This is a genomic window from Kitasatospora sp. NBC_01560 (assembly GCF_045208415.1).
In the GTDB taxonomy this organism is placed as follows: domain Bacteria; phylum Actinomycetota; class Actinomycetes; order Streptomycetales; family Streptomycetaceae; genus Kitasatospora.
This window is the reverse complement of the sequence record NZ_CP109364.1, coordinates 4,510,969-4,738,060: the sequence shown is the minus strand read 5'-3', so window position 1 is coordinate 4,738,060 and position 227,092 is coordinate 4,510,969. Positions and strand designations below refer to the sequence as shown.

Here is a 227,092-nt window from a genome sequence, read left to right as displayed (position 1 = left end):
CTCGATCGTCTACCTGCTCGCCAAGCCGCTGCCCCGCTGGAAGATCATCACCACCAAGCTGGCCGTCGCGGTCGGCACCACGTGGGTGTTCGCGGCGGTGCCGACCCTGCTCGCCGGCCTGCTGCTGTACGGCACCGCGGACGGGCTGGCGGTGGGCTACACCGTCGCGGCGCTGGTCGCCGGGGCCGCGTACAGCGCGCTGTTCCTGCTGCTCGGCGTCGTCACCCGGCACGCCGTGGTGGCCGGGCTGGCGTACGCGCTGGTCTGGGAGTCACTGATCGGCAACTTCGTCGGCGGCGCCCGGACGCTGAGCATCCAGCAGTGGGGCCTGTCGGTGGCCGGGGCGGTCGCCGAGGACGGCGTGATCCCCACGTACGTCGGGCTGGGCGTGGCCGTGTCGCTGCTGCTGGTGCTCACCGTGGCGGCCACGCTGCTGGCCTCGGTGCGGCTGGCCGGGCTGACCCTGGCGGCCGAGGAGTGACCGGCCGGGTGTGACGGGCTCTACGGGCGCCACGTGACAAGCGGGACGTGGTGACGGGCGGGGCGGGGCGGGTGCCCCGCCCCGCCCGTGGCGGTCAGAGCGTGCGGTTGCGCCCCGCGCCCCAGCCGGCCACGCCGACCACCCCGGCCAGCGCCAGCATCAGCGCCAGCGGCGTGGTCCAGTCGCCGGTCAGCTGGTGCAGCGCCCCGGCGCCGACCGGGCCGGCCGCCGCCACCAGGTAGCCGATCGCCTGCGACATGCCGCCCAGCTGGGCGGCGCCCGCGGCGCTGTCGGTCCGCAGCACGATGAAGGCGAGGCCGAGGCCGAGCGAACCGCCCTGGGCGACGCCCAGGATGGTGGCCGCCACCCAGGCACCGGGCACCGGGGCGATCAGCAGGACGGCGATGCCGAGCGCGTTGAGCGCGGCCATCACCACGGCCAGCGCGCGCTGGCTGGTCATCCGGCCGGCCAGCAGCGGCACCAGGAAGGCCCCGGCCACCTGGATCAGGTTGGAGAAGGCGAAGACCAGGCCGGCCTCGCCGCGGTCCATCCCGTGGTCGGCCAGGATGGTCGGCATCCAGGCCACCAGGGTGTAGACCAGCAGCGACGAGATGCCCATGAAGAGGCTGATCTGCCAGGCCATCGGCGTGCGCCAGAGGCCCTGGATCGGCCGGCCGGCGTGCTGCCGGACGGCCGGCGCCGCCGCCACCGCGGCCCGCTCCTGCCGCGAGCGCAGCACCTGCGGCAGCCAGGCCACCGCGGCGACGAGCGCCAGCAGCGACCAGGCGCCCAGCGAGGCCTGCCAGCCGCCGCCCAGGGCGTGCTCCAGCGGCACCGACAGGCCGGCCGCCAGCGTCGCGCCGACCAGCATGGTGGTCGAGTACACGCCGGTCATGGCCGCGGCCCGGCCGGGGAACTCGCGCTTCACCAGGCCCGGCATCGAGACGTTCAGCACCGCGATCGCCACGCCGATCACCACGCAGCCCCCGTACAGCGCCGCCACCGAGGGCAGCACCCGCAGCAGGACGCCCGCGCCGAGCACCAGCACCGCGCCCAGCACCACCCGCTCGGTGCCGAACCTCCTGGTCAGCCGGGGGGTGAGCGGGGCGCCGACGCCCTGGAAGAGCACCGGCACGGTGGTGATCAGACCGCTCGCGGTGGCGGAGAGGCCGAAGCTCTGCTGGATCTCGCCGACCATCGGCGAGATGGCCGCCAGGCAGGCGCGCATGTTGAGGGCGACCAGCAGGATGCCGGTCAGCAGCAGGGCGGGGTGGGCCGGCCGGCTGGGGAGGGGGAGCGGGGAGGTGGTGACAACCGGCTGCTGGGCACGGGTGACTGCCATGGGGCGTGCTGCTCTTTCGTGAACGGGGGGAGGCGGACGGCGGAAGGGGCTCGGGGCCGCTTACTTCCGGGCCGCGATGGCGGCGAGGAGCTGCTCGACGGCCGCGGTGGGCTCGGCGAGCAGCGCCCGACACGCTGCTTCGGCGCGCTCCGGGTCACCGCTCTCGATCGCGTCCACGAGCGCCTCGTGGGTGGCCACGACCACCTCGGGCATCTCGTGGTCGCCGAAGGCCGTCCGCATCGACTCGCGCACCGAGGCGCCGAAGTACCGGTACACCTCGGCCAGGGCCGGGTTGTGCGCGGCCTCGACCACGGCGGTGTGGAACTCCAGGTCGTGCTCGACGGTCGCCTCGCGGCCGGCCCGCTCGGGGTGCGCCGCGATCACCTCGGCCTCGCGGGCCAGCGCGGCCCGCATCCGGACGATGTCCTCGGGGGTGTGCCGCAGGGCGGCGAGCCGGGCCCCCTCGGCCTCCAGCGCGGCCCGGACCTCCAGCACGTCGCGCACGCCGGAGCGCTGCACGCCGCGCAGGACGGAGGCGGGGTCGCTGGTGCTGCGGACGAAGGTGCCCTCGCCCTGCCGGGAGACGAGCATGCCGGCGTGCACCAGCACCCGGATCGCCTCGCGCACGGTGTTCCGGCCGACCCGGAGCCGCTCGGCGAGCTCGTGCTCGGTGGGGATCCGCGAGCCGACCGGCCAGGCACCCGCCGCGAGCTGCTCGCGCAGCTGGTCGATGGTGGTGTCGACCAGGGAGCGCCGGCCGGCGGCCTGCAGGGTGTCCGGGCTGTGGCCGGGCACAGTCATGGCGGGCTCCCCCTCGGTCGCGCGGGCCGGTCGGCGGGGTGCCGTCCCGGTCGTCGTCGGTCATCCTACAACTGCTTGCCCGGTCATCCTACAACCCCCTCGTGAACAGGCAGGGAACCGTCGGGGCCGCCCTGGCGTTCCTTCCGACGACTTCGGTCCACCCCTATCTGAGGAGAGCGCCCGCATGGTGTTCAAGAAGCTGCTCGGTGCCCTGGGCGTCGGCGGTCCCGGCGTCGACACCGTCCTGACCACGCCGGTGGTGCAGCCCGGCGGCACCCTGCACGGGACGGTCGAGCTGACCGGGGGGACGGTCGAGGCCGACATCCGGGGGATCACGCTGACGCTCGTCGCCAAGGTCGAGATCGAGCACGAGGAGGGCGAGAGCACCGGGCTGTACCCGTTCGCGAAGTACGCCGTCACCGCCCCGCTGGTGCTGGCGCCGGGCGAGAACCGCTCCGTCCCGTTCGCCGTCCAGGTCCCCTGGGAGACGCCGGTGACGACCGTCGCCGGGCAGCGCCTGCACGGGATGCAGCTCGGGGTGCGGACGGAGGTGGACATCGCCGGCGCGCTCGACAAGGGCGACTCCGACCCGCTGGAGGTCGAGCCGCTGCCGGTGCAGCGCCGGATCCTGGACACCCTGCTCCAGCTCGGCTTCCACTTCCGCTCGGCGGACCTGGAGGCCGGGCACATCCGCGGCACCGGGCAGAGCCTGCCGTTCTACCAGGAGATCGAGTTCGCCGCGGCGCCGCAGTACGCGCACGCCTGCAACTCGCTGGAGGTCAGCTTCGTGACCACCCCGCACCGGGTCGAGGTGGTGCTGGAGGCGGACAAGCGCGGCGGCCTCTTCGGCCACGGCGGCGGCGACGTGATCCGCACCCACGTGGTCGAGCACGACCAGGCGGGCCAGGACCTCACCGGCCTGGTCGACGGCTGGATCCGCGCGGCGCTCTGAGCCGCGCCCCGCGCCCCGGCCGGCCCTCGCGGGGCCGGCCGGGGCGGCTCAGCCGTACGAGACGTTGCTGCAGATGTCGTCGTCCGCCGAGCGGGCGTCGTTGACCACGTCGGGGGGCAGCGGCGGCGGCACGCTCGGGCTGCCGGCGCCGGGGGCGGTGGCGTTGGCGCCCGCGTAGTCCTTGCCGAGGACGAGGCTGATCCCGGCCGCCGAGGTGGGGGTCAGGGTGGCGCCGGGGAACAGCGCCGCGACCTTCTCCGCGTTGGCCTTCTGCCCGCTGCCGTACTCGACGGTGGTGGTCGCCTTGGTGGTGTTCTTGGCGGTGGAGACGCCGGTGACGGTGACCTTGGCGGCCTTCAGCGTCTCGGCGGCCTTGGCGGCCAGCCCGGAGGCGGTGGTGCCGTTGTAGACCGCGACCTTGACCGGGGTGTCCACGGCGACCGGCGAGGGCGGCGCGGCCGGGGTGGTCTCGGGCGCGGCGGCCGGCGTCTGCGGCGCGTCCTCCTGCTTGCCGGTGGCGTCCTGGCCGTCGATGGTCCGGTCGGCCAGCAGCGTCTTCCAGAGGTTGTCGACGGCCGGGTGGACGAGGTCGATCCGGGGGCCGTTGTAACGCCACGGCGTGGTGAGGAACTTGACGTCGTGCAGGTCGATGCTCTTCATCGAGAGCGCGAAGTCCATCAGCTTCTTGGCCGAGTCCAGGCCGGGGTCGACCGTCATCGACTTGGTGGCCGCGTCGGCCAGCGGCAGCAGCGTCGTCGGGCTGAGGCCGGTGCCCTTGACCTTGGCCATCATCGAGGCGAGGAAGGCCTGCTGGCGCTTCATCCGGCCGACGTCCGAGTCGTCGCCGATGCCGTGCCGGAGCCGGACGTAGTCCAGCGCCTTCTGGCCGGAGACCTTCTGCTTGCCCTTGGGCAGGACGATCTTGCCCTTCTTGCCCAGGTTGGGGTTGATGTTCCCCTCGTAGATGTCGTTCGGCAGGCAGACGTCGACCCCGCCGACGGCCTCGGTCATCGCCGCGAAGCCCTCGAAGTTCACCTCGATGGTGTGGTCGATCCGGATGCCGGTGAGCTTCTCCACGGTGTTCTGCGTGCAGGCCGGGTTGCCGGTGTCGCTGTTGCCCACCGAGAAGGCCGAGTTGAACATCTGGGCCTGCTGCTCCGGCTTCCACGTCCCGTTCGGCAGCTTGCACCGGGGGATGGTGACCAGGGCGTCGCGCGGGATGGAGATGCCCACGGCGTGCTTGTGGTCGGCGTAGACGTGCAACAGGATCGTGGTGTCGGAACGGGCGCCCACCTCGTCGCCGCCGCCGAGGTCGCTGTTGTTGCCGGCGCGCGAGTCCGAGCCGATCAGCAGGACGTTGACCGGCTTGTTGCCGTTGGCGTCGGCGACCGCCTCCGGCGGGCGGTCGGTGGAGATCGCGTCCGGGTCGAAGGACTTGATGTTGCCGTTGAGCTTGTAGTAGATCGCGCCGCCGGTGCCGGCCAGCACCACCAGGACGCCGGCCACCGACCAGGCGAGGATCTTCTTGACGTTCTTCTTGGGCTTGCGGCTGTTGCGGGCCGCCGCCCGGCCGCCCGCAGGGGTGCCCTCGGCCTGGCCGCCGTCGGACTTGCCGCGGCCGCCGCCCTTGCTCTGCCCGCCGCCCCTGCTCGGGGCGCCACCCTTGCCCTGCCCGCCACCCTTGCCCTGGGCGGCCCGCCGGGCCTCGGCCCGGCCACCGGGCCGGGGCGCGGGGACCCTCCCGCCCGCGTCGGCCGGGCGCTCGGTGCGGACACCGCCGCGTGGGGCGCCGTCGCCGTGCGAACCGCTGCCGCGCGAACCGCCCGCGGCGCGCCGTCGCCCGTCCGCCCCCGACGTGCTCTCGTCCCACTGGCCTGACATGCGCGTACCTCTCAGCGGCGGAAGCAGCAATCCTGTGACGGGTCCGGGGGTACGGCCCGGGTCCGCCGGGAGCACCGCACAGAAGCACCGCACCAGGAGACGCGGAGCTTCAGCGGAGCATACAAACTCTTTCCCGGACGGTCAGCATCCGGGTGCCGCCGGAACGACCGGAGGGCGGGTGCGGGGTCCGGCCGGGGAGCGGCCGGCCGTTCACCGGGCCGGGTAGAGCCGCTCCAGGACGGCGGCGACGCCGTCCTCGTCGTTGCTGACGGTGACCTCGTCGGCGACCGCCAGGAGCTCCTGGTGCGCGTTGGCCATCGCGACGCCGTACGCGGCCCAGCCGAACATCGGGACGTCGTTGGGCATGTCCCCGAAGGCGATGGTGTCGGCGGCCTTCACGCCCAGCCGGCGGGCGGCGACGGCCAGGCCGGTGGCCTTGGAGAGGCCGAGCGGCAGCAGTTCGACGATGCCGGGGCCGGCCATGACGACGCCGACCAGGTCACCGGCCACGCGCCGGGCGGCCTCGGCGAGGGCGTCGTCGGTCAGCCCGCGGTGCTGGATGTAGAGCTTGCTGACCGGGGCGCCGAGCAGTTCGTCGGCGGCGACCCGGACCACCGGCAGGTCGGAGCCGATCAGCAGCTCGTACCCGGGGCCGGCCAGCACGTCGCCGTCCAGGCCGTCCTGGCTGGCGGCGACGGCCAACGGGCCGGTCTCCGCCTCGATCTTGGCGACCGCCAGGGCGGCCAGCCGGCGGTCGAGGGTGAGCGAGGTGAGCAGCTTGTGCGCGCCCGCGTCGTAGACCTGGGCGCCCTGACCGCAGACCGCTATCCCCCGGTAGCCGATCTCGTCGAAGACCGGCCGGGCCCAGGCGGCCGAGCGGCCGGTGACGATGATGTGGAGCGCCCCGGCGCCGGTGGCCGCGGCCAGGGCGGCGCGGGTGCGGGCGGAGACGGTCTCCTCGCCGGTCAGCAGGGTGCCGTCGAGATCGGTGGCGACCAGCCGGAAGGGCAGGCCGCCACCGTCGGCGGGGGAGACGGGGCTGGGGCTGATGCTGCTCATGGGCCGTGCGTCTCCCGGGAGTTGCTTTCGGGGTGGTGGAGCGGGTGCTACTCGACGGGGGCGAGGACGGTGCGCCCGCCGAGGAAGGGCCGGAGCGCCTCCGGCACGACGACCGAGCCGTCGGCCTGCTGGTGGTTCTCCAGGATCGCCACGATGGTGCGCGGGACGGCGACCAGGGTGCCGTTCAGCGTGGCCAGCGGGCGGACCTTGCCCTCCTCGCGCATCCGGATGGAGAGCCGGCGGGACTGGTACTCGGTGGTGTTCGAGGTCGAGGTGACCTCGCGGTACTTGCCCTGGGTCGGGATCCACGCCTCGATGTCGAACTTGCGCGCGGCCGAGGAGCCGAGGTCGCCGGAGGCGACGTCGATCACCCGGTACGGCAGCTCCAGGGCGTTCAGGAAGTCCTTCTCCCACTGGAGCAGACGGCGGTGCTCGTTCTCGGCGTCCTCGGGCGTGGTGTAGACGAACATCTCCACCTTCTCGAACTGGTGGACGCGGATGATCCCGCGGGTGTCCTTGCCGTAGGTGCCGGCCTCGCGGCGGAAGCAGGACGAGTAGCCGGCGTACCGCAGCGGCAGCTTCTCGGCGTCGATGATCTCGTCCATGTGGTACGCCGCGAGCGGGACCTCGCTGGTGCCGACGAGGTAGCGCTCCTCCTCTTCGAGGAAGTAGACGTTCTCGGCGGCCTGGCCGAGGAAGCCGGTGCCGTCCATGGCGGCCGGGCGGACCAGGGCCGGGGTGATCATCGGGATGAAGCCGGCCGCGGTGGCCTGTGCGATCGCCATGTTGACCAGGGCGAGCTCCAGCAGCGCACCGGGACCGGTCAGGTAGTAGGACCGCGCGCCGGCGACCTTGGCGCCGCGCTCGGTGTCGATCGCGCCGAGGATCTGCCCCAGCTCGACGTGGTCGCGGGGCTCGAAGCCCTCGGCGGCGAAGTCGCGCGGGGTGCCGATCTCCTCCAGGGTGACGAAGTCCTCCTCGCCGCCGACCGGGGCGGCCGGGTCGATGAGGTTCGCCAGCGACCGGAGCAGGCGCTCGGCCTCCTCCTTGGCCACGCCCTGTTCGGCGTCGGCGGCCTTGACCTCGGCGGCCAGGTCCTTGGTGCGCAGGAGCAGGGCGGCCTTCTCGTCGCCCTGGGCCTTGGCGACCTGCTTGCCGAGCGTCTTCTGCTCGTTGCGCAGCTCGTCGAAGCGACTGCCCGAGGACCGGCGCCGTTCGTCGGCGGAGAGGAGGGCGTCGACCAGGTCGACGTCCTCGCCACGGACGCGCTGCGAGGCGCGCACTCGGTCAGGGTCCTCACGAAGCAGGCGAAGGTCAATCACGGGCCCAAGCCTACCGGGCGGGGGCCCGTCCACCGGTACCGGTTTTCCCCTGGGGATAACTCGGCCCGGCCTGTGGATAACTCCGGCCGGGGATATCGCCGCGGCCGGTTGTCCACAGGCCGGCCCGGCGGGCTGTGGACGGCCGGGCTGTCGGGGTGGACGGGGAACAGAACCAGGGAATTGAGGTTTCAAACCTCATTTGACCTTCCCGGGTGAGGGAATTGAAGCACTCGGACAGGTGATTTGCTGGCACACGGGTGACTCTGGTCCGATTAGTCATCTCTGCGACGCTAACCGACGATCCGACCGAAACCCGCAGTGGCTATACCGGTTTGTCGACTCGTCCCCAGGCCTGTGGATAACTTCGGCCTGTGGACAGTGGATGCCCCTGTGGACAGCCGGTTCCGGCGGCGGGGGGCCTGTGGACGACGGGGAGGGTCACCCGCCCCGCCGTCCGGGCATGGTCGAAAACGGTCGGAAAAGGTCAGGAAGACAAAAGCCGTCGCGGGGATGTCGCCCCGGTCGTCAGATGTCGCCGCGGCCGTCGAGGCAGCGGGAGAGCCAGTCGGCCGCCTCGCTGAAATCGGCGTCCGAGGTGCCCGGCCGCTGGTGCCGGGAGGCCTGCTGGTCGGCCCGCGGATAGGACCCGAGGAAACGCACCTGCGGGCAGATCCGCCGCAGACCCATCAGCGCCTCGCTCACCCGGCGGTCGGTGAGGTGCCCCTCGCAGTCGATGAGGAAGCAGTAGCTGCCGAGCCCCTCGCCGGTCGGCCGGGACTCGATCCGCATCAGGTTCACCCCGCGCACCGCGAACTCCTGGAGCAGCTCCAGCAGCGCACCCGGGTGGTCGTCCGGCAGCCAGACCACCATCGAGGTCTTGTCCGCGCCGGTCGGCGAGGAGACCCGCCCGGGCCGGCCGACCAGGATGAACCGGGTCGTCGCGGTGGCCGCGTCGGCGATGTCCTTGACCAGCGGGTCCAGGCCGTAGATCGGCGCCGCGAACTCGCCCGCGAACGCGCCGTCGAAACGCCCCTCGGCGACCAGCCGGGCGCCGTCGGCGTTGGAGGCGGAGGACTCCCACCGCGCCTGCGGCAGGTTGGCGGCCAGCCAGCGGCGCACCTGCGGCTGGGCCACCGGGTGGCTGGTGACCGTCTCGATGCCGGCCAGCTCCGTGCCGGGCCGGACCAGCAGCGCGAAGGAGATCGGCAGCAGCACCTCACGGTAGATCATCAGCGGTGTGCCGGAGGCGAGTTCGTCGTTGGTCGCGGTGACGGCGCCCTCGACCGAGTTCTCGACCGGCACGAACGCGCCGCTGGCCTCACCGGCGCGCACCGCGTCCAGCACCAGCGGCACCGAGGCCAGCGGGACCAGCTCGCGGGTCGCCGCCTCGGGCAGGGTGCGCAGCGCGGCCTCGGTGAAGGTGCCCGCCGGGCCGAGGTAGGTGTAGCGGGTCGCCGACATGCCGCGCCTCCAAGCGAAAGGGGTACCGGGCCCAGGAGTTGTCAGAGAGCCCCCGGCCACCTTAACCACTCCGCCCCGCACCCCGGACCGCCCTTCCGGCCCGTGGGCAGCGCCCCGCCCGGCAGGGCCGCACCCGGCCGGAACGGGCGGCCGGTCCGACCTCGTTCCCGACCGTTCCCGACCGCTTCCGACCGTTCCCGGCCGGTGCGGGGTGCAAGGGTGCAGGGTGCAGGCCGGTGCGGGGTGCCGGCCGGCCGGGGCCGCCTCAGTCCAGCAGCGTCTGCCCCACGTACCCGCCGTCCGGTGCGCCCGGCGGGACGGCGTACAGGCCGCTCGCCTCGTGCCGCAGGAAGCGGGAGAGGCCGTCGCCGCGGGAGAGCTTGCGCTGGACGGGAGTGAAGCCCGTGCGCGGGTCGGACTGGAAGGCGAGGAAGAGCAGCCCGGCGTCCGGGGAGCCGTCGGCCAGCAGGCCGTCGTGGTACGAGAAGCCGCGCCGCAGCATCGCCGCCCCGCCGTTGGCGGCCGGTGCCGCGACCCGGACGTGGGCGTCGGCCGGGATCGCCAGGGTGCCGTCCGGGCCCTGCGCGGCGAGGTCCACCGGGGTGTTCTCGGCGGCGCCGGCCGGTGCGGAGAGCGGGGCGCCGTCGGCCTTCCGGCGCCCGATCACCCGCTCCTGGCGGTCCTGCGGCAGCGCCTCCCAGCTGTCCAGCAGCATCCGGATCCGCCGGAACACCAGGTAGGAGCCGCCGGCCAGCCAGTCGGGCTGTCCGCCCCCGGCGGCGCAGAACACCTTGCCGGCGAAGCCGTCCTCGCCCGGCCGGGGGTTGTTGGTGCCGTCGATCTGGCCCATCAGGTTGCGGCCGGTCACCGGGTGCGCGGTCGCGCCGGGGGTGCGGGCGAAGCCGGCCGCCTGCCAGCGCAGCGCCGCGGTGCCGGCCGCCTGGCGCTGGAGCACCCGCAGGGCGTGCACGGCGACCAGCGCGTCGTCGGCGCCGATCTGGACGAACAGGTCGCCGTCGCCGCGGGCCGGGTCGAGGGCGTCGGCGGGGAAGGCGGGCAGCGGCTCCAGCGCGGCCGGCCGGCGGTCGGCCAGCCCGGCCTTGTCGAACAGGGTGGCTCCGAAGCCGAAGGTGAGGGAGAGCGAGCACGGGCCGGCGTCCAGCGCGACCTGGTTCTCGAACTCCTCGGCCGGCTCGCCGGCGGTCAGCCGGGCGGCCGTCCGGGACCAGCGCTGCAGCAGCGACCGCAGTGCGTCCCGGCCGGCCCCGCCGGCCAGGTCGAAGGCGGCCAGCTGGACGCGGGCCTGCTGCGGGTCGAGGATGCCGGCCTGGTGTTCCCCGTGGAACGGCAGCCGGGCCGCGCCGAGGGTGCCGCCCGCGGCGGTGGCCGTCCCGGCGGCCGGAGCCCGGTCCAGCGCGACCGCCCCCGCCACCCCGGCGCCGGCGCCGACCACCAGCCCGGCGCCGGCCGTGCCCAGCAGGGCCCGCCGGGTGACGCCGCCGCGCGGGCGGCCGGCCGCGGCCTCCGGCTGCCCGGCGGGTGCGGTGCTCGTGGTGCGGTCCATCGCGGTCACCCGATCTTCAGCGGCTTGATCTCGGTGCTCTGGTCGATGTCCGAGGAGCGCACCTGCACCGAGACCACCCAGTTGCCGGCCAGCGGCAGCTGGGCCGTGCCGCTCCAGCGGCCGGGGCCGTCGGAGGTCAGCGTGACCGGCAGCGGGCCGAGGTCGCGGTCCGGCAGGGTGAAGGCGAGCTCCACCTCGGGCACCTCGACCGGCTTGCCGTCCGTGCCGTCCAGCGCGAGGTGCACCTCGTTGGGGCCGGTCCGGGCCGGGTTGAGGGTGACCGTCGCGGTGCCCTTGGCGTTCGGGGTGCGGCCCTTGGTGTCGTACGGGAGCTTCAGCTCCATGTTCTGGCCGGGCACGGTCTGCGGGGCGGGCGCTCCCGGGGCGGGTGCGGCGGCGGCGCCGTTGGCCCCCGTCCCGGCCGCGATCTCGCCGGCCACCCGGCCGGGCGGGGAGTTGGTGAGCATCGTGGTGACCACTAGGACGGCCACCGCGACCAGCGCCTCGACCAGGACGGAGCGGCGCAGCCCGGCCCGGGTCGGGGTGAGCGTGCGGTCCCGGCCGGCGCTCTCCCGGGCGGCCTGCTGGCGGGCCAGCTGGGCCTGCCGGACGGGGTCGTCGGAGCGGGCGGCGACGGCGACCGGCTCCGGCAGCTCGGCCGGGGCGACGGCGTCGGCCTCCTCCGGGGCGGCCCGCAGCCGGGTCAGCCAGGCGCGGGAGATCCAGGCGACGCCGAGCATCGCGACCACGCAGCCGGTCTTCAGCAGCAGCAGCCGCCCGTACTCGGTGCCGGTCAGGGCGCCCCAGCTGCCGAGGCCGCGCCAGGACTGGTAGACGCCGGTGACGGTGAGCACCGCGACCGCGCCGAAGGCGACCTTGGAGAAGCGCTCGGCGACGGCCGCGCCGATCCCGTGCCGCAGGCCGACCAGCATGGCCGCCAGGCCGCCCAGCCAGAACGCCATCGCGATCAGGTGGAGCATGCCGAGCGGCAGCGCCAGCCAGACCTGGATGCCCACCGAGGCGTGGTCGGCGCCGACCCACGTCGCCGAGAGGGCGACGGCCAGCACGAGTCCGGCCACCCCCAGGCCGAGCCGGGCCTCGCGCTCCGGCCGCTCGGCGGCGCGCCGCTCCAGCCGGCGCAGCTCCGCCTCCTCGGCGTCGGAGCCGTCCTCGGCGCCGGTGTCCGCACCCGTACCCGAACCCGCACCGGCCGGGGCGGGCCGGGCCGGCTGCCCGAGCTGCCCGACCAGCAGCGACAGGAACACCCCGCTCGCCGCGAGCAGCAGCAGCCGGGCCGCCAGCGCGGTGCCGATCCGCTCGTCCAGCGTGGCGCGCACCAGCGACAGGTCGAAGGCCTGCCCGAGGCCGGAGCCCCGCTCGTACGGGCCGCGCAGCATCAGCACCGCGACGGTGGACACCAGCAGCGCCACCCACCCGCTCATCAGCAGCCGCTGCACCGCGCGCTGCGCCGCCCCGGCCGGCCAGCAGAGCAGCACGAACGCGGCCGCGCCGGCCAGCAGCGCGAACGCCCCGTACGCGACCGTCCGCCCGGTGCCGTAGAGGGCGGCGACCACGGGGTCGGCCTCGGCGCCGTTCAGCGCGGTGGCCGAGACGGAGGTGTCCGAGGGGGCACCGATGGAGAAGGTGAACGCCCCGCCGATGGGGTGCGAGTCCTCCGAGACGGCCCGCCAGGCCACCGTGTAGGTGCCGCCCGCGAGGCCGCTGTTCAGCCCGACCCGGGCGGTGTTGTCCTTGCCGTCGGCGTGGGCCGGGTTGCCGGCGTCGACCGCCTTGCCGGCCGGGTCGAGCACCCGCACCGAGTCGCCGGAGAGCGACACCGACTCGCTGAAGGTCAGCGTGATGCTCTGCGGCGCGGTGGCGACGACCGAGTTCTGAGCCGGGTCGGTGGACTGCAGCGTGGCGTGCGCGGCGGCCGGTCCGGCGCCGGCGAGCATCAGCGCGAGGACGGCGCCGAGGACGCCGAGCAGTCCGGCGATTCTGCGGTGGATGGCCTTCGGCATCTCGCGGTCCCTCAACTCTGGCCGGGGCGGTAGGTGAGCTCCTTGACCGGCACCTTGACCGAGATGGTGCCGGTCCGGGCGAAGGTCAGGTCGAGTTCGAGTTCCTCGCCGAGGGCGGGGGCCTTCTGCCATCCCATGATCATGAGGTGGGTGCCGCCGCGGGCGAGCTGCAACGCGCCGTGCGCCGGGACGTCGAGCCGCTCGACCTGCTCCATGGTGGAGGCGGTGGAGCGGTGCATGGTGACCGAGCCGGCGCCCGGGCTGGAGACCTTGACCAGCTGGTCGGGGCCGCCGTCGTTGCGCACGGTCAGGTAGCCGGCCGCCATCCCGCCCGCCGGGGGCAGCGGGATGTAGGAGTCGGCGACGCTCAGCCGGGCCGGACCGTCGGCGGCGCCGTCCTGGCCGCCCGCGCCGCAGGCGGCCAGGATGGCGCCGCCGCCCAGTGCCGTCGCCAGCGCCGCTCCCGCCAGTGCGGTGCGGCGGAAGCCGAGGGCGCCGGTGCTCCTCATGCCGGCACTCCCTTGGCGAGCAGCGGCAGGTCGTGCTCGTACGTCTTCTCCTCGGTGCCGCTGAGGTAGAGGACGTGCGCCTTGTCGTCGGAGGGCAGGAAGGCCAGCACCTGGGCGCCGTGCGTGGAGGTGACCGTGCCGTCGGAGTTGACCACCGGGTCCTCGATCAGGATGCCGAGCGACTTGGCCGCCGTCTTCACCTTGGCGAGGTCACCGGTGAGGCCTATGAAGTCGGTGCCCATCGAGTCCAGCCAGCTGCGCAGCACCTGCGGGGTGTCGCGCTGCGGGTCGGTGGAGACGAAGACGACGTTGACCTTCTGCCGCTCCTCGGCGGAGAGCTTCTTCATCGCCACGCCGATGTCGCCCATGGTGGTGGGGCAGACGTCCGGGCAGCTGGTGTAGCCGAAGAAGAGCAGGGTGCTCCTGCCGCTGGTCTGCTGCCGCAGGTCGTACGGGCGGCCGGCGGTGTCGGTCAGCTGGAGGTCGGGCTTCTCGAAGTTCTTGCCGAGCACGGTGCCTTCGTACGGCGAGTCGGAGGTCTGCCGGGTGACCTTGGCGGGGCCGGTGCCGCCCCCGTCGGAGCCGCAGGCGGTCAGGGTCAGGGCCGCGGCGAGGGCGACGGCGGCGGCACCGGCCAGACGGGCGGTGCGGGGGGAGCGGGCCATGGGGGTTCCGATCGTGCGCGGTGGATCACCGGCGGGGCCGCCCCCGGGCCGGGGTGCGGCGCGGGGGGCGGCCCCGCCGGTGGCGGGTCAGGAGGCCGAGCTGCGGCGGCGCAGGCCGAGGATGCCGAACGCGGTGCCGATCACGCCGACCACGATGCCGACCACGCCGAGCACGCGGGCGGTGGAGTCGCTGGACTTCGTGTCGGCGGCGGCCTCGCTCTTGGCGCCGCTGTCGTGGCCGTGGCCGTCGGCGGCCGGGGCGGCGGAGGCGGAGGCGGTGACGCCGTGGCCGTCGTCCGAGGTGGCCTTGGTCAGGGTGAGTACGGGGGCGGGCTTGGCCGGCTCGGGCTGGCCGTCCTTGGCCTCGTCGATCCAGCGGACGACGTCGCCGTTGTCGTAGCTCTGCAGCGCCTTGAAGGTCAGCTTCTCGGTGTCGGTCGGCAGCGGGCCGAGCGAGAGGCGGAACTCCTGGAACTGGCCGGGGGCGATCTTGGTGCCCGCGTCCGCGGTCCAGGTGATCTTGGAGACGGCCTCGTTGACGTCGTTGCCGTGCACCTTGATCGGCTTGTCGAGCTTGGCCTTCTCGACGGTGGCGGTCCAGCCCGGCAGCGGGAGCGTCCGGACCGAGGCCAGCGGGTGGTCCATCGGCAGGTTGACCTCCAGCTTCACGGTGGAGGCGGTGTCGTTCTCGTTCGGCACCCGGAAGTCGACGGCGGTGTAGCCGCCCTGCGGGGCGCTGCCCGGGTTCACGGTGACGTGCGCGAAGGCCGGGCCGGCCAGCACCACGACGGTGGTGGCGGCGGTGAGGGCGACGGCGGCGAGGCGACGGGCGGGAAGGGAACGCATGGTGTTCGGGTCTCCGTTCGGAGGCTCGGCGCAGGCCCGCTCCCGGGCACGGTGGTCCGTGCCCCGGCGGGGCCGCGCGGCGTGGGGACGAGGGTGAGCCGCGGCCTCGCGGGAGTGCGGGGCGGCTCGGCGGTCGCGTGGACCCGGGCCCGGTACGTGTGGGGGTACCGGGAGCGGGGTCAGTACGCGAGGGCCCCGGCCGGCGGTCCCCGCCGCACCACGCTGTGCCGCAGCAGGGCTCCGCCCGGCAGCGGGCTCTCCCCGCCGCGCGCGCCGAACCGGCGGGCCGGTCCGGGCGTCCCGAGCAGACCGCGCAGCAGGGCGGCGGCCAGCGCCAGCACCGTCCGCAGCGGCGTGGCCCAGCGCTCCCGGGCGGCCGAGGCGGTGATCCGCAGCAGCCGCCAGAGCGCGGCCTCGCCGCGCCGCAGCCACCAGCCGGCCACCAGGGCGGCGGCGAGGTGGCCCGCGAGCATCGACGCCGTCATGCCGAACAGGCCGTCCTGCCACCAGGGCGCGACGGCGAAGGCCTTCGGGTCCAGCCCCGCACTGGAGACCAGTTGCTCGGCGGACGGGTTGCCGGGCAGCCCGGCCAGGGTGCCGGGGCGGGCCTCGTTGCAGATCAGCCGGCCGGCCACCTGCGGCAGGGTCAGCGGACCGGAGCCGCCGGCGCCGCCGTGGTGCATGCCGGCCATCGCGCCGGCCGCCGTGGCGGCGTGGCCGCCGAAGGCGTGGAAGAGGCAGTGCAGGCCGAGCTGGCCCGCGCCGAGCGCACCGGCGATGGCGCCGAGCGAGCGCTCGCGCCCGCCGAAGGCCACGGCGAGCACCAGGACGGCCCCGAAGCCGGTCGCGAGTGCTGCCGGGGCCACGTTCCCGCCGCCGGCCAGGGCGTGCCCGGCGGCCGCGATCAGCGTGCAGACCAGGGCGAACGGCACGGCCCGCGCAAGCCGCAGGTCCCAGGCGGCGGCCCCCACCGGCGCGTCCGGTGCGGGGGCGCCCGGGTGCGGGGCGGCGGCGTGGGCAGTCATGGCGGGGCCCATCATCTCATCGCTCACGGGCCCGGCACGGGCAGGGTGGGAAATCCCTACGAGTACCCCGTTCGGCCCGGCGTGCGGCCCCCGGTGTGCGCCGCTCGGCACACACCACGGCCCCAGTCCATCCGCCGAACGGGCGGTGGCGGGCCCCCGGCACGGTTCACCGCGGGATCGCCCGGAGATACCTCGTTATATGTGGAGCCGCAGCCAGGAGGGACCTCCCGTGGACATCTGGTGGACTCTGCACCTCAAGCGCGACCCGGCCAGCGTTCCGTTGGCCCGGCGCATCCTGCTCGGCGCGATGGCGACGGCGGGCGTCGACCCGCAGGTCGCCCACGACCTCGGCGTCGCGCTCAGCGAGGCGTGCGCCAACGCCGTCGAGCACGGCGCCTGCGGCCGGCCGGACGACGGCTTCCAGGTCACCGCGGCGATCAGCGGCGACCTGCTGCGGATCGAGGTGACCGACTCCGGGCCCGGGCTCGGCACCGCCCCCGCCGCTGCGGCGCCCGCCGCTCCGGCGCCCGGGCCGTTCCCGCTGCGCCGCCCGGCCGCCCCGGCGGCCCGCCCGGCGGCCGCGGGCGGCCCCGTACCGGCCGGCCGGGCACCCCGCCGCAGCCGGCGCGGCCGGGCCAGCGTGCCCGGCCCCGTCCTCACCGCGCACCGGCCCCGGCGCGAGGGGCGCCCCTACGACACCCACGTGCTGCCGCCCTGCCGCCCGGCCGCGGTGCCGCCGGTGCTGCGCCCGGTCGATCCGGACGCCCTCCCCGACCTCACGGCCGAGTCCGGCCGCGGTCTCTTCCTCATCCACGCCCTGACCGACCACGTCCAGCTCCGCAACCATCCGCTGCGCGGCGCGATCGTCAGCTTCGACAAGATCCTCACCTGGCAGGACGGCGCCCTGCTGCGCGCGTCCTGAGCCCGGGCGGGCCCCGCGGGCGGGCTCAGCCGGTGCCGGACGGCGCCGCGGCGGGGGAGGCGGACGGACAGGGCACCGGCCGCTGGACGTCGGTGACCTTCCACCGGCCGTCGACCTGCCGCATCGTCATGACGGCGAGCTGCTCCGGGCGCCGGCCGACCTGGTCGGTCTCCCGGCCGGTGGCGGCGTCGGTGATGCGCCAGGAGTCGAGGTCCACGCAGTCGTAGACCTGGTAGAGCTCGCCCCTGACCTGCATGCCGAGCAGCCGGTGCCGGACGTCGCCCTGCATCCGCTGCCCGTCCTGCCGGAGCTGCTGCAGCGAGGCGCGCAGGATCGACAGGTTCGGCTCGTCGGCGTGCCCCTCCAGGCCGGGGGCCTGCGGGTCGGCGGCCCGGAAGACGCGCACGTAGTCGTCCCAGTAGGAGAGGTAGGGCTGCCGGACGTCGTCGGTGAGCGCGATCAGCGGCTCGCCGTGCGGGCCGGTGGCGGTGGCGCCGTCCGGGGCGGCCGCGGAGTCGCCGGCGCAGCCCGCGGCGGCCAGCAGGGCGGCGGCCGCCAGGGCGGCGAGCAGGCCGCGGGTGCCGCGGCCCGCTCGGGCGGCGCCACTCACTGGCCGCGCTCCCGCAGGACCGCCGCCGCCTTGTCGAGTTGGGCCTGGACCCCGGCGCGGTAGGCCTTGAGCTCGCCGTCGTGCTGGTCGATCAGCTGCTTCTGGATGGCCGTCCGGACGCCGAGGGCGATCCCGGACAGGTTGGTCTGCTTGGTGCAGGCGACGTCGGCCTTGGCGGTCTCGATCTCCCGCGGCGTCACGGTCGTCCCCCAGGCCTCGTTGGCGAGGCTCTCCGGGTCGCTGTAGACGTAGCCCTTCTGCTTCATGCAGGCGGCCCACTCGGTGACGGCGGCGGCGACCCGGTTGTCGGACTTGGTCCGGCTGTCGGCCTGGCCGGTCAGCTCGCCGTAGATGTCGCCGGCGGTCGCCCTGTCGCTCTTCAGCTTCTGCTCGGCCTCGCCGGTGCAGCCGCCGGGCGGGATGTTGCCGCCGGCCGGTTCGCCGCCGGTGGTCGACTTCAGGCCGGACAGCGCGCTGAACTCGGCCGGGTTCATCGGCCCGGTGTTGGGCTTCTCCCGGCCCACGGTGCTCGGCTGGTGGAAGCCGTAGGTGGCCGCCTGGGCCTCGTCGAGGAAGCCGTAGGCGGTCGGGACGTCCTCCTTGGGCACCTTGGGCAGGTCGCCGGCGGCCGGCGTCCAGCTGGTGAAGCCGAGCCGCTTCATGCAGTCCTGGGTCAGCAGGCCCTGGGCCTTGGACAGGGCGGTCAGCTCCTGCGGGGAGGCCGCGTAGGCGCGCAGCGGGAGCTGCTGGGTCTCGGTCAGCGAGGTCGGGGTGGGGGTCGCGGTCACGGCCGGTGCGGGTGCCGGCGCGCCGCCGGCTCCGGTGCCGGTGCCGGTGCCGGCGGTGCCCGCGGAGGAGCAGCCGGTGAGCAGCGCGAGCCCGGCGGCGCAGAGGACCAGGGCGTGACGACGGTTGAACCTCAAGGCTGTCCCTCGGTGGTGTGATGGGCCGGGCGGCGGGGCCGGAGCCGGTGGTCGGCGGTCCGGGCCGGATATCCTCGGGCCGCGGCCCTCTTCGCCCCATTACCGGTGGGGCGAAGAGGGCCGCGACGGACGGGGTGGATCAGCAGACGGTCGTCTGACCGGTGTAGGCGCCGGCGATGTAGGACTCGTACGTGTAGCCCCAGACGCCGGTGGCCCGGTCGGTGTTGCTGTCCCAGACGTCGTTGCCGGTGCCGACGGACGAACCGTGCACCCAGCACCAGGAGTTGGTGCCGTGACCCGGGTAGCCGACGCCGTTGATGGCGGAGTTGGTCCACTGGGTCTGCCGGATGTTCGCGGCCGTGTTGTAGTCGCTGACGTACAGCGCGCTGGCGCTGCCGGCGCTGAGGGCGAGCGCGGCCGTGGCGGCGACCGCCACCGAGGCCACCCGTCCCGCACGGGACTTGAGCATGCTGGATCCCATCTCTCGACTGTGGAGCGGAAGTTGTAGCTACCCGAAGGGGCGTTGCCATCACAACATCAGCCCCGGAGGGGCGCCAGTGTCCTCAGGTACAGTCCTCCAGCCGGCAGAGCAGGGCGGCCTGGGCGAGCTGGATCCGCGAGCCGACGCCCAGCTGTTCGAAGAGGGCGGCGGTGTGCGCCTTCACGGTCCGTTCCTCGATCTGCAGCAGTGCGGCGATCTCCTGGTTGGAGAAGTCCTTGCCGATCAGGTCCAGCACCTCGGCCCGGCGCCGGCTCAGACCCTTGGTGCGGTCCGCCGCGATCCGGAGCCGGTCGAGGTGATCATGCGTCAATTCACTGAGCTGGTGCATCCGTTCCCCCGGTACGTCCGATGAATGCAGACTACGAAGCGCACGCACCGCTCAGTGTTGGCCCGGGGATTGGCCCAGTCAACTCCGATACCGGAGGCGGGACGGAGCCGGATCCGCCGCGCCCGGGGGCGTGCCCGGCGGGCCGGGCGCTCTACCCTGGCGCGATGGGCGCGGTGGGTGAGTGGGATCTCCGGCGGCTGCGGGTGCTCCGGGCGGTCGACGAGTGCGGCACGGTGACGGCGGCGGCCGAGCGGCTCCGGCTCTCGCCGTCGGCGGTCTCGCAGCAGGTGTCGGCGCTGGCCAGGCAGCTCGGCGCGCCGATGCTGGAGCCGTACGGCCGGCGGGTGCGGCTGACCAGCGCGGCCCGGTTGGTGCTGCGCCACGCGGAGCTGGTGTTCGGGCAGCTGGAGCGGGCCGAGGCGGAGCTCGCCGGCTACCTGCACGGCGAGGCGGGCGAGGTGCGGGTGGGCGCGTTCGCCACCGCGATCGGCGGGCTGCTCGTGCCGGCGGTCACCCGGCTGCGGGAGGCCGCACCGGGGCTGGTGGTGCGGGTGGTGGAGGCGGAGGCGGAGGCGGCGTACGGGCTGCTGGCCGCGGGCGACGTCGACCTGGCGCTGTCGCTCGCCGTGCAGCCGGCCGGCGGCGACCCGCGGTTCGTCCGGTCGGTGCTGCTCAGCGACCCGCTGGACGTGGCGCTGCCGCCGGACCACCCGCGGGCCGGTGTGCCGGGGCTGCGGCTGGCGGACCTCGCCGACGAGCCGTGGATCTACGGCGCCGCCGGGCCGTGGCAGGAGATCACCCTGGCGGCCTGTGCCGACGCGGGCTTCGTCCCCGAGCGGGCGCACACCGCGGCGGACTGGACGGCGATCCTGGCGATGGTCGCCGCCGGCCTCGGGGTGGCGCTGGTGCCCCGGCTGGCCTCGGCGGGGCGCGGCGGCGGGGCGGTGGTCCGGGCGCTGCCCGCCGATCTGCCGACCCGCCGGGTGGTCGCGGCCGTCCGGGCCGGGACGGAGCGGACGCCGCCGGTGCGCCGGGTGCTGGCCGCGTTGGCCGAGGTCGCGGCAACCGTTCAGTCGGACTGAACGTTTTGCTCAGTTCTTTGTGATGGACCTGATGTGTTCGGCAGGGCCATCGTGGACGCATGGCCACCGACGACACCCCCAGGACCCTGCCCGACGCCGCCGCGCTGCCCTACGCGGGCGGCAACCCCTACGCCGACTACCGCTCCGGCGAGTTCGCCTTCACCGCGCTGACCGACCTGGCCGACCGCCGGCTCGGCGGCGCGGTGATCGCCGCCAACGACGAACTCTTCGCCGAGCGGGAGAACCTCCTGCTGCCCGAGCCCGCCGAGTTCCGCCCGCACACCTTCGGCAACAAGGGCCAGATCATGGACGGTTGGGAGACCCGCCGGCGCCGCGGCACCGGCACCGACCGTCCGCACCCCGCCGCGGACGACCGCGACTGGGCGCTGATCCGGCTGGGCGTGCCGGGGGTCGTGCACGGCGTGGTCGTGGACACCGCGCACTTCCGCGGCAACCACCCGCAGCAGATCGGCCTCGAAGGCGCCGAGCTCCCCGGCACCCCGGGCCCCGGGGAACTGCTCGCCGACTCCACCGTCTGGCACCCGCTGGTGCCCCGCTCGCCGGTGCGCGGCCACGCCGCCAATGGCTTCGCCGTCGAGAGCGGCCGCCGCTTCACCCACCTGCGGCTCAGCCAGTACCCCGACGGCGGCATCGCCCGGCTGCGGGTGCACGGCGAGGCCCGCCCGGACGCCGTCTGGCTGGCCGCACTCGGCACCTTCGACCTCGCCGCGCTGGAGAACGGCGGCGCCGTCGAGGACGCCTCGGACCGCTTCTTCTCGCCCCCGGCCAACCTCGCGCTGCCCGGCCGGTCCCGGGCCATGGGCGACGGCTGGGAGAACCGCCGGCGCCGCGACGACGGCCACGACTGGGTCCGGCTCCGGCTGGCCGGGCGCGGCGCGATCCGCGCCGTGGAGATCGACACCGGCTACTACGTCGGCAACGCGGCCGGCTGGGCCGCGCTGTACGGGCGGGACGAGCAGGCCGCGGACCCGCAGGAGTGGTTCGAGCTGCTGCCGCGGACGGCACTCCAGCCCGACGCCGTGCACCGCCTGGTGCTGGACACGCCCCGGCCGGCCACCCACGTCCGGCTGGACGTCTTCCCGGACGGCGGCATCGCCCGGCTGCGGCTGCACGGCAGCCCGGCCTGACCGCGGAGCCCCCGCGGGCCCCACGCCTCCCCCGGTTGCCGGGGCCGGGCGGCCGCCGGACGATGGGGAGATGATGCACCAGATGCGCGCCGAGTACGGCGACGGCGGCCCGGCCGCCGGGGTGAGGCTCTGGCACATGGTCCGCGGCTCCGAGGCCGTCGCCATGTGCGGCCGGGACCTGGACGCGGACGCGCCGCTGCGCGATGCGGCGGAGTGGGGCAAGACCCGCGAACTCTGCTGCCACACCTGTGGCGCCTACTACCTGCGCGAGACGCCGTACCTGGCCACCGAACACCCGTGAACCGGGGCTACCGTGGCGGGAATGGAGCATCCGGACGTCCGGCCGCGGTCGCTCGTCCGTGAGGCGGCCGGGCTGCGGACCGGCCCCGCCGGCCCGCCCGCCCGCGCCGTCCTGGCCGCCCGCGTCGACCGCCTCTGCGCCCGGATCGAGCAGGTCGACCCGCTGGTGCACGCCTTCGTGCCCGAGCCGGGCCGGCCCGCCCGCCTGCACGCCGAGGCCCGCGCGCTGGCCGGCCGCCACCCCGACCCGGCGGCCGCCCCGCCGCTGTACGGGGTGCCGGTCGGCGTCAAGGACGTCGTCCACGTCGACGGCCTGCCCACCCACGCCGGCTCGGCGCTGCCCCCGGGCGTGCTGGCCGGCCCGCAGGCCGCCGTGGTGGACCGGCTGCGGGCCGCGGGCGCGCTGGTGGCCGGCAAGACGGTCACCGCGGAGTTCGCCGGCAGCGCCCCCGGGCCGACCCGGAACCCGCACCACCCCGCCCACACCCCCGGCGGCTCCAGCAGCGGTTCGGCGGCGGCCGTCGCGGTCGGGCTGGTGCCGCTGGCGATCGGCACCCAGACGGTCGGCTCGGTGGTCCGCCCCGCCGCGTACTGCGGGGTGGTCGGCTACCGGCCGACGTTCGGGCGGATCCCGGTGACCGGGGTGATCCCGAACGTGCCGAGCTACGACACCGTGGGCCTGTTCACCACCGACCTCGCCGGTGCGGCGCTCGCGGCGCCACTGCTGTGCGACGACTGGCGGCCCGCGCCGGCCGGCCCGCCGCCCGTCCTCGGCGTCCCCGCCGGCCGCTACCTGGAGCAGGCCGGGCCGCTCGCGCGGCAGGCCTTCGAGGAGCAGCTGGAGCGGTTCGCCGCAGCCGGGCTGACGGTGCGCCGGATCGACCTGCTGCCCGACATCGACGTGCTGACCCGGCAGTCCCGCACGATCAACCGCTTCGAACTGGCCCGCACGCACGCCGACTGGTTCGCCCGGTTCGGCGGCCTCTACCGGCCGGAGACGGTGGCCGGCATCCGGCAGGGCCGGGCGGTGGCCCCGGAGGACCACGCGGCGGCGCTGCACGCCCGCGAGCACCTGCGCGAACGCGTCGCCGGGGAGGTCGAGCGGGCCGGGATCGACCTGCTGCTGGCCCCCTCCGCGACCGGGCCGGCCCCGTACGGCCTGGCCGGCACGGGGGACGCCACGATGTCGCTGCCCTGGAGCCACCTCGGGCTGCCCGCGCTCAGCCTGCCGGCCGGGGTGACCGCGGACGGTCTGCCGCTGGGCCTCCAGGTGGTCGGCGCGGCCGGGGCCGACGAGCTGCTGCTGGCTCAGGCTGCCCTGCTGGAAGGCGTGTTGGGCGAGCCGTAGCGGCCGACGGGGGTTAACCCCCGCCCTGATCGGCCGGGCGGCCGCACTGCGTCCGGGTGCCCGTCCGCGAAAGCCTGTGGGCATGACGAAACCGCCCGGTGCCCGCCGCTCCGCCCGCCCCGCCCACCGCCGGGGAGCGTGGCTCTGATGCTGCTCTCCTACGCCCTGCAGAGCCTGCGCACCCGCCGGGCGAGCTTCGCCGGCGCCTTCGTCGCCCTGTTCTTCGCCGCCCTGACCGTCACCGCCTGCGGCACCCTGCTGGAGACCGGCCTGCGCGGCGGGATCCGCACCGAGCGGTACGCGGGGACTTCCCTCGTGGTGGCCGCCGACCAGCAGGTGCACCGGACGGTCGTCACGGACAAGGGCAACGGGAAGACCAAGACCAAGGAGAAGGCCAAGCCGCTCGCCGAGCGGGCCTGGCTGCCGGCCGGGCTGGCCGACCGGATCGCGGCGGTACCGGGCGTCCGCGCCGTCGTGCCCGAACTCACCTTCCCCGCGCAGCCGGTGGCCGCCGACCGGCTCCCCGGGTACGGGCACTCCTGGGCCTCCGCCGCGCTGACCCCGTTCACCCTGGCCGAGGGCCGCGCCCCGGGCGCCGCCGACGAGCTGGTGGTCGACGCGGGCCTGGCCGCGCGGGCCGGGCTGCACGTCGGCGACCGGCTCACCGTCCGCTCCACGCAGACGCCGGCCGGCTACCGGATCTCCGGCATCGCCGCCGCCCGGGGCACCGGACTCACCGAGCAGAGCGCGCTGTTCTTCCACCCGGACGAGGCCGCCCGGCTGGCCGCCCGGCCCGGGCTGGTCTCCGCGATCGCCGTGCTGCCCGCGCCCGGCACCGACCCGGCGAAGCTCGCCGGCGCGCTCGCCCCGGTGCTGGCCGCTGACCACGCCGTCGTCCACCGGGGCGCCGACCGCGGGCAGGCGGAGTTCCCGGAGGCCGCCGGTGCCCGGGTGAAGCTGGTCAGCATGGGCGCCGCGATCGGCGGCACCGCCCTGCTGGTGGCCGTCCTGGTGGTCAGCGGGACGTTCGCCCTGACGATCCAGCAGCGGGCCCGGGAGATCGCCCTGCTGCGCGCCGTGGCGGCGACGCCCCGGCAGGTGCGCAAGCTGCTCGGCGGCGAGGCGCTGCTGCTCGGCCTGGCCGCCGGCCTGCTGGGTTCGGTGGCCGGGCTGCCGGCCGGCCGGTGGCTGTACGACGGCTTCGTCGACCTCGGCGCGGTTCCGGACACCCTGCACCACACCCTGAGCGTCTTCCCGATGGCCGCCGCGGTGCTCGCGACCCTGCTGGCCGGCTGGGCCGCCGCGCGGATCTCGGCCCGCCGGGCCTCCCGGATCCGGCCCGGCCGGGCGCTCTCCGAGGCCGCCGTCGAGCCGCCCGGCACCGGCTGGGGCCGGGCCCTGGCGGGCGTGCTGACCCTGGCCGGCGGCATCGTCCTGGTCGCGGTGCTCGCCGTGCTGGACACCGAGAAGGCCGCCACGCCCGTCACCTTCGCCGCCGTGGTGGTGCTCTCCGTCGCCGTCTCGCTGCTCGGCCCGGTGCTGGCCCGGGCGGCCACCGCCGTCCTCGGCGGGCTGCTGCGGCTCTCCCCGGTGACCGGCCACCTGGCCGCCGCCAACCTGCGGGCCGAGTCGCGCCGGGTCGGGGCGGCGGCCGCTCCGCTGTCCCTGCTCACCGCGATGGTCTGCACCGTGCTGTTCACCCAGTCAACCCTCGGCGGCGCGGCCGCCCGGCAGGCCGAGGACGGCGTCCGGGCCCCGTGGACGCTGGCCGCTAGCGCACCCGGCGTGCCCGGTGCGGCGGCGCAGGCCGCCCGGGCGGTGCCCGGCGTCACCGCGGTGACCGAGGTGCTCCGCAGCTCCGTCCGGATCGACCTGGAGAAGTACACCGTCCAGGGCGTCACGCCCGAGGGCCTGACGGCCACCTGGGACCCGGAGGTGACGGCGGGCACGCTGGACGGCTTCGGCACCGGGGACGTCGCGGTCAGCGGGACGGCGGCGGGCGCGCTCGGGGTGCACCCCGGCTCCACCGTGCGGCTGGTGCTCGGCGACGGCACTCCCGCCACCCTGACCGTCCGGGCGGTGTACGCCCGCGGCCTCGGCTTCGGGGACGTCACGGTCGCGCACGCCGTGCTCGCCGGGCACGTCGACAACCCGCTCGCCGCCGCCGTCCTGGTGGCCGCCGACCCGCGGGTCACCCGGGAGCAGCTGACCGCGGCGGTCGCCGGCTTCCCCGGGGTGCGGCTGCTCGACCGGGCGCAGGCCGGCGGCATCGCGGCCGAGGCCCGGCAGAACGGTGCCGAGGCCAACTACCTCGGGATGGGCCTGGTGCTCGGCTTCACCGCCATCTCGGTGGTGAACACCCTGGCGATGGCCACCGCCGACCGCCGGCGCGAGTTCGCCCTGCTGCGGCTGGCCGGCACCACCCGCCGGCAGGTCCTGCGGATGCTGCGGCTGGAGTCGGCCGCCGTGGTGGTGACCGGCGTCGCGGCCGGCACGGCGGTCGCGGTCGCGGTGCTCACCGCCTTCAGCCTGGGCATGACCGGCACGGCCGGGGTGGCCTGGGGCTGGACCGGCTACGCCGGGGTGCTGGCGGTGGCCACGGCGCTGGCGCTGGGTGCCACGGCCCTGCCGGCCCGGGCGGCGCTGCGGGCGTCCGCCCTGGGGGTGCCGGGCAAGTGAGCCCGCCGCCGGACCCCGCCGCCGCATCCCGTTGTCGCACCCGCCCGTCGGCGGGGGCCCGCCGGGGTGCGGCGGCGGCTATACCCTTGCGGGACGCAGGCGCAGCGGGTGTCCCCGACGGTGGGCCGCCCGGCGGCGCTCCGCCCGACGGGGTCCCCCGTCCCGAGCGACAGCCGAGGTGGATGGACGGTGGCCGGTTCTGCCACGACAGGGCGCCCCGACGGCCGGGTGCAGCGCGGTGAGGAGACCCGCCGTGCGGTGCTCCGGCGCGCGGTCGCGATCGCCTCGGTCGAGGGGCTGGAGGCGCTGTCGATCGGCCGGCTGGCGAACGACCTCGGGCTGAGCAAGAGCGGGGTGTTCGCCGGGTTCGGCTCCAAGGAGGAGCTGCAGCTGGCCACCGTCCGGGCGGCCCGCCGGATCTTCTACGACGCCGTGATCGCCCCGGTCGAGGGCACCGCCCCCGGTCTGGCCCGGGTCCGGCGGCTGTGCGAGAGCTGGCTCGCCTACTCGCGGGCCCGGGTCTTCCCCGGCGGCTGCTTCTTCTTCGGGGTCACCGCCGAGTTCGACGCCCGGCCGGGCCCGCTCCGGGACGCCCTGGCGGACTGCGCGCGGGAGTGGAGCGACCTCCTGCTGGCCCCGGTGGCGGAGGCCGCGGCGGCGGGCGGGCTGCGGCCCGGCGCCGACCCGGACGACCTCGTGTTCACCCTGGTCGCGGTGCTGGAGACGGCCAACTCGCAGGCCGTGCTCTTCGACGAGGAGGCCCCGTACGAGCGGGCGGCGCGGGCGGTGCTGCGCCTGCTGCGGGCGGACGCGGCCGACCCGCAGGCTCCCGAGCTGCTCTGAGCCCTCCCGGGTGCGTCCCGGGGGGCGCTTCTCATGCCCATAACACTGCACGAACGATCGTGCTAATATCTCCTCGAGTTCGGCCCGCACCAGGCACACCCGTCAGCACCGACAGGGAGACCCCGATGGACCCGGCCGTCGCACTGATCCGCACCACCCTCAACACCACCTCGCTGATCGCACCCGGCCCGGCCGGCCGGGCGGCGTTCGAACTGTTCCGCCACCCCGTCCGGCGCGGCCGGGTGCGCACCCGCGAACGCGAGGTCCACGAACAGGCCACCACCGAGCGGCTGGACGTCGGAGGCCGGCAGGTGGTGGTCTACCAGTGGGGCGACGGCGCCCGGCCCGTCCTGCTGCTGCACGGCTGGCAGTCCCGGGCCTCCCGGTTCGCCGCCTTCGTGCCCCGGCTGCGGGCGCTCGGCCTGAGCCCGGTCGCGTTCGACGCCCCCGGGCACGGCGAGTCCGGCGGCCGCAGAGCCACCGTGCTCGACCTCCGCGAGATCTCCGCCCGGCTCCAGGAGCGCTACGGCGACTTCGAGGCGGTGGTCGCGCACTCGCTCGGCGTCAACGCCGCCTTCCTGGCCCTGCGCGGCGGCCTGCGGGCCGGCCGGCTGGTCGCCGTCGCCGGGGTCAGCGAATTCTCCTACCTGCCCGCCGCCTTCTGCGCCGAACTCGGCCTGAACGCCGTACTGGAGCGCGAAGTGGGGCGGCACATGGAGCAGCGGATGTTCCCCGGCGTCGCGGACGTCCCGGAGTACTTCGACGCCGCCCGCCGCCCCGAGGAGATCGGCCTGCCGATCCTGGTGGTGCACGACGAGGGGGACGACATGGTCGGCATCGACCACGCCCGCCGGCTCAAGGCCGCGTACGGGGACCGGCTCGACCTGGTCGTCACGCAGGGCCTCGGCCACCGCAGGATCCTCGTCGAACCCGCCGTGGTCGACCGCGCCGTCGCCTTCCTGGCGGACGGCCGGGAAGCGGCGGGCCTGGGTGTCGTCGGCCCGGGGGCCGCCGCGCAGGGCATCGCCGGACAGGAGACCGTCGGACCGGAGCCCGCCGGACAGGAGACCGTCGGACAGGAGGTCGGCGCGGCATGAACCTCGTCGAACTGCACACCCGGGCCGTGGAGTTGGCAGACGGGGTGATCGGCACCGTCCAGCCGGAACAGCTGGTGCTGCCGACGCCCTGCGCCGGCTGGGACCTCCGCCGGCTGCTGGAGCACGTGGTCGGTCAGCACCGGGGCTTCGCCGCGGCCGCCCGCGGCGCCGGCCCCGACCTGGAGCTCTGGCGCGACGTTCCGGTGGACGGCGACCCGGCGGGCGCGTTCCGGCGCTCGGCGGAGCAGCTGACCGCGGCCTTCGCCGAGGCGGCGGCCAAGGACGCCGAGCTGCCGCTCCGGCTGCCGGAGATCCGCGACGGCGGGCCGTTCCCGCTGAGCGAGGCGGTCGGCTTCCACCTGCTGGACACCCTGGTGCACGCCTGGGACGTCGAGGCCGCCCTCGGCGCGCCGCCGGAGCTGGCCCGGGCGGTGGACGGCGAGGAGCGGCTCGCGGCCGCCCTGCTCGCGGTCGCCGAGCGGGTGCCGGCCGCACCGGCCGACCGGGCGCCGGGCAGGGCCTTCCGCGCGCGGCTGGAGCAGCCCGGTGGTGCCGGACCGTTCGACCGCGCGCTGGCGCTGCTCGGCCGCGACCCGGCCTGGGCGCCGCCCGCCCGCTGAGGGCGGGCACCCCACGGGCCCCCCACGCGGATCCCGGGCACCCACTGCGGTTCCCGGGCTCCCGGGCGCCGGGGCCCGGCGGTGGTCGTGGGGGCTCAGCGGCCGTCGCGCTGCTCGTCGGGGAAGCGCGGTCCGCCGATCAGGAAGAGCAGTGCGGCGGTCGGGAATCCGATGGAGGCGGCCAGTAGCACGATGAACTGCCAGAACATCCGTCGCTCCTCGTCGGTCCGGGGCGGCCCGTCAGCCCCGGAGGCCGGAACCCCTCGAAGGAGATCCCAAACCCGGCAGGCCCTGATTGGCCGAATTGTCCACTCGCTATCCGACGGTATGGCCGAATCTCCCCCGCTGCCACCGGACGGACCCGCGAGCCGCGTGCGCGGGTCTGGGCCTGCGCCCCGACCGGCGGCCACACTGTCGGGATGCAGGTACAGCTCGCAGGGGAAGCACGGCGGCCGGGCCGCGAGAGCGAGGACTTCGCGGCGGCCTCGCCGGAGGCACTCGTCCTCCTCGACGGCTCCAGCTCACCGACCGGCCTGGAGTCGGGGTGCCGGCACGGCACCCCGTGGTACGTACGGCGGTTGGGGGTGCACCTGCTGGCCCGGCTGACCGACCGCGCGGACCGCTCGATCGGCGAGTGCCTGGCCGACGCCATCGTGGAGACCGCCGCGCTGCACGGCGGCCGCTGCGACCTCGCCCACCCCAACACCCCGGCCGCCATGGTGGTCGCCGCCCGGCGGCACGGCGCCTCGCTGGAGTACCTGGTGCTCGGCGACTCGCTGCTGGTGCTCCAGTTCAAGGACGGGCCGCCGAAGGTGATCGGCGACAACCAGCGCTTCCCCGGCGGGGAGGAGCTGCGCCGGCAGGTCTGGTCGACGGTGCCCGGCTCGGCCGAGCGCGCCGCGCTGCACATGGAGTACGCGCTGGCCGTCCGGGCCGCCCGGAACAGCGGGGCCGGTCCGTGGATCGCCGCCGCCAGCCCGAAGGCGGCCCGGCACGCCGAGACGGGCTTCGTCCGTCTGGAGCAGCTGCACGCGCTGGCCGCGCTCACCGACGGGGCCTCGCGCTACACCGAGCGGTTCGGCCTCGGTGGCTGGGCCGACGCGTTGCGGCTGCTCGCCGAGGCCGGGCCGGGGGAGCTGATCGCCCAGGTGCGGGCGGTCGAGCGGGCCGACGCCGACTGCGAGCGCTGGCCCCGGGGCAAGGTGCACGACGACGCCTCGGCCCTCTTCGCGTTGCTGTGAGCCGGTCGCGGCTGCGTCGCGCCCCGGTCGCGCCCCGGGCGGTGCGGTGGCCCGGGCAGTGGCGGGGCCGGGCGGGCCGGGGGCCGCGCCGGTGGTGCCGGGCGGCGGGCGGTGGTCCGCTCAGGCGGCCGGCGCGGTGACGAGGCCCGAACGCTCGGCGAGGACGCCGGCCTGGAAGCGGCTGTCCGCGCCCAGGCTGTCCATGACCTCGGCGATGTGCCGGCGGCAGGTGCGGACGGACATGCCCAGGCGTCGGGCGGCCTGCTCGTCGGTGCTGCCCTCGGCGAGCATCCGGGCGATGGAGCTCTTGATCGCCGCGCCGGCCTCGCCGTAGCCCGCGACCACGCTGCGGGTGTCCTCCTGGCCGAACGGCAGGGCCCGGCTCCAGCACTGCTCCAGTGAGCGGTAGAGGTAGTCGACGAGGGCGGGCTCGCGCACCATGACGGCGCCGCTGGGCGCGCCGATCCCCGTCCGGGGGATGAACGCCACCTCGCGGTCCACGATGACGACCCGGTCGACGATCTCGTTGTCGGTGCGCAACTCGCAGCCGGAAGCGGTGAGTTGACTGGCGTAGTGCTGCATGGACGGGTTGACGCGGACGGTGTGCTGGTACAGCGACCGCATCCGTACGCCGCGGTCGAGCAGTTCGAGGTTGCGGGCGAGCGCGTCCGCCATGCCCTCCGTCGAGCCGATGCCCGGGTGGGCGCTGAACACCTCGGTGCGGCAGTTCCCGGCCAGCTCCTGGAACATGGCGCGGACGTCGTCGGGGTTCTCCATCACGTCGATCGCCTCGGCGCTGCTGCGCTCGCGTCTCATCTCGTAGTAGAAGGGCACCAGCCCGAGCAGCTCGGTCCGCACCTGGGCGGCCTGCTGCTGGCGGGCCTGCAACGCGGCGTTGATGGGGCCGATCAGCTCGGCGGCGGCGAGCTCGGGGTTGGTGGCGATCAGTGCCGGGGAGCCGTCGGGGGCGGGGCGCAGCAGGTGGAGTGCGGAGAGGGCGTCGGTCGCCGCCTCCAGTTGGCCGGGGGTCAGGCCGAGCTCCTCGGCGGCCCGTTCGTCCAGCCGTCCGTGCCGGACGGCCCAGGTGAACACCCTTGCCGCCGTCTCGTCGAGGCGGCCTGAAAGTGACGGCAGGATGTCCGGACTGCCCATGATTGCCCCCGTTTGATCATAGTGATTTCGCTGCGCTGCAACTTTATGACAGGGGTGCGAGGTGGAGCTTCCCCCAACCGGCGGGCCACTGTGGAGCTGCACCGGAAAGCAGGTGCGGCTCCCGGCCGGAAGCGGCGGGGGCCTGATGGAACGTACGACGCCGTGACCCGGCGATCGACACACGGGGGAAAACACCATGCGCAAGCGCCTTGCTTCCTGTTTCGTCCTGACCGCTCTCGCCACCGCGGTCATGGCCGGCCCGGCCTCCGCCGCGACCACCGCCGCCAGAACCACCGGGCCCGCCGCCGCCAAGCCCGCCGCGGCAACGGCCACCGCCGGTACCGCGCAGGCGGCCGACGCGGACGCCGACCCGCTGCACCTCGTCCCCAAGCCCGTCGCGCACAAGCCGGGCAAGGACGGCGGCCACGGCGACCTCCGCTGGGAGTGACCGCGGGAGCCCCGCCGGAGCCCGGCCCGGCCGCGCCCCACCCGACCTGATCCACCTGATCCACCTGATCCGCCTGATCCGCCTGATCCGACCCGCGATCGAGGACCCATGTCTGCCGCACCTCCTCCGCTGCCGCCCCGCGGCGTGCGATCCCGCCCCGGCGTGCACTACGCGCCGGTCAGCAAGGGCGTGTACGTCTCCGCCGCCAGGGGAGCGTTCCTGCTGGCCGGCCCGGCGAGCCTGTTCCAGCTGGTCGACCGGCTGACCCCGCTGCTGGACCGCGGCGCCACCGAGGACGAACTGGTGGCGGCGGCCGGCGCCGAGAAGACCCGAGGCGTCGTGCGCTGGCTGGCCGCCCAGCTCCTCGACCGCGAGCTGCTGTTCGACCTCGACCGGCTGGACACCGCGGAGCCCGGGCCGGCCGAGCGCGCCGCGTACGGCGACTCGCTGGCCTACCTGGAGGCCCGCGGCGACGACCCGTACACCGCCTTCCGGCGGGTGCGGGAGGGCCGGGCGGCCGTCCTCGGCCGGGGGCCCGCCGCCGAGTCGGCGGCCCGCGGCCTGGCCGCGGCCGGCTTCGGCAGCGTCGTCCTGGCCGGTGCGGACGGCAGCGCCCCGGACCGCTCCGAGCTGCTGCTGCTCGACCCGGAGCTCGACCGCGTCGTGGTCCCCGGCTCCGCCGCCGAGGCCGCCGGACTGCTGTCCGGCGCCTGCGTGGCGGTGGTCGTGGACGCCGCGCCGTCCGGCGACGCGGCCGCCGAGCTCGCGCCCGGCGCCGCGGTCGTCCCGGTGACCACGGCGGACGCCTCGCGGGCCGGCGGTCCGCAGGTCGTCGGCCCCCTGCGGACGGCGGGCGAGGCGCCCGGTCTGCACGGGAGGCTGGTCGAGCGCGCGGTGATCCGGCAGGGCGACGTGGCCCGGACGGTCCCGTCGCCCACCGGCGCGATCATGGCCGGCGCACTCGCCGCCCACCGGGCCTTCCACCACGTGGGCCTCGGCACGCCGGAGAGCTCCGTCTCGGTGGTGCACGGCCCGGCACTGGAGACCGACGAGGCCGTGCTGGCCGGGACGGGCCAGGCCGAGTGGAGCGGCATCCGCACCCTGGGCGACACCGACCCCTCGGGGCTCGGGCCGGTCGTGACCGAGGAGGTGCTCACCGCTTCGCTGCCGCTGTTCGCACCCTGGACCGGCCCGTTCCGGTGGATCGCCCCCGACGACCTGCCGCAGCTCCCGTCCGCCCTGGCCGTCCTCGACGGCCTCACCCCCGACTTCGGCGAACCGCTCGTCCGCCGTGGCATCGACCACGGCTCCGCCGCCGTCCAGGCGGTCCTCGCCGGGCTGCGCGTGCTGGCCGCCGTGCCGTACCCGCCCGGGATCCGCGTCCTGGAGCGCTCGGTGCCGGCCGCCGGGACGACCGAGGCGCGCTGGCTGCTGGACGGCGTCCTGCGGATCCTGGTGCGCGCCGCCGCGGCGCCGGCCACCGTCCTGGGCTGGGACGACATCACCGACCACGACACCCTGCGGTTCTGGCGCACCCTGGAGGAGTACGAGGACCAGCCGGTCGCGCTCACGCTCGGCCGCCCCGCCGGACTCGCCGGCCCCTGGTGCACCGTCACCGTGACGGACGCCCGCACCGGCGCGGTGCTGGGCTCCGCCTGGGGCGACGGCACCGACCGGGCCGCCGGCCTGGCGCTGGCCGCGGCCCACGCCGCCCGCCGGGCCGGGCAGGCCGGCCACCCCGGCACCGTCGATCCCGAGCCCGGGACCGAACTGATCGACCTGATGACCGCGCCGGAGCTGACGGCGCTGGCCGGGGACGTCGAGGCGTACTGCCACGCGCACGGGGTGCGTCCGCTCGGGGTCCGCGTCCTCGCCGACCCGCTGGCCGGGGAGCAGAAGCTGTGCTGGGGGCCGGTATGGCTGGCCTGACGATCACCGAACCGTCCACCCCCTGGGCGGAGTTCGCCGAGCTGCACGGTGCCCGGCTCGGCCTTCGCGAGGGCTGGGACACCGACGCGGAGCGCACCGCCTGGACGGCGGCCCGCGAGGCCGGGGAGCCGTTGCTCTCCGTCCGGGTCTTCCCGGACGAGGTGCAGATCGGCCCGCTGTGGGACCCTGCCACGCCCGCGCCCTCCTGCGCGGGCTGCGCCGAGGCGCGCGAGCGGCTCGCCGCACCGATGGCCGGCGGCCACCCGATCGCCCGCGAGTGGCGTGCCCGGCGCTCCGGCACCGGTGCGTCACCGCTGCTCCCGGCCCTGGCCCGGGCCGCGCTGGCCGCCGGAATCCCTCTGGCGCCGGGCGAGTTGCTCTCCGTCCGCCCGGGCGGGCTGCGTCGGCACCGGATCTCCCGGTACCACGCCTGCCCGGTCTGCGGGGACGCCGGCATGCCGCACGACCGCACCACCGCGGCCGTCCGGACCCCGGATCCGCTGGTGCTCGCCGACCGCCCCTCGCCGCAGCCGCTGCCGCTGCGCGAGCGGCCCGGCCTGCCGATGCCCGCCGACGAGCTGCACCGGCGGACCGTCGACGCCCGCTTCGGCCCCTTCGTCGGGGTCCAGCGGGAGACCCAGGCCCCGTTCGCGATGAGCAACGCCGTGATGCCGGGCGGACCGGTCGGCTCGGGGCACGGCCGCGGCGCCACGTACCGGGAGAGCGACCCCGTCGCCATCCTGGAGATGTACGAGCGGATCGGCGGGTTCCCGTACGGGACGGGCCGGGTCGTCAGAGACCTCGCCCACCGGGGCATCGGCCTGCCGGCCCTGGACCCGGCCACCCTGGGCGGGCACACCGCGCGCCAGCTCGCCCACCCCTACTGCCGGGTGTTGCCGTACGCACCGGACACCCCGGTGGACTGGGTCTGGGGCCACCGCATCCCGACCGGCGAGCCGGTACTGGTGCCCGCCGAGATCGGCTTCTACCAGTACAAGCTGGAGCGGGAGGGTGACCGGAAGATCCACTTCCTGGAGTCCTCCAGCGGCTGCGCCCTCGGCGCGAGCCTGGAGGAGGCGGCGCTGCACGCCCTCTTCGAGGTCACCGAGCGGGACGCGTTCCTGCTCGCCTGGCACCGCCGGCGCCCGCTGCCGGCCATCGACCCCGCGTCGGTGCGCCGGGAGCGCAGCCGGGAGCTGATCGGCCTGATCCGCTCGCGCGGCTACGACGTGCACCTGCTGGCGGCGAGCCAGGACGTGCCGCTGCCCTCGGTCTGGGTGCTGGCCGTCCACCGGGACGGGCTGTTCCCCGCCAGCTACTCCGCGGCCGGTACCCACCCGGACCCGGAGGCGGCGGTCGAGGCCGGCCTCTGGGAACTGGCCCAACTGGTCCACGAGCGAGTGCCGTTCGACCCGGCGGCGGTGGAGCGGATGATCGCCGACCCGTTCGAGGTGCGCGTCCTCGACGACCACTACCAGCTCTACAAGCGGCCCGAGCTGCTGCCCCGCGTCACCGAGGTGCTGGGCGGGCCGGTCGTGCGCTTGGACGAGGCCTTCCCCGGCTGGCCGGATGCCCTGCGGCCGGCGCCCGGCGCGCGGCCCGACGTACGGGCCTCGCTGGAGACGGTGCTCGGCCTGTACGCCGACGCCGGACTGGACACCGCGATCGTCGTCGACCAGTCCACCCGGGACCACCGCGACCTTGGGCTGGCCGCCGCCAAGGTGATCGTCCCCGGCACGCTGCCGATGACCTTCGGCCACGCCAACCAGCGGCTGCTCGGCCTCACCAGGCTGACCGACGGCCTCCTGGTCGACGGCCGTCCGGTCACCGACGACGACCTCCCGCTCGACCCCCACCCGTTCCCGTGAGAGGAGGACCGATGAGCCTGACACTCGAACGCGGCGCCCCGCCCGGCACCGCCGGACCACGGCGCGGCACCGAACCGCGGCGCCCCGACGCCCCGCACGGCCCCGACACCGCACACGGCCCGCACGGCCCCGACGCCGCGCACGGCCCCGACGAGCTGCGGGAACTGCGCCGCTTCGCCTTCGAACAGGGCGCCGGCAAGGCCTTCGTCGCCCCGGGCCCGCAGATCGACCCCTCGATCGGCACCACCAGCGGGCAGCTGCCCGCGACGGTCCGCCCCGACGCCGGCCGTCCGCTCGCCCTCGGCACCTCCCGGCTGCTGCGCCGCACCCCCTTCCCCACCGGCCCGCGGCCGGAGGACGGGCCGGCGGCCGGCGAGGAGACCCTGGACCACCTGTTGGTCACCGCGTTCGGCCTGCAGCGCCGGGAGCCGTCCAACTCCTTCAACGACCACCGCGTCGTGCCGTCGGTCCGCAGCAAGTTCCCGGTCCGCGCCTACCTGCTCCAGGACGGCGCCACCCGCTACCTGGACGTCCAGCGCCACGCGCTCCTGGACGTCGAGGGCGCCCCCGCCGCCGGTGGCGAGCACGGCACCACCGTGGTGCTGGCCGGGCGGCACACCGACCTGCCGCCGCAGTACGCGCTGCTGCGCGGCCCGCTGGTGGACCTCGAAATCGGTCACAACCTGCGCAGCCTCCACCTCGCGGCCCAGCTGTTCGGGGTCCGGGCGGAGCTGGAGCTGCCGACCCCCGACCCCGAGGGCCTGGCCGAGCGGATCGGCATCCGGCCCGCCGAGGGCTGGGCCTACCCGGTCGCCGTCCGGCTGGACGGCGCGGCCCCGCGCTGGCGCCCCGGCACCGACCGGCCGGCGCCCACCGGCGACCAGGCCCTGGACCGGGTGCTGCGGATCGACCGGCTGACCCGGCCGTCCGGCGCGCCCACCCCGGCGGCCGCGGCCACCGGCACCGGGCCTTACCCGATCGGCGGCAACGGCCTGAGCTGGGGCGAGGTGCTCTGGAACCGCACGGCCGGGCGCACGCCCGAGGGGATCGGCGGCTTCTCCGGCGTCCGGGCGCCCCAGCCGTACGCGGCCGTCGCCGACGCCGTGGCGCTGGCCTGTGCGCCGCCGCCGTCCCCGCTGCTCGCCGCCGTCGCCCGGCACGTCCGGCTCACCCTCTGCGTCCAGGACGTCGAGGGGCTGCCGGACGGCATCCACCGGGTCGCCGACAACGGGCTCACCGGGCACCTCGCCCGGCCCGGCGTGCACGCCGCGCTGGACTCCCAGTTCGGGTACCCGCTGAGCGGCGGCAACGACTGCCCGGTGCGGCACGCGACCTTCGTCTGGACCTTCACCGCCGACCTGCGCCCGCTGCTCGCCGAGTTCGGGCCCGGTGCGTGGAAGCTGCTGCAGTACGCGTGCGGCTGGTCCGCCCACGGCCTGGTGCTCGCCGCCGCGGCGTACGGCATGTACGCCCGGCCGGCGCGGGCCTTCGACGAGGTGCGGATCGCCCGCACGCTGGAGCTGGACCGCGACCAGACCGCCGTCTTCCAGGTGGTCTGCGGCACCGGCCGGTTCCGCGAGCCGATGCTGGACCTGCGGTCATGACCGGCGCCCTGGACGGCAGACCCCGCTGGAGCTGCTGGCACCTCCACCTCGACTCCGCCGCCCCGGCGCTGGTCGACACCGTCCTGCTGGACGTGGTCGAGCCGGTGGTGCGCGAGCTGCGGGCCGACGGCGCGATCACCGGCTGGTTCTTCATCCGGTACTGGCAGCACGGGCCGCACCTGCGGCTGCGGCTCGCCGGGCTCGACGGCGCCGCCGAGCCCGGCGTCACGGCGGCGCTCGCCGAACGGCTGGCCCCGGTCAACGCGGGCGTCCCGGACGGCGAACGGATGAGCACCGAGCAGTACCACCGGAGCACCGGTCCGATCGCCCGGGCCGGCGAGGGCGGCGCGGACGGCTTCGAGGCGCTGCCGCTCGCCGCGCTGCGGCCGGGCGGGGTGCACCGCGAGCCGTACACCCCGGAGACGGACCGCTACGGCGGGCCGGCCCTGCTGGGGCTCAGCGAGTCGCTGTTCGGCGACAGCAGCGAGCTGGTGGCGGCCGTCCTGCGGGCCCGCCCGAACTGGAACGGCCGGGTCTCCTTCGCCCTGCTCGCCATCGCGGGGGCGGTCCGCGCGGCGGACCCGGACGAGGTCTCCCAGGAGCGGTTCCTGCGCGGACTGCGCGCCTCCTGGCTGACCTGGGCCGGGCGGGCCGAGCACCCGGGCATGAACCCGCTCGCCGCCCGCGAGGCGTCGCTGCGCTCCGCGGGCCTGCTCGCCGCACGCTTCCCGGGTGGGCCGGGCGCTCTGCCCGGGGCCGGCCGGGCCGCCGACCGGTGGGCGGAGCGGCTGGGCGGCGCCATGGACGTCTGGCGGGACGCCGCCCGGGCCGGGACGCTGAGCTCCGGCCCGCCGGAGATCCTCGCCTCGCACCTGCACATGACGCTCAACCGGCTGGGCTTCGGCCCCGAGCAGGAGGTCTTCCTGCTCAGCGTGCTGATCGAGCTCTGGGCGGGCCGCCGGACGGCGGCCGCGGCGTGACCGCGGCCGCGACCGTCACCGTCACCGTCACCGGCCCGGCGACCGTGCCGCCGAGCGGGTACGAGCGCGCCTGCGCCGGCCTGCTGCCGGAGCTCGCCGCCCGGGTCGGGCCGCCACTGGCGGAGGGCCGCTGGTTCGCCCTGGAGCGGACGACGGGCCGGTACGGCCGGGTCGAACTCCCGCTCGGCGGCCGGACGTACCGTGCCCACGCCTTCGCCGAGGCCTTCGCGGCCGCCCTCGGCACGCCGGCCGGACCGCCCGACGGGTCGTTCTGGTGCGTGCTCGCCGGCGGGCCGCGGACCGACCGGGCGGTGCTGCGCGGGCTGCGCGGCGGGCTGGCGGACGCCGCGGCGGCCCACGGCTTCGCGGTGCACTGGCCGCAGGTGCACGACCAGGAACTGCTCGACATGGCCGCCCAGTTGGACGGCCTGGACACCGGCGTCCTGCTGGTCGCCGAACTGTCCGACCGGGCGCCCGCGTAGCTGCCGGGAGCCCCCGGCCACCGGGCGCCGGCCGCCGCCGGCCACCGGCCACCGGCCGAGCGAACCACCGGCCGGGCGAAGCGCCGGCGGCCGGACCGGCCGCCACCGGTGCGGCCCTCCCCCCTGGGATCCGCTGATCCCCCCCACAGACCTCCCCCGTCAGGGGTGAGTGCCGGCCCGTTCGGGCCGGCCCCCCCGCCGGCGTCCGCCGAGCGGAGTCCGGACCGCGGCCCGAACGGGCCCGCGCCCGGAGCGAACCGACGAGATCCCTTGGAGATCCACAGATGAGCGAGTCCGTGAACACCCCGCAGGCCGAGCAGGTCGAGGTCCCGGCGGTCGACGTCGAGGAGCTGTCGGTGCTGGAGGTCGGCGACGCCGCCGCCCTGCCGGAGATGGGCGCCTCCAGCGGCGGCACCCTGTGCTGCTCCTCCTCCTCGTCCACCTGCTGCTGCTGATCAACCGTCAATAAACCACCCGAGAAAAGGAGTTCCATCATGAGCGAGTCCGTGAACACCCCGCAGGCCGAGCAGGTCGAGGCCCCGGCGGTCGACGTCGAGGAGCTGTCGGTGCTGGAGGTCGGCGACGCCGCCGCCCTGCCGGAGATGGGCGCGTCCAGCGGCGGCTTCGCCTGCTGCTCGTCCTCCTCCTCCACCTGCTGCTGCTGACCGAGCGGCACGCACACCGGCGCGCGACCGCGACCGCGGAGCGGCGCGCCAGGCATCGTCCCGCGGGTGTTCCGGACCACCGGGCACCCGCGGGGCCCCGCGCCACCCGGGCCACTTCGGGCCACTTCGGGCCCCACCCCCACACCCCCCACCCCGTCACCGAACCCTCGCGAGGAGCCATGACCGAGCACCACCGGGCCGCACGCACCGACTGGCCGGCCGATCCCACCGAGCTGGAGATCGAGGAGCTGTCCGTGCTGGAGCTCGGCGACGCGATCGCCCTGCCCGAGATGGGCGCCTCCAACTGGGGCGGCTGGTTCTGCTGCTCCTCGTCGTCCTCCGCCACCTGCTGCTGCTGACGCCGGAGCAGCCGCCGTGCCGAACCCGACGCCCGTCAAGGAGATCCGCATGACCACCGTCACCGACCCGCTGGTGATCCGGATCCACGGCCGCCCCGGACAGCCCCGGGCCTACGTCGCCGACGTCCTGGGCCCGCTCGCCACCGGACTGCGCCGCGACCACCGGCTGCGCGCCGTCCACCTGCGCCGCGGCTGGCGCGGCGGGCCGCACTACGAGGTCGTCGTGCGGCCCGAGAACGGCCGCCCGCTGGACGTCACCGGCTGGTCCGCCCGGACCACGGCCGCCGTGGCCGGTACCGAGCTCGACGGCCCCACCGAGGCGGACTACCGCAGCCAGGCCCGCCGGCTGGAGCGCTGGGAGCAGACCGGCCGGTCCGCGCCGCCGCTCCGCGCCCCCGGCACCGTGCTGATCGGCTCCGACACGGCCGGCGCCGACTGGCTGCCCGAACTGCGCGAGGCCCGCACCGCCGTCCAGGGCGCCCTGCTCGACCCGCTGCTCGCCGCTCTGCGCGAGCACCGCGACGAGGAGGCGCTGCTCGCCCACCTCGCCGAGGTGATGGCCACCCTGGCCGGCACCCACCCCGGCCGGCTGCCCTTCGGCACCATGTCCTTCCGCTCGCACGCCGAGGCCTTCCTCGCCTCCCCGCTCGCCGGGCAGGACCACCGCCCCGACTTCCGGCGCCGCTTCGCGCAGGACGCCGACCGCCTCACCGCCCTGGCGCGCCGCCACCTCACCGACGGGCCGGGGCCGGAGACCGCGGGCTGGCACGCCGCTTTCCGCTACGGCTGGGGCTACCTCGACTCGCTGGTCCGCTCCGGCCGGCTCGGCAACAGCTACCTGGACGGCTTCGCGCCCGCCGCGCCCGACGGCAGCACCCGGCCGCCGACCCGCTTCCACGCGCTGACCGAGCAGTACGGGATCACCACCGACCCCGACGACTCCTTCGCCTCCTACCGCAGCCTCCTCAACTTCTTCTACGAGCTGCTGCCGCTGCTGGACGTCACCCCGCTGCACCGCTACTACCTCTGCTTCGCCCTCGCCGAGGCCACCGACCTGGCTCTGGGCGAGACCTGGGAGGAGCGCATCCGCCGCGCCGCGCCCGCCCCGATCGCCGCCACCGCACCCGCCACCACCGCACCCGCACCCGCCGCCACCACGACCACCACCACGGAGTGAACCCATGGACTTCGGAATCTCGCTGCTCCCCGATGCCGGGCCGGACACCAAGTCGCCGACCGCCTACTTCGACGACGTCCTCGCGCTGGCCCGGATCGCCGACGAAGCCGGGATGAGCCACGTCAAGATGACGGAGCACTACCTGCACCCGTACGGCGGCTACTGTCCCAGCCCGCTCGGCTTCCTGGCCGCCGTCGCCGCGCAGACCAGCACCATCCGGCTGATGACCGGCTGCGTCCTGCCGGCCTTCCACCACCCGGTGAAGCTGGCCTCGTACGCGGCGATGGTGGACGCGATCAGCCACGGCCGGGTGGACATCGGCTTCGCCCGCGCCTACCTGCCGTACGAGTTCGAGACCTTCGGCGTCGACATGGACAGCAGCCGGGAGCGCTTCGAGGCGACCATCAAGGCCGTGCTGCGCCTGTGGACCGAGGAGAACGTCACCGAGGACACCCCGTTCTTCTCCTACCGGGACGCCACCGTCCTGCCGCGGCCCACCCAGACCCCGCACCCGCCCGTCTGGGCCGCCGCGGTGCGTTCGGCGGAGAGCTTCACCCGGATCGGCGAGCTCGGCCTCGGGCTGCTGATCACCCCCTCGCTGACCCCGCTGGAGGCCGTCCGCGAGCAGGTCGCGCTCTACCGCGACGCGTTCGAGCGCACCCACGGCGACAGCGGGCAGCAGCCCCGGGTGGCCGCCAGCCTGCCGGTGTTCACCGCCGAGACCGACGCGGAGGCCCGGCGCCTCGGCGACCCGCTGCTCGCCGAGTACCTGCGGGTCTGGGGCGGGGCCACCTCGTCCTGGAACAACGCCACCTCCAAGGCCTACCCCGGTTACGACCAGGTCGGGAAGTACGTCGGGATGATCACGCCCGAGCGGCTGCGCACCGAGGGCGGCGCGATCGTCGGCTCCGCGGCGACCGTGGCCGAGAAGCTCGCCGCGTTCCAGGACGTCGTGCAGGCCGACCACATCCTGCTCCAGGCCGACTTCGGGGCGATGCCCGGCGACGTCGCGGAGCGCAGCCTGCAGCTCTTCCTGGAGGACGTCCGCCCGAAGTTCCTGACGGCCTGACCGGCCGCCCGGCCGCCCACCGGCCGTCCCCGGCGGACAGCACCGCCGCACCGCCGTACCGCACCGCACCGCCCGGCCGCCCGGAGCGGGGAACACGAGGAGATGAGATGAGCCACGACGCACCCGCGATCGTGCTGAAGGGCCTTCGGGTCAGCTACGGCGACCACCGGGCCGTCGACGGGGTCGACCTGGAGATCCCGCGCGGCGAGGTGTTCGCGCTGCTCGGCCCGAACGGCGCCGGGAAGACCACCACCGTCGAGGTGCTGGAGGGCCTGCGCCCCCGCTCCGGCGGCGAGGTGCTGGTGCTGGGCCAGGACCCGGCCCGCGCCGACCGCCGCTGGCGGTCCCGGATCGGTGTCGTCCTGCAGACCGCGCAGGACCAGCCGGACGCCCGGGTGCGGGAGATGCTCGCCCAGTTCGCGTCGTACTACCCGGCCCCCCGCGACGTCGACGAGGTGCTGGAGGTCGTCGGCCTCACCGAGAAGAAGGACGCGGCCCTGCGCGACCTCTCCGGCGGCCAGCGCCGCCGGATGGACGTCGCCCTGGGCATCGTCGGCCGCCCCGAACTGCTCTTCCTGGACGAGCCGACCACCGGCTTCGACCCGGAGGCACGCCGCCAGTTCTGGCAGTTGATCCGCGACCTCGCCGCCGACGGCACCACCATCCTGCTGACCACGCACTACCTCGACGAGGCCGAGCAGCTCGCCGACCGCATCGGCGTGCTGGCCGACGGCCGGCTGGTGGAGGTCGACACGCCGGAACGCTTCGGCGGCCGCGCCGAGGCCGGCACCGTCGTCACCTGGCAGGGCCCGAACGGCCGCGAGCGCCGCGAGACCACCAACCCCGCGCAGCTGATCGAGGAGCTGTCACGGGAGTTCGCCGGAGCCGTCCCCGACCTGCAGGTGCACCGCCCGAGCCTGGAGGAGACCTACCTCGCCATGATCGGAGAAGCCCGATGACCATCGCCGCCCCCGCCCCCGTCACCCCTGCCGCCCCCCGCGCGACCGCGACCGCGACCGCGGCCGCCGGGCCCGCGCCGCTCCCGTCCCCCGTCCGCCTGGGCCTGGCCCGCGGCCTGTTCGAGGTGCGGCTGCTGATCCGCAACCGCGAGGCCGTGCTCTTCAGCATCCTGATGCCGATCATGCTGCTGGTGATCTTCGCCAGCCTCTTCGACCAGGTCGTGCCCGGGACGGGCATCAAGATGCGCGAGGTCACCGTGGCGGGCATGATCGGCTCGACGATCATGTCCTCCGCCCTCGGCACCATGGGCATCGGCATCGCGGTCGACCGCCACGAGGGCACCCTGCGCCGGCTCGCCGGGACGCCGTTCCCGCTGGTGTCGTACTTCATCGGCAAGGTCGTGCTGATCCTGGCCCAGGCCGTCGTGCAGGTCGCCGTCATCCTGGCCCTGGGCGTCGCGATGTTCGGCTTCCAGCTGCCGAGGGACGCCGCGCACTGGTTCACCTTCCTCTGGGTCTTCCTGCTCGGCACCGTCTCCACCGCGCTGATCGGCATCACCATCGGCTCCCTGGCCCGGTCCGCCCGCAACGCGCCCGCGCTGGTCAACTTCCCCTACATCGGCCTCCAGTTCATCTCCGGAGTGTTCTGGGTGATCACCGCCCTGCCCAAGCCGGTGCAGATCGTCGCCTCGCTCTTCCCGCTCAAGTGGATGACCCAGGGGATCCGCTCCGCCTTCCTGCCCGAGTCCTTCGCCACCGCCGAGCCCGCCGGGGCCTGGGAGCACGGGCGGATCGCGCTGGTCCTCACCGCCTGGCTGATCGGCGGCCTGGCGCTGTGCTGGGTCACCTTCCGCCGCAACGCCCGCCGCTTCTGAGCCGCGGCGGCCCCCGAGCCGCACCCGGCGTCCCGGCCCCACCACTGGTCCCCCAGAGAGGACGGCCATGAACCACCCCGCCCACCCCGCCGATCCGCCCCGCGCGGACGGCGGCATCGCCGACACCGTCCAGCTCCGGGTCAACCCGCTGCCCGCCCACCGGCTCTCCACCGAGGGCCTGCGCAGGTCACTCGCCCACCTCGCGCTGATCAAGCAGCAGCGGGACTCCTGGCAGCCGCTGGCCTGCGACGAGCTCTACGCCCTCGCCGGCACCGTCGAGGACCAGGAGCACCGGCGAGGGGTGGTCGCGCTGCGCCGGGCGATCTTCAACGGCCGCGACCCGGGTGCGGCTCCGGACGGACTCCCGGAGGCGACCAGCGCCTGGCTCGCACTCCACCGGGAGCACACCGCCGTCGCGGACCGGATCCGCGCACGGTACGGCGAGGCCATCGAGCTGGAACGGCGCAACCTCGCCGGCCTGCTCGACAGCCCCACCTTCGGCAAGGCCGTGTCACTGCTCGCCCCGACCGTGCACGACACGGCCGTCCGGTACAGCGCCGCCGGCGGTGCCACCGACCGCAGGCTGCGCAAGTCCGAGCGCGGACTGATCCAGTACGTCACCCGGGCGCTGCTGCGGACCAGCCCGCTCTCCCAGTTCACCGCCGTCGGCCTGGCCCACTGGGACGACGACGGCCCGGAGCTCGACGAGGTCGCCTTCGACGGCGCCACCGCGCGGGCCTTCGCCGAGATCGACCGCTCCGTGCTCACCCACGTGCTCGGCGGCCTGCCGGTCACCGGCGGCCCGGCCGGCTGGGTCACCGTCTCGCCGACCCTCCGTGCCGAGGCCGACCGGGTCTACTTCCCCCGCATGGACGGCAACCGGGTGCGGATGCTCTCCGCCCCGCTCACCCGCCACCTGCGGCTGCTGCTCGCCATGGCCGGGATGGGCCCGTACCACGTCGACCATCTCGCGGAGGACCTCGCCGCCAGGACCGGCGGCAGCCGGGAGGCCGGCGCCGACTACGTCGCCAAGGTCGTCGCCGCCGGCATGCTCACCACCGTTCCCGGCCCGGACGAGCAGAACCGCACCGGTCTGCGCGCCCTCGGCCGCCGCCTGTTGGACGACCACCCGGCGGCCGGCGTGCTGCTGGAGGAGCTCGCCGACGTGATCGAAGGAATCGAGACGGCACCCGCGGGCCGGCGGGCCGGCCTGGTCGGCCGGCTGCCGCACCTGGAGGAGCGACTGCTGGAGGTCAGCGGGCGGCCGGCCCGGCTGCACGTCAACGAGGACCTCGTCTTCCCGCCCACCGCCCCGAGCCCCGCCGGCTATGCCGGGGCCCTCGGCGACCTCGCCCACGTGCTGGAGTTCCAGTCCGCCTACGACCGCTTCCACGAAGTCCGGGCCATGCTCACCGCCGCCTTCGTCGAGCGCTTCGGCGCCGGCGCCTCGGTCGGCCTGATCGAGCACGCCCAGGACCTGGTCAACGAGGTCTACCGGCGCGAGGACCAGCTGCGCACCGTCGGCCCGGACGGTCTCGGCCCCGACGACGGCAGCCTGCAGCAGCTCCACCGCCTGCGCCGCCGCGCCGTCGGCGCCCTGGTCCGCGAGGTGCACGCCGGCCGCCACCGGGACGAGGTGATCTGGGACGCCGGCTACCTCGCCGAGCTCACCGCCGGGCTGCCCGACCGCTTCCGGGCCGTCCCGCTCTCGTACGGCGTGCTCATCCAGCCCGCGGCGGAGCTGCTCGTCGTCAACGACGCCTACGCGGGCCACGCCTCGCTGAACTCCCGCTTCCTGCACGCCGCCGGCCGCACCGGCGGCCCCGCCGTCGACCGGCTCGCCGAGCGCCTGCTCGGCCTGTACGGCGCCGACGGCGCCCGGGTGCTGGAGGACCGCGGCCTGTACCGCACCAACATCAACCTGCACCCCCAGGTGCTCCCCGACACCGTCACCCCGCGCGAGTGGGCCGGCCTGACGCTGCGCCACGACCCGTCGGCGGACCGCCTGGAGCTGCTCGACCGCGACGGCCGACCGGTCCGGGTGCTCCCGCTCGGCTCGCAGTACAGCGAGATGTACCCCTTCCCGCTGCGGCTCGCCTACTGGCTGGTCGGCTCCGGCCGGCTGGTGCTCGACCTCCAGGAGAAGGCCCGGGAGGGGCTCGCCGAGCGCGACCGCGGCAGCGTCCTCGGACTGCCGCGGCTGCGGGCCGGCGAGGTCCTGCTCCACCGCCGCCGCTGGTTCCTGGCCGAGGGGGAGCTCCCGCAGCCCGAACCGGCCGAGGAGGAGGTCTCCTACCTGCTGCGCCTCACCGAGTGGCGGGCCGGGCACCGGGTGCCCGACGAGGTCTTCGTCAAGACCTCGCTCTTCCAGCAGGACCCGTCCGACTACGTCGGCAGCGCCTCCGAGTGGCGTTCCTTCATCGACCAGCGCCGGCGCGGCAAGCCGCAGTACGTCGACTTCTCCAGCGCCCTGATGGCGCGGGTGCTGCCCAAGCTCCTGGAACGGCGCGGCGGCGGCTACCTGGAGGAGGCCCTGCCGAGACTCGGGGAGAGCCCCCACACCTTCGAGTGGATCGTGGAGTTCGACCGCCCGTCCGGCGGCCGCTTCAGCGCCCTCCGCAGAGACGCCGTCCGCGCCGGTCTGGTCGGCGTCTGAGTCGTCCGGCATCCGAGCCGTCCGGCGTCCGGCGTTCGCCACCGGACGCCGGGCCACCACCGACCAGGGGCCACCACCGACCAGGGGCGCCGACGACCGAGGGGCGGCCGGTGCAGCAGGAACCTGCTGCACCGGCCGCCCCTCGCGGCACCGCCTCAGGACGTGGGGATCGTCCCGAGCCGGCCGGCCTGGAAGTCCTCCATGGCCTGCTGGAGCTCGCGGTGGCTGTTCATGACGAACGGGCCGTAGTGGGCGACGGGCTCGCGGATCGGCAGTCCGCCGAGCAGGACGACCTCGAAGTTGGCGTCGCGGCTGTCCTGGGCGTCGTCCGCCCGGATGGTGAGGGAGTCGCCCTCGCCGAAGACGACGGACTGGCCCCGGTGGAACGGGCGCCGCTCGGTGCCGGCCGAGCCGCTGCCGGCCAGGCCGTACGCCAGGCCGTTGAAGTCGGCCCGCCAGGGCAGGGTGACCTCGGCGCCGGGGTTCACGGACACGTGGATCATGGTGATGGGCGTGTGCGTGGCGCCGGGGCCCTGGTGGCCCGCGATGTCACCGGCGATGAGGCGGACGAGCGCGCCGCCGTCCGAGGAGGCCAGGAGCTTGACGCTGCTGCCGCGGATGTCCTGGTACTTCGGCGCGATCATCTTGTCCGCGGCGGGCAGGTTCACCCACAGCTGGAGGCCGTGGAACAGGCCGCCGGACTTGACCAGCGACTCCGGCGGGGTCTCGATGTGCAGCAGGCCGGAGCCGGCCGTCATCCACTGGGTGTCGCCGTCGGTGATGACGCCGCCGCCACCGTGCGAGTCCTGGTGCACGAAGGTGCCGTCGATGATGTAGGTGACCGTCTCGAAGCCGCGGTGCGGGTGCCAAGGGGTCCCCTTCGGCTCCCCGGCCGCGTAGTCCACCTCGCCCATCTGGTCCATCATGATGAACGGGTCCAGGTACTTCTGGTTGATCTTGGCGAAGGCGCGACGGACCGGGAAGCCCTCACCCTCGAAGCCTTCCGGGGCGGTCGAGACGGCGAGCACCGGGCGCGGCCTGGCGCCTTCGGCGGGAGCTGCGACGCGCGGCAGAACGAGCGGGTTTTCGACGGTCACGGCGGGCATGTCGGCCTCCTTCGGGGGTTTCCTCTGGCCTACGTCCACGAGATTAGTTCAATCCTCAACAAGAAGCAAGTTGAATTTTGAACCATATGGGGACGGCCTGGCCGCGAGCCCTCTCCCAGGATGGGTCGGCCGCGAGGCGCCCGCCACCGGGGGCGTCCGGCCGGCGCCTCCCGCTAGCCGTACATCCGGCGCATGGTGAAGTCGACCATCTGCTCGACCGCCTTGGCGTCGAACACCATCCGGTGCTCGCCCTCCATGTCCAGCGCGAAGCCGTAGCCGGTCGGCAGCAGGTCGAGGATCTCGGCGCCGGTCACCGTGAAGTGCTTGGAGTCCTTGCCGGCGTACCGGCGCAGCTCCTTCAGGGAGCTGAACATGGGGATCACCGGGGTCGGCGTGTTGTGCAGCGCCAGGAAGCCGGGGCGCTCGCCGCGCGGGCAGTGCACCTTCGACGTGATGAAGATGGCCTGGAAGTCCTCCACCGCCATCGAGCCGGTGGTGAAGGCCCGGACGGCGTCGGCCAGCGAGGGCGGCGACGGCTCCGGGTAGAGGGACTGCTGCTGCGACGCCTGCGGCTGCTCGCCGTACGGGCCGGGGCCGGGCATGCCGTTCATGCCCGGCTGCGGTCCCGCCTGCTGCTGGTAGGGATCGCCCGGGTATGCGTTCTGGTCATAGCCGTACACACGGACAGGCTATCGGGAGCGCAGCCGCCTGTGCGGGCGACGATCCTGACAAGGAGTGGCCGTCCCGGCTTGTGGGACGTGACCACGTTCATAGCGGATTCACCGCCAGGGGCTTGAAACAAGTTACCGCTGGGTAGCATCATGATGCGTACTGGTGGGTACGGGGCGCCCGATCGCGGCGGTCTCCCGGAAGCGACGAACCGGAGAAAACGGCCATGGGTCACTACAAGTCCAACCTGCGGGACGTGGAGTTCAACCTCTTCGAGGTGTTCGGCCGCGAGCAGGTCTACGGCACCGGACCGTTCGCGGACATGGACGTCGAGACCGCGAAGAACATTCTGAGCGAGATCGCGCGCCTTGCCGAGAACGACCTCGCCGCGTCGTTCACCGACACCGACCGCAACCCCCCGGTCTTCGACCCGGAGACCAACACCGCCCCGATCCCGGCCTCGTTCAAGAAGAGCTACCAGACCTTCATGGACGCCGAGTGGTGGCGCCTGGGCATCCCGGAGTCGATCGGCGGCCAGGTCACCCCGTCCTCGCTGGTCTGGGCCTTCGCCGAGCAGATCCTCGGCTCGAACCCGGCGATCTGGATGTACTCCTCCGGCCCGGCCTTCGCCGGCGTCATCGCCGAGGAGGGCACCCCGGAGCAGCTGGAGGTCGCCAAGCGGATGACCGACCGCCTCTGGGGCGCCACCATGGTGCTGACCGAGCCCGACGCGGGCTCCGACGTCGGCGCCGGCCGCACCAAGGCGATCAAGCAGGAGGACGGCTCCTGGCACATTGAGGGTGTGAAGCGCTTCATCACCTCGGGCGAGCACGACATGTCCGAGAACATCATCCACCTGGTGCTGGCCCGCCCCGAGGGCGGCAAGCCGGGCACCAAGGGCCTCGGCCTCTACATCGTGCCGAAGTACGACTTCGACTGGGAGACCGGCGAGCTGGGCGAGCGCAACGGCGCCTACGCCACCAACGTCGAGCACAAGATGGGCCTCAAGGCCTCGAACACCTGCGAGATGACCTTCGGTGCCAAGCACCCGGCCAAGGGCTGGCTGCTCGGCGAGAAGGTCGACGGCATCCGCCAGATGTTCAAGATCATCGAGTTCGCCCGGATGATGGTCGGCACGAAGGCCATCGCCACCCTCTCCACCGGCTACCTGAACGCCCTGGAGTACGCCAAGGAGCGCGTGCAGGGTGCGGACATCTCGCAGTTCCTGGACAAGACCGCCCCGCGCGTCACCATCACCCACCACCCGGACGTGCGCCGCTCGCTGCTGACCCAGAAGGCCTACGCCGAGGGCATGCGCGCGCTGGTGCTGTTCACCGCCTCCACCCAGGACGACGTGCTGGCCGCCCGCCTGCGCGGCGAGACCGACGAGGCCGCCGAGCGCCTGAACGACCTGCTGCTGCCGATCGTCAAGGGCTACGGCTCCGAGAAGTCCTACGAGCAGCTCGCCCAGTCCCTGCAGACCTTCGGTGGCTCCGGCTACCTGCAGGAGTACCCGATCGAGCAGTACATCCGCGACGCCAAGATCGACACCCTGTACGAGGGCACCACGGCGATCCAGGGCCAGGACTTCTTCTTCCGCAAGATCGTCAAGGACGGCGGCCAGGCGCTCACCGCCGTCTCCGAGCAGATCCAGAAGTTCCTCGCCACCGCCGAGGGCGGCGACGCCCTGGCCGCCGAGCGCGAGCTGCTCGCCAAGGCCGCCGGCGACCTGGAGGCCATCGTCGGCAAGCTCCTGGCCGACCTCTCCTCGGTCGAGCAGGACGTCAAGAACATGTACAAGGTGGGCCTCAACACCACCCGCCTGCTGATGGTCTCCGGCGACGTCGTGGTCGGCTGGCTGCTGCTGCGCCAGGCCGTGGTCGCCCTCGCCAAGCTGGAGGCCGGCGCCTCGGAGAAGGACGTCGCCTTCTACCGCGGCAAGGTCGCGGCGGCCCGCTTCTTCGCGAAGAACATCCTGCCGACCACCACCACCCAGCGCCTGATCGCCGAGGGCATCGACAACGAGATCATGGAGCTGGCGGAGGAGGCGTTCTAGTCGCCCCGCCCACCCCGTTGACCGCCTGACCCCACCCTCACGCCGAAGGGCCCGGTTTCCGACCGGGCCCTTCGGCGTACCCGCGTCCGGGCCGCGGCGCCTGCCCGGGCCCGCGCTGCCCGGGCCCGCCCCGGGCCTCCGGCCGGGGCCGCCGACGGAGGCGGGATGACCGTCCGCGACCGGGCGGAACCGGTGGGTACGGGGGTCGTCGTGGCGTCAGTTCACGTTTCTGTCCGCGTTCTGCATCCGTTGGGATGTTCCGACTGCCCTGTCCGTGTACGGGCATATGCTCAAGGTGCGAAGCCGACTCCCATCCGGCCTCAGCCCTCCCTCGACTCAGGAGCAGCATGTCGACCGCCGCCCGCCCGGCCTTCTTCGACCGGACGCACACCGATGACCTGATCGCCTTCCTCGGTACCTCACCGTCGCCCTACCACGCGGTCGCCAGCGCCGCGGAGCGGCTGGAGAAGGCGGGCTTCCGGCAGGTCGCCGAGACGGACGCCTGGGACGCGGTGGCCGGTGGTCGCTACCTCATCCGCGGCGGCGCACTGATCGCCTGGTACGTGCCCGAGGGCGCCGGGCCGGAGACGCCGTTCCGGGTGGTCGGCACCCACACCGACTCGCCGAACCTCCGGGTCAAGCCGCTGCCGGACACCGGCACGGCCGGCTGGCGGCAGGTCGCGGTGGAGATCTACGGCGGCGTCCCGCTGAACACCTGGCTGGACCGGGACCTCGGCCTCTCCGGCCGGCTCGCGCTGCGCGACGGCAGCCGGCGGCTGGTGCAGCTGGACGAGCCGCTGCTGCGCGTGCCGCAGCTGGCCATCCACCTGGACCGCCAGGTCAACGAGGGGATGAAGCTCGACAAGCAGCGCCACCTCACGCCGATCTGGGGCCTGGGCCCGGTCGACGAGGGCTCGCTGATCGCCTACGTCGCGGAGCGGGCCGGGGTCGACCCCTCCGACGTGGCCGGCTGGGACCTCATGACCCACGACGTGCAGCCCGCCTCCTACCTCGGCCGTGACCGCGAACTGCTGGCCGGCCCGCGGCTGGACAACCTGCTCTCGGTGCACGCCGCCACCGCCGCCCTGGCCGCGGTGGCCACCGCCGCCGCCACCGACGGCGCCGCACTGCCGTACATCCCGGTGCTGGCCGCCTTCGACCACGAGGAGACCGGCAGCGAGTCGGACACCGGCGCGCAGAGCCCGCTGCTCGGCAACGTGCTGGAGCGCACCGTGCACGTCCGCGGCGGCAGCTCCGAGGACCGCGCCCGGGCACTGGCGGGCACCGTCTGCCTCTCCTCGGACATGGGCCACGCCGTCCACCCGAACTACAGCGAGCGGCACGAGCCCGGGCACCAGCCGATGCCCAACGGCGGGCCGATCCTCAAGGTCAACGTCAACAACCGGTACGCCACCGACGGCGTCGGCCGGGCCGTGTTCGCCGCGGCCTGCGAGAAGGCCGGCGTGCCGTGGCAGACCTTCGTCTCCAACAACGCCATGCCCTGCGGGACGACGATCGGCCCGATCACCGCGGCCCGGCTCGGCATCGCCACGGTGGACTGCGGCATCGCCGCGCTCTCCATGCACTCGGCGCGCGAGCTGTGCGGGGCGGACGACCCGTACCTGCTGGCGAGCGCGATCAAGGCCTTCCTGGAGGGCTGAGCGGCACGCGGGAGGGGCCCGGCGGAGGAGTGCTCCGCCGGGCCCCTCCCGCGTGCCTCGCGGGCGTTACTCCATGCCGGCCAGCACCAGCGGCAGCCGGCGGGCGCCGTCGGCGGTCAGCGTCACCGGGACGCCCCAGTCCTGCTGGTGCACGTGGCAGGCCGGGTACTCGATCTCCGGGTCGTCGTCGCAGGACGCGGCCATCGCCGAGACGTGCAGCACGCCCTCGGTCAGCTCGTCGGAGAGCACCAGCTCGCGGGAGAGCGCGGAGTCCGCGCCCGCACCGGAGACCAGCAGCTCCGGCGGGGTCGAGCTGACCAGCAGCCGGGTGGACGGGCCGTAGCGCTCGTCCAGCTTCTGGCCGGCCGGCGCCTGGAAGACCACGTCCAGCCGGAGCACGCCCGGCGCGACCTCGGTCGCGGCCCGCCGGGTGCGGTGCGCGACCGACTCCACCCGGACGGCCTCCTCGGGCAGCCGCAGCCTGGTCAGCCGGTGCCGGGCCGACTCGACCACCACGATGTCGCCGTCCACCAGAACGGCCCCGGACGGCTCGCGCAGGTCGGTGGCCAGCGTGCTGACCTCGCCGCTCGCCGGGTCGAAGCGGCGCAGCGCGTGGTTGTAGGTGTCGCTGACGGCCACCGAGCCGTCGGGCAGCACGGTGACGCCGAGCGGGTGCTGGAGCAGCGCCTGGCCGGCCGCGCCGTCCCGGTGCCCGAAGTCGAACAGGCCCGTGCCGACGGCGGATTGCACCTCCCCGGTTCCACGTGAAACCCAGCGCAGCGCCGAGGTCTCCGCGTCGGCCACCCAGAGCTTCTCGCCGTCCGCCGAGACGGCCAGGCCGGACGGCTGGGCGAACCAGGCCTCGGCGGCCGGTCCGTCGACCAGGCCCTCGTTGGTGGTGCCCGCCGCGACGCCCACGGTGCCGGCCGCCGGGTCGTAGGCCCAGAGCTGGTGGACGCCGGCCATCGCGATCCACACCTTGTCGTCGAACCAGGCGACGTCCCACGGCGAGGAGAGGTCCACCTCGCGGGCCGGGCCGTCGGTGGCGGAGCCCTGCCACCACTGCCGGCCGGTGCCGGCCAGCGTGGTGACGCTGCCGTCCGCCAGCCGGACGCCGCGCAGGGCGTGGTTCACGGTGTCGGCGACGATCACGTCCACGCCCAGGGCGTCCCGGACCGGGCCCTCGGGCAGCAGCGCCAGCCCCTGCGGCTCGCTGAACCGCGGGGCGGTGCCGTCCACCAGCCCGCGCACCCCGTCGCCGATCCGGCGGACCACCGTCTCGGCGTCCTCGGCCAGCTCGACCAGCGAGTGGTGGCCGGAGTCGGCGACGAGGAAGTGCCCGTCCGGCAGCCGGACGGCCTTGCCGGGGAACTTGAGGTCGCCCGCGGTGGGCTCCGGCGCCACGTACGGCCCGTCGCCGCGCCGCAGCGTGCCTTTGGCGGCGTGCTCCGCCTCCAGCTCCTCCACCAGCCGGGCGATGGCGTGCGCGTGGCCCTCGCCGGCGTGCTGGGCGACCACGTAGCCCTCCGGGTCGATCACCACCAGCGTCGGCCAGGCCCGCACCGCGTACTGCTTCCAGGTGGCGAGCGCCGGGTCGTCCAGCACCGGGTGGTGCACCTCGTACCGGGCCACGGCGTCCACCACGGCCCGGTGGTCGGCCTCGTGCACGAACTTGGGGGAGTGCACGCCCACGATCACCACGGTGTCGCGGTGCTTCTCCTCCAACTCGCGCAGCTCGTCCAGGACGTGCAGGCAGTTGATGCAGCAGAAGGTCCAGAAGTCCAGGATGGTGATCTTGCCGCGGAAGTCGGCGAGCGCCAGCTCCTTGCCGCCGGTGTTCAGCCAACCGCCTGCCCCGACCAGCTCGGGGGCGCGTACACGTGCACGAGATGCCATAACCCCATCAAACCGCACGGGCCCCGTCCGCATTCCGGGCACCCGTCCCCGCCCGGCCCGCGGGGTGCGAACGGCCGCCGCCCCCGGCTGCCCGGTGGGGGCGGACGGGGGCGGCGGCCGTGGTGGCGGGAGGCCCGCGGCGCTACTGGGGGCGGCCGGTGAGGACCGGGTCGGTGCGGGGGTCGGCCTTCGGCCCGGTGCCCGTGTCGGTGCCCGTGTCGGTGCCCGTGCCGGTGCCCGTGCCGGTCCCGGCGGCGGCGTCCGGGCCCCGGCGGGTGGCGCGGGCGTCGAACCAGGTGATCAGGCGGCGGCCGACGTCGATCATCGGGGTCTCCACGCGGCGGTGCAGCGCGTCGGCCGCGAAGAGCGCGACCACGCAGGCGGCGGCGGCGAACTTCGGAGTCTGCCCGGGGATCCACGGCGCCAGGGTGGCGGTGACGGGCACGGCCGCGGCCTGGAGCAGGTAGAGGCCGTAGGAGCGCTCGCCGATGAACACCAGGGGTCGCTGCGAGAGGATCCAGCGGCCCGGGCCGGGGCTCAGCAGGGTGGGCAGCAGGATCGCGACGCCGATGCCGTAGAGGAAGACGGTGGGCTGCTCGTCGCCGAAGTAGGCGGTGAGGTCCGGGATGTGCTGGTGCAGGACGACGAAGCCGGCCGCGACGACCACGCCGACCACCGGGTGGGTGAGCGGGCTGAGCAGGGCGAACCCGCGTCGGTGGTGCAGCACGATGGCGAGCAGGGCGCCGGTGAGCAGCACCGAGTAGTGGATGCCCATCCCCTTCCAGGTGTCGTTGTACCGGATCAGGACGAGCCCGATGGCGACGACGGCGAGGGGGACGCGGAGCTTGCTGGAGATCAGGCTGACCAGGATCAGCGCGAGCGGCCAGACCAGGTAGAACTTCTGCTCGATGCCGATGGTCCAGGTGTGCAGGTACGGGGTGTCGCCCGCCAGGTGGTACTCGTTCATGAAGCCGAGGTAGTGCGGCAGGTGGTCCATCAGGACGTTCCAGCTGTACCCCGACTTGTAGACGGCGACCATGGTGATCAGCAGTCCGACGTAGTACAGCGGCACGATCCGGAAGATCCGCCGGATGTAGAAGTTCCGCAGCGAGATCCGCCCGGTCCGGTCCTTCTCACGGAGCATCAGGGTCGTGATGAGGAAGCCGGAGAGGACGAAGAAGGTGTGCACCCCGATCCAGCCGGAGAGGAACTTCGACTGCGGGCCGCCGTAGTGGAAGAAGACCACGATCACGGCGGCGATCGCGCGCAGGCCGTCCAGTGCGTCGAACCTCCTCATGGCGAGGAATTCGGCGTGGGTCAGTCTGCGCATGGCGAGTCTCCGGGCGGGCTGCGAGGTCGTCGGGGCACCGGTGGGGCGCCCTCGGATCGGGGCACCGACATCATGACCGACCTTGCCTGTTCTTGACCATCCGGTGGCTGACTGTGATGGTTCCGTGTGGTCGGGCGGGGCGTGGCGGGAAGCGGGCGTGGCCGGGCGTGGGCGGGAGTCGGGCCGGGGGTGGCCGGGGAGTCGGGCCGGGGTCCGGGCCCGGCGGGGTCAGCTGCGCTCCGGCGGTTCGGGCTGCTCCGTCAGCACCAGCCGCCAGCGGACCTCACCGTCCTGCCGTTCGTCGGTGGGCGCGAGGCCGAGGGAGCGGGCGACGGCGGCGGAGGCCGGGTGGTCGGGGTGGATGTGGGCGAGCACGGTGGTGGTGCCGGCCGCCCGGAGGTGGCCGAGAACGGCGCGGGCGGCCTCGGCGGCCAGCCCGCGGCCCTGCCACGGGGTGCCGACGACCCAGGCCAGCTCGGCGGTGTCCGGGCCGACGGTGGCCTGGACGTAACCGGCCAGGCGCCCGTCGGCGCGCAGCCGCAGGGCCCAGTTGCCCCAGGCCACGGCGGGGTCGGGGGAGCCGGCGGCCAGCCGGGCGTACCGGGCCCGCAGCGCGTCGGCGGTGTCCGGCGCGCCGCCGGTGAAGGCGTGCAGGGCCGGATCGGCGAGCACGGCGGCCATCTCGTCGGCGTGTCCGGGGCCGAGCGGGACGAGGTCGAGCCGGTCGGTACGGAGCATGGCGGCTGTCACAGGGGGCATGCGGGTATTGAACGCCGGTGCGTGGCGTTGCCGCCCGCCGGGTGACGGATCGGGTCGAATGGCGGGCGGGGGCAGTCGATGAGGAGGAGGCACGGTGCGGTACCTGGTGCGGGAGAAGCTGTTCGCGATCGGTGACGACTACTGGATCGAGGACGACCGCGGCGAGAAGGCGTTCCTGGTGGACGGCAAGGTGCTGAGGCTGCGGGACACCTTCGAGCTGAAGGACGCGAACGGCCGGGTGGTCGCGGTGGTGAAGGAGAAGGCGTTCACCGTCCGGGACGCGATGCGGATCGAGAACGCCGACGGCGACACGGTGGCGACGGTGCGGGAGAAGCTGTTCACGCCGTTCCGCGACAAGTACCTCGTCGAGCTGGCCGGTGGCGGCGAGCTGAAGATCCACGGGGACCTCATCGACAAGGACTACCGGATCGAGAACGGCCACGGCGACGAGCTCGCCCGGATCTCCCGCAAGTGGTTCCGGATCCGCGACACCTACGGCGTGGAGATCGCCGACGGGGCCGACACCGGGTTGCTGCTCGCGGTGGCGGCCTGCGTCGACCATCTGACCGAGGAGGACTGACCGCCCCGGCGCCCCGGACCGGCGGCCCGGACCCTCCCCGGCTGCACGATGTCCCCGCCCGGGCCGCGCGGCCATGGGATATGTTTTGCCGATCCTTGACCGCTGGACCCGGGGGGACACCACTGTGAACGACATCCTGCACGGCCTCGGCGTGGCCGCCGCCTTCGGTGGCGTCGGCGTGGTGCTGCTGCTCCTCGGGGTCGGCCTGGTGGACGTGCTGACGCCCGGCAGGCTCGGCCACCAGATCTGGGTCGAGCGCAACCGCAACGCCGCCGTCCTGCTCAGCTCGGCGCTGCTCGGCATCGGCGGCATCGTCTTCACCGCGATCCTCTACACCTACGAGGAGTTCGGGAAGGGCCTGCTCTCCACGGCCTGCTTCGGCCTGCTCGGGCTGGTGCTGATGGCCGTCGCGTTCTGGCTGGTGGACCTCGTCACGCCGGGCCGGCTCGGCTCGATCCTGGTCGACCCCGAGCCGCACCCGGCGGTCTGGGTCTCGGCCAGCTGCAACCTCGCGGTGGCCGCGATCGTGGCGGCCGCGATCGCCTGAGCCGGCCTCGGCCGGTCTCGGCCGGTCTCAGCCCTGCCCGGGGTGCGGCTGCACGCCGGGGACGTGCTCGCGACCCCAGGCCCCCAGCGGGGCCAGCGCCGCGTTGAGCCGCACCCCGGCCGGCGTCAGCGAGTACTCGACCCGCGGCGGCACCTCGTCGTACGAGGCGCGGTGCACGATGCCGTCCGCCTCCAGTTCGCGGAGGTGGGCGGCGAGCACCTTCTCGGTGATCCCCGGCACCTGGCGGCGCAGCTCGCCGAACCGGCAGCTCGGGCGCTCGTCCAGCGCCCACAGGATCAGCACCTTCCACTTGCCGCCGATCACGTCCATCGCGGCGTCGATCCCGCAGATGTACGCGCCCGGCCTCGGCACCGTCGCCATGCCCCACCCCTCCCACCTGCTCGCTCACCCCAGGGTAACCACTCACTTCGAAGTGCGTACTTGAGCACCTGCGGGGCCGGCGGCGAGCCTGGTCGGCATGGAACAGAACGTGGCACGACACCTGGCGAGCACTCTGCCGAACACTCTGCCGAACACCCTGGCAAGCACCCTGGAACGGAGTGCCGCCGCCCCGGCCCCGCACGCCTCCGCCGCCCCGGCCCCGGCCCCCGCCCCGGCCCCCGTCACCCTGCTGGGCCTCGGCGCGATGGGGACGGCGCTCGCCCGCAGCTGGCTCGCCGCCGGCCATCCGCTGACCGTCTGGAACCGCACCCCGGCCCGGGCCGAACCGCTGGCCGCCGAGGGCGCCGCCGTCGCCGCCACCGTTGCCGAGGCGGTCGGGGCCGGCCGGCTGGTGGTCGTCTGCCTGCTCGACGACGCCTCCGTCGAGGCGGCGCTGGAGGGGGTCGACCTGACCGGCAAGGACCTGGTCAACGTGGTCACCGGCACGCCCGGCCAGGCCCGTGCCCGTGCCGAGTGGGCCCGTGGCCGCGGCGCCCGCTACCTGGACGGCGGGATCATGGCCGTCCCGCCGATGATCGGCGTCCCGGCGGCCGGTCCGTACGTCTTCTACAGCGGCTCGCGCGAACTCTTCGACGAGCACCGCGCCACTCTCGCCGTCCCGGCCGGCACCACGTGGGTGGGCACGGACCCGGGCTTCGCCGCGCTGTACGACGTGGCCCTGCTGAGTGCGATGTACGGCATGTTCGCCGGCGTCGCGCATGCCTTCGCGCTGATCGGCAAGGAGTCCGTGGCGCCGGCCGAACTGGCTCCGCTGCTGGCCTCCTGGATCACCGCGATGTCCGGCTCGGTGGCGACGACCGCCGCGCAGCTGGAGAGCGGCGACTACACCCGGGGGGTGGTCTCCAACCTCGCGATGCAGGTCGCGGGGACGCCGACCTTCCTGCGCACCGCCGAGGAGCAGGGCATCAGTGCCGAGCTGCTCTCGCCCTACTTCGCGTTGATGGCGCGCCGGTTGGCGGAGGGCGCCGGCGAGGAGGATCTCACCGGCGTGGTGGACCTGCTGCGGCGGTAGGCGGCCGGGTGGCCCCGCCGTCCGTGCCGGCCCCGCCGTTCGTTCCGGCGTGTCGCGGGAACGCCCTGCCGGGGAGCGGGGTTGACCGTACGTCAGTTCCACGGCGTCGAAATGGGGAAGCATGAAGCTGGGTGTCGCACCGCACCGCCTCTGGCCGCGGTCGGTGGCCGATCTCGACGGGGTGCTGGAGGCCGCGCGGACGGCGGAACGCCTCGGGTTCGACCACGTCATCGCCGGCAGCCACGTGCTCGCCACCGAGGTCGGGCTGTCGCACGACCCGCTGGTGCTGCTCTCCGCCGTCGCGGGCGCCACCTCGCGGATCCGGATCGCGACCAGTGTGCTGATCCTGCCGCTCCACAATCCCGTGCTCCTGGCCCACCAGGCCGCGACGCTGGACCGTCTCTCCGGCGGCCGGTTCAGCCTGGGCGTCGGCACCGGCTGGGACGCCGGGGAGTTCGCGGCGGTCGGCGTCCCGTTCCCCGGGCGCGGCCGGCTGGTGGACGAACAGCTCGTGGTGATAGGGGAGTTGTGGCGGGGGGAGGGCGCCGTCCGGCTCGGGGTGCCGCCGCTGCGCCCGTCCGGACCGCCGGTCTGGGTGGGCGGCCAGGGTGACGCGGCACTGCGCCGGGCGCTCCGGTTCGGTGACGCCTGGCACGGCTCGGGGGTCGACCCGGCCGGCCTGGCCGCCGTCCGGGGCCGGCTGGCCGACCTCGGTGAGGAGACCGGCCGCGACCCGGCCACCCTGGAGCTGACCGCCGGCGCCTTCCTCGTGCCGCCCGGCCACACGCCGCCCGCCGGTGCCCCCGGTACTCCGCTCGGCGGCCCGGCGGCGTCGGCGGAGAGCATCCGGCACGCGCTCGGCGAGCTGGGCGAGGCGGGCCTGAGCTCCTGCTCGCTCTGGTTCCCGGTCGCTGCGGAGGCCCTCCCCGATGCCCTCGCCTGGACGGCGGAGGAGCTCCTGCCGGGGGCCTGAGCCCCGCCCAGAGAGCCCAGTTGCCCCGCTGACCCTTTACGCCGCCGCCCGGTCGCCGGCCGGGCGGCGCCGCAGCGCCGGGTCGGCCAGGGCCCGCGGCTGCCAGACGCCGTCCGGGCGGTAGAGGTCGGTGCCCGGCGGGACGATCGCGTCGATGCGGTCCAGGGTGGCGTCGTCCAGGACGAGGTCGGCGCCCTTGAGCGCGGCCGCCAGCTGCTCCCCGGTGCGCGGACCGATGATCACCGAGGTGACGGCGGGGTGAGCCGGCGGGAAGGCGAGCGCCAGCTCGGGCAGGGTGCGGCCGAGGTCGTCGGCGAGCGCGGTGAGCTTCTCGACGGCGTCCAGCTTGGCCGCGGTTCCCGGCAGAGCCGGGTCGAAGCGGGCCGGGGTGAGCGCGGCCCGACCGGTGCTCAGGTCGATCGGGCGGCCCTTGCGGTAGCGGCCGGTGAGGAAGCCGGAGGCGAGCGGGCTCCACGTCAGCGCGCCCATGCCGAGCCGCTGCACCACCGGCAGCACCTCGCGCTCGATGCCCCGGGCGAGCAGCGAGTACGGCGGCTGCTCGGTGCGCAGGCGCGGCAGGCCGCGCCGTTCGGCGACGTGGTGGGCCTCGACGAGCTGCTCGGCGGGGAAGGCCGAGCAGCCGAAGGCGCGGATCTTGCCGGCCCGGACGAGGTCGCCGAGGACGGCGAGGGTCTCCTCGATGTCGGTGGTGTGGTCGGGCCGGTGGACTTGGTAGAGGTCGATCCGGTCGGTGCGCAGCCGTCGCAGGCTCTCCTCGACCTCGTGGACGATCCAGCGCCGCGAGTTGCCGCCCCGGTTGCGGCCTTCGCCCATCGGGAAGTGCACCTTGGTGGCGAGCACGACGTCGTCGCGGTTGCCGCGGCTCTGCAGTGCCTTGCCGACGATCTCCTCGGACTCGCCGGCCGAGTACATGTCCGCGGTGTCGACGAAGTTGATGCCCTGGTCGAGGGCGGTGTGGATGATCCGGGCACAGTCGTCGTGGTCGGGGTTGCCGACCGCGCCGAACATCATGGTGCCGAGGCAGTAGGTGCTCACCTCGATGCCGGTGCCGCCGAGGACGCGGTAGCGCATGGGTCAGGTCCCCCTGGTGTGTGGGTGGTTGGTGCACGGGGTGGCCGGCGGCCCCGGTCGGGGCGCGGCGCCGGGGCGGGCCCGGGGGCACCGACGCTAGGCCCTGGAGTGCACTCCAGGGCAAGGGGCATTCCGTCGACGCGGCCCGGCCGCACCCGTCGGGCCCGTGCCGGTCCGCATCCCTCCGGCGGGGGAGGAGGTCCTCCCGGCGGCGGAGGTCCGGGGCGGCGGCCGTCGCGAGCCTGGACGTATGACAACCACGGGCGGGCCGGCGGCGGGGCCGGTGACGGTGCGGGCGGCGGGCCGGGCAGGCAGCAGGGCGGGGGGCCGGGCGGGGCGTCGGGGCGGGCCCGGGTGGACCGGGAACGGCACGGGGGTGGCCGCCTGGGGAGTGGCGTACGCGGGCTTCGGGGTGCTCTGCGCGGCCGCCGGCACGGCGCTGCCCGGCGGCGGGTGGACGGGGTGGGCGGTCGCGGCGGGCGGCGTGGCCGCGACCCTCGCCGGCGTCTCGGTCCGCGGCCGGGTGCGGGCGGCGCGGGAGGTGGGACCAGTACTGCGGTCGGTGCTCCGGGTGCTCTGCGGGCTGGCCGGAGCGGCGGCGTTCAGCCTGCTGATGGACGTCATCACGCTGATCTTCGACCAGGCCGTGGACAGCGGGCCGGGGGCCGCCCTGCGGGCGCTCTCCGCACTGGGCGCCCTGCTGCTGGCGGCCACCGCGCGTACCGGCCGGGCGTCCGACCGTCCGGCCGGGCCACGTGCGCCCTCCGCGCCGTCGGCGGCCTCCGGACCGGTGCAACTGGCGGCCCTGGCCGGGACCGTGGCGTTCGTGCCGTACGTCGTGATGAAACTGACCTGGGCGTTCGGTGGCACCTTCGCCGGCCTGAGCGGGGCCGGGATGCGGGCGGTCGCCGAGCGCAACGGCACCTCCGGGCTCTGGCTCGCGCTGGAGTCCTGGGGGGTGGACGCGACCGCGCTGCTGGCGGCGCTCGGCGTGTTCCTGCTCTGGGGCCTGGTCCGCCCGTGGGGTCAGGTGTTCCCGCGCTGGACGCTGCTGCTGAGCGGTCACCGCGTCCCCCGCTGGCTGCCGCTCGCCCCCGCGCTGCTCGGCGCCGCCACGCTCGCTCCGTACGGGATCGTCGGCCTCGGGTACGCGGCGCTCGCCACGACGGGCGTGCTGACCGTGCCGCGCGGGGACTTCCCGACCGAGGCGGACGTGCTGCTGGTCGCCTGGATCGGCCTCGGCGCCTTCGCCGTCCACGGGGTGGCCCTGGCCGTCGCCACCCGCTCGTACTGGCGCCGGACGCGGTGAGCAGGCGCGGTGACCGGCGGCGCGGCCGGAGCCCGGGAGCAGACTCGTTTGCGGTTCCGGCAACAACGCTTGCCGCGTCGGGGGGTGCCGCCGCAGCCTGGCGGTGGAGGTGGCCGCCATGAGCGGGACGCAGAACCCGGAGGCAGCCGCACCTCGAACCGTCGATGCACCTCGAACCGCCGCCGCCGCCGGGTGAACCCCCACCGCCGCCGCACGTGGAACCGCCACCGGCCGACCCCGGTACCGCAGGGTGACTCCGGTACCGATCCGAAGGAGTACGCCATGCACGCCGAGCCGCAGGACCACGCCCACACCCCCGCACACCAGCACGCCCCCCGGAGCGACGGCCCCCAGGAGGGTCACCAGGGCCACGCCCACCAGAACCACGGCGGGCACGACCACCACGGCGAGCCGGACTGGTCGGCGCTCGCCGTCCTCCTGGAGCGCGAGGGCGAACTGAACAGCCCGGCCTTCACGCAGGCCGCGCAGTGGCTGCGGGAACTGCAGAACAATGCCGCCGTCGGCCGGGTGCTGGACGTGGGCAGCGGGCCGGGCGTCGTCGCGGGTGTGCTGGCCGAGGCCTTCCCGGCGGCCGAGGTGGTCGCCGTCGACGGGTCGCCCGCCCTGCTGGAGCGGGCCCGGACCCGCTCGGCAGGCCGCCTCTCCACCCAACAGGCCGACCTGCCCGCCGAGTTCGACCGCCTCGGCACGGCCGGCCTGATCTGGTCCTCCAACGCCGTGCACCATCTCGGCGACCAGCAGGCCGCGTTGACGGCGCTGGCCGGCGCGCTGCGCCCGGGCGGACTGCTCGCGGTCTCCGAACGGGGGCTGCCGCTGCGGTTCCTCCCGCGCGACATCGGTCTGGGCCGCCCGGGCCTCCAGGCCCGGCTGGACGCCGCCCACGAGGACGCCTTCGCCGCGATGCGCGCCCAACTGCCGGGCGCCGTGGACGAGGTGGAGGACTGGCCGGCCATGCTGGCCGCCGCCGGGCTCGCCCCCGCCGGTTCGCGGACCTTCCTCGCCGAGTGGCCGGCCCCGCTCGGCCTCCCGGGCCGCGAGCACCTGCACACCCAGCTGTCCCGGCGGCGGGACCAGCTCGGCGAGCTGCTGGACGCGGCCGACCGGGAGGCCCTCGACGCCCTGCTCGACCGCGAGGCGCCCACCGGCATCCTCGCCCGCCCGGATGCCTTCTACCTGACCGCGATCACCGTCCACACCGCGCGCAAGGCCGGCTGACCGGGGCCTGCGCCGGTGCCCCCCGGTGGCCGCCTCCGGTGCGACCCTCGCCGACCGGCCGCGCGGCCCGGAGGTGGGTCAGCCCGCCGGGTCGGGTTTGCGGTGCCGCCCGGTGCCCTTGCGCAGCAGGGGCACCGGGGCGTCGGACTGCGGAAGGGCCGCGGCCGTCCCGGCCCGGGCGATCAGCAGGTGGGCCTGCGCGTAGTTCTCCGCCACGCCGACCGGCTGCCACGCGAAGCCGTCCCATTCGACCACCAGTCGCGGGGCGTCCCGGAACACGTGCGCCCCGCGGCGCGGGCCGGGGGCCAGGGTGATCGCATCGCGCGTCCCGGTGGCGCGGCGCCGGCCCGCCCGCCGCGCGTACCAGTCGGACAGGGGTTCGTCCTCGGCGCTCACCGCCACCTCCCTCACGTCGGCCGGGCCAGTCTTGCCGACGGAGGGTGGGCGGGGCGAGTCCACGATCGGGTGAAACGGACGGACCGTCAGAGACCGGAGGCCAACTTCAGGGTGACGGCACCGGCGATGATCGAGGCGAAGGAGAGCAGCTTGGGGAGCGTGATCCGCTCCTTGTAGATCAGGGCGCCGAAGGCGACGGTGCCGATCGAGCCGAGCCCGGTCCAGATGGTGTAGCCGACGCTGACGTCCAGCGTTCTGAGGGCGAGGCTGAGCGTGAAGATGCCGCCCGCGGCCGCCACCAGGGTGAGGACGGACGGCCAGAGCCGGGTGAAGCCGTGGGTGGCGTTGGTGCCGAGGGCGAAGGCGATCTCGAAGACCACGGCGATCGCGAGGAAGAACCAGGCCATGGGGGGTGTGCTCCTTCGGTGGTCGGGGTGCGGGGTGCGGGGTCGGGGTGTACGGGCGGGAGCGCGGACGTGGGGCAGGGGGCGGGGTCAGCCGCCGGCCGGCTGCTCGGAGCCGCCGAGCCTGTCGGCGAGCTTCAGTCCCAGGACCCCGCCGATGATCAGGACGAAGGCCGCCGCCTTCCCGAGGTTCATCGACTCGTGGAAGATCACCGAGCCGAGAACGACGGTGCCGACCGAGCCGATGCCGGTCCACACCGTGTAGCCCACGCCGACGTCGAGGGTCTTCAGGGCGAGGCTGAGGAAGAAGATCCCGCCGGCCGCGGCCGCGGCGGTGAGCAGCGACGGGCCCAGCACGGTGAAGCCGTGGGTCGCGTTGGTGGCGAGGGCGAAGACGACCTCGAAGACGGAGGCGACGAGCAGGTAGATCCAGGCCATGGGAACCCCCCGGGTTCATGGAGCGGCAGTGGTTGCATGTATGTGCAAATTGATGTCGACTGGGCAAGAGCATGCATGTACAAGTAACCTGTGTCAACCCGCCCAGCCCGTCCAGGAGCAGCCCATGGCCACGGAACCCAGCCCCACCAGCGGCGCTTCGGATGCCCGGACCCCGGAGGCGCCACCGTCCGACGCCCGGATGTGGAGCCGGCTCAACGCCCTGCACGCCCACGTCGAGAACCGGCTCGCCACCGCCCTCCAGCGCCGGCACGGCCTCGGGCTCTCCGAGTACCGCGCCCTCGGCTTCCTCACCGAAGCGCCCAAGGGCGAGCTGCGCATGCAGGACCTCGCCGCCGGTCTCGGGCTCAACCAGAGCTCGGTCACCCGTCTGGTCGCCCGGCTGAACGCCGCGGACTTCACGTACCGGGACTCCTGCCCCGACGACAAGCGCGGCGTCTACACCGTCATCACCGCCGCCGGCCGCGCCCGTCACCAGGAGGCCCGCAGTACCTACGAGGAGACCCTCACGACGGCCCTGGACGAGGAGGCCGCCGCCGTTCCCGACCTCGCCCCGCTGCTCGACACGGCCCGCCGCTCCCTCGGCCGACCCGCGGGCGCCGCCTGAGCCCCGCCGTCCGGCGGTACCGTCGCCCCATGGCAGCCCCGATCCCCGCCCCGATCCCCGCCTCCGCCCCCGTCGCCGCGGCCGTCGTGGTCACCACCACGCACGACGACGAGACCAAGGCCCGCGCCCTCGCCGACTCGGCCGTCCGCGTCCGGCTGGCCGCCTGCGCCCAGATCTCCGCGATCCACTCCGTCTACTGGTGGGACGGTGAGGTCCGGCAGGGCGCCGAGTGGCGCGTCGACCTCAAGACCCGGGCCGAACTCGCCGACCGGCTCACCGCCTTCGTCACCGAGCAGCACGACTACGACACCCCCGAGGTGATCGTCGTCCCGGTGCTCGCCGCCGCCCCCGGCTACCTGGCCTGGCTGGCCACCGAGACCACCGCCTGAAGGCTGCGGCCCCGGCGCGGAGCGGCTCCCGGGGAAGCCGCAGGGGCGCCCCGTCGCCGACCGCGACGGGGCGCCCCTGCACGGACAGCCGCCGCTCCCTCCGGAAGGGCGGCCGTCCGGTTGCCCGGTGCCGGGTTGCCCGGTGCCCGCTACTCGCCGCCGCCGAAGCGGTCGGTCCAGGCGGCGAGGTCCTCGTCGGTGATCTTCGCGAAGAGCACCGGCGGGACGGTGAAGGCCGTGCCGGCCGGCACGAAGTCCAGCGCGCGGGCCTCCTCCGGGCTCACCCACGCCTGCGTCCGCGCGGGCGCGTCGGCGGGCAGCGCGAACGCCTCGCGCATCGCCGCGGCCGCGGCCGGGATGAACGGCTCGGAGACCACCGCGTACAGGTGGATCAGGTTCATCGCCGTGCGCAGGGTCAGCGCGGCCGCCTCCGGGTCGGTCTTCACCTGGAGCCACGGCGCCTTCTCGTCCAGGTAGGCGTTGCCCGCGCTCCACAGCGTGCGCAGGGCCTGCGCCGCCTTGCGGAAGTTCAGCGCCTCCAGCTGGGCCTCGTACTCGGCCAGCAGCTCGGCGATCTGCGCACCCAGCCGCTCCTCCGCCTCGCCCGCCGCGTGCCCGGCCGGGACGTCGTCGCCGAACCGCTTGCGGCTGAAGGAGAGCACCCGGTTGACGAAGTTGCCGAGGGTGTCGGCGAGGTCCTTGTTGACGACCGAGGCGAAGAGGTCCCAGGTGAAGCTGGAGTCGTCCGACTCGGGGGCGTGTGCCATCAGGAAGTAGCGCCAGTAGTCGGCCGGCAGCAGCTCCAGCGCGACGTCGGTGAAGATGCCCCGCTTCTGGCTGGTGGAGAACTTGCCGCCGTAGTACGTCAGCCAGTTGAAGGCCTTGACGTAGTCGACCTTCTTCCAGGGCTTGTGCGAACCGATGATGGTCGCCGGGAACATCACCGTGTGGAACGGGACGTTGTCCTTGGCCATGAACTCCGTGTAGCGGACGGTCTCGTCGGCCTCGTACCACCAGGACTTCCAGTCCCGGAGCTCGCCGGCCGGGGCCGCGTCCGCCCACTCCTTCGTGGCGCCGATGTACTCGATCGGCGCGTCGAACCAGACGTAGAAGACCTTGCCCGCCGCTGCCAGCTCCGGCCAGACGTCGGCCGGCACCGGCACGCCCCACTCCAGGTCACGCGTGATCGCGCGGTCCTGCAGGCCCTCGGTCAGCCACTTGCGGGCGATCGAGGAGGCGAGCACCGGCCACTCGTCGCCGTGCGCGTCGACCCACTGCTCGACCTGGTCGGTCAGCTTCGACTGGAGCAGGAAGAGGTGCTTGGTCTCGCGCACCTCCAGGTCCGCGCTGCCGCTGATCGCCGAGCGCGGCTCCAGCAGGTCCGTCGGGTCCAGCACCCGGGTGCAGTTCTCGCACTGGTCGCCGCGCGCCTTGTCGTAGCCGCAGTGCGGGCAGGTGCCGACGATGTACCGGTCCGGCAGGAACCGCCCGTCCGTGACGGAGTACACCTGGCGGATCGCCCGCTCCTCGATGAACCCGTTGGCGTGCAGCTCCCGCGCGATCTCCTGGGTGATCTCCCGGTTCTGCGGCGAGGAGCTGCGCCCGAAGTGGTCGAACGACAGCCGGAAGCCGTCGTACACGGCGCGCTGCTGCCCGTGCGCCTGCGCACAGAACTCCGCCACCGGCAGCCCCGCCTCCTGCGCGGCCAGCTCGGCCGGAGTGCCGTGCTCGTCGGTCGCGCAGATGTACAGCACGTCGTGCCCGCGCTGCCGCAGATAGCGGGAGTAGACGTCCGCCGGGAGCATCGACCCGACCATGTTGCCCAGGTGCTTGATCCCGTTGATGTACGGAAGGGCGCTGGTGATCAGGTGCCGAGCCATCCTCGGATGCTCCAATTTCTCCCGCACGCACCCCTACCCCGGAGTGCCGTGACAGGCGCAGGGTCTGGGGCCGCAACGGAAGCCCGGCACGGATTGCCGGCTCCCGGGCTGCCACACAGAGCGAAGTTCCACTGTGGGCCACCCAATCGTAGCGAAACCGGAGGCCCTGCCCTGCGCCCGTTTCACGAGCCGGACAGCCGGTGGACCTGGACGACGGCGTGCCGCCCGGTCGTCCGCCAGTCCGTCCCGGTGCCGTTCAGCCGCGCGGTGGTCGCCGCGTCGAGCCCGACGATCACATCGGACTTGAGCGTGCGCAGCGCCGCGACGCAGGAGGGGAAGTGCCCGGCGGCCCCGGCGAACGACGTGGTCGGCGGCCAGTACCGGTCGCCGACCAGGCGGCGGTAGTTGAGATCGCCCTTGACGATCGTGAGCGCCGCGCCGGCGAACTCCGCCCGGAGCCCGGCCGGCAGGTCGTGGAACGGCAGCGGCGCGCAGAAGAACGGATCGGTGCGGACGACGAGCGTGCCGTCGTTCATCGCCCGTCGCAGGCGCCCGCCCACGGCCGCGGCCCGCAGGTGGTCGACGGCCGCCAGGACGTCGGTCATGGTCGCGTCCGACACGAAGTACGGCTGGGGCTTCACGTACAGCGCCACCTCTCCCGCCAGTCCGCGGGTCAGCAGGTGGTCGATCAGGGCGAGGTCCGGCAGCAGCTCCCGCCCGGCGTTGTCCGCGACGACGCAGACCAGGCCGCCCGCCGTCCGCTCCAGCTCCGCCCAGAGCGCGGGCCCGTCGTCGACCAGCAGCGCGTCGGCGTCGGCCCCCTCCGCCGCCCGGCCCGCCCCGCCCGCCGTGATCCGGAACCCGAGGTCGGCCCGGTTTCCCCACAGCGAGGCGGCGAGCAGCGCCTCCGGCGGGCCGTCACCCCCACCCGCCGGCGCCGTCGCCAGTTCGGCCGCCTTGAACGGCCCGAACGGGTCGATGCCCTGCCACGCGCCGGGGCGGAAGTAGCCCGTGGCCTCCAGCAGCCGCCGGTAGAAGTAGCTCTCCGCCCACAGGAACGGCGCCTCCCCCCAGGGCCGCCCCCAGAGGTTCTGACCCCACGCCAGCCATGCGGCGTGGTCGTGCGCGTCCTCGTCCAGCGGCTCCAGCACGCCGCCGGTGCTCTCCGCCAGCAGCCGCTCCAGCGCGGCCCGCTCACCGGGCCCGTACGGCAGCGCGGCCAGCACCCGCCGGATCAGCTCCGGGTGCCGCTCGTGGAACACCGCCCGCGCGAACGACCCGGGCACGTCACTGCGGATCACGGCTGCGTCCGTCGGCACGGGGCGCTCGATTCTCTGGTCATCGGTCGGGCCCTGTCATTCTCCCCGCCGCACTCACCGCCGACGGTGACCCGACACCCTCGCGCAGGAAGTCGGCCGGTCAGACTTCCTGCGCGGCGGGGCTACGGGCTTCCCGGCTCCGCGTTGTCCTTCTCGGTCAAGTGCGGTGCTGCCAGTATTCGGTGTACGGCGCGGCGTGCCGCCACGAGAGGTCCCGGTAGGCCCGGTACCGCGGGAGCGATTCCGGACCCAGCAGCTCGGCGCCCAGGAACTCGTCATCGCTGCTGTAGTGCATCCTGTAGACGCGGGAGTCGTCGAACAGCCAGAAGTCGTGGTCGGGCAGGCCGTCGATCTGCTTGTCCGCGAGATCGAGAATTCGGATGTCCTCGCCGGCCCGGACGTTTCCGACGTAGCCCCAGCCGAGTTCGAACCGGAGATAGTCGGTCAGCGGGGACCGGAGGATGTGGACCCGCTGCAGTACCTTCCCGGTCCCGGTCATGGACCGAACCCATGGACTGTCCGCCCAGGCGTCCGGCATCTTCGCACCCGCAAGGAAGCCTTTGAGCTCCTTGCGTTCGTCTTCGACGTCGTAGCGGTCCTTCGTCTCCATCTTGAAGGCGGAGGAGTGAAAGTTCTGGAAGAGCTGGTCAAAGGCGTCATCGCTGAGCAGCACGGAAGAAGCCCTCCAATAGTTCGGCCATGACCTCCATGGCCGTCTCGTTCTCCGGGAGGCTCAGGTGAGCCAGCCGTTCGTGAACCAGATCTCCGGGAGCCGCCCGTAGGCCTCGTGGTGTGGATCGTCCGGGAGAACATCGTCGGCGCGGCCTCCCTCTCAGTCTTGCTGTACTCAACCAACTTGGTCTGTGCCGTGCCCTTGAGCACCTGCCGGCGGGCCGGGAAGGAGCCTCGTGCGGCTTCGGCGTGTCGATGACGCCCGCGCCCATAGGCTCGGCACCGGGTGTGCCGAAGGGAGAGCGCTGGTGTATCAGGTGCGTGAGGCAACGGTCGCTGATGCCGATCCGATCGCCGCCGTGGTTCGAGCCCGGTCCGCGTGGCTGTCCGTGCGAGGACTGGGCCAGTGCGCCGACATGGCCGAGGAGTACGGCTCCCAGGCCGGCAACCCCTCGTTCCCGGTCTGGGTGCTGGAGCACGAAACCGAGGGCATCGTCGGCTGCACATCGCACTACGGCAACGAAGCCCTGCCCGAGTGGGCGTTCACCGGCGAGGAGAGGAACGAACCGTCCCTCTTCCTTGCGACCACCTTCACCGTGCCGAACCCTCATCGGCTCGGTCGGCTGATCGCTTGGTGGTCCCTGGACCGGGCTGCCGCGCGGGGCCTCACCTGGGTCCGGCGCGGCACCGGGCAGGAACAGCTCTCCCGCTACTACCAGGAGGCGCAGGGCTGGGAGCTGCTGCGGGTCGCGGAGCGCCGCGGGGCGAAGGTGTTCTTTCTCCAGCGGGAAGCCCGGCCCGTGCCGGAGCCGGCCGGCCTGATGGCAGGGCACAGGCTGTAGCGGGAGGCCGGAGAGTCCGCAGCAGCCGTCCTGCTGCGGGCTCTCCGCGCTCTCAGCGACAGGTGAGGGCGGAGTCGGCCAGGAGTGCGAACACCACCTCGTGGTCCCCCGTGACCGGGGAATGGGCTTCCAGATGGGATCAGTTATCGCTGCGCAGGAAGTCGGCCGGTCCGACTTCCTGCGCAGCGGCTGAGGGCTTGCAGCGGGGCTAAGGGCTTTCAGCGGGTCCACGAGGTCGAGGTGCCGTCCGGCGGGTGGAGGCCTGCCCAGAACGAGAGGCCGTGGTGGTCCAGGGCCCGGCTGCTGGTCTCCGTCGTACGTTCACCTCAGAGGGATCGGACGTGTTGTACCCGGTCACGGACGAAACGATCGAACTTCGTAACGCTCGAATCCGCCCTCCGCCCCGATGTGGGTGAACCCGGCCTTGGCCAGCACGAGGCCGGAAGCCGGGTTGTCCGGGTGGTGCTTGGCCCGCCCGATTGGCAGGCGCAGAACGTCGAAGGCCAGGGCCAGAACACGCCCGGCCGCCTCGGTGGCGTAGCCCTGGCCCCAGGCGTTCGGTCGCAGGATGTAGCTCAGCGTGCCAGCACCCTGGACTATGCCCAGCTTGGCAACTCCCACCAGGCCGCCGGCCGCTTCAAGGCCGACGGTGAAATGCGTTCGAGGTGACTGGCCGGAATTCAGTACGGCCCGGCTGACGTAAGTCTTGGCTTCATCCTCACTCATCGGATTCCGGGCCAGATACCTGACTGACTCGGGACTGTAGATCTGCTGGAGAGCCTGCTCATCCCCGGCCCGCAGCTCCCGCAGCCGGATCACGTGATCACCGCGGCCAAGGTGTCACCTAGCTCGGCGGCGGTCGGCCGATCAGCCGGCCCGGAGAGCAGCACGGGGCGAAGCACGTCCTGAAGCTCCGGCCACGGCGTCGCCAGGGAGAGAGGTAGGCGCCCCGTCGCGATGGAGTCGCGCAGCCCCTCGGGTCCGACCTTCTCCCGGTCGATTCCGGCTGCCTGATAGTCGAGCGGCCAGGCGCCGGTCGAGCAGGTCCAGAGAACTCCCGACAGGGCGTAGACCTCCGCGGCCGGTGACGTCCTGACCGGCTGCGATCCGGCGGAGACCCAGGCGGCCAGCTCCGGTGCCATCAGGTGCACCATGGCGCCCTGGAAGGAGGTCCAGGGCGTTGTCCCCTCCTGCCATGACCAGGCGAAGTCGATCAGCTTCGCCCCGCTCTCGGTGTGGATGCCGTGCGACGGCTGCAGATCGCCGTGCACCCAGCCGGCGGCATGGAGACCGGCGACCGCGCGACACAGATCGACTGCTCCGGTCAGCGCGATCGGGCGGCCGGCAGCTCCCTCTCGGGCGGCTCGGAAGACCTCCCAGGTGGATCGCCCAGCCAGCCACGGGGTGACGAACCAGACGGCCTCACCAGCCCGGCATGCCGTGACCGTGTAGCCGGAAAGCTGATCCAGAACCGACGCCTCTCGCGCTGTCACCTCAGCGGCCTCCCCTCTCCCGAACTTGATGGCGACAGTGGCCATGGGGCCGGTGGCCTTCCAGACCGCAGAGCCGCGTCGGTCGGTGATCTCTTTCAGCTCGACCGGCCCGCAAACACCTTCCGCGGCCGTCACGGCTTCCGGGGGACAGGAAGCGAACTCGCCCATGCTCGTACTGCCTTCCAGTCACAGGGGATGTGCTCGAACACGTCCCGCCCATCGTCTTCAGCAGCGGCCAGTGCCGCAGCGAGATTCGGCGTGTCTTTCAGGAACCTCGGGTCTCGGTGGCGGACGGATGCCCGCACCGGAAGGAACGAGAAGGGGGCCGGCGGAATGCTCCGGTCGAAGTGGTACCACTCCTGGACGCCCCCGGCGAACGTGCCGAACATCCCGCCCATGAGGGCGCTCGATTCTCTGATCGTCGGCACCGCCATTCTCCCGCCCGCCACCGTTGCTGATCCGCCACCGCTGCGCAGGAAGTCGGCCGGCCCGACTTCCTGCGCAGCGCGGCTCCGGACATTCAGCGGGCCCACCACATCGATGTCCCGTCCGGCGCCATGTGCCCGATTCGCTGACCGCCCGCCGACACCTCCATGGAGAGCCACTCGCGGCGCGGGCGGTGGTGGTGCTGCCAGGCGGTGTGGGCGGCCTCGACGGCCCGCCAGAGATCCTGCGGCCCGGCCGTGGTCACCGTGGACGGCCGGCCGGGGTGGTCCCGCACCTCGGCGGCCGAGCCGTCCGCCGGGTCGAGGAGCACGGTGCCGCGCCGGACGACGGTCGGCGGCAGGTGGAGGCCTGCCCAGAACGAGAAGCCGTGGTCGTCCAGGGCCCGGGCGCCGATGTCCGTCGCTCGGGCCCTGCCTTCGACACGGCCGGGTCGGACCAGTGGCCTTGCCCCGTCCGACCGCAGGGGCATGAAGGCGGCCGGTCGGGCGAGGAACCGCCCGACCGCACGGCCGTCGGGCAGTTTGGTCAGGCAGACCACCGCCCCGCTCCCGAGGGTGCCGTCGATCGGGGCGACCAGGAGCCCACCGGGCGCGCACTGGTCGAGCCAGGCCTGCGGGATGCGCCGCACCGAGCAGGTCGCGATGATCCGGTCGAAGGGGGCCCTGTCCGGGTACCCGGCCGCGCCGTCCGCCCGGAGGACGGCCGGTGCGAACCCCGCCCCGCGCAGCCGCTCGCGGGCGGCTGCGGCCAGGCGTTCGGTGCGGTCCACCGTGGTGACGCTGCGGTCGCCCGCCAGGTGGCAGAGCAGGGCGGCGTTGTACCCGGTGCCCGTACCGATCTCCAACACCCGGTCGCCGGCGCGGACATCGAGCGCGTCCAGCATGTCGGCCATCAGACCGGGCAGCGTGGACGAGGACGTGGCCACCCCGTGCACCCCGTCGTCCGGCGCGTCCTCGGCGTGCACACCGTCCACCTCGGTGACCAGGACCCGGTCCGTGTACACGGCTTCCAGCCAGGCGTCGTCCGTGCCCCGCCAAGGCCGGTACAACTCGCGTTCGTGCCGGTAGAACACCGGCACGAACGGATACCGCGGCACGTTGAGGAACGCCTCGACCACCCGGGAGGAGAGCAGTGCGCAATGTCGCTCGACCTCCTCGGCCAGCCTGACGCGGGCCGCGACGAGTCGCTGGTCCTCGCCGATCATGCGGTGACCCCTTCCAGGTGATCGCACACTGCGGCGGTGATGGGCAGCCCGGTCGCCTGCTCGACGAACCCGTACTGCCCGTTGGGATTGACCTCAAGGAATGTCCACTCGCCCGACGGTGTGACAACGAAGTCGAACGCGCCGTACGGCAGCCCGAGTCGGTCGAGCACGCGGTGAACTCCGGCGGTCACGTCTGCTGGTGGGCTGCACACGCGATAGGTCAGGTTGTCGTAGTCACTGCGCCAGTCCGTCCTGGCCGCTACCGAGGTGGCGTGAATTTCGGCGGCGAAGATCCGTCTGCCCACTGCGGTCAGCCGGACCTCGTACGCCTTGGGTACCCACTCCTGAAACAGATGAGCCGTGGTGGCGATGGAGGGGTGGCCGATGTCGCCGGGCCGGAGCAGAGTCGCGTAGACCGCCATCGACTGCCCGTCGACCGTCCCCCGGATCGGAGTGAACGGTTTGTAGACCACGGGACCGCAGATCCGGTCGGCGAACTCCCTCGCTTCCTGGGGTCGGTTGGTGATCAGTGTCCGCGGCACCCGCAGACCGCATTCGGCGGCCACCCGGAGCTGAAGTGGCTTGTACTCGGCGTCCGCAGCCCGGCCCGGCGGCGGCAGCCACCGGGCCGGAAGCGCCGAGAGGATGCCGCCGAAGCCGCGCCGGGCCTCGGCGACTGCCACCGCGCGGGCCTCCGGCGGCATGGACGCCGGGAACTCGCAGGGTGTGGGCCGGCGGTAGTAGACCGCGCGGACGGTGGCCAGGTCGAGCGAGCGGTGGTTCGTGGCGAGCGTGCCGTGCCAGCCGTTCCCGTCGAGGCCGGCGGCCAGCGCCAGCCTCGACGGGAACCAGGCCGTGTCGGCCCGGAAGACCGGCACCGCACGTCGGTTGAGTTCCTCGACCACGAGGTCGGCGGTCGGATCGAACGCTCCGGTGAGGACGAGGACGGTACCGGAATCCGCCATGTCAGTCGTTGCTGCTTCCGGGGTCGTCCGGCGCGTCCATCTGACCGCTGGGCTGCGTCGGGCCGAAGGTCTTGGGCGGCGTGCTGGTCATGTAGACACCGGGTGGCAGACCCTCGTAGGTGCAGGTCTGCGAGTCCTCGTCGTACACGAGCCCGGACGGCAGGATGCCACCCGCACCGGTGACCGGGACGAGGAACCGGAACGCGAAGGGATCTCCGGGTCCGAGCCGGTCGTCCAGCGCGGGCAGCGGAGTGGCTCCGGCCGTGCTCAGCGGCAGGCGCGACTCAGGTCGGTCGAAGATGTGGCCGCCCTGGGGGCGACGGTTCAAGGGTGCGATGGACATGAATTTCCCCTTTCCAGGTCTCGTTGTTCAACAGCCGGCGCGACAACTACCCGCGCGCGGCCTGCCGGTCGAAAAAGCCACCGGGCGCGTCGTCCGGTGGAATGAGGTCGGAGACGCGGACAACCCGTACCCGCCCACCCCTCAACGGCCGGATGTAGACGCTGAACTGGCAGATCTCCATCACCTGGACGGCGGCCCCGGTCCCGCGCTCGTACACCCGCTGCCCGACCCTGGGCACCCACGCCTCAGCCACAGCCGATCCTGTCACTGAGTCGGCGAACGAATCGATCGGACGGAATTTTCCGTTGTGGCCGAGTCGGCTGAAGGGTAGATGTACGGCGGCCACCCGCCTTCCTCACGAACCAGTTCGATGAGAGAACCAGCCGTTGGGTCCAGCTGAGACGGGCCGTTCTGGATCTTGCGAAGCGCTGCCGCCCAGTTACGCCGACTGTGCGGTATCGCCGGTTCGGGCTGTGAAAGTCTCGTGACTTCGGCCATGTCGTGGCTCCCCGTGACGGTGGCTCCTCCGGACGAGAACCAAGGTAGGTCGCAAAGCCCGAGTCGGTCCATGGATTTCCAGTTCTGGAAAGAATCTGTCTCGGGATCCGTGGGAGGAGGTTGCGCGCCAGCCATTTGCTATCCCTGCAGATACTCATCTCGAATCTGCTCGATCAGCACCCGCATCAAATCTCCGGCAGCGGCCATCTCTGCGAATCTGTCGAACTTTTCCAGATAGGAGGAGACATCCCGGGGGTCAGTGACGACGAGTTCGGCGTGGACTGTCTCCACCGTCACTACCCGGTCGTCTCGGATCACGAACGAGTGCCCTGGCGCCTCCACCTGCTCTGCCGCAAGCGGAACGACCCGAATATCGACGTTGGGCAACCGGGAAACCGAGATGATTCTGTCGAGCTGCCCGTACATCATGGCAGCCGGAAGTATGCGCCAGCGAAGAACTGGCTCGGTGATGACAAAGCTCAGAGTCTTGGCGGAATCATAGAGGACTCCTTGCCTCTCGATACGAGCACCGACCGTACGGCTGAGAGATTCCTCTCCCAGGTTCTTTCTGGCCAGAACAGAACGGACGTATTCCGGCGTCTGCAGCAGGCCGGGAACCAATGACGGCTGGAAGAGCTTCAGTGTGGTCATGGACTGATCGAGTGCCATGATCTGTTGTTGCTTCCTGTGATAGCCGAGGCGTCGGTACTCGCGCCACGCCACGGCTTCCGTCGCTGCTGCCCGGGCTGCCGCCAGATACTCCGTCTTGACCTCGTCCGAGACGCCTATGGCGGTGAGGATGCGATCGACGTCCACGACCGTCGGCGCCACCCGCCCGTTCTCGATCTTGCTCAGCTTGCTCGCAGACATGACCGCGCTGCGGGCGACGGCCTTGGCCTCCTTGCCTGATGCCTGCCGCAGTGCCCGCAGTGCCGTTCCCAGGTTGGTTCTGTTCACTCGCTGTACTTCGCCCACCATTCGGCGAACGGCTCCGCGTGCGCCAGCGCGGCGTCCCGGTAGGCGACGAATTCGCGCACGTGCTCGACGGCCAGGAAGTCGGTGCCGAGGTACTTTCCCTGATCGTCGTAGCTCATGGCGCCGACGGTCCGGTTGTCGAACATCCAGAAATCCGGCGCATCCGGGACCGGGTTCTCCCGGTCGGTCGCATCAAGGATGAAGAACTCCTCGCCGGCTTCAACGTTACGCCGATAGCCCCACCCGAGTTCGAATCGGAGGTACGGTGTGAGCGGACGGGAGAGGATGTGGACCCGGTACATGCGCTTGCCCGCATCGGTGGCATTGCGCACGGTGTCCAGCCATGCCGCCGACTTGAACGACTCGGGTTGGGGCTCGCCGGCGAGAAAGGCTTCGTAAGCTTCGATTCCACCGGACTGGCTGTAGTCGTCGAGGGTCTCCAGTCTGAACGCCTCCGTCTCAAACTCATCGAACCACTGGGAAAGCGTCCTAGATGAGGTTGTCACGGATGGCCTTTCGGATGAGTTCGGCCGGGATCTCCACGACCGTCTCGTGCCCGGGAAGATCTAGACCGTGGTTCGCCGGAGTCTCTCCCTGGACGAGAATGGTCCCTCGGTCGGTGGCGTACAACGTCGGACATTCCCCGTCCTCGCATGAGCTGACGAGCTTTCGGACCAGCACGGTGCCCCCTTTGCAAGGTTCCGGTGTCAGCGCCGATCTTTCCGGTTCATCAGAGTGGGGCGCAAGGGGGCGGAGTTTCCACTACTGGAAACCGGTGCGACGCCTGAGCGAACAGGTAGGCCCGGTACGAGCTTGCGTTCGTTTGCCCCGGTGGCCCCTTGCGGATCGCAAGGGGCCACCGGGGTAGGGCCTCAGGCGACGAAGTGGTCGAACTCGCCGGCCTTCACGCCGAGGAGGAAGGCCTCCCACTTGGCCGGGGTGGTGCGGACGACGATGTCGTTGGTGTCGGGGTCGCGGATCTCCACCATGCCGTCGGCGGTGCGGACTTCGAGGCACTCGTCGGATGCGCCGTCGGGGGAGGACTTCTGCCAGTCGTTCATGCTCGGGAGCCTCTTCGGGTCGGTGTACTTGGCTCGGCGGCCCTCGCGTGTCGTGAGGGCCGCCGGAACGATTCCGCTAGCCGGCACCGAAGTGGTCGAACTCGCCGCGCTTGACGCCTTCGAGCCAGAGGGCGAACTTGAGGGGAGTGGTGACGACGACGGCGCCGGGGGCGTCGGACTCGCGGATTTCGATGAGGCCGCCGGCGGTGCGGACCTCGATGCACTGGTTGCTGTTCCCGCTCATCGATGACTTCTGCCAGTTGCTCATGCCTTGCTAGCCCTTCAAGTCCTTCATTATGAGGTGGATGAAGTCGCGGGAGTCCTCCGGGCTGAGCGCAGTGGTCTCGGATTCCGCAACGATGGCACGGTAGGAGTCCAGCTCGGCTTCTGCGTGGATGAACTGCGGGCTCTGCAAGAGGTCGATCTGCACGGTGTCCAGTTCGGGGACGTGGCCGTGCGCGTAGAACAGGTCCTCGCCGGAGCCGGGGTAGGTGTCGACGCTGAACGGGATCGCGCGCAGGGTGATCCATGGGCGGTCGGCATCGTCGAGCAGGCTGGCGAGTTGGTCGCGGAGGACGGCGGGCCCGCCGAACTGCATTCTCAGGGCGGCTTCGTGGATGAAGGCGACGAGAGGTTTCCGGCCGTCGCCAAGGATCTGTTGGCGCTGGATGCGGAAGGCCGTCCGCGCGTCGGCGTCGTGCCGGGGGAGTGGCGGGCGGAGCCTGGCGAATACCGCGGATGCGTAGCGGCCGGTCTGGAGCAGGCCGGGAATCGACACGGTGTTCAGCACGAGCATGGATTCCGCGTGGTGTTCCAGTTCGGCGATGTCGAGCATGCCGTTCGGGATCCGGCCGCGGAAACTGTGCCACCAGTGCCTGCCGCGATCGTGCGTCATGAGGGTGAGCGCCTCGACGAGTCCCGCGTTGGTGCACTTGCAGCTGACTGCCCACGAGTTGAGTCGGTCGGCGCTGATTCCCGACTTCCCGTTCTCCATCTGGGAGATCTTGGGGACGTCCGTCCCCAGGGCTGCCGCGATCGCCTTGGGGGTCATGCCCGCGTGCTCACGCATCTTGCGCAGTTCGAGGCCGAGTCGCTGCTGGCGCACGGTCGGCGACAGGCGGGGTGGCATGCGTCTCTCCTCGGTCGGTGCTTCCGGTGCAGTCTGCCGCCCCGTCGGCAGCCGGTCTACCCACAGGGATGCCCGGCCGATGAGGGTAGCTCGATGGGGTGAATAGCTACTGGCTCAGTAGCAAATCTCGCCCCTTGGGTCCTAGCGTCTGTCCCAGAAGGTCTGACGATCCACCAGAAAAGCCCGAAGTGCACCCCGGTTGGGTGAGTGCAGGCTGCCGACGCCTGCGCTCGTCCCATCGTCGGCGGGGGCAAGCCACGGGCGGACGGCCCTCGATGGACACCCTCCCTCCAACTGGACTGGAGACAGTCGATGTTGCTCCCTCTCCTGCGCCCGCTCGAATCGGACCCGGTCCGCGAGTTCCGGCTCGACCTCTTCCCGCCGGCTGTCCCGGAGATCGTCGGTGCCCTGCGCCGACTGCTCCGGGACACCCTCCGCACCCTCGGCCTGGACGCCGACGCCCCCTGCCTGATCCTCTCCGAGTTGGTCACCAACGCCCTGCTGCACGGCGACGGTCCGCCGACCGTCGTGCTCGAACTCCGGTGCGGGAGGCTCTACATCGCCGTCTCGGACGCCTCGTGCGCCCCTGTCGTCCGCCCCGCCCCGGACGGTGCTCGAACGAGTGGGCGGGGGCTTGACCTCGTGGACGCGCTTGCCGATGAATGGGGTATGGAATTCATCGGCTCGTACGGCAAGGCGGTCTGGGCGGTTGCGACGGTCGGTGGCTGATGAGCGTCGTGCTGCTGACGGGCCTCTTCGTCTCCGTGGTGTTCGTCGGCATCGTCGCGCAGATCACCGCGAGTCGTCGCCCGCGCGAACACTGCCCGGCCGGCCGGGAGCCCGGCCGCGCTCCCACCGGGCCCGAGAACTAGGCCGGGCCCGAGAAGTAGCCCGGGCCCGAGAAGTAGGCCGGGCCCGAGAAGTAGGCCGGGCCCGAGAAGTAGGCCGGGCCCGAGAAGTAGGCCGGGCCCGAGAAGTAGGCCGGGCCCGAGAAGTAGGCCGGGCCCGACGGCCGCGCCGTTAGCCGGCGGCCAGCCGCGCGGTGAGCCGCTCGCGGGCGGCCGGCCATTCGTCCTTCAGCATCGAGAAGTACGCGGTGTCCCGCCACACCCCGTTGGCCCGGAGCTTCTCGCGCCGGTGGATGCCCTCGTACTGGGCGCCGAGCCGCAGGATCGCGTTGCGCGAGCGGTCGTTGAGCGCGTCCGTCTTCCAGAACACCCGGCCCATGCCCAGCTCCTCGAAGGCGTGGACGAGCAGCAGCCGCTTGGCCTCGGTGTTGATCGCCGTCCGCCAGACCGACCGGGCGTACCAGGTGCCGCCGATCTCGACGTACTCGTCCTCCGGGTTGATGGCGTAGTACCCGGTGATGCCGACGGCCCGGCCGGTGGCGAGGTCGATCACGGCGAACTTCACGGCGTTGCCCGCCGCCGCCTCGGCGATCCGGTGGTCGAGGAGCACACCGAGCTCCTCCTCCGTCGTCGGCGGGAGGGACGGGACCCAGCGCCAGACCTCCGGGTCCGGCCCGACGGCGGCCCACAGGTCGGGGAGGTGGTGCCGGCCCAGCGGCTCCAGGCGGACGTGTCGGCCGGTCAGGGTCACGGGGGTGGGCGGCTTCGCAGTCATGCGCCCGAACGTAGCGCGACTCTGCACTAGACGCAATCAACTATTGCACTAGTGCAGAATCGAAAGGACAGGAAGAAGGCCCTGCGGGACGCAACGTCCCGCAGGGCCTCTCGGCTGCGGAGGGTCAGCCGCGGACGGATCAGACGAAGGAGTTGATCTGGATCGTCTCGTACCGGCCCGGGCCGACGCCGATCGCGGAGATCGGCGCGCCCGACATCTCCTCCAGCGCCTTCACGTAGGCCTGCGCGTTCTTCGGCAGGTCGGCGAAGGTCTGGGCCTTGCTGAGGTCCTCGGTCCAGCCCGGCAGCGTCTCGTAGATCGGCTTGGCGTGGTGGAAGTCGGACTGGTTGTACGGGAGCTCCTCGACGCGCTTGCCGTCGATCTCGTACGCGACGCAGACCGGGATCTGCTCCCAGCCGGTCAGCACGTCCAGCTTGGTGAGGAAGAAGTCGGTGAGGCCGTTGACCCGGGTCGCGTAGCGCGCGATCACCGCGTCGAACCAGCCGCAGCGGCGGTCACGGCCGGTGGTGACACCGCGCTCGCCGCCGATCCGGCGCAGGGCCTCGCCGTCGGCGTCCAGCAGCTCGGTCGGGAACGGGCCCGAGCCGACGCGGGTGGTGTACGCCTTGAGGATGCCGATGACGCGGTCGATCTTGGTCGGGCCGATGCCGGCGCCGGTGCAGGCGCCGCCCGCGGTCGGGTTCGACGACGTCACGAAGGGGTACGTGCCGTGGTCGACGTCCAGCAGGGTGCCCTGGCCGCCCTCCAGCAGGACGACCTTGTTGGCCTTCAGCGCCTCGTCCAGGACGAGGGTGGTGTCGGCCAGGAACGGCTTGATCTTGTCCGCGTAGCCGAGGTACTCCTCCAGCACCAGCTCGGCCGGGATGGCGCGGCGGTTGTAGAGCTTCACCAGCAGCTGGTTCTTGTCGTGCAGCGCGGCTTCGATCTTCTGCTGCAGGATCGACTCGTCGAAGAGGTCCTGCACGCGGATGCCGACGCGGTTGATCTTGTCCGCGTAGGTCGGGCCGATGCCGCGGCCGGTGGTGCCGATCCGGCGCTTGCCGAGGAAGCGCTCGGTGACCTTGTCCAGGGTGCGGTGGTACGGCGTGATCAGGTGGGCGTTGCCCGAGATCAGCAGCTTGGAGGTGTCGATGCCGCGCTCGTTCAGGCCGCTGAGCTCGGAGAGCAGCACGCCCGGGTCGATGACGACGCCGTTGCCGATCACCGGCGTCACATTCGGGCTGAGGATGCCGGAAGGGAGCAGGTGCAGGGCATACTTCTGGTCGCCGATGACCACCGTGTGACCGGCGTTGTTGCCGCCCTGGTAGCGGACGACATAGTCGACGGAGCCACCGAGGAGGTCGGTCGCCTTCCCCTTGCCCTCGTCCCCCCACTGAGCGCCAACGAGCACGAGTGCCGGCACAGGCGTACACCCCTTCCGGTTGGGGCATCCTGCGTAGGCCGCAGTCTGCCCCGAGATAGACGAAGCCCCTGGCGCAATAGCGCAAGGGGCTCTTGCACCGAGAGATTACCTGAGGAAGGACCGGTCGTGTCGTCCCTGTCCACGCCCGCAACCGGCGGCCCCGAGCCGCTCCTGCTGCTCCTCGACCCGGCGGCCCGGCAGACCGACGGCGAGTCGGTGCGGATCGCGAAGGACGTCCTCTGCGGAGGGGCGGACGTCAAGGTGGCGTATCCGGAGAGTCCGTCCGAGCTCGATCGGGTGCTTTCGCACCGGGGCCGGCGGCGACCGGTGGTGATCGGTTCCGATCTCGCACTCCAGCGGGTGCTCCAGGCCCTGTACCGGCAGCGTGAGCTGGGCGCGGACCCGGTGGGCATGGTCCCGGTGGGCCGGCCGGACGAGCTGCTGGCGGCCCGTGCGCTGGGCGTTCCGGTGGAGCCGGTGCCGGCCGCCCGGGCGGTGCTCTCCGGGGTGGCGCGCAAGCTGGACCTGCTGGTGGACGACGGTGGCGGGGTGGCGCTCGGCGGGGTGCGGATCTCCGGCAGCGGCGCCCGCCGGGTGGTGGGCCGGACGAGTGGCTGGCGTTCGCTATGGGCGAAACTGGCTGCGGCCGAGCAGGGGACCGTACTCGGGTCCGACGCCGCCCCGGGCGTCGGTGCGGGGCGGGCCGAGCACAGCGCGCGGCTGCGGGTCGAGGCGGACGGGAAGCTCCTCGCCGACGTCCACCGCCCGGTCCGGGTGGTCCAGGTGACGCTGCCGGCGGGCGAGACGCCCGGCGGGGCGGCCGGCGACGGCGTGATGGAGATCGTGGTGCGCGCCCCCGGCACCCTGGTGCGCGCCCGCGCTGTGAGCGTCTCGGTGGCCGGGCGGGGGTTCGGCTACGAGGCGGACGGCCACCCCGTGGGCCCGGTCCGGGCCCGCACCTGGACGGTCCATCCGGCCGCCTGGAGCCTGCTGCTGCCCGTCGGCCACCCCTGAACGGAGGCCGGGTGAGCAGGCTCACGTTCCCCGCCGTTCACCGCCGCGTCGTCCGTGCACGAAACGCCCCAACAGGCGCGAACCGCAAGGCCGGGCGCCCCTCGGCCGAATTCCGGCAGCCCTAAATCCGTCTCGGGTAAGGGGTTTTGTCTACGCGCGTTGCCAACCGATCGCCCAACAATCACCGCCTCCCCGGTTCCGGAAGCCTGTGCCAACTGCCCTAGACTCGAAGGCGTGCCACGTGGTGACGGAAGACTCAACCACGATCTTCTTCCCGGTGAGAAAGGCCCCCAGGACGCTTGCGGCGTCTTCGGTGTCTGGGCTCCCGGCGAGGAGGTCGCCAAGCTCACGTTCTTCGGCCTTTACGCCCTGCAGCACCGCGGTCAGGAATCCGCGGGCATCGCAGTGAGCAACGGCTCCCAGATTCTCGTCTTCAAGGACATGGGGCTCGTGTCCCAGGTCTTCGACGAGGCCTCCCTGGGGTCCTTGCACGGGCATATCGCCGTCGGACACGCCCGCTACTCGACCACCGGTTCCTCGGTCTGGGAGAACGCCCAGCCGACGTTCCGGGCTACCGTTCACGGTTCGCTGGCCCTCGGGCACAACGGCAACCTCGTGAACACCGCCGAACTGGCGGCCATGGTCGCCGAACTCCCCGGTGAGGAGCACGTCTCCCGCTCGGGCCGGTCCGCCGCGACCAACGACACCGACCTGGTGACGGCCCTGCTCGCGGGCCACCCGGACCTCTCCATCGAGGAGACGGCCAAGCTCGTCCTGCCCAAGGTCAAGGGCGCGTTCTCGCTGGTCTTCATGGACGAGCACACGCTCTACGCCGCGCGCGACCCGCAGGGCATCCGCCCGCTGGTGCTCGGGCGGCTGGAGCGCGGCTGGGTGGTCGCCTCCGAGACGGCGGCGCTGGACATCTGCGGCGCCTCCTTCATCCGCGAGGTCGAGCCCGGCGAGCTCATCGCCATCGACGAGAACGGCATGCGGACCTCCCGCTTCGCCGAGGCCAAGCCCAAGGGCTGCGTCTTCGAGTACGTCTACCTGGCCCGGCCCGACACCAGCATCGCCGGCCGCAACGTGCACCTCTCCCGCGTGGAGATGGGCCGCAGGCTGGCCGCCGAGGCGCCCGCCGACGCCGACCTGGTGATAGCGACTCCGGAGTCCGGTACCCCGGCCGCCATCGGCTACGCCGAGGCCAGCGGCATCCCGTACGGCTCCGGCCTGGTGAAGAACGCCTACGTGGGCCGCACCTTCATCCAGCCCAGCCAGACCATCCGCCAGCTGGGCATCCGACTCAAGCTCAACCCGCTGCGCGAGGTCATCCAGGGCAAGCGCCTGGTGGTCGTGGACGACTCGATCGTCCGCGGCAACACCCAGCGCGCGCTGGTGAAGATGCTGCGCGAAGCCGGCGCCGCCGAGGTCCACATCCGGATCTCCTCGCCGCCGGTGAAGTGGCCCTGCTTCTTCGGCATCGACTTCGCCACCCGTGCGGAGCTGATCGCCAACGGCATGACCATCGAGGAGATCGGCCGCACCCTCGGCGCCGACTCCCTCTCCTACATCTCGATCGACGGCATGATCGAGGCCACGAAGCAGCCGAAGGACCGGCTCTGCCGGGCCTGCTTCGACGGGGAGTACCCGATGGAGCTGCCCGACCCGGCGCTGCTCGGCAAGCTCCTGCTGGAGGCCGAGATCAAGGGCAGCCAGCAGCCGCCCGCGGTCCGCGGCAAGCCGACCAGCGGCAGCGACGTGGACGGCGTCCAGTCCCTGCTCGGCGGAGCGGGCGCGGCCGACGCCCTGCGCCGCCCGTAACGACCTGATGGTGGGGTCCCGGAACCCGGGGCCCCACCGCTGTTCCGACCCCCACTGACCCGAGAGGGCCGCACCGCAGTGACCACGAACCAGAACGGCGCCACCTACGCCGCCGCCGGCGTCGACATCGAGGCGGGCGACCGCGCCGTCGAGCTGATGAAGCAGTGGGTGAAGAAGGCCAACCGCCCCGAGGTGGTCGGCGGCCTCGGCGGCTTCGCCGGGCTCTTCGACGCGTCCGCCTTCAAGCGCTACGAGCGGCCCCTGCTGGCCTCGGCCACCGACGGCGTGGGCACCAAGGTCGCCATCGCCGCCGCCATGGACAAGCACGACACGATCGGCCACGACCTGGTCGGCATGGTCGTCGACGACCTGGTGGTGTGCGGCGCCGAGCCGCTCTTCATGACCGACTACATCTGCGTCGGCAAGGTCGTGCCGGAGCGGGTCGCCGCGATCGTCAAGGGCATCGCGGAGGGCTGCGCCCTGGCCGGCTGCGCCCTGGTCGGCGGCGAGACCGCCGAGCACCCGGGCCTGCTCGGGCCGGACGAGTACGACGTCGCGGGCGCCGGCACCGGCGTGGTCGAGGCCGACGCGCTGCTCGGCGCGGAGCGTGTCCGCGCGGGCGACGTGGTGATCGCGATGGCCGCCTCCGGCCTGCACTCCAACGGATACTCGCTGGTCCGCCACGTCCTGCTGAACGAGGCCGGCTGGAAGCTCGACCGCAAGGTCGAGGAGTTCGGCCGCACGCTCGGCGAGGAGCTGCTGGAGCCGACCCGGATCTACTCGCTGGACTGCCTGGCCCTCACCCGGGCCACCGAGGTACACGCCTTCTCGCACGTCACCGGTGGCGGCCTGGCGGCCAACCTGGCCCGGGTGATCCCGGCCGGCCTGCACGCCCGCCTGGACCGCGGCACCTGGACCCCGCTGCCGGTCTTCCGGACCGTCGCCGAGGTCGGCAACGTGGCGACCCTGGAGATCGAGAAGACGCTCAACATGGGCGTCGGCATGGTCGCGGTCGTCCCGCCGCACTCGGTGGACGCCGTGCTGGCCATCCTGGAGGACCGCGGCGTCGAGGCCTGGCTGCTCGGCGACATCGTGGAGCGGGCCGACGAGCACGACGGCGGCGCGGCGCTCTACAACGCCTACGAGGGCTTCACCGCGGGCTGATCCCACCCCGCCGGACCGGGCCGAGCCCGGAGCACCACGAGAAGGGCCTCCCCGGCAGCTGCCGGGGAGGCCCTTCTCGGTGGACGGGGTGCGGCGCGGGGTGCCGGGAGGCACGCGGCCGTGCCGCGGACCGCGGGGGAACGCCGAGAACCGGCCCGGGCGCTCAGGGCGCCGGAGCCGGTTCTGCCAGACTGGGACTACGCGCGACGGCGGGCCTGGGAGGGCCCGGTACCCGATTCGGCGTCGTCGTCCTCGTCGTCGTCGGCGTAGCGAGCCGCGTACTCCGCGTAGGGGTCGTCGTCCTCTTCTTCCTCGATCGGCTCAGGCTCGATCGAGGCGGTGGAGGGCGATACGCCCAGCTCGCTGGACAGACGGTTGGCGTCGAACCCGCCGCTGTTGTACTTCAGCTCGCGGGCGACCTTCGTCTGCTTGGCCTTGGCCCGGCCGCGCCCCATGGGTCGACCCCCTCAACGATGGGGCTCACGGCCCCGAGTCTGACACGTGTTCATGAACAAGAGCGGCCTGCCCGAATGGGGAGAACCGTCCCTTGGAGCATTAACGGTACCTGTTTCTGCCGCTGGACGGTACGTCGTCGGTGTGACGTGGCGCGCACCGACCGCACCCAAGACCAGGTCTTCCCAGGTCACGGGGCATTTTGCGGCAGTTTGCACGCTGTCCGGAGGTATCTCGGGTCCGTCGTTCCCGGATCGATTATCCCCCTTAGGGGGGCGTTGGATCACCCGATCGGGCGCAGAAGTGAGAATCCGGTTCCACATCGTGATGCGCGGGAGGCGGCGGACACCGCCTCCCGCGCATCACCGGCCGCGGGGCGCCGGGATCAGGCGCGGCGGGCGCCGGGCAGCAGCACCGAGCGGAGCGCGCTGATCTCGCGCATCCGCTTCTCGGCCAGGCGGTCGGCGGCGACGGCCGGCGGGACACCGTCGGTGGTGGCCCGGGTGAAGATCTCCAGCGTGGTGTCGAAGATCCGGGTGGCCTTGTTCTTGGCCCGCTCGAAGTTGAAGCCCTCGATCTCGTCGGCGACCTGGATCACGCCGCCGGAGTTCACCAGGTAGTCCGGCGCGTAGAGGATCCCGCGGTCGGCGAGGTCCTTCTCGACGCCCGGGTGGGCCAGCTGGTTGTTGGCCGCGCCGCAGACCACGGAGGTGCCGAAGCCGCCGAGCGCGGCCACCGAGTCGTCGGTCAGCGCGCCGCCGAGGGCGCAGGGGGCGTAGACGTCCAGCTTGGCCTGGAGCAGCGCGGCGGTGTCGGCGACCACCTCGACCTCCGGGTGGGCGGCCCGGACGCGGTTGACGGCGGCCTCGGAGACGTCGGTGATGACGACGGTGGCGCCGTCCGCGACCAGGTGGCCGACCAGGTAGTGGCCCACCTTGCCGACGCCGGAGACGCCGACGCGCTTGCCGCGCAGGGTCGGCTGGCCCCAGCGGGCCTGGGCGCTGGCACGCATGCCCTGGAAGACGCCGAAGGCGGTCAGGATGGACGAGTCGCCGGCGCCGCCGTTCTCGGGCGAGCGGCCGGTGACGAACCCGGTCTCGCGGGCGACGACGTCCATGTCCTGCACGTAGGTGCCGACGTCACAGGCGGTGATGTAGCGGCCGCGCAGGGACTCGACGAAGCGGCCGTAGGCCCGGAGCATCGCCTCGTTCTTGTCCTTGTTCGGGTCGCCGATGATGACGGCCTTGCCGCCGCCGAGGTCGAGCCCGGCCAGCGCGTTCTTGTAGGACATGCCGCGGGAGAGGTTGAGCGCGTCCTCCAGCGCCGCCTCCTCGGAGGCGTACGGGAAGAAGCGGGTGCCGCCGAGGGCCGGGCCGAGGGCGGTGGAGTGGATGGCGATGATCGCCTTCAGGCCGGAGCTGCGGTCGTGGCAGAGGACGACCTGCTCGTGGCCGTCGCCGGGGGCGCCGTCCTGTTCGGTACGGAAGATCCTGCCGAGCACGCCGGGTGCGGGGTGCGTGGCGGATGCGGTCTGTACGTCGGTCACTGTGGTGACTCCAGTATCGAAGGCCCGCTGCTGTGGTGCGGGCGCCTAAGGCGAAGCGTAGTCGCGGGGCCGCCGGGGATCAGCCCTCTTGCCCGAGCTTGGGCCGGTTGTCCGGGTGCTGAGACGGGGCGTGCGGAGTGCGTCCCCGAACGGCTCCCGGGGCGAAGCCCTGCCGGGGGAGGGCGGCGCGTGCGACGATGCAGCACGTGACCGTCGTACGCACCTCGGTACTGCCGCCCTACGCCGCCCACCTGCGGGTGTACGAGCCGCTGGCCGCCTACCCGGAGCCCGACCGGGCGCGGTGGCAGGCCTACGCGGCCGAGCGCGGTCCGGACGCGGCCGAGGCCGGGCAGCCGGTGGCCGCCGCGGTGCTGGAGGAGCAGCGGGCGGCCCTGGCCGAGCTGGTCGGCCGGACCCCGCGGGCGCTGCCCGAGCGGGAGAGCGAGCGGGCCTTCGTGCGCTCGCTGGACGGCGTGCTGTACGTCTGCCCGTGGGCGACCAGGCTGCGCAGCTGGCAGGCGCTGGAGGAGCTGCGGGCGGGGGCGCCGGTGGCGCTGGTGGACACCGCGCTGCCGCCCGCGGCCCGGGCGGCCGCCGAGTCCGACCGGGAGCGCTGGCGGGCCGAGCACCCGGACGCCCGGCCGTGGATCCTGACCAGCCGGTGGGAGGTGCCGGTGCGCTGGTTCCTGCCGTTCGGGGACGAGGACCGCTGCTTCGTGCCGGCCGGGGAGGCCTCCGCCGCGGCGGAGCCGGTGGAGCGGGAAGAAGGGGACAAGGCGGCGCTGTTCTACCTGACGCCGATGGCGCAGGCGCGCCGGCGGGTGGCCCGGGCGTACCGGGCGCTGCGCGAGGCGGTACCGGAGGGGGAGCTGGTGCGGGGGGCGGAGCAGGTCGGGCGGTGGCTGGAGGAGTTCCATCCGCGGTCGCTGGTGGAGCTGGACTACGGGGGCCTGGTGCATCTGCTGGGGCCGGAGCGGCTGCTGGCGGACCGTTCGGCGGGGGAGCTGGAGGACGGGCTGCGCGCGCTGCGGGCGGGGGACGCGGTGGAGGCGGTGCGGGCCTACGAGGAGCTGACCGGCCGCTGGCGGTCGGTGCAGGCGCTGCGCTACGCGAACTGACCGGCCCCGGGGCCGGCGGGCCCGCCCTGAGGCGGCGTCACGGCCGGCCGGGCCGGGTGTCGGTGGTACTTGTAAGACTGGAAGGGTCCTAGGGCCTGATCGGCATGACCAAGGTCCTGGTTCGGGTCAATACCTGGCGAACGTGACACTACTCACCGTTGACGCGAACTCACCCCTATGTGCAAAAATGGGACAACCAGCCCAACTTCACGCGAGCGTGCCCACTTTTGGGTGGTTCTGGAGTCGATGCGTGCTTTGCGCGGAAACGGCAGGTCTGGGGCCCTCGTAACCTGATGTCACTATAAGGTGACTGCCCGTTATGGGGTGGTCCATCGCCATCCGTCGGCCTTGAACCCGTGAGGGGTCAATTTTGGCGGTTTGGTCGATGGGGCTGGACGGATGGTGTAGTTGTAGACACCAGGACAAGCCGTTCGTCCTATAACCGACTCGGCCCGTCTATGCCATTTCGGGCATCGCGGGCCAAGGTGCAGAATTTGAAGGATAGAACCGCCCTGGTTCGGTTCTCCCGAGGAGGCCGCTCATGACCGCTCGTACCCCTGATGCTGAACCCCTGCTGACGCCGGCAGAGGTCGCCACCATGTTCCGCGTGGACCCCAAGACGGTTACCCGTTGGGCCAAGGCTGGCAAGCTCACGTCCATTCGCACGCTCGGCGGGCACCGCCGTTACCGCGAGGCGGAGGTGCGCGCTCTGCTGGCCGGTATTCCCGCCCAGCGCACTGAGGCCTGATAGGCCGAAGGCTCTTTCAAAGGGGCCGCTTACCGGACTCCGCCGGGTCCGGTAAGCGGCCCCTTTGCATGCCCGCGGACCGGGGCGGCCGTGAAGGCGGCGAGGAAGCCGGTCGGCCGGAATGTTGAACTCCGCATAACGATTTGAGAGTCCTGGGGTGGGGGGGATTTACTGTGAATAGCTGTGCAATTTTACATATTAAATTAGTGGCTGTCGGGGAGGGTCGGGGGTCGGCCCGTCTCGGGAAAAGCCAAGTGACGACGGTCACACGGACGGTTACTTGTGGTCTAGACCTAGTCCGGGGTATGGGGACGCCCGGAGAAACGGCGAGAGGCCCGGAACCAGACGGTTCCGGGCCTCTCGGCTACGGCGATCCTGACGGGACTTGAACCCGCGACCTCCACCTTGACAGGGTGGCGAGCTAACCAACTGCTCCACAGGACCAGAGTTTTTCGATCCGTTCGCTTTGCTTTCCTGCGCTGCGAACAAGACAGATCGTATCCCATGGTGGGCCCCCAGGTCGAACCGGCTCCCGAGGGCCCGCCCGGCCCGCCGGCAGCGTCCGCCGGCGGGCCCGGAGGGCGGGCCGCCAATGGCTCAGAGCGTGGCCCGGGCGGCCTCCATCGCCTTCGTGATCCGCTTCTCCGAGACCGGCGTCGGAGTGCCGAGCGACTGCGCGAAGAAACTGACCCGCAGCTCCTCGATCATCCAGCGGATCGCCAGGACCTCCTTGGAGGGCTCCTGCCCGGCCGGAACGGCCGCCAGCAGCTCCCCGTACTCCTGCTGCACCTGCTGGACCTTCAGCAGCTGCTGGGCGTCCCGCTGGGGGTGGTTCGGCAGCGCCTCCAGCCGGCGGTCCACCGCCAGCAGGTAGCGCTTGAGGTCCGGCAGCCGCTGCCAGCCGGTCTCGGTGACGAAGCCCGGGTGCACCAGCGAGGCCAGGTGCAGCCGGATGTCGTTCACCGCCGTCAGCAGCACCGGGCTGCTCACCGACTTCAGCCTGTTCGACGCCTTGTGGAAGGCGATCAGTGCCGTCGCCGCCTTCAGCGTGGTGTCCGCCGAGAGGTCGTACACGTCGGCCCGGACCTTGTCGTGCAGCTTGCCGAAGGCCGCCTCGTCCCAGGCCGGGCCGCCGGCCAGGGTCATCAGCCGGTCGGTGGCACAGGCCACCACGTCCTCGAAGAGCGCCGTCACCGAGCCGTGCGGGTTGTACGAGAGCGCGAGCTTGGCCTGGTTGCCCAGCCGGCCCTGGATCGACTTGGCGGGCGAGGTGGTGGTCAGCATCAGCAGCCGCCGGGTGCCCTCCCACATCGACCTGGCCTGCGCCTGCGGGGTGTCGAACAGCTTGATGCCGACGGCGTCCCGCTCGTCCACCAACGCCGGGTAGGCGCGCAGCGAGTGGCCGCGGGAACGCTGCTCGAAGGTGCGCTGGAGGACCGGCAGGGAGGCCGGCCAGGCGGTCAGGCCCGACTGCTCGATGCCCTGCCCGGAGGCGGCCGAGGAGAGCGTCTCCTTCAGCTTGGGCTTCAGCTTGAGCCGGAGGTCCTCCAGGTCCTTGGACTCGGCGAGGTTCTTGCGGCCGTCCACCACCCGGAAGGTCACCTTGAGGTGGTCCGGCACCCGCTCGTCGTCCCAGGCCTCCGGCGGGACGGTGACCGCCGTCAGCCGCTTGAGGACGTGCTCCAGGGTCGGCAGCAGTGGTTCCTGGCGGTCCTTCACCTGGCGCAGCGCCGCCCGGGCGAAGTCGGGCGCGGGCACGAAGTTGCGCCGGACCGCCTTCGGGAGGGACTTGATCCAGGCGGTCACCAGCTCCTCGCGCAGGCCCGGGATCTGCCAGTCGAAGCCCTCCGCGGTGACCTGGTTGAGCACCGGCAGCGGGATGTGGACGGTGACGCCGTCCGCGTCGCTGCCGGGCTCGAACTGGTACGTCAGCTTGAAGCGGAGCTTGCCCTGCTGCCAGTGGTCCGGGTAGTCGGCCTCGGTGACGCCGTCGGCGGAGTCGTTGATCAGCATCGACTTCTCGAAGCTGAGCAGGTCCGGCTGGTCGTGCCGGGCCTTCTTCCACCAGGAGTCGAAGTGCCGGGTGGAGACGACGTCGTCCGGCAGCCGGCCGTCGTAGAACTCGAACAGCGTCTGGTCGTCGACCAGGATGTCCCGGCGGCGGGCCCGGTTCTCCAGCTCCTCGACCTCGCTCAGCAGCCGGCGGTTCTCGGCGAAGAACTGGTGGTGGGTCTCCCAGTCGCCCTCGACCAGCGCGTTGCGGATGAACAGCTCGCGGCAGAGCTCCTGGTCGATCCGCCCGTAGTTGACCTTGCGCTGGGCGACGACCGGCATCCCGTAGAGGGTCACCTTCTCGTACGCCAGCACCGCGCCGGCCTTCTTCTCCCAGTGCGGCTCGCTGTAACTGCGCTTGATCAGGTGGCCGGCCAGCGGCTCCACCCACTCCGGCTCGATCTTCGCGTTGATCCGCGCCCAGAGCCGGGACGTCTCCACCAGCTCGGCGGACATCACCCAGCGCGGCGGCTTCTTGAACAGGCCGGAGCCCGGGAAGACCGCGAACCGGGCACCGCGGGCGCCGCCGTACTCGCGCTTCTCCACGTCGTACAGGCCGATGTGCGAGAGCAGGCCGGCCAGCAGCGACTGGTGGATCCGGTCCGCGTCCGGCTCCGCGTCCGGATGCGGCTCCTCGATGGTCACGCCGAGCTGCTTGGCGACCGTCCGGAGCTGCGAGTAGATGTCCTGCCACTCCCGTATCCGCAGGTAGTTGAGGAACTCGCTCTTGCACATCCGGCGGAAGGCCGAGGAGGACAGCTCCTTCTGCTGCTCCCGCACGTAGCGCCACATGGCCAGATAGGAGAGGAAGTCGGACGTCTCCGACTGGAAGCGGCGGTGGCGCTCGTCGGCGGCCTGGCGCTTCTCGGCGGGGCGCTCGCGCGGGTCCTGGATGGAGAGCGCGGCGGCGATCACCATGACGTCGCGGACACAGCCGTTCCGGTCCGCCTCCAGCACCATCCGGGCCATCCGCGGGTCCACCGGGAGCTGGGCCAGTTTGCGGCCGAGCGGGGTGAGGCGCTTGCGGACGTCCTTCTCCTCCGGGTCCAGCGCGCCGAGCTCGTGCAGCAGGTGCACGCCGTCCTTGATGTTCCGCGAGTCCGGCGGGTCCAGGAACGGGAAGGCGGCGATGTCGCCGAGGCCGGCGGCGGTCATCTGGAGGATGACCGAGGCCAGGTTGGTGCGCAGGATCTCGGCGTCCGTGAACTCCGGGCGGGAGAGGAAGTCCTCCTCCGAGTACAGCCGGATGCAGATGCCGTCCGAGGTGCGGCCGCAGCGGCCCTTGCGCTGGTTGGCGCTGGCCTGGCTGATCGCCTCGATCGGCAGCCGCTGCACCTTGGTGCGGTGGCTGTAGCGGGAGATCCGGGCGGTGCCCGGGTCGATCACGTACTTGATGCCCGGGACGGTGAGCGACGTCTCGGCGACGTTGGTGGCCAGCACGATCCGGCGGGAGCCGGAGCGCTGGAAGACCTTGTGCTGCTCGGCGGAGCTCAGCCGGGCGTAGAGCGGGAGGACTTCGGTGAACTTCAGCTTCAGCTTGTTGAGCGCGTCGGCGGTGTCGCGGATCTCGCGCTCGCCGGAGAGGAAGACCAGGATGTCGCCCGGGCCCTCGGCCTGCAGCTCCTCGGCCGCCTCGCAGATCGCCTGGATCTGGTCGCGGTCCCGGTCGGCGTCGGAGGCGTCGTCCTCGGCGTCCGCGTCGTCCACGACCGGGCGGTAGCGGACCTCGACCGGGTACGTCCGGCCGGACACCTCGATGATCGGGGCGTCGCCGAAGTGCTTGGCGAAGCGCTCCGGGTCGATGGTCGCCGAGGTGATGACGACCTTGAGGTCCGGGCGGCGGGGCAGCAGCTGCTTGACGTACCCGAGGATGAAGTCGATGTTGAGGCTGCGCTCGTGCGCCTCGTCGATGATCAGGGTGTCGTACTGGCGCAGCTCGCGGTCGGTCTGGATCTCCGCGAGCAGGATGCCGTCGGTCATCAGCTTCACCAGGGTGTCCTGGCCCACCTGGTCGGTGAACCGGACCTTCCAACCGACCGCCTCGCCCAACGGCGTCCGCAGCTCCTCCGCGACGCGCTCCGCCACCGTCCGGGCGGCGATCCGGCGGGGCTGGGTGTGGCCGACCAGACCGCGGACACCGCGGCCCAGCTCCAGACAGATCTTCGGGATCTGGGTCGTCTTGCCGGAGCCGGTCTCGCCCGCCACGATCACCACCTGGTGGTCGCGGATCGCGGCGAGGATGTCGTCCTTCTTCTGGCTGACCGGCAGCTCGGCGGGATAGGTGATCTCCGGCACCGCCGCGCGGCGCTGCGCGACCAGCAATTCGGCACGGTCGATGTCGGTGGCGATCTCGGTGGCGACCTTCTGGCGGGCCTCCGGCTTGCGGACCTTGCGGGCCCCCTCCAACCGGCGTCCGATCCGCACCTCGTCGCGCAGGGTCAGCTCGGGGAGACGGGCGGCCAGCTCGCCGATGCTCGGTCCCTCGGCGGGGGCGTCGGCGGACTGGACTGCGGGAGAACTCACGGCGGGCATCCCTCTAGGTTCGCAAGGAGATGCGGCGGTGCGCACCTCGGTTTTCGAGCCCCTCCAGTGTCACAGCCGTCGCCGGGGAAGCGCGAACCCCGTCCGGGACGGCGCGGGGCCGGCCCACCGGGCGGTGGGCGGTGGGCGGTGGGCGACCGGCCCGGTCAGCGCTCCAGGGCGTCCCGGTCGGGGCCGGGCAGCCAGTCCCGGGTCGGGTCGTACTCCAGCCAGCGGCTGCGCCGGGCCCGCGCACCGAACGCCCGCAGCAGCGGCTCCAGCTGCGGGTGCGGCTGCTCGGCGCCGCCGTCACCGGTGCGCCAGAGCAGTGACCAGGCGTAGAGCGGCGTCGGGCCGGCCAGCGGGACGGTCCGCACGCCCGGGCGCCCGGGGGCGGCGGGCAGCTCCGGGAGGGGGCAGTCGGCGGGGAGGAGGGAGAAGCACGTCGGATCGGTGCGCACGCGTTCCACGAAGTGCTCCAGGCCCAGATTGGTCGAGCCCGTCCGCGCGGCGACGCCGAACCGGTCGGCGAACCTGGTCAGGAAGTCCAGCCGGTCCACCGCGGCCGGGTAGCGCAGCACGCTGCCCCGCAGCTCGGTGGGCCGCAGCACGTCCCGCCCGGCCAGCGGGTGGTCGGTGCTCAGCAGCGCGTCCACCGGCTCCAACCGCACCAGCCGGTGGGCCAGACCGGCGTCCCGGCCGTCCGGCAGCGGGTGCACCCGGCCGAACCCGGCGTCCGCCGCGCCGCGCAGCAGCGCCGCAGCCACCGAGGGCAGGTCCCGCCCCGGGGCCGGCTCCACCTCCAGCCCCGGCACCCCCTCGACGGCCTGCGCGACCGTCCGCATCGGCGCGTACAGGTGACCCCAGACGTCCATCCGCAGCGGGCGCCGGGTGCAGGCCACCGCCGCCACCGCGTGGTCGGCGTGGACGAGCAGCTGCCGGGCCGGCTCCAGGAACCGCCGCCCCGCCCCGGTCAGCCCGACGCCGCGCGCGTCGCGCTCCAGCAGCCGGGCGCCGAGCGCGGCCTCCAGCCGGGCCACCCGCTTCGACAGTGCCTGCTGACTGATCGCCAGCCGTGCGGCGGCGCGCCCGAAGTGCAGCTCCTCGGCGGCCACCGCGAAGGCCCGGACCTGGGCGAGATCGAGATCCATGACCGCCCAGCGTACGGACGGGAAGGGCCGGGGCAAGGCCTCCCGCCTGCGGCGGGGACCGGCACGGGGGTGGGCGCCGAAAATTCTTCGAACTCACCTGCAACCTCCCGGGGTGCCGCACGTCTTTGGGGACGAGAGGCACGGAAGGGGGCCACCTTCCGGAGGCGGGGGGATCCGCCGCCGCCCGTGGCAGCGAGTGCACGGGCCGCCTCGGCCGCTCCATCACCCAATCCGCACCCGGCTCCGCCGAGCCTGTCCTCGGCGTGCCCGGAACCGCACTCCCCAGGGGGAACCATGTCCAGCACCGCCGGCATCCGTCGTTCGCGTCGTACCGCTGCCGCCACCGCCGCGATCGGCGTCGCGGCACTCTGCGGCTCGCTCGCACTCCCGGCCCAGGCCGCCTTCGCCGACGCCGTCAGGAGCGCTGAGCTGGGCGTCCGGTCGCCGGCGGTGATCGGTGGGGCCGGGCAGCCGGTCGCGTTCACCGAGACGCTCACCAACTCCGGCACCGAGGCGACGACGTACTCGCTCGTCCTGGGGACCACGAGCGGGATCGGCACCCCGCCGGACTCGATCACGATCGACTACGAGGACGTCGCGGACAACACCTGGAAGTCGGTGCCGCTGGAGTACAGCGCCGGGCCCGACGACGTCAGCTACCAGGGCATGGTGCACGACATCACCGTCCCGGCCGGCGGGACGGTCACGCTGAACCTGCGCATCGGCGCGCCCATGGGCCTGCCCCACCAGGGCGCGACCAACGGTGGCTTCCGCGCCATCTCGCTGCGCTCCGCCGTGACCGTGCCGGGGTCCTGGGTGAAGCTGGCCGAGCAGGTCGGCACGATCGAGGTGGAGTCCGCCCGGACCTCGCTCGGCTACGTGCCCGCCACGGCGGTCGCGGGCGGGGCGCCGATCGAGTTCGACGCGGTGCTCGCCAACCCGACGCCGTCCGGCTACGTCAACCTCGGCAACGTGCTCCTCACCGACCCGCACGCCACCGTGCAGGTCCGTACGGCGGACGGGACGTGGAGCACGCTCACGAAGGTGTCGGACGGCTCCTCGTACGGGCCGGTCGGCGTCTACCTGCAGGGCCGCAACTCGTCCCTCGGAGCCGGGAAGACCCTGGTGACCCGGGTGCGCGTGGCGTACGACGGGACCACGCCGGTGGGGGCGACCGCGATCAACCCGTGCCTCTTCGTCAACGAGGGCGCCATGCCGTTCCGGGGGACCACCTACTGCGGCGAGGGGGCCGAGGTCGAGATCGTCGCACCGGCCCAGGAGCCGACGGTGCCCGTCGCACCCGCCGTGCCCGTCGCGCCCGCCGTCGACACCCCCGCCAAGGCCGCCGCCCCTGCCAAGGCGCCCGCCAAGGCTCCGGCCAAGCCCCGGGCTGCCGTCGAGGCGCCGGCCGGCTTGGCCCAGGCGCCGGCCCAGCCGGCCGCCGCCGCTCCGGTCGCTGCCGCGGCCGCCGGCCCGCAGGTCGCCGCCCCGGCTGCTCCGGCTGCTCCGGTCACTCGGGCCGCTCCGGTCGCGGAGGAACTCGCCACCACCGGTGCCGGCTCCCACCTGGCCCCGACCGTCGCCGCCGCGGTCCTCGCCACCCTCGGCGCCGGCGCGGTCCTCCTCGCCCGCCGCCTGCGCCGCCGCTTCTGAGACGTCACCCCGCCCGCGCCCGCGCCCGCGCCCGCGCCTGCGTGCGCGGGCATGCAGAAGGCCCCGGAGAGTGAACTCTCCGGGGCCTTCACAGTACGGTGGCCAGGGCCGGGGTCGAACCGGCGACCTTCCGCTTTTCAGGCGGACGCTCGTACCAACTGAGCTACCTGGCCGTACTGCACCGCCTCTTGCGAGACGAGCGATCCCGACGGGACTTGAACCCGCGACCTCCACCTTGACAGGGTGGCGAGCTAACCAACTGCTCCACGGGACCTTGTGTGGCTCGAAGCCACTAGGTCTTGCGGCACTGCACTGTACTACGGGTACTACGGTACTGCGTGCCCCCAACGGGATTCGAACCCGTGCTACCGCCTTGAAAGGGCGGCGTCCTGGGCCACTAGACGATGAGGGCTTGCGGCCTGTCCCGCCGTTTCCGGCGTTCGGGGACGTCGAGAAGCATATGGGATCGCGAGCCGAACGCCAAAACGGGTTTCCGCCGGTCGGGCGGGGCGGCCCGCACGGGGGTCAGGACCAGCCGAGCTCGTCGAGTTCGTGGTCGTCGAAACCGAAGTGGTGGGCGACCTCGTGGATCACCGTGGTGCGGACTTCGTCGACCACCTGCTCGCGGGTGTCGCAGTGCCGCAGGGTCGGGCCCAGGTAGACGATGATCCGGTCGGGCAGGACTCCGGCGTACCACTCGCCGCGCTCGGTGAGCGGGGTGCCCTCGTAGAGGCCGAGGAGGTCGGGGTCGGAGGGGTCGGGTTCGTCCTCGACGAACACCGCGACGTTGTCCATCATGGCCGCGAGCTGCGGGGGAATCCGGTCGAGGGCGTCACTGACCAGCATCTCGAAGTCTTCCCGGGTCATCTCCACCGGATCATTGTCGGGTCTGGCGTGACGGTGTGCCAGGCGGTCGGCGCCGGTGTTTCATGGGCCCATGACGACGTCGGACGGCGCGGTGGACAACGCGGCGCGGCAGGGGCCGCCGCCGCCCGGCCCGGTGCGGCCGCCGGTGCTGCGCGGGCAGGGGCCGGCCGTGGCGGTGGTGGCGCTGGGCGGGGCGGTCGGCGCCTCGGCCCGGTACGCGGCCGGACTGCTCTGGCCGGACGGGCCGGCGGACTTCCCCTGGACCACGCTGACGGTGAACCTGCTGGGCTGCGCCGTGATCGGGGTGTTCCTGGTGGTGATCACCGAGGGGAGGCCGGCGCATCCGCTGCTGCGGCCGTTCTTCGGGACGGGCGTGCTGGGCGGGTTCACCACGTTCTCCACGTACGCGGTGGACGTGCGGCGCCTGCTGGAGGGGGGCCGGCCCGGCCCGGCGGTGGCCTACCTGGGGCTGACGCTGCTGGGGGCGCTGGCCGCGGTCTGGGCGGCGGCCGGGTTGACGCGCCGTCTGGTGCTGCGCGGCGGAAGGGGGCGGCGATGACGGGGCTGAGCGGGCCGGCGCTGCGGCTGACCGTGCTGGTCGGCGAGAACGACCGCGGGCACCACCGCCCGCTGTACAGCGAGATCGTGCACCGGGCGCGGGCCGCCGGGCTGGCCGGGGCGAGCGTGTTTCGGGGGATCGAGGGGTTCGGCGCCTCCTCGCTGGTGCACACGGCGCGGCTGCTCTCCCTGAGCGAGGACCTGCCGGTGGCGGTGGTGATCGTGGACACCGAGGAGCGGGTGCGGGCCTTCCTGCCGGAGCTGGACGGGCTGGTGACGGAAGGCCTGGTGGTGCTCGACCCGTGCGAGGTGGTCCGGTACGTCGGGCGGGGCCGGGGCGGGGCCGGGGCGGCGCCGCAGCCCGGGCCCGGGGCGGGAGCGGGGGAGTGAACTGGCTGCTGGTGGTGGTCGGCGCGGTGGTCGGTGCGCCGCTGCGTTACCTGACCGACCGCGCGGTGCAGTCCCGGCACGACTCGGTCTTCCCGTGGGGCACGTTCGCGGTGAACGCGGTGGGCTGCCTGGTGCTGGGGCTGGTGACCGGGGCGGTGGCGGCGGGGGCGGCCTCCCCGCACGTCCAACTGCTGCTCGGGACGGGGCTCTGCGGGGCGCTGACCACGTACTCGACCTTCTCGTACGAGACGCTGCGGCTGGTCGAGGGCGGGGCCGGCCGGTACGCGCTGGCCAATGCGGCGGGCAGCGTCGCGGTGGGGCTGGCGGCGGTCTACGCGGGGGCGGGGCTGGCCTCGGCGCTCTGGGGCTGAACGGGCGTTGCGGGGCCGCCGGGGCTGCCGGGGACAGGGCTCCGCACGGCTCCGCACGGCTCGGTGGGGCCGGCGGGCGCCGGGGGCTTCCTGCGCGCAGACCGTGTCCCGCGCCCCGGGGCGCGCGTTGGGCACCGGAAGTGGCCGGGCGCGGTGCGCGGCCGGTGGGCGGCCCGGGTGGGGCGGCGGAAGAGGGAGCACGGTGGCGACGATGCGTGCGGTGTGTTCGGTGCGCGAGGTGGCCGAGTCGGCCGAGTCGGCCGAGGTGGGCGCCCGGGAGGGCCGCCCCGCGGTGGTGCGGGTGGTGGTGGCCCGGCAGGCCCGGCCCCGGGCGGTGACCGTGCGCAACGGCGTGGTGCGGGCGGCGGCCGCCCTGGCCGTGGCCGGGCTGGGCCTGACCGGCTGCATGTCGGTGGGACCGGCGGCGGTCGAGAAGCACGGCGCGGTGCCGGTCGGGCAGACCGGGACGCCGGGCCGGACCGGGGCCGGCTCGCCCGGGGCGAGCAGCGGCGCGCACCAGGGCGGTGCGTCCGGGCGGTCGGAGCACGCCGGGGGCGTGCAGGTGGGCAGCACGCCGGGGGTGGGCCAGAGCCCGGCCCCGGGTGGGGCGGCCCCCGGCGCGAACGGCACGGCCGACGGCGCGGGGGAGATGCCGAACGCGGTGCCCGGGGAGGCCGCGCCCGGCGCGAACGGGCCTGCCGGGGGCGTGAGCGCCGGTGCCGGACCTCAGCCCGGTGGCCCGACTGCCGGCGGGGCGACCGGTGGTGCCAGCGGCGGCCCCGGGGGCGGCGCCGGGGCGACGGGCGGGACCGGCGGCGGCCCGGCCACCAGCCCGGCGGCGAGCCCCACCGGGCGGCCCTCGGCCACCCCCGAACCGGGCCACACCACGGCGGCCCCGACGGCCCCGCCGACCCAGGAGCCGTCCGCCGGGAGTTCCGGATCTTCGGCCCCGAGCCCGGGGACGGGCCCGCACTAGCGGTCTGGCCAGCGCATTTGCCTCCGATCCCCAGGTTCGCCTATGGTGGTAGATCGTTCGTTTGATTCATTTGATTGGCGCCCTATTCCCATCTGGCGCCCTTGGCGCGTACCGGCGATCCGTGGCTGACCGCATAGAGGCGGTTGTGAAACAGAACCCGGACTTTGGCGCGTGCCACTTCCGGAAGGTTTTGCATGTCTCTCGTTGACGACGCCCGCTTCGCCATGCCCGCGAGCGAGTCCGCCGCCGATGTCACCACCCCCGACGCCGAGCTGATCGACGTCACCGCCGACGCCACCGAGGCCGTCGAGTTCACCGCGGACGCCGACTCCGCCACCGACGAGGTCACCGACGAGGTCGAGGAGTCCGCCGAGGACGCCGAGCCGACCATCACCTTCGGCGACCTGGGCCTGCACGACGACGTCGTGCGTGCCCTCGCCAAGCGCGGCGTCACCACCCCGTTCCCGATCCAGGCCGCGACCATCCCGGACGCCCTGGCCGGCAAGGACGTGCTGGGCCGCGGCCGCACCGGCTCCGGCAAGACCCTCAGCTTCGGCCTGCCGCTGCTGACCCGCCTGGCCGACGGCGAGCGCACCAAGCCCAAGCACCCGCGCGGCCTGATCCTCGTCCCGACCCGCGAGCTGGCCATGCAGGTGGCCGACGCCCTGGAGCCCTTCGGCTCGGTGCTCGGCCTCAAGCTGAAGGTCGTCTGCGGCGGCACCTCGATGTCGAACCAGATCTACGCGCTGGAGCGCGGTGTCGACGTCCTCGTCGCCACCCCCGGCCGTCTGCGTGACCTGCTGAACCGCGGCAGCGCCAAGCTGGGCGACGTCAAGACCGTCGTGCTCGACGAGGCCGACCAGATGGCCGACATGGGCTTCCTGCCCGAGGTCACCGAGATCCTCGACCAGGTGCCGGCCGGCGGCCAGCGCCTGCTGTTCTCCGCCACCCTGGAGAACGAGATCGACACCCTGGTCAAGCGCTACCTGAAGAACCCGGTCACCCACGAGGTCGACCCGTCGGCCGGTGCGGTCACCACCATGACCCACCACATCCTCGTGGTGAAGCCCAAGGACAAGGCGCCGATCACCAACGCGATCGCCGCCCGCAAGGGCCGCACGATCATCTTCGTCCGCACCCAGATGGGCGCCGACCGCGTCGCCGAGCAGCTCATCGAGGCCGGTGTGAAGGCCGACGCGCTGCACGGCGGCATGACCCAGGGCGCCCGTACCCGCGTCCTCGGTGACTTCAAGGACGGCTACGTCAACGTCGTCGTCGCGACCGACGTCGCCGCCCGCGGCATCCACGTCGACGGCATCGACCTCGTCCTGAACGTGGACCCGGCCGGTGACCACAAGGACTACCTGCACCGCTCCGGCCGCACCGCCCGCGCCGGCCGCTCCGGCGCCGTCGTCACCCTGGTGCTGCCGCACCAGCGCCGCGGTGTGTTCCGCCTGATGGAGGACGCGGGCGTCGACGCCTCGCGCCACATCCTCGACCACGCCTTCGACGCCGAGGTCGCCAAGATCACCGGCGCCCGTTCGCTGATCGAGGTCCAGGCCGAGAGCGCGGCCGGCATCGCCGGTGCCGCCGAGCGCGAGCTCGCCGACATGACCCGCCAGCTGGAGCGCGCGCAGCGCCGCACCACCGAGCTGCGCGAGGAGGCCGACCGCCTGGCCGCCCGGGCCGCCCGCGAGCGTGCCGAGCTGGGCATCGAGGACGAGGCGCCGGCCGCCGAGGCCGACTCCGCCGAGGCCGTCGAGGCGCCCGCCGAGACCGTCGCGCCGGTGGCCGAGGAGCGCGCTCCGGCGTACCGCGAGGCGCGTACCGAGCGCCCCGCGTCCAACCGTGACCGTGACGACCGTGGTGGCCGTTCCTTCGGTGACCGTGACAACCGCGGTGGCGGCTTCAACCGTGACCGTGACGACCGCGGCGCCCGCTCGGGCGGCGGCTTCAACCGTGACGACCGTGGTGGCCGTTCCTTCGGTGACCGTGACAACCGTGGCGGCGGCTTCAACCGTGACCGTGACGACCGCGGTGGCCGTTCCTTCGGTGACCGTGACAACCGCGGTGGCGGCTTCAACCGTGACCGTGACGACCGCGGCGCCCGTTCGGGTGGCGGTTTCAACCGTGACGACCGTGGTGGCCGTTCCTTCGGTGACCGTGACAACCGTGGCGGCGGCTTCAACCGTGACCGTGACGACCGTGGTGGCCGTTCCTTCGGTGACCGTGACAACCGCGGTGGCGGCTTCAACCGTGACCGTGACGACCGCGGCGCCCGTTCCTTCGGCGACCGTCCGGCCCGTTCCTTCGGTGACCGTCCGGCGTTCGGCCGGGACCGCGACGAGCGTGGCGGCAGCGCCGGCAGCAGCCGTCCGTTCTCCCGCCGGGACGACCACCGCTCCGGTGGCCGCCCGCAGGCCTCCGGCGGCTTCAACCGTGACCGTGACGACCGCGGCGGCCGCTCCGGTGGCTTCAACTCGGGCTCGGCCGGTTCCGCCGGCTCGGGCGGCTTCAACCGCGACGACCGCAAGCCGCGCTGGAAGAACTGACGCCGCGCAGCGCGTAACGCGTAGCACGTCCTGACCTTCGGGCCCGCTCCACTTCGGTGGGGCGGGCCCGTCGGCGTTCCCGGGGCCCGGGGCGTCCGGGGCCCGGGGCGTCCGTCGGGCGGGGCCCCGGACGGGGTGCGGCGCTGTTGTTCTTCTGGTGAGAATAACCTGTGGCGCGCGGGCGGCCCCGTCCCGTACGGTCGCGGACATGAGCAGCAGACTGCATCACGTGGCGGCAGTGAACGAGGAGATCGTCGGGCGGGGGAGCTACCGGGCCGCCGGGGGCGAGCTCGTCCGGGTGGCGGAGGAGCTGGCCGCGGCCAGGGCGGGGACGGTGTCGTACACGCCGGAGGCGCTGGACGCGCTGCTCCGGTCCGGGGCGCCCGGGCCGGGGGCGGGGGCGGTCGAGGTGACGGCCGAGGGCAGCATCCAGGCCGCCCGGCGGCTGGTCGGGTCCGGGGCCGGGCGGGTGGGCGTGCTCAACTTCGCCTCCGCGCGGAACCCGGGCGGCGGCTACCTGCGGGGCGCCCGCGCCCAGGAGGAGGACCTCTGCCGCAGCGCGCTGCTCTACACCTGCCTGCTGGAGGCGCCGGACTACTACGAGGCGCACCGCGCCTCCACCGACCTGCGGTACAGCCACCGGGTGATCGTCTCGCCCGACGTGCCGGTGGTCCGGGGCGCGGACGGCGCCCTGCTGGCGCAGCCGTACCCGGTGACCTTCCTGACCTCACCGGCACCCAACGCGGGCCAGCTGGAGCTGCGTTCGGCCGGGACGGACGTCCGCGGCGTGCTCGCCGGGCGGGCCGTCCGGGTGCTCGCGGCGGCGGCCCGGCACGAGCTGTCCACGCTGGTGCTCGGGGCCTGGGGCTGTGGGGTGTTCCGCAACGACCCGGCGCAGGTGGCCGAGGCCTTCGCGACGGCCCTGGAGCAGTACGGCGCGGCCTTCGAACGCGTGGTGTTCGCGGTCTGGGACCGCACGCCCGTCTCGGCCAACCGGGCCGCCTTCGAGGCACGGTTCGGCGCGGCCGCCGGGTGACGGACGGCCGCGCCGGTGCGGCCGGGTGAGGCGGCGTCGGGCCCGCTGTGGAGGGCGGGCGTGCGTCGTCAGTGCTCGCGTCGTCAGTGCTTGCGCGCGGTCAGGGCGGTCGCGGCGGTCGAAGCGGCGGCGACCACCCCGGTGACGGCGAGCACGGACGGCCAGGCGCCGATCTTCTTCGCCAGCGGGTGCGAGCCGCCGAACGCCACCACGTACAGCCCGGTCAGCGCGGCCGCGGTGGCCGCCCCCGAGCGCCGGTGCCACTGCGCGGCGGCGCCGGCCCCGGCCACGGCCAGCACTGCGCCGCCCAGTTCACGCCGGCCGGTCCACCGGGCGACGCCGTAACCGCCGACCAGGCCGCTCGCGGCGGTGAGGGCGGCCGGCGCCGCGGCCCGGAGCACGTTCGGGATCCTCGCCATGGTCGACTCCACTCCTTGCAGACATCTCGGACTCCGTGGACCACCCGACCATAACCCGCCCGCGGCACGGCCCGGCCGCCGGACCGGAAGCCCCGCCCGGGCCCCCGGCCGCCCCGCCCGGGCCCCCGGCCGCCCCGCCCCGGGCCCCCGGGGGCCACCCGAGCTAGTGGAACGCCTGCTCGAACGGGTGCGCCGGAGCCGTCCGGGAGATCAGCCCGGCCGCCTCGGCCGGGGTCAGCACCCGCTCCAGCCGGAGGTCGCCGGGGACCTGCTGGATGAACCGGCCGGCCGACCAGCTCCGCTCGTACGGCTGCGGCTCCAGCACCAGGGTGCGGACGCCGTCCACCACCGGGATGTCGTCGGGAGTGCCCTCGTTCCAGATCCACGAGCCGTCCGGGGCGAGCAGGTTGAACGTGCCCAGCGCGGTGACCCGGCGCCGACCGTCCACCTCGGCGGTCCGGCTGAGGGCGACCGCCTCCGGGTCGGGGCGGGTGCCCGGCAGGTGCCCGCCCCCGATCAGCAGCTCGGCCAGCAGCGTGTGCAGCTGGAAGTTGTCGGTCAGGCCGTCCATCCGGACGAGGTAGCCGGTGCCGCTCGGGCGGTCCAGCACCAGCAGCGGCTCGTCGTCCAGGGTCCGCATCAGGTGGAGCAGGCCCTTGAGGTCGTGCGGCCCGTCGCCGTACCGCTCGACCAGCTCGGCCAGTACGGCCGTGACCCCGCCGGCCCGGGCCGAGCCGCGGACGGCGGCGTGCGTGTACACCGCGAACGAGGCCATCTGCCACAGGTGCAGCGTCCACCAGCCGATCACCGCCCGGTGGGCGGGCCAGGCGTCCGGGTCCCCCGGATCGGCGATCCGCGCGTGCGCCTCTCCCGGGCTGTCGGCGTCCGGGTCCGGGAGCTCGCCGCCGCCGGTCTCCGCCCAGCGGCCGATCAGCAGCAGCGCGCCGGTGAGCGCCTCCCGCAGGCCGGCCAGCACCTGGTCGGCGCAGGCCACCGGATCGGCACCGCGCTCCACGCAGGCGCCCACCATCATGGCCAGGTGGGCCCGTTCGAACGGCGGGGCGGCCGGCAGCAGCGCGGCGAGCCGCGGGCCCGCCGCCGCCGACTCGCGGCTGTCGGCTGGTCCGAGCAGCCCTCCCGCCAGGCGGAACGCGGCTTCGAAGCGCTCCGTGTCGGCGCTCTCGTGCGCCGTCTCCAGCGCGGTGATCACGTCGTCGAGGGTCGGCTGCTGACGGCCGGACGGATCCGCGGACCCGTCGTGCGGGGGAATTCGGTCGGACACCATTCGCCGCAGCATAGGCGCCCGCCCTGACGGGGCGTCGGCCCGGGTGGGGTCCGGGGCGGGGCCGGGCGGCGCGGGGTGGGACCGGAGCGGTGCAGAGACGGGAAGAACAGATGTCCGAGTGCCGAAAACGCCCGCGCGGACCGGGTGGTGTGCCGCATACTCGCGCGGTGACCGTGCCCAGAACCCTGTCGGCCCCCTTCGCGGCCGAGGCGGAACCCGCCCTGCGGGTGGCCCCGCTCGAACTCTTCCTCGACCTCGTCTTCGTCTTCACCATCACCCAGTTGACCGGAAGTCTGGTCCACCACCTCACCGCCGGCGGGCTCGCCCAGGTGGTGGTGATGCTGGCGGTGATCTGGTGGATGTACGACGCCTTCATCTGGCTGACCAACGCGATGCCGCCCCGCACCCACGGCCGCCGCGGTCTGCTGCTGCTCGCCATGGCCGGCTTCCTGGTGATCTCGCTGTCCGTCCCGCACGCCTTCGAGGGCAGCGGCGTCGCCTTCGGCTGGGCGTACCTGCTGGTCGTGGCCGTGCACACCGGCATGTTCGCGGCCTCCGGCGTGGCGCTCGGCGCCGTCCTGCGGATGGGCGGGCTCAACCTGCTGAACACCGGCCTGGTGGTGACCGGCGGCTACCTCACCGGCACCGCCCAACTGGCCTTCTGGACGGCCGCCTTCGCCCTGCAGATCGCGATACCCCGGCTCGTCGACCTGCCGCAGTTCCAGCTCCGCGCCGACCACTTCGTCGAGCGGCACGGACTGGTCGTGATCATCGCGTTCGGCGAGTCCGTGATCGCCATCGGCGTCGGCGCCGGCACCAACGAGCTCGATGCCGCCCTGGTCGCGGTGGCCCTGCTCAGCCTCGCCGTCTGCGTCGGCCTCTGGTGGGCGTACTTCGGCCGCGACGACGACGCCCGCGCCGAGCACCACATGGCCGCGCTCCCCTCGGACGAGCGCAACCGGCTCGCGGTCAGCGTCTACAACCTCGGCCACTACGGGCTGCTGCTCGGCGTCCTGCTCTTCGCCGCCGGCGTGAAGTCCGCCGTGGCGCACCCGGACGCGCCGATCACCCTCGGCCAGGCGGCCGCGCTGGCCGGCGGCGTCGCGCTCTTCCTCGCCGTCAACACCGCCGTCCGCCGCACCTTCGGGCTCGCCCCCCAACTGCCCCGGCTGGTCGCGGCGGCCCTGCTGGTGGCGGCCGTCCCGCTGGGCACCGGCGTCTCCGCGCTGGCCGAGGTGGCCGCGGTGGCGGGCGTGCTCGCGGCGGCCTTCTGGTTCGAGGCCGCGCAGGGCGGGAAGGCGGCCCCGGCCGGGGAGCCCGGCACGCCGGCCGAGCCCGCGGAGCCGGCCGAGACCGCGCGGGCCGCCGGGGTACCGGGGCGTGTCGGTACCCGGTGAGAGACTCGGCCCGTGACTGATCACGTGATCACGGACGGCCGCTACCGGGTGCGCAACGTCGGCAGCGGACTGCTGCTGGAGGTCGCCGACGGCAGCCGCCGCAGCGGGGCGAAGGTCCGGCTGGGAGCCGAGGACGGCTCCGACGCCCAGCTCTGGCACCTCCACGCCGTCCACCCCGGCGGGGCGCTGTACCACTTCGAGAACGTCGGCAGCGGCAAGCGCCTGGACGTCACCGGCGCCTCCCCGGAGGACGGCGTACCGATCCAGCAGTGGTCCGCCAACGCCTTCGGCGCCCAGGAGTGGCTCCTCGAACACCACCTCGACGCCCCCGGCACCTACACCCTCACCAGCTTCATCAGCGGCAAGCCACTGACCGCCACCACCCCGGGCGCCCCCGTCGAACAGCGCGAGGACGAGGACACCCCCGCCCAGTGGTGGTACTTGGAGCGGCAGGACTGAGGCCCAGGACTGAGGCCGGCGGGCCGGGGCGGACGGGCGGGGGCGTCGTTCGGTCAGGCGGAGAGGTTGGTGCGCAGGGCGTCGAGGTCGGCGTCGGTGGTGCCGTGGGTGCGCAGGTAGTCGGTGACGGAGCCGTGGTGGGTGCGGATCCAGTCGAGGGACGAGGCGAGCAGCGGGGTGGAGATGGGCCGGGAGACGCGCTCGGTGCCGGTCTCGTCCACGTAGGGCGTGGGGCCGTCGAGGAGGCCCAGCCCGGCGTTGGAGAGCAGGAAGTCGGCGGTGATGTCGGCCTCGGAGGCGCCCAGCAGGGACTGCACGACGGCGATGGTCAGACCGGTGCGGTCCTTGCCGACCGCGCAGTGGACGACGGCCGGGACGCCGCCCGGGGCGCCGAGCCGGCGGATCGCGGCGACCAGGGACGGGCCGGCGGTCGCGGCCATGAAGGGGTAGAGCGTCTCCTGGCTCTCGGGCCAGGGGTGTTCGACGTCCTCGCGGTCGGCGGGCAGGGTGGGGAGGTTGAGCGTCTCGTGGCCGAGCCCGTGCCGCAGGTCGGGCCAGACCTCCAGCTCGAAGGGGCTGCGCAGGTCGATCACGACGCGCAGGCCGAGGTCCTTCAGGCGCTGGGCACCCTCCGGCTTGAGGGTGTGGAAGGACCCGGAGCGGTACAGCACGCCCTTGCGCAGGGAGCCGACGCCACCGGCGTCACGGAAGTTGCGCACACCGGGGATGTCGAGGAAGGCGGACGGCAGGTCGGGTTCGCGGTCCGGCAGGTCGTCGGTCATGGGCTCCACCGTACGGACTGAGGGTCTGCCGGGGGAAGGAAACGGACCGCGCGGTTCTGCGGCCGGCCGTCCGCACGGGCGCCGTGCCCGCCGTGCTCGGCGCCCGCCGGTCAGCCCGTCCGTCAGCCCTCCCCGCTCAGCGCCCGCCGGCGACGTCGAGGAACCCGCCGGTCATGTACGAGGAGGCCGGGGAGATCAGGAAGAGGATCGCCTCCGCCACCTCCTCCGGCTGCCCGCCGCGCCGCATCGGCAGGTCGGGGGCGACCCGGTCGACCCGTCCGGGTTCCCCGCCGAGCGCGTGGATGTCGGTGTGGATCAGGCCGGGCCGCACGGCGTTGACCCGGATGCCCTCGGCGGCGACCTCCAGGGCCAGCCCGCGGGTCATCGAGTCGACGGCGCCCTTGGCGGCCGCGTAGTCGACGTACTCGTTCGGCGAGCCGAGCCGGGAGGCGGCGGAGGAGACGTTGACGATGGTGCCGCCCGCCCCGCCGTGCCGGGTGGACATCCGGCGGACGGCCTGCGCGGCGCAGAGGAAGGCGGAGGTGATGTTGGAGGCCCAGATCCGGTTCAGCCGGTCCTCGTCGATCTCCTCCAGCCGGCTCTGCTTCTCCAGCGTCCCGGCGTTGTTCACCAGGGCGGTGAGCGGGCCGAGTTCGGCGTCCACGGTGGCGAACAGCCGCTCGACCTCGGCGCTGCGGGTGACGTCCGCCCGGACGGCCAGCGCGGTGCCGCCCGCGGCCCGGATCGCCTCGACCACGGCGGTGGCCGCCGCCTCGTCGGCCCGGTAGTTGACGCAGACCCGGTGGCCGCGCCGGGCGGCGAGCAGGGCCGTGGCGGCGCCGATGCCCCGGCCGGCGCCGGTGATGAGGACGACTTCGTTGCCGGCCGCGGAAGTTGAGTCGGTCATGGCCCGAACGATACCGCCCCGCCCGGGCCCGCCGGGGCCGGAATTCGCTCGCCCGGCACGGCCCGCGCACGGCACACTCCTCTGACCGCGCCGGGGCGACGCACCCGGACCGGACGAAGGAGAACCATGGACCCCGACCCCGACCCCGACCCCGCCCTCACCCGGGGCACCGTGCTGCTCTCGGGCGTCGTCGGCTCGACCGCGTACGGCTTCGCCCACGCGGGCTCCGACATCGATCGGCTCGGCCTCTTCGCCGCCCCGACCGAGGACTTCCACGGCCTGCACCGGCCGGCCGAATCGCACGTCACCACCGGCCCGGACGTGACCCTGCACGAGGCCGCCAAGTGGTGCCGGCTCGCCCTCACCTGCAACCCGACCGCATCCGAACTGGTCTGGCTGCCGGGGGAGCTGTACGAGACCCGCAGCCCGCTGGGCGAGGAGCTGATCGCCATCCGGGCGTCGTTCCTGAGCGCGAAGGCCGTCCGCAACTCCTATCTCGGCTATGCCGACCAGCAGTTCCGCAAGCTCCGGGCCCGGGATCCCGCCGACCCCGCCACCCACCGGCGGGCCGCCAAGTACGCCCGGCACCTCGTCCGCCTGACCGAGCAGGGGATCCGGCTCCACGAGACCGGCGAGAACGTCGTCCGACTCGTCGGCTCCGCCCCCGAACGCGTCCGGGAGCTGGGCGAACGCATCGCCGACCACCCCGCCGCCGCGGAGGCGCTGCTCGCGGCGGCCGCCGAGCGCTTCGCGCGCCCCGGGGCCCTGCCCGCCGCCCCCGATCCGCGCCCCGCCGAGGCCTGGCTCCGCCGCGTCCGCGCCGCCCACTTCACCCCGCCCGCCCCGTGAGCACCGCCCGGCCCGCCGGTACCGCCCGCCCGGCCGGGCGCCCCGGCAGTCGGGCGCCCGGCGCGCCCCGCAATCCACTGGCGGAGCCCTGGGCCCCACCGGGTAGGATCCTCGGTGGCCGACCCCGCACGGGACGGCCGAGGGCCGCTAGCTCAATTGGCAGAGCTGCGGACTTTTAATCCGTAGGTTCAGGGTTCGAGCCCCTGGCGGCCCACACGATCAGATGCTTCCCGACCTGGGCGTCCTCCGAGCTGGAGGGCGCCCTTCGTCATGATCGGGGCCGGTGCGGGGCGCGGGTGGGGGTCGGCGGTTCGTCGCGCCGGGCCGGGAATCCGCTGCGCTCCGGCACCGGGCCGTCGGTCGTTCGTGCCTGCCCCATTGCCTTCTGTCGGGTGGGCGACCTTCTCCGTGCGCCCGCGGTCGGCGCGGTCGGCGCGCCCTGCAACTCGGCGCGGCCGGCGCGCCGTGCAACTCGGCTGCCGCGAAACGCGGCTGACGCACGCCCCACCGGGGTCGAGGTCCTTCGGGCGGGTGGCGGGCCCTCGCCCCGACGCGGCCCGACGCACCACCCGCCACTCGGTCCGCCACTGCATCGGAAGCGGAGGGGAAAGGCGCCGATGCTTCCGGCCCGCTTCCGACCGGGCCCGTTCAACTCGCCGGGCCGCCCGGGGCGTCGGCGGTGGGACGGGCGGGTCGGAGTGTGGCCGGTGCGGGCGTGGCGGTGAGGTGGCTCAGGTAGCTGTGCGCCGGGGGGAGGGTCTCCAGGAGGGTGCGCTGGTGGCGCTTGATCCGGGTGAAGGCGTCCTCCGCGGTGCGGACGGCGTGGGGGTGGTGGGCGAGCGACGGGGGCGGCGCGGCGGTGTGCGGCGTGAGGGCGGTCAGCAGGGCGCGCAGCGGGAGTTCGTCGGGGGCGGGGGTGAGCCCGGTGCTGTGGGCGCGGAGTACGGAGCGCAGGCGGGCGGGGAGCCGGGAGTGGTCGTCGCGGCCGGCCGGCGAGGTGAAGTGGCGGATCCGGGCGAGGTCCAGGGCGTGCTCGTGGTGGGCGGCGGCGGCGGTGTTGAAGCGGGCGGCGGGGGCGTCGGGGGAGGTCCGGGAGGGGAGGTCCCGGAGCAGCCGGTCCAGCAGGTCGAGGGTGGCGGCGTGGTCCTCGGCCAGGGGGTCGGCGGTGCCGGCGGCGGCGCCGAGCGCCAGGCAGTTGCCGACCCAGCTGCGGCGCAGACGGCCCGGGGCGGCGGCGGTGCGGGTGACGTCGGCCCCGGGGCGGCCGACGGCGTCGAGGAGGGCGCGGGCGGCCTGTTCGGGGCTGGTCCGGGTGCTCGCGTAGCCGAGGGCGGCGGCGCAGCGGCCGGGGAGCGGACGCCGCCAGAGCCGGCCCTCGGGCAGTGCGGTCACCGTGGCGTAGGGCTCGATGCCGAGGCGGGCCGTGTCGTGCGGCAGGACGACGGAGACGGTGCGGTCGGCGGGGGCGTGGCCGGCGGCCGGGACGAACGGCTCGTGCAGGACGCCGGTCAGCAGCAGGGCCGCCGGGCCGGTGCAGTCCAGGAACAGGTCGGCCCGCTCGCGGCCGCGGGTGGTCTGCAGGGCGGTGATCCGGCCGGTCCCGTCGCGGTCGGCGCCCAGCACGGCGGCGGTGCGCAGCCGGACGCCGCAGCCCTGGACCGCCGTCCGGCGCAGGAAGCGCGTCAGCAGGACGGCGTCCGCGTGCCAGCCGTACGGGAACGCGGCCCGGCCGTCGAACCAGCGCGGTGACCGGCGCGCGTCCAGCAGCGGCGGGGTGACGAAGCAGGCGTGGTCGACCGGTTCGGTGGTGCGGCCGGCGCGGCGGCGCAGGTGCCAGAAGTCGGTGAGCGGGAAGCCCTCGCAGCTGGGGGGTGCGGCGGGACCGGGCAGGTAGACCGGGCCCGGCCGCCAGCCGGTGTACTTCGTCGCCGCGTCGAAGGACGCCGAGCAGGCCCGCATCCAGGTGCTCTCCGGGGTGCCCAGGCGGTCGAAGAAGTCGTGCCGGAAGGCCGGCGACAGGGCGGTGACCCGCTCGGCGGGGGGAGCGGGGGTTTCCACGACCGTGACGCGGACCGTGCCCCGGAGGGCCGAGGCCAGCCGGGCCGCGGCGATCCAGGCGGTGAGGGTGCCGCCCACGATCAGGATGCGGCCGAGGGGGGTGGGCAGTTCGGCGTCGGTGGTCATGACGGGAGGCTGCCGCAGGGGGATACGGCGCAGCTGCACCGGTTCTGTACCGGCGGCGCAAGAAGCGGAGGAGAGCGAGTACAGCGGGTGCTCCCACTCTGGTGGTGCGGGGCCCGGCACCGGGCCCGGAAGAGGCCCGCCAGCACAGGAGGAAACCATGTACGAGGAAGTCCGCGTGGAACACCCGCTGGACATTCTGAGCCGGATCGAACGCAGTGCGGCCGGTGACCAGGAGCTGCTGCTGAATGGCAACGGGACGGCCTGGACGGACCTGCTGGCCGACTACGTCGACGCGTTGAGCGGACTGGCCGTGCCGGGGACGGCCGAGAACGGGTACATCGCCACGTACGGCCTGGACGAGGGGCACGCCGGCGGCTGCGGATGAGCCGGTGGCGGGCGCCGGGGCGGACCCGGCGGCGGCACGGCGGCGGCCCGGTGCGGAGGCGGGCCGCCGCCGGGCGGTGCCCGGGGGCCGGGCACGGAGCAGCGGTGAAGGGCCGCGGTGAACGGCGTGCGACCGGTCAGCCCACGGCCACCGCGCGGCGGGCCAGCAGGCCGACCAGCGGCAGCAGCCGGTACTGCGGGAACGCCCCGGCCGCGGGGCACGGTTCGAGCAGCCGGGCATCGGCCAGCCGGTCCAGCAGGTCGTCCGCGTCGGGCAGCGGCAGGTCGAGCAGGGCGGCCGCGTCCGGTGCGGTGAGGACGGCGAGCGCGGCGTCGGCCAGTACGGCGAGCGCGGCCGCCGCGGGGGCGTCCAGCGCGTCCAGGGCGGGGCGCAGCGCCGCGGCGAGGTCGAGGCTGCCGAAGCGCAGTTCGGCCAGCCGGCGGTCCTCGGTGGCGAGCCGGTCGGCCAGCCGGGCCGGCGCCCAGTGAGGGCGGTCGGCGAGCCGGGTGGCGGCGATCCGCAGGGCGAGCGGCAGCCGGTCGCAGTGCTCGGCGATGCGGGCCGCCGACTCCGGGTCGGCGGCCAGGCGCCCGGCGCCGGCGATCCGGGCGAGCAGTCGCGCCGCCTCCGTGGGGGAGAGCGGGCCGAGCCGGACCAGCAGCGCGCCTTCGAGGGCGGCCGGGGCCGGGCGGACGCCGGTGACCAGGGTGCGGGTGGCACCGCCGCCGGGGAGCAGCGGGCGGACCTGGGTGTCGTCGTCGGCGTTGTCCAGGACGACCAGCAGGCGGCGGCCGGCCAGCAGGGTGCGGTACAGCTGGGCGCGTTCCTCCAGGCCGGCGGGGAGGCGGCCGGGGGCGGCGCCGAGGGCGCGCAGGAACCAGCCCAGGACCTCGCCGGGGTCGCGCGGGGCGCCGTCCGGGGTGCGCAGGTCGGCGTAGAGCTGGCCGTCGGGGAAGGCGGGGCGGGCCTGTTCGGCGGCGGTCAGGGCGAGCGCGGACTTCCCGGTGCCGGGGGCGCCGGTAAGGGTGACGTCGCGGTCCTCGGACAGGGCGGTGAGGACCAGCCGGGTCTGCTGCTCGCGGCCGGTGAAGTCGCGCGGGGCGGCGGGCAGCAGGGCGGGGCGCGGCGTCGGCAGCGGGGCGGGCCGCGGGTCGGTGGCGGTGTCGCTGCCGACGGCGGTGGCGGCGGTGGCGGCCGTGGCGCCGGGGGTCGCCCGGACCCGCTCCGCGGCGGCCGGTCCGGGCAGCGTGCCGGTGAGGATCTCCGCGTGCAGGGCGCGCAGTTCGGGACCGGGGTCGATGCCGAGCTCCTCGGCGAGGAGCCGCCGCCCGTCCTCGTACCGGGCGAGCGCGTCGGCCTGCCGGCCGGACCGGAACAGCGCGGTCATCAGCTGGCCGCGCGCGTGCTCCCGGGCCGGGTGGCCGGTGACGTGCCGGGTGAGCGCGGGGAGGAGGTCGTCATGGCGGCCGAGGGCGAGGGCGGCCTCGGCGTGCTGCTCGACGGCGGTCAGCCGGGCCTCGGTGAGCCGCGGGCCCTCGGCGTCGGCGAGCTGCTCGGTGACGTCCCCCAGGGCCGGGCCGTGCCAGAGCGCCAGCGCGTCGGCGAGCCGGCGTTCGGCCCCGGCGTAGTGCCCGGCGAGCAGGTCGGCGCGGCCGGCGGCGGCGAGTGCGCCGAAGCGGTCCCAGTCCAGGGTGGCGCCGGAGAGGTCCATCCGGTAGCCGGCGCCGTGGCGGCTCAGGCCGTGCGCGGGGCCGAGCCGGGTGCGCAGCCGTGACACGTAGGTGTAGAGCTGGTTGGTGCTGGTGGCCGGCGGCTCCCAGCCCCAGAGCAGGGTGGTCAGCCGCTCGTCGGTGACCACCCTGCCCCGGGCGAGCAGGAGCGTGGCGAGCACGGTGCGCTGCTTGGCGCCGTCGAGGTCGACCGGGCGGCCGTCGACCTCGGCCGACACCGGTCCGAGGATCTTGAAGTCCATGCCGGCCCCCAGCCGTCTCCGCAGCCCGCGACCACCCGCGGGCGAACTGCGCGAAACGCTATTGACCTGCGATTGTTTCCCGCTGTCGGATCGATTTCGAGAGATCGAAAGGACTTTGAAAGCGGCCCAAAACGCGGTCTCCCTAGCGTTTGTGACGTACCGCAGGGCAGCCGGCCGGGCGGACAGCAGAGGTCCTGGGGGCCACCGTGAACAGCGTCCTTCTCTCCGCCCGCAAGTCCGCCCGCTCCGTCGTCGTCGCCCCGGTGGCGAAGCTCGCGGTGGCCGCCACGCTCACGCTCGCGGCGGCCGGTGCGGTGGTCGCGGGCCAGGGGGCCGTACTCGCGGACCGGGCCCCGGCCGGCGCGGTCACGGCGGCGTCGGCGGTGCCGGCGGCCTCGGGCGTGCTGCTGATGGACGACCCGTGGACCTGAGACGGCCGGCCCGGCGGGCTGCTGTCAGGGCTGGACGAGCTCGAACAGCCGTGCCGAGTCGGCCGGTCCGCCGTCCGCGATCACCTCCAGGAGCTGGTCCACCCGCTCCCGCCACGCCCGGGCGCCGACCTCCGCGAACAGCTCCGCCGCGCGGCTGAACGCCACCGCCGCGCCGCTGCGGTCCGCGTGCAGCACCTGGACGCAGCCGAGCACGGCCGCCGCCCGGGCCTGGAGGAAGGCGTCCTGCACCGCCTCGGCGGCCTCGATCGCGCTGCGCAGCACCGGCTCGGCCTCCCTGCTCAGGCCCTGGCACCAGAGGGCCTCGCCGAGGGCCCGCAGCACGTGCGTCTCGCCCCGGCGGTCGTTGCTCGCGAGCACCAGTTCCAGGGCCCGCCGGCAGGCCTCCTCGGCGCGGACGCCGTCCCCGCTGCGGATCAGCGCCTCGGCCAGCCGGACGGTGCTCTGCGCCTCGCCCCGGACGGTGCCGAGCCCCCGGCTCCGGGCCACCGCCTCCGAGGACAGCACCAGGCTCGCCTGCGCGTCCCCGCGCTCCAGCTCGATCTGCGCCAGCAGGCCCAGCACATGGGCCTCGGCGTAGCGGTCGCCGACCTCGCGGAAGATCTCCAGCGAGCGGCGTCCGGTCTCCACGGCCCGGTCCAGGTCGCCGTGCTGGCGTTCGCACAGCGCCAGATTGCGCAGGACCAGGGCGCGGCCCTGGTCCTGGCCCAGCTCCTCGAACAGGCGCAGGGCCAGGCCGAGCCGCTCGTGGGCTCGCTCGTGCTCGTACTGGACGATCTCCAGGGTGCCCAGTGAGTGCAGCATCGCGGCCTCGCCGAGCCGGTCCCCGGACTGCCGGGCGGCGGCCAGGGACGCTTCGGCGCCCTCGCGCCAGTCCTCCAGGTAGTTGCGGTTCTGGTAGATCGTCACGGCGGTCATCACCAAGTCCCAGGCGTACTCGGAGGCGTCCTCGCGGGCGGCCTGCTGGACCAGGCCGCCGATCGCGGTGCGCTCGGCCTCGAACCACTCCATCGGGTCCTCCAACAGGGTCTCGGTGAGGTGGCCGGGCAGCGGGTGCGGCGCGGCCGTCCCGGGGACGACGGTGTAGTCGCCGCCGTAGAGGCGGCGGTGGGCCTCCCGGGCCAGCCCCAGCCACACCCCGTAGGCGCGCCGCAGTGCCACCCTCAGAGCCCCTTCTCCGTCCTCGGCAAGCGCGCACTCGCGAGCGAAGAGGCGGAGGAGGTCCTGGATCCGGTAGCGGACATGGCCGGTGCTGGCGCTGAGCGGTTCGAGCAGCTGGGCGTCGACGAGCTGCTCGATCAGGTCCTCCGCGTCGACCGGGTCGATGTCGAGCAGGGCGGCGCCGGCCCAGGCGGAGAACTCGGTGACGTTGAGCGAGCCGAGCAGGCGGAACATCCGGGCGGTGTCGGCGGGCAGGTCGCGGTAGCTCAGCCGGAAGCCGGCCCGGACGCCGCGGGCGTCGGGGCTGAGCTCGTCCAGCCGGCGGTGCTGGCCGTCCAGCCGGGAGACCAGGGTGCGGACGGTCCAGTGCGGCTTGGCGGCGAGCCGGGCGGCCGCGATCCGCAGCGCGAGCGGGAGGCGGTCGCAGAGTTCGCTGAGCCGGGCCGCGCCGACCGGGTCGGCGGCGACGCGGTCGCCGCCGGCGACCCGGGAGAGCAGCGCGATGGCCTCGTCCTGGCCGAGCGAGGCCAGGTGCAGCGGGACGAGCGCGTAGTCGCCGGCGAGCCGGCTGCTCATGCTGTCCCGGCTGGTGACCAGGACGCAGCAGCCGGAGCTGCCCGGCAGCAGCGGGCGGATCTGCTCGAAGGACCGGGCGTTGTCGAGCACGATCAGGACCCGCCGGTCGTACAGCACGCTGCGGAACAGCGCGGTGCGTTCGGCCCGGTCGGCGGGGACCTGCGGGCCGGGCACGCCGAGCGCGCGCAGGAACCGGTCCAGCACGGCGGCGGGCCGGCGGGGCTCCTCCTCCTCGTCGTAGCCGCGCAGGTCGGCGAAGAGCTGGCCGTCGGGGAAGCGGGCGGCCACCTGGTGGGACCAGTGCACGGCGAGGGCGGTCTTGCCGACGCCGCCGGTGCCGATGATCGAGCCCACCGGCAGCGAGGTGCCGCCCTGGTGGTCCAGCAGCCGGTCCAGGGCGGCGAGTTCCTGGTGCCGCCCGGTGAACGCGGCGGGCACCGGCGGCAGGTGGGCGGGCACGGTGAGGGCCGGCGCGGCGGTCGGCGCGACCGGCAGGCTCAGCCTGGGGGCGTCGTTGAGAATGTCCTCGTGCAGCTCCTGGACGGCGGGCCCGGGGTCGATGCCGAGTTCGTCGGCGAGCAGCCGGGCGCCGTCCCGGTAGGCCTCCAGGGCCTCGGCCCGCCGGCCGGAGCGGTAGTGCGCCAGCATCAGCTGGGCGAGTGCCTGTTCGCGCAGCGGGTGCTCGCGGACGAACCCGGTCAGCTCGCCGATGAGTTCGCCGTGCTGGCCGGCCTCCAGGCGCAGTGCGGTGAGCTGCTCGTAGACGTCGAGGCGCAGCTCGGTCAGCCGGGCGGCCTCGGCCTCGACGCGTTCGGCGGGGATGCCGTCGAGGGCGGGGCCGCGCCACATGGCGAGGGCGTCCTCGAAGTGGGCCCGGGCCTCCTCGCCCCGGCCGCGCCGGGCGGCCTCCCGGCCCTCGGCGGCCCGTTCCTCGAACTCGACCGCGTCGATGCGGTGCTCGCCGGTGTGGAGCAGGTAGCCGGGGTGGCTGGTGACGATCAGGTCGTCGATGCCGATGGCGGTCTTGAGGGTCTTGCGCAGGCCGGAGACGCAGATGGCGATCTGGTTGCGGGCGGTGGCGGGCGGGTTGCCCTGCCAGACGGCGTCGGCGAGGGTGTCGACGGAGACGACCCGGCCGGGTGCCAGCAGCAGCATCGACATGACGGTGCGCTGGCGGGCGCCCTGGAGGGCGATCGGCCGGCCGTCGGCGCTGATGTCCAGCGGCCCCAGGACGCGGAACACCACCTGAAGCACGGCTGTCCTCCCTTGCTCGGCCGCGCCCGTCTCCGGAATGGCCATGAACTCCTCACCCTGGGCGGCGCCCGAGCGGGCCCGCAACGAGGACGGCAGCAACCTGCCAGCGGGGATCAGGGCGGCGAGGCCCAGGACGCGGGCGGCGCGATGTCGCTGCGCCCCCAGCGGGCGGGCCGCGGGTCGGCGGGTGCGGCGGCGGGGCGGGCCGGGGCAGTGGCGAGGGTGCTCAGCAGTGCGGCGATCGCGGCGATCTCCTCGGGGCCGGGGTTGCCGCCGATCACCCGGAACAGGGTCGGTGCGAGCGGGCCGGCCAGTGCACCGGGGCCGGCCAGTGCGCCGGGGCCGGGCACGGCCGGGGTCGCCGTGGTGGGTGCGGTGGAGGGGACGGGCATGAGGGGCACTCCTTCCGGGCCGGGCGCGGCCCTGCCGGCGGGTCAGACCGGCGGGTTGCCGTGCTTGCGGGCCGGGGCGGCGGCGTTCTTGGTGCGGAGCGCGCCGAGGGCGTGGATCAGGGTGGCGCGGGTCTCGGCGGGGTCGATCACGTCGTCCACCAGGCCGCGTTCGGCCGCGTAGTAGGGGTGCATCAGCTCGGCCCGGTACTCCTTGACCAGCTGCTGCCTGGTCGCCACCGGATCCTCGGCCTCGGCGATCTGCCGCCGGAACACCACGTTGGCGGCGCCCTCGGCGCCCATGACGGCGATCTCGTTGGACGGCCAGGCGTAGCTGAGGTCGGCGCCGATGGACTGCGAGTCCATCACGATGTACGCGCCGCCGTAGGCCTTGCGCAGGATCAGCGAGACCCGTGGCACGGTGGCGTTGCAGTAGGCGTAGAGCAGCTTCGCGCCGTGCCGGATGATGCCGCCGTGCTCCTGGTCGACGCCGGGCAGGAAGCCGGGGACGTCGACCAGGGTGACCAGCGGGACGGAGAAGGCGTCGCAGAGCTGGACGAACCGCGCGGCCTTCTCCGAGGAGTGGATGTCGAGGACGCCGGCCAGCGACTGCGGCTGGCTGGCGACGATGCCGGTGACCTGGCCGCCGAGCCGGGCGAAGGTGGTGACGACGCTGGTGGCCCAGCGCTCGTGGACCTCCATGTGGTCGCCGTCGTCGACGATCTCCTCGATCACCTTGCGCATGTCGTAGGGCCGGTTGCCGTCCAGCGGCACGAGGTCGAGCAGCGCGTCGTTGCGGCGCTCGACCGGGTCCCGGACGACGAGGGCGGGCGGCAGCTCGCGGTTGTTCTGCGGCAGCAGGGACAGCAGGTAGCGGACCTCCGCGAGGCAGGTCTCCTCGTCGTCGTAGGCGAAGTGGGCGACCCCGCTGGTCTGCGCGTGGACGTCGGCGCCGCCGAGGCCGTTCTGGGTGATCCTCTCGCCGGTGACGGCCTGGACGACGTCCGGGCCGGTGATGAACATCTGCGAGGTCTCGCGGACCATGAAGATGAAGTCGGTGAGCGCGGGGGAGTAGGCGGCGCCGCCGGCGCAGGGGCCGAGCATCACGGAGATCTGCGGGATGACGCCGGACGCTTGGGTGTTGCGGCGGAAGATGCCGCCGTAGCCGGCGAGGGCGGTGACGCCTTCCTGGATCCGGGCGCCGGCGCCGTCGTTGAGCGAGACGAGCGGGGCGCCGGCCGCGATGGCCATGTCCATGATTTTGTGGATCTTCTGGGCGTGGGCCTCGCCGAGGGCGCCGCCGAAGATCCGGAAGTCGTGGGCGTAGGTGAAGACGGTGCGGCCGTGCACGGTGCCCCAGCCGACGACGACGCCGTCGGTGTGGGGCTTCTTCGCCTCCAGGCCGAAGCCGGTGGCGCGGTGCCGGCGCAGGGGCTCGACCTCGTGGAAGGAGCCCTCGTCGAGGAGCAGCGCGATCCGCTCGCGGGCGGTCAGCTTGCCCTTGGCGTGCTGGGCCTCGGTGGCCTTCTCGCTCGGGCCGCGGTGGACGTCCTGGCGGATCCGGGTGAGTTCTTCGACCCGTGCGGCCATGGTCATGGGGGCTCCTGGCGGGTTCGGCCGGCTCAGCCGGCGCGGAGGGCGACGTGGTCGCAGAGGGCAAACAGCGCGCGGCGGGCCGGCCGGTCGGGCAGCGCGTCCAGGGCGGCGCGGGCGCGGTCGAGGCGGCGGTGCATGACGGCCTCGGTCTCGGTGAGGACGCCGGAGCGCTCGAAGAGCGCCAGGGCCCGGGCGGCGTCGGCGGCCGGGACGGCGCCGCCGGCGAGCAGGGCGCGCAGTTCGGCGTCGGCCGGGTCGGCGCTCTCCCGGGCGAGCAGGACGGGCAGGCTGCGGACGCCGGCCAGGAGGTCCCGGCCGCGTTCCTTGCCGGTGTCGGCGGCGGGCGCGCGCAGGTCCAGCAGGTCGTCGGCGACCTGGAAGGCGATGCCGAGCTGCTCGCCGTACTCGGTGAGCGCGGCCGTGTCGCCCGCCGGGGTGCCGGCCTGGACGGCGCCGATGCCCAGCGACATCGCGAGCAGCGCGGCGGTCTTGCCCGCCGCCACCCGGAAGTAGTGGGTGACCGGGTCCACCCCGGGGCCGGGGCCGGTGAGTTCGTGCAGTTGGCCGGCCACCAGGCGGCCCGCCGCCCGGGCGTTGAGCTGCACGGCGGCGGCGCCCAGGCCGGCGGCCAGCTGGGCGGCCCGGGCGAGCAGCCAGTCCCCGCCGAGGACGGCGGCGCGCTCGCCCCAGCGGGCGTGCACGCTGGGCCGGCCGCGCCGGGTGTCGGCGCCGTCCATGATGTCGTCGTGGCAGAGCGAGGCCAGGTGGACGAGCTCCGCGACGGCGGCGGCCTGGCCGATGCCCGGCGCCCCCGGGTCGCCGAACTCGGCGCCGAGCAGGACGAGCAGCGGGCGCAGCCGTTTGCCGCCCGCCTCGGCGAGGTGTCCGCCGAGGGCCGCGATCCGCGGGTGGAGGGCGTCGTCCGCGCCGGGCCGCAGCCACTGCTCGGCCCCGGCCAGCGCCTCGCGCATCCGGGCCCCGAAGGCGGGGTCGGAAGGCAGCAGGCGGTCCAGCAGGAGCTGGTCCGGCAGCAGCGCGGAGGGGAGCCCCGGCGCACCGGAAATGCCGGTGTCGTCCATGTGTCCGGCCTTCATGCGGAAACCCCCTCTGCGGCCCGGCCGCCCCGGAATCCGGTTGTCCGTTCGCGTCCGTTCGTGCCTGTTCGAGCTTTCGACAGCTTCGGCCGGGGACGGACCGCCGATCAACGGCGCTGACATGAAAGTGCCACTAGAACGCGACCGGTCGATTCCGCCAGGGAAATGTCAGCTTCCTGCCAAGATTTCCGCGGCCCGGCCGCCCGGGAAAGGCCGCCGTTTACGCTCCCTGGCGAAACTCACCAGGAAAGCAGGGGATCATGCGCAACCGAATCGCACGCGCCGCCGTGCTCGCCGCCGGCGTGCTGGCACTGACCGCCGCGCCGGCCTTCGCCGCCGGCTCCGAGGGCGGGACCGCGGACGGCGCGGCGCGCTCCTGCGGCGAGCTCCGGCTCTCCGTGGCCCTGCCCGTGCCACCGGCCGGCGGTGCCGTCCACCAGCAGGTCACCGTCGGGGCGGACTGCCGGCCCGTGCTCGGCGAGGCCGTGCTCGTCCCGGCCGCGGGCGGCCCGGCGGCGAAGGCGGCGGCCGGGCCGGCCGCCGCCACCACGACCCGCCAGGTGAAGAGCTGGAACGAGATGTTCGACTGCTGCAACATCCGGATGTCCGGCCTGTACACCACCTCGTCCTGGAGCAGCGACGGCGCCCGCGTCACCACCGCGAGCACCGACGCCACCCAGCAGTGGAACCGCGAGCCGTGGAACGCCGGCTGGTCGCTGAAGTCCGCGACGAAGAACAGCGACTGCACCGCCGACTGCGCCGTCTCGCACACCGAGGCGCACGCCGAATTCGGCTACCGGGGCATCTTCGACGCCACCGGCGCGTGGTACGCCAACACCCACCACACGTACGTCGACCTCGCCGCGGACGGCACCGCCACCTGCCGGTTCGACGTGGAACTGCGCCACAGCTTCATCGGCTGGAACTGGCAGCACGGCTGCCAGTGACCGACCGGCCGGGCCCGCGCGGGCACCCCCCGCGGCGGGCCCGGCGCCGGCCGCGGCGGGCCACCGGGAAATGCCGGGCGATTCCTGGCAATGCCGTTGTCAGGATGGTGACAGGGGCCGTCGTGGCGCACTGCGCATTCGCCCCGGGAATTCACCCCGGGAACGGCCCGGCGGCCGGCTCCGGACGACCGGTGCGAACAGCCGTCCGGAAGCGGCCGAATCATGGCAGCAAGCTGACATCGGGCCCGGAAAGACACAGGTCAGATCCCTAGCATGGAGAGTCGGCCATGCACCTGACGATCAGATGGGCACTGTCCTATGACAACCGAGACCAGCCGTTCATTGGCCCCCGGAACGGTCGCGGACACACCCCCACCACCGTCGTGGGCGGTCTGGCTGGCCCACGCGGTGCCGCTGGCCGCCCTTCCGTCGACGCTCTGGCGGCTCGCCATGACCGTGGGCGTGCCGGTCGGGTACAGCGAGGCCGTCCTGCGCAGTGACTACGGCCTGCCGGGGACGGGCTACCTCGTCCTGCCGGCGATCTCGCTGCTCCAGGAGGGCGCGGCGCTGCTGACGCTCGGCCTGGTCCGCGACTGGGGCCTCGTGGTGCCCCGGTGGGTCCCGCTGATCGGCGGCCGTGCCGTCCGGACCGGGGCGGCGGTGACGGCCGCGCTGCTCGGGGCCGCCGTCATGACCGTGGTGACGATCAGCCAGGCCCTCCTCTGGGACCGCGTGGACAACGGCACCCTGCAAGGCACCCACCGCGCCGTGATGGGCTGGATGTACCTGCCGCTGCTGCTCTGGGGGCCGCTGCTCACCGTGGTGGCGCTGAACTACGCCGTGCGCCGGCGCCGGCGGGCATGAACGCCCGGAGCGCACGGGCCGCGGCGGATCCCGCCCGGGCGGGATCCCGCACCGCCCGGCACGGCGCGGCGGTGCGCGGATGAACGCCGCCGTCCTCGTCCTGCTGGCGGCGCTCTCGCTGACCGTCTTCGTCACCGGCCTCGCCTCGGGCGCGCGCCGGCTGCTCGGCGTCCGGCTCGGCAAGGGCCGGGCCGTCGCCACCGGCCTGGTCGGGCTCGCCGCGGCGACCCTGGTCAGCGTCCCGCTGCGGAACGTGCAGCCCGTCGCCCTGCTGACCCTGGAGATCGGGGTCGCCCTGGTCACCGCGATGCTCTTCCTGGCGGCCACCGACGTGCTGGTGCCGTCCGGCACGATGCGCGGGCTGGTGCGGCTGCCGGGCTCGCTGCGCCGCCAGCTCGCCCGCACCCGCCGCTACGGGCGGCTCAGCCGGATAGTCGTCCGGCACGGCCTGGGCCGGTTCCTCGGCGGCCGGACGCGGCGCGGCCCGAACGCGGCCGCCGAACGGACCGTGCTGGCCGCCTCGCTGCGGCTCGCGCTGGAGGAGGCCGGGGTCACCTTCGTCAAGCTCGGCCAGGTGATGTCCACCCGGTACGACCTGCTGCCGCCGGAGTTCACCGCCGAGCTGAGCCTGCTCCAGGACCAGGCCTCGCCGGAGCCGTGGGACGCCGTCGAACAGGTGCTGTGCGAGGAGCTGGGCGCCCCGCCGGGCGAGGTGTTCGCCGAGTTCGACCGGAAGCCGTTCGCGGCCGGCTCGATCGCCCAGGTGCACCGGGCCCGGCTGCCCGGCGGCGAGCAGGTCGCCGTCAAGGTGCAGCGCCCGGGCGCCCGCGAGATCGTCGTGGACGACCTGGACATCCTCTACCGCTTCGCCGAACGGCTCGAACGGCACACCGACTGGGGCCGCAGCGTCGGCGCCGTCACGCTGGCCCAGGGCTTCGCGGTCTCGGTGCAGGAGGAGCTGGACTTCCGGATCGAGGCCCGCAACACGCTCTCGGTGGCCGCCGCGATCGCGGCCGCCGGCGGGGACGCGGTGATCCGGGTCCCCGAGGTGCACGAGGACCTCACCGGCAAGCGGGTGCTGATCACCGAGTGGATGTCCGGCATACCGCTGCACAGTGCGCCGAAGGTGCTGGACGAGCGCGGGCTGGACCGGCACGCGCTGGCCACGGCGATGCTGGAGTGCCTGCTCGGGCAGATCATGACCAGCGGCGTCTTCCACGCCGACCCGCACCCGGGCAACCTGCTGCTGCTCGACGACGGCACGCTCGGCATGCTCGACTTCGGCTCGGTGGGCCGGATCGACCGCTCGCTGCGGGCCACCCTGCGCGGCCTGCTGCTGGCCCTGCACCGCGGCGACCCCGGCGGCCTGAGCGACGCGCTGCTGGAGCTGGTGGACCACCCCGAGCACATCGACGAGCGGCAGCTGGAGCGGGCGGTCGGCCGGTTCCTCGCCCGGCACTTCGCGCCCGGCATCAAGCCGGACCGGGAGATGTTCGCCGACCTGTTCGCCATCGTGGCCCGGCACGGGCTCAACGTGCCGCCGGAGATCGCCGCCGTCTTCCGCGCCCTGGCCACCATGGAGGGTTCGCTGGACCGCCTGGTGCCCGGCTTCGACATCGTCAGCGAGGCCCGGTCGTTCGCCGTCACCCAGCACCTGCGCAAGCTCAGGCCGGAGGTGCTGGGCCGGACGGTGGCCGAGGAACTGCTCGGGCTCGTCCCGATGCTGCGCCGGCTGCCGCGCCGGGTCGAACGGATCGGCGCCGCCGTGGAGGGCGGCCGGCTCACCGTCGGCGTCCGGATGTTCGCGGACCCGGAGGACCGGCGGTTCCTGCGCTCCCTGGTGCACGAGATCCTGCTCGCCTTCCTGGGCGGGGTGATCGGCCTGGTCGGCGTCCAGCTGCTGCGCACCGACGGCGGCCCGATGCTCAGCCGGGGCCTCGGGCTGTTCGAGCTCTTCGGCTACAACCTGCTGGTGATCAGCTCGGTGCTGGTCCTGCGGGTGCTCTTCCTGATGGTCGGGCCCGGGCACAGACGCTGACCGCTCACGGCCGGGGCCCCGCCTCCCGCACTCCGGGAGGCGGGGCCCCGGCCGTTCCCCGGCGGCGGCGGTGCCGGCGCCGGGGCGGCGGTTCAGCGCTTGGCGGCCGCCCGCTGGTAGGCGCGGCCGGCGAGCGGGACCACGACCACCAGCAGGGTGCCCAGCACGATGACGGCGGCGAGCACGGGGTGCTCGGACGGGAAGGCGCCGCTGGAGTCGCCGCGCTCGTTGCCGAAGAGGTCCCGGGCGGCGGAGACGACGGCGCTGACCGGGTTCCACTCCACCACCACGCGCATCCAGCCGGGCAGGCCCTGCGGCGGGACGAACGCGTTGGACAGGAAGGCGAGCGGCATCATCACCACGCCGACCAGGGCGCTGACCGCCTCCGGGCTGCGCAGCGAGAGCCCGACCAGCGCGCCCACCCAGGACATCACGAAGCCCATCAGCAGCAGCAGGCCGAAGCCGGCCAGGGTGCTGAGCACGCCGTTGTGCGCCCGCCAGCCGATCAGGTAGCCGACCAGGGCCATCACCGCCGAGGTCCAGGAGACCAGGACGAGGTCGGCGGCGGTGCGGCCGAGCAGGACGGAGGAGCGGGAGATCGGCAGCGCGCGGAAGCGGTCCACCAGGCCGTTGTTGAGGTCCTCGACCACGCCGACCGCGGTGGTCGTGAGGTTGGCCAGCATCACCTGGGCGAAGATGCCCGCCATGATGTATTCCTTGTAGCCGCCCTGGCCGGGCACCTGCATCGCGCTGCCGAACAGGTAGCCGAAGACCAGGACGAAGGCCACCGGCATGACGGTGATGCCGAGGAGCTGTTCCGGCATCCGCCGGATGTGCCGCATCTGGCGGCCGGCGAGGGCGAACGTGTCGCTGAGCACCTCGGTCATGCTGCCTGCATCTCCTTGGACTGGTCGGGGGCGGTGGCGGGCGCGGAGCCCTGCTGCCCGGTGAGGGCGAGGAAGACGTCGTCCAGCGAGGAGCGGCGGACGGCGAAGTCCTGCGGTTCGATGCCGAGCCGCTCCAGCCCGAGGGCGGCGGCCGCGATGGTGGAGACGCCGCCGTCCAGCGGGACGGACACGGTGGCGGCCTCGTGGTCGACGACCGGTTCGCCGGCGGCGAGGCCGGCCAGCACCCGGGTGGCGGCTGCGAGGTCGGCGGGGGTGGCCACCGAGACCTCCAGGCGCTCGCCGCCGACCTTGCGCTTGAGCTCGTCCGGGGTGCCGTCGGCGATGACCAGGCCCTTGTCGATGACGGCGATCCGGTCCGCGAGCTGGTCCGCCTCCTCCAGGTACTGGGTGGTGAGCAGGACGGTCACGCCGTTGCCCACCTGCTCCTTGATCATCTCCCAGAGGGCGAGCCGGCTGGTGAGGTCCAGGCCCGTGGTCGGCTCGTCCAGGAAGAGCACCGGCGGGGCGGCGACCAGGCTGGCGGCGAGGTCGAGGCGCCGGCGCATACCGCCGGAGTACGTCTTCGCCATCCGGCCTGCCGCGTCCACCAGGCCGAACTTCTCCAGGAGTTCGTCGGCCCGGGCCTTCGCGCCGCGCCGGCCGAGCCGCAGCAGCCGGCCGATCAGCTGGAGGTTCTCGCGGCCGGTGAGCCGCTCGTCCACGGCCGCGTACTGGCCGGTGAGCCCGACGTTGGCGCGGATGCTGCGGGCCTGGGTGGCCAGGTCGAAGCCGGCCACCGTGGCCCGCCCCTCGTCCGGCTCCAGCAGGGTGGTGAGGATGCGTACGGTGGTGGTCTTGCCGGCGCCGTTGGGGCCGAGCACGCCCAGGATGGTGCCGGCCGGCACCTCCAGGTCGATGCCGTTCAGCGCCTGGTGGTCGCCGTAGCGCTTGCGGAGGCCCTCCGCCGAGATTGCCGTTTCCATGACGGCCACTCCTTTGCTTGCGGTGGTGATCAGTGGGCGGAGGCGGGGAGTCCGGAGAGCCGGGCGAGGAGGACCCGCCCGATCTCGGCCGCCGGGTCCGGCTGGAGCAGGTGCCCGTGGTGGGCGTGCACCGGGTGGGTGACGACGGTGCCGGTCAGGTACGGCTGCCAGGCGGCCACCGAGGCCTCGGCCCTGGCGGCCGGGTCGTCGGTGCCGACGGTCGAGACGAACAGCAGGAGGTCGCCGTCGTAGCGGCGCGGCCGGTAGGCGCCGCTCAGTACGTGGTTGTTGATGCCGACCTTCACGAAGGCGGCGATGTGCCGCTCCTCCAGGCTGCCGAGCGCGCTGTCGCGGGCCCGGATCAGCTCCATCGCCCGCTGGTGGTCGAGCGGTTGGGAGCGCAGCTCGGCCAGGTCGTGGCCGACGAAGTCGAGCAGGGTCTCCAGGACGTCCCGCTCGGTGGGGACGGTGTACCCCTCCTCCTCGGTCCACGACTCGTCGTACGGGGTCTGGTCGAGGTTGGCGAGCAGGGCGACCCGTTCGCCGGCCTCGGTCAGCCGGACGGCGATCTCGTGCGCGACCAGACCGCCGAACGACCACCCGGCCAGGTGGTACGGCCCGGTGGGCTGGACGGACCGGATCTGCTCGACGTAGTCGGCCGCCATCTCCTCGACGCTGCCGGCGATCCGGGAGTCCTCGCCGTCCAGGCCGCGGGCCTGGAGCCCGTACACCGGGAACTCGGCGCCGATGTGCTTCAGCAGCGACGAGTACGGCCAGCTCAGGCCGCCGGCGCCGTGGACGCAGAACAGCGGGGGCCGGTCGCCGCCGGTGCGCAGCGGGAGCAGCACCTCGAATCCGTCGCCGTCCTGCCCGGTGCCGAGCTTCTCGCTGAGCCGGGCGACGGTCGGGGTCTCGAAGACGCTCCGGTTGCTGAGCTTGACCCCGAGCACCGAGCGGATCCGGCTGACGAGCTGGATGGAGGTGATGCTGTCGCCGCCGAGCTCGAAGAAGCTGTCGTCGATGCCCACCCGCTCCACCTTGAGCACCTCGGCGAACAGGCCGCAGAGGATCTCCTCCTGCGTGCTGCGCGGACCGCGCCGGCCGGCGGCGGACTCCTGCGCGGGTGCGGGGAGTTGCTTGCGGTCCAGCTTGCCGTTGACGCTGAGCGGGAGGGCGTCCAGGGCGACGAACGCCGACGGCACCATGTAGTCGGGCAGCGCGGTGGCCAGGTGGGCCCGCAGGGCCTCCGGGTCGAGGGTGGTGCCGGGGGCCGGGACGACGTAGGCGACGAGGCGCTTGATGCCGGGCTGGTCCTCGCGGACGACGACGACGGATCGCTCCGCACCCGGGTACCGGGTCAGAAGGGTCTCGATCTCGCCGAGTTCGATGCGGAAGCCGCGGATTTTGACTTGGTCGTCGGCGCGGCCTTGGTAGTGGAGTTGGCCGTCGGGTGTGCGGCGGGCGAGGTCGCCGGTGCGGTACATGCGGGTGCCGGCGGGGCCGTGGGGTGAGGCTACGAAGCGTTCGGCGGTGAGGTCGGGGCGTCGGTGGTAGCCGCGGGCGAGGCCGGGGCCGGTGAGGTAGAGCTCGCCGGTGGTGCCGGGGGGGACGGGTCGGAGTGTGGTGTCGAGGATGTGGGTGTGGGTGTTGGGGATGGGGGTGCCGATGGTGGGGGTGCCGGTTCCGGGGGTGAGGGGGGTGCTGATGGTGGCGGCGACGGTGGATTCGGTGGGGCCGTAGGCGTTGACGAGGTGGTGGTGGGTGGCCCAGTGGTCGACGAGTTCGGCGGGGGTGGTGTCGCCGCCGACGATGAGGGTGTGGAGGTGGGGGTAGGGGCGGTGGGGGACGCTGGCGAGGGCGGCGGGGGGGATGAGGGCGTGGGTGATGCGGTGGGTGGTGAGGGTGTCGGCGAGGGGTTCGCCGGCGAGGGGTCCGGGTGGGGGGACGACGAGGGTGGCGCCGGCGGTGAAGGTGAGGACGAGTTCGAGGACGGAGGCGTCGAAGCTGGGGGAGGCGAATTGGAGGATGCGGCTGTGGGGGGTGGGGGTGAAGCGTTGGAGTTCGGCGGTGGCGAGGGCGGCGATGCCGGTGTGGGTGACGATGACGCCTTTGGGGCGGCCGGTGGAGCCTGAGGTGTAGATGATGTAGGCGGGGTTGGCGGGGTCGGGGGTGCTGGTGGGCCGGGTGGTGGGTTCGTTTTCGTAGGTGGGGAGTTGGCGTAGGACGAGGGTGGGGTTGGCGTCCTGGAGCATGTAGGTGATGCGGTCTGTCGGGTAGTCGGGGTCGATGGGGAGGTAGGCGGCGCCGGTTTTGAGGACGGCGAGTTGGGCGATGACGATGTCGGTGGAGCGGGGGAGGAGCAGGGCGACGGTGTGTTCGGGGCCGATGTCGTGCTGGGTGTGGAGGTGGTGGGCGAGTTGGTTGGCGTGTGTTTCGAGTTGGGCGTAGGTGAGGGTGTGGTTGCCGTTGGTGAGGGCGGGTGCGTGGGGGGTGGTGTCGGCGGCTCGTTCGAAGAGGCCGTGGAGGGTGGTGGGTTCGAGGTGGTGGTGTTCGCCGGTCCAGGTGGTGAGTTGGGTGTGTTCCTGGTGGGTGAGGATGTCGATGTCGCCGATGGGGGTGTCGGGGTGGTCGGCGATGGTGGTGAGGACGGTGAGGAGGCGTTCGGCGAGGGTGTGGGCGGTGGTGCGGTCGAAGAGGTCGACGGCGTACTCGATGCTTCCTTCCAGCCCCGCCACCGACTCCGCCAGCTGAATGGTCAGATCGAACTTGGCCGTGTCGAGGGCGAGTTCGTACGGACCGGGGCGGAGCCCGGCCAGGTCGAGGGTGGCCTCGCCGGTGTTCTGGAAGGCCAGCATGACCTGGAACAACGGGTGCCGGGCCATTGACCGCTCGGGGTTGAGGATCTCCACCAGGCGCTCGAACGGCACGTCCTGGTTCGCGTAGGCCGCGAGGTCCGCCTCCCTCGCCCGGCCCAGCAGTTCGCGGAAGCTCGGGTTCCCGGAGGCGTCGGTGCGCAGCACCAGGGTGTTGACGAAGAAGCCGACCAGGTCGTCCAGCGCCTCGTCGGTGCGGCCCGCGACGACGGTGCCGAGCGGGATGTCCTCCCCGGCGCCGAGCCGGTGCAGCAGGGTGGCCACGGCGGCCTGGGCCACCATGAACAGGCTGCTGCCGGTGGTCCGGGCCAGGGCGAGCAGGCGCTCGTGGGTGTCGGCCGGCACGTTGAAGGCGACGGTGTCGCCGCGGTGGCTCGTCCGGGCCGGGCGGGGCCGGTCGGTGGGCAGTGCCAGCTCCTCGGGCAGGCCGGCCAGCGCGGTGCGCCAGTGCTCGACCTGGCGGTTCAGCTCGCCGGCCGGGTCGTCCTCGGCTCCGAGCACCTCGGCCTGCCAGAGCGTGTAGTCCGCGTACTGGACCGGCAGCGGGGTGAACTCCGGTGCGGCGCCGCCCAGTCGGGCCGCGTACGCGGTGGAGAGGTCGCGGGCCAGCGGCGCCATCGACCAGCCGTCGGTCGCGATGTGGTGCACCACCACCAGCAGCACGTGCTCCTCCTCGGCCACCGGGAAGAGGGCGGCCCGCACCGGCAGGTCGGTGGCCAGGTCGAAGCCGCGGGCGGCCTCGGCGGCCACGGCCGCGGCGCTGTACGGGGTGACCGTCAGCTCCGGGCGGGCCGGCCCCCCGGGCGGCAGGATCAGCTGCCCGGGGCGGCCGTCCGTGTCCGGGAACACCGTGCGCAGGCTCTCGTGCCGGTCGGTGACGTCGCCGAACGCGGCCGCCAGCGCCGCCCGGTCGAGCGGGCCGGTGAGCCGGACCGCCAGCGGGAGGTTGTAGGTGGCGGCCGGGCCCTCGAAGCGGTCGAGGAACCAGAGCCGGCGCTGCGCGGGGGAGAGCGGGACGGCGTCGGGCCGCGGCCGGACGGTGAGCGCCGGCCGGCTGCTCGCGGCCCCGCCGAGGTGTTCGGCCAGTCCGGCGGGCGTCGGCGCCTCGAACAGGGCGCGGACCGGCAGTTCGGCGCCGAGCCGGGTGCGGACCCGGCCGGTCACCCGGACGGCCAGCAGCGAGTGCCCGCCGAGGTCGAAGAAGCTGTCGTCGGCGCAGACGCCGTCGAGGCCGAGGACTTCGGCGAAGATCTCGCAGAGCGCCTTCTCCTGCGCGGTGCGCGGAGCGCGGCCGGCCGGGCCGGTGCGCGGCGCGGGGGCGGGCAGCGCCTTCTGGTCGAGCTTGCCGTTCACCGTGCGGGGCAGCCGCTCCAGGGCGACGAACGCGGCCGGGACCATGTAGTCCGGCAGCCGCTCGCCGAGGCTGCGGCGCAGCTCCTCGGCGGAGGGCACCGCCCGGCCGGCGGCCGGGACGGCGTAGGCGACGAGTTCGCGGATGCCGGGGCGGTCCTCGCGGACCACGACGACGCCGGCGGCGATGTCGGGGTGCGCCTCCAGCACCGTCGTCACCTCGCCGAGCTCGATCCGGAAGCCGCGGACCTTCACCTGGTCGTCGGCGCGCCCGAGGCAGTCGATCCGGCCGTCCCGCGTCCACCGGGCGAGGTCGCCGGTGCGGTACATCCGGCTGCCGGCCGGGCCGTACGGGTCGGCGGTGAAGCGTTCGGCGGTGAGGCCGGGGCGGCCGAGGTAGCCGCGGGCCAGGCCGGCGCCGGCGAGGTAGAGCTCGCCCGCGACGCCCGGGGCGACCGGGCGGAGCGCGGCGTCCAGGACGTAGGCCCGGTAGTTGTCCAGCGGGCGCCCGACCAGCACCCGGCCGGCGTCGGTGATCCGCTGGCCGAGCGCGTCCACGGTGGTCTCGGTGGGCCCGTACAGGTTGTACGTCACCAGGCCCTCCACGGCCGCGAGTTCGGCGCGCAGGGTCTCGCCGAGCGCCTCGCCGCCGAGGCTCACCACCAGCGGGCGGGCGGCCTCGTCGGTGGTCAGGCCGAGCTCGTGCAGCTGCTGGAAGTGGCCGGGGGTGGTGTCGAAGTGGTCGATCCCGCCGACCGAGCGGGCGTAGGCGGCGAGCAGGGCCGGATCCTGCCGGGCCTCGTCGCCGATCAGGTGCAGCTCGTGGCCGGCCAGCATCCAGAGCAGCGGGTCGATCGCCGCGTCGAAGGAGAACGAGGCGGCCAGCGCGGCCTTGAGCCGGCGGCCCCCGGCGGCGGCGATCTCCCGGGCGTAGAGGCGGCCGAAGTGGTCGTGGAACAGGTTGACGACGCTGCGGTGCTGCACGGTGACGCCCTTGGGGCGGCCGGTGGAGCCGGAGGTGTAGATGACGTACGCGGCGTTGTCGGGGCGGGGGGCGCCGCCGCGCTCCTGCGCGGTGAGGTTCTCGCCGGACCACGCCTGGTCGTGCGAGAGCTCCCACACCTCGCCGAGGTCGGCGAGTTCGGCCACCGGCCGGGCGTCCTCGGTCATGTGGGCGATCCGGTCGGCCGGGTACGCGTTGTCGATCGGCAGGTAGACCGCGCCCGCCTTCATCACGGCGAGCAGCGCCACGATGTGCTCGGCGGAGCGCGGCAGCCGGACGGCGACGGTCTGCTCCGGGCGGACGCCGTCGGCGATCAGCCGGCGGGCCAGCCGGTTGGCCCAGGCGTTGAGCGCCCCGTAGCCGAGCCGGACGTCCCCGAAGACCAGGGCGGTGGCGTCGGGGGTGCGGGCGGCCTGGCTCTCGAACAGGGCGGGCAGGGTGCCGGTGGGGTGCTCGCGCGCGGTGTCGTTCCACTCGACGAGCACCCGGTGGCGCTCCTCGGCGGTGAGCACGTCCACGGTGGACAGCGCCCGGTCCGGGCCGGCCACCAGCTCGCCGACCAGCCGGACGAAGCGGTCGGCGAGCTCCTGGGCGGTGGCGCGGTCGAACAGGTCGGTGGCGAACTCGATGCCGCCCTCGATGCCGTCCGGCGCGCCGTCCGCGGTGAAGCGCTCGGCGAGCACGACGGCCAGGTCGAAGTTGGACCGCCGCAGGCCGACGGGCTGGGCGCCGGTCCGCACCCCCGGCAGGTCGAGCACGGCCTCCGCGTTGTTCTGGAAGGAGAGCATCACCTGGAACAGCGGGTGCCGGGCCAGCGAGCGGCCGGGGTTGAGCAGTTCGACCAGCTGCTCGAAGGGGACGTCCTGGTGGGCGTAGGCGGCGAGGTCGGCCTCCCGGACCCGGTCGAGCAGCTCGCGGAAGGTCGGGTCGCCGGAGACGTCGGTGCGCAGCACCAGGGTGTTGACGAAGAACCCGACGAGGTCGTCCAGCGCCTGGTCGGTGCGGCCGGCCACCGGGGTGCCGACGGGGATGTCCTCGCCGGCGCCGAGCCGGTGCAGCAGCGCGGCGAGCGCGGCCTGCGCGGCCATGAAGACGCTGGCCCGCCCGCCGCGGGCCAGGTCGGCCAGGGCCCGGTGGGTGGCGGCGGGGACGGTGAGGGAGACGGTGTCGCCGCGGTAGCTCAGCTCCGGCGGGCGCGGCCGGTCGGCCGGCAGGGTGAGCTCCTCGGGCAGGCCGGCGAGGGTGGTGCGCCAGAACTCGGTCTGCCGGGCGAGCTCGCCGCCCTTGTCCGCCGTTCCGTCGCCGAGGACGTCCTGGCGCCAGAGCGTGTAGTCGGCGTACTGGACGGGCAGCGGCTGCCAGCCGGGCGCGGTGCCCTCGCGGCGGGCGCGGTAGGCGGTCGAGAGGTCGCGGGCCAGCGGCGCCATCGACCAGCCGTCGGCGGCGATGTGGTGGATCACCAGCAGCAGCACGTACTCGGTGCCCCTGAGCGCGAACAGGCGGGCCCGCAGCGGGATCTCACCGGTCAGGTCGAAGTCCCGGGCGGCGGTGGCGGCCAGTGCCCGGGGCAGCTCCTCCTCGGTCACGCCGATCACCGGGACGGCCGGGACGGCGTCCGCCGGGTCCAGCACGTGCTGGCGGGGCCGGCCGTCGGTGTCCGGGAAGACCGTCCGCAGGCTCTCGTGCTGGGCGACGACGTCGGCGAGGGCCGCGCGCAGTGCCGGGACGTGCAGCTCGCCGGAGATCCGGATCGCCATCGGCAGGTTGTAGTTGCCGCCGGCGTCCTCGAAGCGGCCGAGGAACCAGAGCCGGCGCTGCGCGGGGGAGAGCGGCACCTCGGCGGGCCGGCGGCGGGCGGTGAGCGCCTTCCGGGCCCGTCCGGCGGAGCCGACCCGCTCGGCGAGGGCCACCGCGGTGGGCGCCTCGAACAGGGCGCGGACGGGCAGTTCGGCGCCGAGCTCGGAGCGGATCCGGCTGATCAGCCGGGTGGCGAGCAGCGAGTGGCCGCCGAGGTCGAAGAAGCTGTCGTCGGCGAAGACCTGCTCCAGCCCGAGGGTCTCGGCGAACAGGGCGCACAGGGCGCTCTCGCGGGCGGTGCGCGGGGCCAGGCCGGTGCCGGATCCCGCCGGGGCGGGCAGGGCGCGCCGGTCCAGCTTCCGGTTGGGGGTGAGCGGCAGTTCGGCCAGCGGGACGAAGGCGGACGGCACCATGTAGTCCGGCAGCAGGCCGCCGAGGTGGGTGCGCAGGGCGTCGGCGGCGGGGACGGTGCAGCCCTCGGCCGGGACGAGGTAGGCGGCGAGGGTCCGGAGCCCGGGCCGGTCCTCGCGGGCCAGGACGGCGGCCCGGGCGATCGCCGGGTGGCCGGTGAGCGCGGCCTCGATCTCGCCGAGCTCGATCCGGAAGCCGCGGATCTTGACCTGGTGGTCGGCCCGGCCGAGGTAGTCGAGTTCGCCGTCGGGCGTCCAGCGGACCACGTCGCCGGTGCGGTACATCCGGCTGCCGGCGGGGCCGTACGGGTCGGCCACGAAGCGTTCGGCGGTCAGGCCGGGGCGGCCGAGGTAGCCGCGGGCCAGGGCGGCGCCGGCGAGGTACAGCTCGCCGGGGGCGCCGGGCCGGACGGGGCGCAGCGCGCTGTCCAGCACGTAGCCGCGGGTGTTGCGGATGGGCCGGCCGATGGTGGGCCGGTCGGGCCAGGCGTCCACGTCGGCGGGGAGGGTGGCGGCGGTGACGACGTGGGTCTCGGTCGGGCCGTAGTGGTTGTGCAGGGTGCGGCCGGTGCCGTGGTGGAAGTCGCGGATCCGCTTGCTCAGCACCAGGGCCTCGCCCGCCTGCGCGAGGTGGCGCAGGGCCGGCAGCTCCAGGCCCTGGCCGACGGCCTCCTCGCAGAGCGCGTCGAGGACGAGGTTGGGCGCGTACACCTCGTCGATCCGGTGCTCGTCGAGCCAGCGGACGAAGGCGGCCGGGTCGCGGCGGGTGGCCTCGTCGGGGACGACCAGGGTGCGGCCGCTCAGGGTGCTGGAGAGGATCTCCTGGGCGGAGACGTCGAAGCTGATGGCGGTGAACTGGGCGGTGCGCACCCCGGCCCCGCCCGGCAGCTCGGCCTCGTGCCAGCCGATCAGGTTGGCGAGCGGGGCGCCGGGCATGACGACGCCCTTGGGCCGCCCGGTGGAGCCCGAGGTGTAGATGACGTAGGCGGGCGAGAGCGGGGAGAGCGGCGCGGTGCGGTCGGCGTCGGTCACCTCGCCGGCGGGCCGGTCGGCGAGTGCGGCGGCCGTGGCCGGGTCGTCCAGCAGCAGGAGCAGCGGGGCGGCCCCGGGGGCGGCGGCCTCGATCACCGGCCGGGTCGCGGCGTCGGTGAGGACGAGGGCGGGCGCGGCGTCGCCGAGCATGTGGGCGATCCGGTCGGCCGGGTAGCCGGCGTCGACCGGCAGGTAGGCGGCGCCGGACTTCAGCACGGCCCACAGGGCGACCACCAGCCCGACCGAGCGCGGCAGGGCCAGCGCGACGATCCGCTCGGGGCCGGCGCCCCGGGCGACGAGCAGCCGGGCCAGCCGGTTGGCGGCGGCGTCGAGCTCGCGGTAGGTCAGGCTCTCCCCGGCGTACTCGACGGCGACGGCGTCGGGGAACCGGTCGGCGGTCTGCCGGAACAGGGTGGGGAGCGGGAGCAGGGCGCCCTCGTGCGCGGTGTCGTTCCAGCGGCCGAGGACGAGGGCGCGGTCCTCGGCGGTGAGCAGCTCCAGCCGGCCGACCGGGGTCTCCCCGGCGCCGGGCAGTGCGGTGAGCAGCCGCAGCACGTCGGCGCCGACGGCCTCGGCGGCGGCCCGGTCCAGCACGTCCGGGCGGTGGCTCAGTTCCAGGGCGAGCACGTCGCCGACGTGGGCCAGCAGGCTGAGCGGGTAGTGGGTGCCCTCGTGGCTGTGGCCGTCCACGACGCCGAGGCCGCCGGCGGAGCGGCGCAGGCCCTCGGTGTCCACCGGGTAGTTCTCGAAGACCAGCAGGGTGTCGAAGAGTTCGCCGCCACCCGGGGCCAGCCGCTGGACGTCGCCCAGGCCGAGGTACTGGTGGTCCATCAGGGCGGCCTGCTGGTCCTGGAGCCGCTCCAGCAGGGCACGGACCGGCTCGGCCGGGTCGAGGGTGACCCGGACCGGCAGGGTGTTGATGAACAGGCCGATCATGGACTCGACGCCGGGCAGCTGCGGCGGGCGGCCGGAGACGGTGCCGCCGAAGACCACGTCGTCCCGGCCGGTGAGCCGGCCGAGGGTGATCGCCCAGGCGGCCTGCACCACGGTGTTGACGGTCACCCCGAGCCGGCGGGCCCAGCCGGTCAGGGCGGCCGTCGCGGCGGCGGGCAGCTCGACCCGGGTGGACACCGGGGCGAGCGGTTCCCGGGAGGGGTCGGGGGCGGCGAGCAGGGTCGGCTCCTCCAGCCCGTCCAGGACCTGCCGCCAGGCCGCCTCGCCGGCCTCCCGGTCCTGCCCGGCCACCCAGGCCAGGTAGTCGCGGTACGGGGTGACGGCGGGCAGGGCGTTCTCGTCGGAGCCGCGCCGCAGCAGCCCGTACAGCTCGAACAGCTCCCCGATCAGCAGGGCCCGGGACCAGCCGTCGATCAGGATGTGGTGCGCCGTGATCAGGAACCGGTGCCGGTCGTCGTCGCCGGAGAGCAGGGTGAAGCGGATCAGCGGCGGCCGGGTGAGGTCGAAGCGGCGGCCGCGGTCCTCGGCGGCGATCTCCCCGGCGGCCCGCTCCCACGCGGCGGCCGGCCGGCCGCCGAGGTCCACCACGGTGAAGTCGGGGGCCACCTCGAACGGGATCAGCTGGACCGGCTCGCCGTTCTTGCGGTGCCGGAACCCGGCCCGCAGCCCGGCGTGCCGGCGCAGCAGCGCGGCGCAGGCGCCCCGCAGCGCGTCGACGTCGAGCCCGCCGCCCGCGATGTCGAGGGCGAGCTGCATGGTGTAGACGTCGGGGCCCCGGGTGTCGTACTGCGCGTGGAACAGCAGGCCCTGCTGGAGCGGAGAGAGCGGGAGGATGCTCTCGATCCGCGGCTTCGCCTCGGTCATGTCTCTTGTCTCCACTCAGAACTCGAAGTCTTCTTCGAACGCGTCGATCTCGTCCTGGTCGAGATCCAGCAGGGGCGCGGGATCCTTCGCGACGGGGGGCGGCGGCACGGCCCGGACGGCGGTGGCCGAGGGGTGCGCGGCGTGGGCGACGAGCGCGCGCAGGGCGGTGAACCAGGCCTCGGCGAGGCCGCGGACCTCGTCCTCGGTGAACAGGCCGTCCGGCCAGCTCCAGGAGGCGACCAGGTGCGGGCCGTCCGGGCGTTCCTGGGCCAGCGAGTTCAGCTCCAGCGCGTGCCCGGCGGGCATCGCGGCGTCGCTGCCGCCCAGGCCGCCGTCGCCGTTGTCCTCGGCGCCGTCGGAGCCGAAGCGGCCGAGGTAGTTGAAGCCGATCTGCGGGGCGGGCAGTGCGGCGAGGGTGCCCGCCGTCTCCGGGTTGAGGTGGCGCAGCAGCCCGTACCCGGCGCCGTTGTCGGGCAGGGCGGCCAGCCGGCCGGCCACCCGGGCCAGTGCGGTGCCGACGGCGGGCCCGCCGGCCTGGATCTCCGGCCAGTCGGCGGCGGTGACGCCGGGGTCCAGCCGGAGCGGGAACATGCTGGTGAACCAGCCGACCGTCCGGGAGACGTCGGCGTCCGGGAGGACGCCGGTGAGCAGCTCCTCGCGGCCGTGGCCCTCCAGGTCGAGCAGGACGCCGGACCGGCGCTCCCGGCCGCGGCCGTCGTCCCAGACGGTGACGGCGAGCGCGAAGGCGGTGAGCAGCACCTCGTTGATGCCGGTGCCGAGGGTGCTGGGCACCGTGGTCAGCAGCGGCCCGGTGACGTCCGCGGGCAGGGTCAGGGCGAGCTGGCGGGCGGTGGCGCCGACGTCCCGGCCCGGGTCCAGTGCCCGGGTACCGAGCGGAACCTCCCGGTGGCCGGCCAGCATGCCCGTCCAGACCGGCAGTTCGGCGACCCGTTCGGGGGTGAGGGCGGCCCGGGCCAGGGCGCGGGCCCAGGCGCGGAACGACGTCCAGACCGGTTCCAGGACGGGCGGGCGGCCGGCGGCCACCGCCTCGTGGGCGGCCAGCAGGTCCGGCATCAGGATCCGCCAGGAGACGCCGTCCATGACGAGGTGGTGCACGATCAGCAGCAGCCTCCCGGGGGCGTCCGGCCCGGCGTCGAACCAGAGCGCCTGGACCATGAGTCCGGCGTCCGGGTCGAGCCGGTCCTGTGCGGCGCGGCCCTCGGTGTCCACCCGGGCGGCCGTGGCGGCGGCGGTCAGGCCCGTCACGTCGGTCCGGTGGAGCACGTCGGCGGCGCGCAGGGTGCCCTTCGGCGGGACGTCCAGCGTCCAGCCGGCGGGGGTGCGGACCAGCCGGGCGCGCAGGGCGTCGTGGTGGTCAAGGACGGCCTGGAGCACGGCGTGCAGCACGTCCTCGGTGAGGCCGCCGGGGACGGGGACCAGCACGGACTGGTTGAACCCGTCGATCCGGCCGCCCAGTTCGCGCAGCCACCGGACGATCGGGGTGGCCGGCAGGGCGCCGACGGCCGGGTCCGCGCCGTCCGGGTCGGCGGCGAGCGCGAGTTCGGCGGGGGACTCGGGCAGGGCGGCGGCCAGGGCGGCCACCGTCTTGTGGGCGAACACCTCGCGCGGGGTCAGCAGCAGCCCGGCCAGGCGGGCCCGGCCGACCAGCTGGACGGAGGTGATGCTGTCGCCGCCGAGGGTGAAGAAGCTGTCGTCGGCGCCGACCGCGGGGAGCCCGAGGACTTCGGCGAAGAGCGCGGCGAGGAGCTTCTCGCGGTCGGTGGCGGGGGCCCGGCCGACCGGGCGGTCGGCGAAGTCGGGCGCCGGCAGGGCCTTGCGGTCGAGCTTCCCGTTGGTGTTCAGCGGCAGGGCGTCCAGGACGAGGACGGCGGCCGGGACCATGTAGTCGGGCAGGGCGGCGGCCGCGTGCTCGCGCAGGGCGGCCGGGTCCGGGGTGCGGCCCTCGGCGGGGACGGCGTAGCCGGCCAGGATCCGGACGCCGGGGCGGTCCTCGCGGACGACCACGGCGGCCCGGGCGACGTCCGGGTGGCCGGCGAGCACGGCCTCGATCTCGCCGAGCTCGATCCGGAAGCCGCGGACCTTCACCTGGAAGTCGGTCCGCCCGAGGTAGTCGATGGTGCCGTCGGGCGCCCAGGCGGCGAGGTCGCCGGTGCGGTACATCCGGCTGCCGGCCGGGCCGTACGGGTCGGCGGTGAAGCGCTCGGCGGTGAGGCCGGGGCGGCCCAGGTAGCCGCGGGCCAGGCCGGCGCCGGCGAGGTAGAGCTCGCCGGGCACCCCGGCCTCCACCGGGCGGAGGGCCGAATCCAGCACGTAGGCGCGGGTGTTGAGCATCGGCCGGCCGATGGACGGGGCGGCCGCGGCGCCGTCGAGCACCGCCGTGGTGGACCAGATGGTGGTCTCGGTCGGTCCGTAGACGTTGAGCACGGACCGGCCGGCGGCCGCCATCGCCGCGGCCAGCGCGGCCGGGACGGCCTCGCCGCCGACCAGCATCCGCAGGCCCCGCAGGGCGTCGGGCACCTGCGTGGTCAGGCTCTGCCAGAGCGACGGAGTGGCCTGCAGGACGGTGCCGTCGTGCTTGGCGACGAGCGCGGCGAGCGCCTCGGGGTCGAGGACGTCCTCCTTGCCCGCGAGGACGACGGCGGCGCCGGCGAGCAGCGGCAGGTAGAGCTCCAGGGCGGCGATGTCGAAGGAGACGGTGGTGACGGCGACCAGCCGGTCGGTGCCGTCCATCGGGACGCGCACCGCCATGTCGGTCAGGAAGTTGTCCAGCGCCGCGCGCGGGACGACCACACCCTTGGGCCGGCCGGTCGAGCCGGAGGTGTAGATCGCGTAGGCGGGCGTGCGGTCCCCGGGCGGGGCCGGGACCGGGGCCGGGGCCGGGCCGGTGGCGAGCGCGGCCGCGGTGGCCGGGTCGTCCAGCAGCAGGGCCGGGGTGCCGGGCAGCGCCCGGGCGGTGGCGCGGGTGGTGAGCAGCAGGGCGGGTGCCGCGTCCGCGAGGACGTACGCCAGCCGCTCGGCGGGGTGCTCGGGATCGAGCGGGACGTAGCCGGCCCCGGACTTCAGCACGGCCAGCAGGGCGACCGGCAGGTCGGCGGTGCGCGGCAGCGCGACGGCGACGTACCGTTCGGGCCGGGCGCCGCGTTCGGCCAGCAGGCGGGCCAGCCGGTCGGAGCGGCGGTCGAGTTCGGCGTAGCTGAGCCGGTCGTCGCCGCTGATCACGGCGGTGGCGTCCGGGGTCGCCGCGACCTGGCGGGCGAACCGCGCGGTCAGCGACTCCAGGCCCGGGTCGGCCTCGGCCTGGCCGGCCCACTCGCCGAGGATCCGCCGCTCGGTGGCGGCGTCGCCCAGCCGCAGCCGGCCGACCGGCTGCCCGGCCCGGGCGGCGGCCCCGGCCAGCAGCCGGACGAAGGCCGCGGCCAGCGCGTCCACCCGGTCCTGGCCGAGCAGGTCGGGCCGGTGCGCGAGGTCCAGGCCGAGGGCGCGGCCCAGGCTGACGGTCAGGCTGAGCGGGTAGTGCGTGGACTCGTGGTTGTCGCCGCCCACGATGCCCAGCCCGCCGGCGGCCGTGCGCAGCCCGTCGGCGTCGAGCGGGTAGTTCTCGAACACCACCAGGGTGTCGAAGAGTTCGCCGAGCCCGGCGATCCGCTGGAGGTCGGCCAGCGGGAGGTACTGGTGGTCCATCAGGCCGGCCTGCTGGTCCTGGAGGCGTTCCAGCAGGGCGCCGAAGGTCTCCGCCGGGTCGAGGGTGACCCGGACCGGCAGGGTGTTGATGAACAGGCCGACCATCGTCTCGACGCCCGGGACCTGCGGCGGGCGGCCGGAGACGGTGCCGCCGAAGACCACGTCGTCCCGGCCGGTGAGCCGGCCGATCACGAGGGCCCAGGCGGCCTGCACCACGGTGTTGACGGTGAGTCCGTGCTCGCGGGCCCAGCGGGCCAGCGCGGCGGTCTCCGCCTCCGGCAGCTCCAGCCGGGTGCGGACGGGCAGCACCGGGGCGCGGGAGGCGTCGGGGGCGGCGAGCAGGGTCGGCTCCTCCAGCCCGTCCAGCACCTGCCGCCAGGCCGCCTCGCCGGCCTCCCGGTCCTGGCCGGCGATCCAGCCCAGGTACTCGCGGTACGGGGTGACCCGCGGCAGCGCGGAGCCGTCGCCGGCCGTGGCGTAGAGGGAGAAGAGCTCGCCGAGGAGGACAGGCATCGACCAGCCGTCCAGCAGCAGGTGGTGGTGGCTGATCACCAGCCGGTACCGGTCGGCCGCGGTGCCGATCAGGGTGAACCGCATCAGCGGGGGCCGGTCGAGGTCGAACCGCGTGGTCCGGTCCTCGGCGACCAGCCGGTCGGCCGCCGCGGCCCGCTCGGCGGCGGGCAGGTGGGTGAGGTCCTCCTCCCGGAACGGCAGGTCGACGCGGGCCGGGATCACCTGGAGCGGCGTCGCCAGGCCGTCGTGGCGGAACGCGGCGCGCAGGTTGGCGTGCCGGGCGAGCAGGGTGTGCAGGGCGGTGCGCAGCGCGGTGGTGTTCACCGGTCCTTCGATGTCGAGGGCGAGTTGGACGGTGTAGACGTCCTGGCCGTCGGTGTCGTAGGTGGCGTGGAAGTGCAGGCCCTGCTGGAGCGGGGAGAGCGGGAGCAGGTCGGTGAGGGGGCCGTGGTCGGCCTCCAGGGCGTCGATCTGCTGCTGGGTGACCTCGACGAGCGGGCGGACGTCGGACGGGGTCAGCCCGCCGTCGGTGGTCGCCGCGAGGGCGCGCAGGCTCGCGAACCACGCCTCGGCCAGGGCGCGGACCTCGTCCTCGGTGAACAGGCCGTCGGGCCAGGACCAGTCGGCCGTCAGCCGGGGGCCGTCGGCGTGGCCGAGGGCGGCGGCGTTCAGCTCGATCGCGTGCGCCAGCGGCATCGCCGGGTCGCGCCCGTCGCCGAGGTCGGCGTCGGTGCGCAGCGCCCAGTCGGCGCCGCTGGTGTCGTCGCCGGTGCTGGCGTCGAAGCGGCCGAGGTAGTTGAAGCCGATCTGCGGGCGGGGGAGTGCGGCGAGGGTGGCGGCGGTGTCGGGGTGGTGGCGGAGCAGGCCGTAGCCGATGCCGTTGTCGGGCAGGGCGTGCAGCTGTTCCTTGACGGCCTTCAGGGCCCGGCCGGGGTCGCCGTCGGCGCCCGGGTCCAGGAGCACCGGGAACATGCTGGTGAACCAGCCGGCGGTGCGGGAGGTGTCGGCGCCCTCGACCACGGACTCGCGGCCGTGGCCCTCCAGGTCCACCAGGACCTGCGTCGAGCCGTTGGCCCGCCAGGCGTTGACGGCCAGGGCGAAGCCGGTGAGCAGCACGTCGTTGACGGTGGCCCGGTGGCGCGCGGCCGTGTCGGTCAGCAGGGCGGTGGTGACGTCGGCCGGCAGGGTCAGCGCCAGGTGCCGGACGGTGGCCGCGGTGTGCACGGCCGGGTCGAGCGGCTCGCTGCCGAGCTGCTCGTCGTCGGTGGCCGACTGGGCCTGCCAGAGGGGGAGTTCGGTGGTGCGGTCGAGGGTGGTGAGGTGTTGGGCCCAGTGGCGGAAGGAGGTGGGGACGGGTTCGAGGGGGGTGGCGTCGTGGGCGTGGGCGAGGTCGGGGAGGAGGGTGCGCCAGGTGACGCCGTCGACGACGAGGTGGTGGGCGGTGAGGAGGAGGCGGTGGTGGTTCCGGAACCAGACGGCTTGGAGCATGGTGCCGTGGTCGGGGTCGAGGCGTTGTGCGGCGGCGCGGGCTTCGTCGGGGAGGGTGGTGAGGTCGTTGGTGGTGGTGCGGAGGAGGTCGGTGGCGCGCAGGGTGCCGGGGGTGGGGATGTGGAGGTTCCAGGTGTCCTGGCCGCGGACGAGGTGGGCGCGCAGGGTGTGGTGGTGGTCGAGGAGGGTTTGCAGGGCGGTGGTGAGGCGTTCGGGGGTGGTGTCGGTGGGGGTCTGGACGAGCATCGACTGGTTGAAGCCGTCGATGGGGCCGCCGAGTTCGCGGAGCCAGCCGATGATGGGGGTTTCGGGGACGAGGCCGTAGGCGGTTTCGGGGGCTTCGGTGGGGGTGGTGGTGGCGGTGGTGGCGACGGTGGCGAGAGCCTGTGGGGTGCGGTGCTGGAAGACCTCGCGGGCGGTGAGGAGGAGTCCGGCCTTGCGGGCGCGGCTGACGAGTTGGATGGAGACGATGCTGTCGCCGCCGAGTTCGAAGAAGCTGTCGTCGGGGGAGACGGTGTCGATGCCGAGGAGGTCGCGGTAGATGCCGCAGAGGATCTCTTCGGTGGGGTTGGCGGGCGGGCGGCCGGTGCCGGTGCCGTTGTACTCGGGAGCGGGGAGTTGCTTGCGGTCGAGCTTGCCGTTGGCGGTGAGCGGGAGGGCGTCCAGGGCGACGAACGCCGACGGCACCATGTACTCGGGCAGCGCCGCCGCGAGGTGCGCACGCAGCACCGCCTCGTCCAGCACCCCGCCGCGCGGCACGACGTACCCGACCAGGCGCTTGATGCCGGGCCGGTCCTCGCGGACGACCACGGCGGACCGCTCCGCGCCCTCGTACCGGGCGAGCACGGTCTCGATCTCGCCGAGCTCGATCCGGAAGCCGCGGATCTTCACCTGGTCGTCGGCACGGCCCAGGTAGTCGATCTGCCCGGCCCTGGTCCAGCGGACCACGTCGCCGGTGCGGTACATCCGGCTGCCGGCCGGGCCGAACGGGTCGGCCACGAAGCGCTCGGCGGTGAGGTCGGCCCGGCCGAGGTAGCCGCGGGCCAGGCCGGCGCCCGCGAGGTGGAGCTCGCCCGCGACGCCCGGCGGGACGGGGCGCAGCGCCGCGTCCAGCACGTAGGCGCGGGCGTTGCCGACCGGGCGGCCGACCAGCGGGCGGTCGGTGTCGGTGGTGCTCGTGGTGAGGCTGTCGACGGTGGCCTCGGTGGGCCCGTACAGGTTGTAGCCGGTGACGCCCGGGGTGCGGGCGAGCTCCTGCCACAGGGCCTGGCCGACCGCCTCGCCGCCGAGCGCGAGGATCCGTGGCCGGGCCGAGGCGTCCCGGACGAGGCCGTGCTCGACCAGCTGCTCGGCGTAGGACGGCGTGAGCTCGAGGAAGTCGACGCCGTGCGTGCGGACGTACCCGATCAGGGCGGCCGGCTCGCGGCGGGTGTCGTCGTCCACGAGGTGCAGCTCGTGGCCGGCGACCATCCACAGCAGCGGGTCGAGCGAGGCGTCGAAGGAGACGGCGGCGGTCAGCGCGGCGCGCAGCGGCCGGCCGGCGGCCGCGATCTCGGCCGCGTACAGCTCGCCGAAGTGGTGGTGGAAGAGGTTGCCGAGGCCCGCGTGCGGGACGACGACGCCCTTCGGCCGCCCGGTCGAGCCGGAGGTGTGGATCACGTACGCCGGGTGCCCGGGAGCCAGCGGGGCCGTCCGGTCGGCGTCGGTCGGTGCGGTGGCGGGGAGTTCGTCCAGCCGGTGGGCGACCGCCGGGGACTCCAGGTCGATCCGCAGGCCGCCGCGCTCGGCGGGCAGCGCGTCGCGGGCCCCGGCCCCGGTGATGACGGCGGCGGTGCCGGCGTCCTGGAGCAGCCGGGCGATCCGGTCGGCCGGGTGCGCCGGGTCCACCGGGAGGTAGGCGGCGCCGGCCTTCGTCACCGCCAGCAGCGCCACCACGAGGTCGGCGGTGCGCGGCAGGGCGACGGCCACGAACTGCTCGGGGCCGATGCCCAGGCCGATGAGCAGCCGGGCCAGCCGGTTCGCCCGGGCGTCCAGGTCGGCGAAGCCGATCCGCTCGGCCCCGGCCACCAGGGCGGTGGCGTCGGGGGTGCGGGCGGCCTGCGCCTCGAACAGGGCCGGCAGGGTGGTGGCGGGCACCGGGCGGGCGGTGTCGTTCCACGTGGTGAGCACCGTGCGGCGCTCGGCGGCGGTCAGCACGTCCAGTTCGGACAGCGGGCGGTCCGGTGCGCCGACCAGGGCGGCCACGGCGCGGGCGAACCGGTCCGCGAGCGAGGCCGCCGTCTCCCGGTCGAACAGGTCGGTCGCGTACTCGATCCGGCCGGCCAGCCCGGCGGGCGTGCCGTCGGCGGCGAACTCCTCGGCGAGCTGGAAGGACAGGTCGAACTTGGCGCCGTCCACCTCGGCCGGGTGCGCCTCGACGGCGAGGCCGGGCAGGTCGAGGGCGGCGACCGCGTTGTTCTGGAAGGAGAGCATCACCTGGAACAGCGGGTGACGGGCCAGTGAACGCTCCGGGTTGAGCAGCTCGACGAGCCGCTCGAACGGCACGTCCTGGTGGGCGTACGCGGCGAGGTCGGTCTCCCGGACCCGGCCCACCAGCTCGCGGAAGGTCGGGTCGCCGGACAGGTCGGTGCGCAGCACCAGGGTGTTGACGAAGCAGCCCACCAGGTGGTCGAGCGCCTCGTCGGTGCGGCCCGCGACGGGCGAGCCGATCGGGATGTCCTCGCCGGCGCCGAGCCGGCCGAGCAGGGTGGCCAGCGCGGCCTGGACGACCATGAACACGCTGGCGTTGGCCTCCCGGGCCAGTGCGGCCAGCGGTGCGTGCGCCTCGGCCGGCAGCCGCAGCGGCACGGTGCTGCCGCGGAAGCTGAGCTCGGCGGGGCGCGGCCGGTCGGCGGGCAGGGCCAGCTCCTCGGGCAGCCGCGCCAGGGTCTGCTGCCAGTAGCCGGCCTGCCGGGCGAGCTCGCCCGCGCCGTCCTGCTCGTCGCCGAGGACGTCGGCCTGCCAGAGCGTGTAGTCCGCGTACTGGACCGGTAGCGGGGTGAACTCCGGTGCCGCGCCGCCCAGTCGGGCGGTGTAGCCGGTGGCGAGGTCGGCGGCCAGCGGGGCCATCGACCAGCCGTCGCCGGCGATGTGGTGCAGCACCAGGAGCAGCACGTGGGTGCGCTCGTCCACGGTGAACAGGTGGGCGCGCAGCGGGATCTCGGTGGCCAGGTCGAAGTCGAGGGCGGCGGCCGCGGCCACCGCCCCGGCGGTGTACGGGGCGACCGTCAGCTCCGGCCGGGCGGAGCCCGCGGCGAGCACCCGCTGCCGGGGGTGGCCGTCGGTGTCGGGGAAGACGGTGCGCAGGCTCTCGTGCCGGTCGGTCAGGTCGCCGAGCGCGGCCCGCAGCGCCGCCGGGTCGAGCGGGCCGGTGAGCCGGACGGCGAGCGGCAGGTTGTAGGTGCCGGTGCGCTGCTCGAAGCGGTTGAGGAACCAGAGCCGGCGCTGCGCCGCGGAGAGCGGGACGGACTCCGGACGGAGCCGGGCCACCAGCGGGCGGCGGGCCCGGGCCGCGGCGCCGATCCGCTCGGCCAGCCCGGCCACCGTCGGCGTCTCGAACAGGGCGCGGACCGGGAGCTCGGCACCGAACAGGGTGCGGATCCGGCTGACCACCCGGGTGGCGAGCAGCGAGTGGCCGCCGAGGTCGAAGAAGCCGTCGTCGACGGAGACCCGGGCGACGCCGAGCACCTCGGCGAAGAGCGCGGTGAGCTGCTCCTCCTGCGCCGTGCGCGGCTCCCGTCCGGCGCCGGCCGCCGCCCCGAAGTCGGGGGCGGGCAGGGCGCGGCGGTCCAGCTTGCCGTTGGGGTTGAGCGGCAGCGCCGCCAGGGTGACGAAGGCGGCCGGGACCATGTACTCGGGCAGGGCGGCGGCCACGTGGGCGCGCAGCACGGCCGGGTCGGCGGGCTCGCCGGCCGGCACCGCGTAGGCGACGATCCGCTGGTCGCCGGGGGTGTCCTCGCGGACCAGCACGGCGACCCGGGCGACGGCGGGGTGCTTGGCGAGCACGGCCTCGATCTCGCCGAGCTCGATCCGGAAGCCGCGGACCTTCACCTGGAAGTCGGTGCGGCCCAGGTACGCGATCTCCCCTTCGGCGTTCCAGCGGACGAGGTCGCCGGTGCGGTACATCCGGCTGCCGGCCGGGCCGTACGGGTCGGCCACGAAGCGCTCGGCGGTCAGCGCCGGGCGGTGGAGGTAGCCGCGGGCCAGGCCCTCGCCGGCGAGGTAGAGCTCGCCGGGCACGCCGGGCGGCACCGGTCGCAGCCGCTCGTCCAGGACGAGGGCCCGGGTGTTCCGCCGGGGCCGGCCGATCGGCGGGGTGCGCCCGGCGGAGTCGTCGCCGTCGTACCAGGCGGTGGCGTAGACGGTGGCCTCGGTCGGACCGTAGATGTTGGCGAGCGCGGCTCCGGGCACGGCGGCCCGGATCGCGTCGGCGGTGTGGGCGGAGAGGCCCTCGCCGGCGAGCACCACGAGGTCGGCGCCGAACCGCGGGGCACCGGCCTGGCCGAGGGTGTGGGCCAGCGCCGAGGGCACCGCGCTGACCAGGCCGAACTGCCGGCCCTCGGGCATGTCGAGCAGGGCCAGCACGTCGCGGACGAGTTCGATCCGGCCGCCGGAGAGCAGCGGGCCGAAGAGTTCGAAGACCGAGACGTCGAAGTTGAGCGAGGTCGCGGCGAGCACGTCGGCGAGCCGCTCGGCGCCGATGTCGGAGGCCGCCCAGGCGGCGAGGTCGACCACGTTGCGGTGCGGGACGACGACGCCCTTGGGCAGGCCGGTGGAGCCGGAGGTGTAGATCACGTACGCGGGGTGGCGCACGTCCAGCGGGCGGAGGCGATCGGTGTCCGTCAGGTCGGTGCCGGGGAGGGCCGCGAGCCGCTCCCGGACGGCGGGGTCGTCGAGCAGCAGGGTGCGGACGCCGGCCGGCAGGACCGCGGCCGCCTCGCCGGTGCTGAGCACCAGGGCGGGCGCGGCGTCGCCGAGCATGTGGGCGATCCGGTCGGCCGGGTAGCCGGGGTCGACGGGCAGGTAGGCGGCCCCGGACTTGAGCACGGCCAGCAGGGCGACGATCAGGTCGGCGGTGCGCGGCAGGGTGAGCGCGACGAAGTGCTCCGGTCCGGCTCCCTCGGCGACCAGCAGGCGGGCCAGCCGGTTGGCGCGGGCGTTGAGCTCGCCGTAGGAGAGTTCGGTGCCGGCGTGCAGCACGGCCGGGGCGTGCGGGGTCCGGGCGGCCTGCGCCTCGAAGAGGTCCGGCACGGTGGCCGCGGCGATCTCGTGCCGGGTGTCGTTCCAGCCGTCCAGGACCAGGCCGCGCTCGGCCGGGGTGAGCAGGTCCACGGCGGTGACCGGCCGGTCGGGGTCGGCGGTGACGGCGTCGAGCAGCCGGGCCAGCCGCTCGCCGAAGCGCTCGGCGGTGCTGCGGTCGAAGAGGTCGGCGGAGTACTCCAGCACCCCGGTCAGGCCGGCCGGGCGGGGTGCGCCCGCCGGGTCGTCCGCGGTGAAGGTCTCCTCCAGGGAGAACAGCAGGTCGAACTTGGCGGCGCCGAGCCGGACGGGCAGGGCGGTGGCCCGCAGCCCGTCGAGGTCGAGCACGGCCCCGGCGTTGTTCTGGAAGGCGATCATGACCTGGAAGAGCGGGTGCCGGGCCAGCGAACGCGCCGGGTTGAGCACCTCGACCAGCCGCTCGAAGGGCACGTCCTGGTGGGCGTACGCGGCGAGGTCGGTCTCCCGGACCCTGGCAAGCAGCTCGGCGAAGGTCGGGTCGCCGGACAGGTCGGTGCGCAGCACCAGGGTGTTGACGAAGAAGCCGACCAGGTCGTCGAGGGCTTCGTCGGTCCGGCCCGCGATGACGCTGCCGAGCGGGATGTCCTCGCCGGCGCCGAGCCGGTTCAGCAGGGTGGCCACGGCGGCCTGGACCACCATGAAGACACTGGCGTTGTGGTCCCGGGCCACGGCGGCGATCCGCGCGTGCACCTCGGCCGGCAGGGCCAGCGGGACGGAGCCGCCCCGGTAGCTGACGTCCGCCGGGCGGGGCCGGTCGGCGGGCAGGGCCAGCTCCTCGGGCAGGCCGGCCAGCGCGGTGCGCCAGTGCTCGATCTGCCGGGCCAGCGGGGCGGCCGGGTCGGCCTCGTCGCCGAGGACCTCGGCCTGCCAGAGGGTGTAGTCCGCGTACTGGACCGGCAGCGGCTCCCAGGCGGGGGCGCCGCCCGCCCGGCGGGCGTCGTAGGCGGTGCCGAGGTCGCGGGCGAAGGGCGCCAGGGACCAGCCGTCGCCGGCGATGTGGTGCAGCACGACCAGCAGCACGTGCTCGGTGGCGGAGAGCCGGAACAGCCGGGCCCGCAGCGGCGGCCGGGTGGTGAGGTCGAAGCCCTCGGCCACCGCGGCGGCCAGTTCGGCGTCGAGCGCCGCCCCGCCGTCGGCCGGTTCGGTGACCGGCAGGGCGGGGGCGGCCGCCGCGGCGGACAGCACGCGTTGGCGCGGCCGGCCGTCGACGTCGGGGAAGACCGTGCGCAGGCTCTCGTGCCGGGCGGTGACGTCGCCGAGCGCGGCGTGCAGGGCCGCCACGTCGAGTGCGCCGTCCAGCCGCAGCGCGAGCGGCAGGTTGTACGAGGAGCCGGCGTCCTCGAAGCGGTTGAGGAACCAGAGCCGGCGCTGCGCGGGGGAGAGCGGCACCTCCTCCGGCCGCGGGCGGGCGGTGAGCGCGGCCCGGGCCTGCCCGGCCGCCGACACCCGCTCGGCGAGTGTGGCGACGGTCGGGGCCTCGAACAGCGCACGGACCGCCAGCTCCACGCCGAACACCGGGCGGATCCGGCTGACCAGGCGGGTGGCGAGCAGCGAGTGCCCGCCGAGGTCGAAGAAGCTGTCGTCGACGGAGACCGCGGGCAGGCCCAGGACGTCCGCGAACAGCCCGGCCAGGATCTCCTCCTGCGGGGTGCGCGGGGCCCGGCCGCCGGCCGCCCCGAAGTCGGGGGCCGGCAGGGCGCGCCGGTCCACCTTGCCGTTGCCGGTCAGCGGCAGTGCGGCCAGCAGGACGTGCGCGGCGGGCACCATGAAGCCGGGCAGGCCCTCGGCGGCGTGCGCGCGCAACTCGGCCGGGGACGGTGCGGCCCCGGGCGCGGGCACGACGTAGGCGACGATCCGCTGGTCGCCCGGGTTGTCCTCGCGGACCACGGCGGAGACCTGGGCGACGGCGGGGTGCGTGGCGAGCACGGCCTCGATCTCGCCGAGCTCGATCCGGAAGCCGCGGACCTTCACCTGGTCGTCGGTGCGGCCCAGGTAGTCGAGCGCGCCGTCGGCGTTCCAGCGGACGAGGTCGCCGGTGCGGTACATCCGGGCGCCGGCCGGGCCGTACGGGTCGGCGGTGAAGCGCTCGGCGGTCAGAGCGGGGCGGCCCAGGTAGCCGCGGGCCACGCCGTCGCCGGCGATGTAGAGCTCGCCGGCTACGCCCTGCGGGACGGGGCGCAGGGCCGCGTCCAGCACGTACACCCGCATGCCGTCGAGCGGGCGGCCGATCGGCACGGCCGCCGGGATCTCGGCGACGGAGCCGATCCGGTGGGTGGTGGCGAAGGTGGTGGTCTCGGTCGGGCCGTAGCCGTCGACCACGGTCAGGCCCGGGCAGGCCTCCAGGACGCGGCGGACGGCGGCGGCGGGGACGACGTCGCCGCCGGTCCACACCTGGCTGACCCGGGCCAGGCTGGCGGGCCCGTCCTCGGCGATCAGCCGGAACAGCCCGGCCGTCAGCCACAGCGCGGTGACGCCGTGCCGGGTGACGGTCTCGCGCAGCCGGACGGCGTCGAGGTCCCCGGCGGGCGCGACGACCACCTGGCCGCCGCCGAGCAGCGGCACCCAGAGCTCGTAGGTGGAGGCGTCGAAGGCGGTCGGCGAGTGCAGCAGCACCCGCTCGTGGCCGGACTCGAAGCGGCGGTCCTCGGCGAGCGCGACGATGTCGCGGTGGGTGACGCCGACGCCCTTGGGCAGGCCGGTCGAGCCGGAGGTGAACATCACGTAGGCCAGCTGGTCCGGTGCCACCACCACGTCCGGGGCGTGGGCGGGCCCGTCGGCCAGGGCGGGGGCGGCCTCGATCACGGTCAGCCCGGGGGCACCGGTACCGGCACCGTCGTCGAGCCGGGCGGCGACGTCGCCCGCCGCGTCGGCGACCAGGACGGTGGCGCCGGTCTCGGCCAGGATGTGCCGCATCCGGGACGCCGGGAACCGCGGGTCGAGCGGAACGTACGCGGCACCGGCCTTGAGCACCCCGAGCACGGCCGCGACCAGCTCGGGCGAGCGCTCCATCAGCAGCGCGACCCGGTCCTCGGCGCGCACGCCGGCGGCGAGCAGCCGGTGGGCGAGCCGGTTGGCGCGGGCGTCCAGCTCGCCGTAGGAGAGGGTGCCGCTGTCGGAGACGACCGCCTCGGCGGCCGGTGCCCAGCCGGCCAGGTCGGCGAAGAGCCGGGTGACCACCGGTTCGGCGCTCTGCGCGGCGCGCGCGGTGTCGTTGAAGGCTCCGACGAGCCGCTCCCGCTCCTCGGTGCCGAGCAGCGGGATCCGGCCGACGGGGGCGGCCAGGAGCTCCGGGGCCCCGGCGAGCACCCCGGTCAGCCGGTCCATCAGCGCCTGCGCCGCGGCCGTGTCGAAGAGGTCCGGGCGGTGGTCCAGCCGCAGCTGGAGGCGCTCGCCGGGGACGCCGGTGAGGATCAGCGGGTAGTGGGTGGCGTCGTGGCCCTCCAGGCCGGTGACGCGCAGGCCGGCGCCGATCTCCAGCACGTCGGCGTCGAGCGGGTAGTTCTCGAACACCACCAGGGTGTCGAAGAGTTCGCCGAGCCCGGCGGCCTGCTGGAGGTCGGTGAGGCCGAGGTACTGGTGGTCCATCAGGCCGGCCTGCTGGTCCTGGAGGCGTTCCAGCAGGGCGCCGAGGGGCTCCGCCGGGTCGAGGACGACGCGGACCGGCAGGGTGTTGATGAACAGGCCGACCATCGTCTCGATGCCGGGGACCTGCGGCGGGCGGCCGGAGACGGTGCCGCCGAAGACCACGTCCGTCCGGCCGGTGAGCTGGCCGACGACCAGCGCCCAGGCGGCCTGGAGCAGGGTGTTCAGGGTGGTGCCCGTGGTCCGGCCGAGACCGGTGAGCCGCGCGGTGAGGTCGGCCGTCAGCTCGGCGGTGACCCGGTCGGGCGCGCTCGGGCCGCCGTCGCCGCCCGCGGGCGCGACCAGGGTGGGCTCGGCCAGCCCGTCGAGCAGCCGCCGCCAGGCCGCCTCGGCGACGGCGCGGTCCTGGCCGGCCAGCCAGGTCAGGTAGTCGCGGTGCGGGGTGACCCGGGGGAGGACGCCGCCGGCGCCCGCGTACAGCGTGAACAGCTCCTTCACCAGGACGGGCATGGACCAGCCGTCCAGCAGCAGGTGGTGGTTGGTGACGACCAGCCGGTGCTGCTGCTCGCCGGTGCGGAGCAGCGCGAAGCGCATCAGCGGTGCCCGCGCCGGGTCGAAGCGGTCGGCGCGGTCCGCCGCCATCCAGGCGGGGACGGCCGCGGCGGGGTCGCCGGAGAGGTCCGCCTCCTGCCAGGGCACCTCGACCCGGGCCGGGATCACCTGGAGCGGGGTGTCCAGGCCGCCGTCGTGGCGGAACGCCGCCCGCAGCGCCCCGTGCCGGGCGAGCAGGCCCTCGGCGGCGGTGCGCAGCGCGGCCGCGTCCAGCGGTCCTTCGATGTCGAGGGCGAGTTGGACGGTGTAGACGTCCTGGCCGTCGGTGTCGTAGGTGGCGTGGAAGTACAGGCCCTGCTGGAGCGGGGAGAGCGGGAGCAGGTCGGTGAGGCGGCCGTGGTCGGCCTCCAGGGCGTCGATCTGCTGCTGGGTGACCTCGACGAGCGGGCGCAGGTCGGACGGGGTCAGCCCGCCGGCCCCGGGGGAGGCGGTGTGGGCGACCAGGGCGCGCAGGCGGGCGAACCAGCCCTCGGCGAGGGCGCGGACCTCGTCCTCGGTGAACAGCGCGGCCGGCCAGGACCAGTCGGCCGTCAGCCGGGGGCCGTCGGGGTGCTCGACCGTGACGGCGTTGAGGTCGATCGCGTGGGTCAGCCGCATGCCCGGCTCCCGGCCGTCGCCGAGGTCGGCGTCGGACCGCAGGGCCCAGTCGGTGGCGTCGTCGCCGGTGGTGGCGTCGAAGCGGCCGAGGTAGTTGAAGCCGATCTGCGGGCGGGGGAGTGCGGCGAGGGTGGCGGCGGTGTCGGGGTGGTGGCGGAGCAGGCCGTAGCCGATGCCGTTGTCGGGCAGGGCGTGCAGCTGTTCCTTGACGGCCTTCAGGGCGAGGCCGGGGTCGCTGCCGCTGCCGGCGTCGAGGCGGACCGGGAACATGCTGGTGAACCAGCCGGCGGTGCGGGAGGTGTCGGCGCCCTCGACCACGGACTCGCGGCCGTGGCCCTCCAGGTCCACCAGGACGTCGGTGCCGGTGCCTTCGCGCCAGGCGGCGACGGCGAGCGCGAAACCGGTGAGCAGCACGTCGTTGGCGGTGGCCCGGTAGGCGGCGGCGGCCTCGGTCAGCAGCGGGCCCGTCACCTCGGCGGGCAGGGTGAGCGACAGGTGCCGGACGGTACCGGCGGTGTCGGTCTCCGGGTCGAGCGGCCGGGCGCCGACCAGTGGGTCGGGCCCCGTCAGCTGGGCCTGCCAGAGGGGGAGTTCGGTGGTGCGGTCGAGGGTGGTGAGGTGTTGGGCCCAGTGGCGGAAGGAGGTGGGGACGGGTTCGAGGGGGGTGGCGTCGTGGGCGTGGGCGAGGTCGGGGAGGAGGGTGCGCCAGGTGACGCCGTCGACGACGAGGTGGTGGGCGGTGAGGAGGAGGCGGTGGTGGTTCCGGAACCAGACGGCTTGGAGCATGGTGCCGTGGTCGGGGTCGAGGCGTTGTTGGGCGGCGCGGGCTTCGTCGGGGAGGGTGGTGAGGTCGTTGGTGGTGGTGCGGAGGAGGTCGGTGGCGCGCAGGGTGCCGGGGGTGGGGATGTGGAGGTTCCAGGTGTGCGGGCTGCGGACGAGGCGGGCGCGCAGGGTGTGGTGGTGGTCGAGGAGGGTTTGCAGGGCGGTGGTGAGGCGTTCGGGGGTGGTGTCGGTGGGGGTCTGGACGAGCATGGACTGGTTGAAGCCGTCGATGGGGCCGCCGAGTTCGCGGAGCCAGCCGATGATGGGGGTTTCGGGGACGAGGCCGTAGGCGGTTTCGGGGGCTTCGGTGGGGGTTTCGGTGGCGGTGGTGGCGATGGTGGCGAGGGCTTCGGGGGTGCGGTGCTGGAAGACCTCGCGGGCGGTGAGGAGGAGTCCGGCCTTGCGGGCGCGGCTGACGAGTTGGATGGAGACGATGCTGTCGCCGCCGAGTTCGAAGAAGCTGTCCTCGGGGGAGACGGTGTCGATGCCGAGGAGGTCGCGGTAGATGCCGCAGAGGATCTCTTCGGTGGGGTTGGCCGGCGGGCGGCCGGTGCCGGTGCCTGAGTGCTGGGGTGCGGGGAGTTGCTTGCGGTCGAGCTTGCCGTTGGCGGTGAGCGGGAGGGCGTCCAGGGCGACGAACGCCGACGGCACCATGTAGTCGGGGAGGGTGGCACCGATGTGGGCGCGCAGGGCGTCCGGGTCGAGCGGGTGGCCTGCCGAGGGGACGACGTAGGCGACGAGCCGCTTGGTGCCCGGCTGGTCCTGACGGACGATCACGGATCCGTGGGCGACGGCGGGGTGGGTGCCGAGTACGGTCTCGATCTCGCCGAGTTCGATGCGGAAGCCGCGGATTTTGACTTGGTCGTCGGCGCGGCCTTGGTAGTGGAGTTGGCCGTCGGGTGTGCGGCGGGCGAGGTCGCCGGTGCGGTACATGCGGGTGCCGGCGGGGCCGTGGGGTGAGGCTACGAAGCGTTCGGCGGTGAGGTCGGGGCGTCGGTGGTAGCCGCGGGCGAGGCCGGGGCCGGTGAGGTAGAGCTCGCCGGTGGTGCCGGGGGGGACGGGTCGGAGTGTGGTGTCGAGGATGTGGGTGTGGGTGTTGGGGATGGGGGTGCCGATGGTGGGGGTGCCGGTTCCGGGGGTGAGGGGGGTGCTGATGGTGGCGGCGACGGTGGATTCGGTGGGGCCGTAGGCGTTGACGAGGTGGTGGTGGGTGGCCCAGTGGTCGACGAGTTCGGCGGGGGTGGTGTCGCCGCCGACGATGAGGGTGTGGAGGTGGGGGTAGGGGCGGTGGGGGACGCTGGCGAGGGCGGCGGGGGGGATGAGGGCGTGGGTGATGCGGTGGGTGGTGAGGGTGTCGGCGAGGGGTTCGCCGGCGAGGGGTCCGGGTGGGGGGACGACGAGGGTGGCGCCGGCGGTGAAGGTGAGGACGAGTTCGAGGACGGAGGCGTCGAAGCTGGGGGAGGCGAATTGGAGGATGCGGCTGTGGGGGGTGGGGGTGAAGCGTTGGAGTTCGGCGGTGGCGAGGGCGGCGATGCCGGTGTGGGTGACGATGACGCCTTTGGGGCGGCCGGTGGAGCCTGAGGTGTAGATGATGTAGGCGGGGTTGGCGGGGTCGGGGGTGCTGGTGGGCCGGGTGGTGGGTTCGTTTTCGTAGGTGGGGAGTTGGCGTAGGACGAGGGTGGGGTTGGCGTCCTGGAGCATGTAGGTGATGCGGTCTGTCGGGTAGTCGGGGTCGATGGGGAGGTAGGCGGCGCCGGTTTTGAGGACGGCGAGTTGGGCGATGACGATGTCGGTGGAGCGGGGGAGGAGCAGGGCGACGGTGTGTTCGGGGCCGATGTCGTGCTGGGTGTGGAGGTGGTGGGCGAGTTGGTTGGCGTGTGTTTCGAGTTGGGCGTAGGTGAGGGTGTGGTTGCCGTTGGTGAGGGCGGGTGCGTGGGGGGTGGTGTCGGCGGCTCGTTCGAAGAGGCCGTGGAGGGTGGTGGGTTCGAGGTGGTGGTGTTCGCCGGTCCAGGTGGTGAGTTGGGTGTGTTCCTGGTGGGTGAGGATGTCGATGTCGCCGATGGGGGTGTCGGGGTGGTCGGCGATGGTGGTGAGGACGGTGAGGAGGCGTTCGGCGAGGGTGTGGGCGGTGGTGCGGTCGAAGAGGTCGACGGCGTACTCGATGCTTCCTTCCAGCCCCGCCACCGACTCCGCCAGCGTGAACGAGAGGTCGAACTTCGCGGTGTCCAGCCGGACCGGCTGCGGGCTCACCTCGACGCCGGGCAGCGCCAGTCGGTCGGAGGGGATGTTCTGGAGCTGGAACGACACCTGGAAGAGCGGGTGCCGGGCCGTCGACCGCTCCGGGCTCAGCGCCTCCACCAGGCGCTCGAACGGCACGTCCTGGTGGGCGTAGGCGGCGAGCGCCGTCTCCCGGACCCGGCCCAGCAGTTCGCGGAAGCTCGGCCGCCCCGACAGGTCGGTGCGCAGCACCAGGGTGTTGATGAAGAAGCCGACCAGGTCGTCCAGCGCCTCGTCGGTGCGGCCGGCCACCGGTGAGCCGACGGGGATGTCCTCCCCGGCGCCGAGCCGGTGCAGCAGCGTCGCCAGTGCGGCCTGGACGACCATGAACAGGCTGCTGCCGGTGGTCCGGGCCAGCTCCTCCAGCCGGGCGTGCAGCTCGGCGGGGACGGTGAACGGGACGGTGTCGCCGCGGTGGCTCATCCGGGCCGGGCGGGGCCGGTCGGTGGGCAGTGCCAGCTCCTCGGGCAGGCCGGCCAGCGCGGTGCGCCAGTGCTCGACCTGGCGGTTCAGCTCGCCCGCCGGGTCGTCCTCGTCGCCGAGCACCTCGGCCTGCCAGAGCGTGTAGTCCGCGTACTGGACCGGCAGCGGGGTGAACTCCGGCGCCGCGCCGCCCAGTCGGGCCGCGTACGCGGTGGAGAGATCGCGGGCCAGCGGAGCCATCGACCAGCCGTCGGCGGCGATGTGGTGCACCACCACCAGCAGCACGTGCTCGTCCTCGGCCAGGCTGAGCAGGTGGGCGCGGACGGGTACCGCGGTGGCGAGTGCGAAGCCCTCCGCGGCCGCCTCGGCGAGCGCCGCGTCCAGGGTGTCGGCGGTGACGGCGGTGCGGAGCAGCCGGGGCCGGGCGGCCGGGTCGGCGGGGGCCAGGACGAGCTGCTCGGGGTGGCCGTCGGTGTCGGGGAACAGCGTGCGCAGGGCCTCGTGCCGGTCGGTGAGGTCGCCGAGCGCCTCGGCCAGAGCCCCGGCGTCGACCCGGCCGCGCAGCCGCAGCGAGAGGCCGAGGTTGTAGGTGCCGTTGCCGTCGGGGCCGTCGAAGTGGCTGAGGAACCAGAGCCGGCGCTGGGCGTGGGAGAGCGGGATGCGGGCGGGCCGGCTCTGCGGCCGCAGGGCCGCCCGGGCGCCGGCGGCGCCGTCCAGGGCGGTGGCGAGCGCGGTGACGGTGGGGGCCTCGAAGAGGGCGCGGACGGTCAGCTCGGCGCCGGCCTCGGTGCGGATCCGGCTGACCAGGCGGGTGGCGAGCAGTGAGTGCCCACCGAGGTCGAAGAAGCTGTCGTCGGCGGAGACGGCGTCGAGGCCGAGGACCTCCGCGAACAGGCCGGCCAGCAGCAGTTCCCGCCGTCCGCGCGGGGCCCGGCCGGTGCCCGCCGCGCCCGCGAAGTCGGGGGCGGGCAGGGCGCGCCGGTCGAGCTTGCCGTGGGTGGTGACCGGCAGCGCGTCCAGCACCAGGACGGCGGCCGGGACCATGTAGTCGGGCAGGGCGGCGGCCACGTGCGTCCGCAGCTCGGCCGGGTCGGCCGCGCCGTCGGCGGCCGGGACGACGTAGCCGACCAGCCGCTTGTCCCCGGGGCGGTCCTCGCGGGCCAGGACGGCCGCCTGCGCCACCGAGGGGTGGCCGAGCAGCGCGGCCTCGACCTCGCCGAGCTCGATCCGGAAGCCGCGGATCTTGACCTGGTCGTCGATCCGGCCGAGGTAGTCGAGTGCGCCGTCGGCCGTCCAGCGGGCGAGGTCCCCGGTGCGGTACATCCGGGTGCCGGCCGGGCCGTAGGGGGAGGCGGTGAAGCGCTCGGCGGTCAGGCCGGGGCGGCCCAGGTAGCCCTGGGCGAGGCCGGCGCCGGTGAGGTAGAGCTCGCCGGGCACGCCGGGCGGCACCGGGCGCAGCCGCTCGTCCAGGACGAGGACGCGGGTGTTGGTGATCGGGCGGCCGATGGTGGGCGCGCCGGCGCCCGGGACGAGCGGGTCGGACATGGTGGCGCAGACGGTCGACTCGGTCGGGCCGTACGCGTTGACCATCCGGCGGCCGTCGGCCCAGCGGTCCACCAGCTCGGCCGAGCAGGCCTCGCCCGCGGTCACCAGGGTCATGTCGGTGGGCAGCGTCGCCCCGCCCATCGCCGCCAGCACGACCGGCGGCAGCGTGGCGTGGGTGACCCGCTGCTCGGCCAGCAGGGTGGCGAGCGGCTCGCCGGCGGCCAGCCGCTCGGCGGGCGCCAGGACCAGCGCCGAGCCGTTGATCAGGGTGGTCAGGATCTCCCACATCGAGGCGTCGAAGCTGGGCGAGGAGAACTGCAGCACCCGGTGCCCGGCGCCGCTGCCGAACCACGTCCGGTGGGCGGCGGCCATGCTGGCGGCGCCGGTGTGGGTGACCACGACGCCCTTGGGGCGGCCGGTGGAGCCGGAGGTGTAGATGACGTACGCGGGGTCCTGGAGGGTGAGCGGCACGGCGGCGAGCGGCTCGGCGGGCAGCTCGGCGGTGTCCAGCAGCAGCCGGGGGGTGCCGTCGGCGGGCAGCGCGGCCTGGCGCGCGGTGCTGGTGACGACCAGGCAGGGGCGGGCGTCGCCGAGGATGTACGCGATCCGGTCGGCCGGGTAGTCCGGGTCGACCGGCAGGTAGGCGGCGCCGGCCTTCATCGCGGCCAGCAGGGTGACCACGGTGTCCACACCGCGGCCGAGGGCGACCGCGACGGTGCGGCCGCGGCCGGCGCCGTGCGCGGCGAGCAGCGCGGCCAGCCGGCCGGCCCGCTCGTCCAGCTCGCGGTAGCCGAGCACGGTGGCCTCGTGCACCAGGGCCGGGGCGTCCGGGGCGCCGGCGGCCCGGGCGGCGAACAGCGCGGGCACGGTGGCGGCCGGCACGTCGGCGGCGGTGTCGTTCCAGGTGTCGAGGATGCGGGTGCGCTCGTCGTCGCCCAGCAGGTCGACGGTGCCGATCCGGGTGGCGGGGTCGGCGGTGACCGCCTCGACGAGCCGCCGGAACCGCTCGCCCAGGCCCGTCACGGTGCCCTCGTCGAAGAGGTCGCGGGCGAACTCGAAGCTCGCCGCGAGGCCGGCCGGGCGGCCGTCGCCGTCGAAGCGCTCGCCGAGCCGCAGCGACAGGTCGAACTTGGCGGTGTCGGTCTCCGTCCGGCGGATCGCCACGTCCAGGCCGGGCAGCTCCAGCAGCGGCGCCGCGTTGTCGTCCAGCGCCAGGGTGACCTGGGCGAGCGGGTGGCGGGCCAGCGAGCGGACCGGGTTGAGGACCTCCACCAGGCGCTCGAACGGCACGTCCTGGTTGCCGTACGCGGTCAGGTCGAACTCGCGCACCCGGTCGACCAGTTCGCGGAAGGTCGGGTCGCCGGAGACGTCGGTGCGCAGCACCAGGGTGTTGACGAAGAAGCCGACCAGGTCGTTCAGCGCCTCGTCGGTGCGGCCGGCGATGACGGTGCCGACGGGGATGTCGTCGCCGGCGCCGAGCCGGTGCAGCAGCGCGGCGAGTGCGGCCTGCGCGACCATGAAGACGCTGGCGCCGGACTCCCGGGCCAGGGCGAGCAGCTGCCGGTGGGTGCCGGCGGTGAGCTCGAAGGCGACCTTGCCGCCGCGGTGGCCGGCCACCGGCGGGCGCGGGCGGTCGGCGGGCAGGGTGAGCTCCTCGGGCAGCGCCGCCAGGGCGTCCCGCCAGTGCGCGATCTGCCGGGCGAGCGGGCTCTCCCCGTCCCGCTCGTCGCCGAGCAGCTCCTGCTGCCAGAGCGTGTAGTCGGCGTACTGGACCGGCAGCGGGGTGAACCGCGGGGCCTCGCCGCGCAGCCGGGCGGCGTAGGCGAGGCTGAGGTCGCGGGTGAACGGGGCGACCGACCAGCCGTCCCCGGCGATGTGGTGGACCAGCAGCAGCAGTACGTGCCGCTCCGGGGCGAGCGTGAACAGGTGGGCCCGGACCGGGACTTCGGCGGCGAGGTCGAAGCCGCGGGTGGCGGCCGCGGCCAGCAGGCCGTCCAGCGCGCCCTCGTCGGCGACCTCGGTGACCTCCAGCACGGGGCGGGCGGCGGCCGGCTCCAGGACGTGCTGGTACGGGGCGCCGTCCAGCTCGGGGAAGACGGTCCGCAGGCTCTCGTGCCGGGCGGCGACGTCGGCGAGCGCGGTGCGCAGCGCGTCCGCGTCCGGGCGGCCGGTGAGCTCGACGGTGAGACCGTCGTTGTACGCGGCCTTTCCGCTGTCGTGCTCCATCTGGTTGAGGAACCAGAGCCGGTTCTGCGCGGCGGAGAGCGGCAGCCGGCCGGGGCGCGGGCGGGCGGTGAGGGCCGGCCGGGCGGCCGGGGCGGCGGGGGCGGCCGCGGCGGTGTCGCCGGTCAGGCCGAGGGCCTCGGCGAGGGTGGCGACGGTGGCGTTCTCGAAGACGGTGCGCAGGGTGAGCTCGGCGCCGAGCTCCTTGCGGATGCGGCCGACCAGCCGGGTGACCTGGAGCGAACTGCCGCCGAGCAGGAAGAAGTTGTCGTCGATCGAGCCGACCTGTTCGTCCAGCACCTCGGTGAACAGCCGGCAGAGGCCCTCCTCGGCGGCCGACCGCGGGGCGCGGGCGGCGGCGGGAAGGGCGGCGGCGGGAAGGGCTGCGGGCGCGGGCCCGGCATCGGCCTCGACGGCCCGGGCGCGCCGCGGCGGCGCGGTGAGGTCCGCGGCGACGGCGTCCACCCGGTCGGTGAGCGCGGCGCTGCCCAGCCGGTGCAGGAACGAGAGGAAGGTCCGCTGGTAGGCGCCCAGCTCCTCGCCGTCGTACAGGTCGGGGTTGGCGTCGAAGTCGATCTGCAGGCCGGCGCCGGTGCCCCGGTCCCAGACGATGAAGGAGATGTCGTCGGCGGGGCCGATGGAGAGGGTGTGCGGGCGCGCGGCGTGCCCGCCGAACCGCAGGTCGTAGTCGAACATCATGATGTTGACGTGCGGGCCGACCAGCCGGCGGTCCTCGGCGAGCATCCCGAGGTCGCGGCGCAGGTCCTCGAACTGGTAGCGCTGGTGCTTCATCGCGGCCCGCATCTCGGCGGAGACCAGGGCCAGCAGCTCCCCGACGGTGCCGGCCGGGTCGACGGCGATGCGCAGCGGCAGCACGTTGGCGACCATGCCGGGCACGCTGCGGGCGTTCTTGCCGAGCCGGGTGGTGACCGGCAGGCCGAGCACCACCTCGGGGGAGCCGGTGAGCCGGCCGAGCCACAGGGCGATGGCGGCGATCAGCGCGGGCGGCCAGGCGACCCCGGCGTCGCCGGCGAGGGAGCGCAGCCGGTCGGCCTCGGAGGTCGCGAGGTGGGCGGTGCGGCGGACGAGCTCCCGGGCCAGCCGCGGCTGTTCGCCGGAGAGGCTGACCGGCTCGGGGCAGTCCCGGAGCCGCGCCGTCCAGTAGTCCCGGTCCGCGGCGAAGCGCTCGGAGTCGCGGTACTCCGCCTTCTCCGCCAGCAGCCGGCCGAGCGGGGCGAACGGGCTCGCCGGGACGGGTGCGCCGGCCGCGAGCGCCGAGTAGACGGCGGCGGTCCGCCGGGCGATCAGGTTGACGGTGAAGCCGTCCACCAGCAGGTGGTGGTAGCGGTAGAGCCAGAGGTGGCGGCCCTCGGCGACCTTGAACAGCGCGAAGAGGAAGAGCCGGTCCTGTTGCGGGTCGAGCGGGCGGGCGAAGTCCTCGGCCATCCAGGCGCGGGCCGCCGCCCAGGGGTCGGGGGTGCCGGTGACGTCCACCACGTGCAGCGACCAGTCGAGTTCGGCGGCCGGCACGATCCGGGCGGCCGGGCCGCTCTCGGTCTCGGTGAACCGCAGGCGCAGCGTCTCGGCCTCACCGACGACCCGGCGCAGCGCGGCCTCGAACAGCTCCGCGTCCACCGGTCCGCCGATTTCCAGGAATTCGCCGGTGTTGAAGATCGTGTTCTGCGGATTCAACTGCTGCGCGTACCAGACACCCGACTGGGCGGCGGTCAGCGGCAGCAGTACTCCCTGGAGGTCGGACACGCCACTCACCCTCAATAGCTCGACAAGGAACAACGGACCAGGGCCCATGTCTAACAGCGGCCCGGAAGAGCGGACAATGCCGCTTGCAGAAAGCTGCCACGCCTTGGTGGCAGTACTGCCGCGTGCTAGCGTCGCGGCATGGACGAGAACTCGACGAAGGCGTCGCCGGAAGGCCTGCTGATCGACCGTTACATGCCGGAATGGCATTTCCGGGAACACCACTGGGTGAAGGTCTCGGAGCCCCCCGCGACGGTGCTGGCGGCGGCCCGCGAGCTGACCTGGCGGGAGGCTCCGGTGGCCCGCGCACTGCTCGCGTTCACCCGGAACAAGCTGCGGGCCGACGGCCTCGTGCTGGACGACTTCGCCATGGGCGGAGACACCGTACTGGAGCTCTCAGAAGGGGAGTTGGTGTACGGCGGGATCGGCTCGCAGGCCGGCCCGGTGCGCCCGGACCGGCCGATGGCGGAGGTGTTCACGGACTACGCCGAGCCGGGCTGCACCAAGGTCGTCTTCACCCTGCACTGCGCCGACGGAATTCTTTCCACGGAGACCAGGATCCTGGCCACGGACGAGTCGACCCGGCGCAGCTTCGGGCGGTACTGGAAGGTCATCCGCATTCCCAGCGGAATGATCCGTATCGCCCTGCTGGCGGCGCTCAAGCGCCGGGTCGACATTCCGTCCTGATCGGCTTTCCGGTCAGCCCCGGGCGTCCCGGACGAGTTCGATGAACCGGCCTGCCGAGGAGTTCCGGTAGAAATCCTGGGTGGTCACCTTCGGCAGGCCCTGGTTGCGCATTTCGCGGAGCACCCGGATGACCAGCAGAGAATTCCCGCCGAGCTCGAAGAAATTGTCCTGCACCGTCACCTCGGCGTTCAGTGCGTGGCTCCACAGCTTGAGGATCCGGTCGGTCAGCGGGTCGCCCCGGCCGGCCGGCTCCGCGCCGTCGGGGTGCTCCCCGGCCCGGCCGGCCGGCGCCGCGGTCGCGGTCGCGGCCGGGGCCGGCAAGGCGGCGGTGTCCACCTTGCCGTTGATGGTCAGCGGGATCGCGGGCACCGCGGTGACCGAGCTCGGCACCATGTAGGAAGGCAGCACCCCGCGGGCGTGCGCCAGCACGTCGGCCGGGCCGGCCGCGCCGCGCAGCGTGACGTAGGCGTCGATCCGTGCGGTGGCCGGGTCGCCGGGGGTGTCGTGGTTGAGCACGGTGGCCGCGCCCGCCACGTCGGGGTGGCCGAGCAGCACGTTGCGGATCTCGTCCAGCTCGATCCGGTGGCCGCGGACCTTGACCTGGCTGTCCAGCCGGCCGAGGTGGTCCAGGGCGCCGTCCGGGCGCAGCCGCCCGCGGTCGCCGCTGCGGTAGATCCGGCCGCCGCCGTAGGGGTCGGTGACGAACCGCTCGGCGGTCAGCCCGGGCTGCCCCAGGTAGCGGTCGGCCACCCCGGCGCCGCCCACCCAGATCTCGCCCGGGACGCCGGCCGGCAGCAGCCGCCCCCGGGGGTCGCGCACCGACAGGCTCCAGCCGGGCAGCGCCCGGCCGACCTTGCGGCCGGTGGCGAGGACGTCGGCGGGGGTCACGGTGTGCGCGGTGACGTGCACGGTGGTCTCGGTGATGCCGAACATGTTCACCAGCCGGCAGGCGGCCGGCGAGTGCCGGGCGAACCAGGGCGCGAGCATCCGGACGTCGAGCGGCTCGCCGCCGAAGACCACCAGCCGGACGGCCAGCGCGTCGGCCGGGGCCTGCCGGTCGGTCTCCACCAGCTGGCCGAAGGCGGACGGCGTCTGGCTGAGGACGGTCACGCCCTCGCGGACCAGCAGGGCGTGGAACAGCTCCGGGTCCCGGGTGGTCCAGTGGTCCACCACGACCACCCGGCCGCCGGTGAGCAGGCAGCCCCAGATCTCCCAGACCGAGAAGTCGAAGGCGCTGGAGTGGAACAGCGTCCACACGTCGTCCGGGCCGAGCCGGAAGCCGTCGCGGGTGGCCTCGACCAGCGCGGCGACGTTGCGGTGCGGGACGACGACGCCCTTGGGGCGGCCGGTGGAGCCGGAGGTGTAGATGACGTAGGCGGGCGCCGAGCCGTCCTCGGCCCGGGGCTCCCCGGCCGGGGCGTCGCCGGCCAGGGCGCGCAGCTCGGCCGGGGTGACCACCCGGACGCCGTCGAGGTCCGTGGGCAGGCCCCCGCCGGTGCCGATGACCACGGCGGCGCCCGCGTTGCCCACCGTGTAGCGGATCCGGTCCCCGGGGTGGCGCAGGTCCATCGGCACGTAGGCGCAGCCGGCCTTGAGCACGCCGAGCAGGCTGATCACGAGGTCCGCGTCGCGCTCCAGGGCGACCCCGACCATCGCGCCGGGGGCCACCCCGAGGGCACGCAGCCCGGCGGCGGTCCGCTCGGCGAGCGCGTCGAGGCCGGCGTAGCTGAGGTCGGCGCCCCCCGCGGTCAGCGCGACGGCGTCCGGCCGGGCCCGGGCGATCTCGGCGAAGAGCCCGTCGACGGTCCGGGCGGCGCGCTCGGCGCTGCCGGCCGCCGGGGTGGTGCCGAGGGCGAGCAGGTGCGCCGTCTCGGCGGGGTCGAGCAGCGCGACCTGCTCCAGCGGCAGCGCCGGTCCGGCGGCCAGCTGCGCGGCGACGTGGGCGACGTGGGCGGCGAACCGCTCGGCGACGACCGGCGCCAGCTCGGCGGGGTGGTACCGGAGCAGGCCGGCCGCGGTGCCGTCGGCCTGCCGGGTGAAGTGCAGGACGCCGGGCAGCGCGGGGGCCAGCCGGGGCAGCCGCCACTGGCCCGGCCGGGCGTCCTCGACCAGGACGCCGATCCCGCCGAGGTCGAGCAGCCCGCCCGGGTGCGCGGGGCGGCCGGCCAGGAAGCCGGCCGCGTCCTGCGCCTCGTCCACGGCCTCGCCGGTGCCGTACCGGGCGAGCACCAGGGCGACGGCGCCGGTGAGCAGGGCGGGGTCACCGGGCAGGCCGGGCGGCAGCGGCACCGGGAGCTCGGCGGTGCGGCCGGCCGCGGCGGGGTCGCCGAGGCCCCACTCCGGGGCATTGCGGCGGGCGGCGGGCGGCTCCGGCGCGACCCGGCGCACGTCCAGCGGGTCGCCGTCCAGGGCGAGTTCGTGCCGGGCCACCAGGACGAGGTCGGCGGCCCCGTCGGTGTAGCGGAGCAGGACGGCGCGCAGCGGCAGGCCGGCGGCGCGCAGCGGGCGGCCGGCCTCCCGCCGGGCCCGGGCGGCGGCCTGCGGGTGGCCGGCGGGCAGCGGGAGGTGCTCCTCCCAGAGCGGGAGGCCGGCGAGGTCCGCGCGGGCCCGTCCGGCGCTGGTGCGCAGCCGCTGCCGCAGCTCCTCGGCATCGACAGGGCCCGGCATCCGGACCACCAGGCTGTGGCACGACGCGGCCTGACTTCTCGACATGGTCGGACTCCTGACGTACGTGAGAGCGTGGGGCGGCCGGGTCAGCGGGCGCTGAAGCCGCCGTCGACGGTGAGCGTGGTCCCGGTGACCTGGCGGGAGTCGTCGCCGGCGAGCCAGAGCGCGGCGCCGGCGATGTCCTGCGGTTCGATGAGCGCGTTCATCGGCTGGGACTGGACGAAGATCTCCTCGTGCTCCTCGACGGCGACGTCGAGCGAGCGGGCGATCTCGGCGAGCATCCGGCCCTCGTGCAGCGGGTCGTCCCGGACCGAGCCGGGGCAGAGGGCGTTGACCCGGACCCGGAACGGCGCGTAGTCGAGGGCGGCGGCCTTGGTCAGGCCGATCAGGCCGTGCTTGGCGGCGACGTAGCCGGCGAAGTGCCGGTAGCCGACCAGGCCGGCGGTGGAGGCGACGTTGATGATGCTGCCGGAGCGCTGCTCGACCATGGCCGGGGCGAGCGCCTTCGTCATCCGCCAGGCGCCGGTGAGGTCGATGCCGACCATCAGCTCCCACTCGTCCTCGGCGATCTCGTGGACGGCCTTGCCGGAGGGCGCGGCGATGCCGGCGTTGTTGAGCAGCACGTCCACGGTGCCGAAGCGCTCCAGCGCCTGGTCGGCGGCGGCGGCCACGGCGGCCGGGTCGCGGACGTCGGCCGCCACCGTGTGCACCGCGACCCCGTGCGCCCGGCAGAGTCCGGCGGTGTGCTCCAGCTGCCCCCGGGAGCCCAGCGGGTACGGCACGCCGTCGAGGTCGCCGGCCACGTCCACCAGCACCAGGTCGGCGCCCTCGGCGGCGAACCGGACGGCGCACGAGCGGCCGAGGCCGCGGGCCGCGCCGGTCACCACGGCGGTCCGGCCCGCGAGCCGGCCGCCCGCGCCGCCCGTACCACCCGGGCCGCCCGGGTTGCCGGCGTTCACGAGGGCCGGCCCGCGGGGGCGGCGAGCGCGGCGGCGACGGCCTCGATCACCGGCAGCGGCGAGTCCGCGAGGTACATGTGCCCGCCGGCCGGCTCCACCAGGCGGAACGCGCCGGTGGTGGCCTGCCGCCACTGCCCGGCCTCGTCGCGGGTCACCAGGGTGTCCCCGGTGGCGCGCAGCGAGGTGACCGGGGTGTGCAGCGGCTCGTCGGAGCCGGGCCGGTAGTTCTCGTGCATCTCCACGTCGGCGCGCAGGATCGGCAGCAGCAGTTCGCGCATGTCCGGATCGGCGAGGGCGTCGTGCTGGTAGCCGGCGAACTCCTGCACCCGGGCGAGGAAGGCGTCGTCGTCCAGGCCGGTGGCGCGGCTGCCGCGGCCGGTCCACGGACCGGGCGAGCCGCTGACGAACAGGTGGGTGAGGCGGCTGTCCGGCTGCTGTTCCAGCACCCGGGCGAGCTCGAAGGCCAGGACGGCGCCCAGGCTGTGCCCGAACAGCGCGACCGGGCCGTCCCCGGCCAGCTCGGCGACCCGCGGGGCGAGCGCGGCGGCCGCGGTGGCGGCGTCGGTGAACGGCTCGTCGAGGAAGAGCTCCTCGCGGCCGGGGAGTTGGAGCGGGACTATGCGCGGTGCGGGGGCGGGGAGGTTCTTCCAGGCCCGGTAGAAACCGGCACCGCCCCCCGCGAACGGGAGGCACACCAGGGAGTGGGTCATCAGCGGCATCGCTTTCTGGGAAGCTGCGTGGTTGCCACGCTGTCATCGGCGCCCGAGCACGGGCAACGGGCGTTGCAGATTGCTGCCAACGCCCGTTGCCCGCCCGCCCGGTGGGGAGTGTCAGGCGACCGCGTCCATGGCGTCGGCCAGGGACTTGGGCCGCATGTCGGTCCAGTTCTCGGTGATGTAGTCGAGGCAGGCCTGCCGGCCGTCCTCGCCGAACGCGGTCGTCCAGCCGGCCGGGATCTCGGCGAAGGCGGGCCAGAGCGAGTGCTGGTTCTCCTCGTTGACGAGGACCAGGTAGCGGATGTCGTCGCTCTCGAACGGGTTGCTGGCCATGAGGGGCCCTTCCTGGGCTTGAGGGGTACGGGTGGTCCTGGCGGTGCGGTCCCGGGGCGCCCCGGGCGGCGCAGGTGCCGGCCGGCGCAGGTGCCGGCGCGGGTGCTGGCGCGGTGACGGTGCGAACGGGCCGCTAGCGGGTGGCGCGGATCCGCTCGACGAAGTCCGGCAGGCGGTCCACCCCCCAGTACTTGTCGAAGCCGCAGATGAAGAACGGGACGCCGAACACCCCGTCGCGGTGCAGCGAGTTGAGCGCCGTCATGCCCAGTTCGCGGATCCCGGCGTCCTGGTACGCCCCGGCGAGCGTCTCCGGGTCGAGCCCGATGGTCGCGCCGATCTTGCGCATCGTGTCCGGCGCCGAGATGTCCTCGCCGCGCTCCCACCGCGCGCGGTACGTCTCGGCGATGAACTCCCGCCCCGCACCGAGCCGGTGGGCCGCCAGGTAGGCCAGGTGGGAGACCTCCCAGCGGGGGGCCGGGTCCACCGGCCAGACCATCGCGAGGTCCCGGGCCCGGGACAGCCGGCGGACGTCCTGGAGGATGTAGAGGTGCTTCTCCTTCGACATCGGGACGTACGGGAGGGTGATGTTGCTGCGCTCCAGCTCGTCCAGGGCGGGTTCGTCCGGCTCCCAGAAGGGCAGCCAGTCGATTCGCTCGGCCACGTCCGGGTGGTGGTCCACCAAGTCCCGGTAGGCCATCCACGAGTAGGGGCTGCGGAACGAGAAGTACCAGCGCGGTGCGCGTCGTGCCATCGCCGCCTCAGCTTTCGTACGGGTGGTGTGGAAGGCCCCCGACGACTGCGAAGGCCGCTGCGCGGAGCCGGTGGCCCGGCTAGATGGTGATGCCGCCGTCGATCTGCAGGACGGCGCCGGTGATGTACGCGCCCTTGTCCGAGACCAGGTAGGCGACGAGGTCGGCGACCTCCTCCGCGGTGCCCATCCGGCGCAGCGGGATCGAGGAGAGCGCGTCCTTGCGGGCCTTGTCGTTCATCGCGGCGACCATGTCGGTCTCGATGAACCCGGGGGCGACCGCGTTGACCCGGATGCCGGCCCGGCCGGTCTCCTTGGCCAGGGCGCGGGTGAAGCCGATGATCCCGGCCTTGGACGCCGAGTAGTTGGTCTGCGTGCCGTGGCCGTAGACCCCGGCGACCGAGGAGATGTTGACCACGGCGCCGCCACGGCGCTTCATCATGCCGAACACCACCGCCCGGCAGACGTGGTAGACGCCGTCCAGGTTGGTGTCGATGACCTCGCGCCACTGCTCGTCCTCCATCAGGACGAGCGGGTTGTCGCGGGTGATGCCGGCCGCGGTCACGGCCGCGGAGACCGGGCCGAGCAGCTCCTCGGTGGCCTCGATCCAGGCCCGGACGGCGGCGCCGTCGGCGACGTCGACCCGGGTGCCGACGATCCGGACGCCGTGCTCCTGGCCGGTCTTCTCCAGGGTGCGGGCCGCGGCGTCGTCCGAGCGGTAGCAGAACGCGACGTCGAAGCCGTCCCGGGCCAGGGCCCGGACGGTGGCCCGGCCGATGCCGCGCGAGCCGCCGGTGACCAGCGCCACCCGCGGGGTGGTGTCCCCCATGTGATCTCTCCTCAGACGGTGGCCGGGCGCAGCGCCTCGGCCGGGCGGAAGGCCATCACGATCCGGCCGACCGTCATCACGGTCTCGCCGGCCGACCGGGTCTCCCCCTCGAACAGCAGGGTGTCGTCGACCTTGCGGTCCAGCCGGACGCGGTGCTCCAGCACCTCGCCGGGCAGCACCGGGCGGTGGAACTCGACGTCGGTCATACCGCCGAACAGCATCACCCGGCCGGTGAGCACGTCCGGGTTGGGCTCGTCCCAGGTGGCCAGGACGCCGGCCGACTGGCACCAGGACTCCACCAGCAGCGAGCGCGGGTAGCCGAAGTCCTCCTCCGCGCTGTCCGGCCCGAGCCGCTCGTACCAGGGCTCGTTGCAGGTGACCGCCTTGAGGGCGGTCAGCCGCTCGCCGGGTTCGAGGTGGACCACGCGGTCCACCAGCAGCATCGGGAAGCGGTGCGGCAGCCGGGCCCGGATCTCCCGCTGGCCGATCACGACGCCACCGCCGCGGCCGGGCCGGGCAGGTCGTAGCGGAGCCGGACGCTGGCGGCCGGGCCGCGGTCGGTGGTCAGCCGGGCCCGGCACTGCCAGGAGCCGGCCGGGGTCGGCCGCCATTCCATGGCGAGGTCGACGACGTCGCCGGGGAAGACCGGCCCGGTGAACCGGGTGGACTCCACGGCGGCCAGCTCGCCGCCCGCGGCGGCGGCCGGCAGGGTGGCCAGGGCGCCCTGGTGGGTGCATTCGACGAGGCAGACGCCCGGGAAGATCGGGAACCCCGGGTAGTGGCCGGGCAGCACGGTCTCGGTGTCGGCGACGCGGAAGCGCGCCGCGGTGCGCAGCTCGCTCCCGGCCGGCAGCACCTCGACCGTGCCGCTGAGCGGTCCGGCGGCGGGCATCAGGCCGCCGCCGCCGTGGCGAGCCGGGCGAGCAGCACGTCGTGGGCGTTCTGCAGCGTGGTGATCCGCTTGAGGTCCGACTCCGGCAGCTTGACGCCGTAGGTCTTCTCCAGCACGACCACCACCTCCAGCGCCATCAGCGAGTCGACCTCCAGGTCGTCCACGAAGCGCGCGTCGTCGGTGACCTCGGCGGTGTCGACGTCCAGCACCTGCGCCACCACGGCGCGGAGTTCTTCCTTGTCCAGCACGGTTGTTCTGCCTTTCGGTGAAGTCGGGGCCCGGGGTGACCGGGGGAGCGGGGGAGCCGGGGGCCGGTGGGCCGGGGGCTCAGCGCAGGCCGAGCAGGGCGCAGCCGACGGTGCCGGTGCGGTCCACGGAGGTGATCACGCCGATCCGGCCGGCCGCCTCGGCGGGCCGGTCGGCGGCGTACGACAGCAGCGCGGTGGTCTGGAAGGCGGCCGCGGCCGCCCCGGTGTCGCCGATCAGCCCGGTCAGCGTCAGGTCGGCGTAGCCGGTCCCGAGCACCTCCAGGACGGCCTCGGCCTCGGCCCGGCCCTCGGGGCCGGGAGCGCCGGAGCGGGCGACGGCGGCCACCCGGCCGGGGTCGACGCCGGCCCGGTCCAGGGCGGCCCGCAGCGCGGCGGCGAGCGCCGGGCCGGTGCCGCCGCCGAGGACGACCCGCAGCTCCACGGCGAGGACTTCGGCCAGCACCGGCTGGTCCGGGTCCTCGGGGGCGTGGGGTTCGACGAGCAGCATGGCGCAGCCCTCGCCGAGCGCGGGGGCGTCCCCGCCGCCCGGTTCGCCGCCGTGGTGCTCCAGCCAGGCGCGGGCCGGGCTGAACTCCTCCGCGGCGCCGCACAGCACGGTCCGGGCCCGGCCCGAACCGAGCAGCCGGCGCGAGTAGTTGAGCGCGTGCAGGCCGGCCGTGCGGCCGCCGGCGATGGTCGCGTTGGGGCCCTTGAGCTGGTACCAGATGGCGCTCTGGCCGGCCGCGCAGTTCATCACCGTGTTGGGGAAGCGCGCCGGGTCGACGAAGAACGGCTGCTCGCCGGTGAGCGAGTCGCGGGTGAAGTCCATCATCGACTGGGCGCTGCCCGTGGTGGTGCCGAGCGCGAACGCGGCGCCCTCACCGGTGCCGACGGCGCGGTTGCGCGGGCCGTCGTCCAGCAGCGCGCCCACGGCGGTGACGGCGAGTCCGGTGACCCGGTCCATCGAGCGGGTGCCCTTCTTGCCGAGCACCTCGCGGATCGAGAAGCCGGGGACGACGTGGCCGATCCCTTCGGGAGTGGTGCCGTGCTCGGCACCCAGCTCGGTGACGGTGCCGCGGCGTTCGCGCAGGCCATCGGCGAAGGCGGCCCGGCCGATGCCGTACGGCGACACGGCCGACCAGGCGGTGATCACCGGGCGCCCGGCGCCCGTGGTGAGGGTGGTCATGACCGTCACCTTGTCCTTCCGGTTCGGGGTTGGCGGTTCGTGGCTGTGGCGGTTGGTGCCGGTGCTGCTGGGGCGGTGGTGCTGAACGGTGCTGCCGGTCCGGGCCGGCGGCGGTCCCGGCCGTCGTGGCCGTCGTGGTGGTCGTGGCGGTCGTGCGGACGGGGTCAGAGGAAGACGACCGCCCGGTACTCGACCCAGCGCGCGGCGGTGGCCCTGGGTGCCACGCGTTCGACACCACCGACGACCGGCGGCGCCGGGCCGTCCGTGGTCGGGCCGTCCGTGGTCGGGCCGTCCGTGGTCGGGCCGGGCTCCTCCACCAGGACCCGCACCCCCGCGTCGAGCAGGGCGCGCAGCCCCGGGCGGGGGCCGGTGGCGGTGTCCAGGGCGTACGCGGCGGCGGCGCCGCGCAGCAGGACGTCGAGCCCGCCGAGCCGGTGGTGCAGCCCGGTGTCCAGGTGCAGCTCCCGGAGGAACCGCCGGTCGAGTGCGTCGTGGTCGCCGCGCTCCGCGACGGCCAGGGTCCGGCCGTTCATCGGGCCACCCCCAGGACCAGGGTCCGGTCGGCGGCCGCGACGTTGTCCGGGTACCCGCCGGGCGGGCGGAGCACCACCTGCGGGAGGTGGTCCAGCGCGCCGCGTTCGTTGCTGCAGCCCCGGCAGCCGTACCAGTACAACCGGTCCGGGTAGGCCGTCAGCAGCTCCTCGGCCAGGGCCACCGGGTCCGGGCCGGCCGGGTCGCGGGGCGCGTCCGGGCCGGGCGGGCGCCGGGTGAGCAGCGTCGCGCAGCCGCAGGTCCACACCTGCACGGTGGCGCCGCGCTCCAGGAGCGCCGCGGTCAGCCGCAGGGCGGTGACGACCTGGTCCGATGCGTGGGGGGCGCCCATCAGGGTGACGAGCACGTCCGTGTGCGGGATCTGCCTGGCCACGTCAGTGCCACACCACCCGGACGGCCGGATCGAGGATCCAGCCCGCCACCACGTCCATGCCGACCACCCGGAGCTCCGGCCGCAGGGCGGCCGTGTCCAGGCCGTGCTGGGCCAGCGAGAAGCTGTCCGCAGCGAGCACCCCGCCCTGCGCCTGGAACCGGTCCAGGTCGCTGTCGCTGCCCGGGACGGCGAGCACCACCCCGTCCTGGACCAGGAACAGCAGCGCCGACTGCCCGGTGAGCACCTGGGTCACCGCGTCGCGCCGGAAGCCCGCGTCCGGTACGACGCGGCCCTGGCTCTCGATCAGCAGCAGACGCGGTGAGGCGCCCTCCCACGTGTCGTTCACGCCGCCGGCGCCCCGTTGATCGCGTCGAGGACGTGCTGGTCGAAGCTGACCAGGCTCCAGTCGCGGCGGTTGCCGATCACCGCGTAGCCGTGCACGATCCGGCCGGTGGCGGTCTTGACCAGCTTGCCGTCGCGCAGCACGTAGAAGTCCATCCGCGAGGTGTAGGTGAAGTCCTTGAAGACCTCCTCGACGGTGTAGACCGTGTAGAGGTCCTCCTCCATCAGCGCCTCGTCGAGGATGCGGATGTCGGAGCGCGGCACGACCGGGATCCACTTGCGGTCGTCCAGCAGGGTCTTGATGGAGATGCCGCGGTCGGCGACGAAGCGGTCCTTGCCCTCCTCCATCAGCCGCAGGTAGCCGGACATCTGGATGCGCTCGGTGAAGTGGCAGTACGGGTACGGGATGTTCCACTTCCAGGCGTACGCGTTCGACCCCGCGGTCAGCGAGGCGAGGATCTCCTCCTCGGCGGGCGCGGCGGTGCCGGGCTCGCGCTCCAGGTCGTCGCCCAGCTTGGCGACGGCGAAGCGGGCGAGCTGCTCCGGTACGGTGCCGGCCGCCTCCAGGTAGGTGTCGATCCGCAGCGAGACCCGGACCTTGGAGGTGACGGCCTTGAGGGTCTCGCCGCCCCGCTCGACCCGGACGGTGACCTTGAAGCCGATCGTCCCGTCCTCGTCCTTGGTCCACGGCACGACCTCGGCCTCGGCCAGGTCGTCCATGTGGAAGGCGTGCAGGATGCGGGTGTCGATGGTGACGAGGTCCAGGCCGAGGCCGTGCTCCTCGTAGAGCGCGCGGGCCGGCAGGGCGCTCTGCCGGAAGTGGTCCAGTACGGCTTCCTCGACCAGGTAGTTGACGTGCTTGAACCCGATCCAGGTGCAGATGTTGGAGCCTTCGTAGCGGGGCCGGACCTGGGTGGTGGTGGACGTGGTCAGCAGCGCCTTGACGGCGGTGTCCGTGACGAGGGTCATCGCTGGAGCTCCAGGGCTTCGGGGAGGGCCCGCCCGCGCGGCGCGGGGAGGCCCGGGGTGGTGTGGACGAAGTCGCTCACCGCGGCGGCGAAGCGCTGCGCCGCGTCGAGCATCGGGAAGTGCCCGCTGCCGGGCAGGACCAGGCACCGCGCGTCGGGCAGGGCCGCGGCGAGCGCGACCGCCTCCCCGGGGCGGGCGGCGAAGTCGGTCCCGCCGGCCAGGACCAGGGTGGGCAGGGTGATCCGGTCGGTCGCCAGGGCGGGCGTGCGCAGGTACAGGTCGAAGAACCGGAACCAGCCGTACGGCCCGACCCGGTCGCGGACCCGCTCGCCCATGGCCCGGCGCAGGTCGGCCGGGATCCGGTCGCCGGAGTGCGCCCGGATCCCCTCCTCCATGATCAGGTGGAAGTCGTTCAGGTAGTAGCTGATGGTGTCCCAGTCGAACTCGTCGGCCCGGCGCCGGTAGAACGGGGAGACCAGCACGAGGGCGCGGATCCCGCCCCGTCCCGGCGCGTCGCCGTCCGCCCCGGGCCCGGCGAGCAGGTCGAGCAGGACGTTGGCCGCCATCGAGTGGGCGACCACCACCTCGGGGCCGCCGGGTACCGCCGCCAGTGCCTCGGCGAGCGGGGCCCGCAGGCCGTCGTCACCGAAGCCCGCGCCGAACCCGTCGGCCACGGTCTCGGTGCGCCAGGGCAGCCGGGCCGTCCACAGCTGGAAGTCCGCCGGCAGTGCCGGGAGGACGGCGTCCCAGACCGTGTCGTTGGCGGCCAGGCCGTGCAGCAGCAGGACGCGCGGTCCGCTGCCCGCGGTGCGCCGTTCGACCGCGACCGGGCGCAGGTCGGGGCCCGGGTCCGGCCGGGCGCTCCGCTCCGCGTCCGGTCCGGCCGTGCCGGTCATGCGGCTTCGGGGGCGAGCAGCAGCAGGTCGGCGCGGGCATCGTCGTCCGCACTGCCGGTGACGGCCTGGACGGGGCCGGGCTCGCCGGCGTCGAAGAAGCCGACGGCGGCGGCGACCTGGAGCAGGCCGGCCGCGCCGGAGGCCCGGCCGAGGTGGGCCGGCAGCTCCCAGCGACGGCCGCGGGCGGCGGTCTCGCCGGCCCCGCGGCGGTACCCGCCGAGGACGGCCCGGACCGTCGCGGCGCGGGCGCCGGCCGCCGCCCGCGACTCCAGGACGAGGGCCGCCCCGCCGTCCACCGTGCGCTCGCCACCGAGCAGCCGGCGCACCACGTCGTTGTCCGGCTCGACGCCGAGCACGAGCACCCGCTCGACCCGGCCGGCGCCGATCAGGGTGGCCGCCCAGTGGACGGCGTCCAGGCCCGAGGTCTCGCCGTTGCAGAGCATCAGGTTGGGCCCGCGCAGTCCGTAGCGGATCGCCGCCGAGGAGGCGACGACGTTGCTGGAGGCGTTCGGCAGGTCCATCGGCGAGGTGGCCGTGACGGTCTCCTCGCGCAGGGTGTCCAGCGCCCGGGCGACGGTGTCGAGGTTGCCGAAGTTGGAGCTGGCGACCACCCCGACGCTGGTGGCCGGCACGGTGATGCCCGCCTTCTCGTCGGCGCCGAGCAGGCCGGCGTCGCGCAGGGCGGCGGCGGTCAGCGCGTAACCGAGCTGGGTGGCCCGGTCCTTGTAGCGCAGGCCCTTGCGGCCGACGTGGGCGGCCGGCTCGACCGGCTCCCCGCCGGGGGCGGGGCCGTCGGCCAGGGCCCGGACGGTGTCGGTGCCGGGGAGCAGTACGGCGGCGCCGGTGACCACCACGGCGGTGTCGGTCGTCATGCGCCCACCTCGCTGCACTCGGCGGGGGCCTGGGCCCGCGCGCGCCGTTCGAGCGTTCGCTCGCTCATCAGGTCCCCTCCACAATTGCCACGGCGTTGATCCCGCCGAATCCGAAGGCGTTGAGCTGCGCCACCCGCAGCGTGGGGTCGGTGGCGGCCCGCCCGGTGACGAAGCGGAACGCCGCGGCCTCCTCGACCGGCTCGTCCAGGCCCACGGTCGGCGGCACCCGGCCCTCGTTGAGGGCCTGGAGGCCGACGATCAGGTTGATCAGGCCGGACGCGCCGGAGGTGTGCCCGGTCATCGACTTGACCGCGGTCATCAGCGGCGCCGCGGCGTCGTCGCCGAGCACGGCGGCGAGCGCGGTGGCCTCCGCCTCGTCGTTGAGGAGGGTGCCGGTGCCGTGCAGCATCACCAGGTCCACGTCGGACGGCTTGACGCCGGCCAGGCCGTGGGCGGCCCGCATGGCCTCGGCGATGCCCTCCGGGGACGGTGCGGTGACGTGGTACGCGTCGCAGTTGACGGCGACCCCGCGCAGCCGGCCGTGCACCCGCGGAGCACCCTCCTCGGTGCGGCGCAGCACGACGGCGGCGGCGCCGTCACCCATCAGGACGCCGGTGCGGTTGCGGTCGAACGGCCGGACCTGGTCCGGCGGCGTCGGGTGGACGCGCTCCAGCAGTCCGTACATCGACTCGGTCAGCACGTCCACGCCGGCCACGATGACGGTGTCCGGGGCGTCCTCGCCCTCCTGGTCGAGCAGGTCGCTGCCGAGCGCGAGCGCGTACAGCGAGGCCGAGCAGGCGTTGGAGAAGGTGTGCGTGACATCGGCGTTGAACCGCTCCCGCAGACCGGTGCCGAAGTGCAGCCCCGAGTCGGCGAACGGCGAGCCGTCGCGCCACCACAGCTCCAGCGAGCGCAGTTCGCGCAGGCCGGTGCCGACCAGGATCGGGATGCCGGAGAGGTCCTCGCCGAGGCCGGCGTCGGCCGCCGCCTGGGCGATCGCCTCGTGCAGCAGCCGGCCGGCCCGGCCGGCCACGTCCTGGCCGGCCACCGGGCGGTCGTCCACCTCGTACGCGTACTGCGCGCGGAACCTGGTGCGGTCGAAGCCCCGCAGCTCCGCGCGGCCGCTGACGCCCGCGCAGAGGTTCTCGAAGAGCTCACCGACCCCGGAGCCGGTGGCGGCGACGGCACCCATCCCGATGATCGGATGGATCGTCATGACGCCTCCTTGATTGCGTCGTACCGGCCGAGCAGGACCGCGGCGTTGTTGCCCCCGAAGGCGAGACCGTTGTTCTGGACGATCCGGAGGTCGGCCTCGACGGCCTGGTTGGGCACGCAGTCGACGTCGCACTCGGGGTCGGTGGTGACGTGGTTGATGGTGGGCGGGATGAAGCGGTTCTGGATGGCCAGGGCGCAGCCGATCGCGCCGAGCGCGCTGGCCGCCCCCATGCTGTGTCCGAGCATCGACTTCATCGAGATGGTGCGCGGCGGGCTGTCGCCGAAGACCTGGCGGATGGCACCCGCCTCGGTGATGTCGTTGGCCTTGGTGCCGGTGCCGTGCGCCGAGATGAGGTCCACCTCGTGCGGCTTCACGCCGGCGTTGTCCAGGGCCAGCCGCATCAGTTCGGCGACGCTGTCCCGGTCGGGCGCCACCTGGTGGTGGGCGTCGCAGTTGAGCCCGTAGCCGAGCACCTCGGCGTAGATGGTGGCGCCGCGTTCCAGTGCGGAGTCCAGCCGCTCCAGGACGAGCACGCCCGCGCCCTCACCGGTGAGGATGCCCTTGCGGTCGACGTCGAAGGGCTGGCAGCGGTCGGGGGCGATGGTCCCCAGCCGGTAGAAGCCGGTGAAGGTCTTGCGGCACATCGCGTCCGCGCCGCCGCAGAAGGCGAACTCCGCCTCACCGGAGCTGACGGCGTCGAAGCCGTAGCCGATGGCGTAGTTGCCCGCCGAGCAGGCGGTCGGGATGGTCAGTGCCTCCACGTCGGTCAGGCCCAGTTCCTGGGCGATGGCGACCGACAGCCGTCCGGCCGGCACCCGCCGGGCGGCCGTCGGGTCGAACGCGCCTGTTCCTTCGGCGAGTTCGCGCTCGACCAGCTGGTCGAGGTCGTAGCTCTCGCCGTCGGTCGTCCCGATGGAGATCAGCCCGCGCCGGTCGCGCAGCTGCGCCGGGTCGAGGCCCGAGTCCTCCAGTGCCATCCGGGCCGCCGCGGTCGAGAACTGCGCGGCCCGGCCGAGCTGTTCGACGTCCAGCGTGCTGATCCAGTCCCGGGGGTCGAAGCCCGTGATCTCGCATCCGTTCGCGTGGGCGAAGCCCTCGGTGTCGAACAGCGAGATGGGCCGGGCACCGCTGCGGCCCTCCCGGAGTCCCTGGAGGAACTCCTGGACGCCGAGCCCGATGCTGGACACCACTCCGAGTCCGGTGAGAACCACCCGGTGCCGCCCCGGCCCGGTCGGGCCGGGGCTGCGCTCTGCCGCCGTCATGGCAACCTCTCCATCCGTCGCAGGGTCGTCCGGCCTACCAGCCGGCCGGCTCCGACACGACCTCGTAGACGCCCTTGAGGTTGACCATGCGCGGCAGCTCGCTCTGGTTGATCACCACGCCGAACTTCTTCTCCAGCGCGGCCAGGATCTCGATCGCGCGGAGCGAATCGGCGTCGTGGTCCTCCTTGAAAAGGCTGACCTCGGTGACCTCGTCCTCCTCGATCTCCAGAATGTCGCAGACAATGTCCTTGATGGTTTCGAGGCGCTCGTCGCGGGTGGCGGTGGTCATGTTTCTCCCCTTTTCAGGATCGGCCCCGCCGGAATGTCCGTGCGGGATTGCCGTGGAATGCGCGGCGGGTGGCGCGCATTGGAATTCTGCGGTGCCGTGTTCGGCACTCACAACGGCGGCTGCAACAACCTGCCACCGGTGCCCGGGAATGCCGGCCGGGACGCCGCCCGGGCCAGCCGGGACCGGATGTCGGAGGTCAGGGCGGTGTGCTGGTCGACCAGGTAGAAGTGGCCGCCGGGCAGTACCTGCAGCTCGAAGCCGAGCGGCGCGGTCCGCGCCCAGCCGGCGACGTCGTCGGGGGTGATGTCCGGGTCGGCGTCGCCGACGTAGCCGACGACCGGGCAGGGCAGCGGCACGCCGGGGCGCGCGGTGTAGCGGGTGACCGCCCGGAAGTCGGCGCGCAGGGCGGGCAGGACGAGCTCGCGCAGGTCCTCGTCGGCGAGCAGCGCCGCGTCGGTGCCGCCGAGCTTGCGGACCTCGGCCAGCAGCTCCTCGTCGTCGGCGAAGTCCGTGGGCCGCGGGCCGAGCAGGTGCGGGGGCTTGCGGCCGGAGACCATCAGCAGGGCCGGTGCGGCGTGGTACCGCCCGGCCAGGCGGAGCGCGATCTCGTAGCCGAGGGAGGCGCCCATGCTGTGGCCGAAGACGGCCAGCGGGGTGTCCAGGTACGGGGTCAGTTCCGCGGCGATCGCGTCGGCGAGGTCCTCCAGGGCGGTCCACGGGTCCTCCGCGATCCGCTCCTGGCGGCCGGGGTAGCGCACCGCCAGGACTTCGACGTCCTCGCCGAAGGCGTGGCCCCAGGTGTGGAAGAAGCCGGCCGAGCCGCCGGCGTGCGGCAGGCAGAGCAGCCGCAGCCGGGGGGTGCTGCCGGTGGCGTAGCGGCGCAGCCAGATGCTCTCGGTGCCGAGCGCCATGGCGTGGTCCTCCTTCTCGGTGGTGGGCGCGGGCGCCGGTCAGTCCAGCGCCGCCGGGCTGTCCAGGGACACCACCCCGGTGTCCGGGGCGATCCGGCGGATCAGCCCGGCCAGGGTGCGTCCCGGGCCGATCTCGACCAGCCGGCGGCAGCCGAGCGGGCCGGTGAGGGTGTGCACGGCCGGCTCCCAGAGCACCGGCGAGGTGAGCTGGCGGGTGGCGAGGTCGGGCCAGTCGCAGTCGCCGCGGTACACCCCGGCGTCGGCGTTGGCGACGACCGGCAGGTGGACGGGGGCGAAGGCGGTGTTCTTCAGCGCGGTGCGCAGCTCGTCCGCGGCCGGCGCCATGTACGGGCTGTGGAAGGCCCCGCCGACCTGCAGCCGGATCATCTTGGCGCCGATCGACGGTGCCTCGGCGCCGATCCGCCCGATGCCCTCGACGGAGCCGGAGACCACGGTCTGGCCGGGCGCGTTGACGTTGGCGACCCAGACCTCGGCGCCGTCGGCGCGGAGCCGCTCGGTGAGCCCGGTGACCTCCTCCAGCGGGGCCGCGACCAGGACGCCCATGGTGCCGGGGCGCTGTTCGGCGGCGGCCCGCATGGCCCGGCCGCGGGCGGCGACCAGGGCGGCCGCGTCGGGCAGGGCGAGCGCACCGGCGGCGGTCAGCGCGACGTACTCGCCGAGGCTGTGGCCGGCCACGGCGGCCACCGGGCCGCCGAGCGCCCCGCGGCGGACCGCCTCGGTGTACGCGACCACGGCCACCGTGAAGACGGCCAGTTGGGCCAGGTCGGTGCGCCGCAGCTGTTCGTCGGGCGTTTCGAGGAGCAGCTCCCGGACGTTCTCGCCGGCGGCCTCGGAGATTTCCCCGACGAGTTCCCAGGACGGGGTGTCCTGCCAGGGAACGCCCATTCCCGCCTTCTGGGTCCCCTGTCCGGGGAACACCAGGCCAATCGGTTCCTGCGTCATGGACCCGCCTTCCGCGCCGAATTCACCGGAGGAGCGGGGATCCGCCGCCGGGGTTTTCCCGGCGGGCGGATCCCCGCGCCGGCGGCCGACGACTCGGGGGAGGTCGCGGGACGCCGGGAAGGGCATTCCGGCGTCCCGTGGGCCCGGAATCCCTTTCCTGCGGCCCATACAACTGCGGGCTTCCGCCGGGCGGCAACACGCCTTTCAGGAAGCTGCCAACGGCCCGTCCCGGGGCGGTCCGGACGGCTGCTACGGCTTGCCCGGCGGCCCCTCGGTGCCGGCCGGCGGGGTGGTCCGGGCCGGGCGCAGCAGGCCGAGCTCGGCGGCCCGGACGCCCGCCTGGAACCGCGAGTGGGCGCCGAGCAGGGCCATGATCTCCGCGACGTGCCGGCGGTAGGTGCGCACCGAGACGGTCAGTTCGCGGGCGGCCACCTCGTCCGTGACGCCGGCCCGCAGCGCGCCGAGGATCTGCTGGGCGAGTGCGGCCCGGTCCCGGTCCCCGAAGACGATCCGCTCGCCGGCCGGGACGGCGTTGCGCCACACGCTCTCGAAGAGCGAGCCGAGGGTGTGCAGCACCTCCGGCTTGTGGATCACCGAGGCCCGTACCCCGCTCGCCGACTCGGCCACCACCAGGGCGGTGGTGCCGTCGACCAGCAGGGCCTGCAGCGGCGGGACCCTGGCCACCCGGATCGCCACCGGTCTTTCCAGGGCGAGCTGTTCCCGCACGAAGTCCTCGTCGACCATGGCCGGATTGGTCAGCAGCCGGACGGCGGACGTCTCGGCGGCGGCATAGATCAGTTTTCGTTCGGCGTCCGCGCCGCGGTCGGGCAGTTCGCCGGCCCCGGGCATCCGGGCGTGCACGATGTCGATGCTGCGGACCGCGTTGCGGATCATGGTGGCGGCCGTGTGCAGCACCGGTCCGTAGCCGCCGTCCACGGTGGAGATCTGTTGGGCGCGGGTGCTGTGGTCCCGGTGGATGGCCACCGTGGATTCGATCAGCGCCCGTACTTCGAGGAGAGCCCGTTCCAGCTCGTCCTCGGCTTTGATGGACACGTCCTGCTCACCGTCCCCCGTTGGTGGTCTCGCTGCTCCGCGGCCGGCCGCAGGGGTGGGCCGCGGTCTTCCCCCGGAGGTGGCCGGGGGTGGTGCCGGCCCGCGGATCCGTCGCCGTACCGGCCGCAGGCCGGGGCGGCGCCCGTCGGGGGCACACCTGGTCGGGGCGCGGTCAGTCGTCGCCGGGTCGCATGGCCGTCCTCCTCCGTCGTGGGGTGCGCGAGTGCCGCCGCACTGCCGGTGCGGCGGCCCGATCCGTTCCTGTGCGCCGGTGCGGCTACTCGAAGAGCAGTCCCAGCTCGACGGCGCGGACCCCGGCCTGGAACCGGGAGGTGGCGCCGAGTTCGCGCATGATCTCCGCGACGTGCCGCCGGTAGGTCCGCAGCGACATGTTGAGGTCGCGGGCGGCGGCGTCGTCGGTGTAGCCGTTGCGCAGCCGTTCCAGGATGCGGCGGGTGAGGTCGCCGAGCAGCCGGGGGCTGAGGGCCAGGTGCTCGTCGATCTTGCGGCCGCCGGACCAGGCGCCGGCGAAGAGCAGTTCCAGGGCGCGCACCGCGGCCCGGTCGTTCACCAGGGTGGCCTGTCCCTTGGCGTCGCCGGCGCCGGCCCGGACGAGTGCGGCGCTCCCGTCGGCGATCACGATGTCGCGCAACTGGGCCTCGGAGACCCGGATCTCGAACCGGGAGCCGGGGGCCTGCGCGAGCGCGGCGAGCTCGCCGTCGGCGACCTCGGGGACGCACAGCAGCCGGACGACCGGGCCGGGGGCGAGGTCGGTCAGGGCCTTGCGGGCGATCAGCGAGTAGATGTCGTCACCGGTGATCGCGACGCAGACGGAGTGCCGGGCGCGGAAGACCAGGTGCTCGACGGCCTCGCCGAGCACGGCGACGTCGGTGTGCGGGGCGGCGGTGCCCGGGGCGGGCCGGCGCCGGTGCAGGGAGACGGTGGACTCGATCAGTGCCCGGGCCTCCAGCAGCGTCTTCTCGACGTGCGCGGCGTGTTCCGCGGGCGTGCTGTCCCCCGTTCCGGGCCCGTTCGGCGGGCCGGCCGAGGCGCTGGTCACGCTGTCCCCCTTAGCGCGGTGATCTTCTGCGGCAGCAGCAGATTCTTTCTTCAACTGTTCAATCCAGAACATGTAAAGGTGACACATGCTCAGATCACCTTGACTGACAGTAGTTCTCTTGTTCGAAGCCCGTCAACCTTTACCGGAACATTGAGGTCGGCGCAGGTCATTGCAGGTCAGGGCGGGTTGCGGCCGAGCAGGAGGCGGATCGGAGCCGATCGGCGGGCGACGCCGCACGGCTCGCCTATACCAACCGGAGATATTCCTGCCACCGAAGCGGCGGATCTCCGGCCGGTCTGACACGAAGCTGCATCCACCCCCGAAATGCAAAAGGCCGGATTCCGGTTTTATCACGAGTCGTGGTGATGTTCTCACGGCCCGTGGCGGCGGTGACCCCTTCCGGCCAACCAGGAAGGACCCCGGCGGGTCGGGCCTGCTTCGACCCTACGGTAAGCCGTGTGACCACAAGCCGCACGAGGACCGACCGGCCCACCGGCCCGCTCTTCTCACCCGCCACCGCCGCGACGGCGCGGTGGCGGGCGGTGTCTCCCTCGGTACTCCGTCCCCAGCTGCCCTGACGCGTCACGCTCGCGGACTCCCGCACGAGTCCGGTGCCTCGCCCTGTTTCGGCGCGCCCTCGGCCTGGCCCGGCGCGCCGGCCCGAGATCAGGAGACAGACGCCGTGAACCCCGCCACCAACCTCACCGACCTACTGCTCACGGCCGCCGGGCGGCACCCCGACACCGGCCTGGCCTACGGCCGCGGCGACGCCGACGCCGGGCTCGCCGGGCAGAGCTACCCGGAGCTGCTGCTCGCCGCCCGCCGGATCCTGACCGGCCTGCGCGCCCGCGGCCTGCGCCCCGGTGACCGTGTGCTGCTGATCCTGGACCGCCCCGGGGACTTCCTGCCGGCCTTCTGGGGAGCCGTGCTCGGGGGCTTCGTCCCCTGCCCGCTGGCCGCCCCGGCCGCCGACCCGGACCGCTGGGCCGACCGACTGGCCCACGTCGGCGCCCTGCTGGACGGCCCGCTGGTGGTGACCACGGAGGCCGTCGCGGCCGTCCTCCCGCCGGGCGGCGGCCTGTCGGCAGCGGTGCCGGCGGAGCTGGACGGCGAACCGGCGGCGGAGCTGCACCGGGCGGCGCCGCAGGACACCGCGATCCTGATGCTGACCTCCGGGTCGACGAGCAACTCCAAGGCCGTGATGCTCAGTCACGCCAATCTGCTGGCCTCGATGGCCGCCAAGAACGGCCACCACCGGCTGGGCCCGGCGGACGTCACCCTGAACTGGGTGGCCTTCGACCACGTCGCGGCGCTGCTGGAGTGCCACCTGCTGCCGCTGTCCACCGGCAGCCGCCAGCTGCACGTCGAGCCCCCGGTCGTGCTCGGCGACCCGCCGGAGTTCCTGCGGCTGCTCTCCCGGCACGGCGTGACCATGACGTTCGCGCCCAACTTCCTGCTGGGGCTGGTCACTGCGGGCCTCGACCGGGTGGTGGCGGCCGGCGAGCGGTTCGACCTCGGCCGGGTCCGGCAGATCATCAGCGGCGGAGAGGCCGTGGTGGTCGGTACCGGAGAAACGTTTCTGGAGCTCCTGGCGCCGCACGGACTGGCCCCGGACACGCTCTGGCCCGCGTTCGGAATGACCGAGACCTGCGCCGGCAGCGTCTACTCGCGCGGTGGCTTCCCGCAGACCGACCGCGGCGCCGAGTTCGCCAACCTCGGCACCCCGGTGGCCGGCCTGGAGCTCCGGATCGCCGACGACGCCGACCGGCCGCTGCCCGCGGGCGAGGTCGGCGAGCTCCAGCTCCGGGGCCCGGTCGTCACCCGCGGCTACTACCGCGACCCACGGGCCACCGCCGACGCCTTCACCGCCGACGGCTGGTTCCGCAGCGGAGACCTCGGCCGGCTCGACCACGGCCGGCTCACCCTGGTCGGCCGCAGCAAGGACAGCGTCATCGTGAACGGCGTCAACCACTTCAGCCACGACATCGAGGCCGCCCTCGAACCGCTCGACGGCGTCGCCCGCTCCTACGTCGCCGCCTTCCCCACCCGGCCGGCCGGCAGCGACACCGAGCAGCTGGTGATCGCCTTCCACCACGACCTGCCGGAGGGGGACGAGCGCGCCCTCCACCGCGTGCTCACCGCGATCCGCGCCACCGTGGTGACGCACTGGGGGTTCCGGCCCGCCCTGGTGCTGCCGCTGCCCGCCGAGGCGTTCCCCCGCACCAGCCTCGGCAAGATCCAGCGCGCGCTGATGCGCCGGCGCCTGGAGACCGGCGGCTACGAGCAGTGGCAGCGCTCCACGGCCGAGCTGACCCTGCGCATGCTGGGCGGCCACACCCCGCCCGAGGGTCCGGTCGAGCAGGCCCTCGCGGAGATCTACGGCGAGCTCTTCGACTGCGACCCGGCCGCGATCAGCGCCACCGCCGGCTTCTTCGACCTCGGCGGCACCTCGCTGGACATCCTGCGGCTGCGCGCCCGGGTGGCCGAGCGCCTCGGGGTCACCGGTCCGGAGGTCGTCACCCTGCTGACCGCGCCGACCGTCCGGGCGCTCGCCGCCCGGCTCGCCGAACCGGCCGGGCCGCGCCCGTACGACCCGCTGGTGACGATGCAGCGCGGCGGCACCGGGACCCCGCTGTTCTGCGTCCACCCCGGCGTCGGCGAGGTGCTCGTCTTCGTCAACCTCGCCCGCTACTTCACCGGCGACCGCCCGTTCCACGCGCTGCGGGCCCGCGGCTTCAACGACGGCGAGAAGCCCTTCGTCACCTTCGAGGAGATGGTCGACACCTACGTCGCGGCGATCCGCGCCGAGCAGCCGCAGGGCCCGTACGCGGTGGCGGGCTACTCCTACGGCGCCGCGGTCGCCTTCGAGATCGCGAAGGCGCTGGAGGCGCAGGGCGAGCGGGTCGACTTCGTCGGCAGCTTCAACCTGCCGCCGCACATCAAGTACCGGATGGACGAGCTGGACTTCCCGGAGACCGCCGCCAACCTGGCGCACTTCCTGGAACTGATCGACCGGGAGCAGGTGCGCACCTTCCCGGACACCGTCCGGCACCTGGGCCGGGAGGAGCAGACCGAGCGGCTGCTCGCCCTCGCCGCGCCGCGCCGCCTCGCCGAACTCGACCTGGACGCGGATCGGTTCGGCACCTGGGCGGACGTCGCCGACACCCTGACCGACCTGGGCCGGACGTACACGCCGAGCGGCGACGTGCGCAGCGTCACGGTCTTCCACGCCGTCCCGCTGCGCGGCACCCGGCAGGAGTGGCTCGACAACGAGCTGCGCCGCTGGGACGAGCACAGCCGGGAGGAGAACCGGTACCTGGAGGTGCCGGGCGAGCACTACACGCTGATGGGCCCCCGCCACGTGGCCGCCTTCCAGGCGGTCCTGCGGCGGGAGCTGGACCGCGCGCTGGCCGACGCCGACGCCCTCGCGGTCCGACGGGCGGAGAACCGATGACGACGGGGGACAGCGGTATGCGGGGCAGGAAGATACTGATCACCGGCGGCACCGGGCAGGTCGCCCGGCCGGTCGCCGAGGCACTGGCCGAGCGGAACGAGGTCTGGTGCATCGGCCGGTTCGGCACACCGGGCGTCGAGCGGGAGCTCGCCGCCCGCGGCATCACCACCCGGCAGTGGGACATGGCGGACGGCGCCGACCTCGCCGGCGCGGGGCTGCCGACGGACTTCACCCACGTCCTCCACTCCGCCGTGCACCGGGGCGAGGACGGCGACTTCAACGCCGCCGCCGAGATCAACGCGGTGGCCGCCGGCCGGCTGATGACGCACTGCCGCACCGCCGAGGCGTTCCTCCACGTCTCCACCGGCGCCCTCTACAAGCGGCAGACCCTGGAGCACGCCTACACCGAGGACGACCCGGTGGACGGCTCCGCCGAGTGGCTGCCCGCCTACCCGGCGGGCAAGCTCGCCGCCGAGGGCGCCGTCCGCGCCTTCGCCCGCGTGCTCGGCCTCCCCACCACCATCGCGCGGCTGAACATCGCCTACGGGCCGGGCAGTTACGGCGGCGTGCCGATGCTCTACTTCAGGGAGATGCTGGCCGGCCGGCCGATCGCCGTCCCGCTGGAGGGCCAGAACTGGTTCTCCCCCCTGCACACCGACGACCTGGTGGCGCAGGTGCCGCCGCTCTGGGCCGCCGCCTCGGTGCCGGCCACGGTGGTCAACTGGGGCGGCGACCAGTCGGTCGGGATCACCGACTGCATCCGCCACCTGGAGGAGCTGACCGGGGTCACCGCCCACCTCGTGCCGAGCGAGGTCACCCGGGAGACCTACCGGTTCGACCCGGCGCTGCGCCGCCGGCTGACCGGCCCGTGCACGGTGGACTGGCGGGACGGGATCGAGCGGACCCTGCGGGAACTGCACCCGCAGCACATCGGCGACGCCCGGCGCGCCGCGGCGAAGGGCTGAGGAGCGTCATGACCGACATCAGCGACCGTACGGCCGTCCCCGCGTCCCCCGCCTCCCCGGCGGCCCCGGCCGGCCCCGACGCCCGCAACCGGGCCGTGATCGAGCGCGCCTACCGGGCCTTCCGGGAGCGCGACGTGCCGGCCCTGCTGGACACCCTCGACCCGCGGGTGGAGTGGGTGCACCCGGACGGCATGGCCGCGTACGGTCTCGGCGGCACCAAGCACGGCCACGCCGGGGTACGGGAGTTCCTCTCCCGGGTGCCCGCGGTGCTCGGCGGCATGCGGCTCGAACCGCAGGAGTTCGTGGCGGCCGGGGACCGCGTGGTGGTCTTCGGTGTCCGGCAGGTCACCTCGGTGCGCGGGACGACCGGCACACTGCCGTTCATCCACTCCTGGACCCTGCGGGACGGGGTGGCGGTCCGGATGGAGGACATCTTCGACACGGTGCTCTTCTGCCGGGTGATCGAGAGCTGACCGGGCCGTCGGGGCGGGGCCGCCGCGGCCCCCGCCCCGACGCCGCCCGCGGGCCCTCGGCGGCGCCGGCGCAGCCCCTAGCGGTCCCGGCGGGCCACGAAGTCGCAGATCTCGTCGAGCACCGACCGCGCCGGGCCGGCGGGGAGGTCCGCGAGCGCGGCCCGGGCCAGGCCCAGCCGGTCGTGCATCATCGCGCGGGCGTCGGTCATCGCGTCCGAGGACCGCAGCAGGGAGAGCAGGCGGCGGTGCTGACGGGCCGTCGCGGGCCGGCCGGAGGTCAGCAGCTCGCGCAGCTTGCGGGCCTTCGGCCGCTGGTCGGCCAGGGCGAGCAGGACGGGCAGGCTCGGCACGCCCGCCGCGAGGTCCTTGCCCTGCTCCTTGCCGGAGACCGACGAGTCCGAGGTGACATCGAGCAGGTCGTCGGAGATCTGGAAGGCGAGTCCGAGATGCTCCCCGTAGGTGCCGAGGGCCCGGACGAGTGCGTCGGGGGCGGCCGCCTGGACGGCGCCGATCCGCAGCGAGACGGAGATCAGCGAGGCCGACTTGCCGGATATGACGGCGAAGTAGTGGGCCAGCGCGTCCTCGTGGAAGGCGTCTGGGGCCGGTCCGGCGAGCTCCCGCAGCTGCCCCTCGACCAGTCGCTCGGTGACCCGGGTGTGCAGGAGCAGGCTCTCCCGCTCCAGCCCGGCCGCGATCGCGCCGCCCTTGGCGAGGAGCCAGTTGCCGGCCAGGACGGCGGTCCGGTTTCCGTGCACGGCGTTGATGCTGGGGGCGCCGCGCCGGGTGCCGGCCTGGTCCATCACGTCGTCGTGGCAGAGCGAGGCGGCGTGGACCAGCTCGACCAGCATCGCGGCGTCGACCACTCCGGCCCGGCCGGGTTCGCCGAACTCGGCGCCGAGCAGCACCATCAGGGGGCGCAGCCGCTTGCCGCCGCTCATCACCACCCGGTCGGCCAGTGCGGCCGTGAACGGGTGCCGGGCCTGGGCGACGCACGCACGCAGCCGGTCCTCGGTCGCCGCCATGCCCTGCCGCAGCCGGGACTCCAGCTCCGGATCGCACTGCGCCATTCCGGCGAGCGAGCCCCGGTCGTGGGTGGTCCTCGTCAGCACGGCCATGGTCGTCCCCCCGTTTCCGGCCCGGGCGCGACCTCCGGCCCGGTCCCTCAGCAATCTACGTGACGTCCGCGGCGGTGCGGGCGGGGGGTGGTGGGTGGCCGCACGGATGCCCGGGGAGCGGTCCGCCGGGGTGCCCCGCGGGCCGGTCCCGGGCCGGTCCTGGGCCGGTCCCGATGGCGGGCGAGGCCGATAGGACAAATATGACTGGCTTGTATGCTCCGAGAGAGCCTTCTGTGACCGCAGGGGCTCCGGAGGGGAAACGGGGGCAGTCCCGGGGGGCGTTCGTCGGTCATTGCGACGGTCGTACGTGCAACCCGGCGGCGGTTTCGGCCGTCTCTCTGTGTGCAGTGCGCCCGGGTGTACGGGTGCCGCGTCCGCCGGTGAAAGGTACACGGATGTCAGGTCAGTGGGGCGAGGGCCCGGCTCGTGGCGACGACGCGCCCGGTGGGCTCACGACCGGGGGCAGTGACGCCGGGGTGCCGCAGCCGCGCGCGGGCGGCCGGGCCGAGGCACGCCGCGCGGCCCAGGGCAAGGGCGCGCCGGGGAAGAACACCCAGGGCAGAGGGGCACCGGGCACGGGCGCACCGGGCAACGGAGCACCGGGCCGAGGGGCACCCGGCCGGGGTGGACCGGGCCGGGGCGCCGGGCCGGCGGCCGAGGCCTCCGCGGCCGGCGGGCGGGCCGCGGCCCGCAACAGCCGCAAGCCCAAGAAGAACGTGAAGAAGATCGTCGCCTGGTCGGCGGCCGGCGTGCTGGTGCTGATAGCCGGCGCGGGCGGCGCGATCTACCTCAAGCTCAACGGCAACATCAAGTCCTTCGACGCCGACGCCATCGCCACCGACCGCCCGCCGGAGGCCCAGGCGGACGCGGACGGCAACAAGCCGGTCAACGTCCTGCTGATCGGCTCGGACAGCCGCGGCAAGGACAACTCCGACCTCGGCGGCGGCGAGGACGGCGGTGCCCGCTCGGACACCACGATCCTGCTGCACGTCTACGCGGACCACAAGCACGCCGTCGGGATCTCCATCCCGCGCAACGCCAAGGTGACCATCCCGCCCTGCAAGCTGCCGAACGGCAAGTGGACCAAGGGCGCCACCAGCGACCTCTTCAACGCCGCGTTCTCGACCGGCGGCAGTGACGACGGCAACCCGGCCTGCACCCAGAACACCGTCGAGAAGCTCACCGGCATCCGGGTCGACCACACCATCGTGGTGGACTTCCAGGGCTTCTCCGCGATGACCAAGGCCGTCAACGGCGTGGACATCTGCCTGCCGAAGCCGATCTACGACAACGACATCAACCCCAAGCTCACCAAGCGGGGCAACCTCGTCCTGCCGCAGGGCAAGCAGAAGGTCGAGGGGCAGAAGGCGCTGGACTACGTCCGGCTGCGCCACGGCCTGGGCGACGGCTCCGACATCGGCCGGATGAAGCGTCAGCAGGCCTTCCTCGGTTCGCTCGCCTCCAACATCAAGGGCCAGGGCCTCAATCCGACCACGCTGCTGCCGCTGGCCGACGCCGCCACCAAGTCGATGGTCGTCGACCCCGGCCTCGGGAGCGCCGACAAACTGCTCTCCTTCGGCCTCTCGCTGAAGAACATCGACATGCACGACCTCAAGTTCGTGACCGTTCCCTGGCGCTACCGCACCCAGGACATGGACCTCGACATCGTCGAGAGCGACGCCAAGAAGCTCTGGGACACCATCAAGGCCGACCGGACCATCGACGGCCAGAACGCCACCGGCGAGCAGACGGCCGCGCCGGGCTCCCCCGCCGCCACCCCCGCGCCGGCCGACCCGACCTCGCCCCCGGCCGCACCGGCGGACGCGGGCAACTCCGCCGTCAAGGTGTCCGTCTACAACGGCACCACGAGCACCGGGGCGGACGGCAGGGCGAGCGAGCTGCTCAAGGCGGCCAAGTTCACCGCGACCAAGGCCGGTACGGCGGCCGGCACCAAGTACGCGACCACCATGGTCGAGTACGGCTCCGGCCAGAAGGCGAACGCCGAGAAGGTGGCCGCACTGTTCCCGGGGGCGAAGGTCGAGGCGGGATCCTCGGCGGGCGTCATCGTGATCGTCGGCAAGGACTTCGTGGCCGCCAACGGCGGCGCGGCCCCGTCGACCGCGGCGGGCGCCCCGGCGGCCGCCGCGGCACCCGCCCCGCTGCCCACCAGCGTCACCAACGACGCCCGCTCGGCGGACGACGACATCTGCGCCAACACCAGCTACGGCAGCGGCGGGTAACGCACGGTAGCCGTACCGGCGCCCGGGTGTGCCGCGCCCGGGCGCGGTGCCGTGGCCGGCACCCGGGCCGAACCGCCGGTCCGGTTGAAGGAGCGCGCCCGGAGCGGCAAGCAGCAGCCGTACTTCGTGAAGCCGCCGCGGCACGCCCCGTGACCGCCGCCGCGCCGGTGCCCCGGCCGTCGCCCAGCAGGGCGCCGTCCGGTGGCGGGAACGCGGTGGCCCGGCGATGGTGGGCCGTGTACCGCCGTTCGGCTGCCCGCCCGCCGGCGCCCGCGAGCCCGCGGGCCCGCCCGCCCGGGCCGCCCGGGCCCGCCCGGCCGGGGCGGAGGACCATCGCTCATGGAGGCCCAGGAATGCCCGAAGTCACCGCTCCGTACAAGCCCGGCACGCCGTGCTGGGTCGACCTGATGACGAGCGACCAGCAGGCCGCACTCGACTTCTACCGCGACCTCTTCGGCTGGCAGGGCGAGATCGGCCCGCCCGAGTTCGGCGGCTACGCCATGTGTCTGCTGAACGGCCGGCCGGTCGCCGGGATCATGGCCCGAACGGCCCCCGAGGGCCAGCCCGAGCCGCCGGTGTCCTGGACGACCTACCTCGCCTCGGACGACGTGGAGGCCACCGGCAGCGCCATCGCCGACGCCGGCGGCGCGATCCTCTACCCGGCGATGGACGTCGGCACGGTCGGCCGGATGCTGGTCGCCGCGGACCCGACCGGGGCGGTGTTCGGCGTCTGGCAGAAGGTCGACTTCATCGGCGCCGGCATCGTCAACGAGCCCGGCGCGCTGGTCTGGAACGAGCTCAACACCGGCGACACCGACGCGGCCGGGTCGTTCTACCACCGGGCCGTCGGCCTGCGCCCGGCGACCATCCAGGGCATGGACGGCTACTTCTCGCTCAACGTGGGCGACCGCACGGTGGGCGGCATGCAGCCCGTCCCCGAGTACCTGGCGGCCGGGACGCCCGCGCACTGGATGACGTACTTCTCGGTCGACGACACCGACTCCACGGTGGACGCCCTCGTCCGGGCCGGCGGCTCGGTGGTCCAGCCGCCGTTCGACATGCAGTCCGGCCGGATGGCGGTCGTCCAGGACCCGCAGGGCGCCGTCTTCGCGGTGATCGCCTCGCCCGACTCGCCCTGACGGCCCGCGGCGGAGGCCACCGGCCCCCCGGCGGCGAGCCGCCCGTTCCCGCGACGCGCCGCCGGGAATGGGCGGCTTCCCCGGTTTTGGGGGTAAGACTTCACCCATGCTGGGGCTTTCGGACGACATCCGCGCTTTCCTCTTCGACCTCGACGGGGTGCTCACCCAGACCGCCAAGGTGCACGCCGCGGCCTGGAAGGACACCTTCGACGCCTTCCTGCGCGCCGAAGCGGCCCGCACCGGTGGGCCGTTCGTCCCCTTCGACGCCGTCACCGACTACGACACCTTCGTCGACGGCCGCCCGAGACTCGACGGCACCCGGGCGTTCCTGCGCAGCCGCGACATCGAGCTGTCCGAGGGCGGCGACGCCGACCCGCCCGGCGCCCGCACCGTGCACGGGATCAGCCTGGCCAAGAACGACACCGTGCTGCGGATGATCCGCGAGCAGGGCGTCCAGCCGTACGAGGGCTCGGTCGCGTACGTGCACCGGCTGCGCGCGCTCGGGCTGCCCAGCGCGGTGGTCTCGTCGAGCGCCAACTGCCGGGACGTGCTGCGCGCCGCCGGGATCGAGGAGCTGTTCGACGTGATCGTCGACGGGGTGGTGGCCAAGCGGGAGAGCCTCCCGGGCAAGCCCGCGCCCGACACCTACCTGGCCGCCGCCCGCGCCCTGGGCGTCGAGCCCGCGCACGCCGCCGTGTTCGAGGACGCCCTCGCCGGGGTCGCCTCCGGCCGGGCCGGCGGCTTCGGCGCGGTGGTCGGCGTGGACCGCACCGGGCAGGCCGCCGAACTGCGCCGCGACGGCGCCACCGTGGTCGTCACCGACCTCGCCGAGCTGCTCGAAGGGGGCGCGGCATGACCGGCCTGGACAACTTCAACGTCGACCCCTGGCAGATCGTCGAGCACGGCCTGGACCTGGAGTCGATGGCCCGTGCCGAGTCCGTCTTCGCGCTCTCCAACGGCCACATCGGGCTGCGCGCCAACCTCGACGAGGGCGAGCCGCACGGCCTGCCCGGCACCTACCTGAACGGCGTCTTCGAGCTGCGCCCGCTGCCCTACGGCGAGGGCGGCTACGGCTACCCGGAGTCCAGCCAGAGCGTCATCAACGTGACCAACGGCAAGATCATCCGGCTGCTGGTGGACGACGAGCCCTTCGATCTCCGGTACGGCGAACTGCTCGGCCACCGCCGGTGGCTGGACTTCCGGGACGGGCTGCTGCGGCGCGAGGCGGAGTGGACCTCCCCGGCCGGGCGGACCATCAAGGTGCACTCGACCCGGCTGGTCTCGCTCACCCAGCGGGCCATCGCCGCCGTGGAGTACACCGTGGAGGCGGTGGACGCGCCGGTCCGGATCGTCCTGCAGTCGGAGCTGGTCGCCAACGAGCAGCTGCCCGGCGGCCCCGACGGCGATCCGCGGGCGGCCGCGGTGCTGGAGGCGCCGCTGATCGCCGAGGTCAACCACGCCGGCGGCAGCAAGGCCGTGCTGGTGCACCGCACCCGGTACAGCGGCATCCGGGTCGCCGCCGGGATGGACCACGTCATCGAGGGACCGGACCGGCTGGACACCGTCGCCGAGTCGGAGGCCGACCACTGCCGGATCAGCGTCACCACCCTGCTCCGGCCGGGCGAGCGGCTGCGGCTGGTGAAGTTCATGTCCTACGGCTGGTCGGCGACCCGCTCGCTGCCCGCCGTCCGGGACCAGGTGGAGGCCGCGCTGACCGCCGCCCGGTACACCGGCTGGGACGGCCTGGTGGCCGAACAGGCGGAGTTCCTCAAGGAGTTCTGGGAGACCAGCGACGTCGAGATCGAGGGTGACGTCGAACTCCAGCAGGCCGTCCGGTTCGCCGTCTTCCACGTGCTCCAGGCGGGCGCCCGGAGCGAGGAGCGGGCCATCCCCGCCAAGGGGCTGACCGGCCCGGGCTACGACGGCCACAGCTTCTGGGACACCGAGACCTTCGTCCTGCCGGTGCTCACCTACTGCCTGCCGGCCGCCGTCAACCAGGCGCTGCGCTGGCGCTACACCACGCTGCCGATGGCCCGTGAACGGGCGGCCCAGCTGGGCCTCGCCGGGGCGGTGTTCCCCTGGCGGACGATCCGCGGCGAGGAGTGCTCCGGCTACTGGCCGGCCGGCACCGCGGCGTTCCACATCGGCGCCGACATCGCCGCCGCCGTCGCCCGCTACGTCCGGGCCACCGGGGACGTCGAGTTCGAGCGCGAGTACGGCCTGGCGCTGCTGGTCGAGACCGCCCGGATGTGGCGTTCGCTCGGCCACCACGACGCCGCCGGCAAGTTCCGCATCGAGGGCGTCACCGGGCCGGACGAGTACAGCGCCGTCGCCGACAACAACGTCTTCACCAACCTGATGGCGCAGAGCAACCTGCGCGCCGCCGCCGAGGCCGCCACCCGGCACCCGCGCGAGGCCGACGCGATCGGCGTCGACACCGAGGAGATGGCCGCCTGGCGGGACGCCGCCGCGGCGATGTTCGTCCCGTACGACGAGAACCTCGGCGTCCATCCGCAGGCCGACGGCTTCACCGACCACCAGGTCTGGGACTTCGAGCACACCCCGGCGGAGAACTACCCGCTGCTGCTCCACTACCCGTACTTCGACCTGTATCGGAAGCAGGTGGTCAAGCAGGCCGACCTGGTGCTCGCCATGCAGGTCCGCGGGGACGCCTTCACCGACGAGCAGAAGGCCCGGAACTTCGCCTACTACGAGCGGCTGACCGTCCGCGACTCCTCGCTCTCCGCCTGCACCCAGGCGGTGATCGCCGCCGAGGTCGGACAGCTGGACCTCGCGTACGACTACACCGCCGAAGCCGCCCTGATGGACCTGCACGACCTCGGCGGCAACACCCGCGACGGCCTGCACATGGCCTCGCTCGCCGGCGCCTGCATCGCCCTGGTGGCCGGCTTCGGCGGGCTCCGCGACCACAGCGAGACGCTCTCCTTCCGGCCCCGGCTGCCGGCCGGGCTGATGAAGCTCGGCTTCTCGCTGATGGTCCGCGGCCAGCTGCTCGGCGTGCAGATCACCCACGGGGGCACGACGTACACGCTGCGCCGCGGCGAGGTGATCCACCTGCGGCACGACGGCGAGGCGGTCCAGGTGAAGGCCGGTACCCCGGTCACCCTGCCGACGACCGTCCCGCCCGCCCAGGAGCGGTGCAGCCAGCCCCCCGGCCGCGAACCCGCCCGCCGCCAGCCCCAGGCGGGCGTCGCCGGGGGCAAGGTCGGCACCGGTCCGGAGCACCTCGCGGCGGAGTAGCCGGCCCGGCGGGCCGGTCGAGCGGCGGCGGGGCGCGGGCCCGGCCGCCGCTCACCCGTTCGGGCCCGGCCCGGCTGCGGGCCGGGCCCGGACGGCGGAGGCTGCGGGTGACCCGTGGCCGCCGGCGGCCGGCGGCCGGTGAAGGAGAGCCCCCGTGGTGAGCGTGGCCGAGCAGATGGTGGAGGTGCTCCGGCAGGCCGGGGTGGAGCGGGTGTACGGGGTGGTCGGCGACAGCCTGAACCCGGTGGTGGACGCGATCCGCCGGGCCGAGGGGATCAGCTGGGTGCACGTCCGCAACGAGGAGGCCGGCGCCTTCGCGGCTGCCGCCGAGGCCGAGCTCAGCGGCCGCCTCGCGGTCTGCGCCGGCTCCTGCGGCCCCGGCAACACGCACCTGATCCAGGGCCTCTACGACGCCCAGCGCAGCGGTCTGCCGGTGCTCGCGCTGGCCTCGCACATCCCGTCCGGGCAGATCGGCACCGGGTTCTTCCAGGAGACCCACCCCGAGCGGGTGTTCACCGACTGCAGCAGCTGGTGCGAGATGCTCTCGTCCCCCGCCCAGCTGCCGCGCCTGCTGCGGATCGCGATCCAGCACGCCCTGGGCGCCCACGGCGTCTCCGTCCTCGCCTTCCCGGGGGACGTCGCCGCGCTGCCCGCCGCCGGGCCGACCGGCAACAGCGGCTTCCTCACCGAGCAGGCCGTCGCGGCCCCGCCGTGGTCCCAGGTGCAGGCCCTGGCCCGGGCCCTGAACGAGGCCCGCCGGGTGGCCCTGTTCTGCGGCGCGGGGGTGCGCGGGGCGCACGCGGAGGTCAGGGAGGTCGCGCAGGCCCTGCACGCGCCGGTCGGACACTCCCTGCGCGGCAAGGAGTGGATCCAGTACGACAACCCGTACGACGTGGGGATGAGCGGCCTGCTCGGCTACGGTGCCTGCCACGAGGCGCTGCACTCGGCCGACCTGGTGCTGCTGCTCGGCACGGACTTCCCCTACGACTCCTTCCTGCCGCAGGCCCGGACGATCCAGGTGGACCACGACGCCACCCGGCTCGGCCGCCGCACGCCGCTCGAACTCGCCGTCCACGGCGATGTCTCCGCCACCCTGCGCGCCGTCCTCCCGCTGCTGGAGCCGAAGGCCGACCGGGCCTTCCTGGACGACATGCTGGGCAAGCACTACCGCGCGCTGGAGGGCGTGGTCGGCGCCTACACCAAGGACATCGGCAAGCACCTGCCGATCCACCCCGAGTACGTCGCCTCGGTGCTGGACGAGGTGGCCGCGGACGACGCCGTGTTCACCGTGGACACCGGGATGAACAACGTCTGGGCCGCCCGCTACCTCCAGCCGAACGGCCGCCGCCGGGTGATCGGCTCCTTCCTGCACGGCTCGATGGCCAACGCGCTGCCGCACGCGATCGGCGCCCAGCTGGCCTGCCCCGGCCGGCAGGTGGTCGCGATGGCCGGCGACGGCGGGCTGTCGATGCTGCTCGGCGAACTGCTCACGGTGGCGAAGCACCGGCTGCCGGTGAAGACGGTGGTGTTCAACAACGGCGCGCTCGGCATGATCAAGCTGGAGATGCTCGTCTCCGGCTACCCGGAGTCGGAGATCGACAACGGGGACGTCGACTACGCCGGGATCGCCCGGGCGATGGGAATCCCGGCCAAGCGGGTCACCGATCCGGAGCGGGTGCGCGAGGTGCTGGCGGAGGCGCTGGAGCGCCCAGGGCCCGCGCTGGTGGACGTGGTCACCGACCCCAACGCGCTCGCCGTTCCGCCGCACATCACCGCCGCCCAGGTGAAGGGCTTCGCGCTGGCGGCCGGGCGGACGGTGCTCTCCGGCGGGGTCGGGCGCATGATCGACCTGGCCCGGAGCAACCTGCGGAACATCCCCCGGCCGTAGCCGCCCGGCACCGGAGCTGCCCCGCGCCGTAGCCGCCCGCGCCGCAGGTGTCCGACGGCGTTTGCCTCTGAGGCAAATTTCTTGCCCGTGCGGCACGCAGGGTGTCCACTGGGCACATGAGCACCAGCCCGTCCGGCCCCGCCGGCGCCGCATCCGGCGAACAGCTCGACGACCACGAGGTCGCCGGTCTCGCCACCCGGCTGCGCGAACACCGGCTCGGCAGCCGCCTCACCCTGGAGGTCGCCGCCGCGCGGGTCGGCCTCTCCCCAGCCTATCTGTCCCGGCTGGAGACCGGCCGCCGGCAGCCCTCGCTGCCCGTCCTGCTCGGCCTCGCCCGTGCGTACGGCACCTCCGTCTCGGGCCTCCTCGGCGAGGCCATGGTCGAGCCGGACCCGGTGGTGCGCGGCGGCGTGATCGAACCGGGCCGCGCGGGCGGCTGGGGCTACCGCCGGGCCGGTGCGCCCGGCCGCGCGATGCAGGCGCTGCGCGTGCACGTCCCCCCGGGCGTGCAGGACACGGTGGTCCGGGTGCACCCCGGGGAGGAGTGGCTCTACGTCCTCCAGGGCCGGCTGCGGCTGACCCTCGGCGACCGGACCCACCTCCTCGCGGAGGGCGACTCCGCGCACTTCGACTCGCTCACCCCGCACTGCATCGCCGCCGACTCGGCGGACGGCGTCGAGCTGCTCTTCGTCCACACCCTGCTGCAGAGCCCCGGAGGCGAACTCTGCCTCGGTGGCGGGCCCGCTGCACCCCACTGACCCACGTCAGAACTCCCGGAGGAGATCTCCCATGGCTGATCCCACCACCACCACTGCCACTGCCACCACCACTGCCACTGCCACCGCCACCGCCACCGCCACTGCCACGGCCGTCGGGGCCGGCACGGCGGCCGCCCCCGCGGTGAGCCCCAAGGACGCCCCGAAGACCATCGACGCCGGCAAGTGGGCCAACCGCCGGGTCGGCATCCGACTGGTGATCTACACCGTCGCGACGCACGCCTTCGCCGGCTTCCTCCTGCTGCTCTTCGAGCTGGGCAACCGCAACAAGTAGCCGCCGGCCCGTTCGACCCGGTCCGCCCCCTCCGGCCCCCGGCCCCCGGCCTAGGCCCGCCGCAGGAGCTCGCCGAGCGCCTCCAGGGCGGCCGGGAAGGTGCGGTCGGGCGGGGTGCCGTAGCCGACCACCAGGGCCGGCGGGGCGTCCGGGGCGAGACCCGGGTCCGCGAGGTGCCAGCCGAGGCCGCTGACGACCAGCCCGACGGCGTCGGCGCGGGCCACCAGCTCGGCCTCCGACGCCGCGCCGGGCGGCAGTTGCAGGACGGCGTGCAGGCCGGCGGCGATGCCCGTCACCTCGACGTGCGGGGCCCGGGCGGCGAGTTCCGCGACCAGCCGGTCGCGGCGGCGCCGGTAGTGCAGCCGGCAGCGGCGGACGTGCCGGTCGTAGGTGCCGGAGGTGATCATCTCGGCGAGGGTGAGCTGGTCGAGGACGGGCGACATGCCGTCCGCCAGCTGCTTCAGCCGGGCGACCGGCTCGACCAGGGCGTCCGGCAGCGCCAACCAGGCCAGCCGCAGGCCGGGGGCGAGGCTCTTCGCGGCGGTGCCCGCGTACACCACCCGCTCGGGGTCGAGCGCCTGCATCGCGCCCAGCGGCTGCCGGTCGTAGCGGAACTCGCCGTCGTAGTCGTCCTCGATCACGTACCCGTCGTGCTCGCGCGCCCAGCCGACGGCGGCGGCCCGGCGCTCGGCGGCCAGCGCCGCGCCGGTCGGGTACTGGTGGGCCGGGGTGAGCAGGACGGCCGCTGACCGGGCGTCCAGCCGGTCCGTTCGGGCACCGGAGCAGTCCACCGGCAGCGCGAGGGTGGCCAGCCCGGTGGCCCGGACGGTGTCGCGCTGCGGCGGCAGCCCGTACCCCTCGACGGCCAGGGCCCGGCCGCCCCGCTCGCGCAGTGCGGTGCCGAGCAGGGCGAGCCCCTGGGTGAACCCGGCGCAGACCAGCAGGTGTTCGGGGTCGGTCCGGACACCGCGGACCCGGGCCAGGTAGGCGGTCAGCGCCTCCCGCAGCTCGATCCGGCCCAGCGGGCTGCCGTAGTCGAACGCCTCGTGCGGCGCGGTGGCGAGTGCCCGGCGTGCGGCGGACAACCAGGCGCTGCGCGGGAACAACGAGACGTCCGGGCGGCCGGGCATCAGGTCCAGCCGGCCGTGCCGCCGGCCGCCCGGCGGGGCGGCGGACCGCCGGCCGGGGTGCGGCGCCGTCCGCTCGGCCACCGTGGTGCCCGAGCCCTGCCGGGAGGTGAGCCAGCCCTCGGCGGTGAGCTGCCCGTAGGCCTCGACCACGGTGTTCCGGGCGATGCCGAGGTCCTCGCCGAGGGCCCGGGAGGACGGCAGCCGGGTGCCGGGGGCCAGCCGTCCGTCCTGCACCGCCTCCCGCAGCGCGTCCTCCAGGGCCGCCCGCAGGCCCGTCCCGGCGGCCCGCCGGCCGGTGAGGTCGAGGTGGAGGTCGCCGCCGAAGGTCGTCCAGGAGCCGGCCGGGGCGGCGCGGCCGGTGGTCCGGCCGGCCGGCCGCGGAGTGGCCCGGGAGGCGGGCGGGGACGTCGGCGGGGAAGTCGGCGGGGAAGTGCGCGGGGAGGCGGGCCGGGAGGTCGTCATGGGCGGTGGGACCGTTCCGTACGGGGCGTCGGGCCGCCCGGGCTTCGTCCGTACCGCGATTATCGCCGCTCTCCCGCGGACGGCCCGTCCCCGCTCCCCTGCGCCGGACCGGTGCGGCCCGGCGGGGTGGTGAAATCGGCGCCTCGGTGAGGGAGTTCACGAGGCGGCGGAGGCAGCCCCGGCCGGTTCCCGAGGTGTCCGGAGACGGTGGCCGTCGGCGTCCCCGGCGCCGGGCACGACCTGCCCCTCGAACGCCCCGGCGAACCGGCCCGGCCGGTCGGCGGCCGCGTTCCGTAGGCTGCGCCCATGACCGAACGGACGGGCGCCCGCGAGCTCTACGAGGCGCTGCTCCGCCACGAGGGCGGGACGGCGTACCGGGACGTGGTGGTGCCCTGGCTCGACCGGGCCGCGGCCGGCCACCGCTCCCGGCTGGCCCGCGCGGCCGGGTACCGGCCCTGGTGGCGGGAGGAGGACGGCAGGGCCCTGCTTGAGGAGCTCTACGCCCTGAGCCGGGTCGCCGATCTGCTGCTGCTGGCCTTCCAGCCGCCCGCGGACGGGCCGGAGGCCCCCGGGCCGCCGCTGCCCGGGATCCCGGAGCAGCAGTACGTCGGCCTGTTCGCCGCGCTGGGCATGGACGCGTTCGGGGGCGGCGCCTTCGACCCGTTCCTGCACGAGATCGTCGAGGTCGAGCAGGCGGCCGACCCGGACGCCCCGATCGAGGTCACCGACGTGCTCTGGCCCGGCCTGATGCTGGGCGAGCTGCTGTTCGTCCGGGCCGGCGTCCGGGTGCGGGCCGGCAGGGCGCGGGCCCGGCGCGGCGTCGCCGACCGTTCGCCGCTGTACTGGACCTTCCGGCGCCGCCACCGGCCGACGGTCGACCTCTCGCACGGCTGGGGCGGCAACTCGCAGTGGCGCACCGATCTGCGCCTGGACTACCGGACCGCGGCGGGCGACCGTCTCAACGTGGCCGGGACGGGCGCCGTCGACGGCAGGCCGGACCTCCACCCGGACCACCCGCAGAATCTCGGCCCGGACGAGCGCCTGCTGACCCCGGCGGAGCGGCGCGACCTGCTGCGCCACCGGTGCCTGCTGCGCGCCCCCGAGGCGGCCGGGGCGGCCGGGGCGGCCGGGGCGTTCGCGGCGGAGCGGCCTGACTGGTCGGGCGACCTGATGCCGTTCGACTGGCGGTTGCCCGCCGCGGAGGAGTGAGGCGGCGGCGCCGGGGGCGTGACGACCCGGTGCGCCCGGTGCGCCCGGTGCGCCCGGTGCGTTACGTGCGTTCCGTGCGCTTGCGGGCCAGTGCGAGGCCCTCCGGCGGCAGCGCGTCGGCGACCAGCAGCCGCGGCAGGAGGTCCGGTTCGAGGGTCAGCGCACGGAAGGCGAGCGCGACCGTCACGTCGTGGCCGGGCCGGTGCACGATCGCGACCGGGTCGCCGGCCCGGATCCGGCCCGGCTCGATCACGCGCAGGTAGGCGCCGGGCAGCGCGGCCCGGGTGAACCGCTTGATCCAGCCGTCCTGCTGCAACCACCCCTGGAACGTCCCGCACGGGATGCGCGGGCAGGACACCTCCAGGACGACGTCCGGACCGATCCGCCAGCGCTCGCCGATCAGCGCGCCGTTGACGTCCAGGCCGAGGGTCGTGAGGTTCTCGCCGAACACGCCGTCGGCGAGGGGCCGGTCCAGCTCGGCCGCCCAGGTGTCCAGGTCCTCGCGGGCGTAGGCGTAGACGGCCTGGTCCGGGCCGCCGTGGTGCTTCACGTCGTGGACGCGGTCGCCGGCGAGGCCGACCTCCCCGGTGCCCTTGGGGCCGGGCGCGGCGACGGCGACCGGTCCGGTGACCGGCCGCTTGTCGATCCCGGTCGTCCCGACGCCCTTCCACGGGTTGGGGCGGGGCCTGCCGACGTTGGCGGAGAGCAGCTTCATACGCGCGACGGTACGGGGGGCCGGCCTCCGGCGGCGACCCGTTTCCGTCCTCGGAGGCCACGGCTGGAGGCCGCCGTCCGGCGTCTGCCTTCCGGCGCTCGCGGGCGGTGCCAGGCAGTAGTGGAGACTGCTTCCGAAAGTAGCCAGTAGTAGCGGCTAGACACTGGAGCTGTCGGCGTGTCAGGATCGGTCCTGTCGCCGGACGGCAGGTCCGGCGGGCCGATCAGGGGAGGAACTCATGTCGCAGGACGCCCAGCCACAGTTCGTGATGGTGCCGGTGCCGGCCGAGCAGGTCACCAAGGTCTATGCCTTTCTGACGGAGCTCGCGGCGGTCGGGGCCGCTTCTCCCGTCGTCTCCCCGGCTCCGACCGGGGAGGCGACCCTCGGGGAGGACGGAAAGCTCCCGGTCGTCGAGTGGACGGTCGAGGACTTCCGCCGGCTGATGATCGAGCCGCTGGGCTCCGTGCAGGTGGTCGCCCGCGTGCTGGACGTGCTGGCCGAGCAGCCCGACACCAAGGTCGGCTACACGGCGCTGGCCAGCCACCTGGGCATGGAGAAGAAGAACCTGCAGGGCAATTTGGCCGCCTTCACGCGCGCCGTGCACCGGCACTACGGCCGCCGGAACTGGCCGATGACGTGGGTGGAGGCGCTCACCGACGAGCCGGGCCCGAAGGTCGAATTCTTCTACACGATGAGTGCGGCGGTGGCGAAGCGCTGGCTGAAGGCCCGCGAGGAGCACTGAGGATCCCGCCGGGCGCCGAGCCCCCGGCGCCCGGTCCGAGCCGAGTACCGGCCCTTACTGTCGGCGTCTAGACGACGCGCCGCCATCCGTCGGCAGGCGGACCGGCCGGACCGGCCGGACCGGACTGGCCGGCCACCGGCGCCGGGCCGAAGTCGTACCGGACTCCGGCAGGGCCGAAGGCGAGCAGGGAGACCGAGGACGAGCCCCAGATCCGTCCGTCCCCGAACTCGCGCCGCTGGATCAGGGCGGCCGGGTCGTCCAGGGCCAGGCCGTCGCCGGAGACGATCGGCAGCCAGGCACCCCACGCCTCGGCCGTCCTGCCCGTCCTGCCCGTCCCGCCCAGCGGCGCCGGGCGGGCGGCACCCTCGAAGCGGGCCCGGAAGTGCGCGGCCCGGGCGGCCATCAGCGAGCGGACCAGCTCCGAGGTGGTGCGGTCCGCCGCCATCCCCTCCAGCCCGTCGTTGAGCACGATGCTCAGGCCGGAGGGGAGTTCGTGCTCCGCCGCCCGGCTGCCGCCCCAGCTCAGTACCCGGGCGCCGGCCGGCCCGGCGAGGACGAGGTGGAACGGGTCGTAGCGTTCCAGGTCGAGGTGCGCGATGCCGCCGTCCCGGACGGCGGTCAGCGGGAGTTCGCCGCGCGAGAGCCGGGCCCCGGCCGGCGCCATGGTGCCGAAGCCGTTGAGCAGGCAGGCCGCCGCCGGCGCCCTTCCGGGGCCGCCCGGCTCCACCGCGAGCCACGTCCCGCCCGCCGCGAGGTCGAGCCCGCCGAGGACGGACTGCTGCGCGGGCCAGTGGTGGTCCGGCGGGGACCACCGCCGGCCGGCGTACTCGTCCCGGACGGAGAGCAGCAGGACGGGCACCGCCGAGGAGGGTTCGATGCTGACGAACGCCGTACACACGCCTGGTCCCCCTGACCTCGCGGATCGGGCGGCCGCACACCGCCCTGCCGCCGATCCTCGCACGCGCGTTCGCGTTCCGGGGGCCCCGGCCCCTCTCGCTGCCGCCCCCCGCCGTGCCACACTCGGCCGGGCCGCCGGGCCGGGCCGGTCGGCGCCCGAAGTGGCCCAGGATTCCGCGCCCCGAATGTGCCGGGGCGGCAGGCCACTCCCGGCCTAGGGTGGCCGTATGACGACGAACGACAGCGCCACCGTGCCCGCCCCCGCCCAGCGGATCTCCCTCCCCGATCTCGCCCCCGACTTCTACAAGGCCATGTCCGCGCTGGAGCGGGCCTCGCGGAAGGGCGTCGACCCGGTCCTCGCCGAGCTGGTCAAGGTGCACGCCTCGATGCTCAACGGCTGCGCCTTCTGCATCGACATGCACTCCACCGACGCGGTGAAGAACGGCGAGGGGCACCACCGGCTGCTCTCCCTCCCGGCCTGGCGCGAGACGCCGTGGTTCACCGCGAAGGAGCGGGCCGCGCTGGCACTGACCGAGTCGATCACGCTGCTCACCCAGGGCCACGTGCCGGACGCGGTCTACGAGGAGGCGGCGGCGCAGTTCGAGGAGGCCGAGCTGGCGCAGCTGATCACGCTGATCATCACCATCAACGCCTGGAACCGGGTCGGCGTGACCTCCCGGCTCAGCCCGGCCGCCAAGTAGGGTCGCCGCCATGACGTCCACTCAGCAGGAGAAGGCCCGGGCCCTTCGCGAACTCCACCGCCCCGGCGAGCCGTTGGTGCTCGCCAACGTCTGGGACGCGGCGGGCGCCCGGCTGGTCGCGGCGGCGGGGGCCCGCGCGGTCGCGACGGCAAGTGCGAGCGTCTCGTGGACGCTCGGCAGCGCGGACGGGGAGGCCGCCGACCGCGACGAGGTGCTCGCCCAGACCGCGCTGGTCGTCCGCTCGGTCGGGCTGCCGGTGACGGCGGACCTGGAGAGCGGCTTCGGGGCCACCGCCGCCGAGGTCGGCGCGACGGTGGAGGCGCTGCTCGCCACCGGCGCGGTCGGGGTCAACCTGGAGGACGCGGGCCGGCCGGCCGCCGAGGCGGCGGAGCGGATCGCCGCGGCCCGGGCGGCGGCGTCCGCGGCCGGCGTCGACCTCTTCGTCAACGGCCGCACCGACGTCTTCCTGCACGGGATCGGCGACCCGGCCGGGCGCCTGGACGACGCCGTCGCCCGGCTGCGGGCGTACGTCGAGGCCGGCGCGGACGGTGTGTTCGTGCCGGGCGTGGCCGACCCGGAGACGATCGCGGCGCTGGTCGCGGCCGTCCCGGCACCGCTGAACGTGCTGGCGGGCCCGGGCTCGCCGTCGGTACCGGAGCTGGCGAAGCTGGGCGTGGCCCGGGTCAGCCTCGGGCCCGGGCTGGCCAAGGCGGCGTACGCGGCGGTGCGGCGGGCCGCGGAGGAGGTGTACGGCGCGGGCACGTACGGCGCGCTCGACGGCGGGCTCACCTACCAGGAGCTCAACGCCCTCGGAGCGGGCCGAGCCGGCTGACCGGCCCCGCCCGAACCCGGCCCCCGGCGGCGCGGGCCGACGGCCCCCCCCGGCGGGACGGGCCCCGACGACGGGGCGGCGGCCCGGACGCACACGGGGGCGTCCGGACCGCCGCCGGCGGTCGGTGGGCGGGCCCGTCCGCGGGGGCGGCGGGCCCCCTCGTCAGTTCAGGACCTGCCCGCTGATCCCCGGGTGCTTCATCTGGTTCGAGCCGACGGCCTCCACCTGCTGGGCGGCGTGGCCGACCAGCGGCAGCTTGCCCGCCTCGCGCAGCGCGAGATCGGTGGGGGAGAGGTTGAGGCCACTGGAGAGGCCGTCGAGGGCGTCCGGCTGGGAGGCGACCGAGGTGGCGGCGGACGCGGCGGGCGCGGCCAGGGCGAGGCCCGCCATGGTGAGGGCGGCCAGGGTGGCGATTTTCTTCATGGAACGCCAAACGACCGGGCCGCCCTCAGGTCACACCGATCCGGTCAGACGTTCACCCGCAGCGTCCGCACGCTGTTGCTGACGAACGACCCGATCGGCTCGGGCGCCGGCCCGTCCGCCGCCAGGGCCAGGCCGGGGAAGCGCGTGAACAGGTGGCGCAGCGCCGTCTCGGCCTCCATCCGGGCGAGCCCGGAGCCGAGGCAGAAGTGCGGGCCGTGGCCGAGCGAGAGGTGCCGGTTCGGCTGCCGGGTGATGTCGAAGCGGTCGGCGTCCTCGTAGTGGCCGGCGTCCCGCCCGGCGGCCGCGTAGGAGGCGATCAACGCCTCGCCGCGCCGGATGACGACGTCCCCGACCGCGATGTCCTCGGTCGCGTACCGCAGCGGGAACTGCCCGACCGGCGAGTCGTACCGGAGCGTCTCCTCGACCACCGCCGACCACGGCGCCCCGCCGTCCAGGACGAGCCGGAGCTGGTCGGGGTGGGCGAGCAGGGCGCGGACGGCGTTGGTGATCAGGTTGAGCGTGGTCTCGTGACCGGCCACCAGCATCAGCAGCAGGGTGCCGACCAGCTCCGCCTCGCTGAGCCGGTCGTCGGACTCGCGGGCGGCGATCAGGTCGGTGGTGAGGTCGTCGCCGGGCTCCTCGCGCTTGGCCGCGACCACCGAGGCGAGCAGCGCCTGCAGGCCCTTCTGGGCGGCGACGGCGGCCGCGGGGGTGGCAGAGCTGGAGACCAGGGTGTCGGAGAGCTCGTGCAGTTCGTCCTGCTGCTTCGGCGGCAGGCCGAGCAGCTCCCCGATGACCTGCATCGGCAGCGGGTAGGCGAAGTGCTCGCGCAGGTCGAACTCGCCCTCCAGCCGGGCGACGTCGTCCAGCAGGGCGGTGGCCCGGGCCTCGATCGCGGGCTGGAGCTCGGCGATCCGGCGGGGGGTGAAGGCCTGGGTGACGAGGCCGCGCAGCCGCCGGTGGTCGGCGCCGTCGGCGGTGACCATGCCGGGCACGGTGACGAAGTTCAGCAGCGGCCAGCCCTCGGGCAGCCCGCCCTCGGTGAAGGTGGTCCACAGCTGCGGGTTCTTGCCGACCCGCGGGTCGGCGAGCAGCTCCTGGAGGGTGTCGTGGTGGGTTATCGCCCAGACCACCACCCCGCCAGGGAGCTCCACCAGGACCGCCGGGCCTGCGGCGCGGAGCCGGGCGTTCTCGCCGTGCTGGTCGCGTCCGAAGGGGTCGAGCCGGACGGGCTCGGGTCGGGACTGTTCGGGTCCACGGGCGGCGGTGTCCATGCGGGCCTCTCGGGGGCTGGCGGGCGGGGCGGGGTGAAGGCGCTGTAGAGCACCGGCAGGCTGACCAGGGCCCGTGACCAGGGTGACGGGCGCCAGGTCAACTCGCTCGGTGGTACCGCGAGTTGAAGATCGGGAAGGCGGTGGAGCAGGGTCTCGACGGCGGTCTCGACGATGATCCGGGCGGGGTGCTGGGCCGGGCAGACGTGCTGGCCGGCACCCCAGGCCAGGTGGGCCCGGTTGCCGCCGAGGGTGCCGTGCGCGGCGGACGCGGTGCCCTGGGCGGCCGGGTCGGCGTTGGCCGCGGCCAGGCCGAGGACGAGCATGTCACCGGTGCTGATGTACTGGCCGCCGAGGACGGTGTCGCCGGTGGCCCACCGACCGGGGAAGTTCTGCGTCGGCGGATCGCGCCAGAGCACCTCCTCCAGCGCGTCGGACACGGTGAGCCGGCCGCCGGTGAGGGTGGCCCGGAAGCGGCGGTCGGTGAGCAGCAGCCGCAGGGTGTTGCCGGTCCAGTTGATGGTGGTCTCGTTGCCCGCGACCATCATCACCACCAGGTGGTGCACCGCCTCCAGGTCGGTGAGCGCGGCCGGGTGGGCCAGCAGCCAGGAGGTGAGGTCGGCGCCGGGGGTCTCGCGGCGGCGCCGGACGAGGTCGACCAGGATCGCCTGGAACTCGGCGTTGGCCCGGACCGATTTCGCACTGCTGTCGACGAAGTGGCTGATCAGCTCGACCAGGTGCGGGCCCGCCCCGGCGGGCAGGCCGAGCAGCTGGGTGAAGACCAGCAGCGGGAGCTGCCGCGCGTACTGGGCGATCAGGTCGGCGGTGCCGTCCGGGCCCCAGCTGTCGATCAGCGCGTCGGCGGCGGCCTCGGTGGTCTCGCGCAGCTGGCGGTGGTCGATCTGGGCCAGGGTGTCGGAGACGGCGGCGCGCAGCCGCTGGTGCTCCGCGCCGTCCAGGTTGAGCAGGGTCGGCCGCCAGGAGGTCATCGGCAGCAGCCGGGAGTCGGCGGCGAGCCGCCCCTCGGCGGGCACCCGCCAGCGGCGCGAGTCCTTGGAGAACAGGGCCTCGTTGCGGGTGAGTTCGAGCAGCTCGGGGTAGCCGAGGACGAGCCAGGCCTCGACTCCGGGCTCCAGCTCGATCGGTGCCACCGGGCCGTACTGCGCGCGCAGCCGGGCGTAGAGCCCGTGCGGGTCGTCGGCCATGGCGGCGCCGTACAGCGGCGCGAGCGGCACGCCGACCGGCAGGCCGCCGCCCGCCCCGGGCCCGCCCGCGGCACCGCCGGCGTGCGCCGGGCAGCCGGGCGGCGGTGCCATCGGGGGGACGGCCGTACCGGGCTCGGGGGTCGTCATCGTTGCAGCTCCAGGACGGCGGTGGCGTGCAGGTGGCCGACGAAGTCGATCAGCAGGTCGTACGCGGCACGCCGGTCCCGCGCGTCGCAGAACAGGATCGGCACGTCGGGCAGCAGGTCGAGGGCGGAGCGCAGCTCGTCCTCGGGGTAACTCGGCGTGTCGGGAAAGGTGTTGACGGCCACGGCGAAGGGGATCTGCTGCTCCTCCAGCCGGCCGAGCACGTCGAAGCTCTCGTCCGGGCGGCGCAGGTCGACCATGGCGATGGCGCCGAGCGCCCCGCGCGACAGGTCGTCCCAGAGCGGCCAGAACCGCTGCTGGCCGGGGGTGCCGAAGAGGTACAGGGCGAGCCGGGGGTTGAGCGTGATCCGGCCGAAGTCGAGGGCGACGGTGGTGGTGGTCTTGTCGCCGCGGCCGGTGAGGTCGTCGACGGCGCTGCTGGCGGCCGTCATGGTCTCCTCGGTGCGCAGCGGCGTGATCTCGCTGAGTGAGCCGACCAGCGTGGTCTTGCCGACCCCGAAGGGGCCGGTGACCAGGATCTTCACCGCACCCTGCACGGAGGCCGGCAGGTACTGCGGTGTGCCGGGAGCCCCGGCGGCGGTCGCGCGGGCTTCAGCGGAGTTGGCGGAGGCCAACGAGCACCTCTTCCAGGAGGGTTGTGGGCAGGCGTTCGGCCTGCGGGACGGGCGGGAGGACCTGGACGGCGCCGAGGTCCCAGAGGTCGCCGACCAGGACCTTGACGATGCCGAACGGCAGGCCGAGGTAGGCCGCCACCTCGGCGATCGACAGCAGGCTGCGGCAGAGGTCCAGGATCCGTTGGTGCTCGCGGTTGAGCAGCGCGTCCTCGGGCAGCTCGGGCCGGTCGGGTAACGCGCTGACCAGGCTCTCGACGGCGAGCTCGGTGCGGGTGGGCCGGCTGCGGCCGCCGGTGATCACATAGGGCCGGACCGGTCCGCTCACCGCTGCCCCCCCGCCGCGTGATCGACGCGTGGCTGGCTGGTGAGGTGGCTGCCGATCCGTTCGACCAGGACCTGCATCTGGTAGGCGACCAGGCCGGCGTCGACGGCTTCGCCGGTCACCACGGCCAGGTGCGCGCCGGCCCCGGCGGCGACGATGAAGAGGTAGCCGCCGCCGTACTCGATGATGATCTGGCGGGTCGCGCTGCCGTGGCCGCCGAAGCCCTGGGCGACGCCGCGGGCCAGCGACTGCAGGCCCGAGCAGGCGGCGGCGAGCCGTTCGGCGTCCTCGCGCACGATGCCCGCGCTGCGGCCGATCTCCAGCCCGTCGTTGGACACGACGACGGCGTGCCGGACCTCGGGGACGGAGACGATGTCGGCGAGCAGCCAGCCGAGATCAGGGGTGGTGGTCATGGAACTCTCCGGAGCGCTGGGGAAGCTGGGGGGAAGAGGGGTGGGAAGGTGCGGGGTGGGCCTGGGTCCGGGCGGCCGAACGGCCGCTGGCCGTCCCGGCCTGGAACATCGCCATGAACGCCTGGGCGTCCTGCGCCGAGCGGTACGGCGGGGCCGTGGCCGGCGGGGGAGCGGCCGGCTCGCTGCGGCGGTGGGCGCGGTCGCGCCGGTGGCTCCGGCGGGGCAGCGGGGGCGGTACGGCGGGGCCGGCCGTGGGGGGTCGGTCGGTCGGCGGGGTGTCCAGCAGGGGGTGCCCGGTGGCCGGGAGGTGGCCGGCGGCCGGGGGGTTCCCGGCCGGGTGCAGCGGGGCTGCGGCCCGGTGCGGGCCGACGGTGAACGCCGGGTCGTTCGGGCCGAGGCCCGGGACGGTCGGCGGGAGCGGTTCGGTGAGCAGCGCGTTCGGCAGCAGCACCACGACCCGCACGCCGCCGTACGGGGAGGGGGCGGAGCTGAGGGTGACCCGGAAGCCGTACTGCTCGGCGAGCCGGCCGACCGCGGCGAGGCCCAGCTGCGGGACTTCGCCGAGGCGGGAGACCTCCAGCGCGGACCCGCCGGCGAGGGCGGAGGCGGCCTTGGCGATCGCGTGCTCGGGCATGCCGACGCCGCCGTCGTCGATCTCGACGACGGCGCCGTTGTGCACCGGCATCAGGGTGACGAACACCTGGGTGCTGGGCGGGGAGTAGCGGGTGGCGTTGTCCAGCAGCTCGGCGACGGCGTGGATCAGCGCCTCGGCGGCGGCCCCGACCACGGCGGTCTCGATCCGGCTGCGGACCACCACCCGCTGGAAGGGCAGGATGCGCGACTGGGCGCCGCGGACCACGTCCTCCAGCGAGACCGGTTCGGGCCAGTGCCGCCCGGCCCGGGCGCCGCACAGGACGGCCAGGGTCTGGGCGAGCCTGGCCTGTTGGGCGGCGGCGTGGTCGGCCTTGAGCAGGCCCTCCAGCAGTGCCGGGTCGTCGTGGGTGCGTTCCATCTCGTCCAGCAGGGCCTGCTGGTCGTGCGCCATGACGAGGATCCGGCGGGCCACGCTGAGGAAGGCCCGCTGGGTGGAGGCGTTGAGCTCCTGCTCCTGCTGGACGGCGGCGAGTTCGGTGCCGCGCCGGGCCAGTTCGGCGGTCAGCTGTTCCTGGAGGCGGGCGAGTTCGCGCTGCTGCCGGTTGTTGCGGCGGCGCTGGGTGGCGGAGACCGCGCGGTAGCGGGCGGCGGCCACGAGGGCGAGGGCGGCGAGAACGCCGGTTGCCGTTGCGCACCACTGAGTCATCGTCACGCGGCGAATTCTAGGGTGATGATCCTACGAAGGTGTGAACGGATCTCGCCACGTGACCAGATCTCGTCAATATCCCGTCAATACGGCGGCAATCAGACGTCCTTCGGGCCCGACCGGCCCTTGCGGCAACAGTCGCGGAGCGGTAAGTACGCCGCAGGCCACGACGGGTGCCGCGCCGCCCGGCCCGCCCGGCCCGCACCTCCCGCACCTCCCGCACCTCCCGCACCGCCCGCCCCGCCCGGCTACGCCGCCTGCGCCGCCGCCGTCCGGTGCAACAGCAGCAGCGCCACGTCGTCCGGGCGGGAGCGGCGCTCGGTCACGTTGAGGGTGAGCAGGTCGGCCAGCCGCTCCAGGGCCGGCGCCGGGCCGATCCGGCCCGGGCCGGTCTGCCGGGCCCAGAGCTCCAGCCCGCCGAGCATCCGCTGCACCGACTCGTCGTAGTCCTCCTCGCGGTCCTCCACCAGACCGTCCGTGTAGACGAGGAGCGTCTCGCCGGCCTCCAGCTGCCCGACCGACAGCGGGTACGGCGCCCCCGGGTCCACCCCCAGCGGCGGGCCGCCCGGCAGCTCCAGCTCGACCGCCTTGGCGTCGGTGGTGATCCGGACCGGCGCGGGGTGCCCGGCGCGGGCGGCCCGCAGGGTGCCGTCGGCCGGGTCCAGCGTGAGGTAGAGGCAGGTGGCGAAGAGGTCGGTGTCCAGCCCGGAGAGCAGCCGCCCGGTCCGGGCCAGGGTGGCCGCCGGGTCGTGCCCGTCGGTGGCGTACGCCCGCAGGGCGCTGCGCAGCTGGCCCATGACGGCGGTGGCCTCGGCGTTGTGGCCCTGGACGTCGCCGATCACCAGGCCGATCCGCCCGTCCGGCAGCCGGAGCAGGTCGTACCAGTCGCCGCCGATCTGCATGCCCTCGGTGCTGGGCAGGTAGCGGGCGGCGCTGGCGATCCCCGGCAGCCGGGGCAGCGTGCGCGGCAGCATGGCGCGCTGCAGCTCGGTGGCCCGGTGGTGGTGGGTGTCGTAGAGGCGGGCGCGTTCCAGGGACTGTGCGAGGACGCCGGCGAAGGCCGAGTACAGCGTGCGGTCCTCGCGGCCGAAGGACCGCTCGGTGGCGAAGGTGATCAGGCAGGAGCCGACCTGCCGGCCGGAGGCGACCAGCGGCAGCACCGCCCAGGCGGCCGGGGTGAGCGGCCCGGTCGGCCGGGCGTCGCCGCCGTCCGGGGCCCGGCCGGCCCGCCCAGCCCGGCCGGGTTCGCTGAACAGCGGGGCCGAACGCGCCAGCGCGTGCTGCATGACGCCCTCGGAGAGGTCGGCCAGCCGGGTCAGCTCGGTGCGCCGCGGGCCGCCGTAGACGGTGTGCGAGACGGGCAGCAGCCGGCCCTCGTCCACCAGGTCGAGCACGATGCTGGCGGCGCCGAACGCGGGGCGGGCGATGTCGGTGACGGCGGTGGTGACGTCCCGGACGGTGATCGCGCGGGACAGCGCCCGGGTGAGTGCCAGCAGCAGCGCCGAGCGGGCCCCGGCCGCCGGGGAGTCGGCCGGCCCGTCGGCGGGCGGGCGTTCGCCCGGGGCGCGGACGCGGTCCCGGTCGGCCAGCAGCCCGGCGATCCGGACCGGCCGCCGGTGCACGTCCAGCATCACCTCGCCGGTCTCCTCGACCCGCACCGCGCCGCCGCTGCGACGCGGCACCCGGTAGGTGATCCGGTACGGGCCGCCGGTGGCGAGCGCCTCGGCGAGCGCGGCCTGGACGTCCGGCAGGTCCTCGGGGTGGACGAGCCGGTCCAGGTCGGGTGCGGTGGCCGGCGCGCCCGCGGCCGGCGGCGGCCGGTCCACCACCCGGTAGGCCTGGGCGTCCCAGTAGGTCTCGCCGGTGACGAGGTCGCGTTCGAAGGCGCCGTGCCCGGCGGAGCGGACGGCGAGCGAGAGCATCGGGTGGGCCAGGCCGGCGGCCGGGTCGGCGGCCTGGCCGGCCTCGCCGGCGGTGCCGGGCCCGGGGCGGACGCCGTGCGGCACCCGGGCGCCGGCGTTCACGTGGTCGAGCAGGTGGGAGAGCCGGTGGGCGCAGGCGTCGCCGAGGGTCTCCAGGACGTCGAGGTCACGCCGCGGGACGGTGCCCCGGTGCGCGAGGGCGAGGGCCAGCACGCCGATCGGCTGCTCGTCGACGATCATCGGCAGGGTGATGATCGCGACCATGCCGGTGCCCATCCCGGCGTTCCGGTTGGGGTAGTCGACGCTGGTGCGCTCGGGGCTGAGCAGGTAGGGCCGCCGCAGTCGGAGCGCCATCGCGGCGGGCAGTTCGCTCGCCGGGTCGACCACGCCGTAGCGCTCGTGGGCCCAGTCGGGCAGGCCGTGCGAGGCGGTGAGCCGGAGCATTCCGGCCTGGTCCAGCAGGTAGAGCGCGGAGCCCTCGCCGGTGATCCAGTGCGGGCCCTCGGCGAGGACGGTGCCGAGGAGCTCGGCGGCGCTGGTGCAGGCGAGCAATAAGCGGACGCACCGCATGGCACTGCGCGCGGTGGGGCTGCTCCGCGGCGTCCGGCTCTCGTCCTCGGAGGGGGGAAGCCACGGCGAGGTCAGGTCCATGGGATCCCCGGCCTTTCCGGTGCCTGGTGCGGGTGGCGCCTGATCGGACACTCAATTCTTCATACCTTATTTCTCAGGCCGGTGAACGGTGACCCAGCCGGTGCACCGGGACCGGCGTCGGGCGGCTCGCGGCCGCCCTGCCGCCCGGCGGGGCGAGAGCGCCCGCGGGTCGAGTAGAATCTCCTCTCGGTGCGGGCCTATAGCTCAGACGGTTAGAGCGCTTCCCTGATAAGGAAGAGGCCACAGGTTCAAGTCCTGTTAGGCCCACCGCGTCGCAGGGCCCGGAGCGATCCCGCTCCGGGCCCTGCTGTTTCCCGCCCGGCTGCTTCCCGGGCCGGTGCTTCCCCGCTCCGGCCCGCTGCCGGGGTCAGCGCCCCGGCCAGTGCCGGAGGCCGCCGGTGAGCATGCCGATCAGCCGGTCCTGGGTGTCGCCGAGGTCCTCCGCGAGCTGGAAGGCGCCGCCGGTGGAGAGCGAGGCGAAGCCGTGCGCCACCGAGCGGACGGCACGGGCGGCGTGGACGGCCTCCGACCCGTCGAGGCCGTACTCGCGCAGCACCGCGATGATCACGCCGACCAGCCGTGCGGCCGCCCGGGTCAGGTCGTCGTCCGGCTGCGGGGCCTGCGGGAGCGCGCTGTAGCGGTGCGGGTACTCGGTGGCGTACGCGTGGTAGGCGCGCAGGAGGGCGGCGACGGCGTCGTCCCCGCCGCGGCCGAGGGCGGCTTCGGCGAGCCGGTCGGCCAACTCCTCGGTGACCCGGACGGCGATCAGCCGGCGCAGTTCGGCGAGGCCGCCGCTGACGTGCTTGTAGAGCGAGGGCGTGGCCACTCCGGCCCGCGCGGCGACGGCGGCCAGGGTGAGGGCCTCGGGGCCCTGCTCGTCGATGAGGGTGAGGGCGTGTCCGACGACCTGGGCCGGGGTGAGTCCTACGCGGGGCATGGGGGCGGTCTCCCTGGAGGCGGGGCGGGGGCGGGGGCGAGGGGCGAGGCGCGGGGCCGGTGCGGCCGGCGGTGGTGCTCAGGCCAGTTCGGCGAGGAAGGGCAGCAGCGCGTCGGCGGTGGCCTGCGGGTGGTCGGCCATCGGGTAGTGGCCCGCGCCCTCGATCATCACCTTGCGGGCGCGCAGCGCGGCGGCCTGCCGGTCGGCGACCAGCTCGGGCCGGGGGAAGTCGGGGTCCTTGCTGCCCATCAGGACCAGCGCCGGGCAGGTCACGGCGGCGGTCCAGCCCTCGGGGGCGGACTCCCCGCGGACGTAGCCGCGGGTCGCGGCCTTGCGGCCGGGGGTGCGCAGTGCGGCGACCAGCCCGTCCACGTAGGCGTCGAAGTCGGCCGGCTTGGGGCCGGGGTAGGCCATCTTCCGGTGGTAGAGGCCCCAGAAGGCGGGGGAGTGCACCAGCAGCACGCCCATCGCGGCGAACATCGCGCGCTGCAGGGCGTTCGGCGGCAGGTTCTCGACGAAGGCGTCGAGCAGGACGATCCCGGCGACCCGCCCGGGTGCGTCCCCGGCGAGCTTGACGACGGTGGCGCCGGTGTAGGAGTTGCCGGCCAGGACGGCCCGCTCGATGCCGAGGTGGTCGAGCAGGGCGAGGACGTCGGTGGCGATCGCGGCCGGGGAGTAGTCGTCCCAGGCGATCGAGGACTCGCCGAAGCCGCGCAGGTCCATGGTGATCACCCGGCGGCCGGCGGCGGTCAGCAGCGGGCGGAGGTGCCGGTAGGCGGTCCGGCTGTCCAGCATTCCGGGGAGCAGGACGACGGGGGCGCCGTCGCCCTGCTCGGTGTCGTCGTAGGCGATCCGGCCGCCGGTGACGTCGAGGTACTGGGTGGTGGGGGCGGTGGTGCCGGACATGGGGGCCTCCTGGGTCCGCCGGAACTCGGGCTATCGGCGGGTGCTGCCGATAGCCATAAAGCTAAGGCTAATAGCCTTAGCTGTCAAGCTATCGGTGCTGTGGCCCCGGCGGCCGTCAGACCCCCTCCACCTTGAACGGGTCGTGCTCGGCCAGCAGCTTCTCCAGCCGGGCCTGGTCCACCCGGGTGACGATCTCGTTGGTCTCCTGCCTGTCGCGGACCACCTTGGCCAGGGTGAACGAGGAGGTGACGGTGTACAGCAGGCCGATCCCGAGGAAGGCCCTGGTCCAGCCGCCCACCGGGAGGTAGGCGATGCCGATCGCGAGGGCGCCGGCGGAGAGGGCGAAGGAGAGCACGGCCTGGATGTAGTACGCGGCCGTGGTGCGGGACTGCATCGGAGCGTTCATGGCGCCAGGATGGCCGCGCCGGCCGGGGTCGCACATGAGTAGAAGTACTCAGATGGGGGGCCGTTCGTTGACGTACTGTCACGTTCGGTAGTGTCAGTTGTTGCGAACCGCCCCAAAACGCCCATCCGGTCGCGTAAGGTCCGGGCTGTATCCGGGTGTCCCGAACGGATGGCTTGGAATCAGGGGCTCCTAGGATTAACGTTTGATAACGCAGCGCGGTCCGCAACGCCGTACCCAGACGGCACCGTGCGCCGTCGCCTAATCCCGCCGGCCGGCCTCCGGGCAGGCCAGGGAGCCGGGGAACCACGTTCCTTGGGGTGAATCGGCCGGGCCCAGGCCCAGCCGTAGGAGACCTTCCTGCTCCGAACCCGTCAGCTAACCCGGTAGGCGCGAAGGAAGGAAAGGAGCGCGCCTCCGTGGCGTCGTCGCACTCTCCGGCACATCTGCCCGGCTCCTCCGCCGGCACCCAGCTGCTCGACCACCCGTGGCCGCCCGCACACCCGGGCGAGTACGGCGGACCCGACGAGGCCGCCCCGCCGGCCGCCGAGACCAACCGGCACCGGATGCCGCGTCAGACCCGCGGGACGGCGCCGCTGCTCGGCGTCACCGCCGTCGCCGCCACCCTGGGCGCCACCGGCTTCGCCTCCGCGACCCCGGCCGCCGCCCCCGCCGTCGAGGCCCCGGACGAGACCCCGGTCGCGCTCTCCGCCGACCCCGGCCTCGCGCTCGCCGCCCGGATCCAGCAGCAGGCCGACAGCCAGCGCACCGCCGCCGAGGAGGGCGCCCGCGTCCAGGCCGCCAAGGAGGCCGAGGCCAAGCGCGCCGCCCAGCAGCAGGAGGCCGAGAAGGCCGCCCAGGAGGCTGAGAAGGCCAAGCTCGCCGCCATCAACCTCCCGGTGCGCGACTACAACCTCTCCGCCCACTACGGCCAGAGCGCCTCGTACTGGGCCCACCTGCACACCGGCCTGGACTTCGCCGCCGACACCGGCACCCCGGTGTACGCGGTCGGCCAGGGCACCGTCACCTCGGCCGGCTGGGCCGGCTCCTACGGCTACCGGATCGTCGAGACGCTGCCCGACGGCACCGAGATCTGGTACTGCCACCTCTCCTCGATCATCAAGGGCTCCGGCAAGGTCGTCCCCGGCCAGCAGCTCGGCAAGGTCGGCGCCACCGGCAACGTCACCGGCCCGCACCTGCACCTGGAGGTCCGCCCCGGCGGCGGCGCCCCGGTCGACCCGGAGACCTGGTTCGAGCAGCGCGGCATCACCCCCTGACCACGCCGCAGGTGCCCCCCGGCCGCCGCGGCGGCCGGGGGGCACCTGCGCGTCTACTCCGCGGGCAGCCCGGCCCACAGCTCCTCGGGCAGGTCCTCCCACTGCTCCTCGGACGGATCCTCCGGCAGGCCCGCCAGGTACGCGTCGATCTCCTCCTGGCCCGGCTCCGGCGCCAGGTCGGGGAACTCCGCCACCAGCAACCGCGGCAGCCCCGGCACCGTCCACTCCCCGAACAGCTCCACTGCCGCCCGGGCCGCCGCCTCCTCGAACGCCCCGAAGTCCCCCGCCAGCTCGTCCGGCATCGGCCGGCCCAGCGCCGTCAGCTCCGCCAGATTGCGGTAGCTGCGCCGCATCAGCCCCTGCTCCAGCAGCCGCCGGGCCCCGTCGGTGGCCATCCCGACCGAGATCATCCAGCCCTCGCCCCAGCCCCTGTCGTCCGGCTCGTCGAGCAGCCCGGCCGCCGCCGGAGCCCCGTACGCGGCCCGCCGGTCCTCCTCGGGCAGCTCCCGGAACGCCGCCAGCCACTCCCGCACCGCCGCCTCGTCGGTGACGTCCACGCCGTCCGCGCGCAGCAGCAGGGTGTACAGCCGGGGCCAGGTCACCAGGTCGGCCCGGCGGAGCAGCCCGGCGGCCACCTCGCCCTGCCACTCGGCCTCGGCGTGCAGCCGCTCCTGCCGCTTGGCGTTCAGCCGCTTCGCCGCCCGCTGGTGGTCGATCAGCAGCCGCACCGCCTCGCCGTACGCCGCCGGGTCCTGCTCCGGCGCGGGCTGGACGTACAGGTGGAGCCGCTCGTACAGCAGGTGCTCCACGGCGTTCGAGGTCAGTTCCGGCCAGCCGTCGTGCATCCTGCCCTCGCCCAGCTCCAGCAGCGCCAGCACCGCCCGCACCGCGGCGTCGGCCACCGGCGCGCGGCCCCCGGCCTCCGCCCAGGCGAGCAGTTCGGCGGCCTTGGTGCGCGGGGCGAGCCGCAGGTCTTCTTCTTCCATGTCACGTACGGTAACCGGAAAGCCCGGGTAGGGTCGGCAGGCATGGTCCCCGTCCGCCTCACCGGCCCCCGCCTGGCCATCCGCGAGTTCCACCTGACGCCGGCGGACACCGACGCGCTGCACGCCGTCTTCGGCGATCCGGAGGCCACCCGGTACCTGCCGTTCGAACCGCACGACCGGGAGGAGTGCGCGGACCAGATCGAGCAGTACCTGGAGGAGGCGCTCCGGGACGAACGGACGGTCTACCGGCTCGCCGTCACCCGGCTCGCCGACGCGGACGACCCGGCGGACGCCACCCCGATCGGCAGCGCCGCCCTCACCCTCGGCAGCCACCGCTCCGCCCTGCTCGGCTACGCGCTGCGGCCCGACACCTGGGGCCGCGGCTACGCGGGCGAGATCACCGGGCTGCTCTGCGACTTCGCGTTCGGGCAGCTCGGCGTGCACCGCTTGGCCGCCCGGGTGGACGTGGCGAACGCGGCCTCCACCCGGGTGCTCACCCGGGCCGGCTTCGCGCTGGAGGGCCGGGTGCGGCACGAGGTGTACCTGCGCGGGGCGTGGCACGACTCCTTCCAGTACGCACTGCTCGCCGACGAGTGGCCGGGCACCGGCCGGGCCGCCGGAGCGGGGGGTTAACCCCACCCCCCGTTCGCCGGGGAGCCGGATGTCCGCCGGGCGGCGGCTTTGACAGGGTTGGCACATCAGCCCGACCGCACCACAGAGACCGAGGACCGAGGCCGGCCATGAGCACCAGCCAGAGCACGCTGCCCAGCGAGTACGACCGCCACGACGGTGCCCTTCGTACCCAGGAGCCGCCGTACGCCTGGCGGGCGCCGTTCTCCTCCTACTTCTACCGGGAGCTGGGCTTCGCGCTCACCGGGCTGCCGGTCGCCCTCGCGGGCTTCGCCCTCGCCGTCACCCTGTTCTGCCTCGGCCTGGGCACCTTCCTCACGGTGCTGGGCCTGCCGGTGCTGGCGGGCCTGACCGCCGCGTCCCGCGGTTTCGGCCGGCTGGAGCGGGCGCGGGCCGCCGGCATGCTGGCACTGGAGGTGCCCGGCCCGGCGCCGGTCCGGGTGGTGCGGCCCGGGGCCTGGGGCCGGTGCACCGCCCGGCTGGCGGACGCGGCGGGCTGGAAGGCCGTGCTGTACCAGGTGGTGATGTTCCCCTGGGCGGTGCTCAGCTTCTCGGTCTCGCTGGTCTTCCTGCTGATCGGCTGGACGCTCGCGCTCTACCCGGTCTACCACTGGGTGTACCCGACGTACGTCGGGTGGCCGGGCCTCCAGCTGTTCGACTTCTACGACAGCCACGGCGTCGAGCACGTCTACTTCATCCAGTCGCCGCTGCAGATCGCCGGGGTGTCGTTGCTCGGGCTGCTGTTCGTCTTCCTCACCCCGCAGCTGGTCCGCGGCCTGACCAACGTCAACCGGCTCGCCGTCCGGGGCCTGCTCGGCCGCTGACCCGACCCGGCCCCACCGGCCCCATCCGACCCGGCCCCACCCGATCCGACCCCACCCCACCCGGTCCCACCGGCCCCGCCCGCACCCGGACGCCCCGGATGCGCGCGGGGCCGGCCCGTGTTCCGATGGCCGGGTGACCGACCGCACCAGCCGCACCGACCCCGGCGCCGCCGGGGTCCTGGTCACCTCCCGCCCGCTCGACGAGTACTGCGGGTTCTTCGGCCTGACCCGCGCCCAGCTCGCCGCCCTCCCCGGGCCGCTGCTCGACTGCCCCGGCGGCGCGGCCGGCCTGGCCGCCGAGGCCCGCGAACTGGGCTGCCGGGTGATCGCCACCGACCCGGCGTACGCCCGGCCCACCGCCGAGACCACCGCCCGGGCGCTGGCCGCCCGTGCGTCGATGGCCGCCGCGATGGCCGCCCGCCCCCACCTCTACCCCGCGCCGCGGCACCGCCCGGACGACCGCTACCTGCGCAGCTGGGACCGGGCCCGCCGGCTGTTCGCCGCCGACACCGCGGCCCACCCGCAGCAGTACGTGGCCGCCGCGCTGCCCCGGCTGCCGTTCGCCGACGGGACTTTCGCGCTCACCCTCAGCGGGTACCTGATCTTCGCCTACCCCGAACTGTTCGGCCCCGACCGGCAGCTGGCCGCGCTGACCGAACTGGTCCGGGTCACCGCCCCGGACGGCGAGGTGCGCGTCCACCCGCTGAACGACGGCGCCGGCCGGCGCTGCTCCCACCTCGACGCGCTGCGGCACGCCCTCGGCGAGCGCCGGATCGCCAGCGAGATCCGCCGGCTGCCGGCCGTCGGGGCCGACCGCCCCCGGCGCGTCCTCGTGCTGCGCGCGGCCGACCACCGCCGCCGGGCCGCCGCCGAACGCGCCGGCCGCCCCCCGGCCTAGGCCTGCTGTTCCTGCTGTTCCTGATGTCCCTGCTGGGCCGGCTGTTCCGGTCGGGCCTGCTGCGGCGCGCCGGCCGGGCCGGTCTGCTGCGGCAGGACGACCTGCGGAGGGAGGACCGGCACCTCCAGCCGGGACAGTATCTTCTCCGCCAGCCAGCTCCGGTCCGAGCCGTAGGGGATGCCGTCCGGGGCCATCAGCCGGCCGGCCACCGCCTCGCGCAGCCGCTGCGCCTCGGCGGCCGGCAGCCGGGAGAGCAGCCCGCGGGCGGCCAGCAGCGCGTGGTACTGCTCGAAGCCCGAGCGCGGCCGCTCGATCGCCTCCAGCACGCTCGCGAGGTCGGCGAGCGCCGGGTCGCCCTGCATCAGGGCCAGCGCCTGGATCCGGCGCCCCTCGGAGCCGTCCGCGAAGAGCGCGCGGACCTGCTCCGCGGTGAGCGCCGAGCGCCGCGCCGTCGAGCGGACCTCGGCCACCACGCTCTCCGGTCCGGACGCGGTGCTCGGGGGCAGCTGGCCGGCCAGCTCGTCGGCCCGTTCCGCGCTGCCGCCCAGCAGGCCCAGGTGCTGCATCGCCCGCACCCGCAGGTCGTCCGCACCCACCTTGTCGCCCTTGCGGTCGCGGTCCTGGCCGGCGAGGAAGAGGTCCAGGGCCCGGTCCGCGTCGGAGAGCACCTGGGGGAGGGCCAGCCTGGTCACCAGCCAGCCGGCCAGGAAGCCGGACACCAGGAAGTAGAGGACGAGCGCTGCCGCGAACGGCACCGTGCCCTCCTCGCCGCCCAGCGCCGGCGCCAGCGCGGAGCCCAGCTGGTGCAGCCGCTCGCCCAGCGAGCCGAGCTGGGTCAGCCCCACGCCCAGCAGCACCTTGGTCAGCCAGTCCGACACCTGTTCCAGATTGGTGTTCGGCGCGTACGAGCCGTGCGCGTCGCCGTCCGGGCCGGTACCGCGCACCCGCGGCACCCCGAACAGGAACCCCAGCGCGCCGCCCAGCACGACCGAGGCCGCGGCCACCACCAGGCCGCCGCCGAGCGCCTGCCAGACGTGCGCGCGGCCGAGCGAGAACAGCAGTAGCCCGAGCACCCCCACCCCGGGCAGTGCCAGGGCCGCTCCGCGCTGCACCGCGCGTACGGCCGCACCGCCCCCGCCCCGCCGGGTCGTCCTCGCCATCGCGTACCCCCTGTGCCCGTACCGCTCCGCTCCGGATCCGGGCCGACTCTAGCGCCGGAAGCGGCCGCCCGGAACGCCCGCCGGGGCCGTCGGCCGGGCCGGGGGCGGCCACCCGGGGGCCGGGCGTGGGCCGTGGGTCGTGGGGAGGGGGAAGGGCCCGGTGAAGGCCCCGGACATGCAGACAGCCCGTGGGCTGCTCCTCCGCGCCGGCCCTGTGAGGGGCCTGCGCCGAGGCACCGGGGATGTTCCGGTGAGCCCACGGGCCGGGTGACTGCTTGGGATTTCGCCTGCCGGAGGCCTAGGACCTCCCCCTACGCAGGCAGGGGCGGCTCTAGCGAGCAGCCACCTCACACATCCTGACGGTACTCAACCAGGATCACCTCCTTTCAGTGTGCCGCCACTGTAGGCAGCCCCCCGGAAGGAGGGCAACGGATTATTCGCGGCCCGGTGACCGGCCCTTCCGGGCTGCGGCGCGACGACGGGCGCGCCAGGGAACGTGCGGGAACGTCCGGGAACGCGGAAGGCCCGGAGGACGAATCCTCCGGGCCTTCCGGCTACTGAGTAGCGGGGACAGGATTTGAACCTGCGACCTCTGGGTTATGAGCCCAGCGAGCTACCGAGCTGCTCCACCCCGCGTCGGTGAACACCACACTACGGGGAAGTCGCCCGGATGGGAAATCGCTTCCTCAGCCACCCGGCCCGGGCGGTCCCGGCGGGCGGGCCCGGGGCCGGTCGCGGGGCCGGACGGTCCGGGCCCTGGCCCAGGCGGCGAAGCAGAGCAGCGCACCGAAGCAGGGGACCATCAGCACCGCGTAGACCAGCAGGAAGCCGTGCGTGCCGAGGTCGGCGGCGGCGTTCCAGGTGCCGTGCAGTGCCATCGCGAGCAGCAGCCCGGCCGGCGCGGCCAGCCGGGCCAGCCAGCGGCGGCCGGTGGTCAGCGTGACGGCCAGGCCCAGCCCGGTGAGGGCGGTGAACAGCGGGTGGGCGAACGGCGAGAGCAGGCCGCGCAGGACGAAGGTCTGCACCGTGCTGTCGAAGTCCCGCAGGCTGGGCGACTCGCCCAGGCCGATGCTGTCCAGCCGCTGCTGCTGGTCGTCGGTGAACGCGCGGCCCAGGTAGAGCGCGTTCTCGGTGAAGGCGAAGCCGCAGGCGGTGATCCCGCCGAGCACCACCCCGGCGGCCAGCGTGCGGGGGCGGGCCCGGGCGCGCGGCCGGTCGTGGGTGAGCGGATAGGGGCGCAGGTACGGCAGCGGGCGCAGGTAGGGGCGCAGCCGGCCGCGGGCGTGCGGCAGGGCGGGCCGCCGGTCGTACGGGCGGGGCTGCCGGGGGCCGGGGAGCCGGTGCAGGACGGTCGCGCAGGGGCGGTCGGCACGGCCGCCGGGACATCGGAGCCGTTGGCCGAGCGGGAGCAGCAGGATCAGCAGCGCGGCGCCCTTGGCGCTCTCCTCGATCACCGGGGTGACGAGGTCGGCGCCCAGCATCTCGCCCAGGCTGCCCTGGTGGGAGGTCAGGTAGCTGCTGGTCCAGCCGTTGGCGAGGATCGCGGCGGTGGTCGCCGCGAAGGCGCCCCAGCCGAGGCAGAAGACGGTGTGCCGCAGCGGCACCCGGGCGGTCTGGTTGAGCCAGGCGAGGCCGCCGAGTACGAACGGCAGCGGGATCAGCGCCAGGCCGAGGCCGACCAGCAGCCCCGTGGTGCCGGTCTGGCGGTGCACCAGGTGCAGGATCAGCACGCCGCAGCCGGCCAGCGTCAGGACGGCGGTCGCGGTGACGGAGGAGAGCGCGACCCGGCGGACGGGGCGCGGCAGCCGGGGCGGGCCGGCCGCGAACGGCGGTGCGGCGGGCGGTGCGGCGGGCCGCCGGGGCACGGTCCGACCGGCCCGGCGCCCCCGGGGCCCCGGGACGGTGCGGGTGCCGGCGGTGCGCGTGGGCATCTCTCGGGCGTCGGCGGCGGCCCGGACGGTGGTCCGGTACCCGCCGCCGGACGGGCTGCTCACCCGGCACAGGGTAGGCCACGGCACCGGCCCGCCGGGAGGAGTCGGGAGCAATCCCCTCGTCCGGGGGCGGGCCGGTCCGGGCGGGCCCGGTGCGGTGCGGTCGCCGGGTCGAACACCCGGCGGTGGTTCAGCGGCGGCGGAACAGCAGGTCGTGCACCACGTGGCCCTTGGCGAGGCCGGCCCGTTCGAACTTGGTGACCGGCCGCCAGTCCGGCCGCGGCGCGTAACCGGGGATGCTGCCGTCCGGGTGGTCGGCGGGCTCCAGCCAGCCGGTGCCGTCGCCCTCGGGGTGGAGGTTCTCCAGCTCCGCGGAGGCCGAGAGCACCTCCAGCATCTGCTCGGCGTACGGCTCCCAGTCGGTGGCGCAGTGCACCAGGGCGCCGGCGGCGAGCCGGGGCAGCACGAGGTCCAGGAAGGACGGCTGGACCAGCCGGCGCTTGTGGTGCTTGGGCTTGGGCCACGGGTCGGCGAAGTAGACCCGCAGGCCGGCCAGCGAGGCGTCGGGGAGCATGTCGCGCAGCAGGATCACCGCGTCGCCGGCGGCGAGCCGGACGTTCGGCGAGCCGGCGCGCTCCAGCATCCCGAGCAGGTTGCCGTGGCCGGGGGTGTGGACGTCGGCGGCGAGGATGCCCGCGGCCGGATCGGCGGCGGCCATCGCGGCGGTGGTCTCGCCCATGCCGAAGCCGATCTCCAGGGTGACGGGGAGGCCGCCGAAGAGCTCCTGCAGGTCGAGCGGGCTGCCGTCGATCGGTATGCCGTACCGCTCCCAGCCCCGGTCCAGCGCGCCCGCCTGGGCGTTGGTCATCCGGCCCCGGCGCGGCTGGAAGCTGCGGATGCGCCGCTCGCTGTGCTGGGCCTCGGTGGCCCGGTGCGGGTACATCGGCGCGGGGTAGCCGGCCGGCGCGGCGGAGAGCCGGGCGGAGGGCGATTGCTGGGGGATCGGGGCGGTGGCAGTCACAATCACCCGATTCTACGGGGCCCGGCGGAACCGGCCGAGGGCCTGTGACACACCCCGCACCCGCGCCCGTACCTCGCACCCGCACCCCGGGCGTCCCCGCGCCGGGCCGCCCCGCGGCAGCCGGCCGTCCGCCCGGCCGTCGGCCCGGTCAGCCGCCCGCCGCCAGGGCGGCCAGCGCCCGGCGGGCCACCTCGCGGCCGATCGGCAGCGAGGCGGTGGCGGCCGGCGAGGGCGCGTTGAGCACGTGCACCAGCCGCCGGGTGGAGCGGGCGTCGTCCGGGTCGAAGCCGGCGAAGGCGAAGTCGTCCACCAGGGTGCCGTCGCGGGTGACGGCCTGGGCGCGGACCCCGGCCGCGGCCGGCACCAGGTCCTCGGCGGTGACGGCGGGCAGCAGGCGCCGGACGGCGCTGGTGAACGCCCGCTTGGACAACGAGCGGCGCAGCTCGCCCGCCTCGTACCGCCAGTGCCGGCGGGCGATCCGCCAGGTGCCGGGGAAGGCGATCGTCCCCGCCAGGTCGCGCGGGCTGGCGGTGCGCCAGTCGTAGCCCTCGCGGGCCAGCGCGGGCACCGCGTTCGGGCCGACGTGCACGTCGCCGTGGATGCCCCGGGTGAGGTGCACGCCGAGGAAGGGGAACGCCGGGTCGGGCACGGGGTAGACCAGGCCGCGCACCAAGCCTCGGCGTTCCGCGGCGAGTTCGTAGTACTCGCCGCGGAACGGCACGATCCGCAGGCCCGGGTCGTCGCCGGCCAGCCGGGCGATCCGGTCGCTGTGCAGGCCGGCGCAGTTCACCAGGACCTGGCAGCGCAGTTCGCCGCCCGAGGTCTGCGCCGTCACCCCGTCGGGGCGCCGGGCCACCGCGCGCAGCTCGGTGCCGGTCCGCAGCTCCGCGCCGGCCTCGCGGGCCAGCTGCGCGTAGCGGGCCGCCACGGCCGGGTAGTCGCAGATGCCGGTGGTGCCGACGTGCAGCCCGGCGATGCCGCCGACCTGCGGTTCGTGCTCCGCGATGCCGGACCGGTCCAGCTCGGTGACCGGGATGCCGTTCTCCCGGCCGCGCTCGGCGAGCGCCCGCAGCCGGGGCAGTTCGGCCCGGTCGGTGGCCACGATGAGCTTGCCGGTCACCTCGTACGGGAGGCCGTGGGCGCGGCAGAACTCCACCAGTTCGGCGGCGCCCGCGACGGCGTACCGGGCCTTGAGCGAGCCCGGCCGGTAGTAGACGCCGCTGTGGACGACCCCGCTGTTGCGGCCGGTCTGGTGCGCGGCGAGACCGGCCTCCTTCTCCAGCACCGCGAGCCGCAGTCCGGGCCGCTGCCGGGTCAGCGCGTAGGCCGTGGAGAGCCCGACGATCCCGCCGCCCACCACCAGTACGTCGACGTCGTAAGCCACCGTTCGGTCCCCTCGGTTCGTCCGGCCCCCGCCCGCCCGCCGATGCTGCCACGGCGGGCGGTGCCGGTCGAGTGGGCGCCGGCCCGGCGGACGGGCCGGGTCAGCTCCAGAGCTGGGCCTTCAGCAGCAGGTGCCCGTGGAGCAGGGCCAGGTCGGCCTGGGTGAGATCGCCCTGCCGGACGGCCAGGTAGAAGGTGTTCAGCGGCGGGATCTCGGGCTCGATCAGCGGGACGACCTCGCCGGAGGCCAGCTCCTCCACGCAGAGGTAGGTGGGGAGCACGGAGATGCCGGCCGAGGACTTGACGGCCGCGAGCGCGCCGCGCAGGTCGGGGACGACCACGGCCGGCGCCATCGTCGGGGGTGAGTCGAAGACCGTGCGCCAGTAGCGGCGGATGATCGGGAGCGACTCGGCGTAGCTGATCAGGGCGAGCTTGGCGAGGACGGACGGGCCCTCGGCCTCCAGCTGCGCCCGCGGGATCCGCTCGGCCAGCTCGGCCGAGGCCAGCAGGACGAACTCCTCGTCGACCAGCGGGGTCGCCGCGATGCCGCGGCTGCGCGGCCGGACGGTGGAGAGCACGAGGTCCAGCTCGCCCTGGTCGAGCTTGGCGAGCAGGTCGTCGGCGAGGCCGAAGGAGAAGCGGAACTGCGCGCCGTCCGCGATCAGGTCGCTGATCGCCGGGATCACGCGGGTGGTCATCAGCTCGACCGGTCCGCCGACGTAGATGGGCCGGCTGGCCGGCGCGTCGGCGAAGTTGCGGTCCACGACGCCGCCCAGTGCGTCGATCGGTCCCTGGACCTCGCGGATCAGGCCCTCGGCCGCGGCCGTGGGCTGCGCACCGTGCGGAAACCGCTCGAAGAGCGCCCGGCCCAGTTCCTTTTCCAGATTGCGTACCTGGTGGGTGACCGCCGGCTGGGACAGGCCGAGTTTCTGCGCCGCTTTGGTGAATGAACCAAGCCGATAAACGGTGACAAATGTGCGCAGCCAGTTGAGCTGAACCGCCAAGATGATCCCCCCCAGGTTTCTTGATCCTGCTCATTGTGCCAGGGGATCGGGGCACCGAAGGTCAATTCCCTCCCCCGGAACGGCGCGGGGGAGGGAACGCCCGGATCAGCGGGCCGCGAGCGCCGCGACGGCGAGCTCCGCGACCTTGGCGGCGGAGGCCGGGTTCTGCCCGGTCACCAGGCGCTGGTCGGAGACGGCGTGCTCGGCGAAGTTGGCGGTCTTGGTGATCTTGGCGCCGCGGTCGGCGAGGGTGCTCTCCAGCAGGAACGGGACGACGCCGGTGAGGCCGACGGCCGCCTCCTCCTCGTCGGTGAAGGACGAGACCTGCTTGCCGTCGACGAGGTAGGAGCCGTCGCTCAGCTTCAGGTTCACCAGGCCGGCCGGGCCGTGGCAGACGGCCGCGACGACGCCGCCGGCCTCGTAGATCTCGGCGGCCAGGGTGGCGAGTTCGGTCGCGTCCGGGAAGTCCCACATGGTGCCGTGGCCGCCCGCGTAGTAGAGGACGTCGTAGTCGGCGGCCTTGAGGTCGGCGGCGACCGGGGTGGTGGCGAGCGCCCGGGCGGTGGCGGTGTCGCCGAGGAAGGCGGCGACCACGGTGTCGTCCGGGTTGATGCCGTCCTGCGGGGCGGCGCCGCCCTTGACCGACACGTACTCGATCTCGTAGCCGGCCTCGCGGAACACGGCGGCCGGGTGCGCGACCTCGGGGACGTAGAAGCCGGTCTTGCGGCCGGTGCCACCCAGCTCGTTGTGGCTCGTCAGGGCGAACAGGACCTTCTTGGCCATGATGACTCCTCCGGGAAAGACAGATATCGAGAGCCGGCCATGTGCGAGTGGTGCGCCGGCGAAGAGCTGGGCGACCGGGCAGTTCGGTGCGCCGTGGCTCGGTACGGCAATGAATCTAGAATCCCGCGCGGAGTGCTTCAAATAGTTAATTTCATGGCCTGCATAGGCAACCGTATGAGCCCGGCACGGGGGGCGTCCGGACACTGTTGAAGGTCGAAGGACTGGGATAGGGTGGGCAACCGAATTCTCCCGTCACGTGGTCAGTATGTGCAGAGAAAGTGAGGCAACGGTGCCCACCCCACTGCCCAAGGGGCTCATCGTCCTGAGCAGCGTCGAGCGGCTGCCGAACGGGCGGCCTGCCGGATTCTGGCTGCCCGAGGCGGCCTACCCCTGGCGCGCGCTGCTGGCCGCCGACTGGGATTTCGAATTCGTGAGCACCCGTGCGGGCCGCCCGCCGGTGGGCGGGGTGGACCGCTCGGACCCGCCGCAGCGCATGTTCCTGGAGGACGCCGTGGTGCGCGAGCGCCTGGAGCGCACCACCACGCCCGACCGGCTGCGGCCGCAGGACTACGGCATCGTGTTCATCGCCGGCGGGCACGGTTCGATCTTCGATCTGCCCGAAGACGCTGCCCTGAAGGGCTTCCTTTCCGCCTACGCCGCCGGTCCGGGGCCGGTCGCGGCGATCTGCCACGGGGTGGCCGCGCTGCTCGGTGTCGAACTGCCCGACGGGCAGCCCTTCCTGTCCGGCCGCCGGGTCACCGCCTTCACCCGGGAGGAGGAGCGGGCCGTCGGCCTGGACCAGCACGTGCCGTACTTCCTCGACGAGGCGCTCACCGCGGCCGGCGCCCGGTACGAGGCCGGGGATCCGTTCCGCAGCCACGTGGTGGTGGACGGGCAGCTGGTCACCGGCCAGAACCCGGCGTCCGCCGCGGACCTCGCGGCGGCCGGCATGCTGCTGGCGTCCGGCCGGCCGCTGCCCGAGCACTGGCTGCGGCGCCCCGCCGCCGTGGCCGGAATGAAATAGCTGGCCTTATCGCACGAATAGCAGAAGCTATTTGCACGATCCTTCCGCGGGGCGTTTCAATGAGTTCAGACAATGTCCGACCAACTTCGCGAGGAGTGCTCGATGTCTGTTCTCATTGTGGCCAACTGGACCGTCCGGGCGGGTGCCGAGGAAGAAATAGCGGAGCTGCTTCCGGTGCTCGCCGAGGCGAGCCTCGCGGAGCCGGGATGTCTCGGCTACCGGCCACTGCGTTCGGTCGCGAACCCCGCTGAGTTCCTGCTGGTCGAGGAGTACGCGGACGAGGCCGCCGTCGCCTCGCACCAGAAGTCGGAGCACTACCGCACGCTGGTGGTGGAGCGGGCGGTACCGCTGCTGACCAACCGCGTGCTGAGCGGGTACGCGGCGGTCTGATCCGGGCGGGCGACGGCGACGGGGGGCCGTCAGTCCGCGAGCAGGGCGGCGACGGACCGGCCGAGGCCGGCACCGGACTGCGGGTTCTGGCCGGTGACCAGACGCCCGCTCACCACGACGTGCGGCTGCCGGTCGGGCGCACAGCTGTAGACGGCGCCCCGCTCCTCCAGCGCGGTCTGCAGGGCGAACGGCACCACGGTGTCCAGCCCGCGGGAGGCCTCGGACTCGTCGGAGAACGCCGTCAGCCGGTGGCCGGCCACCAGGTGGCTGCCGTCGGCGAGCCGGACGTCCACCAGGGCGGCGGGTCCGTGGCAGATCGCGGAGACCACGCCGCCGTTC

189 protein-coding genes, 7 tRNA genes and 1 riboswitch (2 of these 197 running past the window's edge) are annotated in these 227,092 nt (G+C 74.3%); of the genes, 82 read left to right on the top strand and 114 right to left on the bottom strand.

The features are described 5' to 3' along the window. A protein-coding gene (locus OH807_RS20635) for an ABC transporter permease (protein ID WP_406200923.1) crosses the window boundary here: on the top strand, window positions 1–481 show its 3' portion. Its footprint begins 236 nt before the window's first position; only the last 481 of its 717 coding nucleotides appear in the window; its start codon lies beyond the left edge, outside the window; its stop codon occupies window positions 479–481. Between the two features lie 94 nt (window positions 482–575). On the opposite strand, the gene OH807_RS20630 is transcribed toward OH807_RS20635, so the two are convergent. After that, entirely contained in the window at window positions 576–1,823 is a 1,248-nt protein-coding gene (locus OH807_RS20630) for a CynX/NimT family MFS transporter (RefSeq protein WP_406200921.1), read from the bottom strand. Between the two features lie 60 nt (window positions 1,824–1,883). Next, on the bottom strand, window positions 1,884–2,624 hold the full coding sequence (locus OH807_RS20625; protein WP_406200919.1) for a FadR/GntR family transcriptional regulator: 741 nt from the start codon (window positions 2,622–2,624) through the stop codon (window positions 1,884–1,886). Between the two features lie 184 nt (window positions 2,625–2,808). Here OH807_RS20625 and OH807_RS20620 point away from each other — a divergent pair, with 184 nt between their 5' ends. Beyond that, entirely contained in the window at window positions 2,809–3,576 is a 768-nt protein-coding gene (locus OH807_RS20620; protein WP_406200917.1) for a sporulation protein, read from the top strand. A 48-nt stretch (window positions 3,577–3,624) separates the two neighbouring features. On the opposite strand, the gene OH807_RS20615 is transcribed toward OH807_RS20620, so the two are convergent. From OH807_RS20615 to OH807_RS20570, 10 genes are all read right to left on the bottom strand, one after another. Continuing rightward, on the bottom strand, window positions 3,625–5,457 hold the full coding sequence (locus tag OH807_RS20615) for an LCP family protein (protein WP_406200914.1): 1,833 nt from the start codon (window positions 5,455–5,457) through the stop codon (window positions 3,625–3,627). A 210-nt stretch (window positions 5,458–5,667) separates the two neighbouring features. Then, complete coding sequence (locus OH807_RS20610) at window positions 5,668–6,516, bottom strand: HAD family hydrolase (RefSeq protein ID WP_406200912.1); 849 nt, start codon at window positions 6,514–6,516, stop codon at window positions 5,668–5,670. Window positions 6,517–6,563: 47 nt separating this feature from the next. Then, window positions 6,564–7,838 carry a serine--tRNA ligase gene (gene serS, locus OH807_RS20605; RefSeq protein WP_406200909.1) on the bottom strand — a complete coding sequence of 425 codons (1,275 nt, stop codon included), beginning with the start codon at window positions 7,836–7,838 and terminating at the stop codon, window positions 6,564–6,566. Window positions 7,839–8,363: 525 nt separating this feature from the next. Continuing rightward, window positions 8,364–9,299: a prephenate dehydratase gene (gene pheA, locus OH807_RS20600; RefSeq protein WP_406200907.1), complete on the bottom strand. Its 936-nt coding sequence runs from the start codon at window positions 9,297–9,299 to the stop codon at window positions 8,364–8,366. Between the two features lie 265 nt (window positions 9,300–9,564). Further along, window positions 9,565–10,863 (bottom strand): iron uptake transporter deferrochelatase/peroxidase subunit, encoded by a 1,299-nt coding sequence (gene efeB, locus OH807_RS20595; protein ID WP_406200905.1) that lies wholly within the window; start codon window positions 10,861–10,863, stop codon window positions 9,565–9,567. Between the two features lie 5 nt (window positions 10,864–10,868). Then, window positions 10,869–12,884, bottom strand: coding sequence for a FixH family protein (locus OH807_RS20590; RefSeq protein ID WP_406200903.1), 2,016 nt, complete (start codon window positions 12,882–12,884; stop codon window positions 10,869–10,871). An 11-nt stretch (window positions 12,885–12,895) separates the two neighbouring features. Beyond that, entirely contained in the window at window positions 12,896–13,393 is a 498-nt protein-coding gene (locus OH807_RS20585) for a copper chaperone PCu(A)C (RefSeq protein WP_406200900.1), read from the bottom strand. After that, window positions 13,390–14,058: an SCO family protein gene (locus OH807_RS20580; protein ID WP_406200898.1), complete on the bottom strand. Its 669-nt coding sequence runs from the start codon at window positions 14,056–14,058 to the stop codon at window positions 13,390–13,392. Before OH807_RS20580 ends, OH807_RS20585 begins: the two co-directional genes overlap by 4 nt. 87 nt (window positions 14,059–14,145) lie before the next feature. Beyond that, window positions 14,146–14,904 carry a YcnI family protein gene (locus OH807_RS20575; protein ID WP_406200896.1) on the bottom strand — a complete coding sequence of 253 codons (759 nt, stop codon included), beginning with the start codon at window positions 14,902–14,904 and terminating at the stop codon, window positions 14,146–14,148. 179 nt (window positions 14,905–15,083) lie between these two features. Continuing rightward, the gene (locus OH807_RS20570; RefSeq protein ID WP_406200895.1) at window positions 15,084–15,929 is read right to left on the bottom strand and encodes a hypothetical protein; all 846 of its coding nucleotides are present in this window, start codon (window positions 15,927–15,929) and stop codon (window positions 15,084–15,086) included. Window positions 15,930–16,158: 229 nt separating this feature from the next. Here OH807_RS20570 and OH807_RS20565 point away from each other — a divergent pair, with 229 nt between their 5' ends. Then, window positions 16,159–16,851, top strand: coding sequence for an ATP-binding protein (locus tag OH807_RS20565; protein WP_406200893.1), 693 nt, complete (start codon window positions 16,159–16,161; stop codon window positions 16,849–16,851). Between the two features lie 25 nt (window positions 16,852–16,876). On the opposite strand, the gene OH807_RS20560 is transcribed toward OH807_RS20565, so the two are convergent. From OH807_RS20560 to OH807_RS20545, 4 genes are all read right to left on the bottom strand, one after another. After that, window positions 16,877–17,461, bottom strand: a complete 585-nt coding sequence (locus OH807_RS20560; RefSeq protein ID WP_406200891.1) for a hypothetical protein — start codon at window positions 17,459–17,461, stop codon at window positions 16,877–16,879. Beyond that, complete coding sequence (locus OH807_RS20555) at window positions 17,458–18,384, bottom strand: hypothetical protein (RefSeq protein ID WP_406200888.1); 927 nt, start codon at window positions 18,382–18,384, stop codon at window positions 17,458–17,460. Before OH807_RS20555 ends, OH807_RS20560 begins: the two co-directional genes overlap by 4 nt. A gap of 139 nt (window positions 18,385–18,523) precedes the next feature. Next, window positions 18,524–18,865: a hypothetical protein gene (locus OH807_RS20550; RefSeq protein WP_406200886.1), complete on the bottom strand. Its 342-nt coding sequence runs from the start codon at window positions 18,863–18,865 to the stop codon at window positions 18,524–18,526. Window positions 18,866–18,947: 82 nt separating this feature from the next. Further along, window positions 18,948–19,196 carry a LuxR C-terminal-related transcriptional regulator gene (locus tag OH807_RS20545; protein WP_406200883.1) on the bottom strand — a complete coding sequence of 83 codons (249 nt, stop codon included), beginning with the start codon at window positions 19,194–19,196 and terminating at the stop codon, window positions 18,948–18,950. A gap of 191 nt (window positions 19,197–19,387) precedes the next feature. Between OH807_RS20545 and OH807_RS20540 the strand changes: the two genes are divergently transcribed. From OH807_RS20540 to OH807_RS20500, 9 genes are all read left to right on the top strand, one after another. Further along, window positions 19,388–20,296, top strand: coding sequence for a LysR family transcriptional regulator (locus tag OH807_RS20540; RefSeq protein ID WP_406211094.1), 909 nt, complete (start codon window positions 19,388–19,390; stop codon window positions 20,294–20,296). A 59-nt stretch (window positions 20,297–20,355) separates the two neighbouring features. Beyond that, entirely contained in the window at window positions 20,356–21,444 is a 1,089-nt protein-coding gene (gene alc / locus OH807_RS20535) for an allantoicase (RefSeq protein ID WP_406200880.1), read from the top strand. A 70-nt stretch (window positions 21,445–21,514) separates the two neighbouring features. Next, a complete protein-coding gene (locus OH807_RS20530; RefSeq protein WP_406200878.1) occupies window positions 21,515–21,745 on the top strand; it encodes a hypothetical protein in 231 nt (76 codons plus the stop codon). 21 nt (window positions 21,746–21,766) lie between these two features. Continuing rightward, the gene (locus tag OH807_RS20525; RefSeq protein WP_406200876.1) at window positions 21,767–23,092 is read left to right on the top strand and encodes an amidase; all 1,326 of its coding nucleotides are present in this window, start codon (window positions 21,767–21,769) and stop codon (window positions 23,090–23,092) included. A 147-nt stretch (window positions 23,093–23,239) separates the two neighbouring features. Continuing rightward, on the top strand, window positions 23,240–25,771 hold the full coding sequence (locus OH807_RS20520; protein ID WP_406200874.1) for an ABC transporter permease: 2,532 nt from the start codon (window positions 23,240–23,242) through the stop codon (window positions 25,769–25,771). A gap of 189 nt (window positions 25,772–25,960) precedes the next feature. Beyond that, window positions 25,961–26,614: a TetR/AcrR family transcriptional regulator gene (locus tag OH807_RS20515; protein ID WP_406200872.1), complete on the top strand. Its 654-nt coding sequence runs from the start codon at window positions 25,961–25,963 to the stop codon at window positions 26,612–26,614. A 125-nt stretch (window positions 26,615–26,739) separates the two neighbouring features. Then, on the top strand, window positions 26,740–27,711 hold the full coding sequence (locus OH807_RS20510) for an alpha/beta hydrolase (RefSeq protein ID WP_406200870.1): 972 nt from the start codon (window positions 26,740–26,742) through the stop codon (window positions 27,709–27,711). Further along, a complete protein-coding gene (locus OH807_RS20505) occupies window positions 27,708–28,331 on the top strand; it encodes a TIGR03086 family metal-binding protein (protein WP_406200868.1) in 624 nt (207 codons plus the stop codon). Before OH807_RS20510 ends, OH807_RS20505 begins: the two co-directional genes overlap by 4 nt. A 419-nt stretch (window positions 28,332–28,750) precedes the next feature. Beyond that, on the top strand, window positions 28,751–29,572 hold the full coding sequence (locus OH807_RS20500; protein WP_406200866.1) for an integrase: 822 nt from the start codon (window positions 28,751–28,753) through the stop codon (window positions 29,570–29,572). A gap of 120 nt (window positions 29,573–29,692) precedes the next feature. Here the strand turns inward: OH807_RS20500 and OH807_RS20495 are convergent, their stop codons facing one another. Further along, the gene (locus OH807_RS20495; protein ID WP_406200863.1) at window positions 29,693–30,724 is read right to left on the bottom strand and encodes a LuxR C-terminal-related transcriptional regulator; all 1,032 of its coding nucleotides are present in this window, start codon (window positions 30,722–30,724) and stop codon (window positions 29,693–29,695) included. A gap of 196 nt (window positions 30,725–30,920) precedes the next feature. Here OH807_RS20495 and OH807_RS20490 point away from each other — a divergent pair, with 196 nt between their 5' ends. The 14 genes from OH807_RS20490 (at window position 30,921) to OH807_RS20425 (ending at window position 45,795) form a co-directional block, all read left to right on the top strand. Next, window positions 30,921–31,172 carry a hypothetical protein gene (locus OH807_RS20490; protein ID WP_406200861.1) on the top strand — a complete coding sequence of 84 codons (252 nt, stop codon included), beginning with the start codon at window positions 30,921–30,923 and terminating at the stop codon, window positions 31,170–31,172. A 108-nt stretch (window positions 31,173–31,280) separates the two neighbouring features. Then, the gene (locus tag OH807_RS20485; RefSeq protein WP_406200858.1) at window positions 31,281–33,101 is read left to right on the top strand and encodes a hypothetical protein; all 1,821 of its coding nucleotides are present in this window, start codon (window positions 31,281–31,283) and stop codon (window positions 33,099–33,101) included. Next, window positions 33,089–34,969: a YcaO-like family protein gene (locus OH807_RS20480; protein ID WP_406200856.1), complete on the top strand. Its 1,881-nt coding sequence runs from the start codon at window positions 33,089–33,091 to the stop codon at window positions 34,967–34,969. Before OH807_RS20485 ends, OH807_RS20480 begins: the two co-directional genes overlap by 13 nt. Window positions 34,970–34,980: 11 nt before the next feature. Further along, window positions 34,981–36,573, top strand: coding sequence for a hypothetical protein (locus OH807_RS20475; protein ID WP_406200853.1), 1,593 nt, complete (start codon window positions 34,981–34,983; stop codon window positions 36,571–36,573). Then, on the top strand, window positions 36,570–37,553 hold the full coding sequence (locus tag OH807_RS20470; RefSeq protein WP_406200851.1) for a thiopeptide-type bacteriocin biosynthesis protein: 984 nt from the start codon (window positions 36,570–36,572) through the stop codon (window positions 37,551–37,553). Before OH807_RS20475 ends, OH807_RS20470 begins: the two co-directional genes overlap by 4 nt. Further along, the gene (locus OH807_RS20465) at window positions 37,550–38,035 is read left to right on the top strand and encodes a hypothetical protein (RefSeq protein WP_406200849.1); all 486 of its coding nucleotides are present in this window, start codon (window positions 37,550–37,552) and stop codon (window positions 38,033–38,035) included. The genes OH807_RS20470 and OH807_RS20465 overlap by 4 nt, the downstream gene beginning before the upstream one ends. A gap of 284 nt (window positions 38,036–38,319) precedes the next feature. After that, the gene (locus OH807_RS20460; protein WP_406200846.1) at window positions 38,320–38,490 is read left to right on the top strand and encodes a thiazolylpeptide-type bacteriocin; all 171 of its coding nucleotides are present in this window, start codon (window positions 38,320–38,322) and stop codon (window positions 38,488–38,490) included. A gap of 39 nt (window positions 38,491–38,529) precedes the next feature. Continuing rightward, window positions 38,530–38,700: a thiazolylpeptide-type bacteriocin gene (locus tag OH807_RS20455; protein WP_406200843.1), complete on the top strand. Its 171-nt coding sequence runs from the start codon at window positions 38,530–38,532 to the stop codon at window positions 38,698–38,700. A gap of 179 nt (window positions 38,701–38,879) precedes the next feature. Then, on the top strand, window positions 38,880–39,059 hold the full coding sequence (locus OH807_RS20450; protein ID WP_406200841.1) for a thiazolylpeptide-type bacteriocin: 180 nt from the start codon (window positions 38,880–38,882) through the stop codon (window positions 39,057–39,059). 49 nt (window positions 39,060–39,108) lie between these two features. Next, window positions 39,109–40,236 carry a hypothetical protein gene (locus tag OH807_RS20445; protein ID WP_406200839.1) on the top strand — a complete coding sequence of 376 codons (1,128 nt, stop codon included), beginning with the start codon at window positions 39,109–39,111 and terminating at the stop codon, window positions 40,234–40,236. Between the two features lie 4 nt (window positions 40,237–40,240). Further along, window positions 40,241–41,305, top strand: a complete 1,065-nt coding sequence (locus OH807_RS20440; protein WP_406200837.1) for an LLM class flavin-dependent oxidoreductase — start codon at window positions 40,241–40,243, stop codon at window positions 41,303–41,305. 107 nt (window positions 41,306–41,412) lie between these two features. Further along, window positions 41,413–42,264, top strand: a complete 852-nt coding sequence (locus tag OH807_RS20435; RefSeq protein ID WP_406200834.1) for an ABC transporter ATP-binding protein — start codon at window positions 41,413–41,415, stop codon at window positions 42,262–42,264. Continuing rightward, window positions 42,261–43,139 (top strand): ABC transporter permease, encoded by an 879-nt coding sequence (locus OH807_RS20430; RefSeq protein ID WP_406200833.1) that lies wholly within the window; start codon window positions 42,261–42,263, stop codon window positions 43,137–43,139. The genes OH807_RS20435 and OH807_RS20430 overlap by 4 nt, the downstream gene beginning before the upstream one ends. A gap of 67 nt (window positions 43,140–43,206) precedes the next feature. Next, window positions 43,207–45,795, top strand: a complete 2,589-nt coding sequence (locus OH807_RS20425) for a lantibiotic dehydratase (RefSeq protein ID WP_406200830.1) — start codon at window positions 43,207–43,209, stop codon at window positions 45,793–45,795. 155 nt (window positions 45,796–45,950) lie between these two features. On the opposite strand, the gene OH807_RS20420 is transcribed toward OH807_RS20425, so the two are convergent. Both OH807_RS20420 and OH807_RS20415 read right to left on the bottom strand, forming a co-directional pair. Next, entirely contained in the window at window positions 45,951–46,901 is a 951-nt protein-coding gene (locus OH807_RS20420) for a pirin family protein (RefSeq protein WP_406200828.1), read from the bottom strand. A 173-nt stretch (window positions 46,902–47,074) separates the two neighbouring features. Beyond that, entirely contained in the window at window positions 47,075–47,581 is a 507-nt protein-coding gene (locus OH807_RS20415) for an SseB family protein (RefSeq protein ID WP_406200826.1), read from the bottom strand. Window positions 47,582–47,796: 215 nt separating this feature from the next. Here OH807_RS20415 and OH807_RS20410 point away from each other — a divergent pair, with 215 nt between their 5' ends. Beyond that, window positions 47,797–49,626, top strand: a complete 1,830-nt coding sequence (locus OH807_RS20410; protein ID WP_406200825.1) for an acyl-CoA dehydrogenase — start codon at window positions 47,797–47,799, stop codon at window positions 49,624–49,626. A gap of 347 nt (window positions 49,627–49,973) precedes the next feature. Then, window positions 49,974–51,287, top strand: a complete 1,314-nt coding sequence (locus tag OH807_RS20405) for a M18 family aminopeptidase (protein ID WP_406200823.1) — start codon at window positions 49,974–49,976, stop codon at window positions 51,285–51,287. A 66-nt stretch (window positions 51,288–51,353) separates the two neighbouring features. On the opposite strand, the gene OH807_RS20400 is transcribed toward OH807_RS20405, so the two are convergent. The 3 genes from OH807_RS20400 to OH807_RS20390 all read right to left on the bottom strand — a co-directional run bounded on the left by OH807_RS20400 (window position 51,354) and on the right by OH807_RS20390 (window position 55,272). Next, window positions 51,354–53,183 (bottom strand): NHL domain-containing thioredoxin family protein, encoded by a 1,830-nt coding sequence (locus tag OH807_RS20400; protein WP_406200821.1) that lies wholly within the window; start codon window positions 53,181–53,183, stop codon window positions 51,354–51,356. Window positions 53,184–53,325: 142 nt separating this feature from the next. Next, the gene (locus tag OH807_RS20395) at window positions 53,326–54,513 is read right to left on the bottom strand and encodes an acyltransferase family protein (RefSeq protein ID WP_406200819.1); all 1,188 of its coding nucleotides are present in this window, start codon (window positions 54,511–54,513) and stop codon (window positions 53,326–53,328) included. Between the two features lie 228 nt (window positions 54,514–54,741). Further along, window positions 54,742–55,272 carry a GNAT family N-acetyltransferase gene (locus OH807_RS20390; protein WP_406200818.1) on the bottom strand — a complete coding sequence of 177 codons (531 nt, stop codon included), beginning with the start codon at window positions 55,270–55,272 and terminating at the stop codon, window positions 54,742–54,744. A gap of 94 nt (window positions 55,273–55,366) precedes the next feature. Here OH807_RS20390 and OH807_RS20385 point away from each other — a divergent pair, with 94 nt between their 5' ends. Next, entirely contained in the window at window positions 55,367–55,852 is a 486-nt protein-coding gene (locus tag OH807_RS20385; RefSeq protein WP_406200816.1) for an LURP-one-related/scramblase family protein, read from the top strand. A 124-nt stretch (window positions 55,853–55,976) separates the two neighbouring features. Then, a complete protein-coding gene (locus OH807_RS20380) occupies window positions 55,977–56,399 on the top strand; it encodes a DUF350 domain-containing protein (protein ID WP_406200814.1) in 423 nt (140 codons plus the stop codon). A gap of 27 nt (window positions 56,400–56,426) precedes the next feature. Here the strand turns inward: OH807_RS20380 and OH807_RS20375 are convergent, their stop codons facing one another. After that, a complete protein-coding gene (locus tag OH807_RS20375) occupies window positions 56,427–56,780 on the bottom strand; it encodes a winged helix-turn-helix transcriptional regulator (protein ID WP_406200812.1) in 354 nt (117 codons plus the stop codon). A 97-nt stretch (window positions 56,781–56,877) separates the two neighbouring features. Here OH807_RS20375 and OH807_RS20370 point away from each other — a divergent pair, with 97 nt between their 5' ends. Both OH807_RS20370 and OH807_RS20365 read left to right on the top strand, forming a co-directional pair. After that, entirely contained in the window at window positions 56,878–57,873 is a 996-nt protein-coding gene (locus OH807_RS20370; protein ID WP_406200810.1) for an NAD(P)-dependent oxidoreductase, read from the top strand. A 121-nt stretch (window positions 57,874–57,994) separates the two neighbouring features. Beyond that, the gene (locus tag OH807_RS20365; protein WP_406200808.1) at window positions 57,995–58,846 is read left to right on the top strand and encodes a TIGR03619 family F420-dependent LLM class oxidoreductase; all 852 of its coding nucleotides are present in this window, start codon (window positions 57,995–57,997) and stop codon (window positions 58,844–58,846) included. Between the two features lie 36 nt (window positions 58,847–58,882). Here OH807_RS20365 and OH807_RS20360 read toward each other — a convergent pair whose 3' ends face one another. Next, on the bottom strand, window positions 58,883–59,938 hold the full coding sequence (locus OH807_RS20360) for an aldo/keto reductase (RefSeq protein ID WP_406200805.1): 1,056 nt from the start codon (window positions 59,936–59,938) through the stop codon (window positions 58,883–58,885). Between the two features lie 376 nt (window positions 59,939–60,314). Here OH807_RS20360 and OH807_RS20355 point away from each other — a divergent pair, with 376 nt between their 5' ends. Both OH807_RS20355 and OH807_RS20350 read left to right on the top strand, forming a co-directional pair. After that, window positions 60,315–61,247 carry a hypothetical protein gene (locus OH807_RS20355; protein ID WP_406200803.1) on the top strand — a complete coding sequence of 311 codons (933 nt, stop codon included), beginning with the start codon at window positions 60,315–60,317 and terminating at the stop codon, window positions 61,245–61,247. A 282-nt stretch (window positions 61,248–61,529) separates the two neighbouring features. After that, window positions 61,530–62,483 carry a class I SAM-dependent methyltransferase gene (locus OH807_RS20350; RefSeq protein WP_406200801.1) on the top strand — a complete coding sequence of 318 codons (954 nt, stop codon included), beginning with the start codon at window positions 61,530–61,532 and terminating at the stop codon, window positions 62,481–62,483. Between the two features lie 78 nt (window positions 62,484–62,561). On the opposite strand, the gene OH807_RS20345 is transcribed toward OH807_RS20350, so the two are convergent. The 3 genes from OH807_RS20345 to OH807_RS20335 all read right to left on the bottom strand — a co-directional run bounded on the left by OH807_RS20345 (window position 62,562) and on the right by OH807_RS20335 (window position 63,721). Then, window positions 62,562–62,879 (bottom strand): DUF6087 family protein, encoded by a 318-nt coding sequence (locus tag OH807_RS20345; RefSeq protein WP_406200798.1) that lies wholly within the window; start codon window positions 62,877–62,879, stop codon window positions 62,562–62,564. 86 nt (window positions 62,880–62,965) lie between these two features. After that, the gene (locus tag OH807_RS20340) at window positions 62,966–63,286 is read right to left on the bottom strand and encodes a DMT family transporter (protein ID WP_406200796.1); all 321 of its coding nucleotides are present in this window, start codon (window positions 63,284–63,286) and stop codon (window positions 62,966–62,968) included. A gap of 87 nt (window positions 63,287–63,373) precedes the next feature. Next, a complete protein-coding gene (locus tag OH807_RS20335) occupies window positions 63,374–63,721 on the bottom strand; it encodes a DMT family transporter (protein ID WP_406200794.1) in 348 nt (115 codons plus the stop codon). A gap of 124 nt (window positions 63,722–63,845) precedes the next feature. Here OH807_RS20335 and OH807_RS20330 point away from each other — a divergent pair, with 124 nt between their 5' ends. Both OH807_RS20330 and cutA read left to right on the top strand, forming a co-directional pair. Continuing rightward, window positions 63,846–64,346, top strand: coding sequence for a MarR family winged helix-turn-helix transcriptional regulator (locus tag OH807_RS20330; RefSeq protein ID WP_406200791.1), 501 nt, complete (start codon window positions 63,846–63,848; stop codon window positions 64,344–64,346). 29 nt (window positions 64,347–64,375) lie between these two features. After that, window positions 64,376–64,735, top strand: a complete 360-nt coding sequence (gene cutA, locus OH807_RS20325) for a divalent-cation tolerance protein CutA (RefSeq protein WP_406200789.1) — start codon at window positions 64,376–64,378, stop codon at window positions 64,733–64,735. A 149-nt stretch (window positions 64,736–64,884) separates the two neighbouring features. On the opposite strand, the gene metG is transcribed toward cutA, so the two are convergent. From metG to OH807_RS20310, 3 genes are all read right to left on the bottom strand, one after another. Next, on the bottom strand, window positions 64,885–66,615 hold the full coding sequence (gene metG, locus OH807_RS20320) for a methionine--tRNA ligase (RefSeq protein WP_406200787.1): 1,731 nt from the start codon (window positions 66,613–66,615) through the stop codon (window positions 64,885–64,887). 182 nt (window positions 66,616–66,797) lie between these two features. Then, window positions 66,798–67,934 (bottom strand): damage-control phosphatase ARMT1 family protein, encoded by a 1,137-nt coding sequence (locus OH807_RS20315; protein ID WP_406200785.1) that lies wholly within the window; start codon window positions 67,932–67,934, stop codon window positions 66,798–66,800. Window positions 67,935–68,091: 157 nt separating this feature from the next. Beyond that, window positions 68,092–68,607, bottom strand: coding sequence for a DUF6879 family protein (locus tag OH807_RS20310; protein ID WP_406200782.1), 516 nt, complete (start codon window positions 68,605–68,607; stop codon window positions 68,092–68,094). Window positions 68,608–68,995: 388 nt separating this feature from the next. On the opposite strand from OH807_RS20310, the gene OH807_RS20305 reads away from it, so the two are divergent. Continuing rightward, the gene (locus OH807_RS20305) at window positions 68,996–69,448 is read left to right on the top strand and encodes a hypothetical protein (RefSeq protein ID WP_406200780.1); all 453 of its coding nucleotides are present in this window, start codon (window positions 68,996–68,998) and stop codon (window positions 69,446–69,448) included. 354 nt (window positions 69,449–69,802) lie between these two features. Here OH807_RS20305 and OH807_RS20300 read toward each other — a convergent pair whose 3' ends face one another. The 12 genes from OH807_RS20300 to OH807_RS20245 form a co-directional block, all read right to left on the bottom strand. After that, the gene (locus tag OH807_RS20300; protein ID WP_406200777.1) at window positions 69,803–70,267 is read right to left on the bottom strand and encodes a GNAT family N-acetyltransferase; N-acetyltransferase; all 465 of its coding nucleotides are present in this window, start codon (window positions 70,265–70,267) and stop codon (window positions 69,803–69,805) included. Further along, window positions 70,264–71,109 carry a hypothetical protein gene (locus OH807_RS20295; protein WP_406200775.1) on the bottom strand — a complete coding sequence of 282 codons (846 nt, stop codon included), beginning with the start codon at window positions 71,107–71,109 and terminating at the stop codon, window positions 70,264–70,266. The genes OH807_RS20300 and OH807_RS20295 overlap by 4 nt, the downstream gene beginning before the upstream one ends. Before the next feature lie 352 nt (window positions 71,110–71,461). Further along, window positions 71,462–72,592: a methyltransferase domain-containing protein gene (locus tag OH807_RS20290; RefSeq protein ID WP_406200772.1), complete on the bottom strand. Its 1,131-nt coding sequence runs from the start codon at window positions 72,590–72,592 to the stop codon at window positions 71,462–71,464. Beyond that, the gene (tgmB, locus tag OH807_RS20285) at window positions 72,589–73,557 is read right to left on the bottom strand and encodes an ATP-grasp ribosomal peptide maturase (protein WP_406200770.1); all 969 of its coding nucleotides are present in this window, start codon (window positions 73,555–73,557) and stop codon (window positions 72,589–72,591) included. The genes OH807_RS20290 and tgmB overlap by 4 nt, the downstream gene beginning before the upstream one ends. Before the next feature lies 1 nt (window position 73,558). Then, window positions 73,559–73,900 (bottom strand): hypothetical protein, encoded by a 342-nt coding sequence (locus tag OH807_RS20280; RefSeq protein ID WP_406200768.1) that lies wholly within the window; start codon window positions 73,898–73,900, stop codon window positions 73,559–73,561. 46 nt (window positions 73,901–73,946) lie between these two features. After that, window positions 73,947–74,153 carry a hypothetical protein gene (locus OH807_RS20275; protein WP_406200765.1) on the bottom strand — a complete coding sequence of 69 codons (207 nt, stop codon included), beginning with the start codon at window positions 74,151–74,153 and terminating at the stop codon, window positions 73,947–73,949. Window positions 74,154–74,536: 383 nt separating this feature from the next. Next, window positions 74,537–75,355 (bottom strand): helix-turn-helix domain-containing protein, encoded by an 819-nt coding sequence (locus OH807_RS20270; RefSeq protein ID WP_406200763.1) that lies wholly within the window; start codon window positions 75,353–75,355, stop codon window positions 74,537–74,539. After that, window positions 75,352–75,879, bottom strand: coding sequence for a DUF6879 family protein (locus OH807_RS20265; RefSeq protein ID WP_406200759.1), 528 nt, complete (start codon window positions 75,877–75,879; stop codon window positions 75,352–75,354). Before OH807_RS20265 ends, OH807_RS20270 begins: the two co-directional genes overlap by 4 nt. Further along, the gene (locus OH807_RS20260) at window positions 75,863–76,054 is read right to left on the bottom strand and encodes a hypothetical protein (RefSeq protein ID WP_406200757.1); all 192 of its coding nucleotides are present in this window, start codon (window positions 76,052–76,054) and stop codon (window positions 75,863–75,865) included. Before OH807_RS20260 ends, OH807_RS20265 begins: the two co-directional genes overlap by 17 nt. Window positions 76,055–76,245: 191 nt before the next feature. Beyond that, window positions 76,246–76,434: a DUF397 domain-containing protein gene (locus tag OH807_RS20255; RefSeq protein WP_406200754.1), complete on the bottom strand. Its 189-nt coding sequence runs from the start codon at window positions 76,432–76,434 to the stop codon at window positions 76,246–76,248. A gap of 76 nt (window positions 76,435–76,510) precedes the next feature. Beyond that, complete coding sequence (locus tag OH807_RS20250; RefSeq protein ID WP_406200752.1) at window positions 76,511–76,702, bottom strand: DUF397 domain-containing protein; 192 nt, start codon at window positions 76,700–76,702, stop codon at window positions 76,511–76,513. Window positions 76,703–76,708: 6 nt separating this feature from the next. After that, the gene (locus tag OH807_RS20245; RefSeq protein WP_406200750.1) at window positions 76,709–77,563 is read right to left on the bottom strand and encodes a helix-turn-helix domain-containing protein; all 855 of its coding nucleotides are present in this window, start codon (window positions 77,561–77,563) and stop codon (window positions 76,709–76,711) included. Window positions 77,564–77,875: 312 nt separating this feature from the next. On the opposite strand from OH807_RS20245, the gene OH807_RS20240 reads away from it, so the two are divergent. Together OH807_RS20240 and OH807_RS20235 are read left to right on the top strand one after the other, a co-directional pair. Beyond that, window positions 77,876–78,292, top strand: a complete 417-nt coding sequence (locus tag OH807_RS20240) for an ATP-binding protein (protein ID WP_406200748.1) — start codon at window positions 77,876–77,878, stop codon at window positions 78,290–78,292. Continuing rightward, the gene (locus OH807_RS20235) at window positions 78,292–78,435 is read left to right on the top strand and encodes a hypothetical protein (RefSeq protein WP_406200746.1); all 144 of its coding nucleotides are present in this window, start codon (window positions 78,292–78,294) and stop codon (window positions 78,433–78,435) included. Before OH807_RS20240 ends, OH807_RS20235 begins: the two co-directional genes overlap by 1 nt. 148 nt (window positions 78,436–78,583) lie before the next feature. Here OH807_RS20235 and OH807_RS20230 read toward each other — a convergent pair whose 3' ends face one another. Further along, window positions 78,584–79,186, bottom strand: a complete 603-nt coding sequence (locus OH807_RS20230; protein WP_406200744.1) for a GNAT family N-acetyltransferase — start codon at window positions 79,184–79,186, stop codon at window positions 78,584–78,586. Window positions 79,187–79,325: 139 nt separating this feature from the next. Next, a complete protein-coding gene (locus OH807_RS20225) occupies window positions 79,326–80,609 on the bottom strand; it encodes an adenylosuccinate synthase (protein WP_359805533.1) in 1,284 nt (427 codons plus the stop codon). A gap of 126 nt (window positions 80,610–80,735) precedes the next feature. On the opposite strand from OH807_RS20225, the gene OH807_RS20220 reads away from it, so the two are divergent. From OH807_RS20220 to purM, 3 genes are all read left to right on the top strand, one after another. Continuing rightward, window positions 80,736–81,623 (top strand): diacylglycerol kinase, encoded by an 888-nt coding sequence (locus OH807_RS20220; RefSeq protein ID WP_406200742.1) that lies wholly within the window; start codon window positions 80,736–80,738, stop codon window positions 81,621–81,623. A 234-nt stretch (window positions 81,624–81,857) separates the two neighbouring features. Further along, window positions 81,858–83,441, top strand: a complete 1,584-nt coding sequence (gene purF, locus OH807_RS20215) for an amidophosphoribosyltransferase (RefSeq protein WP_406200740.1) — start codon at window positions 81,858–81,860, stop codon at window positions 83,439–83,441. A 78-nt stretch (window positions 83,442–83,519) separates the two neighbouring features. Next, window positions 83,520–84,605 carry a phosphoribosylformylglycinamidine cyclo-ligase gene (purM, locus tag OH807_RS20210; RefSeq protein WP_406200738.1) on the top strand — a complete coding sequence of 362 codons (1,086 nt, stop codon included), beginning with the start codon at window positions 83,520–83,522 and terminating at the stop codon, window positions 84,603–84,605. Between the two features lie 197 nt (window positions 84,606–84,802). Here the strand turns inward: purM and OH807_RS20205 are convergent, their stop codons facing one another. Together OH807_RS20205 and OH807_RS20200 are read right to left on the bottom strand one after the other, a co-directional pair. Next, the gene (locus OH807_RS20205) at window positions 84,803–85,060 is read right to left on the bottom strand and encodes a DUF3073 domain-containing protein (RefSeq protein WP_406200736.1); all 258 of its coding nucleotides are present in this window, start codon (window positions 85,058–85,060) and stop codon (window positions 84,803–84,805) included. 383 nt (window positions 85,061–85,443) lie between these two features. Further along, window positions 85,444–86,604: a Glu/Leu/Phe/Val dehydrogenase dimerization domain-containing protein gene (locus OH807_RS20200; protein WP_406200734.1), complete on the bottom strand. Its 1,161-nt coding sequence runs from the start codon at window positions 86,602–86,604 to the stop codon at window positions 85,444–85,446. A gap of 197 nt (window positions 86,605–86,801) precedes the next feature. Here OH807_RS20200 and OH807_RS20195 point away from each other — a divergent pair, with 197 nt between their 5' ends. Then, window positions 86,802–87,722: a hypothetical protein gene (locus OH807_RS20195; RefSeq protein ID WP_406200732.1), complete on the top strand. Its 921-nt coding sequence runs from the start codon at window positions 86,802–86,804 to the stop codon at window positions 87,720–87,722. Between the two features lie 541 nt (window positions 87,723–88,263). Further along, window positions 88,264–88,470 carry a developmental transcriptional regulator BldC gene (bldC, locus tag OH807_RS20190; RefSeq protein WP_014137253.1) on the top strand — a complete coding sequence of 69 codons (207 nt, stop codon included), beginning with the start codon at window positions 88,264–88,266 and terminating at the stop codon, window positions 88,468–88,470. Window positions 88,471–88,840: 370 nt separating this feature from the next. Here the strand turns inward: bldC and OH807_RS20185 are convergent. From OH807_RS20185 to OH807_RS20175, 3 genes are all read right to left on the bottom strand, one after another. Continuing rightward, window positions 88,841–88,914: transfer RNA gene (locus OH807_RS20185), tRNA-Asp, on the bottom strand. Window positions 88,915–89,067: 153 nt separating this feature from the next. Continuing rightward, the gene (gene hrpA, locus OH807_RS20180; protein ID WP_406200731.1) at window positions 89,068–93,054 is read right to left on the bottom strand and encodes an ATP-dependent RNA helicase HrpA; all 3,987 of its coding nucleotides are present in this window, start codon (window positions 93,052–93,054) and stop codon (window positions 89,068–89,070) included. 155 nt (window positions 93,055–93,209) lie between these two features. Continuing rightward, window positions 93,210–94,193, bottom strand: a complete 984-nt coding sequence (locus tag OH807_RS20175) for a LysR family transcriptional regulator (protein ID WP_406200729.1) — start codon at window positions 94,191–94,193, stop codon at window positions 93,210–93,212. Window positions 94,194–94,487: 294 nt separating this feature from the next. On the opposite strand from OH807_RS20175, the gene OH807_RS20170 reads away from it, so the two are divergent. Then, window positions 94,488–95,846: a hypothetical protein gene (locus OH807_RS20170; protein ID WP_406200727.1), complete on the top strand. Its 1,359-nt coding sequence runs from the start codon at window positions 94,488–94,490 to the stop codon at window positions 95,844–95,846. A 99-nt stretch (window positions 95,847–95,945) separates the two neighbouring features. Here the strand turns inward: OH807_RS20170 and OH807_RS20165 are convergent. From OH807_RS20165 to OH807_RS20150, 4 genes are all read right to left on the bottom strand, one after another. Further along, window positions 95,946–96,019: transfer RNA gene (locus OH807_RS20165), tRNA-Phe, on the bottom strand. A gap of 27 nt (window positions 96,020–96,046) precedes the next feature. Continuing rightward, window positions 96,047–96,120 (bottom strand) — tRNA-Asp (locus OH807_RS20160). 65 nt (window positions 96,121–96,185) lie between these two features. Beyond that, window positions 96,186–96,258: transfer RNA gene (locus OH807_RS20155), tRNA-Glu, on the bottom strand. A gap of 113 nt (window positions 96,259–96,371) precedes the next feature. After that, window positions 96,372–96,713, bottom strand: a complete 342-nt coding sequence (locus tag OH807_RS20150; protein WP_406211092.1) for a metallopeptidase family protein — start codon at window positions 96,711–96,713, stop codon at window positions 96,372–96,374. A 70-nt stretch (window positions 96,714–96,783) separates the two neighbouring features. On the opposite strand from OH807_RS20150, the gene crcB (OH807_RS20145) reads away from it, so the two are divergent. The 6 genes from crcB (OH807_RS20145) to OH807_RS20120 all read left to right on the top strand — a co-directional run bounded on the left by crcB (OH807_RS20145) (window position 96,784) and on the right by OH807_RS20120 (window position 102,596). After that, the gene (gene crcB / locus OH807_RS20145; protein ID WP_406200725.1) at window positions 96,784–97,272 is read left to right on the top strand and encodes a fluoride efflux transporter CrcB; all 489 of its coding nucleotides are present in this window, start codon (window positions 96,784–96,786) and stop codon (window positions 97,270–97,272) included. Beyond that, on the top strand, window positions 97,269–97,661 hold the full coding sequence (locus OH807_RS20140) for a DUF190 domain-containing protein (RefSeq protein ID WP_406200722.1): 393 nt from the start codon (window positions 97,269–97,271) through the stop codon (window positions 97,659–97,661). The genes crcB (OH807_RS20145) and OH807_RS20140 overlap by 4 nt, the downstream gene beginning before the upstream one ends. Beyond that, complete coding sequence (gene crcB / locus OH807_RS20135) at window positions 97,658–98,032, top strand: fluoride efflux transporter CrcB (protein WP_406200720.1); 375 nt, start codon at window positions 97,658–97,660, stop codon at window positions 98,030–98,032. Before OH807_RS20140 ends, crcB (OH807_RS20135) begins: the two co-directional genes overlap by 4 nt. Window positions 98,033–98,243: 211 nt before the next feature. Further along, complete coding sequence (locus tag OH807_RS20130) at window positions 98,244–99,008, top strand: hypothetical protein (RefSeq protein WP_406200718.1); 765 nt, start codon at window positions 98,244–98,246, stop codon at window positions 99,006–99,008. A gap of 194 nt (window positions 99,009–99,202) precedes the next feature. Then, window positions 99,203–101,560: a DEAD/DEAH box helicase gene (locus tag OH807_RS20125; RefSeq protein ID WP_406200716.1), complete on the top strand. Its 2,358-nt coding sequence runs from the start codon at window positions 99,203–99,205 to the stop codon at window positions 101,558–101,560. A gap of 208 nt (window positions 101,561–101,768) precedes the next feature. Next, complete coding sequence (locus tag OH807_RS20120; protein ID WP_406200714.1) at window positions 101,769–102,596, top strand: TIGR02452 family protein; 828 nt, start codon at window positions 101,769–101,771, stop codon at window positions 102,594–102,596. 83 nt (window positions 102,597–102,679) lie between these two features. Here the strand turns inward: OH807_RS20120 and OH807_RS20115 are convergent, their stop codons facing one another. After that, complete coding sequence (locus tag OH807_RS20115) at window positions 102,680–103,015, bottom strand: hypothetical protein (protein WP_406200712.1); 336 nt, start codon at window positions 103,013–103,015, stop codon at window positions 102,680–102,682. A 163-nt stretch (window positions 103,016–103,178) separates the two neighbouring features. Beyond that, complete coding sequence (locus OH807_RS20110; RefSeq protein ID WP_406200710.1) at window positions 103,179–104,300, bottom strand: hypothetical protein; 1,122 nt, start codon at window positions 104,298–104,300, stop codon at window positions 103,179–103,181. Between the two features lie 167 nt (window positions 104,301–104,467). Here OH807_RS20110 and OH807_RS20105 point away from each other — a divergent pair, with 167 nt between their 5' ends. Both OH807_RS20105 and OH807_RS20100 read left to right on the top strand, forming a co-directional pair. Beyond that, window positions 104,468–105,697: a low temperature requirement protein A gene (locus OH807_RS20105; protein WP_406200708.1), complete on the top strand. Its 1,230-nt coding sequence runs from the start codon at window positions 104,468–104,470 to the stop codon at window positions 105,695–105,697. A gap of 12 nt (window positions 105,698–105,709) precedes the next feature. Beyond that, the gene (locus tag OH807_RS20100) at window positions 105,710–106,156 is read left to right on the top strand and encodes an RICIN domain-containing protein (protein ID WP_406200706.1); all 447 of its coding nucleotides are present in this window, start codon (window positions 105,710–105,712) and stop codon (window positions 106,154–106,156) included. A 53-nt stretch (window positions 106,157–106,209) separates the two neighbouring features. Here the strand turns inward: OH807_RS20100 and OH807_RS20095 are convergent, their stop codons facing one another. Both OH807_RS20095 and OH807_RS20090 read right to left on the bottom strand, forming a co-directional pair. Then, window positions 106,210–106,938, bottom strand: coding sequence for a tyrosine-protein phosphatase (locus tag OH807_RS20095; protein WP_406200704.1), 729 nt, complete (start codon window positions 106,936–106,938; stop codon window positions 106,210–106,212). A gap of 136 nt (window positions 106,939–107,074) precedes the next feature. After that, window positions 107,075–107,845, bottom strand: coding sequence for an SDR family oxidoreductase (locus OH807_RS20090; protein ID WP_406200702.1), 771 nt, complete (start codon window positions 107,843–107,845; stop codon window positions 107,075–107,077). A 126-nt stretch (window positions 107,846–107,971) separates the two neighbouring features. On the opposite strand from OH807_RS20090, the gene OH807_RS20085 reads away from it, so the two are divergent. Both OH807_RS20085 and OH807_RS20080 read left to right on the top strand, forming a co-directional pair. After that, window positions 107,972–108,694, top strand: a complete 723-nt coding sequence (locus OH807_RS20085) for a DNA polymerase beta superfamily protein (protein ID WP_406200699.1) — start codon at window positions 107,972–107,974, stop codon at window positions 108,692–108,694. Window positions 108,695–108,835: 141 nt separating this feature from the next. Continuing rightward, window positions 108,836–108,908 (top strand) — tRNA-Lys (locus tag OH807_RS20080). 434 nt (window positions 108,909–109,342) lie between these two features. On the opposite strand, the gene OH807_RS20075 is transcribed toward OH807_RS20080, so the two are convergent. Beyond that, window positions 109,343–110,878 carry a tryptophan 7-halogenase gene (locus OH807_RS20075; RefSeq protein WP_406200696.1) on the bottom strand — a complete coding sequence of 512 codons (1,536 nt, stop codon included), beginning with the start codon at window positions 110,876–110,878 and terminating at the stop codon, window positions 109,343–109,345. A 157-nt stretch (window positions 110,879–111,035) separates the two neighbouring features. Here OH807_RS20075 and OH807_RS20070 point away from each other — a divergent pair, with 157 nt between their 5' ends. Beyond that, a complete protein-coding gene (locus tag OH807_RS20070) occupies window positions 111,036–111,263 on the top strand; it encodes a DUF6269 family protein (RefSeq protein ID WP_406200693.1) in 228 nt (75 codons plus the stop codon). A gap of 136 nt (window positions 111,264–111,399) precedes the next feature. On the opposite strand, the gene OH807_RS20065 is transcribed toward OH807_RS20070, so the two are convergent. Continuing rightward, window positions 111,400–113,235 carry a BTAD domain-containing putative transcriptional regulator gene (locus OH807_RS20065; protein WP_406200691.1) on the bottom strand — a complete coding sequence of 612 codons (1,836 nt, stop codon included), beginning with the start codon at window positions 113,233–113,235 and terminating at the stop codon, window positions 111,400–111,402. 206 nt (window positions 113,236–113,441) lie between these two features. On the opposite strand from OH807_RS20065, the gene OH807_RS20060 reads away from it, so the two are divergent. Continuing rightward, on the top strand, window positions 113,442–113,666 hold the full coding sequence (locus OH807_RS20060) for a hypothetical protein (RefSeq protein ID WP_406200689.1): 225 nt from the start codon (window positions 113,442–113,444) through the stop codon (window positions 113,664–113,666). 24 nt (window positions 113,667–113,690) lie between these two features. Here the strand turns inward: OH807_RS20060 and OH807_RS20055 are convergent, their stop codons facing one another. The 4 genes from OH807_RS20055 to OH807_RS20040 all read right to left on the bottom strand — a co-directional run bounded on the left by OH807_RS20055 (window position 113,691) and on the right by OH807_RS20040 (window position 119,754). After that, window positions 113,691–116,675 carry a BTAD domain-containing putative transcriptional regulator gene (locus tag OH807_RS20055; RefSeq protein WP_406200687.1) on the bottom strand — a complete coding sequence of 995 codons (2,985 nt, stop codon included), beginning with the start codon at window positions 116,673–116,675 and terminating at the stop codon, window positions 113,691–113,693. Window positions 116,676–116,788: 113 nt separating this feature from the next. Beyond that, window positions 116,789–117,067, bottom strand: coding sequence for an acyl-CoA carboxylase epsilon subunit (locus OH807_RS20050; RefSeq protein ID WP_406200684.1), 279 nt, complete (start codon window positions 117,065–117,067; stop codon window positions 116,789–116,791). A 42-nt stretch (window positions 117,068–117,109) separates the two neighbouring features. Then, on the bottom strand, window positions 117,110–118,654 hold the full coding sequence (locus tag OH807_RS20045; protein ID WP_406211090.1) for an acyl-CoA carboxylase subunit beta: 1,545 nt from the start codon (window positions 118,652–118,654) through the stop codon (window positions 117,110–117,112). 32 nt (window positions 118,655–118,686) lie between these two features. Next, window positions 118,687–119,754, bottom strand: coding sequence for a polyprenyl synthetase family protein (locus tag OH807_RS20040; RefSeq protein ID WP_406200682.1), 1,068 nt, complete (start codon window positions 119,752–119,754; stop codon window positions 118,687–118,689). A gap of 260 nt (window positions 119,755–120,014) precedes the next feature. Here OH807_RS20040 and OH807_RS20035 point away from each other — a divergent pair, with 260 nt between their 5' ends. The 3 genes from OH807_RS20035 (at window position 120,015) to OH807_RS20025 (ending at window position 123,603) form a co-directional block, all read left to right on the top strand. Continuing rightward, window positions 120,015–120,701 carry a hypothetical protein gene (locus OH807_RS20035; protein WP_406200680.1) on the top strand — a complete coding sequence of 229 codons (687 nt, stop codon included), beginning with the start codon at window positions 120,015–120,017 and terminating at the stop codon, window positions 120,699–120,701. 318 nt (window positions 120,702–121,019) lie between these two features. Next, a complete protein-coding gene (locus OH807_RS20030) occupies window positions 121,020–121,565 on the top strand; it encodes a hypothetical protein (protein WP_406200678.1) in 546 nt (181 codons plus the stop codon). A gap of 79 nt (window positions 121,566–121,644) precedes the next feature. Then, window positions 121,645–123,603, top strand: a complete 1,959-nt coding sequence (locus tag OH807_RS20025) for an ABC1 kinase family protein (protein ID WP_406200676.1) — start codon at window positions 121,645–121,647, stop codon at window positions 123,601–123,603. 92 nt (window positions 123,604–123,695) lie between these two features. On the opposite strand, the gene OH807_RS20020 is transcribed toward OH807_RS20025, so the two are convergent. The 4 genes from OH807_RS20020 to OH807_RS20005 are packed head-to-tail and all read right to left on the bottom strand — an operon-like array spanning window position 123,696 to window position 160,617. Then, the gene (locus OH807_RS20020; RefSeq protein WP_406200674.1) at window positions 123,696–124,490 is read right to left on the bottom strand and encodes an ABC transporter permease; all 795 of its coding nucleotides are present in this window, start codon (window positions 124,488–124,490) and stop codon (window positions 123,696–123,698) included. Then, on the bottom strand, window positions 124,487–125,473 hold the full coding sequence (locus OH807_RS20015; RefSeq protein ID WP_406200672.1) for an ATP-binding cassette domain-containing protein: 987 nt from the start codon (window positions 125,471–125,473) through the stop codon (window positions 124,487–124,489). Before OH807_RS20015 ends, OH807_RS20020 begins: the two co-directional genes overlap by 4 nt. A 29-nt stretch (window positions 125,474–125,502) precedes the next feature. Continuing rightward, entirely contained in the window at window positions 125,503–135,756 is a 10,254-nt protein-coding gene (locus OH807_RS20010; protein WP_406200670.1) for an amino acid adenylation domain-containing protein, read from the bottom strand. Window positions 135,757–135,771: 15 nt separating this feature from the next. Beyond that, window positions 135,772–160,617: a non-ribosomal peptide synthase/polyketide synthase gene (locus OH807_RS20005; protein ID WP_406200667.1), complete on the bottom strand. Its 24,846-nt coding sequence runs from the start codon at window positions 160,615–160,617 to the stop codon at window positions 135,772–135,774. Window positions 160,618–160,755: 138 nt separating this feature from the next. On the opposite strand from OH807_RS20005, the gene OH807_RS20000 reads away from it, so the two are divergent. After that, the gene (locus OH807_RS20000) at window positions 160,756–161,301 is read left to right on the top strand and encodes a hypothetical protein (RefSeq protein ID WP_406200664.1); all 546 of its coding nucleotides are present in this window, start codon (window positions 160,756–160,758) and stop codon (window positions 161,299–161,301) included. A gap of 12 nt (window positions 161,302–161,313) precedes the next feature. On the opposite strand, the gene OH807_RS19995 is transcribed toward OH807_RS20000, so the two are convergent. The 23 genes from OH807_RS19995 to OH807_RS19885 form a co-directional block, all read right to left on the bottom strand. After that, the gene (locus OH807_RS19995; protein WP_406200662.1) at window positions 161,314–164,013 is read right to left on the bottom strand and encodes an amino acid adenylation domain-containing protein; all 2,700 of its coding nucleotides are present in this window, start codon (window positions 164,011–164,013) and stop codon (window positions 161,314–161,316) included. Window positions 164,014–164,054: 41 nt separating this feature from the next. Then, window positions 164,055–164,927, bottom strand: a complete 873-nt coding sequence (locus OH807_RS19990; protein ID WP_406200659.1) for an SDR family oxidoreductase — start codon at window positions 164,925–164,927, stop codon at window positions 164,055–164,057. Beyond that, the gene (locus OH807_RS19985) at window positions 164,924–165,646 is read right to left on the bottom strand and encodes a thioesterase II family protein (RefSeq protein WP_406200656.1); all 723 of its coding nucleotides are present in this window, start codon (window positions 165,644–165,646) and stop codon (window positions 164,924–164,926) included. The genes OH807_RS19990 and OH807_RS19985 overlap by 4 nt, the downstream gene beginning before the upstream one ends. A gap of 111 nt (window positions 165,647–165,757) precedes the next feature. Then, a complete protein-coding gene (locus OH807_RS19980) occupies window positions 165,758–165,976 on the bottom strand; it encodes an MbtH family protein (RefSeq protein WP_406200653.1) in 219 nt (72 codons plus the stop codon). A gap of 133 nt (window positions 165,977–166,109) precedes the next feature. Next, window positions 166,110–166,727, bottom strand: coding sequence for a 2-hydroxychromene-2-carboxylate isomerase (locus OH807_RS19975; RefSeq protein WP_406200650.1), 618 nt, complete (start codon window positions 166,725–166,727; stop codon window positions 166,110–166,112). A gap of 79 nt (window positions 166,728–166,806) precedes the next feature. Further along, window positions 166,807–167,553: a 3-oxoacyl-[acyl-carrier-protein] reductase gene (fabG, locus tag OH807_RS19970; protein ID WP_406200647.1), complete on the bottom strand. Its 747-nt coding sequence runs from the start codon at window positions 167,551–167,553 to the stop codon at window positions 166,807–166,809. Window positions 167,554–167,564: 11 nt separating this feature from the next. Continuing rightward, complete coding sequence (locus OH807_RS19965; protein ID WP_406200645.1) at window positions 167,565–168,044, bottom strand: 3-hydroxyacyl-ACP dehydratase FabZ family protein; 480 nt, start codon at window positions 168,042–168,044, stop codon at window positions 167,565–167,567. Beyond that, window positions 168,041–168,445, bottom strand: coding sequence for a 3-hydroxyacyl-ACP dehydratase FabZ family protein (locus OH807_RS19960; protein WP_406200643.1), 405 nt, complete (start codon window positions 168,443–168,445; stop codon window positions 168,041–168,043). Before OH807_RS19960 ends, OH807_RS19965 begins: the two co-directional genes overlap by 4 nt. After that, a complete protein-coding gene (locus OH807_RS19955) occupies window positions 168,445–168,693 on the bottom strand; it encodes an acyl carrier protein (RefSeq protein WP_406200641.1) in 249 nt (82 codons plus the stop codon). Before OH807_RS19955 ends, OH807_RS19960 begins: the two co-directional genes overlap by 1 nt. Window positions 168,694–168,772: 79 nt before the next feature. After that, window positions 168,773–169,879: a beta-ketoacyl synthase N-terminal-like domain-containing protein gene (locus OH807_RS19950; RefSeq protein ID WP_406200639.1), complete on the bottom strand. Its 1,107-nt coding sequence runs from the start codon at window positions 169,877–169,879 to the stop codon at window positions 168,773–168,775. Window positions 169,880–170,043: 164 nt separating this feature from the next. Then, window positions 170,044–170,412, bottom strand: a complete 369-nt coding sequence (locus tag OH807_RS19945) for a hypothetical protein (protein ID WP_406200637.1) — start codon at window positions 170,410–170,412, stop codon at window positions 170,044–170,046. Next, window positions 170,409–170,804, bottom strand: coding sequence for a hypothetical protein (locus tag OH807_RS19940; RefSeq protein ID WP_406200635.1), 396 nt, complete (start codon window positions 170,802–170,804; stop codon window positions 170,409–170,411). The genes OH807_RS19945 and OH807_RS19940 overlap by 4 nt, the downstream gene beginning before the upstream one ends. A 1-nt stretch (window position 170,805) precedes the next feature. Continuing rightward, entirely contained in the window at window positions 170,806–171,150 is a 345-nt protein-coding gene (locus OH807_RS19935; protein WP_406200632.1) for a hypothetical protein, read from the bottom strand. Next, complete coding sequence (locus OH807_RS19930) at window positions 171,147–172,115, bottom strand: hypothetical protein (RefSeq protein ID WP_406200630.1); 969 nt, start codon at window positions 172,113–172,115, stop codon at window positions 171,147–171,149. The genes OH807_RS19935 and OH807_RS19930 overlap by 4 nt, the downstream gene beginning before the upstream one ends. Continuing rightward, window positions 172,112–173,011 carry an alpha/beta fold hydrolase gene (locus OH807_RS19925; protein WP_406200628.1) on the bottom strand — a complete coding sequence of 300 codons (900 nt, stop codon included), beginning with the start codon at window positions 173,009–173,011 and terminating at the stop codon, window positions 172,112–172,114. The genes OH807_RS19930 and OH807_RS19925 overlap by 4 nt, the downstream gene beginning before the upstream one ends. Further along, entirely contained in the window at window positions 173,008–173,883 is an 876-nt protein-coding gene (locus OH807_RS19920) for a beta-ketoacyl synthase N-terminal-like domain-containing protein (protein WP_406200625.1), read from the bottom strand. Before OH807_RS19920 ends, OH807_RS19925 begins: the two co-directional genes overlap by 4 nt. Window positions 173,884–173,950: 67 nt before the next feature. After that, entirely contained in the window at window positions 173,951–175,099 is a 1,149-nt protein-coding gene (locus tag OH807_RS19915) for a beta-ketoacyl-[acyl-carrier-protein] synthase family protein (RefSeq protein ID WP_406200622.1), read from the bottom strand. After that, on the bottom strand, window positions 175,096–176,361 hold the full coding sequence (locus OH807_RS19910; protein WP_406200619.1) for a beta-ketoacyl-[acyl-carrier-protein] synthase family protein: 1,266 nt from the start codon (window positions 176,359–176,361) through the stop codon (window positions 175,096–175,098). The genes OH807_RS19915 and OH807_RS19910 overlap by 4 nt, the downstream gene beginning before the upstream one ends. A gap of 34 nt (window positions 176,362–176,395) precedes the next feature. After that, the gene (locus tag OH807_RS19905; protein WP_406200616.1) at window positions 176,396–176,650 is read right to left on the bottom strand and encodes an acyl carrier protein; all 255 of its coding nucleotides are present in this window, start codon (window positions 176,648–176,650) and stop codon (window positions 176,396–176,398) included. A gap of 107 nt (window positions 176,651–176,757) precedes the next feature. Then, the gene (locus tag OH807_RS19900) at window positions 176,758–177,561 is read right to left on the bottom strand and encodes a thioesterase II family protein (RefSeq protein WP_406200614.1); all 804 of its coding nucleotides are present in this window, start codon (window positions 177,559–177,561) and stop codon (window positions 176,758–176,760) included. 39 nt (window positions 177,562–177,600) lie between these two features. Further along, window positions 177,601–178,524 (bottom strand): ACP S-malonyltransferase, encoded by a 924-nt coding sequence (locus OH807_RS19895; protein WP_406200611.1) that lies wholly within the window; start codon window positions 178,522–178,524, stop codon window positions 177,601–177,603. Between the two features lie 249 nt (window positions 178,525–178,773). Continuing rightward, complete coding sequence (locus OH807_RS19890) at window positions 178,774–179,577, bottom strand: LuxR family transcriptional regulator (RefSeq protein ID WP_406200609.1); 804 nt, start codon at window positions 179,575–179,577, stop codon at window positions 178,774–178,776. A gap of 277 nt (window positions 179,578–179,854) precedes the next feature. Further along, the gene (locus OH807_RS19885) at window positions 179,855–180,637 is read right to left on the bottom strand and encodes a DNA-binding response regulator (RefSeq protein WP_406200607.1); all 783 of its coding nucleotides are present in this window, start codon (window positions 180,635–180,637) and stop codon (window positions 179,855–179,857) included. A 682-nt stretch (window positions 180,638–181,319) separates the two neighbouring features. On the opposite strand from OH807_RS19885, the gene OH807_RS19880 reads away from it, so the two are divergent. The 3 genes from OH807_RS19880 to OH807_RS19870 are packed head-to-tail and all read left to right on the top strand — an operon-like array spanning window position 181,320 to window position 185,529. Continuing rightward, entirely contained in the window at window positions 181,320–184,091 is a 2,772-nt protein-coding gene (locus tag OH807_RS19880; protein WP_406200604.1) for an AMP-binding protein, read from the top strand. 17 nt (window positions 184,092–184,108) lie between these two features. Then, window positions 184,109–185,056, top strand: coding sequence for an NAD-dependent epimerase/dehydratase family protein (locus OH807_RS19875; RefSeq protein WP_406211088.1), 948 nt, complete (start codon window positions 184,109–184,111; stop codon window positions 185,054–185,056). An 8-nt stretch (window positions 185,057–185,064) separates the two neighbouring features. Then, a complete protein-coding gene (locus OH807_RS19870) occupies window positions 185,065–185,529 on the top strand; it encodes a nuclear transport factor 2 family protein (protein ID WP_406200602.1) in 465 nt (154 codons plus the stop codon). A gap of 77 nt (window positions 185,530–185,606) precedes the next feature. On the opposite strand, the gene OH807_RS19865 is transcribed toward OH807_RS19870, so the two are convergent. Further along, window positions 185,607–186,644, bottom strand: a complete 1,038-nt coding sequence (locus OH807_RS19865) for a polyprenyl synthetase family protein (protein WP_406200600.1) — start codon at window positions 186,642–186,644, stop codon at window positions 185,607–185,609. Between the two features lie 395 nt (window positions 186,645–187,039). On the opposite strand from OH807_RS19865, the gene OH807_RS19860 reads away from it, so the two are divergent. The 7 genes from OH807_RS19860 (at window position 187,040) to OH807_RS19830 (ending at window position 196,222) form a co-directional block, all read left to right on the top strand. Further along, window positions 187,040–188,884 carry an LCP family protein gene (locus OH807_RS19860; RefSeq protein WP_406200598.1) on the top strand — a complete coding sequence of 615 codons (1,845 nt, stop codon included), beginning with the start codon at window positions 187,040–187,042 and terminating at the stop codon, window positions 188,882–188,884. A 353-nt stretch (window positions 188,885–189,237) separates the two neighbouring features. Next, entirely contained in the window at window positions 189,238–190,023 is a 786-nt protein-coding gene (locus tag OH807_RS19855) for a VOC family protein (RefSeq protein WP_406200596.1), read from the top strand. Between the two features lie 106 nt (window positions 190,024–190,129). Continuing rightward, window positions 190,130–190,879 carry an HAD family hydrolase gene (locus OH807_RS19850; RefSeq protein WP_406200594.1) on the top strand — a complete coding sequence of 250 codons (750 nt, stop codon included), beginning with the start codon at window positions 190,130–190,132 and terminating at the stop codon, window positions 190,877–190,879. Further along, entirely contained in the window at window positions 190,876–193,284 is a 2,409-nt protein-coding gene (locus tag OH807_RS19845; RefSeq protein ID WP_406200592.1) for a glycoside hydrolase family 65 protein, read from the top strand. The genes OH807_RS19850 and OH807_RS19845 overlap by 4 nt, the downstream gene beginning before the upstream one ends. 175 nt (window positions 193,285–193,459) lie before the next feature. Next, entirely contained in the window at window positions 193,460–195,172 is a 1,713-nt protein-coding gene (locus tag OH807_RS19840; RefSeq protein ID WP_406211087.1) for a pyruvate dehydrogenase, read from the top strand. 116 nt (window positions 195,173–195,288) lie between these two features. Then, entirely contained in the window at window positions 195,289–195,930 is a 642-nt protein-coding gene (locus tag OH807_RS19835; protein ID WP_406200589.1) for a helix-turn-helix domain-containing protein, read from the top strand. Window positions 195,931–195,961: 31 nt separating this feature from the next. Then, window positions 195,962–196,222: a DUF6126 family protein gene (locus tag OH807_RS19830; RefSeq protein ID WP_406200587.1), complete on the top strand. Its 261-nt coding sequence runs from the start codon at window positions 195,962–195,964 to the stop codon at window positions 196,220–196,222. Window positions 196,223–196,272: 50 nt separating this feature from the next. Here OH807_RS19830 and OH807_RS19825 read toward each other — a convergent pair whose 3' ends face one another. Next, window positions 196,273–197,814 (bottom strand): PLP-dependent aminotransferase family protein, encoded by a 1,542-nt coding sequence (locus tag OH807_RS19825; protein ID WP_406200585.1) that lies wholly within the window; start codon window positions 197,812–197,814, stop codon window positions 196,273–196,275. Window positions 197,815–198,120: 306 nt separating this feature from the next. Here OH807_RS19825 and OH807_RS19820 point away from each other — a divergent pair, with 306 nt between their 5' ends. Then, window positions 198,121–199,023, top strand: coding sequence for a hypothetical protein (locus OH807_RS19820; protein ID WP_406200583.1), 903 nt, complete (start codon window positions 198,121–198,123; stop codon window positions 199,021–199,023). A 61-nt stretch (window positions 199,024–199,084) separates the two neighbouring features. On the opposite strand, the gene OH807_RS19815 is transcribed toward OH807_RS19820, so the two are convergent. Beyond that, complete coding sequence (locus tag OH807_RS19815; protein WP_406200581.1) at window positions 199,085–199,738, bottom strand: MOSC domain-containing protein; 654 nt, start codon at window positions 199,736–199,738, stop codon at window positions 199,085–199,087. Window positions 199,739–199,976: 238 nt separating this feature from the next. On the opposite strand from OH807_RS19815, the gene OH807_RS19810 reads away from it, so the two are divergent. Beyond that, entirely contained in the window at window positions 199,977–200,480 is a 504-nt protein-coding gene (locus OH807_RS19810) for a hypothetical protein (RefSeq protein WP_406200579.1), read from the top strand. A 67-nt stretch (window positions 200,481–200,547) separates the two neighbouring features. Here the strand turns inward: OH807_RS19810 and OH807_RS19805 are convergent, their stop codons facing one another. Further along, window positions 200,548–201,378, bottom strand: coding sequence for an NRDE family protein (locus OH807_RS19805; protein ID WP_406200577.1), 831 nt, complete (start codon window positions 201,376–201,378; stop codon window positions 200,548–200,550). 226 nt (window positions 201,379–201,604) lie between these two features. Between OH807_RS19805 and OH807_RS19800 the strand changes: the two genes are divergently transcribed. Beyond that, complete coding sequence (locus tag OH807_RS19800; protein WP_406200575.1) at window positions 201,605–202,078, top strand: carboxymuconolactone decarboxylase family protein; 474 nt, start codon at window positions 201,605–201,607, stop codon at window positions 202,076–202,078. Between the two features lie 10 nt (window positions 202,079–202,088). After that, window positions 202,089–202,910, top strand: a complete 822-nt coding sequence (locus OH807_RS19795; protein ID WP_406200573.1) for an isocitrate lyase/phosphoenolpyruvate mutase family protein — start codon at window positions 202,089–202,091, stop codon at window positions 202,908–202,910. A 162-nt stretch (window positions 202,911–203,072) separates the two neighbouring features. Here the strand turns inward: OH807_RS19795 and OH807_RS19790 are convergent, their stop codons facing one another. The 8 genes from OH807_RS19790 to OH807_RS19755 form a co-directional block, all read right to left on the bottom strand. Then, window positions 203,073–203,333, bottom strand: coding sequence for a hypothetical protein (locus OH807_RS19790; RefSeq protein ID WP_406200570.1), 261 nt, complete (start codon window positions 203,331–203,333; stop codon window positions 203,073–203,075). Between the two features lie 44 nt (window positions 203,334–203,377). After that, a complete protein-coding gene (locus OH807_RS19785; RefSeq protein ID WP_406200568.1) occupies window positions 203,378–204,487 on the bottom strand; it encodes a cytochrome P450 in 1,110 nt (369 codons plus the stop codon). After that, entirely contained in the window at window positions 204,451–205,956 is a 1,506-nt protein-coding gene (locus tag OH807_RS19780; protein ID WP_406200565.1) for a cytochrome P450, read from the bottom strand. Before OH807_RS19780 ends, OH807_RS19785 begins: the two co-directional genes overlap by 37 nt. Next, complete coding sequence (locus OH807_RS19775; RefSeq protein WP_406200563.1) at window positions 205,953–206,588, bottom strand: GTP-binding protein; 636 nt, start codon at window positions 206,586–206,588, stop codon at window positions 205,953–205,955. The genes OH807_RS19780 and OH807_RS19775 overlap by 4 nt, the downstream gene beginning before the upstream one ends. Further along, complete coding sequence (locus OH807_RS19770; protein ID WP_406200560.1) at window positions 206,566–206,913, bottom strand: DUF742 domain-containing protein; 348 nt, start codon at window positions 206,911–206,913, stop codon at window positions 206,566–206,568. Before OH807_RS19770 ends, OH807_RS19775 begins: the two co-directional genes overlap by 23 nt. Next, on the bottom strand, window positions 206,910–207,323 hold the full coding sequence (locus OH807_RS19765) for a roadblock/LC7 domain-containing protein (protein WP_406200558.1): 414 nt from the start codon (window positions 207,321–207,323) through the stop codon (window positions 206,910–206,912). The genes OH807_RS19770 and OH807_RS19765 overlap by 4 nt, the downstream gene beginning before the upstream one ends. Continuing rightward, complete coding sequence (locus tag OH807_RS19760) at window positions 207,307–208,623, bottom strand: sensor histidine kinase (protein WP_406211085.1); 1,317 nt, start codon at window positions 208,621–208,623, stop codon at window positions 207,307–207,309. Before OH807_RS19760 ends, OH807_RS19765 begins: the two co-directional genes overlap by 17 nt. A 248-nt stretch (window positions 208,624–208,871) precedes the next feature. Further along, entirely contained in the window at window positions 208,872–211,196 is a 2,325-nt protein-coding gene (locus OH807_RS19755) for a SpoIIE family protein phosphatase (RefSeq protein ID WP_406200556.1), read from the bottom strand. A 193-nt stretch (window positions 211,197–211,389) separates the two neighbouring features. On the opposite strand from OH807_RS19755, the gene OH807_RS19750 reads away from it, so the two are divergent. Continuing rightward, window positions 211,390–211,463, top strand: a tRNA-Ile gene (locus tag OH807_RS19750). Window positions 211,464–211,563: 100 nt separating this feature from the next. Here the strand turns inward: OH807_RS19750 and OH807_RS19745 are convergent. The 3 genes from OH807_RS19745 to OH807_RS19735 form a co-directional block, all read right to left on the bottom strand. Further along, window positions 211,564–212,133: a TetR/AcrR family transcriptional regulator gene (locus OH807_RS19745; RefSeq protein ID WP_406200554.1), complete on the bottom strand. Its 570-nt coding sequence runs from the start codon at window positions 212,131–212,133 to the stop codon at window positions 211,564–211,566. A gap of 78 nt (window positions 212,134–212,211) precedes the next feature. Next, entirely contained in the window at window positions 212,212–213,039 is an 828-nt protein-coding gene (locus OH807_RS19740) for an alpha/beta fold hydrolase (RefSeq protein WP_406200552.1), read from the bottom strand. Between the two features lie 115 nt (window positions 213,040–213,154). Further along, the gene (locus OH807_RS19735) at window positions 213,155–213,445 is read right to left on the bottom strand and encodes a YiaA/YiaB family inner membrane protein (protein ID WP_406200550.1); all 291 of its coding nucleotides are present in this window, start codon (window positions 213,443–213,445) and stop codon (window positions 213,155–213,157) included. A gap of 245 nt (window positions 213,446–213,690) precedes the next feature. After that, window positions 213,691–213,849: riboswitch (cyclic di-AMP (ydaO/yuaA leader) on the top strand. Between the two features lie 12 nt (window positions 213,850–213,861). On the opposite strand from OH807_RS19735, the gene OH807_RS19730 reads away from it, so the two are divergent. Then, window positions 213,862–214,719 carry a M23 family metallopeptidase gene (locus tag OH807_RS19730; protein WP_406200548.1) on the top strand — a complete coding sequence of 286 codons (858 nt, stop codon included), beginning with the start codon at window positions 213,862–213,864 and terminating at the stop codon, window positions 214,717–214,719. 53 nt (window positions 214,720–214,772) lie between these two features. Here OH807_RS19730 and OH807_RS19725 read toward each other — a convergent pair whose 3' ends face one another. Then, window positions 214,773–215,705 (bottom strand): hypothetical protein, encoded by a 933-nt coding sequence (locus OH807_RS19725; RefSeq protein WP_406200546.1) that lies wholly within the window; start codon window positions 215,703–215,705, stop codon window positions 214,773–214,775. A 42-nt stretch (window positions 215,706–215,747) separates the two neighbouring features. On the opposite strand from OH807_RS19725, the gene OH807_RS19720 reads away from it, so the two are divergent. From OH807_RS19720 to OH807_RS19710, 3 genes are all read left to right on the top strand, one after another. Next, window positions 215,748–216,338 carry a GNAT family N-acetyltransferase gene (locus tag OH807_RS19720; RefSeq protein ID WP_406200544.1) on the top strand — a complete coding sequence of 197 codons (591 nt, stop codon included), beginning with the start codon at window positions 215,748–215,750 and terminating at the stop codon, window positions 216,336–216,338. A 107-nt stretch (window positions 216,339–216,445) separates the two neighbouring features. Next, complete coding sequence (locus OH807_RS19715; RefSeq protein WP_406200542.1) at window positions 216,446–217,159, top strand: sensor domain-containing protein; 714 nt, start codon at window positions 216,446–216,448, stop codon at window positions 217,157–217,159. 133 nt (window positions 217,160–217,292) lie between these two features. After that, window positions 217,293–218,057, top strand: a complete 765-nt coding sequence (locus OH807_RS19710; RefSeq protein ID WP_406200540.1) for a class I SAM-dependent methyltransferase — start codon at window positions 217,293–217,295, stop codon at window positions 218,055–218,057. On the opposite strand, the gene OH807_RS19705 is transcribed toward OH807_RS19710, so the two are convergent. The 7 genes from OH807_RS19705 to OH807_RS19675 form a co-directional block, all read right to left on the bottom strand. Beyond that, window positions 218,054–219,217, bottom strand: a complete 1,164-nt coding sequence (locus tag OH807_RS19705) for a hypothetical protein (RefSeq protein ID WP_406200538.1) — start codon at window positions 219,215–219,217, stop codon at window positions 218,054–218,056. The genes OH807_RS19710 and OH807_RS19705 overlap by 4 nt on opposite strands. A gap of 562 nt (window positions 219,218–219,779) precedes the next feature. Further along, a tRNA-Met gene (locus tag OH807_RS19700) sits at window positions 219,780–219,853 on the bottom strand. A gap of 50 nt (window positions 219,854–219,903) precedes the next feature. Then, window positions 219,904–221,211: a PrsW family intramembrane metalloprotease gene (locus OH807_RS19695; protein ID WP_406200536.1), complete on the bottom strand. Its 1,308-nt coding sequence runs from the start codon at window positions 221,209–221,211 to the stop codon at window positions 219,904–219,906. 127 nt (window positions 221,212–221,338) lie between these two features. Continuing rightward, window positions 221,339–222,169, bottom strand: a complete 831-nt coding sequence (gene trmB / locus OH807_RS19690; protein WP_406200534.1) for a tRNA (guanosine(46)-N7)-methyltransferase TrmB — start codon at window positions 222,167–222,169, stop codon at window positions 221,339–221,341. A gap of 148 nt (window positions 222,170–222,317) precedes the next feature. Then, the gene (gene lhgO, locus OH807_RS19685; protein WP_406200532.1) at window positions 222,318–223,553 is read right to left on the bottom strand and encodes an L-2-hydroxyglutarate oxidase; all 1,236 of its coding nucleotides are present in this window, start codon (window positions 223,551–223,553) and stop codon (window positions 222,318–222,320) included. 100 nt (window positions 223,554–223,653) lie between these two features. After that, window positions 223,654–224,556, bottom strand: coding sequence for a LysR family transcriptional regulator (locus tag OH807_RS19680; RefSeq protein WP_406200530.1), 903 nt, complete (start codon window positions 224,554–224,556; stop codon window positions 223,654–223,656). 105 nt (window positions 224,557–224,661) lie between these two features. Then, window positions 224,662–225,339, bottom strand: coding sequence for a type 1 glutamine amidotransferase domain-containing protein (locus OH807_RS19675; protein WP_406200527.1), 678 nt, complete (start codon window positions 225,337–225,339; stop codon window positions 224,662–224,664). A gap of 289 nt (window positions 225,340–225,628) precedes the next feature. On the opposite strand from OH807_RS19675, the gene OH807_RS19670 reads away from it, so the two are divergent. Continuing rightward, complete coding sequence (locus OH807_RS19670; protein WP_406200525.1) at window positions 225,629–226,363, top strand: type 1 glutamine amidotransferase domain-containing protein; 735 nt, start codon at window positions 225,629–225,631, stop codon at window positions 226,361–226,363. Window positions 226,364–226,465: 102 nt separating this feature from the next. Continuing rightward, window positions 226,466–226,753, top strand: coding sequence for a putative quinol monooxygenase (locus tag OH807_RS19665; protein ID WP_406200523.1), 288 nt, complete (start codon window positions 226,466–226,468; stop codon window positions 226,751–226,753). Between the two features lie 29 nt (window positions 226,754–226,782). On the opposite strand, the gene OH807_RS19660 is transcribed toward OH807_RS19665, so the two are convergent. Then, window positions 226,783–227,092, bottom strand: partial view of a type 1 glutamine amidotransferase domain-containing protein gene (locus OH807_RS19660; RefSeq protein ID WP_406200520.1) — the 3' end only. It continues 431 nt past the right edge of the window; only the last 310 of its 741 coding nucleotides appear in the window; its start codon lies off the right edge, out of view — the gene reads right to left on this strand; it ends in the stop codon at window positions 226,783–226,785.

What these genes read in the sequence shown, in the direction of transcription:
- OH807_RS19675 (WP_406200527.1), bottom strand. Translation starts at nt 225,339, where the DNA reads ATGGCCAAGAAGGTCCTGTTCGCCCTGACGAGCCACAACGAGCTGGGT.
- OH807_RS20330 (WP_406200791.1), top strand. Translation starts at nt 63,846, where the DNA reads ATGGCCACGGAACCCAGCCCCACCAGCGGCGCTTCGGATGCCCGGACC.
- OH807_RS19910 (WP_406200619.1), bottom strand. Translation starts at nt 176,361, where the DNA reads ATGACGGCGGCAGAGCGCAGCCCCGGCCCGACCGGGCCGGGGCGGCAC.
- OH807_RS20115 (WP_406200712.1), bottom strand. Translation starts at nt 103,015, where the DNA reads ATGGCGAGGATCCCGAACGTGCTCCGGGCCGCGGCGCCGGCCGCCCTC.
- OH807_RS20255 (WP_406200754.1), bottom strand. Translation starts at nt 76,434, where the DNA reads ATGAACGACTGGCAGAAGTCCTCCCCCGACGGCGCATCCGACGAGTGC.
- OH807_RS19980 (WP_406200653.1), bottom strand. Translation starts at nt 165,976, where the DNA reads ATGGCCAGCAACCCGTTCGAGAGCGACGACATCCGCTACCTGGTCCTC.
- OH807_RS19835 (WP_406200589.1), top strand. Translation starts at nt 195,289, where the DNA reads ATGAGCACCAGCCCGTCCGGCCCCGCCGGCGCCGCATCCGGCGAACAG.
- OH807_RS20505 (WP_406200868.1), top strand. Translation starts at nt 27,708, where the DNA reads ATGAACCTCGTCGAACTGCACACCCGGGCCGTGGAGTTGGCAGACGGG.
- OH807_RS19765 (WP_406200558.1), bottom strand. Translation starts at nt 207,323, where the DNA reads ATGACCACCACCCCTGATCTCGGCTGGCTGCTCGCCGACATCGTCTCC.
- crcB (WP_406200725.1), top strand. Translation starts at nt 96,784, where the DNA reads ATGACGACGTCGGACGGCGCGGTGGACAACGCGGCGCGGCAGGGGCCG.
- OH807_RS19800 (WP_406200575.1), top strand. Translation starts at nt 201,605, where the DNA reads ATGACGACGAACGACAGCGCCACCGTGCCCGCCCCCGCCCAGCGGATC.
- OH807_RS20025 (WP_406200676.1), top strand. Translation starts at nt 121,645, where the DNA reads ATGAACGCCGCCGTCCTCGTCCTGCTGGCGGCGCTCTCGCTGACCGTC.
- OH807_RS19870 (WP_406200602.1), top strand. Translation starts at nt 185,065, where the DNA reads ATGACCGACATCAGCGACCGTACGGCCGTCCCCGCGTCCCCCGCCTCC.
- OH807_RS20630 (WP_406200921.1), bottom strand. Translation starts at nt 1,823, where the DNA reads ATGGCAGTCACCCGTGCCCAGCAGCCGGTTGTCACCACCTCCCCGCTC.
- OH807_RS20475 (WP_406200853.1), top strand. Translation starts at nt 34,981, where the DNA reads ATGAGCCTGACACTCGAACGCGGCGCCCCGCCCGGCACCGCCGGACCA.
- OH807_RS20440 (WP_406200837.1), top strand. Translation starts at nt 40,241, where the DNA reads ATGGACTTCGGAATCTCGCTGCTCCCCGATGCCGGGCCGGACACCAAG.
- OH807_RS20110 (WP_406200710.1), bottom strand. Translation starts at nt 104,300, where the DNA reads ATGGTGTCCGACCGAATTCCCCCGCACGACGGGTCCGCGGATCCGTCC.
- OH807_RS19905 (WP_406200616.1), bottom strand. Translation starts at nt 176,650, where the DNA reads ATGACCACCGCCACCCGCGACGAGCGCCTCGAAACCATCAAGGACATT.
- OH807_RS20365 (WP_406200808.1), top strand. Translation starts at nt 57,995, where the DNA reads ATGAAGCTGGGTGTCGCACCGCACCGCCTCTGGCCGCGGTCGGTGGCC.
- OH807_RS20615 (WP_406200914.1), bottom strand. Translation starts at nt 5,457, where the DNA reads ATGTCAGGCCAGTGGGACGAGAGCACGTCGGGGGCGGACGGGCGACGG.
- OH807_RS19900 (WP_406200614.1), bottom strand. Translation starts at nt 177,561, where the DNA reads ATGGCGCTCGGCACCGAGAGCATCTGGCTGCGCCGCTACGCCACCGGC.
- OH807_RS20450 (WP_406200841.1), top strand. Translation starts at nt 38,880, where the DNA reads ATGACCGAGCACCACCGGGCCGCACGCACCGACTGGCCGGCCGATCCC.
- OH807_RS20205 (WP_406200736.1), bottom strand. Translation starts at nt 85,060, where the DNA reads ATGGGGCGCGGCCGGGCCAAGGCCAAGCAGACGAAGGTCGCCCGCGAG.
- OH807_RS20500 (WP_406200866.1), top strand. Translation starts at nt 28,751, where the DNA reads ATGCAGGTACAGCTCGCAGGGGAAGCACGGCGGCCGGGCCGCGAGAGC.
- OH807_RS20235 (WP_406200746.1), top strand. Translation starts at nt 78,292, where the DNA reads ATGAGCGTCGTGCTGCTGACGGGCCTCTTCGTCTCCGTGGTGTTCGTC.
- OH807_RS20405 (WP_406200823.1), top strand. Translation starts at nt 49,974, where the DNA reads ATGTCGACCGCCGCCCGCCCGGCCTTCTTCGACCGGACGCACACCGAT.
- OH807_RS19845 (WP_406200592.1), top strand. Translation starts at nt 190,876, where the DNA reads ATGACCGGCCTGGACAACTTCAACGTCGACCCCTGGCAGATCGTCGAG.
- OH807_RS20125 (WP_406200716.1), top strand. Translation starts at nt 99,203, where the DNA reads ATGTCTCTCGTTGACGACGCCCGCTTCGCCATGCCCGCGAGCGAGTCC.
- OH807_RS20230 (WP_406200744.1), bottom strand. Translation starts at nt 79,186, where the DNA reads ATGACTGCGAAGCCGCCCACCCCCGTGACCCTGACCGGCCGACACGTC.
- OH807_RS20585 (WP_406200900.1), bottom strand. Translation starts at nt 13,393, where the DNA reads ATGAGGAGCACCGGCGCCCTCGGCTTCCGCCGCACCGCACTGGCGGGA.
- OH807_RS19875 (WP_406211088.1), top strand. Translation starts at nt 184,109, where the DNA reads ATGCGGGGCAGGAAGATACTGATCACCGGCGGCACCGGGCAGGTCGCC.
- OH807_RS20420 (WP_406200828.1), bottom strand. Translation starts at nt 46,901, where the DNA reads ATGCCCGCCGTGACCGTCGAAAACCCGCTCGTTCTGCCGCGCGTCGCA.
- OH807_RS20625 (WP_406200919.1), bottom strand. Translation starts at nt 2,624, where the DNA reads ATGACTGTGCCCGGCCACAGCCCGGACACCCTGCAGGCCGCCGGCCGG.
- OH807_RS20020 (WP_406200674.1), bottom strand. Translation starts at nt 124,490, where the DNA reads ATGACCGAGGTGCTCAGCGACACGTTCGCCCTCGCCGGCCGCCAGATG.
- OH807_RS20550 (WP_406200886.1), bottom strand. Translation starts at nt 18,865, where the DNA reads ATGGGATCCAGCATGCTCAAGTCCCGTGCGGGACGGGTGGCCTCGGTG.
- OH807_RS20070 (WP_406200693.1), top strand. Translation starts at nt 111,036, where the DNA reads ATGTACGAGGAAGTCCGCGTGGAACACCCGCTGGACATTCTGAGCCGG.
- OH807_RS20015 (WP_406200672.1), bottom strand. Translation starts at nt 125,473, where the DNA reads ATGGAAACGGCAATCTCGGCGGAGGGCCTCCGCAAGCGCTACGGCGAC.
- OH807_RS20460 (WP_406200846.1), top strand. Translation starts at nt 38,320, where the DNA reads ATGAGCGAGTCCGTGAACACCCCGCAGGCCGAGCAGGTCGAGGTCCCG.
- efeB (WP_406200905.1), bottom strand. Translation starts at nt 10,863, where the DNA reads ATGGACCGCACCACGAGCACCGCACCCGCCGGGCAGCCGGAGGCCGCG.
- OH807_RS20360 (WP_406200805.1), bottom strand. Translation starts at nt 59,938, where the DNA reads ATGCGCTACCGCGTCCTCGGCGGCACCGGCATCGAGGTGAGCACCTAC.
- pheA (WP_406200907.1), bottom strand. Translation starts at nt 9,299, where the DNA reads ATGTCGGCGACCCGCTACACCTACCTCGGCCCGGCGGGCACCTTCACC.
- OH807_RS19740 (WP_406200552.1), bottom strand. Translation starts at nt 213,039, where the DNA reads ATGTCCGGCACCACCGCCCCCACCACCCAGTACCTCGACGTCACCGGC.
- OH807_RS19810 (WP_406200579.1), top strand. Translation starts at nt 199,977, where the DNA reads ATGTCGCAGGACGCCCAGCCACAGTTCGTGATGGTGCCGGTGCCGGCC.
- OH807_RS20495 (WP_406200863.1), bottom strand. Translation starts at nt 30,724, where the DNA reads ATGGGCAGTCCGGACATCCTGCCGTCACTTTCAGGCCGCCTCGACGAG.
- OH807_RS20395 (WP_406200819.1), bottom strand. Translation starts at nt 54,513, where the DNA reads ATGCGCAGACTGACCCACGCCGAATTCCTCGCCATGAGGAGGTTCGAC.
- OH807_RS20195 (WP_406200732.1), top strand. Translation starts at nt 86,802, where the DNA reads ATGCAGCACGTGACCGTCGTACGCACCTCGGTACTGCCGCCCTACGCC.
- OH807_RS20280 (WP_406200768.1), bottom strand. Translation starts at nt 73,900, where the DNA reads ATGTCCATCGCACCCTTGAACCGTCGCCCCCAGGGCGGCCACATCTTC.
- OH807_RS20085 (WP_406200699.1), top strand. Translation starts at nt 107,972, where the DNA reads ATGGACCCCGACCCCGACCCCGACCCCGCCCTCACCCGGGGCACCGTG.
- OH807_RS20490 (WP_406200861.1), top strand. Translation starts at nt 30,921, where the DNA reads ATGCGCAAGCGCCTTGCTTCCTGTTTCGTCCTGACCGCTCTCGCCACC.
- OH807_RS19930 (WP_406200630.1), bottom strand. Translation starts at nt 172,115, where the DNA reads ATGACCCTCGTCACGGACACCGCCGTCAAGGCGCTGCTGACCACGTCC.
- OH807_RS20075 (WP_406200696.1), bottom strand. Translation starts at nt 110,878, where the DNA reads ATGACCACCGACGCCGAACTGCCCACCCCCCTCGGCCGCATCCTGATC.
- OH807_RS20430 (WP_406200833.1), top strand. Translation starts at nt 42,261, where the DNA reads ATGACCATCGCCGCCCCCGCCCCCGTCACCCCTGCCGCCCCCCGCGCG.
- OH807_RS20035 (WP_406200680.1), top strand. Translation starts at nt 120,015, where the DNA reads ATGCGCAACCGAATCGCACGCGCCGCCGTGCTCGCCGCCGGCGTGCTG.
- OH807_RS20425 (WP_406200830.1), top strand. Translation starts at nt 43,207, where the DNA reads ATGAACCACCCCGCCCACCCCGCCGATCCGCCCCGCGCGGACGGCGGC.
- OH807_RS19760 (WP_406211085.1), bottom strand. Translation starts at nt 208,623, where the DNA reads ATGACTCAGTGGTGCGCAACGGCAACCGGCGTTCTCGCCGCCCTCGCC.
- OH807_RS19860 (WP_406200598.1), top strand. Translation starts at nt 187,040, where the DNA reads ATGTCAGGTCAGTGGGGCGAGGGCCCGGCTCGTGGCGACGACGCGCCC.
- OH807_RS20140 (WP_406200722.1), top strand. Translation starts at nt 97,269, where the DNA reads ATGACGGGGCTGAGCGGGCCGGCGCTGCGGCTGACCGTGCTGGTCGGC.
- OH807_RS20390 (WP_406200818.1), bottom strand. Translation starts at nt 55,272, where the DNA reads ATGCCCCCTGTGACAGCCGCCATGCTCCGTACCGACCGGCTCGACCTC.
- OH807_RS20250 (WP_406200752.1), bottom strand. Translation starts at nt 76,702, where the DNA reads ATGAGCAACTGGCAGAAGTCATCGATGAGCGGGAACAGCAACCAGTGC.
- OH807_RS20130 (WP_406200718.1), top strand. Translation starts at nt 98,244, where the DNA reads ATGCGTGCGGTGTGTTCGGTGCGCGAGGTGGCCGAGTCGGCCGAGTCG.
- OH807_RS19820 (WP_406200583.1), top strand. Translation starts at nt 198,121, where the DNA reads ATGACCGAACGGACGGGCGCCCGCGAGCTCTACGAGGCGCTGCTCCGC.
- OH807_RS20095 (WP_406200704.1), bottom strand. Translation starts at nt 106,938, where the DNA reads ATGACCGACGACCTGCCGGACCGCGAACCCGACCTGCCGTCCGCCTTC.
- fabG (WP_406200647.1), bottom strand. Translation starts at nt 167,553, where the DNA reads ATGGGGGACACCACCCCGCGGGTGGCGCTGGTCACCGGCGGCTCGCGC.
- OH807_RS19665 (WP_406200523.1), top strand. Translation starts at nt 226,466, where the DNA reads ATGTCTGTTCTCATTGTGGCCAACTGGACCGTCCGGGCGGGTGCCGAG.
- OH807_RS20570 (WP_406200895.1), bottom strand. Translation starts at nt 15,929, where the DNA reads ATGACTGCCCACGCCGCCGCCCCGCACCCGGGCGCCCCCGCACCGGAC.
- OH807_RS20065 (WP_406200691.1), bottom strand. Translation starts at nt 113,235, where the DNA reads ATGGACTTCAAGATCCTCGGACCGGTGTCGGCCGAGGTCGACGGCCGC.
- OH807_RS20410 (WP_406200825.1), top strand. Translation starts at nt 47,797, where the DNA reads ATGGGTCACTACAAGTCCAACCTGCGGGACGTGGAGTTCAACCTCTTC.
- OH807_RS19985 (WP_406200656.1), bottom strand. Translation starts at nt 165,646, where the DNA reads ATGCCGCTGATGACCCACTCCCTGGTGTGCCTCCCGTTCGCGGGGGGC.
- OH807_RS19755 (WP_406200556.1), bottom strand. Translation starts at nt 211,196, where the DNA reads ATGGACCTGACCTCGCCGTGGCTTCCCCCCTCCGAGGACGAGAGCCGG.
- OH807_RS20010 (WP_406200670.1), bottom strand. Translation starts at nt 135,756, where the DNA reads ATGACCGAGGCGAAGCCGCGGATCGAGAGCATCCTCCCGCTCTCTCCG.
- OH807_RS20290 (WP_406200772.1), bottom strand. Translation starts at nt 72,592, where the DNA reads ATGATCGGCGAGGACCAGCGACTCGTCGCGGCCCGCGTCAGGCTGGCC.
- OH807_RS20445 (WP_406200839.1), top strand. Translation starts at nt 39,109, where the DNA reads ATGACCACCGTCACCGACCCGCTGGTGATCCGGATCCACGGCCGCCCC.
- OH807_RS19960 (WP_406200643.1), bottom strand. Translation starts at nt 168,445, where the DNA reads ATGCCCGCCGCCGGACCGCTCAGCGGCACGGTCGAGGTGCTGCCGGCC.
- OH807_RS19925 (WP_406200628.1), bottom strand. Translation starts at nt 173,011, where the DNA reads ATGACCGGCACGGCCGGACCGGACGCGGAGCGGAGCGCCCGGCCGGAC.
- OH807_RS20045 (WP_406211090.1), bottom strand. Translation starts at nt 118,654, where the DNA reads ATGGCCGCACGGGTCGAAGAACTCACCCGGATCCGCCAGGACGTCCAC.
- OH807_RS20340 (WP_406200796.1), bottom strand. Translation starts at nt 63,286, where the DNA reads ATGGCCTGGTTCTTCCTCGCGATCGCCGTGGTCTTCGAGATCGCCTTC.
- OH807_RS19815 (WP_406200581.1), bottom strand. Translation starts at nt 199,738, where the DNA reads ATGAAGCTGCTCTCCGCCAACGTCGGCAGGCCCCGCCCCAACCCGTGG.
- OH807_RS19850 (WP_406200594.1), top strand. Translation starts at nt 190,130, where the DNA reads ATGCTGGGGCTTTCGGACGACATCCGCGCTTTCCTCTTCGACCTCGAC.
- OH807_RS20240 (WP_406200748.1), top strand. Translation starts at nt 77,876, where the DNA reads ATGTTGCTCCCTCTCCTGCGCCCGCTCGAATCGGACCCGGTCCGCGAG.
- tgmB (WP_406200770.1), bottom strand. Translation starts at nt 73,557, where the DNA reads ATGGCGGATTCCGGTACCGTCCTCGTCCTCACCGGAGCGTTCGATCCG.
- OH807_RS20520 (WP_406200874.1), top strand. Translation starts at nt 23,240, where the DNA reads ATGCTGCTCTCCTACGCCCTGCAGAGCCTGCGCACCCGCCGGGCGAGC.
- OH807_RS19830 (WP_406200587.1), top strand. Translation starts at nt 195,962, where the DNA reads ATGGCTGATCCCACCACCACCACTGCCACTGCCACCACCACTGCCACT.
- alc (WP_406200880.1), top strand. Translation starts at nt 20,356, where the DNA reads ATGGCCACCGACGACACCCCCAGGACCCTGCCCGACGCCGCCGCGCTG.
- OH807_RS20170 (WP_406200727.1), top strand. Translation starts at nt 94,488, where the DNA reads ATGTCCAGCACCGCCGGCATCCGTCGTTCGCGTCGTACCGCTGCCGCC.
- OH807_RS19945 (WP_406200637.1), bottom strand. Translation starts at nt 170,412, where the DNA reads ATGAACGGCCGGACCCTGGCCGTCGCGGAGCGCGGCGACCACGACGCA.
- OH807_RS20040 (WP_406200682.1), bottom strand. Translation starts at nt 119,754, where the DNA reads ATGAAGGCCGGACACATGGACGACACCGGCATTTCCGGTGCGCCGGGG.
- OH807_RS20610 (WP_406200912.1), bottom strand. Translation starts at nt 6,516, where the DNA reads ATGAGCAGCATCAGCCCCAGCCCCGTCTCCCCCGCCGACGGTGGCGGC.
- OH807_RS20245 (WP_406200750.1), bottom strand. Translation starts at nt 77,563, where the DNA reads ATGCCACCCCGCCTGTCGCCGACCGTGCGCCAGCAGCGACTCGGCCTC.
- OH807_RS20030 (WP_406200678.1), top strand. Translation starts at nt 121,020, where the DNA reads ATGACAACCGAGACCAGCCGTTCATTGGCCCCCGGAACGGTCGCGGAC.
- OH807_RS20350 (WP_406200801.1), top strand. Translation starts at nt 61,530, where the DNA reads ATGCACGCCGAGCCGCAGGACCACGCCCACACCCCCGCACACCAGCAC.
- OH807_RS19865 (WP_406200600.1), bottom strand. Translation starts at nt 186,644, where the DNA reads ATGGCCGTGCTGACGAGGACCACCCACGACCGGGGCTCGCTCGCCGGA.
- OH807_RS19725 (WP_406200546.1), bottom strand. Translation starts at nt 215,705, where the DNA reads ATGGAAGAAGAAGACCTGCGGCTCGCCCCGCGCACCAAGGCCGCCGAA.
- OH807_RS20370 (WP_406200810.1), top strand. Translation starts at nt 56,878, where the DNA reads ATGGAACAGAACGTGGCACGACACCTGGCGAGCACTCTGCCGAACACT.
- OH807_RS19745 (WP_406200554.1), bottom strand. Translation starts at nt 212,133, where the DNA reads ATGCCCCGCGTAGGACTCACCCCGGCCCAGGTCGTCGGACACGCCCTC.
- cutA (WP_406200789.1), top strand. Translation starts at nt 64,376, where the DNA reads ATGGCAGCCCCGATCCCCGCCCCGATCCCCGCCTCCGCCCCCGTCGCC.
- OH807_RS20120 (WP_406200714.1), top strand. Translation starts at nt 101,769, where the DNA reads ATGAGCAGCAGACTGCATCACGTGGCGGCAGTGAACGAGGAGATCGTC.
- OH807_RS20455 (WP_406200843.1), top strand. Translation starts at nt 38,530, where the DNA reads ATGAGCGAGTCCGTGAACACCCCGCAGGCCGAGCAGGTCGAGGCCCCG.
- OH807_RS19915 (WP_406200622.1), bottom strand. Translation starts at nt 175,099, where the DNA reads ATGACGATCCATCCGATCATCGGGATGGGTGCCGTCGCCGCCACCGGC.
- OH807_RS19735 (WP_406200550.1), bottom strand. Translation starts at nt 213,445, where the DNA reads ATGAACGCTCCGATGCAGTCCCGCACCACGGCCGCGTACTACATCCAG.
- OH807_RS19895 (WP_406200611.1), bottom strand. Translation starts at nt 178,524, where the DNA reads ATGACGCAGGAACCGATTGGCCTGGTGTTCCCCGGACAGGGGACCCAG.
- OH807_RS20150 (WP_406211092.1), bottom strand. Translation starts at nt 96,713, where the DNA reads ATGACCCGGGAAGACTTCGAGATGCTGGTCAGTGACGCCCTCGACCGG.
- OH807_RS19795 (WP_406200573.1), top strand. Translation starts at nt 202,089, where the DNA reads ATGACGTCCACTCAGCAGGAGAAGGCCCGGGCCCTTCGCGAACTCCAC.
- OH807_RS20620 (WP_406200917.1), top strand. Translation starts at nt 2,809, where the DNA reads ATGGTGTTCAAGAAGCTGCTCGGTGCCCTGGGCGTCGGCGGTCCCGGC.
- OH807_RS19720 (WP_406200544.1), top strand. Translation starts at nt 215,748, where the DNA reads ATGGTCCCCGTCCGCCTCACCGGCCCCCGCCTGGCCATCCGCGAGTTC.
- OH807_RS20480 (WP_406200856.1), top strand. Translation starts at nt 33,089, where the DNA reads ATGGCTGGCCTGACGATCACCGAACCGTCCACCCCCTGGGCGGAGTTC.
- OH807_RS20580 (WP_406200898.1), bottom strand. Translation starts at nt 14,058, where the DNA reads ATGGCCCGCTCCCCCCGCACCGCCCGTCTGGCCGGTGCCGCCGCCGTC.
- OH807_RS20530 (WP_406200878.1), top strand. Translation starts at nt 21,515, where the DNA reads ATGATGCACCAGATGCGCGCCGAGTACGGCGACGGCGGCCCGGCCGCC.
- OH807_RS20435 (WP_406200834.1), top strand. Translation starts at nt 41,413, where the DNA reads ATGAGCCACGACGCACCCGCGATCGTGCTGAAGGGCCTTCGGGTCAGC.
- OH807_RS20050 (WP_406200684.1), bottom strand. Translation starts at nt 117,067, where the DNA reads ATGCCCGTCCCCTCCACCGCACCCACCACGGCGACCCCGGCCGTGCCC.
- OH807_RS19975 (WP_406200650.1), bottom strand. Translation starts at nt 166,727, where the DNA reads ATGGCACGACGCGCACCGCGCTGGTACTTCTCGTTCCGCAGCCCCTAC.
- OH807_RS19825 (WP_406200585.1), bottom strand. Translation starts at nt 197,814, where the DNA reads ATGACGACCTCCCGGCCCGCCTCCCCGCGCACTTCCCCGCCGACTTCC.
- OH807_RS19995 (WP_406200662.1), bottom strand. Translation starts at nt 164,013, where the DNA reads ATGTCGAGAAGTCAGGCCGCGTCGTGCCACAGCCTGGTGGTCCGGATG.
- OH807_RS20470 (WP_406200851.1), top strand. Translation starts at nt 36,570, where the DNA reads ATGACCGGCGCCCTGGACGGCAGACCCCGCTGGAGCTGCTGGCACCTC.
- OH807_RS19715 (WP_406200542.1), top strand. Translation starts at nt 216,446, where the DNA reads ATGAGCACCAGCCAGAGCACGCTGCCCAGCGAGTACGACCGCCACGAC.
- OH807_RS19950 (WP_406200639.1), bottom strand. Translation starts at nt 169,879, where the DNA reads ATGACCACCCTCACCACGGGCGCCGGGCGCCCGGTGATCACCGCCTGG.
- OH807_RS19840 (WP_406211087.1), top strand. Translation starts at nt 193,460, where the DNA reads ATGGTGGAGGTGCTCCGGCAGGCCGGGGTGGAGCGGGTGTACGGGGTG.
- metG (WP_406200787.1), bottom strand. Translation starts at nt 66,615, where the DNA reads ATGGCTCGGCACCTGATCACCAGCGCCCTTCCGTACATCAACGGGATC.
- OH807_RS20000 (WP_406200664.1), top strand. Translation starts at nt 160,756, where the DNA reads ATGGACGAGAACTCGACGAAGGCGTCGCCGGAAGGCCTGCTGATCGAC.
- OH807_RS20525 (WP_406200876.1), top strand. Translation starts at nt 21,767, where the DNA reads ATGGAGCATCCGGACGTCCGGCCGCGGTCGCTCGTCCGTGAGGCGGCC.
- OH807_RS19780 (WP_406200565.1), bottom strand. Translation starts at nt 205,956, where the DNA reads ATGACGACCCCCGAGCCCGGTACGGCCGTCCCCCCGATGGCACCGCCG.
- OH807_RS20510 (WP_406200870.1), top strand. Translation starts at nt 26,740, where the DNA reads ATGGACCCGGCCGTCGCACTGATCCGCACCACCCTCAACACCACCTCG.
- OH807_RS20295 (WP_406200775.1), bottom strand. Translation starts at nt 71,109, where the DNA reads ATGGGCGAGTTCGCTTCCTGTCCCCCGGAAGCCGTGACGGCCGCGGAA.
- OH807_RS19790 (WP_406200570.1), bottom strand. Translation starts at nt 203,333, where the DNA reads ATGAAGAAAATCGCCACCCTGGCCGCCCTCACCATGGCGGGCCTCGCC.
- bldC (WP_014137253.1), top strand. Translation starts at nt 88,264, where the DNA reads ATGACCGCTCGTACCCCTGATGCTGAACCCCTGCTGACGCCGGCAGAG.
- OH807_RS20090 (WP_406200702.1), bottom strand. Translation starts at nt 107,845, where the DNA reads ATGACCGACTCAACTTCCGCGGCCGGCAACGAAGTCGTCCTCATCACC.
- OH807_RS19920 (WP_406200625.1), bottom strand. Translation starts at nt 173,883, where the DNA reads ATGACGACCGACACCGCCGTGGTGGTCACCGGCGCCGCCGTACTGCTC.
- OH807_RS20400 (WP_406200821.1), bottom strand. Translation starts at nt 53,183, where the DNA reads ATGGCATCTCGTGCACGTGTACGCGCCCCCGAGCTGGTCGGGGCAGGC.
- OH807_RS19705 (WP_406200538.1), bottom strand. Translation starts at nt 219,217, where the DNA reads ATGGCGAGGACGACCCGGCGGGGCGGGGGCGGTGCGGCCGTACGCGCG.
- OH807_RS20590 (WP_406200903.1), bottom strand. Translation starts at nt 12,884, where the DNA reads ATGCCGAAGGCCATCCACCGCAGAATCGCCGGACTGCTCGGCGTCCTC.
- OH807_RS20335 (WP_406200794.1), bottom strand. Translation starts at nt 63,721, where the DNA reads ATGGCCTGGATCTACCTGCTCGTCGCCTCCGTCTTCGAGGTCGTCTTC.
- hrpA (WP_406200731.1), bottom strand. Translation starts at nt 93,054, where the DNA reads ATGCCCGCCGTGAGTTCTCCCGCAGTCCAGTCCGCCGACGCCCCCGCC.
- OH807_RS20485 (WP_406200858.1), top strand. Translation starts at nt 31,281, where the DNA reads ATGTCTGCCGCACCTCCTCCGCTGCCGCCCCGCGGCGTGCGATCCCGC.
- OH807_RS19855 (WP_406200596.1), top strand. Translation starts at nt 189,238, where the DNA reads ATGCCCGAAGTCACCGCTCCGTACAAGCCCGGCACGCCGTGCTGGGTC.
- OH807_RS20175 (WP_406200729.1), bottom strand. Translation starts at nt 94,193, where the DNA reads ATGGATCTCGATCTCGCCCAGGTCCGGGCCTTCGCGGTGGCCGCCGAG.
- OH807_RS20375 (WP_406200812.1), bottom strand. Translation starts at nt 56,780, where the DNA reads ATGGCGACGGTGCCGAGGCCGGGCGCGTACATCTGCGGGATCGACGCC.
- OH807_RS20575 (WP_406200896.1), bottom strand. Translation starts at nt 14,904, where the DNA reads ATGCGTTCCCTTCCCGCCCGTCGCCTCGCCGCCGTCGCCCTCACCGCC.